193 protein-coding genes, 6 tRNA genes, 1 other RNA gene, 1 pseudogene and 2 other annotated features (2 of these 203 only partly in view) are annotated in these 230,686 nt (G+C 40.6%); of the genes and pseudogenes, 39 read left to right on the plus strand and 162 right to left on the minus strand.

Annotation, left to right across the window (positions count from 1 at the left end; genetic code table 11):
* From ACFW0C_RS01730 to ACFW0C_RS01815, 18 genes are all read right to left on the minus strand, one after another.
* A protein-coding gene (locus ACFW0C_RS01730) for a hypothetical protein (RefSeq protein ID WP_111857533.1) crosses the window boundary here: on the minus strand, positions 1–9 show its 5' end (the start). 228 nt of this gene lie to the left of the window's left edge; only the first 9 of its 237 coding nucleotides appear in the window; the start codon lies at positions 7–9; its stop codon lies off the left edge, out of view.
* Between the two features lie 117 nt (positions 10–126).
* Positions 127–1,692, minus strand: coding sequence for a CoA-transferase (locus tag ACFW0C_RS01735; protein ID WP_378104825.1), 1,566 nt, complete (start codon positions 1,690–1,692; stop codon positions 127–129).
* Between the two features lie 87 nt (positions 1,693–1,779).
* The gene (locus ACFW0C_RS01740; protein ID WP_378104826.1) at positions 1,780–2,982 is read right to left on the minus strand and encodes an acyl-CoA dehydrogenase family protein; all 1,203 of its coding nucleotides are present in this window, start codon (positions 2,980–2,982) and stop codon (positions 1,780–1,782) included.
* A gap of 12 nt (positions 2,983–2,994) precedes the next feature.
* Positions 2,995–3,972, minus strand: coding sequence for an NAD(P)H-dependent flavin oxidoreductase (locus tag ACFW0C_RS01745; RefSeq protein WP_378104827.1), 978 nt, complete (start codon positions 3,970–3,972; stop codon positions 2,995–2,997).
* A 103-nt stretch (positions 3,973–4,075) separates the two neighbouring features.
* Positions 4,076–5,020: a LysR family transcriptional regulator gene (locus tag ACFW0C_RS01750; RefSeq protein ID WP_378104828.1), complete on the minus strand. Its 945-nt coding sequence runs from the start codon at positions 5,018–5,020 to the stop codon at positions 4,076–4,078.
* Positions 5,021–5,070: 50 nt separating this feature from the next.
* The gene (locus ACFW0C_RS01755; RefSeq protein WP_378104830.1) at positions 5,071–5,856 is read right to left on the minus strand and encodes an enoyl-CoA hydratase/isomerase family protein; all 786 of its coding nucleotides are present in this window, start codon (positions 5,854–5,856) and stop codon (positions 5,071–5,073) included.
* An 85-nt stretch (positions 5,857–5,941) separates the two neighbouring features.
* On the minus strand, positions 5,942–7,129 hold the full coding sequence (locus ACFW0C_RS01760; RefSeq protein ID WP_378105224.1) for a thiolase family protein: 1,188 nt from the start codon (positions 7,127–7,129) through the stop codon (positions 5,942–5,944).
* A 30-nt stretch (positions 7,130–7,159) separates the two neighbouring features.
* Positions 7,160–9,418 carry a 3-hydroxyacyl-CoA dehydrogenase/enoyl-CoA hydratase family protein gene (locus ACFW0C_RS01765; protein ID WP_378104833.1) on the minus strand — a complete coding sequence of 753 codons (2,259 nt, stop codon included), beginning with the start codon at positions 9,416–9,418 and terminating at the stop codon, positions 7,160–7,162.
* A gap of 143 nt (positions 9,419–9,561) precedes the next feature.
* On the minus strand, positions 9,562–10,767 hold the full coding sequence (locus ACFW0C_RS01770; RefSeq protein ID WP_378104835.1) for an acyl-CoA dehydrogenase family protein: 1,206 nt from the start codon (positions 10,765–10,767) through the stop codon (positions 9,562–9,564).
* A gap of 368 nt (positions 10,768–11,135) precedes the next feature.
* A complete protein-coding gene (locus ACFW0C_RS01775; RefSeq protein ID WP_378104837.1) occupies positions 11,136–12,671 on the minus strand; it encodes a class I adenylate-forming enzyme family protein in 1,536 nt (511 codons plus the stop codon).
* Between the two features lie 242 nt (positions 12,672–12,913).
* Positions 12,914–15,757, minus strand: coding sequence for an FtsX-like permease family protein (locus ACFW0C_RS01780; RefSeq protein WP_378104840.1), 2,844 nt, complete (start codon positions 15,755–15,757; stop codon positions 12,914–12,916).
* Positions 15,758–15,767: 10 nt separating this feature from the next.
* Entirely contained in the window at positions 15,768–16,469 is a 702-nt protein-coding gene (locus tag ACFW0C_RS01785) for an ABC transporter ATP-binding protein (RefSeq protein ID WP_290490631.1), read from the minus strand.
* A 350-nt stretch (positions 16,470–16,819) separates the two neighbouring features.
* Positions 16,820–17,653 carry an S-formylglutathione hydrolase gene (gene fghA / locus ACFW0C_RS01790; protein ID WP_290490630.1) on the minus strand — a complete coding sequence of 278 codons (834 nt, stop codon included), beginning with the start codon at positions 17,651–17,653 and terminating at the stop codon, positions 16,820–16,822.
* A gap of 6 nt (positions 17,654–17,659) precedes the next feature.
* Positions 17,660–18,775, minus strand: coding sequence for an S-(hydroxymethyl)glutathione dehydrogenase/class III alcohol dehydrogenase (locus tag ACFW0C_RS01795; protein WP_338191027.1), 1,116 nt, complete (start codon positions 18,773–18,775; stop codon positions 17,660–17,662).
* 563 nt (positions 18,776–19,338) lie between these two features.
* Positions 19,339–20,559 carry a class I SAM-dependent rRNA methyltransferase gene (locus tag ACFW0C_RS01800; protein ID WP_378104843.1) on the minus strand — a complete coding sequence of 407 codons (1,221 nt, stop codon included), beginning with the start codon at positions 20,557–20,559 and terminating at the stop codon, positions 19,339–19,341.
* On the minus strand, positions 20,552–21,202 hold the full coding sequence (locus tag ACFW0C_RS01805; RefSeq protein WP_378104846.1) for a VanZ family protein: 651 nt from the start codon (positions 21,200–21,202) through the stop codon (positions 20,552–20,554). The genes ACFW0C_RS01800 and ACFW0C_RS01805 overlap by 8 nt, the downstream gene beginning before the upstream one ends.
* A 41-nt stretch (positions 21,203–21,243) precedes the next feature.
* The gene (locus tag ACFW0C_RS01810; RefSeq protein WP_378104850.1) at positions 21,244–22,686 is read right to left on the minus strand and encodes an ATP-binding protein; all 1,443 of its coding nucleotides are present in this window, start codon (positions 22,684–22,686) and stop codon (positions 21,244–21,246) included.
* Between the two features lie 2 nt (positions 22,687–22,688).
* Positions 22,689–23,414, minus strand: a complete 726-nt coding sequence (locus ACFW0C_RS01815) for a response regulator transcription factor (RefSeq protein ID WP_290490625.1) — start codon at positions 23,412–23,414, stop codon at positions 22,689–22,691.
* A gap of 261 nt (positions 23,415–23,675) precedes the next feature.
* On the opposite strand from ACFW0C_RS01815, the gene ACFW0C_RS01820 reads away from it, so the two are divergent.
* Positions 23,676–24,056, plus strand: a complete 381-nt coding sequence (locus ACFW0C_RS01820; RefSeq protein WP_378104853.1) for a single-stranded DNA-binding protein — start codon at positions 23,676–23,678, stop codon at positions 24,054–24,056.
* A 170-nt stretch (positions 24,057–24,226) separates the two neighbouring features.
* Positions 24,227–24,652, plus strand: a complete 426-nt coding sequence (locus ACFW0C_RS01825) for a DUF1772 domain-containing protein (RefSeq protein WP_378104855.1) — start codon at positions 24,227–24,229, stop codon at positions 24,650–24,652.
* 335 nt (positions 24,653–24,987) lie between these two features.
* Here ACFW0C_RS01825 and whiA read toward each other — a convergent pair whose 3' ends face one another.
* The 28 genes from whiA to ACFW0C_RS01965 all read right to left on the minus strand — a co-directional run bounded on the left by whiA (position 24,988) and on the right by ACFW0C_RS01965 (position 59,379).
* The gene (whiA, locus tag ACFW0C_RS01830) at positions 24,988–25,932 is read right to left on the minus strand and encodes a DNA-binding protein WhiA (protein WP_290490622.1); all 945 of its coding nucleotides are present in this window, start codon (positions 25,930–25,932) and stop codon (positions 24,988–24,990) included.
* A 24-nt stretch (positions 25,933–25,956) separates the two neighbouring features.
* Entirely contained in the window at positions 25,957–26,988 is a 1,032-nt protein-coding gene (yvcK, locus tag ACFW0C_RS01835) for a uridine diphosphate-N-acetylglucosamine-binding protein YvcK (RefSeq protein ID WP_378104857.1), read from the minus strand.
* Positions 26,985–27,872, minus strand: a complete 888-nt coding sequence (gene rapZ / locus ACFW0C_RS01840; RefSeq protein WP_378104860.1) for an RNase adapter RapZ — start codon at positions 27,870–27,872, stop codon at positions 26,985–26,987. The genes yvcK and rapZ overlap by 4 nt, the downstream gene beginning before the upstream one ends.
* A gap of 72 nt (positions 27,873–27,944) precedes the next feature.
* Positions 27,945–29,669, minus strand: coding sequence for a phospho-sugar mutase (locus ACFW0C_RS01845; protein WP_378105227.1), 1,725 nt, complete (start codon positions 29,667–29,669; stop codon positions 27,945–27,947).
* A 224-nt stretch (positions 29,670–29,893) separates the two neighbouring features.
* Positions 29,894–30,832 (minus strand): thioredoxin-disulfide reductase, encoded by a 939-nt coding sequence (trxB, locus tag ACFW0C_RS01850; RefSeq protein WP_378104862.1) that lies wholly within the window; start codon positions 30,830–30,832, stop codon positions 29,894–29,896.
* A gap of 145 nt (positions 30,833–30,977) precedes the next feature.
* Complete coding sequence (gene galU, locus ACFW0C_RS01855) at positions 30,978–31,850, minus strand: UTP--glucose-1-phosphate uridylyltransferase GalU (RefSeq protein ID WP_016897951.1); 873 nt, start codon at positions 31,848–31,850, stop codon at positions 30,978–30,980.
* 58 nt (positions 31,851–31,908) lie between these two features.
* Positions 31,909–32,958, minus strand: coding sequence for an NAD(P)H-dependent glycerol-3-phosphate dehydrogenase (locus ACFW0C_RS01860; RefSeq protein WP_378104865.1), 1,050 nt, complete (start codon positions 32,956–32,958; stop codon positions 31,909–31,911).
* Between the two features lie 35 nt (positions 32,959–32,993).
* The gene (lgt, locus tag ACFW0C_RS01865) at positions 32,994–33,836 is read right to left on the minus strand and encodes a prolipoprotein diacylglyceryl transferase (RefSeq protein ID WP_378104869.1); all 843 of its coding nucleotides are present in this window, start codon (positions 33,834–33,836) and stop codon (positions 32,994–32,996) included.
* A 73-nt stretch (positions 33,837–33,909) separates the two neighbouring features.
* On the minus strand, positions 33,910–34,836 hold the full coding sequence (gene hprK / locus ACFW0C_RS01870) for an HPr(Ser) kinase/phosphatase (RefSeq protein WP_378104871.1): 927 nt from the start codon (positions 34,834–34,836) through the stop codon (positions 33,910–33,912).
* A gap of 199 nt (positions 34,837–35,035) precedes the next feature.
* Positions 35,036–35,389, minus strand: coding sequence for a phage holin family protein (locus ACFW0C_RS01875; protein WP_003143365.1), 354 nt, complete (start codon positions 35,387–35,389; stop codon positions 35,036–35,038).
* 2 nt (positions 35,390–35,391) lie between these two features.
* Positions 35,392–35,724, minus strand: a complete 333-nt coding sequence (locus tag ACFW0C_RS01880; protein WP_378104875.1) for a PspC domain-containing protein — start codon at positions 35,722–35,724, stop codon at positions 35,392–35,394.
* Between the two features lie 19 nt (positions 35,725–35,743).
* Positions 35,744–35,932: a PspC domain-containing protein gene (locus ACFW0C_RS01885; protein ID WP_378104877.1), complete on the minus strand. Its 189-nt coding sequence runs from the start codon at positions 35,930–35,932 to the stop codon at positions 35,744–35,746.
* A 2-nt stretch (positions 35,933–35,934) separates the two neighbouring features.
* Entirely contained in the window at positions 35,935–37,398 is a 1,464-nt protein-coding gene (locus ACFW0C_RS01890; RefSeq protein WP_378104879.1) for a DUF4097 family beta strand repeat-containing protein, read from the minus strand.
* 111 nt (positions 37,399–37,509) lie between these two features.
* Entirely contained in the window at positions 37,510–40,695 is a 3,186-nt protein-coding gene (locus ACFW0C_RS01895; protein ID WP_378104881.1) for an AAA family ATPase, read from the minus strand.
* Positions 40,695–41,849 (minus strand): exonuclease SbcCD subunit D, encoded by a 1,155-nt coding sequence (locus ACFW0C_RS01900; protein WP_378104882.1) that lies wholly within the window; start codon positions 41,847–41,849, stop codon positions 40,695–40,697. The genes ACFW0C_RS01895 and ACFW0C_RS01900 overlap by 1 nt, the downstream gene beginning before the upstream one ends.
* 103 nt (positions 41,850–41,952) lie before the next feature.
* Positions 41,953–44,772, minus strand: a complete 2,820-nt coding sequence (gene uvrA, locus ACFW0C_RS01905) for an excinuclease ABC subunit UvrA (protein ID WP_378104884.1) — start codon at positions 44,770–44,772, stop codon at positions 41,953–41,955.
* A 336-nt stretch (positions 44,773–45,108) separates the two neighbouring features.
* Positions 45,109–45,876 (minus strand): phosphate ABC transporter ATP-binding protein PstB, encoded by a 768-nt coding sequence (gene pstB, locus ACFW0C_RS01910; protein ID WP_290490642.1) that lies wholly within the window; start codon positions 45,874–45,876, stop codon positions 45,109–45,111.
* A gap of 32 nt (positions 45,877–45,908) precedes the next feature.
* A complete protein-coding gene (gene pstA, locus ACFW0C_RS01915; RefSeq protein WP_290490609.1) occupies positions 45,909–46,724 on the minus strand; it encodes a phosphate ABC transporter permease PstA in 816 nt (271 codons plus the stop codon).
* Entirely contained in the window at positions 46,724–47,599 is an 876-nt protein-coding gene (gene pstC / locus ACFW0C_RS01920; RefSeq protein WP_378104887.1) for a phosphate ABC transporter permease subunit PstC, read from the minus strand. The genes pstA and pstC overlap by 1 nt, the downstream gene beginning before the upstream one ends.
* Positions 47,600–47,811: 212 nt before the next feature.
* On the minus strand, positions 47,812–48,714 hold the full coding sequence (locus tag ACFW0C_RS01925; protein ID WP_378104888.1) for a substrate-binding domain-containing protein: 903 nt from the start codon (positions 48,712–48,714) through the stop codon (positions 47,812–47,814).
* A 205-nt stretch (positions 48,715–48,919) separates the two neighbouring features.
* A complete protein-coding gene (locus ACFW0C_RS01930; protein WP_378104890.1) occupies positions 48,920–50,773 on the minus strand; it encodes an ATP-binding protein in 1,854 nt (617 codons plus the stop codon).
* On the minus strand, positions 50,773–51,540 hold the full coding sequence (locus ACFW0C_RS01935; RefSeq protein WP_378104891.1) for a response regulator: 768 nt from the start codon (positions 51,538–51,540) through the stop codon (positions 50,773–50,775). The genes ACFW0C_RS01930 and ACFW0C_RS01935 overlap by 1 nt, the downstream gene beginning before the upstream one ends.
* A gap of 148 nt (positions 51,541–51,688) precedes the next feature.
* Positions 51,689–52,799, minus strand: a protein-coding gene (gene prfB / locus ACFW0C_RS01940) for a peptide chain release factor 2 (protein WP_378104892.1) whose coding sequence is annotated in 2 segments (ribosomal slippage) — positions 51,689–52,726 and positions 52,728–52,799 — 1,110 coding nt in all. Because the reading frame shifts where the segments join, the coding sequence is not laid out codon by codon here.
* A 92-nt stretch (positions 52,800–52,891) separates the two neighbouring features.
* Positions 52,892–55,273, minus strand: coding sequence for a preprotein translocase subunit SecA (gene secA / locus ACFW0C_RS01945; RefSeq protein WP_378104894.1), 2,382 nt, complete (start codon positions 55,271–55,273; stop codon positions 52,892–52,894).
* A 275-nt stretch (positions 55,274–55,548) separates the two neighbouring features.
* Positions 55,549–56,133: a ribosome hibernation-promoting factor, HPF/YfiA family gene (gene hpf, locus ACFW0C_RS01950; protein ID WP_378104895.1), complete on the minus strand. Its 585-nt coding sequence runs from the start codon at positions 56,131–56,133 to the stop codon at positions 55,549–55,551.
* 121 nt (positions 56,134–56,254) lie between these two features.
* Positions 56,255–57,022: a ComF family protein gene (locus tag ACFW0C_RS01955; RefSeq protein WP_378104898.1), complete on the minus strand. Its 768-nt coding sequence runs from the start codon at positions 57,020–57,022 to the stop codon at positions 56,255–56,257.
* Complete coding sequence (locus tag ACFW0C_RS01960; protein WP_378104900.1) at positions 57,015–58,388, minus strand: DEAD/DEAH box helicase; 1,374 nt, start codon at positions 58,386–58,388, stop codon at positions 57,015–57,017. Before ACFW0C_RS01960 ends, ACFW0C_RS01955 begins: the two co-directional genes overlap by 8 nt.
* A 127-nt stretch (positions 58,389–58,515) precedes the next feature.
* Positions 58,516–59,379, minus strand: coding sequence for a DegV family protein (locus tag ACFW0C_RS01965; RefSeq protein ID WP_378104903.1), 864 nt, complete (start codon positions 59,377–59,379; stop codon positions 58,516–58,518).
* Between the two features lie 227 nt (positions 59,380–59,606).
* Between ACFW0C_RS01965 and ACFW0C_RS01970 the strand changes: the two genes are divergently transcribed.
* Both ACFW0C_RS01970 and ACFW0C_RS01975 read left to right on the plus strand, forming a co-directional pair.
* On the plus strand, positions 59,607–60,245 hold the full coding sequence (locus tag ACFW0C_RS01970; RefSeq protein WP_378104906.1) for a YigZ family protein: 639 nt from the start codon (positions 59,607–59,609) through the stop codon (positions 60,243–60,245).
* Positions 60,246–60,347: 102 nt separating this feature from the next.
* Positions 60,348–61,676, plus strand: a complete 1,329-nt coding sequence (locus ACFW0C_RS01975) for an FAD-binding oxidoreductase (RefSeq protein WP_378104908.1) — start codon at positions 60,348–60,350, stop codon at positions 61,674–61,676.
* A gap of 393 nt (positions 61,677–62,069) precedes the next feature.
* Here the strand turns inward: ACFW0C_RS01975 and ACFW0C_RS01980 are convergent, their stop codons facing one another.
* A complete protein-coding gene (locus tag ACFW0C_RS01980; RefSeq protein ID WP_378104911.1) occupies positions 62,070–62,801 on the minus strand; it encodes an NAD-dependent protein deacylase in 732 nt (243 codons plus the stop codon).
* Between the two features lie 151 nt (positions 62,802–62,952).
* Here ACFW0C_RS01980 and ACFW0C_RS01985 point away from each other — a divergent pair, with 151 nt between their 5' ends.
* On the plus strand, positions 62,953–63,663 hold the full coding sequence (locus tag ACFW0C_RS01985; protein WP_378104913.1) for a DsbA family protein: 711 nt from the start codon (positions 62,953–62,955) through the stop codon (positions 63,661–63,663).
* Positions 63,664–64,041: 378 nt separating this feature from the next.
* Here the strand turns inward: ACFW0C_RS01985 and nadE are convergent, their stop codons facing one another.
* The 12 genes from nadE to ACFW0C_RS02045 all read right to left on the minus strand — a co-directional run bounded on the left by nadE (position 64,042) and on the right by ACFW0C_RS02045 (position 82,564).
* Complete coding sequence (gene nadE, locus ACFW0C_RS01990; protein WP_378104915.1) at positions 64,042–64,872, minus strand: ammonia-dependent NAD(+) synthetase; 831 nt, start codon at positions 64,870–64,872, stop codon at positions 64,042–64,044.
* A gap of 64 nt (positions 64,873–64,936) precedes the next feature.
* Positions 64,937–66,439: a nicotinate phosphoribosyltransferase gene (locus tag ACFW0C_RS01995; protein ID WP_378104917.1), complete on the minus strand. Its 1,503-nt coding sequence runs from the start codon at positions 66,437–66,439 to the stop codon at positions 64,937–64,939.
* 416 nt (positions 66,440–66,855) lie between these two features.
* On the minus strand, positions 66,856–68,250 hold the full coding sequence (locus ACFW0C_RS02000; protein ID WP_378104918.1) for a sugar transferase: 1,395 nt from the start codon (positions 68,248–68,250) through the stop codon (positions 66,856–66,858).
* Positions 68,251–68,421: 171 nt separating this feature from the next.
* Positions 68,422–69,960, minus strand: a complete 1,539-nt coding sequence (locus tag ACFW0C_RS02005) for a cell division site-positioning protein MapZ family protein (RefSeq protein WP_378104920.1) — start codon at positions 69,958–69,960, stop codon at positions 68,422–68,424.
* Positions 69,961–70,318: 358 nt separating this feature from the next.
* The gene (locus ACFW0C_RS02010; protein WP_378104923.1) at positions 70,319–71,839 is read right to left on the minus strand and encodes an ABC transporter substrate-binding protein/permease; all 1,521 of its coding nucleotides are present in this window, start codon (positions 71,837–71,839) and stop codon (positions 70,319–70,321) included.
* Between the two features lie 132 nt (positions 71,840–71,971).
* Positions 71,972–72,185, minus strand: a binding site (T-box leader).
* Positions 72,186–72,524: 339 nt separating this feature from the next.
* Complete coding sequence (locus ACFW0C_RS02015; RefSeq protein ID WP_290491408.1) at positions 72,525–73,073, minus strand: NADPH-dependent FMN reductase; 549 nt, start codon at positions 73,071–73,073, stop codon at positions 72,525–72,527.
* Between the two features lie 505 nt (positions 73,074–73,578).
* Positions 73,579–74,868 (minus strand): argininosuccinate synthase, encoded by a 1,290-nt coding sequence (locus tag ACFW0C_RS02020; protein WP_378104925.1) that lies wholly within the window; start codon positions 74,866–74,868, stop codon positions 73,579–73,581.
* Positions 74,869–74,928: 60 nt separating this feature from the next.
* A complete protein-coding gene (locus ACFW0C_RS02025) occupies positions 74,929–76,473 on the minus strand; it encodes an ABC transporter substrate-binding protein/permease (protein WP_378104927.1) in 1,545 nt (514 codons plus the stop codon).
* Between the two features lie 204 nt (positions 76,474–76,677).
* Positions 76,678–76,904, minus strand: a binding site (T-box leader).
* 131 nt (positions 76,905–77,035) lie between these two features.
* The gene (argH, locus tag ACFW0C_RS02030; RefSeq protein WP_378104928.1) at positions 77,036–78,412 is read right to left on the minus strand and encodes an argininosuccinate lyase; all 1,377 of its coding nucleotides are present in this window, start codon (positions 78,410–78,412) and stop codon (positions 77,036–77,038) included.
* 333 nt (positions 78,413–78,745) lie between these two features.
* The gene (locus tag ACFW0C_RS02035; protein WP_378104930.1) at positions 78,746–80,266 is read right to left on the minus strand and encodes an amidase; all 1,521 of its coding nucleotides are present in this window, start codon (positions 80,264–80,266) and stop codon (positions 78,746–78,748) included.
* A 345-nt stretch (positions 80,267–80,611) separates the two neighbouring features.
* Positions 80,612–82,234 carry a chaperonin GroEL gene (groL, locus tag ACFW0C_RS02040; protein ID WP_378104932.1) on the minus strand — a complete coding sequence of 541 codons (1,623 nt, stop codon included), beginning with the start codon at positions 82,232–82,234 and terminating at the stop codon, positions 80,612–80,614.
* A 60-nt stretch (positions 82,235–82,294) separates the two neighbouring features.
* Positions 82,295–82,564, minus strand: a complete 270-nt coding sequence (locus ACFW0C_RS02045; protein WP_003143273.1) for a co-chaperone GroES — start codon at positions 82,562–82,564, stop codon at positions 82,295–82,297.
* 279 nt (positions 82,565–82,843) lie between these two features.
* Between ACFW0C_RS02045 and ACFW0C_RS02050 the strand changes: the two genes are divergently transcribed.
* Complete coding sequence (locus ACFW0C_RS02050) at positions 82,844–83,044, plus strand: hypothetical protein (RefSeq protein WP_378104933.1); 201 nt, start codon at positions 82,844–82,846, stop codon at positions 83,042–83,044.
* Between the two features lie 446 nt (positions 83,045–83,490).
* Here ACFW0C_RS02050 and ACFW0C_RS02055 read toward each other — a convergent pair whose 3' ends face one another.
* Positions 83,491–84,114, minus strand: a complete 624-nt coding sequence (locus ACFW0C_RS02055) for a redox-sensing transcriptional repressor Rex (RefSeq protein ID WP_003143269.1) — start codon at positions 84,112–84,114, stop codon at positions 83,491–83,493.
* Between the two features lie 195 nt (positions 84,115–84,309).
* Between ACFW0C_RS02055 and ACFW0C_RS02060 the strand changes: the two genes are divergently transcribed.
* Complete coding sequence (locus ACFW0C_RS02060) at positions 84,310–86,268, plus strand: ABC-F family ATP-binding cassette domain-containing protein (protein ID WP_378104934.1); 1,959 nt, start codon at positions 84,310–84,312, stop codon at positions 86,266–86,268.
* A 90-nt stretch (positions 86,269–86,358) separates the two neighbouring features.
* Here the strand turns inward: ACFW0C_RS02060 and ACFW0C_RS02065 are convergent, their stop codons facing one another.
* Together ACFW0C_RS02065 and ACFW0C_RS02070 are read right to left on the minus strand one after the other, a co-directional pair.
* Positions 86,359–87,171 (minus strand): HpcH/HpaI aldolase/citrate lyase family protein, encoded by an 813-nt coding sequence (locus ACFW0C_RS02065; protein ID WP_378104936.1) that lies wholly within the window; start codon positions 87,169–87,171, stop codon positions 86,359–86,361.
* A gap of 62 nt (positions 87,172–87,233) precedes the next feature.
* Positions 87,234–87,644, minus strand: coding sequence for a cupin domain-containing protein (locus ACFW0C_RS02070; protein ID WP_290491390.1), 411 nt, complete (start codon positions 87,642–87,644; stop codon positions 87,234–87,236).
* 880 nt (positions 87,645–88,524) lie between these two features.
* Here ACFW0C_RS02070 and ACFW0C_RS02075 point away from each other — a divergent pair.
* Complete coding sequence (locus tag ACFW0C_RS02075) at positions 88,525–89,712, plus strand: acetyl-CoA C-acetyltransferase (RefSeq protein ID WP_378104938.1); 1,188 nt, start codon at positions 88,525–88,527, stop codon at positions 89,710–89,712.
* A gap of 97 nt (positions 89,713–89,809) precedes the next feature.
* Complete coding sequence (locus ACFW0C_RS02080; RefSeq protein ID WP_378104940.1) at positions 89,810–90,727, plus strand: MBL fold metallo-hydrolase; 918 nt, start codon at positions 89,810–89,812, stop codon at positions 90,725–90,727.
* A gap of 322 nt (positions 90,728–91,049) precedes the next feature.
* Here the strand turns inward: ACFW0C_RS02080 and ACFW0C_RS02085 are convergent, their stop codons facing one another.
* Both ACFW0C_RS02085 and ACFW0C_RS02090 read right to left on the minus strand, forming a co-directional pair.
* A complete protein-coding gene (locus ACFW0C_RS02085; RefSeq protein WP_378104942.1) occupies positions 91,050–91,838 on the minus strand; it encodes a 2-keto-4-pentenoate hydratase in 789 nt (262 codons plus the stop codon).
* Between the two features lie 172 nt (positions 91,839–92,010).
* Positions 92,011–93,009, minus strand: a complete 999-nt coding sequence (locus tag ACFW0C_RS02090; protein WP_378104943.1) for an NAD(P)H-quinone oxidoreductase — start codon at positions 93,007–93,009, stop codon at positions 92,011–92,013.
* A gap of 277 nt (positions 93,010–93,286) precedes the next feature.
* On the opposite strand from ACFW0C_RS02090, the gene ACFW0C_RS02095 reads away from it, so the two are divergent.
* From ACFW0C_RS02095 to ACFW0C_RS02105, 3 genes are all read left to right on the plus strand, one after another.
* Positions 93,287–93,682, plus strand: a complete 396-nt coding sequence (locus ACFW0C_RS02095) for a (deoxy)nucleoside triphosphate pyrophosphohydrolase (protein ID WP_378104944.1) — start codon at positions 93,287–93,289, stop codon at positions 93,680–93,682.
* Positions 93,683–93,724: 42 nt separating this feature from the next.
* Positions 93,725–96,577, plus strand: coding sequence for a DUF3427 domain-containing protein (locus ACFW0C_RS02100; RefSeq protein ID WP_378104946.1), 2,853 nt, complete (start codon positions 93,725–93,727; stop codon positions 96,575–96,577).
* A 149-nt stretch (positions 96,578–96,726) separates the two neighbouring features.
* Complete coding sequence (locus ACFW0C_RS02105) at positions 96,727–97,425, plus strand: GAP family protein (protein WP_378104949.1); 699 nt, start codon at positions 96,727–96,729, stop codon at positions 97,423–97,425.
* A gap of 62 nt (positions 97,426–97,487) precedes the next feature.
* Here ACFW0C_RS02105 and ffs read toward each other — a convergent pair.
* The 11 genes from ffs to tadA form a co-directional block, all read right to left on the minus strand.
* Positions 97,488–97,587: signal recognition particle sRNA small type (gene ffs / locus ACFW0C_RS02110), an RNA gene on the minus strand.
* Positions 97,588–97,763: 176 nt separating this feature from the next.
* Positions 97,764–98,399 carry a V-type ATP synthase subunit D gene (locus tag ACFW0C_RS02115; RefSeq protein ID WP_378104950.1) on the minus strand — a complete coding sequence of 212 codons (636 nt, stop codon included), beginning with the start codon at positions 98,397–98,399 and terminating at the stop codon, positions 97,764–97,766.
* Between the two features lie 6 nt (positions 98,400–98,405).
* Positions 98,406–99,788, minus strand: coding sequence for a V-type ATP synthase subunit B (locus ACFW0C_RS02120; RefSeq protein ID WP_338191158.1), 1,383 nt, complete (start codon positions 99,786–99,788; stop codon positions 98,406–98,408).
* Entirely contained in the window at positions 99,788–101,563 is a 1,776-nt protein-coding gene (locus ACFW0C_RS02125) for a V-type ATP synthase subunit A (RefSeq protein ID WP_378104953.1), read from the minus strand. The genes ACFW0C_RS02120 and ACFW0C_RS02125 overlap by 1 nt, the downstream gene beginning before the upstream one ends.
* Before the next feature lie 55 nt (positions 101,564–101,618).
* Positions 101,619–101,930 (minus strand): V-type ATP synthase subunit F, encoded by a 312-nt coding sequence (locus tag ACFW0C_RS02130; protein WP_326132729.1) that lies wholly within the window; start codon positions 101,928–101,930, stop codon positions 101,619–101,621.
* Positions 101,920–102,921 (minus strand): V-type ATPase subunit, encoded by a 1,002-nt coding sequence (locus ACFW0C_RS02135; RefSeq protein ID WP_290491368.1) that lies wholly within the window; start codon positions 102,919–102,921, stop codon positions 101,920–101,922. Before ACFW0C_RS02135 ends, ACFW0C_RS02130 begins: the two co-directional genes overlap by 11 nt.
* Positions 102,922–102,939: 18 nt before the next feature.
* Positions 102,940–103,509, minus strand: coding sequence for a hypothetical protein (locus ACFW0C_RS02140; RefSeq protein WP_290491367.1), 570 nt, complete (start codon positions 103,507–103,509; stop codon positions 102,940–102,942).
* Positions 103,510–103,553: 44 nt separating this feature from the next.
* Entirely contained in the window at positions 103,554–104,033 is a 480-nt protein-coding gene (locus ACFW0C_RS02145; protein ID WP_269104883.1) for a V-type ATP synthase subunit K, read from the minus strand.
* A 32-nt stretch (positions 104,034–104,065) separates the two neighbouring features.
* Positions 104,066–106,021 (minus strand): V-type ATP synthase subunit I, encoded by a 1,956-nt coding sequence (locus ACFW0C_RS02150; RefSeq protein WP_378104958.1) that lies wholly within the window; start codon positions 106,019–106,021, stop codon positions 104,066–104,068.
* Positions 106,008–106,334 (minus strand): hypothetical protein, encoded by a 327-nt coding sequence (locus tag ACFW0C_RS02155; protein ID WP_378104960.1) that lies wholly within the window; start codon positions 106,332–106,334, stop codon positions 106,008–106,010. Before ACFW0C_RS02155 ends, ACFW0C_RS02150 begins: the two co-directional genes overlap by 14 nt.
* Before the next feature lie 93 nt (positions 106,335–106,427).
* On the minus strand, positions 106,428–106,979 hold the full coding sequence (gene tadA / locus ACFW0C_RS02160) for a tRNA adenosine(34) deaminase TadA (RefSeq protein WP_378104962.1): 552 nt from the start codon (positions 106,977–106,979) through the stop codon (positions 106,428–106,430).
* 264 nt (positions 106,980–107,243) lie between these two features.
* Here tadA and treP point away from each other — a divergent pair, with 264 nt between their 5' ends.
* Positions 107,244–108,746 (plus strand): PTS system trehalose-specific EIIBC component, encoded by a 1,503-nt coding sequence (gene treP / locus ACFW0C_RS02165; protein WP_378104964.1) that lies wholly within the window; start codon positions 107,244–107,246, stop codon positions 108,744–108,746.
* A gap of 81 nt (positions 108,747–108,827) precedes the next feature.
* The gene (gene treC / locus ACFW0C_RS02170) at positions 108,828–110,498 is read left to right on the plus strand and encodes an alpha,alpha-phosphotrehalase (protein WP_378104966.1); all 1,671 of its coding nucleotides are present in this window, start codon (positions 108,828–108,830) and stop codon (positions 110,496–110,498) included.
* A 292-nt stretch (positions 110,499–110,790) separates the two neighbouring features.
* Here treC and treR read toward each other — a convergent pair whose 3' ends face one another.
* The 15 genes from treR to ACFW0C_RS02245 form a co-directional block, all read right to left on the minus strand.
* Positions 110,791–111,507 (minus strand): trehalose operon repressor, encoded by a 717-nt coding sequence (gene treR, locus ACFW0C_RS02175; protein ID WP_378104968.1) that lies wholly within the window; start codon positions 111,505–111,507, stop codon positions 110,791–110,793.
* Between the two features lie 51 nt (positions 111,508–111,558).
* Positions 111,559–112,554, minus strand: a complete 996-nt coding sequence (locus tag ACFW0C_RS02180) for a nucleoside hydrolase (protein WP_378104970.1) — start codon at positions 112,552–112,554, stop codon at positions 111,559–111,561.
* A 105-nt stretch (positions 112,555–112,659) separates the two neighbouring features.
* Positions 112,660–113,511, minus strand: a complete 852-nt coding sequence (locus tag ACFW0C_RS02185; protein ID WP_378104972.1) for a prephenate dehydratase — start codon at positions 113,509–113,511, stop codon at positions 112,660–112,662.
* A 132-nt stretch (positions 113,512–113,643) separates the two neighbouring features.
* On the minus strand, positions 113,644–113,922 hold the full coding sequence (locus ACFW0C_RS02190; protein ID WP_378104973.1) for an arginyl-tRNA synthetase: 279 nt from the start codon (positions 113,920–113,922) through the stop codon (positions 113,644–113,646).
* Between the two features lie 215 nt (positions 113,923–114,137).
* Positions 114,138–116,675, minus strand: coding sequence for an ATP-dependent Clp protease ATP-binding subunit (locus ACFW0C_RS02195; RefSeq protein WP_378104975.1), 2,538 nt, complete (start codon positions 116,673–116,675; stop codon positions 114,138–114,140).
* Between the two features lie 17 nt (positions 116,676–116,692).
* Complete coding sequence (locus ACFW0C_RS02200; protein ID WP_338191147.1) at positions 116,693–117,151, minus strand: CtsR family transcriptional regulator; 459 nt, start codon at positions 117,149–117,151, stop codon at positions 116,693–116,695.
* 403 nt (positions 117,152–117,554) lie between these two features.
* A complete protein-coding gene (locus ACFW0C_RS02205) occupies positions 117,555–118,562 on the minus strand; it encodes an isocitrate/isopropylmalate dehydrogenase family protein (RefSeq protein WP_378104977.1) in 1,008 nt (335 codons plus the stop codon).
* A gap of 51 nt (positions 118,563–118,613) precedes the next feature.
* Entirely contained in the window at positions 118,614–119,930 is a 1,317-nt protein-coding gene (locus tag ACFW0C_RS02210) for a CitMHS family transporter (protein ID WP_378104979.1), read from the minus strand.
* A 315-nt stretch (positions 119,931–120,245) separates the two neighbouring features.
* Entirely contained in the window at positions 120,246–120,938 is a 693-nt protein-coding gene (locus tag ACFW0C_RS02215) for an HAD family hydrolase (RefSeq protein ID WP_338191144.1), read from the minus strand.
* Between the two features lie 135 nt (positions 120,939–121,073).
* Entirely contained in the window at positions 121,074–122,135 is a 1,062-nt protein-coding gene (locus ACFW0C_RS02220; RefSeq protein WP_378104981.1) for a glycosyltransferase, read from the minus strand.
* Between the two features lie 6 nt (positions 122,136–122,141).
* A complete protein-coding gene (locus ACFW0C_RS02225; RefSeq protein WP_378104983.1) occupies positions 122,142–122,744 on the minus strand; it encodes a TVP38/TMEM64 family protein in 603 nt (200 codons plus the stop codon).
* Positions 122,745–123,019: 275 nt separating this feature from the next.
* Positions 123,020–123,093, minus strand: a tRNA-Pro gene (locus tag ACFW0C_RS02230).
* An 18-nt stretch (positions 123,094–123,111) separates the two neighbouring features.
* Positions 123,112–123,185 (minus strand) — tRNA-Arg (locus tag ACFW0C_RS02235).
* A gap of 12 nt (positions 123,186–123,197) precedes the next feature.
* A tRNA-Leu gene (locus tag ACFW0C_RS02240) sits at positions 123,198–123,282 on the minus strand.
* Positions 123,283–123,322: 40 nt separating this feature from the next.
* Positions 123,323–123,394 (minus strand) — tRNA-Gly (locus ACFW0C_RS02245).
* Positions 123,395–124,185: 791 nt separating this feature from the next.
* On the opposite strand from ACFW0C_RS02245, the gene ACFW0C_RS02250 reads away from it, so the two are divergent.
* Genes ACFW0C_RS02250 through ACFW0C_RS02260 form a run of 3 tightly spaced genes read left to right on the plus strand, consistent with a single transcriptional unit; the run spans position 124,186 to position 126,381 of the window.
* Positions 124,186–124,941 (plus strand): ABC transporter ATP-binding protein, encoded by a 756-nt coding sequence (locus tag ACFW0C_RS02250; RefSeq protein WP_378104985.1) that lies wholly within the window; start codon positions 124,186–124,188, stop codon positions 124,939–124,941.
* Positions 124,941–125,681: a multidrug ABC transporter permease gene (locus tag ACFW0C_RS02255; protein ID WP_378104988.1), complete on the plus strand. Its 741-nt coding sequence runs from the start codon at positions 124,941–124,943 to the stop codon at positions 125,679–125,681. The genes ACFW0C_RS02250 and ACFW0C_RS02255 overlap by 1 nt, the downstream gene beginning before the upstream one ends.
* Before the next feature lies 1 nt (position 125,682).
* Positions 125,683–126,381, plus strand: coding sequence for a hypothetical protein (locus ACFW0C_RS02260; protein WP_378104990.1), 699 nt, complete (start codon positions 125,683–125,685; stop codon positions 126,379–126,381).
* Between the two features lie 70 nt (positions 126,382–126,451).
* Here ACFW0C_RS02260 and ACFW0C_RS02265 read toward each other — a convergent pair whose 3' ends face one another.
* The 4 genes from ACFW0C_RS02265 to malQ all read right to left on the minus strand — a co-directional run bounded on the left by ACFW0C_RS02265 (position 126,452) and on the right by malQ (position 131,865).
* Complete coding sequence (locus tag ACFW0C_RS02265; protein ID WP_378104993.1) at positions 126,452–127,372, minus strand: ROK family protein; 921 nt, start codon at positions 127,370–127,372, stop codon at positions 126,452–126,454.
* A 105-nt stretch (positions 127,373–127,477) separates the two neighbouring features.
* Complete coding sequence (locus ACFW0C_RS02270; protein WP_378104995.1) at positions 127,478–127,792, minus strand: PTS cellobiose transporter subunit IIB; 315 nt, start codon at positions 127,790–127,792, stop codon at positions 127,478–127,480.
* A 167-nt stretch (positions 127,793–127,959) separates the two neighbouring features.
* Positions 127,960–130,227: a glycogen/starch/alpha-glucan phosphorylase gene (locus ACFW0C_RS02275; RefSeq protein WP_378104996.1), complete on the minus strand. Its 2,268-nt coding sequence runs from the start codon at positions 130,225–130,227 to the stop codon at positions 127,960–127,962.
* 63 nt (positions 130,228–130,290) lie between these two features.
* Positions 130,291–131,865, minus strand: a complete 1,575-nt coding sequence (gene malQ / locus ACFW0C_RS02280) for a 4-alpha-glucanotransferase (protein ID WP_378104998.1) — start codon at positions 131,863–131,865, stop codon at positions 130,291–130,293.
* A gap of 160 nt (positions 131,866–132,025) precedes the next feature.
* Between malQ and ACFW0C_RS02285 the strand changes: the two genes are divergently transcribed.
* Positions 132,026–133,021, plus strand: a complete 996-nt coding sequence (locus ACFW0C_RS02285; protein WP_378105001.1) for a LacI family DNA-binding transcriptional regulator — start codon at positions 132,026–132,028, stop codon at positions 133,019–133,021.
* Between the two features lie 650 nt (positions 133,022–133,671).
* Here ACFW0C_RS02285 and ACFW0C_RS02290 read toward each other — a convergent pair.
* The 17 genes from ACFW0C_RS02290 to ACFW0C_RS02370 all read right to left on the minus strand — a co-directional run bounded on the left by ACFW0C_RS02290 (position 133,672) and on the right by ACFW0C_RS02370 (position 154,901).
* Positions 133,672–134,712, minus strand: a complete 1,041-nt coding sequence (locus ACFW0C_RS02290) for a Gfo/Idh/MocA family protein (protein ID WP_378105003.1) — start codon at positions 134,710–134,712, stop codon at positions 133,672–133,674.
* Positions 134,713–135,681 (minus strand): sugar phosphate isomerase/epimerase family protein, encoded by a 969-nt coding sequence (locus ACFW0C_RS02295; RefSeq protein ID WP_378105005.1) that lies wholly within the window; start codon positions 135,679–135,681, stop codon positions 134,713–134,715.
* A 40-nt stretch (positions 135,682–135,721) separates the two neighbouring features.
* Entirely contained in the window at positions 135,722–136,435 is a 714-nt protein-coding gene (locus ACFW0C_RS02300; RefSeq protein WP_378105008.1) for a ThuA domain-containing protein, read from the minus strand.
* 10 nt (positions 136,436–136,445) lie between these two features.
* Positions 136,446–137,540, minus strand: coding sequence for a Gfo/Idh/MocA family protein (locus tag ACFW0C_RS02305; protein WP_378105009.1), 1,095 nt, complete (start codon positions 137,538–137,540; stop codon positions 136,446–136,448).
* A gap of 111 nt (positions 137,541–137,651) precedes the next feature.
* Entirely contained in the window at positions 137,652–138,755 is a 1,104-nt protein-coding gene (locus ACFW0C_RS02310) for an ABC transporter ATP-binding protein (RefSeq protein WP_197558428.1), read from the minus strand.
* Between the two features lie 129 nt (positions 138,756–138,884).
* Entirely contained in the window at positions 138,885–139,733 is an 849-nt protein-coding gene (locus ACFW0C_RS02315) for a DUF1189 family protein (RefSeq protein ID WP_378105011.1), read from the minus strand.
* Positions 139,734–139,796: 63 nt separating this feature from the next.
* A complete protein-coding gene (locus ACFW0C_RS02320; protein WP_378105014.1) occupies positions 139,797–140,654 on the minus strand; it encodes a sugar ABC transporter permease in 858 nt (285 codons plus the stop codon).
* A 3-nt stretch (positions 140,655–140,657) separates the two neighbouring features.
* Positions 140,658–141,995: a carbohydrate ABC transporter permease gene (locus tag ACFW0C_RS02325; RefSeq protein WP_378105016.1), complete on the minus strand. Its 1,338-nt coding sequence runs from the start codon at positions 141,993–141,995 to the stop codon at positions 140,658–140,660.
* A 171-nt stretch (positions 141,996–142,166) separates the two neighbouring features.
* Positions 142,167–143,441 carry an extracellular solute-binding protein gene (locus ACFW0C_RS02330; RefSeq protein WP_378105018.1) on the minus strand — a complete coding sequence of 425 codons (1,275 nt, stop codon included), beginning with the start codon at positions 143,439–143,441 and terminating at the stop codon, positions 142,167–142,169.
* 153 nt (positions 143,442–143,594) lie between these two features.
* Positions 143,595–145,433 (minus strand): glycoside hydrolase family 13 protein, encoded by a 1,839-nt coding sequence (locus ACFW0C_RS02335; protein WP_378105021.1) that lies wholly within the window; start codon positions 145,431–145,433, stop codon positions 143,595–143,597.
* 181 nt (positions 145,434–145,614) lie between these two features.
* The gene (locus ACFW0C_RS02340; protein WP_378105024.1) at positions 145,615–147,843 is read right to left on the minus strand and encodes a PTS transporter subunit IIBC; all 2,229 of its coding nucleotides are present in this window, start codon (positions 147,841–147,843) and stop codon (positions 145,615–145,617) included.
* A gap of 309 nt (positions 147,844–148,152) precedes the next feature.
* Entirely contained in the window at positions 148,153–148,989 is an 837-nt protein-coding gene (locus tag ACFW0C_RS02345) for an endonuclease/exonuclease/phosphatase family protein (protein ID WP_378105026.1), read from the minus strand.
* Positions 148,990–149,120: 131 nt separating this feature from the next.
* Positions 149,121–149,612, minus strand: a complete 492-nt coding sequence (locus tag ACFW0C_RS02350; protein ID WP_378105028.1) for a hypothetical protein — start codon at positions 149,610–149,612, stop codon at positions 149,121–149,123.
* Positions 149,609–150,400, minus strand: a complete 792-nt coding sequence (locus ACFW0C_RS02355) for a MurR/RpiR family transcriptional regulator (RefSeq protein WP_378105031.1) — start codon at positions 150,398–150,400, stop codon at positions 149,609–149,611. Before ACFW0C_RS02355 ends, ACFW0C_RS02350 begins: the two co-directional genes overlap by 4 nt.
* A 72-nt stretch (positions 150,401–150,472) precedes the next feature.
* On the minus strand, positions 150,473–151,816 hold the full coding sequence (locus ACFW0C_RS02360; protein WP_182023188.1) for a 6-phospho-alpha-glucosidase: 1,344 nt from the start codon (positions 151,814–151,816) through the stop codon (positions 150,473–150,475).
* 145 nt (positions 151,817–151,961) lie between these two features.
* Complete coding sequence (locus ACFW0C_RS02365; protein ID WP_378105034.1) at positions 151,962–153,653, minus strand: alpha-glucoside-specific PTS transporter subunit IIBC; 1,692 nt, start codon at positions 153,651–153,653, stop codon at positions 151,962–151,964.
* Between the two features lie 327 nt (positions 153,654–153,980).
* Complete coding sequence (locus tag ACFW0C_RS02370; RefSeq protein WP_378105230.1) at positions 153,981–154,901, minus strand: tRNA dihydrouridine synthase; 921 nt, start codon at positions 154,899–154,901, stop codon at positions 153,981–153,983.
* A 357-nt stretch (positions 154,902–155,258) separates the two neighbouring features.
* On the opposite strand from ACFW0C_RS02370, the gene ACFW0C_RS02375 reads away from it, so the two are divergent.
* Positions 155,259–156,356: a glycerol dehydrogenase gene (locus tag ACFW0C_RS02375; RefSeq protein ID WP_378105036.1), complete on the plus strand. Its 1,098-nt coding sequence runs from the start codon at positions 155,259–155,261 to the stop codon at positions 156,354–156,356.
* 54 nt (positions 156,357–156,410) lie between these two features.
* On the opposite strand, the gene ACFW0C_RS02380 is transcribed toward ACFW0C_RS02375, so the two are convergent.
* A complete protein-coding gene (locus ACFW0C_RS02380) occupies positions 156,411–156,548 on the minus strand; it encodes a hypothetical protein (RefSeq protein ID WP_378105038.1) in 138 nt (45 codons plus the stop codon).
* Between the two features lie 56 nt (positions 156,549–156,604).
* Between ACFW0C_RS02380 and ACFW0C_RS02385 the strand changes: the two genes are divergently transcribed.
* The 5 genes from ACFW0C_RS02385 to ACFW0C_RS02405 all read left to right on the plus strand — a co-directional run bounded on the left by ACFW0C_RS02385 (position 156,605) and on the right by ACFW0C_RS02405 (position 160,645).
* The gene (locus tag ACFW0C_RS02385) at positions 156,605–157,054 is read left to right on the plus strand and encodes a cadmium resistance transporter (protein ID WP_378105039.1); all 450 of its coding nucleotides are present in this window, start codon (positions 156,605–156,607) and stop codon (positions 157,052–157,054) included.
* A gap of 296 nt (positions 157,055–157,350) precedes the next feature.
* Positions 157,351–158,586: an ammonium transporter gene (locus tag ACFW0C_RS02390; protein ID WP_378105041.1), complete on the plus strand. Its 1,236-nt coding sequence runs from the start codon at positions 157,351–157,353 to the stop codon at positions 158,584–158,586.
* A gap of 55 nt (positions 158,587–158,641) precedes the next feature.
* Positions 158,642–158,983, plus strand: a complete 342-nt coding sequence (locus ACFW0C_RS02395; protein WP_378105042.1) for a P-II family nitrogen regulator — start codon at positions 158,642–158,644, stop codon at positions 158,981–158,983.
* A gap of 155 nt (positions 158,984–159,138) precedes the next feature.
* On the plus strand, positions 159,139–160,173 hold the full coding sequence (locus tag ACFW0C_RS02400) for a transposase (RefSeq protein WP_378105045.1): 1,035 nt from the start codon (positions 159,139–159,141) through the stop codon (positions 160,171–160,173).
* The gene (locus ACFW0C_RS02405) at positions 160,127–160,645 is read left to right on the plus strand and encodes a transposase (RefSeq protein WP_378105047.1); all 519 of its coding nucleotides are present in this window, start codon (positions 160,127–160,129) and stop codon (positions 160,643–160,645) included. Before ACFW0C_RS02400 ends, ACFW0C_RS02405 begins: the two co-directional genes overlap by 47 nt.
* A gap of 107 nt (positions 160,646–160,752) precedes the next feature.
* On the opposite strand, the gene ACFW0C_RS02410 is transcribed toward ACFW0C_RS02405, so the two are convergent.
* Together ACFW0C_RS02410 and ACFW0C_RS02415 are read right to left on the minus strand one after the other, a co-directional pair.
* Positions 160,753–161,493: an alpha/beta hydrolase gene (locus ACFW0C_RS02410; RefSeq protein WP_378105050.1), complete on the minus strand. Its 741-nt coding sequence runs from the start codon at positions 161,491–161,493 to the stop codon at positions 160,753–160,755.
* A gap of 325 nt (positions 161,494–161,818) precedes the next feature.
* Complete coding sequence (locus ACFW0C_RS02415; protein WP_378105233.1) at positions 161,819–162,040, minus strand: TetR/AcrR family transcriptional regulator; 222 nt, start codon at positions 162,038–162,040, stop codon at positions 161,819–161,821.
* Between the two features lie 386 nt (positions 162,041–162,426).
* Here ACFW0C_RS02415 and uvsE point away from each other — a divergent pair, with 386 nt between their 5' ends.
* Both uvsE and ACFW0C_RS02425 read left to right on the plus strand, forming a co-directional pair.
* A complete protein-coding gene (gene uvsE / locus ACFW0C_RS02420) occupies positions 162,427–163,698 on the plus strand; it encodes a UV DNA damage repair endonuclease UvsE (RefSeq protein ID WP_378105052.1) in 1,272 nt (423 codons plus the stop codon).
* A gap of 277 nt (positions 163,699–163,975) precedes the next feature.
* Positions 163,976–164,716 carry a tryptophan-rich sensory protein gene (locus ACFW0C_RS02425; RefSeq protein ID WP_378105055.1) on the plus strand — a complete coding sequence of 247 codons (741 nt, stop codon included), beginning with the start codon at positions 163,976–163,978 and terminating at the stop codon, positions 164,714–164,716.
* Between the two features lie 299 nt (positions 164,717–165,015).
* Here ACFW0C_RS02425 and ACFW0C_RS02430 read toward each other — a convergent pair whose 3' ends face one another.
* From ACFW0C_RS02430 to ACFW0C_RS02455, 6 genes are all read right to left on the minus strand, one after another.
* Positions 165,016–165,234, minus strand: a complete 219-nt coding sequence (locus tag ACFW0C_RS02430; protein ID WP_378105056.1) for a hypothetical protein — start codon at positions 165,232–165,234, stop codon at positions 165,016–165,018.
* A gap of 65 nt (positions 165,235–165,299) precedes the next feature.
* Positions 165,300–166,310: a tRNA (adenosine(37)-N6)-threonylcarbamoyltransferase complex transferase subunit TsaD gene (tsaD, locus tag ACFW0C_RS02435; protein ID WP_378105059.1), complete on the minus strand. Its 1,011-nt coding sequence runs from the start codon at positions 166,308–166,310 to the stop codon at positions 165,300–165,302.
* 34 nt (positions 166,311–166,344) lie between these two features.
* The gene (gene rimI / locus ACFW0C_RS02440; protein WP_378105061.1) at positions 166,345–166,839 is read right to left on the minus strand and encodes a ribosomal protein S18-alanine N-acetyltransferase; all 495 of its coding nucleotides are present in this window, start codon (positions 166,837–166,839) and stop codon (positions 166,345–166,347) included.
* A gap of 3 nt (positions 166,840–166,842) precedes the next feature.
* Positions 166,843–167,394, minus strand: a complete 552-nt coding sequence (rimI, locus tag ACFW0C_RS02445; protein WP_378105063.1) for a ribosomal protein S18-alanine N-acetyltransferase — start codon at positions 167,392–167,394, stop codon at positions 166,843–166,845.
* Between the two features lie 40 nt (positions 167,395–167,434).
* Positions 167,435–168,193, minus strand: a complete 759-nt coding sequence (tsaB, locus tag ACFW0C_RS02450) for a tRNA (adenosine(37)-N6)-threonylcarbamoyltransferase complex dimerization subunit type 1 TsaB (protein ID WP_378105065.1) — start codon at positions 168,191–168,193, stop codon at positions 167,435–167,437.
* 321 nt (positions 168,194–168,514) lie between these two features.
* Positions 168,515–169,948 carry an MFS transporter gene (locus tag ACFW0C_RS02455; RefSeq protein WP_378105067.1) on the minus strand — a complete coding sequence of 478 codons (1,434 nt, stop codon included), beginning with the start codon at positions 169,946–169,948 and terminating at the stop codon, positions 168,515–168,517.
* Between the two features lie 396 nt (positions 169,949–170,344).
* Here ACFW0C_RS02455 and ACFW0C_RS02460 point away from each other — a divergent pair, with 396 nt between their 5' ends.
* The 3 genes from ACFW0C_RS02460 to ACFW0C_RS02470 are packed head-to-tail and all read left to right on the plus strand — an operon-like array spanning position 170,345 to position 172,198.
* Positions 170,345–171,271, plus strand: coding sequence for a VOC family protein (locus ACFW0C_RS02460; protein ID WP_378105070.1), 927 nt, complete (start codon positions 170,345–170,347; stop codon positions 171,269–171,271).
* A 14-nt stretch (positions 171,272–171,285) separates the two neighbouring features.
* Complete coding sequence (locus tag ACFW0C_RS02465) at positions 171,286–171,903, plus strand: alpha/beta hydrolase (RefSeq protein WP_378105071.1); 618 nt, start codon at positions 171,286–171,288, stop codon at positions 171,901–171,903.
* Positions 171,904–171,925: 22 nt separating this feature from the next.
* A complete protein-coding gene (locus tag ACFW0C_RS02470) occupies positions 171,926–172,198 on the plus strand; it encodes a DUF896 domain-containing protein (protein ID WP_378105073.1) in 273 nt (90 codons plus the stop codon).
* A gap of 152 nt (positions 172,199–172,350) precedes the next feature.
* Here the strand turns inward: ACFW0C_RS02470 and ACFW0C_RS02475 are convergent, their stop codons facing one another.
* The 8 genes from ACFW0C_RS02475 to ilvB all read right to left on the minus strand — a co-directional run bounded on the left by ACFW0C_RS02475 (position 172,351) and on the right by ilvB (position 183,607).
* Complete coding sequence (locus ACFW0C_RS02475) at positions 172,351–174,099, minus strand: carboxylesterase family protein (RefSeq protein WP_378105075.1); 1,749 nt, start codon at positions 174,097–174,099, stop codon at positions 172,351–172,353.
* A 111-nt stretch (positions 174,100–174,210) separates the two neighbouring features.
* Positions 174,211–175,677 carry a glycoside hydrolase family 1 protein gene (locus ACFW0C_RS02480; RefSeq protein ID WP_378105078.1) on the minus strand — a complete coding sequence of 489 codons (1,467 nt, stop codon included), beginning with the start codon at positions 175,675–175,677 and terminating at the stop codon, positions 174,211–174,213.
* A gap of 37 nt (positions 175,678–175,714) precedes the next feature.
* Positions 175,715–177,616 carry a beta-glucoside-specific PTS transporter subunit IIABC gene (locus ACFW0C_RS02485; protein WP_378105081.1) on the minus strand — a complete coding sequence of 634 codons (1,902 nt, stop codon included), beginning with the start codon at positions 177,614–177,616 and terminating at the stop codon, positions 175,715–175,717.
* Positions 177,617–177,820: 204 nt separating this feature from the next.
* On the minus strand, positions 177,821–178,753 hold the full coding sequence (locus tag ACFW0C_RS02490) for a PRD domain-containing protein (RefSeq protein WP_378105084.1): 933 nt from the start codon (positions 178,751–178,753) through the stop codon (positions 177,821–177,823).
* A gap of 516 nt (positions 178,754–179,269) precedes the next feature.
* Positions 179,270–180,529 carry a threonine ammonia-lyase IlvA gene (ilvA, locus tag ACFW0C_RS02495; protein WP_378105085.1) on the minus strand — a complete coding sequence of 420 codons (1,260 nt, stop codon included), beginning with the start codon at positions 180,527–180,529 and terminating at the stop codon, positions 179,270–179,272.
* Between the two features lie 51 nt (positions 180,530–180,580).
* On the minus strand, positions 180,581–181,591 hold the full coding sequence (ilvC, locus tag ACFW0C_RS02500) for a ketol-acid reductoisomerase (protein WP_378105086.1): 1,011 nt from the start codon (positions 181,589–181,591) through the stop codon (positions 180,581–180,583).
* A 64-nt stretch (positions 181,592–181,655) separates the two neighbouring features.
* The gene (locus ACFW0C_RS02505) at positions 181,656–181,910 is read right to left on the minus strand and encodes an ACT domain-containing protein (protein WP_378105089.1); all 255 of its coding nucleotides are present in this window, start codon (positions 181,908–181,910) and stop codon (positions 181,656–181,658) included.
* Positions 181,907–183,607: a biosynthetic-type acetolactate synthase large subunit gene (gene ilvB / locus ACFW0C_RS02510; protein WP_378105091.1), complete on the minus strand. Its 1,701-nt coding sequence runs from the start codon at positions 183,605–183,607 to the stop codon at positions 181,907–181,909. The genes ACFW0C_RS02505 and ilvB overlap by 4 nt, the downstream gene beginning before the upstream one ends.
* Before the next feature lie 383 nt (positions 183,608–183,990).
* Here ilvB and ACFW0C_RS02515 point away from each other — a divergent pair, with 383 nt between their 5' ends.
* The gene (locus ACFW0C_RS02515) at positions 183,991–184,788 is read left to right on the plus strand and encodes an ABC transporter ATP-binding protein (RefSeq protein ID WP_378105093.1); all 798 of its coding nucleotides are present in this window, start codon (positions 183,991–183,993) and stop codon (positions 184,786–184,788) included.
* A 113-nt stretch (positions 184,789–184,901) separates the two neighbouring features.
* Here the strand turns inward: ACFW0C_RS02515 and ACFW0C_RS02520 are convergent, their stop codons facing one another.
* The 9 genes from ACFW0C_RS02520 to ACFW0C_RS02560 form a co-directional block, all read right to left on the minus strand.
* A complete protein-coding gene (locus ACFW0C_RS02520; RefSeq protein ID WP_378105096.1) occupies positions 184,902–185,924 on the minus strand; it encodes a serine hydrolase in 1,023 nt (340 codons plus the stop codon).
* Positions 185,925–186,261: 337 nt separating this feature from the next.
* Positions 186,262–187,722, minus strand: coding sequence for a proline--tRNA ligase (gene proS, locus ACFW0C_RS02525; RefSeq protein WP_378105099.1), 1,461 nt, complete (start codon positions 187,720–187,722; stop codon positions 186,262–186,264).
* A 351-nt stretch (positions 187,723–188,073) separates the two neighbouring features.
* Positions 188,074–188,583: an acyl-CoA thioesterase gene (locus tag ACFW0C_RS02530; protein ID WP_378105102.1), complete on the minus strand. Its 510-nt coding sequence runs from the start codon at positions 188,581–188,583 to the stop codon at positions 188,074–188,076.
* A gap of 15 nt (positions 188,584–188,598) precedes the next feature.
* Positions 188,599–189,195 carry an ECF transporter S component gene (locus ACFW0C_RS02535; RefSeq protein ID WP_378105105.1) on the minus strand — a complete coding sequence of 199 codons (597 nt, stop codon included), beginning with the start codon at positions 189,193–189,195 and terminating at the stop codon, positions 188,599–188,601.
* Between the two features lie 83 nt (positions 189,196–189,278).
* Positions 189,279–189,920: an NUDIX hydrolase gene (locus tag ACFW0C_RS02540; protein ID WP_378105106.1), complete on the minus strand. Its 642-nt coding sequence runs from the start codon at positions 189,918–189,920 to the stop codon at positions 189,279–189,281.
* Between the two features lie 45 nt (positions 189,921–189,965).
* Positions 189,966–190,619, minus strand: a complete 654-nt coding sequence (fsa, locus tag ACFW0C_RS02545) for a fructose-6-phosphate aldolase (protein WP_048729820.1) — start codon at positions 190,617–190,619, stop codon at positions 189,966–189,968.
* A 65-nt stretch (positions 190,620–190,684) separates the two neighbouring features.
* Positions 190,685–192,679, minus strand: a complete 1,995-nt coding sequence (gene tkt / locus ACFW0C_RS02550) for a transketolase (RefSeq protein WP_378105107.1) — start codon at positions 192,677–192,679, stop codon at positions 190,685–190,687.
* 127 nt (positions 192,680–192,806) lie between these two features.
* Complete coding sequence (locus ACFW0C_RS02555; RefSeq protein WP_378105109.1) at positions 192,807–193,613, minus strand: Cof-type HAD-IIB family hydrolase; 807 nt, start codon at positions 193,611–193,613, stop codon at positions 192,807–192,809.
* On the minus strand, positions 193,614–194,954 hold the full coding sequence (locus tag ACFW0C_RS02560; protein WP_378105111.1) for an alpha-amylase family glycosyl hydrolase: 1,341 nt from the start codon (positions 194,952–194,954) through the stop codon (positions 193,614–193,616).
* 297 nt (positions 194,955–195,251) lie between these two features.
* Between ACFW0C_RS02560 and ACFW0C_RS02565 the strand changes: the two genes are divergently transcribed.
* From ACFW0C_RS02565 to ACFW0C_RS02580, 4 genes are all read left to right on the plus strand, one after another.
* Positions 195,252–196,724, plus strand: coding sequence for an NCS2 family permease (locus tag ACFW0C_RS02565; RefSeq protein WP_338191996.1), 1,473 nt, complete (start codon positions 195,252–195,254; stop codon positions 196,722–196,724).
* Positions 196,725–197,009: 285 nt separating this feature from the next.
* Positions 197,010–198,134, plus strand: coding sequence for an L-lactate oxidase (gene lctO, locus ACFW0C_RS02570; protein ID WP_378105113.1), 1,125 nt, complete (start codon positions 197,010–197,012; stop codon positions 198,132–198,134).
* Between the two features lie 205 nt (positions 198,135–198,339).
* Positions 198,340–198,486: a hypothetical protein gene (locus ACFW0C_RS02575; RefSeq protein WP_338191993.1), complete on the plus strand. Its 147-nt coding sequence runs from the start codon at positions 198,340–198,342 to the stop codon at positions 198,484–198,486.
* 27 nt (positions 198,487–198,513) lie between these two features.
* Positions 198,514–199,161, plus strand: coding sequence for a DsbA family protein (locus tag ACFW0C_RS02580; protein WP_378105115.1), 648 nt, complete (start codon positions 198,514–198,516; stop codon positions 199,159–199,161).
* An 84-nt stretch (positions 199,162–199,245) separates the two neighbouring features.
* Here the strand turns inward: ACFW0C_RS02580 and ACFW0C_RS02585 are convergent, their stop codons facing one another.
* A complete protein-coding gene (locus tag ACFW0C_RS02585) occupies positions 199,246–199,899 on the minus strand; it encodes a hypothetical protein (RefSeq protein WP_378105116.1) in 654 nt (217 codons plus the stop codon).
* Positions 199,900–200,232: 333 nt separating this feature from the next.
* Here ACFW0C_RS02585 and ACFW0C_RS02590 point away from each other — a divergent pair, with 333 nt between their 5' ends.
* Positions 200,233–201,126 (plus strand): putative RNA methyltransferase, encoded by an 894-nt coding sequence (locus ACFW0C_RS02590; protein WP_338191990.1) that lies wholly within the window; start codon positions 200,233–200,235, stop codon positions 201,124–201,126.
* Between the two features lie 46 nt (positions 201,127–201,172).
* Here ACFW0C_RS02590 and ACFW0C_RS02595 read toward each other — a convergent pair whose 3' ends face one another.
* The 9 genes from ACFW0C_RS02595 to ACFW0C_RS02635 form a co-directional block, all read right to left on the minus strand.
* Entirely contained in the window at positions 201,173–201,532 is a 360-nt protein-coding gene (locus tag ACFW0C_RS02595) for a hypothetical protein (RefSeq protein ID WP_338191989.1), read from the minus strand.
* Between the two features lie 48 nt (positions 201,533–201,580).
* Positions 201,581–202,363 carry an SDR family NAD(P)-dependent oxidoreductase gene (locus ACFW0C_RS02600; protein ID WP_378105118.1) on the minus strand — a complete coding sequence of 261 codons (783 nt, stop codon included), beginning with the start codon at positions 202,361–202,363 and terminating at the stop codon, positions 201,581–201,583.
* Between the two features lie 130 nt (positions 202,364–202,493).
* The gene (locus tag ACFW0C_RS02605) at positions 202,494–203,378 is read right to left on the minus strand and encodes a VOC family protein (protein ID WP_378105120.1); all 885 of its coding nucleotides are present in this window, start codon (positions 203,376–203,378) and stop codon (positions 202,494–202,496) included.
* A 94-nt stretch (positions 203,379–203,472) separates the two neighbouring features.
* Positions 203,473–204,327, minus strand: a complete 855-nt coding sequence (locus tag ACFW0C_RS02610; protein WP_378105122.1) for a MetQ/NlpA family ABC transporter substrate-binding protein — start codon at positions 204,325–204,327, stop codon at positions 203,473–203,475.
* A 29-nt stretch (positions 204,328–204,356) separates the two neighbouring features.
* The gene (locus ACFW0C_RS02615; RefSeq protein ID WP_378105123.1) at positions 204,357–205,535 is read right to left on the minus strand and encodes an aminotransferase class I/II-fold pyridoxal phosphate-dependent enzyme; all 1,179 of its coding nucleotides are present in this window, start codon (positions 205,533–205,535) and stop codon (positions 204,357–204,359) included.
* A gap of 215 nt (positions 205,536–205,750) precedes the next feature.
* Positions 205,751–206,887 carry a mannitol-1-phosphate 5-dehydrogenase gene (locus tag ACFW0C_RS02620; protein ID WP_378105126.1) on the minus strand — a complete coding sequence of 379 codons (1,137 nt, stop codon included), beginning with the start codon at positions 206,885–206,887 and terminating at the stop codon, positions 205,751–205,753.
* Complete coding sequence (locus tag ACFW0C_RS02625; RefSeq protein WP_378105128.1) at positions 206,888–207,331, minus strand: PTS sugar transporter subunit IIA; 444 nt, start codon at positions 207,329–207,331, stop codon at positions 206,888–206,890.
* 251 nt (positions 207,332–207,582) lie between these two features.
* Positions 207,583–209,655 (minus strand): BglG family transcription antiterminator, encoded by a 2,073-nt coding sequence (locus ACFW0C_RS02630; RefSeq protein WP_378105130.1) that lies wholly within the window; start codon positions 209,653–209,655, stop codon positions 207,583–207,585.
* Between the two features lie 35 nt (positions 209,656–209,690).
* Positions 209,691–211,502 (minus strand): PTS mannitol transporter subunit IICB, encoded by a 1,812-nt coding sequence (locus ACFW0C_RS02635; protein WP_378105132.1) that lies wholly within the window; start codon positions 211,500–211,502, stop codon positions 209,691–209,693.
* 193 nt (positions 211,503–211,695) lie between these two features.
* On the opposite strand from ACFW0C_RS02635, the gene ACFW0C_RS02640 reads away from it, so the two are divergent.
* Together ACFW0C_RS02640 and ACFW0C_RS02645 are read left to right on the plus strand one after the other, a co-directional pair.
* Complete coding sequence (locus tag ACFW0C_RS02640) at positions 211,696–212,403, plus strand: glucosamine-6-phosphate deaminase (RefSeq protein ID WP_378105134.1); 708 nt, start codon at positions 211,696–211,698, stop codon at positions 212,401–212,403.
* Between the two features lie 343 nt (positions 212,404–212,746).
* Positions 212,747–213,637 carry an SDR family oxidoreductase gene (locus ACFW0C_RS02645; RefSeq protein WP_378105137.1) on the plus strand — a complete coding sequence of 297 codons (891 nt, stop codon included), beginning with the start codon at positions 212,747–212,749 and terminating at the stop codon, positions 213,635–213,637.
* Positions 213,638–214,318: 681 nt separating this feature from the next.
* Here the strand turns inward: ACFW0C_RS02645 and purB are convergent.
* The 15 genes and pseudogenes from purB to ACFW0C_RS02720 form a co-directional block, all read right to left on the minus strand.
* Entirely contained in the window at positions 214,319–215,614 is a 1,296-nt protein-coding gene (purB, locus tag ACFW0C_RS02650; RefSeq protein WP_378105140.1) for an adenylosuccinate lyase, read from the minus strand.
* 12 nt (positions 215,615–215,626) lie between these two features.
* A pseudogene (locus ACFW0C_RS02655) lies at positions 215,627–215,731 on the minus strand (hypothetical protein); the annotation flags it as partial.
* Positions 215,730–217,181, minus strand: coding sequence for an amidophosphoribosyltransferase (purF, locus tag ACFW0C_RS02660; RefSeq protein WP_003142092.1), 1,452 nt, complete (start codon positions 217,179–217,181; stop codon positions 215,730–215,732). The gene purF and the pseudogene ACFW0C_RS02655, both read right to left, overlap by 2 nt.
* The gene (gene purL, locus ACFW0C_RS02665; RefSeq protein ID WP_378105143.1) at positions 217,157–219,388 is read right to left on the minus strand and encodes a phosphoribosylformylglycinamidine synthase subunit PurL; all 2,232 of its coding nucleotides are present in this window, start codon (positions 219,386–219,388) and stop codon (positions 217,157–217,159) included. Before purL ends, purF begins: the two co-directional genes overlap by 25 nt.
* Positions 219,385–220,068, minus strand: a complete 684-nt coding sequence (purQ, locus tag ACFW0C_RS02670; protein WP_003142095.1) for a phosphoribosylformylglycinamidine synthase subunit PurQ — start codon at positions 220,066–220,068, stop codon at positions 219,385–219,387. The genes purL and purQ overlap by 4 nt, the downstream gene beginning before the upstream one ends.
* Positions 220,069–220,070: 2 nt before the next feature.
* On the minus strand, positions 220,071–220,331 hold the full coding sequence (gene purS / locus ACFW0C_RS02675; protein ID WP_091264757.1) for a phosphoribosylformylglycinamidine synthase subunit PurS: 261 nt from the start codon (positions 220,329–220,331) through the stop codon (positions 220,071–220,073).
* Positions 220,332–220,334: 3 nt separating this feature from the next.
* A complete protein-coding gene (gene purC / locus ACFW0C_RS02680; RefSeq protein WP_003142099.1) occupies positions 220,335–221,057 on the minus strand; it encodes a phosphoribosylaminoimidazolesuccinocarboxamide synthase in 723 nt (240 codons plus the stop codon).
* 361 nt (positions 221,058–221,418) lie between these two features.
* Complete coding sequence (locus tag ACFW0C_RS02685) at positions 221,419–222,216, minus strand: transposase (protein WP_378105146.1); 798 nt, start codon at positions 222,214–222,216, stop codon at positions 221,419–221,421.
* A gap of 157 nt (positions 222,217–222,373) precedes the next feature.
* Positions 222,374–223,102, minus strand: a complete 729-nt coding sequence (locus ACFW0C_RS02690; RefSeq protein WP_378105149.1) for a transposase — start codon at positions 223,100–223,102, stop codon at positions 222,374–222,376.
* A complete protein-coding gene (locus tag ACFW0C_RS02695) occupies positions 223,050–223,622 on the minus strand; it encodes a transposase family protein (RefSeq protein ID WP_378105150.1) in 573 nt (190 codons plus the stop codon). The genes ACFW0C_RS02690 and ACFW0C_RS02695 overlap by 53 nt, the downstream gene beginning before the upstream one ends.
* Before the next feature lie 224 nt (positions 223,623–223,846).
* A complete protein-coding gene (gene glmS / locus ACFW0C_RS02700) occupies positions 223,847–225,658 on the minus strand; it encodes a glutamine--fructose-6-phosphate transaminase (isomerizing) (protein ID WP_378105153.1) in 1,812 nt (603 codons plus the stop codon).
* A 469-nt stretch (positions 225,659–226,127) separates the two neighbouring features.
* Positions 226,128–226,838, minus strand: a complete 711-nt coding sequence (locus ACFW0C_RS02705; RefSeq protein WP_378105156.1) for a LysM peptidoglycan-binding domain-containing protein — start codon at positions 226,836–226,838, stop codon at positions 226,128–226,130.
* A 576-nt stretch (positions 226,839–227,414) separates the two neighbouring features.
* Positions 227,415–227,486, minus strand: a tRNA-Gln gene (locus ACFW0C_RS02710).
* Positions 227,487–227,492: 6 nt separating this feature from the next.
* Positions 227,493–227,573 (minus strand) — tRNA-Tyr (locus ACFW0C_RS02715).
* A gap of 139 nt (positions 227,574–227,712) precedes the next feature.
* Positions 227,713–228,456, minus strand: a complete 744-nt coding sequence (locus ACFW0C_RS02720) for a pseudouridine synthase (protein WP_378105158.1) — start codon at positions 228,454–228,456, stop codon at positions 227,713–227,715.
* A gap of 134 nt (positions 228,457–228,590) precedes the next feature.
* Between ACFW0C_RS02720 and cdaA the strand changes: the two genes are divergently transcribed.
* Both cdaA and ACFW0C_RS02730 read left to right on the plus strand, forming a co-directional pair.
* Positions 228,591–229,445: a diadenylate cyclase CdaA gene (cdaA, locus tag ACFW0C_RS02725; RefSeq protein ID WP_378105159.1), complete on the plus strand. Its 855-nt coding sequence runs from the start codon at positions 228,591–228,593 to the stop codon at positions 229,443–229,445.
* Positions 229,435–230,686: the 5' portion of a YbbR-like domain-containing protein gene (locus ACFW0C_RS02730; protein ID WP_378105162.1), read on the plus strand. The gene runs 68 nt beyond the window's last position; 1,252 of the gene's 1,320 nt are visible here — the first part of the coding sequence; its start codon is at positions 229,435–229,437; the stop codon falls past the right edge of the window. Before cdaA ends, ACFW0C_RS02730 begins: the two co-directional genes overlap by 11 nt.

The raw sequence follows: 230,686 nt of genomic DNA on the forward strand, positions 1-230,686 counted from the left end.
CATCAACATTACTATCTCCTAAATATATAAATACAGCCATTTGTCACACTTATTTTATATTCTTTAGTAAGTCATGTCAAATATTGCCAAGTTGCACTTTCTCATCGTTTTTTCAAAATAAACATATTATTGTACTTGATGATAACTTAAAACCCATTCTTCATTATATAATTGGCTGTCTATTTCTTTTAAATTTTCGGCAATTTCTGGGTTAAACGATATATGGTCGAGAATGTCCTTTTGCAAGTCTAGACCTGGTGCCAATTCAGTTAAAACCAATTTCGCTTCCTTATCCAATTCAAACACCGCTCTATCGGTTACAATGGTTATTTTCTTACCCGCCTTAACTGCTTTTAACCCATTGAAAGTAATATAAGATAGGGCGTCCGTAAATTTACTTTTACTTCCTTGGTCATCAATTACTAGTTGGTTATTTTCAATATGACTTTTATCTTTCACCATAAAAGGACCTACAAAAATAATTTGCTTTGCCCCTTCCGCAATGTCCATCATACCACCAGGCCCCATAATACGATTACCCAATAAAGTCGTATTCACATTGCCATTTTGGTTTATTTCACCAAATCCAAGTACTGTTGTCTCTAGACCGCCACCATGGTATAGGTCGAACATGTCACCAGAGTTAATGACTGCCTCTGCATTATAATTTGGTCCATAGTCAAAACCGGGAGCAGGCACCCCACCAACAGCCCCTAAATCTGTGGTGAAATGATATTGATCCAGTAAATTGGCTTCATAAAATAAATTAGATACCATACAAGGAAGTCCAACGCCTATATTAATAATCGAATGCCGTTTCAATTCCAAAGCTGCCCTACGCGCAATCACCAATTTAGGGGACAACGGTGCTGGTTTTATTGGTAAATGATGGCTACGAATTTCATTTGAAAGTAACGGATTATAGCTGGTAGCAAAAGTTTGTTGATGATACTCAGCTGTCCCTTTATACACATAATCCACTAAAATTCCTGGTACAAGAACGGATTTAGCCTGTAAACTATCTTTTTTAACTACTTGTTCAACTTGAGCAATAACAATTCCACCAGAATTCTTGGCAGCAATAGCCATTGTTAAAGCCTGTAGATTCATGGGCTCATGGTTAAAGGCCAAGTTCCCGTTCTCATCAGCATAAGTTGCTTTGATAACGGCCACATCAATCCCAATGTTTTTATAAAATAACCATTCTTCTCCTTGTAATGTTTCAACTGTCATTAAGTCTTCTTGCTGACGAGCTTTATCAGACATTTTTCCGCCAGATTGACGGGGGTCCACATAGGTATCAAGTCCTACTTTCGTCCACACACCTGGTCCTTTCTCTGCGGCATTTCGATAAAGTAAGCCAATCGTGCCTTGTGGTATAATAAATAGTTCAATTTGATTGTCCAAAGCAGCTTGCCCAGTTAATGGGGCGCCGTGGATATGTGACCCGATATAGCGTTTGAGTAATCCAGGCGCCAGCAATAAGTCAATGCCCGTTCCCTCACCGCGACTGAGTCCTGCAACTGATATCACCGTAATGTCTTTTGGATGACTGGTTTGCTCATATTGATAACGTAAGGCACCAAAAAATTCCTCCGCCAAACCGCCAATACCACTAGTTGTAAAAGCAATGCGTGCCTCATCTTTCACTAAGGTGACAATTTCTGTTACTGAACGTACCTTACTTTTCATAGTCCACCTCTAAATTCTTTTTAATGCTTCAATAAAAATAGCGGACTAAGTTTTCGCACCCGGTCCGCCAAAAGACTTTTAAACAAACTATACAAAGGCGCTAAACCCTGTTAAATGTCGCCCTATAATCAAACTATTCACTTCATGTGTCCCTTCATAGGAATAAATAGCTTCTGCATCGCCAAAATATCTTGCGACTTCCGTATCAACAGTAATACCATTTCCTCCGCAAATTTCTCTACCCAATGCGACAGTTTCCCTTAATAAGCGCGCATTTTGCATTTTAGCAATTGAAGCTGGTACTTCAGCATATTTCCCCTCAGTTTGAAGTTCAGCTAAGCGATAAGATAAGGATAAGCCAGTTGCAGCATTCGCTTGCATCCTCGCTAATTTTTCCTGGGTAATTTGGAATTGACTAACTTTTTTACCGAACTGTTCTCGCTGTCCCGTGTATCTCAAAGCCGCTCTTAAGGCACCCGCATGCCCACCTGCCGTAATATGGGAAACGTCTGCACGCGTTGCGTAAAGGATACGCGAAACGTCTTTGAAGGATTGAATTTTAGGTAGTCTAAAGGCCTCAGCTACCTGAACATTTTTTAAATAAATATGGCCATTTTGTACCAGTCTTAGGGCTATTTTCCCATCAATCTTCTCTACAGTAAGCCCTTCGGTTGCAGTTGATACCATGAAGCAAAGGATATCATTATTTTCTGGGTTACGGGCAAACACTGGTATGAAATCAGCTGAACCTGCGCCGCCAATCCACCGTTTCTCACCATTTAATAGCCAGTTATCGCCATCTCTTACTGCTGTTGTCGCCATACCACCAGCAATATCAGATCCATGGTCGGGCTCTGTTAGGGCAAAACAAGTCTGCCATTCAAAACTAGTAAATTTTGGTGCAAAATAATCAATTTGTTTCTGACTTCCGCCTAGTAGTAAGGTAGTAAAGCCTAGCCCCGCATGGACAGTCATAAAGGTGGCTAAGGACATATCCGTCCTGGCCAATTCATAATAACGGAAAAGATTAAAATATTCGCTCACTTTATATGGGCGCTGACCTTCTTTGAATAAATCAGGATGGTTCATTAAACCTAGGTCGCCGACCGCTTTAAAGCCCTCAAAAGGAAAAGTCTCTTGTTTCCAGTGCTGTTTTAAAGTAGGCGCTATTTGGCTTTCTAATACTTGACGCAATTTACTTAACAATTCAACTTCTATTTCAGTTAATTTTTGGCTGAATCCGTATACGTCCTCAGGATATAAATCTGAAAGTATCTGCTGTTTATCCATATACCTACCCTCCTACTTAAATACAGCTGAAAGGTTAGTCATATAGGCATGTCGTTCTTGGAAACCATTAATCAGCTCCTCAAATATTTCATCAACTGTCATAATCTCGTTAATCCGCCCCACACCTTGGCCCATGCTGAGTTGCGCATGTTGGACATCACCATTTTGCATCGCTTCATAAGACCTACGCCCTGAAATCAAAGGCATCAGTGTTTCTAGCGTCGCGCCGTCTTTTTCTGCTTGAAGAATTTCTTGAGCCATTTCATTATTCGCCACACGCATAGCATTTCTTAAAGAAGTCATTGTTAAAACAGTTCCATTTTCTGGTATCTGTAATAAGGCTTGCCGATATGTATCAGAAGCATTCACTTCTGGTGTTGCCAGAAATCTAGTGGACATTAAGACGCCATCTACACCTAAAGCCATAGCGGCATATAGGCTTTTACTATCCACAATCCCACCAGCAGCCAATACAGGTACAGACATTTTCTCTACCGCTTTAGCCCAAAGTACTGGACCAGAAACAAGATCTACTCCCGGATGGCCACCACCTTCAGCACCAACAAAGGCAATGATATCCGCACCATCTTCCTGTGCCGCTAACCCATGGCGGATAGAAGTAACTTTATGAATCACTTTAATACCAGCATCTTTCAATGGTTGGATAAAGTTTCTTGGCCGTTGACCAGAAGTTTCAACGACTGGTACCCCCTCTTCAACCAAGACTTGAATATAATCCATAATCACTTCTGGCATAGCTACTTCAGGCACTAATGAAATATTGAAGCCAAAGGGTTTATCCGTTAAAGTTTTCATTTTTTTGACTTCAGCTCTTAAGCTATCTACATCCGGGAAAGCCATGGACGGTACTATACCAAGTCCACCAGCATTTGACACAGCTGAAGCAAGTTCAGCCAGCGACATATACTGCATTCCCCCTTGAATAATTGGATATTGAATGTTGAGCATTTCAGTGACACGCGTTTGCATATTGGATCGCTCCTTCTCATATTAACGATTAGAGGTTATCAAATAGGCCTGCGCTTATGATGAAAGTTCATTATCCGCACCATCAATATTTGATAACCATTCATTATTCCTCATCTAGAAAATCATATTTAAGGCTTTGATTTTCTAAATAAAAATTCTCTAAAATAGATTGGTATACAAAATTTTCAACTTTTGAATACCCTGCTTTTTTCTCACGTACTAAGGTTGGCGTATAGGGAATAGGGTCTTCAAATCTTTTCTCAACAATCCCCATCTGATTTAATTTGGCAATAAATAAACTAAAATATACTGTTGGTAATAACGCCACCAACTGATTATAGAGGACCGTTTCAATCATGTAGTCCCAAGAGCCTGAAGTAAATAATTGAATCGCCTTAGAATCATGGGTATGCAATTTCTCCGTCACCAAATCATGTACGACATCTTCCTTGTTATAAGTAACATAATGATAGTCATCTAAGTGTGACCATCTAAGCAAGCGTTTCGTCACTAAGGGATGATCTGGTCCCATAAAAGCCACAATTTCTGTTCGTACCAATTGATGGGATTCATATTTATCTTCATCGAGTATTTCAGGTGGCACTAAAACGGCCATATGAATCATATTATCTTGTAGCATCCGATATAAATCATTGGTACCCGCCTCTACAATTTCAATATGGGCATCTGGATTTTCAATAAGGAATTGAGGAATAAATTTGTTGAAGAAGAATCTTAAGTAAGTTGGATGAATCCCAATCTTGATACGCCCTTTATGGACGAGCGATTCTTTTTCAATCACTTGTTCTAAATTGTTATATTGGTTCAATACCTTTAAGGCTGAACCATACACCCGCATCCCAGATTCGGAAACGCTTACAATTCTGCCGTTCTTTCGGTTGAAAAGCGACACACCCTGTTGTTTTTCAAAATTTTTAATAAATTGACTTAAAGCTGACTGTGAGACAAAAAGATTTTCTGCGGCAACTGTTAAATTCCCATTTGATTTTACAATCTCCACGAAATACTGCATTTGGTTGATGTCCATATTTATTGGCTCCTTTACGTTTCTTCTTGCCAATAGTTTAACATACCAGGCTATTTTCCTTGGAATTGAGGCTTTCTCTTTTCTAAGAAAGCAGTTACTGCCTCGCGATGATCTTCAGTTAAAGAAGCCCTGCGCATATATTTCGCTTCTAATTGGTTATTCTCTAAAGCCTTTGGATATTGTAAATCATACATAATCGTCTTTTGGTAAGCGATAGCTACAGACGGGCTAGTAACAAAACGACTAGCTAAGTCTAACGCGGCTACTAGTAATGCTTCATCCGCTACTACTTGGTAAGTAAGTCCATAGTCTTCGGCTAAGTCAGCGGTAATGGGTTCATTTAGCATGACATGACGGTTGGTCCGGTAAACGCCAATTGATTGACTCAAATTAAAGAGCAAGCTAGTATCACCTGGAAAAGCCATCTGAATGAAGGCCGTCACTAATTGTGCCCCTTCCCCCATTAATATAAAATCACAAGCCAAAGCTAAACCTAATCCAGCACCAGCTGCCACACCATTTACGGCTGCAATGACGGGTTTAGATGACCCACGAACAGCTGCAACCATTTCCCCTGTTTTAATCACCCCTGATTCAGGAATCCCTCCACCTGATGCCACTAAGTCTTTGAATTGACGAATGTCTCCACCAGCACAGAAGTATTTTCCAGCCCCAGTAATTACAATCGCTTTTACATCTGGATTCTCTTCAACCGATGCTACAGCATCAATCACTTCCTGATAAGTTGTTTCAGAAAAGGCATTACCGGAGGCTTCACGATTAAAGGTAATCCTTGCAATGTGGTTTTCAATGGTAAATAAAATTGTTTCAAACATTGATTTACTCCTTTGCAAAATGGGCAAGTGACTAGCTAAGCCTATAGATTTCGGATAATTTAGCTAATCACTGCCAACATCTTGTTTAGCGAATATACTCAAATATACCCGCAGCCCCCATACCAGCACCTATACACATAGACACCATGCCGTACTTACTACCTTCACGCTTGCCCATTTCAGCTAGCAACCTTGATGTTAAAATCGCACCTGTTGCCCCTAAAGGATGTCCTAGGGCAATCGCTCCACCATTCACATTGGTGATGGATTGATCAATACCTAATTCACGAATTGACGCTAAAGCTTGAGAGGCAAAGGCCTCATTTAACTCGATTAAATCCAAATCATCTAAGGTTAAGCCAGTAAGTTCTAAGACCTCTGGAATGGCATAGGCTGGGCCAATCCCCATATATTTCGGATCAACGCCAACAGCCTTAAAGCCAACAAAACGAGCAATTGGTTTAACCCCTAATTCTTTGACCTTATCGCCGGACATTAAGACAACAAAACTTGCACCATCAGAAATTTGTGAAGCTGTTCCTGCTGTCACAGTGCCATCTGCCTTAAAGATTGTCCGTAATTTTCCTAAAGTTTCCATTGAAGACTCTGGTCGAATCCCTTCATCTTGATCAAAGATTTTTTCTTCTACCTGTGGGCCATGTTCGGTATAGCGCACTTTATGGGTAGTAACCGGTATAATCTCATCCTCAAAACGACCAGAAGTTTGTGCTTTGTGGGCCCGGCGATGACTTTCTACACCAAAGGCATCCTGGTCTTCGCGACTAACCTTGTATTTACTTGCTACATTTTCAGCAGTTAACCCCATTGGGTAAGATACTCCCGAATCATCTTTTTGTAAGGTTGGGTTATTTGTTGGTTCATTCCCACCCATCGGAACTGCACTCATAAACTCAACACCACCAGCTACTAAAACATCTGATTGACCAGCCATAATAGCATTAGCTGCTATAGCAATTGTTTGCAATCCCGATGAACAATAGCGGTTCACTGTTTGACCAGCAACTGTATAAGGTAACCCCGCCCGTAAGGCAATTGTACGGGCAAAGTTCATCCCTTGCACACCTTCTGGAAAGGCTGATCCGACAATGACATCCTCAATTAAAGCTGGATCAAAGTCACCTTCAATACGGTCAATGACCCCTTTTAATACTTCAGCAGCAACATCATCTGGACGATCATTGGCTAGGGCACCATTCGGCCGCCCTTTACCAATCGCTGATCGTCCATAAGAAACGATATAAGCATCTTGCATCATTCGTTCATTCCTTCCTAATTTCATCCACTAGTTTCGTAATGGTTTACGTGTTTCTAACATATAGGCAATCCGTTCATATGTTTTTTGGTTGTTCGCCAATCTAAGGAAATGCAATTTTTCTAGATGTTGTAACCAATCTTGGTTAACAAGTGTTCCCTCAGGCAAGTCTCCACCTGTCATAATTTCTGCAACGGTTAACCCTAATTCCATATCATAGTCACTGATAAAATGACCTAGTCGCATCGCATCTAATTGACCTTCCACAACCGCTTTGAAGCTAGTACCTAGAATCGGGAAGTTCATCTTAGTCCGCGGAATAAAGTTCGTCTTAGATAAGTAAGTTAACTTGTCTAAGGCAATCTCCACTACACTATCACTAGCTGCCACAATATCGTCAGACTCTCTTAGATAGTATTTATCTCTGGCTTCATAAGCTGACATCGATACGTCACCAGAAGCTACACGCGTAATGACATCTCCTAGAATACGCATTTTTGCATCTTTTTGGATTGGCATATTCATTACACGTTCCGTTAATTCCGCCAAACCACCGCCACCTGGGACTAGACCAACACCCACTTCAACTAACCCGATATAAGATTCCGCTGAAGCGACAATATAAGGTGATGCTAAAACTAATTCAGCCCCACCACCAAGTGCACGACCCCGAACGGCTGTAACAATTGGTTTTGCTGTGTAGCGAACCCGGTTAACCGCTTCATGTAGTTCACTGATTGTTTGACCAATTAACGCATCAACCCCGTCAGACTCAATGGCTTCTTTCATCATATTCAAATTCGCACCAGGACTGAAATTCGGCCCATTTGAATAAATCACCATCCCCACATAGTCATCAGACTCTAACTCATCCACAGCTTTAATCAATTCAGCTGATAACTCGCCTGTGATTGTGTTATTTGGCGTATGGAAATTAAATAATAACTGATTATCATTGATCACACTTAAGGTTGATGCCTCTGTTTCCCAAATATTTGCATCTACTTTTTCACTGATTGGTGTTAGATTCTCAAGAATCTCCCCTTCTTTGTAAAATGGTTCACTTCGATTTGCTACCCATTCTGGTAAAGGTCCTATCTCTTTTTCAATACGATCTTTTACCCGTTCAAAGCCCATTAAATCCCAAAGTTGGAAGGGACCGACTTTCCAATTGAAGCCCCAAACCATGGCACGATCAATATCTTTATAATCTACTGCCGCTTTAGGAATATTATTCGCCGCGTAATAGAAAGTACTCGCTAAAGTTTCCCAAAGGAACTTACCAGCTGTATCTGTGGCATTAAAGATGACATCCATATTCTTTCTCAAATTGCTTGAAAATTCAGCTAGAATAGGTAAATTCGGCTTCTCAGCAGGTACATATTCTAGGGTTTCTGGATCTACCACTAAACGCTGGCGTCCTTCTTTTTTATAAAAACCATGACCAACCTTATTACCTAAAGCCCCTGCTTCAACCAATTTGCCAATTAAAGTAGATTGATTGAAATATGGCTGTTCGCTTGGATCTTGCATCAGGCCTCCAACTACAAAAGTAGCCACATCATTCCCTACTAAGTCGGATAAACCATAAGTCCCAGTGCGTGGTCGCCCAAGTACTTTTCCTGTTAAGGCATCTACTTCCGTGATTGATAAGCCGTCACGTTCTGCTCGATACATAATATCACTCATAGAGTGGGTGCCCGTTCTATTGGCAATAAAGGCTGATACATCGTTAGCGACAACAACCCCTTTACCTAACTTTTTCTCAGTAAAGACTTTTAATTGGGCAATTGTTTCTTCAGAAGTATCTGCTGTTGGGATCAATTCCACCAACTTCATATAGCGAGGCGGGTTAAAGAAATGCATCCCAAGAAAACGTTGCCGCTCGTCGCCTTTAAAGACTTTGGCGATAGCATGAATAGGAATTCCTGAAGTATTGGTGGCAAGAATTGCCTCTGGCTTAGCCACTGCGGCAATTTTCTCCCAGATACTATGTTTAATCTTGATATCTTCTTTTACCGCTTCAATAAAAATATCGGCGTCTGAAGGCGTGGTTAAATCGTCATCAAAGTTTCCGTAGGTTAGGTTTCCTTGGAATTGGCTTTGATATAACATGGGTTTCTTCCGGTCAGTAATTCGGTCATAACCAGATTTTGACAGTTTATTCGGTTCGTTTTCGTCAATCACGACATCTAGCAATTGCACTTTCAACCCTGCATTTACTAGCAAGGCGGCAATCTGACTACCCATGACACCAGCTCCGAGAACGGTCGCTTTTGTAATTGTCATCTTATTTCCCTCCATCTTTGGTCATTGAAACTATCTAAAAGCGGTTGGGCAGAACACCTGCAACGTCCGTCCGCTTCGCTTATAAGGTTCTATTTTCATTTTATTTTGGTTTTCTTTTATGGTTATAAATCCCCATTTAATTGTTAGTTAAAAGCTGCTTGTCCAGTTAAAGCACGACCAATAACTAGCGCATTTACTTCATGCGTTCCTTCATAGGTATAAACTGCTTCTGCATCTGCAAAGAAGCGAGCAATGTCATTGTCTACTACAATCCCGTTACCACCACAGATGCCGCGACCCATAGCCACTGTTTCACGAAGTCTTAAGGCATTCATCATTTTACCAACTGAAGTTACTACTTCGTTGTAGTCACCTTCTTCTTGTTGGCGTGCAATTTGTGAACATAAGGCCATTGCAGCGGTTAGATTTCCTTGCATCATGGCTAATTTCTCTTGAACTAATTGATAATTCGAAATTTCTTTACCAAATTGTTTCCTTTGAGAAACGTATTTTAAGCTAGCTTGTAAAGCACCTGCCATTGCACCGGTGGCCATGTTGGCAACTCCTGCACGTGTTGAATATAAAACTTTCGCAATATCTTTAAATGAATTGATATTTTGTAGTCGATCGCTTTCAGCTACTTCGACATCCTTCAAGTGGATATTGGCATTTGGCACAATTTTTAAAGCAATTTTATTTTGAATGACGTCAATATCTAAACCAGCTTGTCCCGCCTTAACAATAAAGCATTTGGGTTTTCCAGTTTCTTCATCACGGGCAAATACTGGAATCACATCAGCAACGGATGCCCCCCCAATCCAACGTTTCTCACCATTAATGATCCACTTATCTCCTTCACGTCTAGCACTCGTTTCTAGACCCCAGGCTACGTCAGAACCGTGGTTTGGTTCGGTTAAAGCGAAGCAAGTACGTAATTGGTGGCTAGCTAATTGTGGAATGTATTTTTGGACTTGCTCTGGGCTCCCACCAAATAGGAAGGTATTAAAACCTAAACCAGTATGTACACCCAATAAGGTATTCAAGGAAACATCAAAGCGTGATAGGGTAAAAGCGAAGAAGAATTGGAATAATTGACTAGTTGTCTTTTTACCTTCACGACCTTCAAATAACAGCGGGTTATCAAAATATCTTAATTTCCCCATATCTTCAAAGAATCCTTTTGGTTCCGTTTCACTTACCCATGCCTCATTTAATCCACTACGGTATTTACTTTCTAATAATTCAACCAACTGTCTTAAAATTTCAATTTCTCCATCAGTTAAACCACTTGAAATCTTTAAGATATCTTCTGGGAATAACGCTTTTAATACTGCTTCTCTATTTTCCATGAGGTAAACACTCCTTATTATTTATATATAGATCAATTGTCACGCTGGTTTTGCTTAATTGAATATTTTCTAGTAAAACTAACAAAGATGATATCGCTTACAAGGTCATATTAATACCAATAAGCTATAAAGAAAAATAAGCCTCATTAATACGGACTATGAGCAATACTAATAGTTATTGTAAACGCTTTCTTAAAAGGCGTTATTAACAATAACTATAAGTTGAACTAATACCTATTATTAAAAAATGGAATACAAAATCCTCTATATAGTTGGTTTTTACAAGCAATTATTATTAGGTAAATTTAAAAACAAATAAAAAAAGCACTAGGAAAATAAGCCTCCTAGTGCCTAAATGAATCTTAATTTTAACTACCTGCGCTTGCTGTCAAATTTTCTTTAGCGTGCGCTGCCATCATACGGCTAAGTTCTAGACGGTCTGGTTTACCAACTGAGTTAACTGGGATTTCATCAATTTCCATGTAAAGTTTTGGCGTCTTATAACCGGCAAGTTTTTCTAAGCAGAATTGATCTAGTACTTCTTGGAATTTGTCTGCGCCTTCAACATCTTTATTGACCATAATCGCTGCTGAAACAGATTCACCAAATTTTGGATGTTCAAATCCAAGTACAATAGCTGATTTAACCAATGGATGTTGGGTTAATACAGCCTCAACTTCAGATGGTAGGACATTTTCCCCACCAGTAATAATCAATTCTTTCAAACGATTGACTAAAGTCATTTCACCATATTCGTTTAAGTAAGCTAAATCCCCAGTTCTAAAATAGCCATCGTGGAAAGCTTTGGCATTTTCTTCAGGCAGCTTCCAATAACCAGGTGTTACGTTCTTCCCTTTCACCAACAATTCACCAATTTCACCTTGCGGTAATGGGTGCATCTCATCATCTACAACGATCATTTCATCAAATAAAAGAGGAGAACCAATTGTAGCTGGGCGCTCATTAGCGCGTTGACTAGTATTAAACGTTAATAAAGGCGCTTCGGTTAAGCCGTAGGCGTTAATAATCATTTTACCCATTTGTTGGAAAACTTTTTGCACAGCGGGTAATGGTGGTGACCCCCCTGCGACTAATAAGTCTACGCTCATTAAGTTTTCTGGTTTAAAGTCAGGTGAAGCGATAATACCGTAGTACATGGTTGGAATCATGACCAGTACATTTGGTTTGTATGTACGGATCCAATCGTTAATGGTTTCATAGTTGAAGTAGCGTTCTAAGACTAATTGACCGCCTACAACTAACATTGGTATCGCAATATCAATAAAACCTAAAATATGGAACATTGGGGTTGAGCCAATTGTTACCCAGTCCTCACTCATTCTCCAAGATATGATTTGATTGAAAACGTTATTTAGATAACTTTCATGGGTATGAATGACCCCTTTTGGTCGACCGGTTGAACCTGAGGTATAAATTAATAAAATCGGATCTTGCCAATCAACAGACACACTCTCAAAAGGTTGATGGTTACTTAAATCCATCATTTGATTGTATTCAGCCTCATCCACATTGTACTTGATGTAAGCGTCAGGTACTTCTGATAGACGGCCTAAATGGTTAGTTGCATATAAAATATATTCAATACCTGCATCTTCTACCACTCGGGCAATTTCTACTGGTTTTAACCGCCAGTTGAGTGGAACGAAGACTGCACCAATCTTAATTGCAGCTAACAACATATCAATAATAGCAATATCGTTAGGAGCAAAAGTGGCAATCCGGTCTCCCTTTTTGATGCCTGCATCCTCTACCAAGTGCCGAGCTAAAATTTCCGCTCGTTGATTTAAATCTTGATAGGTAAATTCCGTGTGTTTCAATGGATCAATCACCGCCACCTTTTCAGGGGAAGTAATTGCGCGCGTTTTAATCCAGTCCAAATTCATTGTTTATCTCTCCTTAAACACTAGAATTTGTAAGCGCTATCATCTTTTGTTACTCTCATTTTACTAAAAACTCAAGCCATGTCTAGAAAATCCTTTATTTTTTAAGGAATTAAATGAGAAGATGAGACACAAAAGCCCACTAATAGGGATTCACTTAAAACAATATTGTATAATTTTTGGTGAATTTGATGATTTTGCCCATGAAAAAAGTAGGACCAGAGTTAAACCCGGTCCTACTTTTATTAATCTTCTTCTTTTAGTGCTGATACCATTTCCACTTTCTTCAATTTGTAGTGCATGAAGATCATGACCACAAGGGAAAATGCTAAGGTAATCAGACTTGCGTATAGGTAAGATTGCCATTGTATCACAATCGGGAAGAATACTTGATCGATTGCCACTGTATTTAAGATATAGCCTAGTAAGCCGTAACCTAAGAAATTCCCAATGATAATCCCAACCATGGTTAAGAATAAGGTTTCTCGATAAACATACATGCTGACTTCAAGTGACCGGAATCCTAGCACCTTAACTGTCGCTAATTCGTGCATCCGTTCTGACACATTAATATTGGTTAATGAGTAAAGGACGATAAAGGCCAGGCCTCCCGCAGAAATAATCAAGACGACGGTAACCAAATCAAGGGCTGATAGGGTTTCTTCAAAGTCCGTGATTTGACTAGCATTTAAACTTGTCCCAATGACGCCAACTTCTTCTTTGACTTGGTCAAAGATTGCGGATTGGTCGCTAGTAGATAAGCCACTATCAAATTGAACAAGGGCTGTGTTGTCTTCATTTACTTCATCGAATACCTCTTGATAGTAAGCGTCTGTCATGTAGATTTCATGACCTAGATAGTTGGTAATAACGCCTTTTATAGAAAATTCATAAGGATCGCTATTGGTATCCACTAAGGTCACTGTATCTCCTGGTTGCACGCCTAACAATGAGGCTAGCTTAGCGGTGATAAGGATACCTTCTTCAGGTAAGGACATTTGATTTTCGGTGTCTAATTCTTGCAATTGGAAGTAGTCATGGTAGTTGCTGTCTGATTCAAAGGCCATAACACTTACAATTTGTTGGGTGATTGAATCGTCATCGGTCATCAGTACATCACGGGTCAGTGGTAAAACGTTCTCTACGTCGTCATTAGCTGTTAAATCGGTCACTACTTGGTCGCGATCTTCTTGACTGGCATCCATATTAAGTGAAAGGCTCCCGTCATACATTTTCACTTGGCTAAATTGTTCGTCCGGTAGACCTGAAATAGAGTCAGATAGACCGAATCCAGTGACAATCAACATGGCACATCCGGCAACCCCGATAATGGTCATCAAGTTACGCCCTTTATAGAGGAAGATATTCCGCCAAGTGATCTTACCTTGGAAACTCAAGCGCGACCAGAACCCTTTAAATCTTTCTAGGAAAATGTGTTGGCCATTCTTACCAGTAATAGGTTGCAATAAGCGGGCGGTCTTCTCGTTCAGAGTCGTTCTAGTGGTTAACCAAGCTGGTACAACAGTCGTCAACAAGGAAATCCCTACTGCGATTGAGATGTCCATAATTTGCCAAGTGTACATCATGCCAGGTAAGGCGACGGTATTGGAGAAGGCAGTCACAATGATATTCGGGAATAGATAGTTACCGATTGAAATACCGATGACCATCCCTAAAATAGCAGCCACTCCCGCATACATAATATACTTGGTTTGAATGGTTTGTGGGCTATAACCTAAGGCTTTATATGTCCCAATTTGAACCCGTTGCTCCGTTACCATCCGTTGCATATTGGTAAAGGAAACTAAGGCTGCAATCAGGAAGAAAATAATTGGGAAGGCTTGGCCAATTGTCGCCATGTTATCTGCATTATTTTCCCAAGCGGTGTAGCCTGAGACGGCAGAACGGTCGTTAATCGTATATGTCGGTTTATCTAAATCAGCCACTGTTGATTTAGCGTCCGCAATATCTGCTTCAGCGCTAGACAAGGATTCTTCAGCTTCCTGACGTTCACTTTCATATTCATTTCTTGCTTGGTTTAACTCACTTTGAGCTGAATCAAGACTTGCTTGACCAGCTTCTAATTGAGCGGCCACACTAGACATACCTGCTTGTTCTAAGGATACGCCTTCTGCTAGTTGCGACTCAACTTGACTTTTCTGTTGGTCTAGTTGACTTTGGTTGTCATCAATTTCTGATTGTGCTCGGTTTAATTCACTTTCGCCAGACGCTAATTCTGATCTAGCTGAGTCAATTTCCGCTTGTCCAGAAGAGATTTCTGATTCTGCTTCAGATACAGTCTGGTTATAGATTTCACTTGGTCGGTCGGCGAATACGTCTTCAATTTCTGATTGCTTGTCTGCGATGACTTGATTGTACTCGTCTGAATAGGCCTCTAAATCATCTACAGAGGTCACGTCAATAGCGATACTGGTATAAATATCCCCATTAATCGCTTCAGGTGCAACCACCGCAAAACCGTTTAATTGCCCGTCTCCAAGCGCTGTCGCACCGCGGCTAACATTTGAAATTTGCAGTGGTGAGTTCACATATCCAACAATGGTAAAAGTCTCACCTGAAAGAGCTGGCGCACCACTTTCATCATCTTCTGAATCAACGCCTAAAGCAGTTAAACTGATCTCTTGACCAATTTGGTAGTCTTCCTCATTGGCTAATTGGTTATCAATGGCGATTTCATCGGTCGCTTCAGGTAACCGTCCTTCTTGGACATCAAATTGGTTGATATCTGATGTTTCATTGAAGTTTGGATAGAAACGGATTAAATCATGACTCGTAGCAATCTGACGGTCAACATAGGCATACGGTTGATATTCAATATCTTCCACATCTTCCAATAAGGCTAAATCATCCTCGTCTAGCCCCATGGTTGACTGAATAGACATATCTTCTAAGTTGGTTTTGTTAAAATACTTATCCGCTATTGCAATCATATCTGGTGCAGCAGCACGGATACCCACGAAGAAGCCTGTTCCCAAGGCGATAATCAGCAAGAGCGCTAAAAAACGCCCCAGAGTATTCTTAATCTCGCGAAAGCCGTCTAACCATATTTTTCGATTCTTCATTTTCATCAAGCACCACCTACCATTCAATATCTTGAATTGGCATTGGTTGTGCATTTAATTCCTGTGACGAGACAGTGCCATCATTGATTTTGATGACACGGTCAGCCATCGGTGCAATCGCCTGGTTATGGGTGATGACAACAACAGTTGTCCCCTGTTCATTGGTTAAATCTTGTAAGAATCCTAACACCTTTTTCCCAGTTTCATAATCTAAAGCACCCGTTGGTTCATCACATAGTAATAACTTTGGATTTTTCGCAATCGCACGGGCGATCGATACACGTTGCTGTTCCCCACCTGATAATTGTGAGGGGAAATTGTCCTTGCGGTGGTATAAGCCAACTCCTTGCAATGCATCCTTGGCCGCTAATGAATTATCCGAAATTTCTTCAGACACCTCTACATTTTCAATAGCCGTTAAGTTAGGGATTAAGTTATAGTTTTGGAAAATGAAGCCCACTTCGTCACGCCGGTATTCGGTTAACCCTTTCTCGTCATATGAAGCGATGTTTTTATCCGCTACTAAAACTTCACCCGAAGTGACTGCATCCATCCCACCTAGAATATTTAAAAGCGTTGATTTCCCAGCACCAGAAGGGCCTAGAATGACAACAAATTCCCCTTCTTCAATTTCTAAATTTACGTGGTCATTGGCTAAAATTGCGGTATTCCCTGTTCCGTATTGTTTTACAACATCCTTTAAGTGAATGTAAGCCACTATACAACACCATACTTTCCTTTTTAAATTACCCTAATTCTTCGTCTTTTCGCCCAATTCCTTTTAATCATATACTATTTGGTCAGGCAAAATCAAAGAATCGAAACATTTAATTTAAGTTATCAAAAAATACGATCTCATGAATTTTATGATTTTTAAATTAAATATTTCGTTCAATCCCCGGGGTGGTTTGCCGGTTGGGATGCGTTTTGAGGTTGTCTTATCATATTGATTCTTTCTGTTTAACGATGATTCATCCGTCCGATTTGAGCTAGCCCCTCTTTTTCCCAATCAAAAAACGCCCCTAAAGTAGCTTGTTCAAGTCTACTTCAAGGGACGTCATTGTTATGTTATTTTAAATGTTGTTTGTGGAAGGCGAAGTGTTCTTCTAAGAATGTTGCGATGAAGTAATAGCTATGGTCATAGCCTGCTACTTTTTGGTAATTGACTACTTGACCATTTTCCTCGGCGTTTTTGAGGAAATGGCTTTCGTCTAATTGTTCTGGATAGAATTCATCTTGGCTACCTTGGGTGATTAGAATTGATGGCGCGTCAACGTCTTTAATCAGTTCTGTAGCGTCCCATTCTTTCCAAGCGTCTTGATTTTCACCAAGATAAGTCGTGAAGGCTTTGATTCCCCACGGCACTTGGCTTGGGCTTAGAATTGGTGCAAAGGCAGAGATCGCTTTAAAGCGGTCGGCGTTTTTCAAGCCAATAACTAAGGCACCGTGTCCACCCATTGAATGGCCCATGATACTTTCTTGACCCGAATAATGAGGGATTAAATCGGCTGCGATTAGCCCCAATTCATCCACAAGATAATCATACATCTTGTAATGGTTGGCCCATGGTTCTTGTGTGGCGTTCAAATAGAATCCTGCCCCTTGACCAAGGTCATAAGCGTCGTCATCGGCAACATCGTCTCCGCGTGGTGATGTATCTGGAATCAAAACAGCTACTTGCTCTTTTTCAGCTAATCTTTGGAAACCACTTTTTTGACTAAAGTTATCGTCCGTACAAGTTAAACCAGATAAAAACCAAACGAGTGGGATTTCTTGCCCCTTTTCATTAGAGGGCAAGAATAGACTAAAAGTCATGTCGCATTGTAAGGTATTTGAGAAATGGCGGTATTTACGGTGTTCACCGCCAAAGGCACGATTGCTAGCAATCATTTCTAAAGTCAATTTTCATCACTCCCCGTAAGTCAACATGGTACGGATAGATTCACCTTTATGCAGCAGGTCAAACGCCTCATTGATGTCTGTGAAATCAAGGTTATGGGTGATAAACGAATCGATATCAATCTCACCGTTCATGTAATCTTGAACCATACCTGGTAGTTGCGTTCTACCTTTCACGCCACCAAAGGCAGACCCGCGCCATACACGACCTGTTACTAATTGGAAAGGACGTGTGCGGATTTCTTTACCTGCACCGGCAACTCCGATAATGACGCTTTCACCCCAACCTTTATGACAAGCTTCTAGGGCTGAACGCATCACGTCAACGTTTCCGATACACTCGAAACTGTAATCTACCCCACCGTCTGTCATTTCAATGATGACATCTTGGATTGGTTGGTCGAATTTAGATGGATTTAGGAAGTCAGTAGCACCCATTTTTTCAGCTAATTCAAACTTATCTTCGTTTAAGTCGATTACAATAATACGACTTGCTTTCGCTTGCACCAAACCTTGAATAGCCGCTAATCCAATAGCACCTAAACCAAATACAGCCGTCACAGCGCCTTCTTCTACTTTAGCGGTGTTATGGACTGCACCGATCCCAGTTGTGACACCACAACCAAATAGACCGACTTTATCAAGTGGCGCTTCCTTATCAATTTTCGCTAATGAAATCTCAGGAACGACTGTATACTCACTAAAAGTACTTGTCCCCATGTAATGGTAAATAGGCTTGCCATTATAAGAGAACCGCGTAGTGCCATCAGGCATTAATCCTTTACCTTGCGTTTCACGGACAGCACTACATAAGTTTGTTTTACCAGAACGACAGAATTTACACTCTCCACATTCAGCCGTGTATAGCGGAATCACGTGGTCCCCCACCTCAACAGACGTCACTTCATCACCTACAGCAACAACCACACCAGCACCCTCATGGCCTAGTACAGCAGGGAATACACCCTCTGGGTCATCACCCGATAAGGTAAAAGCATCCGTATGGCAAACAGAAGTATATAAAATCTTCACCAATACCTCTTTCGCCTTTGGTTCTTCAACATCAATTTCAACAATCTCCAGCGGTTCACCTGGATTAAATGCAACAGCAGCTCTACTTTTCACTCAAATTCCTACTTTCTGTTGTGTTTTTTCAGTTATTTATATTGTTATAATTACATACTACCATTTCTAGCACAATACTGACATTTATATCACTATCTCATTTTTTGGCAAAAAGACTTCCGAATTGGAAGCTGATAATTCATTTTTACGAGAATTGAAACTGGTCAAGAATTGAGTCATTTTACCGACAACAATCTCAGGCCATGAATTTTACTCGGTACTTTCTAATGATGCACAAAAGTTCGCAAGCCAAAACACGCTTCAAAATTTTTGAGCAGGTAATTTTCTACAAATTATATTTTAATTGAAACTTTTATGAGTAATTTTACCTTCAAGCTTAATCAAATGATAGTGTCTTTCTAGCCAAAGGATGAAGCTTTCCTAGCATGCCTTAACAGTGAAGACTCCAAGGTGCGAGAGCCGACGTCCAGAATGAGTCGTCAGAAAAGCCCTCAGAAATTTTTTCTGAGGGCGGTCCCACTACTAGTTGAGCTCTCTTCAAACGCATAGACATCCATATTCCCTACGTTCTGATTACAAATCTAGCAATGACTGAATGCTTATTATAATTTTTGGAAGATTTCTACTTTTAGGTAGTCACTTTCCGGGTTACCTTTTGGTGCCGGGAAGTCTACTGGTAAGCCAAAGTCAGCTACTGGCATGATGTCCACGCGTGCGTCATCTGAACCTTCACCAATTTGTTTAATGAAATCTTCTTTGGTCATGTTTGCGGCATTTGTTGAACTGACAAGGTAACCACCAGTATTTAAGATAGTTAAAGCTGAAGCAACTAAGTCCCGGTAGTCTTTGCTGGCTTGGAAAGTGTGTTTTTTCGTACGTGAGAATGAAGGTGGGTCAAGAACCACGATGTCAAAACGTAGATCATGTGTTTTTGCATAATCTAAGTAGTTGAATACATCCATCACGCGGACTTTATGTTGGTCACCGATTTCTAAACCGTTGGCTTGGAACTGCTCTTGAGTTAATTGTAGGCTTCGTTTTGCCACATCAACACTCATCGTTTCAGCTGCCCCACCTAGTGCTGCAGCGACAGAGAAGGCCCCTGTGTATGAGAACAAGTTCAGCAATGATTTGCCTGGTGCAATTTCAGTTTGAATGTAGTTACGAACGTTACGTTGGTCTAAGAAAATCCCTGTCATCCAACCATCATCAAGGCGAACGATGTAATTTACGCCGTTTTCTTGGATGGTTAAGGTTTCAGGAATGTCGCCTGCTAAAACTTCTGATTGCTTGGCGCTGCCTGTACCGTCTAAGTTGAATCTGTTTTTCCCAACAATGCCTTTAAGTTCTGGGAATACGTTGTTTAGGGCTTCAAGGATAATGTCTTTATAGCGGTAAATCCCTTCTGAATACCATTGAATCAGGGCGTAACCAGCGTACCAGTCGATTGTGAAACCGCCGATACCGTCACCTTCGCCGTTGAAAATACGGAAGGCAGTAGTCATGTCGTCGATTAATAGGGCCTGGCGTTGGTTCTTGGCTTCTTGTAATTTCGCTTGTACGAAATCAAGGTCACCAAGTAAGCCTGTGTCAGCGTTTTGGTCAGTTGTTAGGATCCAACCCACACCTTTATGTTGTTTGGCCATGTAGCCATAGCCTAGGAATTCATGGTCGATACCGATGATTTCAACTAATTCACCTTCAGTAAATGATGGTGGATTAACGAAGTCTTTTTCAGTTAAAAGGATTTGTCCTTTTTTCACTTGGACTGTTGCCCATTTACGTAGTTCCTTTTTTGGTAATTGTGTGTTTTTTTTAGCCATTTGTATTTCTTCTCCCTTTTATGTACCTGTTGCTGATTTTCACAATGTCATAGATCAGATAACCGATAATTACCCCTGCGCCATTAAAGATGACGTCATCTATATGACTTACGCCTGTTTCTAAATAAAATTGCATGGTTTCAATTGATACAGAAAATAACAATCCCCAAAGTAAAGTGATGAAGAAGGCACGCTTCATCTTAAAAATATAGGGGAACATCATTCCAAATGGAAAGAACCAAACAACATTTCCAAAGAAGTTATACCAGAAGGAAAATGCGGACCCATTTCTTAACTTAATAGTATCAACCAGTGGTACCCAATTTAATTCACTCGACGACCGTTGAAAGTTAAAGGACGCCTGCCACCATTGCCAATCATAACGTAGTACGGTTAAATGTACCAACAATATTAAATATGTGGCGAAGATAAATTTGATTACTTCTCTAAACCAGTCAATCGAATAATCTGTATTCTTAGACCGTTTATAGAAAATGATTCCTGCTTGAATAATCAGTAACGCAATCATATATAGAATGGTTTTATCCAAACTAAACAATGACAACTCTACTAAATGGAAATTTAAAATTCTTCCTGCAGAAATGTCTTCTAGCCATGTAAGTAACGGCCCTAAAAAATACATCTTGTTTCAATCCTTTTGTTACCAGTCGGATAGGTTAAATCCTAGTCGACCTTATTTTTTTCTGCTAGTGTTTCACGGTCGTAAAATACTAGGGTAAATATTGTCCCAACCCCAGCTTCACTTTCCACATGGATAGTGGCTTGATGTAGTTCAACGAGTTGTTTGACAATCGATAAACCTAAGCCAGATTCACCGAATTCGTTATTTTTCCGGGATATATCCGCTTTATAGAATCGCTCCCAGATATTTTCGACTTGTTCTTTCGTCATGCCCATACCTGAATCTTTTATTTTAATATAAGTTTCCCCATCTTGAAAGGCGCTGGACATAAAAATTTCGCCATAATCGGTAAATTGTACCGCATTTTGGGTGATATTGAAGATAATTTGGTGGAATCGGTCATAATCAGCGTAAATCGGCACCTCGTCTGGCATATCCAATTCAAATTTGGTGTGCTTAGCTTTAGCTGTTTCAGATAGTTGCAGGGCAATATCTTTTAAAACTTCGGCCACATTGAATTTTGATTTCTTCAATACGATTTCATTAGACCGGATTTTTTCAATGTCCAAGTTTTCGTTGACTAGACGATTTAAGCGATTAGCTTCCTTGTACATCAAGTCCACAGACCGGTCGATTTTATTTTCTGGCAAAACTTTTTGTCTTAACCCTTCCAATAAACCAATCATAGTCGTTAGTGGGGTCCGGATTTCGTGGGCCACATCCATCATCAATTGACGGCGGATGTTTTCTTGCCGGTCGATTTCCACTTCAGCCTCCCCTAAGGCAACCGCCATTTGGTTAAAGTCTTTGGCTAAATCGTCAAATTCATCAATATTATTAACCTCTAAACGAACGGAATAATCACCTTGGGCAATTTTTTGAGTGGCCTCTTGGATCCGGCGAATCCGTTTATTTTGATAGCCCGCAATAATGACTGAAAAAATGACCGCTATAATCAAGGCAATCATAATGCCTTTGACCACATTTTGCACCAGATTATCAATGATCGCATCGGATTTGCTAGAAGGCACCCCAATGACTAAGTAACCCGCAAAGGTCTGGTCTTCCGCATTGGTCAGTGGCATGAAGATCGCTAAAGCATCTCCATCTTTTTCCGTAAAGCCCATTTCAAAGGTCCGTAAATTCAAATCGTGACCATTTTCAAGGGTCTTCAATTCTTCATCAGTCAACTGATTGTTTGGAATAGTCTTCGCTTCATCGAGTGGATAAATCAATTCATTGTCCGCATTGAAGTAGAATAATTTCATATTGGACGACTGGAGTAAGGGTTCCATTGAAGTTAAGAATTCCGTTGAAATGGTCTGCCCTGAAATAAATTGGGCAATGTCATTCAATTGTTGTTCTTGCCGTAGGAGCACTTGGTCCCTAGAAAAAGAAAACAAAGTCACCCCCATGGCTACTATGGTCATTCCAATAACCACTAGAAAGCTGAGGATTTGTTGGTAAAAGAAGTTCAATTTCATTGTTAAACACCAGTTTCGTCGAATTTATAGCCTACTCCCCAGACTGTTTGAATAAGTTGTGGCCCATACTCTTCCATCTTTTGACGTAGCTTTTTAATGTGGGCATCTACCGTACGCTCATCCCCGTAGAATGGATCTTCCCATAGCGTCGTCAGTAAGTGTTCCCGGGTAAATACTTGTTTTGGACGACCAGCCAATAATTGTAAGATTTCAAATTCTTTTGGCGTTAAGTGTTGAATTAATTGGTCGTTATAGAAGGCTTCACGGTTTTGGCTGTTGATCCGGATAAACTCTGTTTGGATATCAAATTGGTCCGCCTTGCCCTTTTCCTCTGTGGCTTCAACTGAAGATTCAGTTAATTGGCTACGGCGGTATAATGCACGCATCCGGGCCATAAAGGTGATTGGGTCAAAGGGTTTGGTCACGTAATCGTCTGCACCAAGGCCTAAACCAAGGACTTGCTCACTTTCTGCATCACGGGCAGTCAACATGATAATCGGCACTTGTTTATTTTGTTGACGGATGTCACGACAGATTTGGATCCCATCTTTACTTGGTAAGTTTAAATCCAAAATCACCATTTCAATGGTTTCCTCGTTGGCTAAATAGTGTTGCCATCCTTCTTCACCATCTTGGATAAAGGTCGCTTCCCAGTCTTTTTGTTGTTCAAAAAACATACTCATCATCTCTGCAACACTTTCGTTATCTTCAATCATCAAGATGTTCATGCTTTCGTCCTCCTTATAAGTCAAATTATTCCTTTAATATTTAGTCCGGCGCTACTATTGGGTGGTTTAGGGCAGCATTTCTATTCTCTTATATTGTACCCTAAAATCCATTATGACCGGCTATCTTTACCTATCTTTTGCCCTAATTTTATAAAATATCAAAAATTTGTGAACTTTTTGGGGGGAATTGGCGAATAAATACGTATGTAATAGATTGGAGGGGTAACCTCTATTGAGCCAGAAATATTAGGAGGATGAAAAATGAATCAAGTGCAATTAATCGGACGTCTAGCCAGAGATGTCACCCTAACTGAAATTTCAAACAACCGAAAAGTGGTCAATAATGCAGTAGCCATTAACCGCAAAGGGAAAGATGGGGCTGACTATGTCGACTTTATTCCTATTACCGCATGGAACGGGACAGCTAAACTCATTGATGCCTACATGCAAAAAGGCGATGAATTAGCGGTTGTTGGTCAATTACGTATGCGTCAGTTTGAAAACAAACAAGGTCAAAACGTTTCAACAATTGAGGTTCAAGTATCTGAAGTGACTTTCCTCCGTAAAAAAATTAGCGTTGATCAACCGCAAAACCCTGACGAACAATTAATGACCAATATCGAAACTCTGATTTTAGATTAATCAAGTAGCATATTAGACCAACTCAACTTAAATTTGGTCCCCATCTTGATTTAGCGAGCGCCCACTTTCCAGTAGAAACTTGTTCTAGTACAATAGACTTAACGACAGGCTATTCAAAATAGCTATTAGGAAACTATTGTAACTAGTTTTTGGTTAGGGGGAAAGCGAGTATGTCTATTTTTCAAATTGTTTATGTCTTTTGCCTGGCCATCCAACTAGGCTTCTATTTTTCTTTCTCCAACACCATCATGCCCGTGCTTGGCAAACAAGCCGGTAACGTTGGCCGAAGAATCATGCAAGACATCAACAAACAGGTTGAAAACGACCGATTTCTAGGCAGTTTTTTTGCACCGATATTTTTATTCATTGCGATGATTTTGCTAGGCAACCCCATTGGCTGGCAAATGTATCTGAGCTTTGTGATTTATTTTGTCGGTGTCATCGGTGTAACTATCGCCTACAATATGCCACTGAACCGCCAACTAGCTAACAGGAAAATCCGAATCGATTGGACTGACTTTGTCCAACAATGGTCTAGGTGGAACCATGTGAGAACTGGGTCTGCCCTAGTCGCCTTAGCCCTAGCCATCATCTAATAATTAGAGATACCACCAACTAATTATTCACTAAACCATTTCTAGTACCAGCTGGTCACCTGCACATGCATCAGCTATAGAAAAAGCCTTGTGGCTGAAGATACTCTTCACCCACAAGGCTTTTATCGTGAATTTTTTTAAACGTTTCTCCTGAGCAATCCTCTGGCTGAATGATTAGCCGATATTATGTAATACAAAAAAAATGATCCATACTGAATTTTGACCCCTACTTTACCAACTGATTGTATACACGTAAATTGCAAACAAAAAAAGCGATTTTCAAGCAGTCACCCACTGTCAAATCGCTTCATTCTATCTATTCTTCTAAATTTATTCTATTGTGTCATTGCTGTATTTCTTAATTGCTCAGCGTATTGGTTAATCTTACGTAGTCGGTGGTTGACACCTGATTTAGAAATCGGTTCACCGTCAACCAGTTCCCCTAATTCTTTAATAGAGGCCTCTGGGTTTTCCAACCGCAGTAAGGCAATCTCTTGTAATTTTTCAGGCAATTCACCGATCCCAACGGTTGATTGAATTAATTCGATATTTTCAACTTGTTTGGAGGCTGCCGTCACCGTCTTATTCAAGTTAGCATTCTCACAATTGACAATCCGATTTACAGAATTGCGCATGTCGCGAACAATCCGAATATCTTCAAACTTCAGCATAGAAGAAGTGGCCCCAATTAGGGCTAAGAAGTCAGCAATCTGTTCTGACCCTTTTAAATAGGCGATATAGCCAGACCGACGTTCGACTGACCGCGCATTTAAATTAAACTGGTTCATCATCGTCACCAAGTCTTCGCAATGCTCTTCATATACTGAGTAAATTTCTAAATGATAAGCTGATTTTTCAGGATTATTCACTGACCCACCAGCCAAGAATGCCCCACGCAAGTATGACCTACTCCGTTGTTCATTCTCCATCATCTCGGCTGAAATATTTGGATTGATGACCAAATTATCTAGAATTTCTAAATCCTTCAAAATCTCCTCAACCCGGTCTTTCACCCGCACAATATAGATATTATTCTTTTTTAATTTCATTTTCTTCCGAACAACCAACTCACCGTGGGTATGAAAAAATTCCTTCAACAGTGAGTAGATTCGTCGTGCAATTGCGGCATTTTCTGTCTGTACATTTAAGATTAAATTTCCATCCATAATAGAAATTGATCCATTCATACGCAAAATGGCTGCTAGCTCTGAACGCGCGTGCTCATAGTCCACTGTTAGCTGAGTGAGTTCTTTCTTTACATCTCCTGCAAATGAAGCCACCAGCTCACCTCTTTCTTATTCACTTTATTTTATGCGATCATTCATGACATCCATAATAGCGCCCACTAATTTATCTTGGTTATGGTAGACCCCACTCTTTTCAAGATTTAAAAAGTCACAGCCAACCACCTGACATTTTTGGTCTGCCAAGCCTTGACGGTCTTGCGTGATTTGAACGAGATAGTCTTTCTCACTGGCACCCTCCAAATATTCAAAGGGTACCGGTGTTTTATTCAATAAAACCGTATCAATAGCTTTAGCCCCTAAGTGTTCGTTAATTACACGTACATGGTCTGCATCTGAGAAATGCTCAGTCTCGCCAAGTTGTGTCATGATATTACAAATATAGACAACTTTGGCGGGCGTGTCAACAATTGCGTTACGAATTTCCTCAATTGCCACGTTCGGCAAAATAGACGTGTATAAAGAACCTGGTCCCAGAATGACCATATCGGCCTGCATAATTTCTGACACCACTTCGCGCCCAGCACGCGGACTGGTGATTGGATTACCCAACTCATCCACTTGCGGTCGGTCATTGGCCAAGCGAACAGTCACTTCTTGAATTTGGTCAGGGTGGGCTACAACAGCTGTTTCCCCTTCAATCATAGTCCCATCTGCAAAGTGCCCTTGTAAAACAAGCGCCTCCTCACAAGCTGGCAAGACCTTGCCGTCTACCTCCATCATATAAGAAAGTAGACGCATAGCGGCAAAGGTATCACCCCGCATTTCAGCAATGGCTGCAATGATTAAGTTGCCAATCGCGTGACCAGAAAATTCTTTATCTTTTTCACTAAAACGGTATTGGAATACATCCTTATATATTTTCTTCATGTCCGATAGTGCAACTAGGCAATTACGGATATCTCCTGGAGGAATTGTACTGACTGCATTACGTAAAGAGCCACTCGACCCACCATCATCAGCCACTGTGACGATGGCTGTGACATTACAATCAGCGTTCTTAAGCCCTTCCAACAAGATAGGAAGACCCGTTCCGCCTCCGATGACCGCAACCTTTGGTCGTCTACCCGGACGTGGATTCTTATTTATCACGATAGGTTCATCGACTCTTTTCTTTTTGTGCGATCACGGTGGATGATGTTGACCTTGTAACCTAGGTCTTGGATATGGTGGGCAACACGTTCAGTCAAGGCAATTGACCGATGCTGACCGCCTGTACAACCGATAGTGATCGTCAGACTAGACTTCCCTTCTTTTTCATATAAAGGTAATTCAAAATCTAATAAATCAGTAAACTTACGGTAGAAAGTCTCTGTTTCTGGTTGAGACATGACGTAGTCATAAACTGGTGTATCTAGCCCTGTCATTGGGCGTAGTTCATCGATATAATGCGGATTTGGTAAGAAACGGACGTCCATCACGATATCTGAATCAATGGGCAAACCATATTTGAATCCAAATGACATAACGTTAACAGTGAAAGTTCCCTCATCTTCAGATTGGAATTCGGTCAACAATAACTCGCGGAATTTACGAGGTGTTAAGTTAGTCGTATCAATCACTGTAGATTCCTTACGAATATCATTTAATAAGATTTTTTCTTTTTGAATCGCTTCTAAGACAGACACCCCATCTTTTTGAAGTGGGTGGGCACGACGTGTTTCTTTATAACGAGCCACTAAAGTCTGATCATCCGCTTCTAGGAATAATACGGACATTTCAATGGTATTCGTGTTATCCATGCCATTAATCTCTGTTAATAACTCATCAAAGAATGAACGTGACCGTAAATCAATCACTAAACAGATTTTACTGATTTTACCTGTTTCTTTGATTAATTCCCAGAATTTAGGTAATAGTGACGGTGGCATATTATCCACGCAGTAGTAACCCATATCTTCAAAACTTTGTAGGGCGACCGTTTTACCGGCACCGCTCATACCTGTGATAATGACTAATTTTAGTTGATCATTCAATTTGTTTTTTCCTCCTTAAAGGGGAGATGCAAGGTTGCCCTTTTGTCGATAAAGCTGCCATACAGCTAACGCTTAAGCCGTTAAGTCGTTTAAGGCTGCCTCATATGCCTTAACTTTTGCTTGAGTTGCTTCCAGTGAATCAGCGACCACCCCAATATAGAACTTAATTTTTGGTTCAGTACCTGATGGTCTAACGGCAATCCATGTTTCATCTGCTAGATAGTATTTCAATACATTCGATTTGTCCATGCCTAAGGCTTCAGTTGTGCCATCAGCAAATTGGCGCGTGTTCTTTAGGTAGTCTTCAGTTTCAACAACTGCTTGGCCAGCAATTTCGCTTAAGCCTTCCCCACGCAAATTATTTAGGATGGCTTCAATTTTCGCTGCACCTTCTTGACCTGGTAAGCTTACAGAAATTGTTTTTTCTTGGTAGGTACCATATTCAGCAAACAAGTCTTGTAAGCCGTCGTAAGCTGTTTTACCGTGTTTCTTATAGAAGGCGGCTACTTCAGCTAATAGTAAAGTCGCTTGAACAGCATCTTTATCACGAACGAAGGCTTTCACTAAGTATCCGTAACTTTCTTCGAAACCAAATAGGAAAGTCTTGCTGCCGTCAGCTTCATAGTTTTTGATTTTTTCCGCAATAAATTTGAATCCAGTTAATACTTCAACTGTTTCAACACCAAATGATTTGGCAATCGTTGTTGGCATTTTACTTGATACAATTGAATTTAAAATCACACCGTTATCAGGTAATGTACCAGTATTTTTCTTAGCGGTTAAAATATAATGCGTCATTAAAGCAGCAATTTGATTACCAGTAATCACTTGGTAGTCACCGTTTGGCAATTTCACAGCTGCACCCATGCGGTCAGCATCCGGGTCAGTCGCGATTAAGATATCTGCATCGTTGTCCTTACCGTACTTTTCAGCCACTTCAAAGGCACCGGCTTCTTCAGGGTTTGGTGATTTAACCGTTGAAAAATCAGCATCCGGTTCTTTTTGCTCAGCCACATAGGTAACATTGGTAAAACCAGCATCTGCTAAAGTCCGCTCCACCAACATTTGGCCAGTACCATGTAGCGGTGTATAAACGATAGATACTTGGTCAGCCATCTCGTCGATTACAGCTTGGTCTACTACAACAGACTTCATATTGTCTAAGTATTTTTGGTCGATTTCTTCACCAATAATGGTAATTGTCCCGTCAGCTTTAAGCGCTGCTTCATCGCCCACTTCAACAGTTAATGGGTTTTCAACCGCACGTACGTTAGCTGTTACAGCATCCGCGTCCACTGGTGGCATTTGTCCACCATCTTCCCCGTAAACCTTGTAACCGTTGTAGTCAGCCGGGTTGTGAGAAGCTGTAATCATAATCCCCGCAAAGGCATTTAATTCACGGACTGCAAATGACAATTCAGGCGTTGGGCGTAATGATTCAAATACGTAAGATTTAATTCCATGTGCCCCCAAAGTTTTCGCCGATTCCATAGCAAATTCAGGTGACATATGACGAGAATCGTAAGCAATCGCAACCCCACGGTCCTTCGCATCTTGACCATAATCTTCTAGTAAGTTAGCCAATCCTTCAGTCGCTTGACGAATGGTATAAATATTCATCCGGTTAATGCCGGCACCTAAAATCCCGCGCATACCAGCTGTACCAAAACTCAATGGTTGATAGAAAGCATCCTCAAGCAATTTTTCGTCAGCTTCAATAGACGCCAAATCCTCTTTCAAAGCACCATCTAAGTTCTCAAAATTACGCCATTGTAAGTAAGTTTCTTTCCAGTTCATCATATAGCCTCCCTAGTTTTAAAAGCGATAACATCTTAATCTTATTGTATCAAATTTTATGAAAAAAGATATATCAAAGACAAGCTGACTGGCAATTTCATATAGGGCGCTAGCTTAAGCAAAGATGGGGCCTTTTTCAATTAAAAAGGAGGTAGACCAAAGCCTACCCCCTTCAAACTAACGCACATTCAACTTGCTTTAGCTATTTCATATAATGTTTAGAACTAGTCGTTTAGTGTTTCAATGTAATTGAAGGCTTCTTGACCACCAATGGCACCATCACCGACTGCTGTTGAAATTTGGCGCAATTTCTTTTGACGAACATCACCAATGGCAAAGATACCAGGAATATCGGTTTGCATATCTTCATCTGTGATAACCCAACCTTCTTCATCTGTGATGTTTAAATCAGCAAATGCTTCGGTATTTGGAATCAAACCAACATAAATGAAGACACCATCTGCAGCCACGTCAGTGACTTCACCAGTTTTCACGTTTTCAACGGCCAAGCCAGTGACTTTCATGTCGTCTCCTTTGATTTCTTTGACAACTGTGTCCCATGTGAAATCAACCTTATCGTTAGACATAGCACGGTCTTGTAAAATTTTTTGAGCACGTAACTCGTCACGACGGTGAACAATATTCACGTTTTTACCAAATTGTGTTAAGTAAGTCCCTTCTTCAACGGCTGAGTCGCCCCCACCGATTACACGAAGGTCTTTGTCACGGAAGAAAGCCCCATCACAAACCGCACAGTAAGATACACCGCGGCCTGAGTATTTATCCTCACCTGGTACACCCAATTTGCGGTGAACAGAACCAGTTGCGATAATGATCGCTTTAGCTTGGTAAGTTTTACCCATATCTGTTTCCAGTAAATGAGCACCTTCATTTGGGGTAACTTTTGTCACTGTCCCAAATTCGTGGACCACACCAAATTGCATTGCCCCTTCGTACATTTCATTGGCCAAGTCTGGTCCTTGAATGTTTTTAAAGCCCGGATAGTTTTCGACATCCGCTGTATTGACCAATTCGCCCCCAGGGATTCCACGTTCTAATAATGCTACAGACAAGTTAGCCCGTGATGCGTATAAGGCAGCAGTCATACCCGCTGGTCCTGCACCAACTACAACTACATCAAATTTTTGAATTTCTTCTGCCAAATTGTACACATCCTTTCTTGTAATTTTTCATTTTTATAATCAATTGCTTTTCTTAACATCGCTTACCATTCTAACACGATTTAAGGGAAAAAGGTTGTAACTAGCTCAAGCTAATTACAACCTTTCACAAAAATTCTCTAATGAATTAAAGTTCATCTTCAATGGATAGTAAGTACTCTTTCAAACCTTCTTTGATATCGTCTTGTTCAAGACCGTATTCAATGCTTGTTTGCATGTAGCCCAATTTATTCCCAACATCATAACGACGACCAGTAAACTCATACGCAAACACGCGTTGCGTTTTGTTTAAACGGTCAATGGCATCTGTTAATTGGATTTCGTTACCAGCACCCTCACCTTGTGTTTCCAACAAGTCAAAAATTTCTGGTGTTAACAAGTAACGACCGATAATAGCCAAGTTTGATGGCGCATCTTCTGGTTTTGGTTTTTCAACGAATTGTTTTACATTGTAGATTTTTTCAGAGAATTGTGCTTCAGGATCGATTACCCCGTATTTATCTGTATCTTCATGTGGTACAGGCATTACCGCAATGTTAGACGCTTTTGTGACATCATAAGCGTCAATCAATTGTTTCGTTAATGGCACTTCGTCAACCATCAAGTCATCCCCAAGCATTACGACAAAAGGCTCGTCACCAACAAAAGCTTTTGCTTGTAATACCGCGTCTCCTAACCCTTTTGGATAAGATTGACGTTTGAAGAATAGGTTTAACCCGACAGTTTCCCCGATGATTTCAAGCAAGTCATCGCGGCCCTTATCTGCCAAGTTAGACTCTAACTCTACATTTGAGTCAAAGTGGTCTTCGATTGGTCGTTTACTTTTTCCAGTAACAATTAGAATATCTTCAATTCCAGAAGCCAAGGCCTCTTCTACGATAAATTGAATCGTTGGTTTATTAACAATCGGCAACATCTCTTTCGCCATTGCCTTTGTTGCAGGTAAGAACCGTGTACCTAGCCCTGCTGCAGGAATAATCGCTTTTCTTACTTTCGCCATGAATGAATCCTCCATTTATCTACTAAATTTTCTAACTTCATTATAACTCAGATTGCCCTTAAAAAATATCCTTCAAGTCATCTTCAAATTGCAATTCACCTTTGCGTTCTCTAGCCATTAAAGTGGCAATCACATCTTGAATAGTAGACTCACCTTGAATCACCTTGTAAATTGCTTGGGTAATCGGCATATCAACGCCCTCATCTTGTGCCAATTCATAGGCTGAAACAGCTGTCGCAAACCCTTCAACAACCATACCCATATGGTCTTCAACATCTTTAACCGCTTGACCTTGACCAACTTGTTGGCCCGCACGCCAGTTTCTCGAGTGGACACTGGTGGCAGTAACGATCAAGTCACCGACTGCTGAAAGGCCCATAAAGGTTAGTGGATCAGCCCCCATGGCCACTCCTAACCGGGTAATTTCAGCAAGCCCTCGGCTGATTAAAGCCGCCTTGGCATTGTCCCCATAACCTGCACCTACTAAGGCACCGGCACCTAAGGCGATAATATTTTTCAATGATCCTGCCAATTCAACCCCGATGATATCCGGATTAGTATAAACCCTAAAGTAGTCATTCATGAATACTTCTTGGACTAAGTGGCAGGCTTCGTCATCAATTGAAGCCGCTGTTATGGCCGTAATATCATGTTTGACCACCTCTTCTGCGTGACTTGGTCCGGATAAAACCACCACACGCGCTTGGCCGATTGGCTGGAAGACTTCCGTTAAAATCTCAGAAATCCGCAAGTGGGTGCCCTGCTCTAATCCCTTAGCCGCGTGCATAATGACCGGTAATTCGTGCACATTTTTTTCCTGCAAAGTAGCAACCACCTGGCTTGCTACCTGCCGTATGGCCTTGGTGGGCACGACGAAGTTGATTAAGTCTGCCTGGTCCAAGGCTTTGGCCATATCATTTGTTGCAATGATATTCTTCGGCAACACTAGATCAGGTAGATAATGGTCATTTTTCCCAGTGGTTTGAATCTTCCGAGCCTGTTCTGAATTATGGGTCCATAAGGTCACCTGATGGCCATTTTCTGCAAGGACCATGGCAAGTGCTGTGCCCCATGAACCAGCGCCTAGTACGGCAATATTTTTGGACATCACATCATCACTTCTCCATTCTATGGGCATATTTTCTATTTACTTGATTTGTAAGCCGGACCATTGTGTTCAGAGTAGTATTCATAATATTTGTCGTTGATGCGGCGTGCGGCAAAGATCAATAATGCGCCGATGAATAAGACAGCGGCTAATACTTGGCTGACACGGAATGGACCCCACCACAAGCTGTCTGTCCGCAACCCTTCGATAAAGAAGCGGCCAAATGAATACCAGATCAGATAAAGTAAGGTGGTGTCCCCAATACGCAAGGTTTTATTACGTGAACGGACGAATAATAGGACAGCAACCCCAAGGATATTCCAGACTGATTCGTACAGGAAAGTTGGATGGTAGTAAGCCCCATCGATGTGCATACCGTCTACAATAAATTGTGGTAAATGCAAGGTATCTTGTAGGAATTCTAAGGTCACTTCCCCACCATGGGCTTCTTGGTTAACGAAATTACCCCAACGACCAATGGCTTGCGCTAGTAATAGGTAAGGTGCTACGGTATCCGTTACAAATAAAGCGTCCATTTTCTTCGATTTAGCGTAGAAGTATAAGGTTAAACCTCCGGCGATGACACCACCATAAATGGCAATCCCACCGTTCCAAATTTGTAGGATTTCGCCTGGATTTTGTAGGTAGTAGTCCAATTCAAATAGGACGTAGTAGACGCGCGCGCCGATAAAACCGATTAGAATGGTCCATACAGCTGAGTCTAAAATAAATTCTTCATCCCAACCCTTACGACGAAAATCTCTTGAAGCAAATGTAAGGGCTAGTAAAATAGCAGCCCCGATAAAAATCCCGTACCAACGGATTGGCCAGCCGAATATGTCAAAAGCGACTGGATCTATTGCAGCTATATTCATCATTTTGTTGTTTCTCTCCTATTGTTAATGGCAGTTGTTCATCCCGTTTACCGTTTATTGTCACAGTATAGGGCTTTTATAATTTGTTTTTATCGATAAGTGTCGTTAAACGGTCATTAAACATTTGTGCAGCGTCAAAGCCCATTGATTTGGCTCTAAAGTTGATAGCTGCTACCTCGATAATACTTGAAATGTTCCGCCCAGTTTGGACAGGAATGGTAATTTTAGGAATTGCCACTTCTAAAATTTGTTCACGCTCTTCCGCAGTACCCAGGCGGTCAAACTTCGCGCCCTTCTTCAATTCTTTCAAGTCGATAATCAGGTTTAGCTGTTGTTCTTTACGGACTGCACCTGCCCCGTAAAGAGTCATCACGTCAATAATCCCAAGGCCACGAATTTCCATGACATTCCGTAGAATTTCAGGGGCTTCGCCCATGATGGTGGTATCGTCGCGCTGATAGAAGTCAACCCGGTCGTCAGCAACCAGGCGGTGACCACCTTTTACAAGTTCTAAAGCGGTTTCTGATTTACCTACACCAGAATGGCCAGTAATCATAATACCTAGCCCATATACATCCACGAATACCCCGTGTTTAGAGACCCGTTCAGCTAAGTGAGCATGCAACATCTCAGTCAAATTGCTGGATAGACGAGTTGTTGTCGTTGTGGAACTCAATACGGGAATATGGTTTTCTTTAGCTGCTTGAATCACTTCATATTCAGGTTGCAATCCTCGTGAGAAGATGAAGAACGGGGTGTCCTCCCTTGACAGACGGCGCATAATTAATAGACGCTCATCCGAAGTCATTCTAGACAAATATGTATGCTCTGCACGTCCAAACAACTGCACACGCTCAGATGGATAGTAGTTAAAATAGCCGGTAATTTCCAAACCAGGTCTCGAAATATCACTGGTAATGATCTCGCGGTCTAGATAATCTGCACCACAAAGAACCTCAAAATCAAATTTTTCGACTAAGTCTTTCACGGTTACCTTTGTCATATACGGTTTCCTTTCTTAACAAGTCACTTTGCCCCTATTTTACCATACTAGACCCATATGGACAGTTGGTTAAGCTGTAATTTGTGAAAAAGAAAAATCCGCCCGTCAATCTGGCATTCAGATCAACAAGCGGATTAGGATTTAAAATATAGATTTGACTGCGTCGGCTCTAGCACCCTTGTCGGGTTCGCGCTCTTCATTATTTCCCGGCTTCGGTAAATTTCTCAAAAAACCAATGGTACATTGAGAACAAGAAGGCTGCGGCCATTGCGTAAAAGAAGTTTGCGAATACGAAGGATGTTGGGAAGAACAATCCTACGATAATAAACATAAAGCCATTTACGACTAATCTAAACAAGCCGAATGTTAGGATATTTAAAGGTAACGCCAACAAGTTTACGATAGGACGGATAATTGAGTTCACAATACTCAATACGATAGCTACTAAGATTGCTGACCAAAAGTCTGCCACATATACATTAGGGGCAAGAATCCATGAAATAGCCATCAAGCCCAAAGCATCAATCAGTGTTGCTAAAATAAAACGTCTCATAATTAAAAATCACGCCAACTTTCTTCCTCATCAGGATTATCTTTTGAATCTTTATAATAACCAGATTCATTATAGTCGTCCTGATCTTCACCATCAAATGATTTAGTTTGACGGTATTCGCCACGGTCATCACTATCTACACGTGTACGCCCTTCATCCCTAGGCAAAATCAATGCCAACAATAGATAGATCAGTATCCCAGCTCCGCCAGAAAGTGTGACGAAGACAAAGATTACACGGACAATCGTCGGATCAATTTCAAAGTATTCGGCGATTCCAGCACAAACACCATCTAATTTTACGTCATTACGTGATTTTGTTAATTTCTTAGCCATTCTATTCACTCCTACCTTCTTAGTGGCTTCTATTTGGCAATACAAATATTAAAATAATGTAGATTAGCCAAACTGGAAACTGTGTCAAACTTAATAATACTGCGATGATACGGACTAAATTCCCAGAAATACCGAAGTATTCACCAATACCACCACATACCCCAAATAAGTATCTATCTTTTCTTGACTTCATTAATCTCCCTGACATAATTAAACCTCTCCTCTACGTATATCAGCATCATCTTTCACGCGAATATTACCACGCATTGTCTTCAATTTCACTCGATAAGCCTTTTCTTCAGCTACATCATAGTAAAATGCTTTTTGTTTGTTAAATTGATCGTTGACTTGTGATTGACTCTTAATTAAATCTGATCGGAACATAATTTCACCTTGGTTGGTGTGGGCTAACCCATCAACTGCTGTACCTGCTGGCATATTCAATTTAATATCGCCATTTTTTGTTTCTACTTGAGCACGAACTAACGGTTTTGCGTTCATCGTAATCACGATGTCCCCATTTAAGGTTTCCATCAATACATTTTCTACGTGACCTTTTAATCGTTGGCTACCATTCAATGATTTCACCACTAAATCTAAAGCTTCCACATCGTTTAAGGTTAATTGACCATTTTTCGTATCCACTTCAATCATTGAAGCTGTAAAGTCTTCGACATTAATCGCGCCGTCAACTGTTTGAATATAGATATCATTCGTATCCATATGTTCAACCGTTACAGGGCCAGAAATTGTTCTCGCTTTAATAAAGTCTAGGCGGTTTTTTGGCACTTGTATCACAATATCTGTCTTGATGAAACGTGAAATCATATTCAAGTTTAAGGCCCCGTCAACAAATTCTAGGTTTGCTCTTTTTTCAAAAGCAGTTTGCGCATCTTCTTCCTCGAAATCGCCGTATAACTTACCAACGACTGTTAATTTCGTAGTTGGTTGGTCCCAAGAGGTTAACTCGATCTGACCAGCCGCGATTTGAATATCCACCATTGATAATGGTTCAGTGTATTCATAGGTTGCTTCAAAATCATGGGTAATCAATTTAGGCATTGGAATTGATCCGCTACCTTTTTCAAATTTCACTGTTTTTGATACCTTATCTTGCACTTGGTCTAAAACTGACCGTGTTTTAGTGAAGAAGTCGCCAACGATATTTTTGTAGTCGTATGCATTTGCTTCAGCTTCTTCCTCAGTCGATTCGCTTTCGTCAACTTTTGAATCTGCTTGTGCCGTCGCTCTGGATGGCCTTGGATTTGCCGCATCGATTTGAATAATATCTTCTTTCAATTGATGGATTTGCTCCGTCAATTGGTTGATTTCTTCAGTCAAACGGTCAATTTCAATATGGGTCACTTCAGATTTTTCTTCTTGGTTAACCAAATTTTGACGCTCAGTCAACTTGCTTGCAAGTGACGCTTCCAAGTCTTTTTGAATAGCCACTTTTTGTGTACGGCCAGTAATATCATCTTGATTTACCGCTTGATCATTTTCCCAATCAGCATAAAAGTCATCTAAGATATCTTTCTCTTCCTCAACTTGCGTTTGTGTTGTAGGGTTTGATTCAGCTTGTTTCGCTCTATTTTCTAATAAGATAATCGCTTCTTCGTTTGTTAAAATGCCTTCTTTAACTAAGTTTAAAATACGTTCTTTATGATTCGCCATTGTGACAACCTCCTAGTTGTTTAGCTTTCCTTTGTTATCTATATTCTGCCAACTTTGGAGGTAAATGTCATAGGTCTATGGACCTAATTTCACAATTGTTTGATTTTAGCCCTATTGAACCCCTGTAAAAAAAGCTTTGGACCCGTCGTTGCTGGCGGACACTTGTAAGTGGACTGAAATTTGTTGTTTCAATTCAGCTACGTGAGAAATAATCCCAACAATACGGCCGCTCGCTTGTTGCAAATCAGTCAAGGTTTCAATCGCTTGTTGTAAGGATTCTTGGTCTAAGGTACCAAAACCTTCGTCAATAAAGAGCGTGCCAATTTCAATACCACCAGCATCGTTTTGAATCACATCAGACAGACCAAGGGCCAAGGCTAAGGAAGCTTTAAAACCTTCTCCACCAGATAGGGATTGGACCGACCGCTCCCCACCAGCTTGGTAGTCAAAGACAGCCAGGTCAAGTCCTTTAGCCCCTGCACCAGACTGACCTTCGACAATCCGTCTAAATTCATACCGCATTTGAGTCATGGCCATCAAACGTTCGTTTGCATATTGAAGGATTTCATCAAAATACAAACCTAAAATATAACGCTCAAAAGAAATATAGCCATACGCCTTCTCTTTCCCGTTGGCTACCTTATTTAATAGAGATAGTTCCCCAAAGTGACGACCTTTCTCTTGGTAAGCTGCAAAACTATCCTTAAATAAGTAAATTGCATGGTCTAATTGGGCTTTGACCGAAATAATTTGATCTTTTGCGTCTTTCAATTTATTTAATTTAAGGCGTTCTTGCTCAATATCCATCTGATAAGTATCCACTTTTTTATCCAAACCAGCTGCTGCAATTTGATTTTGGTTTGCTGTCTTATTTTCTTTAAAGGCATAAACCTCATTGTCAAATCGCTGAATTTCACTTTCAATACCCTGCCAATCTTCTTGGTTTTCATGGATTTGACGGATATCTTCCTGACTTTCTTGACGGTCGGCCATCGCCTCATCCAAAGCAGTTTGATCAGCTTTTAATTCTACTTGCCCTTGCTTAATTTGATCTTTATATCCTGCAATCTGTGTGGTTAGCTGGGCAACTTCTTGATGGTACTTATCTAATTGAGACTGCAACTCTTGGTCTTTAGCTGTAATTTCTGCTAAGGTCTTGTTTTTCGCTTGGTATTCAGCTGTGACAACAGCTTTAGAATCCCCCACCAATCGCCCTTTTAATTGGTCAATCTCAGTGCGTAACTCTTCTACCGCACTTTGATTAGATTCTGATTGTCCTTTAAGGGTAGACGCCTCGATTTGCTTATTATTTAAAGCTTTCTTGGCATCATCCACTTGCTTACTAGTCTCATTAATTTGCTTGTCCAAGTCTTGTTTGGTTTGGCTTAACTTGTCTAAATGTGCTTTGACTTGTTGAATATCTGCTGCTTCTTTATCGAGTTGGGTCTGCCATGTAGCAAGTTTTTCTTCATTACTTGTCGTCTCTGCCGCTAATCCTTTAATATTTTGGTCTGAAACCATTTGGTCAAAAGTCTCTTGAATAGCAGATAGACGCTCTGCTTTACTTGAATATTGCTGGAAAGCTGCTTGAGTAGCGTCCACCCCTGCCTCGACCATTTCTTTGGTCACTGCCCCCTCTTGCTGCACTGCGGGTGCTGGATGATGAATAGAACCACAAACTAAACAAGGTTGTCCTTCAACCAATTGGCTAGCTAATTCGCCCGCTAAGTTTTGGCTATAAGCCAATTCCAAACGGTTTCGGTCGTCTACTTTTGCTTGATAGTTTTTTTGGTTTGCTTGAACTTGAGTAGAGAGGTCTGCAATCTCTTGGTTGGTTTTAACCATGTCTTGATAACTTTTCACTAACAAGTTATATTGATAGCTTTTATTATCCATTGAGGCTTGTTGCTGGCTAACATCCCCTACTTGGTCTAATTCTGCTTGTAGTTTTTTCAGTGATATTTCCCCAGCTTCTATCACTTTTTCCTGGTCTTGAATCTGGCTGGTTAATTTTTTTGCCTGTTCAGTCAAACTTTGGCCATGAGCCACTTGCTTTATGAGTCTACCTTCTTGCATTAAATAGTTATCCCATTTATTTTCTTGGATAGCCAGCTCTTGCAATTCTGCCCGCAGACTATCTACTTGGTCAATCCGGTCTTGCCAGTCAACTTGTTCAGCTTTGATAGTTTGTAAACGACCATCTGCTTCTTGTAATAAGTTCGTTTTCTCATTCATCAAGACCTGTAATTGCTCTTGTCTATCCGTCAACTTTTCAATCTGTTGGATTAACCGATAAGCGTCTTGAGTGGTTCGATATTGGTTTAACTCCTGACGTTTACCAACAATTGCTGCCTCTCGTTCTTTAATAGAAGCTTCTTGTTGAGCCAATTCATCTTGTCTAGTGAGCAATTGTATGTACCCTTCTAGCTTTTGAATCCTAGCTTCTGCTGCTGTGATTTCTTGGCTTAATTGTGCAGTCTCTTGATTCATTTCACTAGATTTATGCCCTGCCCATTCAGACAGCGCCTGATAGTCTTCTTGGTCCACCCAATTTTGAACGCGGTCTTTTTCTGTTAGGGCATTTTCAGAAACCCCGGTTTGATTTTCACTTTGATTACCATCTTGTTCTTTCGCTTGCTCAGTCTTATTATGCACAAAGGTAACGAATGATTGGCTGTGTTGGTCTACTTGTTTCTTCAAGGTGCCCACTTCTTGGTTGGCCTGTTTAAACCGTTCGGCTATGGCTTGTTGGAACCGGTCTAAATAATCAGTGTGGAATATGGTCCGTAAAATGGCTTCCTTTTCGCCCGAACTAGCTTCCAAGAGTTTTTTAAACTCACCTTGTGGCAACATGACAATTTGTCTAAATTGATCTGCTGACAAACCAAGAACTTCAACTAACTTATTATCCACTTCTTGGGTTTTACTTAGGGAGAAATCTTCCCCTTCTAAGGTTACTTCCGCATTTTGCTCTCGAATTAAGCCCCTTTTAGTCGGCCGTTTTTGCTTGGGAATCCGTTTCACCGTATAGGTTTTCCCGTGTATCATAAAGGTTAGCTGTACATAAGCAATACTTTCTTCTTCAGCTAACTGCGACTTTAATTCATTAATATCACGCGATGAACCAGAAGTCTTTCCGTATAAGGCGTAAACAATGGCATCAAAAATGGTCGTTTTACCAGCACCAGTAGACCCTGAAATCAAGAATAAGTTCTGGTCGCCTAAGTCTGTAAAGTCTAGGCTCGTTTTTTCTTTATAGGGTCCAAAAGCCTGCAATTCAAGTTTAATAGGTCTCACTATACCTTATCCTCCTTTAGGGTTGATTGGAAAATATCACGGACAATTTCCGCTTGGAAGGCTGATAATTCTTGGTCCGTATTATTTTGATAAAACTGGGCAAATTGGTCCCATACAGGTGTTGCTTGCACTTCGTGACGTTTGGTTTTCAAGTCTTGTCGCTGTTTATTTTCTAAAGCTACATACTCTAAGCTCATGGCATTTGGGTACCGTTTCTTCAAGCGATTCATAGCTTCATGCTGAGCGTATGCATCCGTTAGTTCAAAGAAAATATAGTCATCTGATTGCCCTTGTAACAATTCTTCAAATTGGCCACGGATAACCCGCATATCCTTATCAGGTTTTAATTCATGCTTCACAACATCTATGGTGTCTGCTTTTTTATCTAAGTCAATCTCTAAAAAGCCCTTATGATGATGGACTTCTGACTTAGAAAACTTCAATGGTGAACCTGAATAGCGAATTCGCGGACTACCTACTTGTTGCGGTCCGTGTAAATGACCAAGCGCCACATAATCAAAACCATCAAAGACAGTATGAGGGACATATTCACTGGTTCCAATGGATAAGGGACGTTCTGAATCGGATTTTTCTAAGTCTTCCCCTGGCCCTTCAATGGACCCGGCTGTTACATAACCATGGTAAAGGAGGATGTTGACTCGACTAGGATCCCACTTGTCCTTAATTCGACCTACCTGTACCTTAGTTGCATCCTCAATACTATGGATAGTTTCTTCAGGATATAGGTGTTTAACCGTTAGATGATCGCTAAATGGTAATAGATACACATCTGCGTCCCCAACTTCAACCTTCTGAATCTCGGTGCTAGAGACACCAACCATGTGTAAGCCTTGTCCTGATAGTAAACCTGCAACATAACCTACACGTTCACCTGAATCATGGTTTCCAGCAATAATACAAATGGGACAAGCAAGTTCTTGTGACATTTTCGTTAACGTTTCATTGACTAACTGAACCGTTTCACCACTAGGTAAAGTCCGGTCATATAAATCGCCTGCCATAATCACCAAATCAGGCTTTAAAGCGACGGTTTGCGCTAGCCAGTCATCTAATATGGCCTGTTGGTCTTCTATTAGAGAGTGGTTATTGACCACTTTTCCAATATGCCAATCCGCTGTATGTACAATTTTCACTACTATCCCACTTCCTTCTCATAATCTTTCATTTTAAAGAAAAACACTATGCTTCAAGATGAATGTAATATTTATCGTCAACATAGTGTTTTTCTACTTTATTCTATTTTTTCAATAATGGTTTTAAGTATTTACCTGTGTATGAGCCTTTCACTTTAGCAACCTCTTCAGGTGTACCAGTAGCAACGATCGTACCACCTTGAGCACCACCTTCAGGGCCAATATCCACAATATAGTCTGCTGTTTTAATCACATCTAAATTATGCTCAATCACGACAATGGTGTTACCAGCATCTACTAGACGTTGTAAAACGCCAATTAATCGCTTGATATCTTCAGTATGTAGACCCGTAGTTGGCTCATCTAAAACATATAAGGTGTTACCAGTTGCTACACGTTGTAACTCAGAGGCCAATTTCATTCGTTGCGCTTCCCCACCTGATAGGGTTGGCGCTGGTTGACCTAATGTCACATAGCCAAGACCTACATCGACGATGGCTTGTAATTTACGTCGAATTTTTGGTACTGCCGCAAAGAATTCTAAAGCTTCTTCAATACGCATATCTAAAACTTCCGCGATATTTTTACCTTTATATTTTACTTGTAAAGTTTCTGAATTATAACGGGTACCATGACAAACTTCACATGGTACATATACATCAGGTAAGAAATGCATTTCTACCTTCAAAATCCCGTCACCCTTACATGCTTCACAACGGCCCCCTTTAACATTAAATGAAAAACGTCCTTTACCGTATCCACGTAGTTTGGCTTCATTAGTTTGCGCAAAAAGATCACGAATATCATCAAATACAGAAGTATATGTTGCTGGGTTAGATCGTGGCGTACGACCAATCGGGCTTTGATCAATATCAATAACCTTATCTAACGATTCAAAACCTGAAATTTCATCTACTTTTCCATAAGGCATCTTTGCTCTATTTAGTTCACGTATCAGATACTTTTTCATGACCTCATTAACTAATGAAGACTTACCCGATCCTGAAACTCCTGATATAACGTTCAAACGACCAATTGGGATATCCACATCTACATTTTTAAGGTTGTTTTCACTAGCGCCCTTAATATGAATGGCCCCTCTATCCTCTTTACGTCTTTTTTCTGGTAAGTCAATTTTACGGGCACCTTTTAGGTATTGCCCTGTGATAGAGTCTTCATTTTTTGCCACTTCATCCGGTGTACCTGCAGCCACGACTTCGCCACCATATTGACCAGCACCAGGTCCCATATCAATTAGATAATCTGCTTCACGCATAGTTTCTTCATCATGTTCAACGACAATCAAGGTGTTCCCTAAATCACGCATGCGTTTCAATGATTTTATCAGACGGTCATTGTCTCTTTGATGTAATCCAATTGAAGGTTCATCCAAGACATACATGATGCCAGAAAGGTTTGATCCAATTTGAGTAGCTAGACGAATACGCTGCGCTTCCCCACCTGACAACGTACCTGCAGAACGGTCTAAAGTTAGGTAGTTTAAGCCCACTTCTTCTAGGAAGTTTAACCGTGATGCAATTTCACGCATAATCGGTTGAGCAATTGTCGTATTTTGTTCAGATAAATCTAACCTCTCGAAGAATTCAATGGTATCCACAATCGCTTTATGGGTTACTTCAGCAATATCTTGTCCACCAATTTTAACTGATAAGGCTTGACGATTTAACCGTTTACCGTGACATACAGGACACTCTAATTCAGTCATATATTGACCCATAGCTTCCCGCATAGCCTTAGATTGACTAGATTGATGACGGCGACGTACATTAGGAATTACACCCTCAAATACCCGCATTTTATCTTGGACAGATCCGAACTCATTTTGATAATAGAAATGGAATTCTTCTTCGCCAGACCCATATAAAATTAGGTCTTGTTGTTCTTGTGTAAGTTCTTTAAAAGGTACATCCATTGGTATCTTGAAGGCAGTAGCTGCTTGTGCCAACATGGTTGGGTAGAAAGCAGAACCTTTTGAATCCCAAGGAACAATTGCCCCTTCTTTTAATGTTTTATTTTTATCTGGCACAATTAAATTAGGATCAGCTTCAATTTTTGAGCCTAAACCAGTGCACTCCTCACAAGCCCCATAAGGCGCATTAAATGAGAATAGACGGGGTTCTAACTCCCCTACTGTAAATCCACAGTGGGGACATGAATAATGCTCTGAAAAGAGAATTTCGTCCCCATCTATTAAATCACACACTGCATACCCATCGGCCAATCTCAAGGCTGCTTCTAAAGAGTCTGCTAGACGCCCTCTAATATCTTCTTTAATCACCAAACGGTCGATCACAATGTCGATTTGGTGTTTTTTATTTTTTTCTAATTCAGGTACATCATCAATGTCATAGATTTCACCATCAATACGCACACGAACATACCCCTGTTTACGGATACCGTCAATGATCTTTTTATGTTGACCTTTTTTACCATATACAACTGGAGATAGAATTTGCACTTTAGTTCGTTCAGGTAAACTTAAAATCCGGTCTAACATTTGGTCTAATGATTCACTTGTAATTTCTGTCCCATCATTTGGACAGATGGGTTGACCAACACGGGCATATAATAAACGAAGATAGTCATTCACTTCAGTAATAGTCCCTACTGTTGAACGTGGGTTTCTTGAAGTAGTCTTTTGGTCAATTGAGATGGCTGGACTTAAACCTTCAATAGAATCTACATCTGGCTTTTCTGTATTACCTAAGAATTGACGCGCAAAGGCCGATAGACTTTCCACATATCGTCTTTGACCTTCTGCATATAAGGTATCAAAGGCTAAAGTACTTTTCCCGGATCCTGATAAACCAGTTACAACGACCATTTGATCGCGGGGAATATCAATATCAATATTTTTTAGATTATGGGAACGAGCGCCCCTTACTTTAATTAAATCTCTCAATCATGCCACTCCTTATTGTTATACCTCATTACTAAACCTCAATTGATGTTCAGCAAATAATAATTATACCTTATCACTTATATCTTCTCATCTATTATGACATAGTTCGCATTTGTTGCGAATAATTTGACTTAAATACGCTTCTATTTTAACACAAACGTATGTTCGTTGTACAATATTCACCCTAAGATATCGACAAAAATATCCTGTTTGTAGAGGACCAAGCCGCTAAGAAACGTCCCTACCCTCCACTAGCTATTTGATTTGTGCATAAAGAAAAGCCACCGACAAATAAATGCCGATGGCTTGAAAAGGTTATTTTGTTTGGGGTTTGGATTAACCAAAACGTCCAGCAACGTAGTCTGCTGTTTGTGTGTTTGTTGGGTTGTTGAAGATTTGGTCAGTTTCACCAAATTCAATGATATGTGATCTACCTGGGCCAGTTTCTGGGTCAGCGTAGAAGAAGCCTGTGTAATCAGATACACGCGCAGCTTGTTGCATGTTGTGCGTTACGATCGCGATTGTATAGTCATCACGTAATTGTTGTACTAACTCTTCAACTTTTAAAGTAGAGATTGGGTCCAAGGCTGAAGTTGGCTCATCCATTAACAATACGTCAGGTTTAACTGCTAAGGCACGTGCGATACATACACGTTGTTGTTGCCCACCAGAAATAGACATACCATTTTTGTTTAAGTCATCTTTCACTTCGTCCCAAATCGCTGCACCACGTAATGATGTTTCAACGATTTCGTCTAATTCATTTTTGTCACGGACACCGTGTGTACGCGGACCATAAGCGACGTTGTCATAGATTGACATTGGGAATGGATTCGGTTGTTGGAAAACCATACCAACATTTTTACGTAACATGTTTAAGTTCATGTCACGATCGAAGATGCTTTTACCGTCTAAAGTAATTTTACCTTCGATACGACAACCTTCAACTAGATCATTCATACGATTTAATGTTTTCAAGAAAGTAGATTTACCTGATCCAGAAGGACCAATTAATGCTGTTACTTGTTTTTCGTAAATTGGCATGTTGATACCTTCTAAGGCTTTAAAGTTACCGTAGTAAAGGTCCATGTTTTCTGCTTGCATTTTAATTTTAAGATTGTTGTTTTCAACCATGATTAATTTTGTCCTCCTTTTGTAAATCGTTGTGATAACCATGTAGATAAGCCGTTGACCACTAATACAACTAACAATAGTATTACACCAGTAGCATTCGCTTGATCACGGTGTAAACCTTCACTTGATAATACATACATATGTAATGCTAATGTACGACCAGATGAGAAGATTGAATTAGGGAGTGATGTGGATGTACCTAATGTATACATCAAGGCTGCTGTCTCACCAACGATACGTCCGATAGCAAGGATGATACCTGACAAGATACCAGGCATAGCGATTGGTAATACGATTCTAAAGATAGTACGTAATTTACCAGCACCTAAACCGAAACTTGCTTGTCGTAGATTGTCTTTAACCGACATTAAGGCTTCTTCAGTATTACGGATAATCAATGGTAATACCATAATTGCCGTTGTAAGAATACCTGAAATTAATGAATATTGGAATCCTGCTGCGGATACAAAGGCTAGCATACCAAACAAACCGAATACGATTGATGGAACCCCTGTTAAGGTATCAGTTGCAATACGGATACCTTCAACCCATTTGTTATTTTTGCCAGCATACTCTACTAGGTAGAAACCAGCAAATACACCTAATGGAATAGCAAGAAGTAATGAACCGCCAATTACATAGATTGTTGTGATAATTGAAGGCATCATTGAAACGTTATCTGTTGAGTACTTCCATGAGAATAAGTCAGCTGTTAAGTGAGGGACACCTGAAACTAATACGTAACCGATAATCCATACTAAGGCCGCAAATGTAACTGCAGCAAAGAAATATGTGAATCCACGTAATACTTTAGACATTAGTTGTTTACCCCCGTTCTCTTAACATACGCGAAGATACCATTGATAATCAAAATAATTACAAATAACACCGCACCTGTTGCAACTAAGGCACTTTGGTGAGATCCAGTTGCATAAGCCATCTCTAAGATGATATTAGCGGTCATTGTACGCGCACCTTGGAATAAGCCGCGTGGGAAAATTGCTTGGTTCCCAGCAACCATGATAACTGCCATTGTTTCACCAACAGCTCGCCCAATACCTAATATGATAGAAGAGAAAATCCCTGATCTAGCAGCCGGCATCATGATAACATAAGACGTTCTATCATGATCAGCGCCTAATCCAACTGACGCATTATAGTAAGTTTTTGGCACTGCACGTAACGAAGATTCAGACATGGTAATAATAGTAGGTAAAATCATAATTGCTAAAACAATACCCGCTGTCATGATACTCATACCATTTGATGCAATTCCTAAAGATCTTGAAAAAGTTCGAACTCCCGGAACCAATACTTGTAAACCAAAATAACCAAATACAATAGAAGGAATACCAGACATTAAGTTCATCGCTGGTTTCAAAATTTTATGTAATTTGGGAGGGCAATAAAATGCCATAAACATCGCAGTAAATACACCTGTTGGTACGCCCAACACGAATGCGATTAAGGTTACGTATAGTGAACCTACTAACATTGGTGCTAACCCAAAAATTTCTTGAGATGGTTGCCATTTGCTACCAAATAAGAATTGACCAAAGCCATAATCGGCCATAAAAGGTAATCCTCTTGCAAATATAAAGTAACAAATTGCTAACAAGGCAAGAATTGAAGTGAAAGCAGCTAACATGAAAACGTACTTCATTACCGTTTCCAACATATTATTTTGTTTCATATGTTCTCCTTATTAAATTCAAATTCACTATAAAAATGTGTCCAAGGGAAATTATAACTTATCTATCCGGTTTTAAAAACCCATAAATTCACAATTGGTTAGTCGACCTTTGAATAATTCAAAATACCCTCAAAATATAAAAGGAGTTGCTACTATATAGGAGTAGCAACTCTAATAAGATAAACCCTTAGTTGTTACTTAACTAGTCAGAATTATTGAGCAGTGTCTTCCCAGTTAGTAGTTTCGCCAGTAAAGATACTTGCGACTGTATCTAAGCTTAAGTCAGAAACGCCATTCTCAGGGTTAACGATTACCGCAACACCATCAATAGCAATTGCTTCAGCAGTTACATCAGTTTCATCGTCCGCTAAAGCACGAGAAGCCATACCTAAGTCTGCAGTTCCATCAGTAGCAGCCTTAACACCTGCAGATGAACCATTAGAAGTAATATTAATTTGAACACCTGAGTTTAATTCTTCATAAGCTTCCGCTAATTTTTCCATTACTGGAGAAACTGAAGTAGAACCGACAATGTTGATAGTTCCTGATTGAGAGCCGTCACCTGCATAAGCTTCCGCATCAGCTTTAGCTTGTACGTAACCTTCTTCTAAAACGATTGCTTGACCTTCTTCAGAGAAGATGAAGTCGTGGAAGTCAGCTACTACACCTTCTAATTCGCCTTGATATACGATGTTAAATGGACGAGAAATGGCGTAATCACTTGATGCGACGTTTTCTTCCGTAGGTTCAACCCCATCAATAGAAACAGCAGTGACTGTATCGTTTAATGAACCTAAAGAAATATATCCGATTGCATTTGGATCATCAGCAACAGTAGTCATTACTTGGTCTGTACCATTCATGATGGTAGCTGCAGCAGTAGTGTTATCAATATCATCAGCCATAACGCCTGTAGCCTCAACGAAGGCATCACGCGTACCAGAACCTTCTTCACGAGAGATAACTGAAATAGGCCCAGTAATTGCTGTCGCTTCTGTTGTCGAATCAGAACTTGTATCCGTTGAGTCATTACTAGAGTCACTGTTTCCACATGCAGCTAAAGCAGCTGAAGCACCTAACGCTAAAACTAATTTTGAAAGCTTGCTAAAAGTCATTTATACTTTCCACCTTTTCTTTTTCTTAATCCATATAACCATATACCAAACGATTACAGCATTATTATATAAAATGATTGTAAATATCTAAGTCGATAAAATGTAAATTACCGCTAGTTGTGTAAATATATTGTAAAGATTGTGTAAATTCCATTGGTTAATTCTCATTTAATGTCCCTTAGCGGCTAAATTTAGTATGACTTTATTATTCTTCAATTTCGTCCTCTTCATCTAATTCCAACGGTTCTAGCTTAGGTATATAGACGGTAAAACTTGTTCCTCTACCAAATACACTATCTACTTCAATCGTACCGCCCATGTGTTCTAATATATTTCGAACAATAGATAAACCTAAACCTGTACCACCAGATGCAGTAGACCGGTCTTTGCTTACTCGATAGAAACGTTCAAAAATTCTTGGGAGGTCTTCTTGTGGTATGCCGATACCATTATCTGAGATCTTAAATTGAATGAAACTTTCTGATTCAGCAATTGATACCTTAACAAAACCATAGGAATTGTTATAAATAATAGCATTATGAATAAGATTCGTAAGCACCTGTAACACCCTACCCCGATCTCCTCTAAAAGATATACCCGGCTGAGATGTATCATCTTTCACTAAATCAATATGTTTCTCTTGTGACCGTCCACTTAAATGTTGGAATACATCTTCCACTAGCTCGTCAGCCTCTAACAATTCACTAGTTTGTTGTACTTGATCCTGTTCAATTTTTGCCAAATCTAAAATATCCTTAATTAAAGCGCCTAGTCTATTGCTTTCTTTTTGCATAATTTTAACAAATTCTACCGCTGTATCATGATCTTCAATGGCTCCATCTAATAATGTCTCAGTAAAGCCTTGTAAAGCGGTGACTGGTGTTTTTAGCTCATGAGAAGCATTAGAGATAAAATCACTGCGGACTTTTTCCAAATGACGTATGCCTGTAATATCATAAATCAAAAGAATGATTTGTTCCGAATCATTTGGTTTTGTGAGTTCTTCATTGGATTCAGCATCAAAGTATGCATCCATTTCTTCATAGCTTAAATGAATAATATTCACATCCAAAATAACTTCTCTTGGATAATATAAATAAATTTCTTCATTAATCTTCTTTTTTGTTTTAGAAGCTTGGTTTAACATTTGAATCAAACGATAACTTTGTAATACTTCTTCAAATCGACGACCTTCTATCTGTTCCTCTAGCCCTAAAATTTCATAAATAGCTGGGTTAGCTAAACGTACAATATGGTCTTTATCTACCATCACAACGCCTAACATCATGGCATCCACCAATTTGTTCATTCGTTGTGTTTGATTTGTAATTTGCAATTCTTGAAGTGCCAGTTCATTGGATAGGTCATTAATATTTTCACCTATTTCATCAAATTCTTCAATGTCCACTGGTGTATACTTCGTCGCGTAGTCATTATTTGCTATATGATTTAATTGGCGATTGATGGCCAAAATAGGCAAGTGTATTCTGCGGTTAAAGTGTACAAAAAAGCCCACCAATAAAATAACCGCTCCCAGAGCCATTACCACGGCAATAAAGATAATGTTTTCTTCAATTGGACTATTCAGAGGGAAATTTCTCAATACTTGAATATACCCGAGTACATCTCCTTTTGAGTTAGAAATTCTTTCAGAGTAAGAGTAAATAATCGTATTCTTTTCTGTTTCTTCCTGTCTAAACCTATTATCCATATTTTCTTCATAGTCTCTAAAGGCAGCATCATTTAACAACTGGTCATTCCCTACAGAATAAACTTTGTTGCCGTCAGCGTCATAAATTAATATCCGGTCATTTAAATTGACCATAGGTTGAATGGTTCGTTTAACGTTCCGGAATTCAGCTGTATTATCGGTGATATCAACTGGATCTAAGGACCTGAAACTTGGTCGAATAGTAGATACCACATTAATCAAAGTATTTTGTACTTCATCGTTTACGGTGTCCGACACAAAACGATTGACTGTAAAGGCAAATATCACACTATATAAAATAAACAACAGTGCAAACACTGTTGTTATACTTTGAATCAATTTTTGCATCAGTTCGGCACCTCGAATTTATACCCAAAGCCACGAACGGTAATGATATATTCAGGATTTTTGGTGTCTAATTCGATTTTTTCACGTAAATGACTCACATGCACATCCACAATACGGGTTTCACCTGCATAATCAAAGCGCCATAATTTTTGTAATAGTTGCTCACGAGACAATGTCCGGTTCACACGACGAGCCATATAAGTTAATAACTCGAATTCTTTAGGCGTCATTTCAATCGACTCTCCACGCACGTATACTACATAATCATTCACATGAATTTCGATATCGCCAGCTTTAATGATTTCAACATCTTCATCTTTAAAATTCCCTACTGAATCTTTCGTTAGGGTGATTTTATGCTTTTCTTCCACGCCATTTTCCACATCCACTGAAGACACAGAATATGTCGCACGACGTAAGATGGCCTTCATACGGGCCAATACTTCACGCGGACTAAATGGTTTGGTCATGTAATCATCAGCACCCAGTTCCAAACCAATAATTTTTTCTAATTCATCATCTTTTGCTGTTAGCATCAAAATCGGTGTATTCACCTTGTTTTGGCGTAAGTTTTTACAAACGTCCATCCCGTCTATTTTTGGCAACATCAAATCAAGAATGATGAAGTCTAGTTGATTATTCAAGGCCAATTCTAAACCTGTCTGTCCATCTTCTGCTTGAATAACTTCGTAGCCTTCTTTTTCTAGACTATATTTTAATAATGTTAATATTGATTGTTCATCATCCACTATTAATACTTTTTTCATATATTTCCTCCACATAAAATTTTGGGAAATCTCATTTACGCCCAAAATTAACCAACTACCCTAATATCAGATACAAGCTGAACTTCACTCACAATTATATAACTTTTTAAGTGTATTTTAAAATACACTCAGTTAGAAAAAGTAACTTCTAATTTTCGTCACTCAATTGATTTTTTAAATACGCGTCAATAAAACCATCCAAGTCTCCGTCCATGACGCCTTGTACATTGGCTGTTTCATAGTCAGTTCGGTGGTCTTTTACCATATTATATGGGTGGAAGACGTAGGAACGAATTTGTGAACCCCAGGCAATTTCTGATTTCTCACCGCGGATTTCGTCCAACTCTTTAGCATTCTTCTCAGCCAATAGATGCGCCAACTTGGCTTGCAACATCTTCATAGCTGTGTCCCTATTTTGGAACTGTGATCGCTGACCTTGTGAGGCCACGACTATACCTGTTGGCACGTGGGTCAACCGAACGGCTGAAGACGTTTTATTAATATGCTGTCCACCGGCACCTGAAGCGCGGAACACATCCATTTCAATATCTGATTCGTCAATTTCAATCTCGGTATTTTGGTCCAATACGGGCATAATTTCAACTGAAGCAAAAGAGGTATGACGACGTTTGTTGGAATCAAATGGTGAAATACGCACCAAGCGGTGGATACCATCTTCCGATTTCAAAAAGCCGTAAGCATTCAACCCTTTGATTTCTAGTGTAACAGACTTAATCCCCGCTTCATCACCGTTTTGAAAATCGAGTGTTGTCACTTGATAATCATGTTGGTCTGCCCACCGTTGGTACATACGAAGGAGCATAGAAGCCCAATCTTGGGACTCAGTACCACCAGCACCTGGATGGATTTCTAACAAGGCGTCATTGTGGTCATATTCCCCACTTAGTAAAATATTTCGTTCATAAGCAGAGATTTTACTTTGAAAGATTTGAATTCGGTTAACCAATTCGCTAACTAATTCGGGGTCTGGTTCTTCTTTAACCATGTCATTTAAAAGTGTCAATTCTTCATATTCATCCGCTAGATTATTGAATTCATCATAGACCTTTTTCAAAGCATTGTTTGCATCAATTACTGATTGTGCTTTTTCTGAATCATCCCAGAAATCTGGTTGAACCATATCAGCTTCATACTCAGCTAAATCAGCTTCCATCTTCTCTAAGTCAAAGAGACCCCCTGAAGCTGTCAATTTGGTTTTTATTTTGCTCTAGTAAGTTATTAATTTCATATTGTTCCATCTTATATCGCTCCTAATAAAAACACGGGACAAACGTGCATGATGATCTTAGTCGGTCAGTGCCTTGTTCGTCCCTATGTTCATGATATTTACTTATTTCGCTTGTTTACGCTCTAAGTTTTGACGAATTTCTGATTGCATGAACATGCGTGTTGCATCATATTCAATACCGGCAATCATTTCATTGAAACGGTCGAATCCTTCAGATTGGTATTCTACCAATGGGTTATTTTGCGCGTAAGCACGTAGTCCAACCCCTTGACGTAATTGGTCCATAGCGTCAATATGGTCAGTCCAGCGAGAGTCAACTGCGCGCAGGATAACCACTTTTTCAAATTCTAGGGCCATGTCTTTGTTATTGATTGAATCAATTTTTTGGTTGAAACGGTCAGCCGCTTTATCTGTAATGTATGCAATGATTTCTTTTTGGTTTTTACCCTCTAAGTTGTCAATGTCTACTTGCGTATTGCGGTATAAGGTTGTTTCGGCAAAATCAGCCAGCGCTTCTAAGTTCCACTCAGAACGGTCACCAGCAGTGTATAATTCCACTTGACGTTTAATAGTCCGCTCAATCATTGGCCACATCACGTCATCCAATGACTCTTCAGCTGAAATCACTTCGAAACGTTGTGCGTAGATGACATCACGTTGCTGACGCATCACTTCATCATATTCCAGGACATTTTTACGGGTATCGTAGTTATTCCCTTCAACACGAATTTGCGCGCCTTCAACTTGTTTAGTAATCATACGAGACTCAATCACCATATCTGGATCATCTTGGTCTACGTTTAATCTTTCCCATAATTGTTGGATACGTTCTGAACCGAAACGACGCATCACGTCATCTTCAAGTGATAAGTAGAAACGTGAGTAACCTGGGTCTCCTTGACGTCCAGCACGCCCACGTAACTGGTTGTCGATACGACGAGACTCGTGGCGTTCAGTACCTATAACGGCTAAACCACCCAGTTCTTTTACTTCTGGGCTCAATTTAATATCCGTACCACGTCCGGCCATGTTAGTCGCGATAGTAACCGCACCTCTTTGACCAGCGTCAGCAACGATTTGCGCTTCACGTTCATGGTTTTTGGCATTCAATACGTTATGACGGATCCCTAATTGTGTTAAGGCATCTGATAACATTTCAGAGGTTTCAACAGCAACCGTACCTACTAATACTGGTTGACCAGCTTGGTGGCGCGTTACAATGTCCTTTACAACCGCGTTGAATTTAGACTTCAAGTTGGGGTATAAAACATCTGGTTTATCTTCCCGGATAACTGGTTTGTTGGTTGGAATTTGAATAACGTTCATATTATAAATTTCACGAAATTCTTCTTCCTCAGTTTTAGCGGTACCTGTCATACCAGATAATTTTTCATACATTCTGAAGTAGTTTTGGAAGGTAATTGTCGCCATAGTTTTCGATTCATTTTGAATGTCAACATTTTCTTTCGCTTCAATCCCTTGGTGTAAACCATCAGAGAAACGACGACCTTCCATGATACGACCAGTAAATCCATCAACGATCTTCACTTGGCCGTCAACCACTACATAATCAATATTTAAAATCATGATGTAGTTGGCACGTAAAGCTGTATCGATATGGTGGATTAAACGACCATTTTCGATATCGTATAAGTTCTTCACATGGAATACATCTTCTGCTTTTTCAATCCCCGCTTCAGTAAGGGCAATTGTTTTAGACGACACATCAATCACATAATCCTCGTCTTCATTTAAGCTCTTGGCAAAATAATCCGCCCGTTGGTACAAGGCAGTTGATTGCTCAGCCTGGTTTGAAATGATAAGTGGCGTACGCGCCTCATCAATTAAGATTGAATCTACTTCATCGACAACCGCAAAGTATAAAGGACGTTGCACCATCTGGCGTTTGTATACGACCATGTTGTCACGCAAGTAGTCAAATCCAAGCTCATTATTTGTTGAATAAGTAATATCTGCCGCATATGCCACACGTTTTTCGTCGTTGTTCATACCTGCTTTATTCAAGCCTACTGTTAGGCCTAAGAAAGTATACAACTCACCCATTTGCGCAGAGTCACGGCTAGCCAAGTAGTCATTGACTGTTACTACATGTACCCCTTTACCAGTTAAGGCGTTTAGGTATACTGGCATTGTTGCTGTTAAAGTTTTACCTTCACCAGTTTTCATCTCTGCAATGTTTCCGTAGTGTAGGGCCAATCCACCCATAATCTGTACGTGGTATGGGAATAATCCAAGGACACGGCGTGCACCTTCTCTTACTGTCGCAAAAGCTTCCACTAAAATATCTTCCAAGTCCTCGCCTAATTGAAGACGTTCTTGGAAAGATTTGGTCATATCTTTTAATTGATCATCTGTATAGTTTGCAAAACGGTCCTCTAATGCTTCAACTTGTTTTGCAGTTTTATCAAATTTTTTCAAATCTTTTCTTTGGTTATCAAAAACCTTTTTTAAAACATTTGCCATTATTTTCTCCTTTGGTTCAGAAAATTATATAAATCTTGGGCTAGGGCACATCATTCTACTAGATAATATGCTGTAAGCCTTGGTGCCCACTATCCCCAATATATTTATCGTCCTATACATGATAGCATTAAAATTTTGTCATTAAAACAAGAAACGGCTAGCCTAAGCAGAAATTATGAGATTTTTACAATCTTTCTCCTGGAAAAATGACTAAACCCATTAAAAAAGCTCCGGCAATCACCGGAGCTTGTCATTTTATCAGAATGTTTTCTTGGTTATGCCTCTTCTAATTCATCTTCGATGGCAATTAAACCATATGAACCTTTACGACGAGCGTATACCAAGGCACCTTTACCAGTTTCAGCATCTTCAAAGATGAAGAAGTTGTGACCTAGCATTTCCATTTGCAATACTGCTTCTTCTGCAGTCATCGGCTTCACAGATAAGGTTTTACGACGCACAATCTTAATTGGGTCATGTCCTTCTTCAGCCTCTTGCTCAACGCGGTCAGCTTGCACTTGTGTTTCCACAGCACCTGGTAAACCAGCACTAACACGAGGTTTACGATTCATTTTTGTTTTGTATTTACGTACTTGACGCTCTAACTTATCAACCACAAGGTCAATAGAACCGTACAAGTCTTGAGATGTTTCTTCAGCACGTAAAGTCAAACCACCTGTTAAAGGAATTGTAACCTCTGCCTTAGCATCCTTATTCGGATAAACTTTCGCATTTACATATGCAGTAGCATCTGGTGAATCAGTGAAATACCGTTCAATCTTAGAGATTTTCTTTTCAGCGTACTCTCTGATTGCTGGTGTGATTTCAATATTCTCACCGCGGACGTTGTATGTAAACATAATCTTTCATCCTTTCTACCAATAATAAATTACTGGTGAAGCTCCTATAGCTTCTTTCTTAGTACCTTAATTATAATAGAAACCGCTTACCGATACAAATAATCTACACTGAAAAAATACATTATCTTGCAAGGGTCAGTCCGCTAACTTGACTAAAGCCCGCTAATTCAAGTGCCTTATAGGCTGAAAACATAGTGGTACCAGTAGTATAGACGTCATCGAATAGGATAATCGGACGGTTTTTATCTATATTTTCTAGATCCTTTTTCATCTTAACTTTACTTGTATCTTGCAAACGGTCTTGACGATTTTTATAGGCCTGCTTCCCCCGACTCCCCTCACTCATCAATAGGTCTTGAAAGGGAATGTCCGCTGCCTCAAGTATCAAACGTGTCTGGTTAAAGCCACGATTCGCTACCTTCTCACTGGAAGATGGCATAGGTACCCAGATAGCCTCCGTATGCTTTCGGTAGACTTCTTTTAGTTCCTTGGCAAAAAGATGACGCCCACGAATATCGCCCTGCCCTTTTAAGACTACCAGCCAATCTTTAAAGACACCATTGTATTGATAGAAAGCCTGGTTGGTAAAATGCCAACCATGGTAAATATGCCAACTTTGACAATCCCCACAAAAACCTTCTTTATCCACTTGACCTGCCGCTTCAATAGTCATATCTCGTCCGCATTGTTTACAGGTTGTTTTTGGATCAATGGCGATTAGGCCATTCAAACATTCCTGGCAAAAAAGTGGTGGTTTTATTGGACTCAATGACAAGATATCCGCCAAAGTTAGTTGGGTATCCAAAGTATTCTGACAGATCACACAAGTAGATGGCCCAGTCGCCTCAGCGAGTCCACCATTCCTCATGCCCCTATATATACTAATCATCAATTAAACCTCGTTTTCTTGCTTGGTCATTCATGGATCGAATTTGCCGAATAGCTGCAATAGATGCTTTAGTTTTACCGTAATGTAGAAAATAAACTGACCCTGATGGCCATTTGGGTTTTCGGCCCACTCGGCCTGAAATCTGGACCAGAGCAGCTGTCGTAAAGGTCTGGTCCTCACTACCTAATACGATGACATCAATATTGGCAAAGGTAACGCCACGCTCCAAGATAGTCGTTGAAAATAAAAAATCATAACGACCATCTCGCATATTTTGTACCTTGGTTATCCGGTCTGGGTCTTTTGACGACACGGATTCAAACAGGTAATCAGCAAATGCTTGTCGGCAAGATTTTACAAAAGTTAGCATTAAACCAATATTTGGCATGAAAACCAAAACACGTCGCCCTTTGGCCAGCAGCCGCCCTAATAGTCGTTTAAAAACATATGGTACTTTACCTGCCTGAATAAGACTTTGCCAGTCGCCTACCCATTGGTGGACGGGGACTGGTAGATGGTGGCGGTGGTAGCGGGCTGGCAGAATGGACACGGGTAGCTTGCCTTCTTTGATCAATTTCTCATGACTCGGATTTGGCGTTGCCGTCAGCAAAATCTGGGCCCCTGTCTTTTTAACAGCGCGGTCTGAAGCGAAATAGAGCATAGGGTCTCCGTCATAAGGGAAGGCATCAATTTCATCAATAATTAACAGGTCAAAAGCTTCTTTAAAGCGGATGAGTTGGTGGGTGGACCCGATGATAAAAGGTGATTCAGCGTAGGGTTCTTCTGATTGACCGTGGAGTAACTGGATAGTCACTTCAGGAAAGGCTTCTTTAAAGCGTGGGGCTAGTTCATTGGCCACGTCAATTCGGGGTGTGGCTAGGGCTACTTTCCGGCCAGCCATCAGGGCTTGGTTAACAGCTTCAAAAACCATTTCTGTCTTACCTGCACCTGTAACAGCCCATACTAAACGTTGACCGCCTGCTTGGTAGGTCTGACAAATTTCTTTGGAGGCTTGGGCCTGTTGGTCTGATAAAGTGCCAGTCCAAGCCAAATAAGATTGGTTTCTTTGCCAGCTATAGGGTTCAGTTGCATCAGCTATGTGATATAACTTGTCGCAGGTTCTTAGTTTACCGAAGTTGAGACATTTTAGACAATAGACGCAGTCTGCCAGGCCACATTGACAGCTATTTTCTTGAAAGGTGGTTTGATTTCCGCAACGACGACAGGTTAAGCGCGAGCCTTCTTTTTCTAGGGCGGGGAAGATTTGTAATCCGGGTATATCCAGTAAGTTGATGGCTGATTCGGTCTGGCCTATTTCCTTGGCGGTGACGAGTCGACCTCTTAGTAAGTTGCTGACTGCTTCCATTCTTATCCCCCCTCTTATGAAGTTTATACGGGAAAATTGTCAAAATGCGCCAAAAAAAGACCAGGAAATTTCCTGATCTCAAAAATACATAAATAATAGCGATTTCAATTAAATTTTATGTCGGAACCTACTTGATATCCGTGTTTTGCCACCAAACTAAGGCATAGGCAGCTGGGCCAAGATGTGTCCCAATCACGGGGCCAATTGGCGTCCGTTGTAATTCCAAATCGGGGTGGTTTTCATTCATATAAGCCACTAAATTCTGGACTTGCGGGGTATCATCTTCCCCTACAATAGCGATCCTTAATCGTGGATTTGATTGATAAGCTTGTTCAAATAAATCAAGCATGCGTTTCACTGTCTTTTTATGGGTACGAACTTTTTCAAAAACCTCAATTTTACCATGTTCAAAATGCAAGATTGGTTTTACTTGCAGCAAGTTACCAATACCCGCAGCGCTGGCTGAGATACGGCCTCCTTTAGCTAGGTGTCCTAAATCTTCCACTGAGAAATATGCGTCAGCAGTTAGCTTCAAGGCGTCTAGTTTAGGTAGAATGTCCATCAATCCTAGCCCTTGGTCACGCAATTTAACGGCTTCTTGAACGAATAAACCTTGACCAATCAAGGAAATGCCTGAATTATATACAGAAATTTGAACGTTTTTTTCTTCTGCAACTTCATTTGCAATCATATTAAAAGTCTGGAAGGTACCAGAAATACCTTTTGATAGGGTCACAACCAAAACTTCATCATGTACCTCAGCAAGTCGTTCAAAGGCTTCTGTTACAAGTCCTGGCGCTGGTTGCGAACTTGTTGGGATCTCATCTAAGGTCGCCATCTTGGCATAAAATTCATCAATCGTGATGTCGATATTGTCACGGTAAGATCCGTCTGAAAATGTGATTGTTAATGGTAGAACTGTAATATCGTGACGACTAACAAATTCGTCTGAAAGATAGGCAGTACTATCCGTTACAATGGCAAGTGACATATAATTTTCTCCTCTAATCCCTGTACTTTACGGATTGTCACTTGAAAAATGATCAACTGACAATAACTTTAGTGCCATTTTATCAAACATCTGGATAAAATTCGACAAGTTTATCTAATAAAGCGCTTCAACTTTGTGAAATATACACAAAAGACAGGCAAATAGCTAAAAATAATAAAATATGCTACTCTCAAAGGAAAGAAATGATTAACAAGGAGGCAAGTCAAATGATTGAATACCGGACTGTAGTTGAAGGTGGTGGTAGCCACGAAATTGAAGTAAAAGGGTCCAGGTTTATTTGCCATGCACAACGAATTTTCAATGAAGATGAAGCCAACGCATTTATCCAAAAAATTCGTAAAGAACACTATAAAGCCACTCACAATTGTGTAGCCTTTCAAATTGGCGAAAAAAATGAGATTCAACGAGCGCTAGATGATGGCGAACCATCTGGAACAGCGGGCGTACCTATGTTAGAAGTTCTAAAACAGCGGAATTTACAAAATGTTATCGTAATTGTTACCCGCTATTTTGGGGGTACTAAACTAGGAGCTGGTGGCCTTGTCCGTGCTTATTCTTCTGCTGTTTCTGAGGGATTAGATGCCATTGGTCAAGTAGAACGGAAACTACAAACCCAATTAGACATCAAAGTTGCTTACCCATTAACTGGTCAATTAGAACATTGGATCGCTGAATCGCCCTACAGCTTATTAGATACAACTTATCTAGCTGACGTAACGTATCATTTAGGTGTCCCGTCTGATTTAGTAGATCAAGTTCAAGCCGACATCGTTAATCTAACAAGTGACCAAGCTGAGTTTGCTATCGGGCAACAAATCTATGTAGATGTACCAATTAGCTACTAGTAATCTGGTCGTGCACAAAAAATAATAGAATAAATCACCTTGCATTTTTAAAATGATTGGAGGACAATATATTTGTAAACCCTTACAAATGGAGGCTATATTATGGAAATTGAAAAACAAGTTGCAGACAAGTATTTGAAGACATACATGGTTGAAAAAGATCCAGGATCAGCATCTTTAATTGCTTTCCCAACTTCCACTGAAGAAGTGGTCGCATTTATTAAAGATGCCAATGCGAGAAAGCAACCCACGATTACTATCGGTAGTCAAACTGGATTAACGAGCGCAACTTATCCTATCAATAATGCTTGGTTACTAAGCTTGGAGAAAATGAATAACATTATTTCATTAGATGAGCAAACGCTGACTTTAACTGTTCAAGCAGGTGTAACCTTATTTCAAATCCGCGATTATTTAGCGAATACGCCTTATTTCTATGCCCCTGACCCTGGTAATAAAAATGCATCAGTCGGTGGGAATGCATCTACAAATGCTGGTGGGATGCGAGCGATTAAATACGGGGTGACCCGTGACAATATTCGTGGTTATGATGTGGTATTAGCTAATGGAGAATTGATTCACGTTGGCTCTTTAAATAAAAAAGATGCAACAGCTTATGATTTGAAAGACCTATTTATCGGAGCTGAAGGTACACTCGGGGTAATCACAGAGTTACAATTGAGATTAACACCACGTCCAGCTTTTGAGAAATCTGTTATTCTCGGTTTTAATTCTTTAGATGGTGTGTCAGATGCTATTTTTGAAGTTGTGAAGTCACCTGTTCAACCAATTGCTTTAGAACTTTTAGAAGAATCAGGTATCCACTATTCTGAACAATTTATCAACAAGAAAATGCCTGAAGTTCACGGCGAAGCTTTCTTATTGGCAACCGTAGCGGACAATGCGGCAGACGGGTTAGCCTTCCAACTTGAAGCCATTCAAACCCTTGGGAAAAAGGCTGGTGCAATTGAAGCCCGCGAACTTTCTAATGATGAAGCAAGCGAAATGTGGGCCATCCGCGATAATATCTTGAACGGTATCGTCTCTAAAGGTGACTGGAAAATGTATGACCCGGTTGTTCCTAACCACTTGTTTACCGACTTAGTGAAAGAAGGTAAACGTTTAGGAGATAAGTATAATGTCCAAACTGGATTTTTCGGTCACGCAGGAGACGGTAATATTCATATTTGTGTCTTACGCAGTGATCAAGACGATGAAACTTGGGAACAAATTAAACACGACTACGAAAATGATTTATTCCCATATGTTGCTGAACAAGGTGGTTTATTATCTGCAGAACACGGTGTTGGTTTAGAGAAAAAAGCCTATCTACCCTATTTCAAAGATGAAGCATATATGGCAGTATTGAAGTCCATCAAACATGCTATGGATCCGAATAACATCTTGAACCCAGGAAAAATGTTTGATTAGAAGTTAGAGATAAGTAATGAAGCCTTTCGGCTTCTACTTACCTATCATTGCCTTAAAAGCAGTGGGACCGCCCTTAGAAAAATTTTCTAAGGGCTTTTCTGACGACTCATTCTGTAAGGGGTGCCCCCTAACAGAATGATGTGGGTCAGAAATCCTTGTTCCACTGCTAAGGCATGCTAGGTAGTTCCAGCCTCTGGCTTTAGTTTTAATACACAATCACTATCCGAATTGTGCATTTATTCTTGTTTAATTTTATTGGTATTTCGAATAGGAAACGCCGTACAATTTAATATTGTTATAGAAAGAGCTTTTTCACTAAGTAGTGTTATAAGATTTTTAAAGAAAAAATGCCCTACAATTTTGTGTAAGGCGTTTTTTCTTTAACATACTGATTTAACTTAGTTGGCTAAAGACGTTTTCAATTGTGTCTTCAAAAACTAATACGTCATTGAATGGAATGGTTAGTGATGATTTGTTTACTACGGTTAGATATTGTCCTCGGAAATAGTTTAAGAATCCAGCCGCTGGATAAACGACTAAACTGGTGCCTAAGATGACGAGTAAATCGGCTTGACGAATCTTATCAATCGCCCCATTTACAGTATCTTGGTCTAATTGTTCGCCGTAAAGCACGATGTCAGGACGCACAATATTACCATCATTAACACAACGAGGTATCCCGTCTTCATCTATACGTAGGTCTTCAGGTGCGTAACGTTGCCCACATTCTACGCAATAATTTTCCAATACAGTACCATGTAATTCATATACGGCTTTGGATCCTGCTTTTTGATGCAAACCATCAATGTTTTGGGTAACAACAGACACATCTTTGCCCGATTTTTCCAACTCGGCAATAAATTCGTGGCCCGCATTTGGTTTGGCATCTGGGTGGACCAATTTATCAAAGTGATAAGCAAAGTATTCTTTAGGATAATTAGCGAAAAAGTGATTTGACACGACTTCTTCTGGGCTATAAGTCCCTCCTAATTTTTCCATGAAAAGGCCATTCGCTGACCGGAAATCAGGGATACCAGAGGCTGTAGACATGCCCGCTCCTGTAAAAAAGACAATTCGTTGGCTATCCTGTATTTGTTGTTTAAATTGTTGGATTTTATCGTCCATGCTAGTCCTCCTTTATATAATTCTTTACCTATTCTAACATGACCAAATTTTTCATGCGAAATATCAAACCATTAAAGCCTTGAGCAATCTAATTGCTTATAAATTTGATTTTATCTAATATAAGGACTGACATTATACAAAGGAGAACACTATGCAAATTGAATTTTTCCACGATGTGACTTGCTCATTTTGTTTCCCCATGTCTAATCGCATGCGGGAAATCACTAGTAAATATACTAACATCGACGTGGTCCACCGTTCTTTCGCTTTTGGTTTTGAACCAGATCACTATACCCAATTGGTTGGCTCACATGAAGCCGTTAAACTTGAAGTGTTAACACATTGGAAACAAGCTAATCAAAATGATGATGACCACCGCTTTAATATAGAGGGAATGCGTGAAACCGACTTCAACTTCCCAACTTCAAAAAATGGTTTAAAATCAGCAAAAGCCGCTGGTATTTTAGGCGGGCAAGATGCTTACTGGGATGCTTTTGATGCCATCCAAAATGCTTTATTCGTTGAAAATAAGAATATCGAAGACTTTGACATCCTAAAAGCTGCGGTAGCGACTACTGATATTGATATTGACCAATGGATAGCACAATATAAAAAAGCTGAGACAGAAGAAGCTGTTTTACAAGATTTAGCAGTCAGTCAAGCATATGGCATCCAAGGAGCACCAGCTTTAGTGATCAATCAAAAATATTTGATTTCAGGTGCACAAGCAACTGAAGACATTGAAAACCAGCTAAAACAAATTGCTCAAGAAGAAGGGCAACCATTAACAGCAAAACTGCAAACCTTAGGTGGCTTGGGAATAGCTTGTAATTTCGTAGATGGTCAATGGATTTGTGACTAATCTTTCTTTCAATGAGGTGTATGATGAGATTAGCGGAATATACTTGGGACATGTTTTAGTAAAAAACGCTAAGTCCTAGATAAGTAGTTTTTAAATAGTTCCCCATAACAGTGATAATTCTTGGAAAAGTACAAAATGAATCTAACAAATTCACCCGTTAAAAAAATAATAGAAAATAGCCTTTGTGAACAGTAACATCACAGAGGCTATTTTCTATATAAGTTAAAGCTTTTTAATCTTTTGACTCGGCTCTTACATCATATGAAGTTGAGCTCGTGCCTCCAGAAAGAACTGCATTTCAGCATAGTTTGTACCTGACTTCGTCACCCACTGCTCTAATCTTCCAGCGGTTTCTTTCCTATCGTCGGCTCTTACACCTTATTTCTTCCACCATTCATCATAAACGGTTATTGGTAATTCACGTTTGTGTTGTGTTTTTAGGTACCAGTTTTCGATTTTTTCAGCAGCTTCTTGGGACACTTCTTTGCCCTCTAAGTAAGCATCGATGTCTTGGTAGGTGACACCTAGGGCTACTTCGTCGGCTAAGCCTGGGCGGTCTTCTTCTAGATCAGCTGTTGGCACTTTGGCGTATAGGTGTTCTGGTGCATCTAAATATTCAAGGATAGCGCGTCCTTGACCTTTATTTAACCGCCAAATAGGTAGGATGTCGGCTGCACCGTCACCGAATTTTGTATAGAATCCTGTGACTGATTCTGCAGCATGGTCTGTTCCTATCACAACACCTGCATTTTCACCTGCGATCGCATATTGGACTAACATCCGTTGGCGGGCTTTGATGTTTCCTTTGTTGAAGTCAGAAATTGTAAGGCCGCCCTTTTCCAATTGTTCAACTGTGGCATCAACGGCTGGTTTGATGTTAACGCGTACGGTTTGGTCGGCTGCCATGAATTCGATGGCGTCCATGGCGTCTGCTTCATCTGCTTGGTTGCCGTATGGCAGACGGACTGCGATGAATTGATACTTGTCGTCGCCAGTTTCTTCGCGCATTTCAGTGATGGCCAATTGGCATAGTTTACCAGTTAGCGTCGAATCTTGCCCACCAGAAATCCCCAGTACTAAGGTTTTCAGGAATGAATACTTGTTTAGGTAAGCCTTGATGAAATCGATGGTACGTCTGATTTCTGTTTCCGGGTCAATGCTCGGTGCGACTTTAAGGGCATTGATGATTTCTTCTTGTAATGGACGCATGATGTTCTCCCCTTTGATTGCTTATTCCGTTGTTGATTTATTGCTTTCTAGCTTAAATGGTGAATTAGTTTTCTTGATCTTCGTTGTCACCATTCAAGTCGAATTCTTTATATTCATCATTGATGCGTTCGCGAATTTCAGCGATTGAATTCATTTTTAAATCATACAGTTCTTGCGATAAGTCCACTGGATATGGCTCTGGATTCAACATACGGCGGTATTCTGACCATAAGGCATCCAAGTGCTCGCGTGAAAAATCACGAACGGTTTCAAGCGTTGGCACATCGTAAACCAATTCACCCTTATCGATAATAGTTTTCAATAACGGGCGGGCGTTGAAACGACGAACTGTTTTATTGATGTAAGTATAAGTTGGATGGAACATGAAGATAGACTCAGCGTCATTAGGATCTTCATTCATGGTTGTAATATAGTCCCCTTCAGATTTACCATCTTTCTTGCGGGTGATACGCCAGATTTGTTTCTCACCTGGTGTGGTAATTTTATCTGGAGACGACGAAATTTTCATGGTTGGGACCATATCGCCATGCTCATCTTCGATAGCACATAATTTGTAAACAGCGCCTAGAGCTGGCTGGTCAAAAGCAGTAATCAGCTGTGTACCGACACCCCAAGCGTCAATTTTAGCGCCTTGCATTTTCAAGTTTAAGATTGTTTTTTCATCTAAATCGTTTGAGGCAGAAATGATCGCATCAGGATAGCCCGCTTCATCCAACATCTTTCGGATACTTGATGATAAGTAGGAAATGTCGCCAGAGTCGATACGAACCCCGACAAAACGAGACTTATCTTCCATCTCATTGGCTACTTTGATCGCATTTGGCACACCTGAACGAAGGGTATCGTAAGTGTCCACCAAGAAGGTACATTTTTCGTGGGCATTGGCGTAAGCTTTAAAGGCCTCATAGTCACTTTGGTAAGCTTGTACCATGGCATGTGCGTGGGTACCTGAAATTGGAATGTTGAATAATTTACCTGCGCGTACGTTTGAGGTTGAATCAAATCCACCGATGTAAGCAGCGCGCGAACCCCAAATTGCTGCATCCATTTCTTGGGCACGACGGGCACCGAATTCAGCTAGTGCGTCGTCGCCAGCTACGTTACGAACGCGTGAAGCTTTGGTTGCAATTAGGGTTTGATAGTTGATGATATTTAAAACAGCCGTTTCGATCAAAGTACAGTCAGCTAGTGACCCCTTAATTTGCATCAATGGTTCGTTCGAAAAGGCAATTTCCCCTTCTTCCATTGAACGAATTGTTGCATCGAAGTGGTAGTTTTTCAAATAGTCCAAGAAATCTTCTGGATAGTCTTGTGTTTCCCGTAAGTAGGCGATATCATCGTCGGTAAATTTTAAATTTTGTACATATTGAATGACACGTTCTAGGCCTGCGAAAATGGCATATCCACTTTCAAACGGATTTTTACGGAAGTACACTTCAAAAACCGCTTGTTGGTCAGCTTTTCCAGCGTCCCAATAAGTCTTCATCATATTGATTTCATATAAATCTGTGTGAAGCGCCAGGCTATCGTTGGTCGTTGTCTTCATATTCTTATTCCCTCCAAGAATTGCGATTTGACTTTCCTTATTATACCACTATTCCTCAGCTAGTTGTCACCTCTAGACGCTTATATCCTTGTTTTAGTAAGCAAAAAAGCGTTAGCTACCAGTACACATGACTGTCGCTAACGCTTAAATGACTTTTCGTTTATAAAAATTTGAACAAACAACTCACTGTTTAGACATCAGCGGTCTCACTCTTTAGTTAAACTCGCCAGGGCAGACAGGCGTCCTGTCTCACATCCTATTTAGTCGGGTTCGAGTCTCCAGAAAGAACTATATTAACTCACTCTTTAAAGTCGAGTTCGCTTTGGCAGTCCGATCTCCACTTCAGACTAGTTTGCATCACACTTTGTGTGATGCAAACTAGCCTTCCAGTGCTACCTGCCTGAGCGCCAAAGCTCTCATCCTATGACGTCGATGTTCATTTCTTCTGCTTCTTCTCTTGTGACTGTTGGTTTTTCGTCTTCGTCAATTCCTGATGAGGATACTTTGTCGAAGAGGATTTTAATGGTTTGCAATAAGATCTTGAAGTCCAAGAACATTGAGTATTGCTTGATGTAGATCAAGTCAAAGTTCAATTTAGAGTTAAAGTCAGTGGCATATTTACCGTAGACTTGTGCGTAACCCGTTATTCCTGCTTGTACGTTGTGACGTAAGTAATAGTGCGGGTTTTCTTCTTGGAATTGGTTCACGAAGAATGGTCGCTCTGGACGTGGTCCAATCATGGACATATCTCCGCGTAGCACATTCAACAACTGTGGTAATTCATCGATACGCAAGGCACGGATATATTTACCAACTGTTGTGACACGTGCGTCATTTTTCGTTGCAATCATTGGGCCAGATTTCACTTCAGCGTCCGTTGTCATCGAACGGAATTTCAAGATATCAAACTCTTCGCCACCTTTAGTAATACGTACTTGGCGGTAGAAGACTGGTCCTTTGGAGGTTAATTTAATAATAATCGCTGTAATCAACATGATTGGTGACGTTAAGATTAAACCAACTAAGGCTATCATGATATCTAAACCACGTTTGATTAAGGCTTGGTCCGCTGGAATCGCAAAGTCTGAGGTTTCAATAATAGATTCATCTTCAAAATTCATAATATTTGGATTTACCATGACCAGGTTTTCAAATTTAGAATTTAAGAACAGTTTTTTATTGGCCCGCATCAACAAGTCATAAATTTTCAATTTTTCGCTTTCATCAATTTGCGATGCAAGATATACAATATCATACTCATCTAAACGACTCTTCACATTGCGGTAGTAATCTTCTAATACCACATGTGTTACGATATGACGAGTACTTTTCGAATTCTTGAAATTATATATTGCCGGAAAAACAGCTTCTTCAGATCCAACGATCATTACCCGTTTCGTTGACGCATAGCGTCGGTAAATATCGAAGACTAAGGCTCTAAAAATGTAGAGCATCACAACACTTACCACAAAGTCGATCAAGACGACTGAACGCGGAAAGGCTAACCATCTACCAGCAAAACTTAAGACCATAGCAACAACTGCTAAGATTCCTTGACTGATGATGGTGATGAAGAAGAGGTCGCCTTTGGTTTTATCATATAGGATATAAACCCCAAATAAAATATTGATAAATACAAAGATAATTAATATCCAACCAATTGCCCCTTGGAAAGCTTCATAGTTTTTCAAAGGTACATATCGACCATACCGCAAAAAGAATGAAACAAGATAAGAAAGGAACAAGATTAACGCTTCTGTTGCCGCGATAACCACGCGGTACCAGTTCGTCCATTCTCCGTTTTTTTGCATTTTTTCACCCATTTCATTATATATATACTATAAGTAAGCACCTATAATCCCTAATATTCTACCATAACCCGACTGGATTATAAGCCTATTCTAGTTAAAAAACCTTTAAATTCCCCTAGAAAAACTGAAAAAGCAGCTAGTTTTTACTCTAACTGCTTCAAACCTGTTTAATTATTCTGGTGATCCGTATGGAATTTGACTTGATTCAATTACTGAATCACTTGCAACAGATGACTGAGGTCGTTCTGTTGTTGTTGATTCAACTGTTGATTGTTGTTGGGTGCTTGATGATGCACTTTCTTCAATAACTGAACTACTTGATGATGATTCAGCTGATTCTGTCATTTGACTGGATTCATTATCTGACCCGTCTTCAATTTCTGAATCCTCACGTGATGATTCAGATTCACTCGATGATGTCGAATCGCTTGAAGTAGATGTTGATGCACTATCACTTGAACTACTAGTTGAACTACTATTTGAATCACTTGAGCTTGCAACGCTAGAACTTGATACACTTGATGCATCACTCGATGATGAACTTGCTGAATTAGGGATTTCTTCACTTGAACTTGCGTCGCTTGAGGTGCCACTTGAAGAGTTGTCATCACTAGATACTGCACTCGATGACGAACTGCTTGATTCAGATGACGACGATCCGTCCGCTATTGAACTAGATGATACTGGTCTTTGTGACGATGAAGATGAACTTCTTCGACTTGATGACCGAGATGTACTTTGTCCAGATTGTTTAGCGGCTAAAACGCCTGAAGTAACATTGGTATTTACACCAAATGATGGTTTATCAGAGGTTTGACGTAACGTTAAGGTTGCTGAAGCATCGTTAGATGCCATGATTTCTTCACGTATGGCTGTTAAATCCGCAACGCGGCTTTTTGATGCTTTAATTGCCGCTTGACCTTCTTCACGAATTTTCGCTAACGCCTCATCAGATTGATTAGCTGCCTCTGCCTCTTCTACCAAACGGTTGAAGATAGCTTGCGTTGCTTTCTCGTCACTTTTTGCGATCATTTCTAGTAACCGATCTTGAATACATGGGTTTTCGATTTCATTCACACGTTCAGTAACTGTCGTTAATTGATCTTCCAAAGTATCATAAGTCAGTGTTGTATCATTTTCGATTGCTGTTAAATCACTAGCGTATTCACGAATTAAATTGATTTGGCTTTCTGCCTCATCAATTAAAGTAGTGGCCGTGTTGTAGAAACCATCGTCTTTATTGTCCAATTGATCGGCATAATTCTCACGAAGTAAATCCAATTCATCGATAGTGACATCGTCGTCTACTAAGACATACTCTTGGATGGTTGCCCCGTTAATCACGGCTTGTCCGGAACCATCATCGTCTTCATCGAATAGTCCATTTAACTGACTTTGTAGGTCAAACCGTTGTTGGACTGATGTGATTCGTTCTTCAATAACTGGTTTTGCTTCACTGTCTCGTAAGTTGTCTACTTCTTCAGTTAATTCGGAAATTTCATCTTGTTGAATATCCGTTTTTAGGAAAGTGTAGGAGTTATCATAATAAAGCGCATTTACTGATGACGCTACAGCTTCAGTTTTCTCTTCTGCAGACATCCGGTTCGTATTGGCAAACGCACGAACGATGAATAAGGCTGCCAAACAAACCACAATACCCATTAATACATAGGCAATTTGTCGATTGTCTTTAAAAAAACGTTTGTGCACCTTTTCTCCCTCCCTTTTCTAGTTTGTCGATTGCTTGGTCTTAAGATTATCATGCAATCGCCCAAAAATAACCACCTGTTGTACTTTATCATATAATTTTTATATTAGTCATATTGATGTAATCATTCTGTAACAGCGTCAATAATAGGAGGCTCGAATCGGACTTGAAAGGGTTCAAGCTAGCTTGAACGAGACCCTTAAATCTCTACAATAAAAACTTTTTAACCATATACCCCTTTCCCAAAGGGCACTTTATATACTTACCCTAATAATAACTGACATTTTCTCAAAGCCGAAATAATACCAATTTGAATTAAAAAAGAGTCGCAACTAATCGTTACGACTCGGAAATTCATTGTTATTGGGCGTATTTCTCGTTCATCCGGCGTTCGTACACATTCAACAATTTGGTTAATGTGAAGGTTAGGATGAAGTAGATTGCCATTGAGATGATTAATGGGATGATCCCATTGAAGGTAATCGTTGATACGTTACGGGTTTGGAAGGTTAATTCCGCTACCCCGATGGTTGAAACGATTGACGATTCTTTGATTAAGGATACGAATTCATTTCCTAGTGACGGCCAGATAGATCTTAATGATTGTGGGAAAATGACTTTCCGCATAGTCACCCAGTAGCCTAGACCGAGTGAACGTGCAGCTTCAGCTTGCCCCTTATCAACCGAGTTGATTCCTCCACGGATGATTTCTGCAATATAGGCGCCCGAGTTTAGGGATACGGCCACTAAACCAGAAGTCAAAGTTGACCAACCGAACATGCCGGCGAAACCTAGGTAAATGAACAAAACTTGAATCATCAATGGTGTCCCACGAACGATTTCAATATAGCCTTGCGCAATTAGATCGATTAATTTATTTTCCGATAAACGCATTAAGGCTAAGGCTGCCCCTAAAATTAAACCGAAGAAGATAGCTGTTGCGGAAATCACTAAGGTTGTTTTCACACCATTCACAAAGTAAGGTGCGTAAGCTAGCCAAGTGGATTGACGGTTGTCTTCAATAATTTGGTAAGATTCGTCCAACCATTGGTCAATTAACCCTTGTTCTTGAGCGTCCGCAATGGATTCGTTGACTGCTGCTAGTAAGGTCGGTTGTTTTTGTGGCATGGCTGCAGCTTTACCAGGATCTTGAATTGGTAAATTGGCTTCAATCACTGTTAAATCAGGATTTTCTGCCGCATAAGCACCCGCCACATCTTCATCTAGTAGGACCCCATCCGCTAAACCTGAATTTAAGGCTGAAATTGAGTCGGTTGTGGTACGCATGACCTGAACTTCTGAGTTTGGATAGTGGTCGCCTACAAGTAATTGTTGAGTTGTCCCTTCACCAATAGAAATTTTACCACCATCAACAAAGTATGCATCATCTGTGATTTGGTCTGCTTTACTTTCTTGAATCACGAAAGATTGACCTGACACTTGGTAGACATCAGAGAAGTCCACTGACTTCGCTCGTTCTTCCGTTGCTGTCATCCCTGCTAATACTATGTCAATTTGACCCGTATCAAGCGATGTTAATAAATTCGAAAACTCCATATCAACAACTTCAAGGTTTACGCCTAAGTCATCTGCGATTTTTTGTGCTAAGAAGATATCTAGTCCAACAACCTGATTTTTCCCATCTTTTAAGATAGAAAATTCAAACGGTGCATAAGTTGAATTGGTCCCAACCCGTAACACGCCACGTTCTTGAATATCCTGGTATAAAGTATCTTCCCCTGGTGCTGTTGCATCACTGGCATCAATGGTAGATGTCGCTGATTGACCCTCTTCAGTTGCCAAAACGGGACTTTGACTCAAGCCAACCATGGCTAGAACAAGCGTCACACAAACCAAGATGATTTGTTTCATATATTTCATGATTCTGCCTCCTATTAAAACATTTTTCTGCTATCGCAGCATTTGCTTCTTATCAACTATTTAATTAACTAAACGCCACTAGCTAACTTCAACTTTTACTATTTTAGACAATAAAAAAATCCCCACCTCTATAACAGAGGCGGAGATCCACGGTACCACTCTAATTTTAGGGGTGGCCTTCACCTCCCCTTACTTGAAATGGTAACGTCATTAGCGAAATGACCTACTAACAAAGGTTCAGTCATTTTTCTCAACAATGCGGTTCAATTATCTATTCTGTAAGGCCTCACACCAACGCCCCTCGCTATACCAGTCGATAATTTACTCTTTGTTTCATTGAATATTTATTAAAATAGTATGTGGTTTAACCACGTCCACTACATTATATTGACATGACCATATATTTGTCAATCACTGTCGGTTGAAATGTTAAAAAAGTGTCAGTCGTTTTCAAACGGTAGAAAGCTTATCTGGTCTAGGTTTCCTTGCTTATAGCAATTTTTGCAGGTGTTTTTTACATGAGATTTTCACGCAAAAAAGCTGACAAACATAACAATCCAATCAGCAATTATGCGTTTCGCCATCTACCACCGCGATGGCCTCCAAAGAAGAGGAGGATATTCCTTTCCAATATAAAAAAAGACTAGCACGGGGCTAGCCTTCTTGATTTGATTATATATACGAATTAGCCTACGAATTTAGCTGCGTATTCTGCGAATTGCGCACCAGCGCTTGCTAAGAATTGTTTAGAGTCTTCGTTAGTTACTTCACCAGTCTCCATATCAGAAATTTCAGCAGAGTTGATGTAAAGTTCTGGTTGAGCCATAGTTTGTAAGTCTAAGAATACTAATGATTGACGTAATGAGTGATGCGCTAAAGTACCAGCAATACCAGAGATAGATTGAGATGCTACTAAAGCAGGTTTACCAGCCCATACGTTTTGACCCCAAGGACGAGAAGCTACGTCTAAAGCATTTTTCAATGCAGCTGGAATGTTGCGGTTGTGTTCAGGTGTTACAAAGATGATGGCATCTTGAGCTGCAACTTGTGCACGGAACTCTTCGTATTCTGCTGGAGAGTTAGCGTCTAAGTCTTGGTTATATAAAGGTAAGTTTGCGATTTCTAAAAAGTTAACTTCTGAACCTTCTGGTAAACCAGCAACGATAGCTTTCGCTACACCTTCAGATAAAGAGTTTTGACGGATAGAACCTACTACTACACCAAATTTTGTCATGTTAAAAATCTCCTTTTCAAATTTTCTTAATTTTTTATCTTACATGATATATCATAACACCTCGAATTCGAAATATCAAAAATTAGTGCTTCGTATAGCAAGTTTTTTTATTGTAGAATGAAGGATTGCTATCCTTGCGCTATGAAGAGGCCCACTATACCAAAGTTTATACTTACAAAATGTAAGTTCGGCAAAACGGATGATTTACTCAACGAGTACAATCTTTGTGTTTTATAACCTTTATCTTATTTAACAACTCACTCATTTTGCGCAAAAGTACACGAGCTCCCTCCACATAAAAAGCCAGAATGTGAACATGAATTCCGCAGCAAAATCCTGTTCGGTCTACCCTTTCTTTGGATGCTATTCTTATCTATATACAGGAAAAAGGACTGCACCAAAAGTACAGCCCCTCAACTCGGCAGAATATATACATTTTAAGCTACGGACCGTTTCGCACTTAGCGGATATCCGTTTCGCCAAATTAGACTTGTCACGTACTTAGTTATCTTAACCATTCATTATTTCTTGCAACATCCGAAAAGGCACCTGGTTCTGTTGTTTCACCTTTGGCCCAAATTTGCTCAGCCATTGTACGTGCTGATTGTGGTAAACCAAATAGTTTGATGAAGCCTTCTGCATCATTTTGGTTGTAGATATCATCTTCACCAAAGGTTGCTAATTCATCTGAATATAATGAGTAAGGACTTGTCATACCTGCGTCGATGATATTCCCCTTATATAGAACCATTGTCACTGACCCAGTCACATTTTTTTGTGTCTCGTCTACAAAGACTTGTAATGCTTTACGCAATGGGCTGAACCATAAACCGTTGTAAACTAGGTCTGCGTATTTCAAGGCTATGCTTTGTTTGTAGTGTTGTGTGTCACGGTCTAAAGCGATTTGCTCTAATTTCTCGTGAGCGTGGTAAAGAATAGTGCCACCTGGTGTTTCATATACCCCACGTGATTTCATCCCTACTAAACGGTTTTCAACGACATCTAAGATACCAATCCCATTGGCGCCACCAATTTCATTTAATTTTTCTAGTAAAGCGATTGGTGCTAATTTTTCCCCGTTTACAGCAATCGGTATACCTGATTCAAAGGTCACCGTAACTTCAACTTCTTGGTCAGGTGCAGATTGTGGTGATACCCCTAATTCTAAGATTTCTTCGTAGTTTGGTTTGTTGGTTGGGTCTTCTAAGTCTAACCCTTCATGTGACAAGTGGAATATGTTTTCGTCTTTAGAGTAGTTGGTTTCACGTGTAATTGGTAGTGGCACGTTATGCGCTTCTGCGTAGTCAAAGGCTTGCTCACGAGACAGGATATCCCATTCACGCCAAGGGGCGATGATCGTCATTGTTGGATCAAATTCACGGATGCCTAACTCGAAACGCACTTGGTCGTTTCCTTTCCCAGTACAACCATGAACAATAGCGTCACAGCCTTCTAAATGCGCAATTTCAACCATACGTTTAGCAATTAATGGACGCGCGTAGGCAGTCCCTAATAAATAAGTCGACTCGTATTTAGCCCCTGCTTGGATCGCTGGGAAAATATAATCCGTAATGAATTCCTCACGCAAGTCTTCTACATATAATTTCGTCGCCCCGCAGGCTACCGCTTTTTCTTTCAAGAATTCAAAATCTTCTTCTTGACCAACGTTACCAGTCATTCCGATAACTTCACAGTCGTTATAGTTTTCCTTTAACCAAGGAATAATCACTGAAGTATCTAATCCACCAGAGTATGCTAGTAAAACCTTTTTAATTTCTTTATTTGTTTTTGCCATGAATAATGCCTCCTAAATTTCTATCTAAAATTTCTGTCTAAAATTGTCCAATTAAAATCATTAAGCGTATTTTTGGTTCATCTTTCTTTCATATACATTCAAGACTTGCGACAAGGCATAAGTCATGATGAAGTAGATGATCATTGAAATAAATAATGGGACCACTGCTTGGTAAGTAATACTTGTTACCGCACGTGTTTGGAAGGTTAATTCCGCCACCCCAATGGTCGATACAATAGAAGATTCCTTGATCAAGGTGATAAATTCATTCCCCAATGACGGCCAAATCGATCTTAATGATTGTGGGAAAATGACTTTCCGCATGGTTTGCCAGTAGCCAAGCCCTAGTGAACGCGCAGCCTCAGCTTGTCCCTTATCAACGGATTGAATACCCCCACGGATAATCTCCGCGATATAAGCACCCGAGTTCATGGATACAGATACCAAACCGGCAGTCATTGTAGACCAGCCAAAGATCGACCCTACACCAAGGAACATAAACAAGACTTGGATCATTAATGGTGTCCCACGTACAAACTCGATATAGGCTGCCGCCAAGAATTTTAAGATTGGGTTATTAGTCAAACGCATAAGGGCTAAGAAAATCCCCAAGACCATACCGAAGAAGATGGATACCCCTGCAATAATCAAGGTTGTTTTAATCCCGTCCCAAAAATATGGCCAGTAGGTGGTCCAACCTGTTCCCGCGTTTTCACCAGCGATAATATCAAATGAGGCTTCTGTCCAAGTTTCGATTAAGCCTTGGTCATTCACATCTTCTAAAATATCGTTGATAGCTGTTTGTAAGGATGGTTGGTTTTCCGGGATACCAATTGATTTCCCCTGGTCTTCAACCATGCCGTCTAAGTTAGAGTCAATAACGGTTAACCCCTCATTTTCAGCTGCATTGGCACCGGCAACCGCGTCATCTAGTAACACCCCATCTGCTTGGCCAGAAGTTAAGGCCGCAATGGCATCCCCTGATTTACGCATAATCAACAAGTCTGGATTTTCAAAGAAGTCTCTCACATAACCCTCTTGCAATGTTGCTTCAGGTACCGCAATAGTATGCTCGCCATTTTCAAATGAGGTATAATCTAAAATTTCATTTTCTTCGCCTTCACGAATAACGATTGATTGACCAGATAATTCATAGGCATTTGAGAAGTCAATGGATTGGTCACGCTCTTCAGTCGCCCCCATACCAGCGATGATTAAGTCGATCCCCCCTGTTTCAAGCGAAGCGATCAACGACCCAAACTCCATATCAACAACTTCCAGTTCAACCCCTAATTGGTCTGCGATATATTCTCCTAGGAAAACATCAATCCCAACGACTTCGTTTTGACCGTCTCTTAAAACGGTAAACTCATAAGGTGAGTAACCAGAAGCAGTCCCCATTCTAAGCACACCACGTTCTTGAATCTCCGCTAGTAATGTATCTTCACCCTCAACCTCAGCCGCTGCTTCAGGACCCGTCCAAGACGATGCTGAAACACTTTTGGCTGGTACAACAAGACTGATCAAGATGGCCAAAATAACCATCAAATTAAAACCCTTCAACTGCCATCCCACTTGATTTTTCTTCTTCACCTGATTAAACATTTTCTTCAACCTCCTAGATTTTTTCCTATAAAAAAAAGCCCACCTCTCCTAAAAAGAAGAGGCGGACGAATATCCACGGTACCACTCTACTGTCGCGATTTTTGTCTATGAGCTTCCCCTTGTAAAAAACTAGACTTTCATCCAATCTTTATAAACAAGTTTTCATTTGTCGGCCCGGAAAATAAAAAAATCCGCCCCTTCAAATGAAGAGGCGGTTAATATCCACGGTACCACTCTACTGCTGACAAAAATACATCAACGCTTGATGACTTAACGCGCCTAACGAATTGAGCTACTTTTATGATCTAATTAGCTTACTTCACTCAATTATCTCAGCAATGCGGTTCACAATTCTCCTGACATAGACCTTCCACCAATCGTCTATTCGCTTTAGACAGTACCCTTGTTACTCTTTGCTTCTATGATTTAATATTCAATTCTCATAAAAAAATGACATCTATCATTTGTTTTTAAGTTTTTATCATTTTCTTTTAATTATTCTAATCGGTAATTTATAGAAAGTCAACCGGTAAAGTAAAATTCTTTTTACAAACTTTTTAACCTAGGAAATATTCGCTCGAACCCTTACGATTGCTGCAGTTACCGCTTCTGGCGCTGGCCCCCCAGCAACATTCCGGCGGTAAACACAATTCTTCAAATCGATGGCGTCATAAATATCGACATCAAATAATTCTGAGAATTCTTGGTATTCAGCTAAGGTTAATTCTTCCAAGCTCTTTCGGTTTTCCGTGCAGTAACCCACTAAATCTCCGGATACTTGGTAGGCATCTCTAAAGGCCATCCCCTTGTTGGTCAAGTAGTCCGCACAATCCGTAGCATTTAAAAAGCCAGTACCACATGCTGCATACATCACATCCTTATTGACGATTGTTGCTTCTAACATGCCCGGTAATAGAGATAACATCGCTTTTACATGGTCAATCCCGTCAAAAAGCTGTTCCTTAATTTCTTGCAAGTCTTTATTGTAAGCAAGCGGCAGGCCTTTCATAATGGTCAAGACGCTCATCAGGTTGCCGTAAACACGACCCGTTTTCCCACGCATTAATTCATGGATATCCGCATTCTTCTTCTGAGGCATGATCGATGAACCAGTTGAGAAGGAATCTTTCAGGCTGATGAAACGGAATTCTTGGCTGGACCACATGATCGTTTCTTCCGCGTAACGGGACATGTGCATGGACATCATGGCTAAATCTGACAGGAATTCGATGGCATAATCGTTGTTGGATACCGCATCGATTGAGTTAACATATGGTGCTGTGAAACCTGCTACCTGGTCAGTTGTATAGAAAGGGTCAATTGGGTAAGTGGACGTTGCTAAGGCCCCCGCACCCAGCGGCATATCATCCGCTACTCGGTCTGAAAGGTCCGCAAACCGCGATAAGTCACGGCTGAACATCTGCGCATAAGCCAATAAATAGTGGGCATAAGTGATTGGTTGCGCCCGTTGTAAGTGGGTGTAGCCTGGCATAATCGTGTCCAAGTGTTCCTCTGCTTTTGTCAAAATAGCCTCAATCGCTACTTGGGTTTTCTCGATAAAATCTTGCAATTCATCCAACACATAAATCCGCATAGCCGTCGCTACTTGGTCATTACGAGACCGACCAGTATGGACCTTCTTCCCAATTGTGCCAAGACGTTTAGTCAACTCAGCCTCGATGAAAGAGTGAACATCTTCCGTTGTAAAATCAACGGCTAAAGTCCCATCCGCATAATCTTGACGCATTTGCTCAAGCTCTGTTACCAAGCTGTCCGACTCCTCTAAACTAAGAATCCCTTGGTGACCTAACATGGCCGCATGGGCTTTTGACCCACGAAGGTCAGCGTCCAACAAGCGGTAATCTACTTGGATAGATTGGTTGAATTGATAAGCATCTTGTGACATTTCCTCGTGAAATTTATTAGACCAAATGGCCATAGCGATACACTCCTTTGATTTTTGGGCAGTCTCCTGCCCGTTTCTTGTCTTCGTTAATGAGAATGTTAACAAATAATGAGAAAATAACAAGTGTTTTTTTATTTTTGGAAAACAAATGCTGGACCTTTTCTGGGTATGATTGACTAGAAAAAGTTTCGCTTCAGACCCTTCACACCACCGTGCGTAAGGTTGGATGCATTGCAGTTCAGTATTTTTGTTAGTGGGAAATTAGCATTATTTTTGGCTAGCTTGCTAATCACAAGTTTTATGGATTGCTTTATTAGAGAGAAAGAAGAGATATTGTAGAGGCCAGGCACTTGTTGATGGTGATTATTATTTTCTAAATTGTGGTAGATTTCCCTCTAAATTGACAATAGCTGTATCCAACAAGTCAGCTGCTTCAATTTGCTTAGCCAATTGCAATAGCAGGTATTCGTTTCCTTTGTTGGCAATAAATTGCGTCCCAATTGGCAGTCCTTCTTCATTTTTAAACATCGGTAGGGAAATCGCTGGTTGGCCGATTAAGTTGACAATCGACACATATGGCGAATAAGGGATTGATTGGCCAAAATGATCCCAAATAAGCTGTTGCTGGTCGTCTTGGCTTAATTGATCGATGTCTTTTTCCGCTGCAAGAATTGTTTCATCGGCTTCAAAAATCCCATGTTTAGGCGCTGGTCCATTCGTTGTTGGTGTCAACAAGAGGTCATAATGGTTGAACTCAGCTTCATAAATGGCTGCCCATCGGTCCCAGTCGCCAATCATTTGGCTTAATTCTACCGCTGAAATTTTGTAACCAGACCGGTAAATCGCCCAAGTCAAGGGTTCCATATCCGCATCCGTTAATTCACGGCCAAGTGCCTGGGCAATGCCCTCCATCATCACCGTTGTTTCAACACTGTTCATTTTAAAGTAAGACTTCATGACTTGAATCCGGTCCACTGGGTCCGAAACTTGGAAGACATCATGACCCAGCGCTTTCAACTGTTTGATCACTTGGTCTATGACAGCCTGCCCCGCTTCACTGATGGTTAATTGGTCATTCAAATCAGTCAGATAACCAATACGTAAGGACCGGTCTAAATCCAACAATTGATCTTCTTCGATTGTTGGCATTGGGAAAGGCGCCTCATATTGAGTGACCTGCAAGGCCTTCAACAAGGTCCAAGTATCACGGACTGATTTTGTTAAGGCAAAAGGTACCGCAGCACCCTGCCAGCTCCGGTATTTACCGGGTCCAACTGGCATACGCCCACGACTGGGTTTCAAACCAATTAACCCTGAATAAGACGCAGGCATTCGAATCGATCCGCCCCCATCAGAAGCATAGGTTAAAGGCACCATTCCAGATTTTAAGGCCGCAGCCGCGCCACCACTCGAACCACCTGGATTGCGGTTGGTATCAATCGGTGAATTAACCGAGCCAAAAGCTTTAGAATCACTAATCCCCTTAAAACCAAATTCAGGCACGTTAGACCGACCGACAGCGATAAAACCTGCCTTTTCAACAGCTTGAACAAAATTGTCCGTCACCGTCGCCAGGTTATCTTTGAGTAATGTCGACCCACTCGCAGCCAACTGACCCGCTTGTGACTGACCAAGATCTTTAATTAAAGTTGGTACCCCGAAAAATGGTGGTAAATCCGCTTTTTCTTGCGGGCTCATCTTAGCTAAAAGTGCGTCATATTCATCTGCTTTTGCCAAGGCATCCGAATCTTGACGCCAAACAACCGCATTTAAAGTCGGGTTCAAAGCTGTCATATTCTCTAAAGCAGCAGTCACAACCTCCTTAACTGACAACTTGCCCTCTTTAATTTGTTCAGCATAGTAGCTCGCATCTTCTGTAAATAACATTATCAAACGCCCCTTCAACCATTCCGTATTTTTTCAGTTCAATAAATCCATAGCCTTATTATAATCAAATCCCCTTACTGAAAGATAGGTTGAACCCTCAATCACGAAAGAGCGTAAAAAAAATAGGACCGCAACATCACTGTCACAGTCCCATAGTTCGCTATTTATAGGGTATTCGATTTAATCAGCCAATAATCGGCAGATAAATATCTCTCACCCTAGTCGGGTTCGAGCCTCCGGAGAGGTCTGCGTTTCAGATTAGGTTGTTGCTGACTTTGTCAGCCACTGCCCTAATCTTCCATCGTTCCTCTCTTAGCGTCGGCTCTCTCACCCTGTTTTTTATTTTTAATACATACCTGCACTTGGATCCATTGCTGGCATTTGTGGTTCAGGTTGTGGTTGGCTTGCAACAGCTGCTTCAGTAGATAGGATTAATCCAGCTACTGAACCTGCATTTTGCAATGCTGAGCGAGAAACTTTTGTTGGGTCAACAATACCTTCTTCAATCATGTTTACCCATTCAGAAGTTGCTGCGTTAAAGCCAACACCTTCTGCTTGCTCTTTCAATTTCTCAACAATTACAGAACCTTCTAAACCTGCATTTTCAGCGATTTGACGTACTGGTGCTTCTAAAGCACGTAAGACGATTTGTGCACCAGTTTGTTCATCACCAGCTAATGTTTCAGCTAATGCAGCAACTGCTTCTTTAGCATTGATAAAGGCAGTACCACCACCAGCTACGATACCTTGATCAACAGCCGCACGTGTGGCATTTAAAGCGTCTTCGATACGTAATTTACGTTCTTTTAATTCTGACTCAGTAGCCGCACCAACTTTAACAACTGCAACACCACCGGCTAATTTAGCTAAGCGTTCTAATAATTTCTCACGGTCATATTCAGAAGTTGTTTCTTCAATTTGACTACGGATTTGGGCAACACGTTGTGCTAATTGCTCTTTGTCGCCCGCACCCTCAACAATAGTTGTTTCATCTTTTGTGATTACAACGCGGTTAGCAGAACCTAATTGATCAATTGTCGTATCTTTTAATTCAAGTCCTAGATCTTCAGTAATGACTTGACCACCTGTTAGGATAGATAAATCTTCTAACATTGCTTTACGACGGTCACCAAATGCTGGCGCTTTTACCCCAACAACGTTGAAAGTACCACGAATTTTATTCAAAACTAGTGTTGGTAATGCTTCACCGTCAATATCGTCAGCTACCAATAGTAATGCCCGGCCTTCTTGAACAACTTGTTCTAAAACTGGCAAAATGTCTTGGATATTAGAAATCTTTTTATCTGTTAATAAAATATAAGGATTTTCTAAAACAGCTTCCATCTTGTCGTTGTCAGTTACCATGTATTGAGATAAGTAACCACGGTCAAATTGCATCCCTTCAACGACATCTAGAGAGGTATCAATTGATTGAGATTCTTCAATTGTGATGACGCCATCTTGACCAACTTTTTCCATTGCTTCTGCAATTAAGTCACCAACTTCGCTGTCGCCTGATGAAATTGATGCAACGTTAGCGATTGCGCCTTTAGAATCTACAGGAACTGAGATTTCAGATAAACGATCTGCGGCTACGCGAATTGCTTTGTCAATTCCTCGACGAACACCTACTGGGTTAGCACCAGCAGTAACGTTTTTCATACCTTCAGTTACAATTGCTTGTGTTAGAACAGTGGCAGTTGTTGTACCGTCACCGGCAATATCATTTGTTTTTGAAGCTACTTCAGCAACTAGTTTTGCACCCATATCTTCAAATTTATCTTCTAATTCAATTTCTTTGGCGATAGTTACACCATCGTTAGTGATTAGCGGTGAACCATAACTTTGGTCTAAAACTACATTACGACCTTTTGGTCCTAAGGTTACTTTCACCGTATTAGCTAGTATATCAATCCCACGAACCATAGATTGACGTGCATCTTCTGAAAATTTAATATCTTTTGCCATTTATTCATTCACCTCATAAAAATTCATACTGTTATTAATCTGTAAATATTGATAAATTGACTAATCTACAATTGCGATAATGTCGCTTTCTTTAATAATTAATAATTCTTGACCATCATATTCAAATGTTGAACCTGCATATTTTTCAAATAGAACGCGGTCGCCTTCTTTCAATTGTGATGTGAAATCTTCTGTATTCTCAGCAACTGCTTCAACAACACCTACTTGCTGTTTTTCTTTGGCAGCTGACGGTAACACAATACCTGAAACTGTTTGCTCTTTAGCCTCTTCAACTCTCACAACTGCGCGTCCGTTTAATGGTTTAATCATTTACATGTCCCTCCATTTATATAAAATATCTGTCAAATCCAAGCTAAATTACTTGGTTTTTTAGAGATTAGCACTCTCTTCAGTCGACTGCTAACCTCTACATTTCCTATATTAAAACATTCAAATATGAATTGCAAGAGAAAGATTGACTTTTTTTGACCTATTTTCCTTTATAAGTCGAAAACCTTGATTTTAAGCGGAAATTAAGGTAATTTTAGTAAGTGAAATCTAAGGTTAACTTTGACCAAAGTCAGACTAATCTTGAAGAGAGGAATGTAGTTGTTGAAATTAAAAGGACCAGTAATATTCCTATTACTATTCAAAGTCTTATTTATCTTTCTAGCGCTCAGCTTTGCCATTCGTAGCGTAGAAGATACCGGTTGGGATTGGGCAGTATACCTAGCCATCGGTATTGCAGCCTATGAAATGATGGATTTACTCAAAACAATCGGTATAGTACGGCAGTTAAAATCTAAATAACAACCTGAAAAATAACAATTTTTAATAAAAATTGCAAAGTATTTAACGTCATTTTAGATCACATATGTGAAACTTAACAAACTTTCAGGCGATTTAAAACATACAGAATAGGCCGAGAGAAAAACATCTCGGCCTATTCGCTTGTTTATTTATATAGTTTTTGAATCTTGCGACTATTTTATCCAACTGATTCATTAATTAGCAAGAACTAAATTGCCAAACAAGAATGCCACTCAGGTTACGTTGCTATAAATCTTTCCAACTCAAAGTGTGGCATAAATAAAGTTTTTAACAATCGATACCTGCAACCTATGCCCAAGACTTGCGCTTAGCTAGCATGACTTAGATGGCGTAATAGGCAAAGTGAAAGCCTACCAGAGACCTATGTTGAAAATGATTTTAGTAAGTCAAAGGCTTACATGATTGCATAATATACTAACAAGTAATTACGAATTTGTTGAGATGAAGTAGATCAATGTTTGTAATTCATTGGTGAAGTCTACATCCTGCACTCTGATGCTATCCGGTACATCTAACCTCACTGGCGTAAAGTTCAAGATACCTTTAATTTCTGCTTCTTCTAATGCAGGAATCATATTTTGGGCAACTGCTTCAGGTACCGAGAGAATGACCACTTCAATATCCATTAATTTCAATTGCTTTGTTAAATCCTTCATGTCATAAACAGGTACCCCATTGTGGACTGTTCCAATGATATCTTGGTTGATATCGAAAGCTGCACCAATACGGATATTGTTTGATTTCTTGAAGTTGTAGTTTAATAAGGCATTACCAAGGTTACCAACCCCTACAAGGGCTACTGTTGTTAAACGGTCTTGGCTTAAAGTCTTACCAAAGAATTCTAATAAGGCATCGATATCGTAGCCGTAACCACGTTTACCTAAAGCCCCAAAGTATGAAAAGTCACGTCTAATCGTTGCACTTTCAACTTTTACTGCTTCACTTAATTCTGTTGAAGAAACGCGTGTTTTCCCCATGTTTTTGAATACGCGCAGGTAGCGATGGTATAGTGGTAATCTTTTGGCTGTTGCTTTGGGTATTTTACGCATGTTCAGTCCTCTTTCTTATTCTGAAATGATTTCTTAGACAGTATACCAAGTTTGTGAAATTAACACAAGAGTGCGTACTCACTAAATTTTAAACTATGTTAAAAAATGCAATATTTTATAAAAAGTTTCCAGCGAATGCTCAAATCTTTTTGTGGTAAAATGATTAAGACTATAAATGAAAGGATCATGCCTATTATGATCATATTACAAGGTTCAAATCTATCTCGACGCTATGGCGTTGAAGTAATTTTTGAAAACGTACAAATGACTATCCAACACAACAGCCGAATTGCGCTAGTTGGCCGCAACGGTGCCGGTAAGTCGACATTATTAAAAATGTTAGCCAACATTGAAGCACCTGATGATGGCCAAGTGTCCTTGACTAAAGGGACAACTATTGCTTATATGGACCAACACACTGCGGTTTCTGGTGACCGGACTATTTATGAAGAAATGGTTTCTGTTTTTGAACCCGTTATTAAATTATTGGAAGAATCAGAAACAGCGGCCCTAGCCTTGGCGGACGAAGAGCTCATGCAAGATGCTGAAGCCTATGAAGCTGCCTTAAACCGATATGACAAACTTCAAGAGGACTTGATTCGTTTTAACGCTTATGGTTACGAATCAGAAATTCGGATGGTCTTACATGGTTTCAAATTCTTTGATGAGGACTACGACCGTAAGATTTCGACGCTTTCTGGTGGCCAACGAACTCGTCTGGCTTTAGCGAAAATCCTACTAGAAAAGAAAGACTTATTGATTCTCGACGAGCCGACTAACCACTTGGATATTGAGACATTAACTTGGTTAGAGAACTATCTACCAAAATACCCTGGCGCCTTATTAATCGTGTCCCATGACCGGTATTTCTTGGATGCTGTGACCAATGAAACTTATGAAATGGCCCACCAAGGTATTCATTATTACAAGGGGAACTACTCTTTCTACTTGAAGGAACGGGTACAGCGTGTCACCCTGCAAATGAAGGCCTACGAGAAACAGCAAGAAGAGATTGCCAAATTAGAGGACTATGTAGCCCGTAATATCGTTCGCGCGTCTACCACGAAGATGGCCCAATCCCGTCGTAGGCAGTTAGAGAAAATGACCAAGATTGAAAAGCCATTGAACGATGAGAAATCAGCTCGTATCCAGTTTTCAGTAGCTGAACCTTCAGGGAACGATGTCTTACAAGCCAATAAGTTAGCGGTTGGTTATAGTCCAGACAATGTTTTAGCTGAACCCATTTCTTTCCAATTGCGGAAACAAGAAGCCATTGCCATCGTTGGGCCAAATGGTGTGGGAAAATCAACTTTATTAAAAACAATCATTAAACAAATCCCTGCCCTACGCGGTACCATCGACTATGGCGCTCATCTACAAATGGGTTACTATGACCAGGAATTAGGGAATCTAAATTCGAAAAAGGATGTCCTGCACGAATTGTGGGATGAACATCCGACGATGATGGAGCGGGATATTCGGACCATTCTTGGATCTTTCCTATTTACTGGAAACGACGTGACCAAGTCCGTTGCCACCCTTTCTGGTGGGGAAAAAGCCCGTCTTGAATTGGCTAAACTAGCACTTAAACATGACAATTTCTTGATTCTTGATGAGCCGACCAACCATTTGGACATCGATTCTAAAGAAGTCTTGGAAAATGCCTTGATCGAGTACGACGGCACATTGTTATTTGTCAGCCATGACCGGTACTTTATCAATCGAATTGCTACTTCCGTTTTAGAAATCAACCCTGAAGGTTCGACCCTTTATCTAGGCGACTACGATTATTACGTAGCCAAAAAAGCCTCTGAAGAGGAACGTTTAGCCCTATTAGAAGCTGAAAGTAACCAAGAAAAAGTTGAAAAAGCAGTAATTGAACCTGCTTCTGATACCAAACAAGCCTTCCAAATGTCTAAAGACAAGCAACGAGAAGAGCGTAAATTGCAACGGGAAATTGCCCAGCATGAGGAGACCATGGCCGAATTAGAGGCAACCATTGAAGGTATTCAACTGGATATGACCAAGCCCGAATTCTTAGATGACTTCGAGCAATTGAATCAGCTAAACCAAACGCTTCAAGAAAAAGAAGAAGCGCTAAATCAAGTCATGACTGATTGGGAAGAAGCCGTTACTAAACTAGAAAACCTATAGTAACCACAAATAAGGCAAGCCATATTCATTATGATGGCTTGCCTTATTTTTTTATTTGGCATTTTATGAGGAAATACCGCAAAATACTTTCTATTTCAAGAATACGGCGTCGTCCACTTGGTATTTGTCCCCTTCTACCCCTTTACGGACATCGTCAATCCGGGTCTTGGTGGCTTGACGGAAGAAGGCCAAGTCGTTCAGTACCGTGACAAATTGGAATCCTTGTTCAATTCGGTTAACTGCATCTTGTGCGTTGGCTGTAAATATTCCAGGAATTACCCCAGCGTCTTTACAAGCTTTAAGGACTTTTTGAATATTAGCTTCAAGTTCTGGACTTGTTGATGGGTCTTCAACACCCATGGCATGCGCTAAGTCAAGACGACCGATGTACACACAGTCAATGCCTTCTACACTCACGATTTCTTCAACGTTTTCAACTGCTTCTGGGGTCTCACATTGGACGATAACCATCGATTTTTCGTCCACTTCACCCTTGTTGTAATTTTCATAGGCACCCCAAAGTGGTCCACGTCCAATCCCTTTACCGCGGATCCCGATTGGTGGCATTTTAGTGTTTTGGATAACAAACTCAGCTTGCGCCTTGTTGTTGACCATTGGAATCATCAATCCATGTAAACCGATATCCAACATTCGCCCCATCATTGGACCATCTTCGGGGTTGTAAACACGGGCATATGGAGCAGTACCGTATAGTTCGGCTGCACGCACCATGTCTAAGGCTGTTTCTAAGCTTGTTTGAGCATGTTCGAAGTCAATCATAGCAAAGTCGAAGCCATTGACCCCTAGAATTTCCGTATTCAACGAAGAGCTTGATGCCACAAAAGCACCGATAGCATAGCCTTTTTCAGCAATTTTTTCTTTTACAAGGTTGCGCATTTCCATTTATATCATCCTTTTCCCGTCTTTAATCCTATTCAAGTCCGTCCTAATGTCTCTATTTCTAATTAGTCAATAATGTTAAAGCCTTGATAGCCTTGTTGTTTCAAGAATTGGCTGTAAGCTTCGTTATAGTCTTCACGCGCTGGGGCGAAAATATCCACATTCACCACTGTTTCTGGCGAATCGTACACATGAATGTAATGTTCAACACCCTTCGGTACAACTACCCATGAGCCTGCTGTCATGCGGAATGGCTCACCGTCAACGTAATAGTCACATTCACCTTGTAATATCCAGGCGATTTGTTGGTGATCATCATGCGTATGTGGGCGTAAGTCATTGCCATTCTCTACTCGATTAACCGTTACATTGACGCCGTCACCTGACATGGCGAACACGGCTTGGTCAATCCCTGGGCGTAATGGACGATAGGGAATCTCATTGATGTTTCCAAAATCTACATTTTCTAGTGCCATGATGCATTCCTCCAATATGGATATCTTTTTATTAAAACTTTATGAGTTTTTTGATTGGTGTCACCTTACCATCTCATTTTATTAAAAGCAACAAGAGAAAGTATTTGCCATCAAATCCTTTTGATATTGTCCTAGGCATCTCTAGAAAAATGGTTGACCAACTTTTTCTGGCCTTCTTATGAAGGAAATAACATTTTTTGGTTAACTTGAGGGGCCTATTTTCTCAAAATAAATGCTCTTCAAAGTATACAATTTTTGTTTTTAACTTATTTCTACCTGTTAAAGTAGTCCAGCTCACCCTCATAACGCCCACCATCTTCTCATTTACAAAAATATTACAATCGACCAAATCCCTTGATACATATAAGGATACCCTATGTTGATATTTCAAATATAGGATTAGATTAAAAATAAATGTGGGAAAAGCTTGTTAAAATGAAAATATGATGATAAGATAACACTAACTTAAATCAAAGGAGTGAGACCAACATGACAATGCATACAGAATTTACAATTATGACCAGTACATCTTGGTCAATGACCTCTACTGATCACCAGACACATACATCTTTATTATTATTATTAGCTAACTAGGATTGTTCCAACATATGGAAGAGTCCTATTTCTCGTGAATGCGGGCTCTTAGCTAGTAAGACTGCGAGCCGCATAAATGGTTCGCAGTCTTTTTTGTTTCTGATGATTAGCTTTTAAGTGAATTTGATTAACATAACGCACAATATCTGGTTCCAAAAGTCAGATTTATCCGGCGCTTTCCAAAATACGCCATTTACCTATAGTAATTGTTCGGAGTTTGGTCCAGCGCATATATTCTAATCGACTTTTGCCACACCTCAACTTAACCCTCGAAAGGAGTTTTCAAATGCAAGATGTCGTAATCGTAGCTGCACAAAGAACCCCCATCGGATCATTCGGTGGCGTATTTAAAAATGTTTCCGCTGTTGACTTAGGTAAGGTAGCCGTTCAAGGTGCCATGGCTAAGGCCAACATTGATCCAGCCATAGTAGATGAGGTCATCTTCGGTAACGTCTTAAGCGCAGGATTAGGTCAAAACGTTGCCCGCCAAGTTGCAGTCGCTGCCGGAATCCCAGTTGAAAAACCAGCATTCGCTGTCAACAAGGTTTGCGGTTCAGGTTTGAAAGCTGTCGCCCTAGCCGCCCAAAGTATTATGGTGGGCGAATCGAAAGTCGTGGTTGCTGGTGGGACCGAAAATATGAGCCAAGCGCCTTACATTGTTGAAGATGCACGTTGGGGCATGCGAATGGGTGACCAGAAAGTGGTCGACACTATGATTAAAGACGGTTTAACCGACGCCTTCAACAATTACCACATGGGGATTACCGCAGAAAATATTGTAGAAAAATATGGTTTTACTCGAGAAGATCAAGATGCCCTAGCCGCTTCCAGCCAACAAAAAGCGGAAGCAGCCATCAATGACAACAAATTCCAAGATGAAATTACACCCGTTTCCGTTCCGCAAAGACGCGGTGACGATATCCAAATCGAAGCAGATGAATATCCAAGAGCTGGCGTTACCCAAGAATCATTAGCCAAATTAAGACCAGCCTTCAAGCGTGACGGCGGATCTGTCACAGCAGCCAACTCTTCTGGTATTAACGACGGGGCTGCAGCCATCGTCTTAATGTCCAAGGAAAAAGCCGAAGCGATTGGCGCTAAACCACTGGCTACTATAAAAGCCTTCGCAAGTGCCGGCGTTGACCCTTCAATCATGGGAACTGGTCCAATTCCAGCTACCAGAAAAGCACTGGATAAAGCCCAATTGACTATAAAAGACATCGATTTAATTGAAGCTAACGAAGCTTTCGCTGCCCAAGCCTTGTGTGTATTGCAAGATCTTGATGCAGATATGGACAAGGTCAACGTGAACGGTGGCGCTATCGCCTTGGGGCATCCGATTGGCGCATCCGGCGCCCGCATCTTAGTTACCCTAGTTCACGAAATGATCAAACGCCAGTCGACTTATGGCCTAGCTACCTTGTGTATCGGGGGTGGCCAAGGAATATCCATGATTATCGAAGGGAACTATTAATCGGCTATGACACCAGCTAAGGGCTGAACCCCTTTTGACAATTGAAAAATGACTCGTATTTAGAAACCAAAGCATACATATAAAGGAGATTTTTATTATGATTGACACATATACTTTCCACGACATGACCCTATCTTGGTTGAATGGCGCGATGATTGGCACTGACGGCGGGACAATTTTCGGTCCTGTACCACGAGCACTTTGGGGTCGCTACTATCCATATAATGATCAAAACCAAGTGGCTGAGGTTTGTGACCCGATTGTCATCCAATACCAAGGGAAAAACTACATCATTGATGCATCCTTTAACTTGGATAAATTCAATGAAAAAGGGAAACGAAATGTTGGACTTCAACAAGAAGGTAACATCCAAGAAGACTTTGAAACGCTTGGGATTACGCCTGAAGATATTGACGTTGTGATGATGACCCACATGCATAACGACCATGCCAGCGGTTTGACTTACTTTGAAGACGATCAATGGCAATCAACCTTCCCTAATGCTACGATTTATATCTCTGATATCGAGTGGGATGCGGTAAGACATCCGAATGCACGGACTAAGAATACTTATCCGAAAGAAAATTGGGAAGCCATCCAAGGACAAGTAGCAACCTTTACGGATAGCATTACCATTGCTGAAGGGATTACCATGGAAGTGACAGGTGGTCATAGTCCAGGTCATACCATTATTCGTCTTGAACAAGCTGGCGAAACTATGCTACATATGGCAGATATCCTACTTACATTCGTTCACACAAACCCACTTTGGGTCGGTGGTCTAGACGATTACCCAATGGATTCTATTTCAGCTAAACAAGAATTGATGCCAGAAGCCCTAGCCAACAACTACCGCTTTATATTCTACCATGATCCATACTACCGTGTGGTTGAATACACTGAAGACGGGAAAAACATCCAATACGCTATGACGTCATCGCGCGATGTCTTTATCCCATTCACTGACCAACAAGACCGGGTCCCAAAACAAGTTGAAGCAGCAGTCATTAAATAAAATATTATTGCAGCTATCAATGAGCCAGATAAGTTAAAATATCAATCATCCCTGAGCAAGTTTCTTCTATATATAAGAGGTGCCATTTAATTGCCCTATTGTATAGAAGAAACTTGCTTTTTTAGTTGTGAGAAAAGCCACTTAGAATTGACGCATCTAACGCATTTAGGCGCGTACACGCTAAAGCCTAAACGCTCCAACAAGTTGGACTAAAATTGGCTTTAAATTACTAAAATCAACCACAAAAAAACCAGCTAGCTCAGGCGCTTTTCGCACGATACTAGCTGGTTTCTACTTTGCCATTAGCTGGCCTTTAGTCTACTTATTCGACTACTTCAAAAGAAATGTCGTCCATGGTATCGAATTTCACTTCGACCTTGTCCCCAATTTCAATCTTGTTAGCCTTGGTCATGCCACCGGTCATAATTGGCACGCCGGCCTCTAAAGTCACGCCACGTTTATACAAGGCGTTGGCTAGGAAGACCACCGCATTGGCTGGATGGTTGGCTACATCCTTCCCAATCCCTTCATCAATCTTCTCACCATTGATATAAACAACAGCTTTTTCGTTCAAGATATCCACTTGGTCTAAGCTGAAGTGGGTATTTGAATAAACTGCCCCCTGACAAGAAGTGTTGTCAGCAACCACATCTTCCAAGGAGAAGCGGAAACCGTGATAGCGAGAGTCTACTATTTCAACAGAAGAATAGACATAGTCAATCTTGTCCATGACCTCTTCAAAAGTTACATTCTCTTGGTAGATATCCTCCTTCAAGACAATAGTCACTTCCGGCTCAATACGGGGGTGGATAAACCGTTCCATCGACAAAGGTTCCCCGTCATAAGAAATCATATACTCAAAGATGTGAGCATAAACCGGCTGATCAATATTCAACTGTTTAATCTTAGCCGGTGACGTCAAACCAATCTTGTAAGCTGCCGTCTTCCCGTCTGTTTCTTTCTTCAAAGCTACGACCAAATCTTGGATATCATAAGCCTCTTGCTCATCGAAGGAAACATTAAACACCTCCGTCACATTATCAATCGCCGTCTTATTCTTCTCCGCATCATACAAATACTGTGCAATCTCCTGCATCTTCGACTCTTCCATACCTGTCAGCTCCTTTTAATTCATTAAAAAATCATGATAAATATTAATCCCATTGTATCAAAACTGACAAATAAAGCAATCTGTTGTCTCATTTATTTTTAATGAAAAAGGGCATTTGCCCCAATTGCTGGCAAACACCCTAAATCACTTCACTCAATAAAATCACGAAGCTTTAGTCTTCTAACTTGATAATGATTTTACCTAAGTTTTTGTTGGCTTCCATATATTCATGGGCCTCCGGCAAGCGGTCAAAAGCCATGACCGTGTCAATCACTGGTTGAACAGTACCGTCTGCAATTAAAGGCACGACCTCTTTATTGACGTCAGCTACTAGGCGAGCCTTGTAGTCGTCTGACCTCGGTGACAACAGGGTGCCTTGGAGTTTCACCCGCTTAAAGAACAATTGCCCCATATCAAAGTCTGGGACCTGTATGCCCCCAAGAACACCGATTAAAACCCAGCGGCCGTCTTGACCAATAGCGGACGCATTTTTATTAGCATAGGACGCCCCAATGAAATCTAGAATGACATCGACACCCTTCTTGTCAGTTGCTTCAGAAATCACGTCGGCGAAATTTTCTTCCTTATAATTGATGATGGTTTGCGCACCTAATTTTTGGGCTAAGTCCAGTTTATCTTGACGGCCGGCGGTGGCAAAAATTTCTGCCTTGGATAGGTGGTTGGCCAATTGGATAGCTGCTGTTCCGACACCAGAACCCGCTGCATGGACAAGAATCCGTTCACCCTGCTTCAAGTCGCCAATCCAATACATGGTTTGGTAGGCAGTCATGAAGGCTTCTGGAATGGCGGCAGCGGTTGTAAAAGGTGTGTCTTTAGGGAAAACCATGGCACGACTTAGGGGAATACGGGCGTACTCAGCATATGCGCCGTGGGTAATAATCCCCGCTACATGGTCGCCAATAGCAACATGACTAGGTTCCACGCCGTCTGGATGAATATCTACCACTTCACCAGCAATCTCAATCCCAATCACCCGGTCTTCAAGGCTAGCATCCGGCTTCAAACTGTGCCTAGACATGACATCATGGCGGTTAAGCCCAATTGCCTTGACCTTGACTAGGGCCTCACCCGCTTGTGCTGTCGGCCTGTCGATTTCTTGCAGTTCAAAATTCTCTGGGCCACCTGCTTGATTGAGTATCCATGCTTTCATCCAATCCACTCCTTTTTGTATGTGTATTCGTCCCTATCATGATAAACCATTTGCGGGCAATTGATAAGTAAAGGAGTTTATGATCTTTCTTATTCGATGAGGGTCCGGTAAAATGATCTATATATTCTAGGTACGAGACAACCCGTTAATTGATGAACGTTGGAAGTTTAGGGTAGTGGCTGACAATGCCAGCTCAACCTAAACTGAAACGCAGTCATCTATGGTTTGTCGAACCCGATTTTAATGATTATAAAAAAACAATTGAAAGGTGATATGAATGAAGGATATCTATGTTGTTGGGGCCATTTTGATTAAAGACCAGCGAATTTTATGTGCCCAACGCGGGGGCGAGAAGTCTTTAGCCTACTTATGGGAGTTTCCTGGAGGGAAGATTGAAGCTGGCGAAACTGCGCAAGTAGCCCTTAAACGTGAATTAGAAGAGGAGTTGAAGATTCAGGTTCAAGTATCCCCAGAGATCTTTGATTCATCAGCCTACGAATACGATTTCGGACGCGTTCACCTCACAACAATTATCTGCCAGCTTGAGCAAGGTGAGCCCTTTTTGACGGAACATAAGGCCATCAAGTGGTTGAAGCCTAGCGAATTGAAGTCTTTAGACTGGGCGCCAGCGGACCTGCCTGCTGTAGATAAGTTATCACAAATTACGCTATAGGTTGAATTGTAGACAGAATTTTAGGATGTTTTGGAGGTATATATGGATTTATTAGCGCAATCTTTGCGGCATGCTTTTATTGATCAACGGCAGTTGGGGCATGCCCAGTATGACCCTGAGTTGATTATTAATCAGCCTGATGAGAATATCTTCCTATTAAATACCTTGCAGGAGGAATTGGCTACCAGCGAAACTTTTACATTTTCTGTGGCATTTGTGACAGAGAGTGGTCTCAATACGCTGAAAACCCACCTCTTTGATTTACACCAACGAGGGATAAAAGGTCGGTTAATTACCTCGAACTATTTGGACTTTAACTCACCAGATATTTTCAAGGCCTTGCTGAAAGTGCCTAATTTGGAAGTCCGCATTTCTGACAAAGAAGCTTTTCACGCTAAAGGGTACTTATTTGAACACAAGGACCACGCTTCCTTTATTATTGGGTCGTCAAACTTAACCAACCATGCCTTGAAAACTAATTACGAGTGGAACGTTAAACTGACTACCTACCACCACGGGGCCATTATCCATCAAATGCAGGCCCATTTAGACAAGGAATGGGCGAGTGCGCAGCCTTTAACTGAAGACTGGATTCAAGCTTATGCCACTTCCTTCCAACCGCCTAAATACCGTGATACTAGTATCTTACTGGATCCAGCCAAGCACTTTATCGTGCCTAATAAGATGCAACAGCCAGCCTTAGATAGTCTTATTGAATTACGTCAAAATGGCGCCGACCGTGGCTTAGTAATCGCGGCTACCGGGACTGGTAAAACCTACCTAGCGGCTTTTGATGTTTTGGAAACCAAACCCGAAAAAGTCCTTTTTATCGTCCACAGGGAACAAATCTTACATTCCGCAATGGTCTCTTTTAAAAAAGTGATGCATGCAGAATCAGATGATTTATTTGGTTTTTATACAGGTAACAAAAAGGATAGGCAAGCTAAGTATATTTTCGCCACCCAACAGACCATTACCCGCGACCAACATTTACACCAATTTGACCCAGAAGAATTCGATTATATCTTAGTAGATGAAGTTCACCGGGCCGGATCTGCGTCTTACCAACGGATTTTTGACTACTTTAAACCTAAATTCCTACTTGGTTTAACGGCTACACCTGAGCGTACAGATGGCTATAATTTATATGAACTCTTTGACTACAATATTGCCTATGAAATCCGTCTGCAAGATGCTCTTGAAGCTGACTTACTAGCCCCCTTCCATTACTTTGGGGTGACCGACTTCGAAAAAGACGGCGAATTGATTTCTGAAACCACCCAATTGAAGAACCTAATCCTAGATGAACGGGTTGATTATATCATGAACAAGTTGACCTACTATGGTTTAGATAAAGACAAGGTTAAAGGCCTGGTCTTCTGTAGCCGTAACGAGGAAGCCAAGTCCCTATCCGACAAATTCAATGCCCGTGGTTATAAAACTGTCGCCCTATCTGGTAGCGATAGCCAAGAAATGCGAACCAAGCAGGTGAATCGGTTAACTTCAGGTCTCTTAGACTATATTTTTACAGTGGATATCTTTAATGAAGGGATTGATATTCCAGAAATCAACCAAGTGGTCATGTTGCGTAACACCCAATCCAGCATCATTTTCATCCAACAAATGGGGCGTGGGCTTCGTAAGCATGATGATAAGGAATTCGTGAATATCATCGACTTTATCGGCAACTACAAGAACAACTACTTGATTCCCGTAGCCCTGTCTGGTAATTCAAACCGCAGTAAGGATGCCATGCGGAAGACGACCGTCAACACCAACTTTATTTCCGGTTTATCCAATATCAATTTCGAGAGCATCGCTAAAGAGCGGATTTTTGATTCTATAAATACTGTGAAACTAGACTCCATGAAAGAATTGAAAGAAGCCTACCTTGGCTTGAAAAATGAACTAGGTCGCGTGCCAATGTTGATTGATTTTGAAACAACCAATAGTTTCGACCCTTATCTACTAGCCAACAAAAAGGACAATTACCCCGCTTTCTTGGCCAGCATCAAGGAAAGTGACAATACTCTTTCTAAAACTGCTAATGATATCTTGAAGTTTTTATCGCGGGAAGTTTTACCTGGCAAACGAGCGCATGAACTTGTCTTATTGAGTGAGCTCGCTAAAGAAGGTGTAGATACATTAAGCTTGGCCAAGATTCAAACCATTTTGGCCAAACATGACTTAAAACATGACCCAATTACTGTGCAGTCAGTGGTGCGAACCTTGTCCACCGATTATTATGCCGGTAGTTCAAAGAAAACTTACCAACCTGGGCAAGTCGTGACCATTGTAGACGAGGGGATCAGCTTAAGTCCTGGCTTCCAGTCAGCAAAGAATGATTCGACCTTTTTGCATCATTTAAATGACCTAATCACTACGGCTACCTTATTAAATGACGGTTATGACAATTCGGCAGACTTAACCTTGTACCGAAAATACGGCCGTCGTGACGCCCTACGTCTGCTCAAATGGGAAACTCAATTGGTGGACCAGAATATCGGGGGCTATACTCAGGATAAGAAACGGAAAATTTTTACAATTTTTGTGACACTGGATAAAGGCGACGACTTTACTGGTGCCCAAGTCGCTTATGAAGATGCCTTGTTAGACCCACGGACGATGACTTGGTTCACGAAAGCGCCAAGGACACTAGCTTCTCCTGAGGTGAAAATATTACAGGATGCGGACGACTGGCAAATTCATATGTTCATTAAAAAGGATGATGATGAAGGCATCGAATTTTATTATTTGGGGGAAGTGACACCTGATGTTTCGACGATTACCCAACTTAAAAAACCGAGTGGTGATGGTGAAACCCGGAACGTTGTGGAGATGAACTTGCATTTTAAAGAAACTATTCCAAGAAATCTCTTTAACTACCTACAGTAAACTACCCTTGCCCGCCTATGCCTATTTTGATAGGATAGAAACATATTTATAAAACGACTATCGCCGGATAGATATTCTAGTGCACATAGGCCCTTCAAATTGAAGGTGTGCTACTTGGATGTCTGTCTGGTTTTTTTAGGAGGAAATTTATGTTTGCAGTGTTCACAACGACTTTGATTGCTGGCCTAATCGATGGCATTAATCCATTTGCACTCACCCAGCAATTCATTTTACAATCTAAAATTAAATCACCTTATCATATTTTGTACTTTATCTTCCCCATTGGACTAGGAAACTTTTTAATCGGGATAATCTTCTATTTTGGTTTTTCTGACTGGATTTTCCAATCCTTCAATTGGATCAACCACCATCATCCATACACCTGGCGTTACCTAGCGTTGGCAGCCAGTCTTTTGATTATCGCTTATTTAAGTTATACCCACTTGATAAAAGACCAACCTGCAACAAGCCAAGAAGAGGTCCAAAAGGAAGCCTTTACCCAAGCAGAAGAAACGTACTTATCAGCTGGTGCAATATTCATGCTTGGTATCGCCTCTTGTCTAGCTGAAATCTCCTCAATAGCGCCATATTTAGCCTTATTAAGCTACTATGCAACTGTATCGATTACTGATCTACAAGCAACGCTTCTACTGGTCTTTTATTCCTTTGTCTTGTTTGTATTACCTATGTACGGCTTATTGTTAATATCCCTATTCTTTAAAAGCCACCTAACGACTATTTATAGACGAATTGCGAGCTGGATGGATTTCTTTATCATTCGTATCTTGCCGATTATCTTAATTTTGATTGCTATTGCGTCATTCTGGTATGGCATAAAAATTTTCTAAAATTGTCCATAAAAAAAGCCAAGTGTGAATGGACACACTTGGCTTTTGGCTTTTAGCCGTTTAAATTTATACTAACTTACAGCACAGGATAGACAATGCTTAGGGCTGCTTGGTTCCCCATCTGACCCGGTTCACATCTCTACCCTTGCCGCAAGGCCTTTCGGCAATCTTTATTATAGCATTTTTATTACTACTTTGTAAAGAACTTCTTCCAAAGTACGGCCACATATGAAAAGAAACCAAACCAACAATATTGGCTTGGTCTCTAATTCTGAAAACAACATGTTAGTGATAGGTAAAACTGAGGCGAGGTCTGCGCAACTCTCGCACCCTAGTGTTTACCCCATGTCCTTAACTTTAATCATCCGCGTGATGGATGCACGTTCGTTTTCGTCAAGTTTCATTTGGATATACTTGATGGTTTCCTTGATGTTTGGAATCATCCGGTATTCTAAGGCATTTACTCGACGTCTTGTGGATTCAATTTCCGTTGCCATTAATTGACATGTTTTTTCAATTTCGCTCAATTTTAACAGCTTAGGCATGACATCGTTCAAGACCTCAATAGCATCGTCTAATTCACTAGATGTGTTTAGGTAACCATACTTCACTTCGTTGTTGCTCTTTTGATCGTCATCGTCGTATGAGAATGACATCTTAGGTACGTCAACGCTCATGATATTCTTCTTGGCAATTTCTAAGTTGACTTGTTGAGTTGGTAAGGCCACGATTTCTTCCATAAAGGCGTCATTCATTGATGATGAGGCCAATACGAAGTTACCTAAGGCACCAGACAATTCGTCTTCTACCTCATTGCGCAGGCGGTTATTTTCTTTGATTAGTTCTATAAACTGACGCATTAATTCGTCTTGTTTATCTTTAAGTAAGTCATAACCATTTTGAGCAACTTTTAAACGGTCTTTTAATGTGCTCAGTTCCATCCGTGTTGGTTTGACATTTAGCGCATTTGCCATTTAAAATCACTCTCCTTCAGTTGAAGGCATATATGTATCGATTAAATCATCTTTAATACGTGTTAATTCTGTACGAGGCAAGATTGCTAGTAATTCCCAAGCTAGGTTTAAGGTTTCTTCAATCGTACGGTTGTACTCAAAACCTTGGTCAACGTATTTGTCTTCAAATGCTGTGGTAAATTCTACGTATTTCTTATCTGTTTCAGATAGGGCAGATTCACCCAGTACTTGAGATAATTCTTTAGCTTGTTTACCTTTCGCATAAGCAGCAAATAGTTGGTTCATTGTTGCAGCGTGGTCTTTACGTGTTTTACCTTCACCGGTACCTTTATCTTTTAGACGAGAAAGTGATGGCAATACGTTGATTGGTGGCTCAATACCACGTGCATCAAGGTCACGGTCTAAGATAATTTGCCCTTCTGTAATATAACCTGTTAAGTCAGGAATTGGATGGGTAATGTCATCCTCTGGCATAGACAGGATTGGAATCTGCGTTACAGAACCTTTAGACCCTTTGATACGGCCAGCACGTTCATATAGTGTAGACAGGTTGGTATATAAGTAACCTGGGTAACCACGACGTCCTGGTACTTCACGGCGGGCTGCAGATACTTCACGTAAGGCTTCACAGTAGTTAGTCATGTCAGTCATGATAACCAATACTTGCATGTCTTTTTCGTAAGCTAGGTATTCTGCTGCTGTTAAGGCAATTTTTGGTGTTGCTAAACGTTCAATTGAAGGGTCATCCGCTAAGTTGATGAACAATACTGAACGGTCAATAGCACCTGTTTCACGGAATGATTCCATGAAGTATTCAGCCTCTTCAAAGGTAACCCCCATTGCTGCAAAGACAACGGCGAATTGGTCGTCGTCACCTAGTACAGTGGCTTGACGTGCGATTTGGGCAGCAAGCTCTTTATGCGGTAAACCTGAACCAGAGAATACAGGTAATTTTTGGCCACGAACTAAGGTGTTCAAATGGTCAATTGTTGAGATACCAGTTTGAATAAACTCATCCGGGTAGTCACGAGCCATTGGGTTAATGGCTTGACCATTGATGTCACGGCTTTCGTCAGCGATGATTTCTGGACCGTTGTCGTTGATGTTACCAAGTCCATCGAATACACGCCCAATCATATCTTCAGACACGCCGAATTCAAGTGGTCGTCCTTGAAACCGTACTTTGGTGTCTTGTAAGTTAATACCAGAACCACCACCATAGATTTGTACGACTGCGCGACTTTCTTCTACTTGAAGCACTTGTCCTAGACGTTTTTCACCGGTTTGTAACTGTACTTCTACTAACTCATCAAAACTAATGCCTTCAACGTCTTCTACAATCATTAGGGGACCATAAACGTCGGAGATAGATTTATACTCTTTTAACATTATGCGTAGCTACCTCCTTTCAAGATTTCTGTCATAGCTTCTTTAATTTCATTGTTGATAGCGTCAATGCGGTCTAATTGATCTTCTGGGATAAATTTAGAACGCACGATTTTTTCGCGTAAGTCGACTGTGTTGTCAGCAATTTCTTGGTAGTAAGCACCTTTTTCCATTGCTTGGCGCGCTTCTTGGTCGAAGGTTAAAATGTTGAATAACATTTTCTCTTGTTTCTTCGCTGAAGTCGTTGTATCTACGTCATCAAAGGCATTTTGTTGTAAGTAACCTTCACGAATCATGGCTGCGATGAGTAGGGTCATTTTATCTTTTTCAGATAAGGCATCAATACCAACTAATTGCACAACTTCTTGTAAGCTGTCTTCTTCAGTCAGGATATTCATGGCTTTCTGTACCCATTGGCCCCATTCAACGCCTAATTCTGCCGCTACACCCTTGTAGATTTCTGAATCATACAATGAGTATGAGCTTAACCAGTTAATGGCTGGGAAGTGGCGTTGACGAGATAGGTTGGCATCTAATGACCAGAATACTTTTACAACACGTAAGGTATTTTGTGTAACCGGCTCAGATGTATCCCCACCTGGAGGCGACACAGCACCAACTGCTGTAACTGACCCTGTACGGCCTTCGCTACCTAAAGTACGGACGATACCAGCACGCTCATAGTATTCTGCAATACGAGAACCTAAGTAAGCTGGGTAACCTTCGTCACCAGGCATCTCTTCTAGACGACCAGACATTTCACGAAGTGCTTCCGCCCAACGAGATGTTGAATCGGCCATAATCGCTACTGAGTAACCCATGTCACGGAAGTATTCAGCAATTGTGATCCCTGTATAAACAGAAGCTTCACGGGCTGCTACCGGCATGTTTGAAGTGTTGGCAATTAACACAGTACGCTCCATGATTGATTCACCAGTTTTTGGGTCAACCAATTCAGGGAACTCGTTAATTACGTCAGTCATCTCATTACCACGTTCACCACAACCAACGTAAACAACGATATCAACATCTGCATATTTTGCAATTTGGTGTTGTACAACTGTCTTACCGGCACCGAATGGCCCCGGAACTGCTGCTGCCCCACCTTTTGAAATTGGGAAGAATGTATCGATAACACGTTGACCTGTTGTCATGATTTTATTTGGCGAGTATTTTTCGGCAAAAGGACGACCTTGACGAACTGGCCATGTTTGCATCATTGTGAATGATTTCTCGCCTTGCTCAGTGTCTAAGACATACACGTTATCTTCTAAAGTGTAGTCGCCTTCTTGAATTGATTTCACTGTACCTGAAACGCCAACTGGCACCATGATACGGTGTTCAATTACGGGACCTTCTTGAACAGTACCCACAATGTCACCACCTGTAACTTGTGTGCCTGCTTCAACAGTTGGGGTAAAATGCCACACTGCTGAACGGTCTAGGGGCGCTACTTGCACACCACGTTCTAAGTAGTTTGATTCGGTTGAATCCATGAACTCTTGTAATGGTCGTTGGATACCGTCAAACATTTTCGTTAACATACCAGGTCCAAGTTCAACTGATAATGGTTGACCAGTTGTTTTTACTACTTGGCCAGGTTTAAGACCAGAAGTTTCCTCGTATACCTGAATTGAAGCAACATCGCCGTGCATTTCAAGGATCTCCCCTGTTAATTGTAGGTCACCTACTAAACAAATATCACGAACAGCTGCTTCTTCCATGCCACTTGCTTTAATCAGTGGACCGGAAACTTCAATGATTTTTCCGTCTTTCAAGACTGTTCCTCCCTCTTATCGTTTTCTATGATTTTTCATTTGTGTATTTTGATTCTTATAGGATATTTTGACCAACCGCTTTTTCAACGTTGTCATTTACACGAGACTGCCCGATACCCAAGCTTCCTTTGTGTGAAGGAATCAGAATGATTGCTGGGGTAACTTGTGTGTCGTAAAAGGCAATGGTGTCTGGAATTTGCTGTGCGATTGTTTCGGTCAAATAGATCACACCATAGTGGTCGTCTGCCATTTTCCGGATTGTTTCACGGGCTTGTTGGCTTGAAATCACTGGATAGGCGTCGAAACCAATCAATTGGAAAGGAACAACGACGTCTTTTTCACCGACTACACCGATTTTATAAGCCATAAATAGGTCGCATCCTTTCTTCAACACTTTTTTGGTCTAGATCATATTCTTTGGCGTTTAAAATAAGTCTTAGATTGGCTACTTCATTTTCTTTGAAGTAAATGTAAGCCAATACAGGCATTGGGCCAAATGGTACCCAAGCTGCCTGACGAATTTCTTCAGCCTCGATTTTCTTGATTTTCTTATCTAATTTCACCACATCAATTGGATCATTGGCGCTGATACGGTCATTGATTTTACCAGCGAATGGTAAGCTGGCAAATTTATCCAATACGCGGTTATAGTCTTTACTCGTTGCTAAGTCGACTAATTCTACCTCTTCAAAAGTCCCATCATCAGATAAAACTGCTTCTAAGAACCCACGAGAACGACCCTGTTTCATACCACGAACAACCATAGACAAGTTTTCTAAATCAATCATCATCAATAGGGTATTCGCCATATCTTGATCATCCGATTTGTCGGCGATGTCTCTTAAATGACCTAGGTAAGACTGGTCCAATAGGATCGAAATACCGTCTAGGTCATGGTATTCTTCGTAGTAATCACGTGCATGTTGAACCCCAACTTTCATCACTTCCGGGAACTGGTTACCTTCACCGGTTTGCATTAGGGTCCTTAAGGCTTCGATTGAAAAACGGCCGATGTTGATATACATGTGCGAGAAATCGCGTTCTGTATACCATTCTTTGAACAACACTTTTAAATTGTGGTAGCTGTAACGCAAGGCAAATACGTCTACCACTTCATCTACAGGCGTTTCTTCATATAAACCAGCATACATTTCACGTAAATCACGGGTTAGGAACCCTTCGAAATCATGTGTTTCTCCGATATTTTCAGGGATATGGTAGTTCATTTTACGTAGGGCAGCAAATACATCTTCAAGGGAGTTGGCACGTAAAAGTGCGTCATAGTCTTCTTTTGCTAGCAAACTACTTTCTTTTACACGAATGGTTGTATCCAGTTGTGCATATGTAGCGTTTGGCATTGCTATCACTCCCCTTTCTTAGAATGCTTGTTTCACTAATTTTGGCGCTAGTGCTTTTTTCTTTTGGTCAATGATTGATTCAAAAGTAAAGTTATAGTCCACTTCTTCGTTACTTAAAATAAAACCTGAACGCTTAGGAAGGAAAGTGTCATCTAACTGAATAGATGGGTTTAAGGCTTTCACTTGATCAGCGTCGAATTGGTGTTGGCTGAATTCACCTACTGTTAACGTAAGGTTCTCAGTACCAGCTACTTGGTTTAAAGCGCCTTTGATAAAACCTGTAAACTCTTCGCTTGATAATTGTTGTAATTCAACAATAGCTTGGTTATAGACTTTTTCTAGTAAGGCTTGTTTGGCTTGTAATTTATCATTACGTAAGACGTTTAAGAAGCTTTGTTTTTGTGTTTGTAATTTTTTTGCTTCAGCGTTTTCGATGTGTTGCTTTTCAGCCACAATTTGGGCATCGTTTTGCGCTTTGGCTTTGTTGATTTCTTCATTCATTTCAGCTTCAAATGCTTTTAATGCTTCTTTTTCTTCCTTTTCAGCATTGGCTAGCACTTGGTCGACTAAAGTTTGAATATCTGCCATTCGACTTATTCCTCCTTCTTTTGGTTTTTCTACTTGATTAGTGATTAACCAACAGAAAGTACTAATAATAGAGAAATAACGAATGCTAAGATTGCGTAAGTTTCAACCATGATAGAGTAGATGATTGCGTTAGATACGTTTTCAGGACGTTTGGCTAGAATTTGGATACCTGCTGTTGCAGTATGCCCTTGCCAACGTGCTGAAACTAAACCTACTAAACCAATAGGGATACCTGCTACAAAGTATTGTAGTCCTTGAGTTAAGTCTAATCCTGCACCTAATTGTAAGTAAATCATGATCCCAATAACGAAACCATACAAACCTTGTGTACCGGGTAATAGTTGCATGATTAATGTTTGGGCAAATTTTTCAGGTTGATCTTTAACCAAAGCAGCTGCAGCCGCACCGGTTTCACCAACACCACGAGCAGAACCCATACCAGAGAATATTACGGCAATCGCAATTCCGACCATAGCAAAGATTTGGCCACCATTTTCTACAAAAAATTCAATCCATGTATTCATTATTTAAAAACCTCCATTTTGTTGTCTTTTTATTAATTTTCTTTTACATCTTTAAGAGAAACAAATTCTTGTAAGGTACGGATCGGTTTAAATGCACGACCGCCACCTTCATAAAACTTACCAAAGAACTCAACGAATACTAGACGCATACTATGAACATAGGCAGATAGTAACGATAAGAACATATTAAATAGTTGTAAAGCGATAATCATCAAGATACCAGCTGAAAATCGAACCGGCACTGGCAAGATGTTGAACAAGATATTAAAGGACATGGCGATTGCGCCACCTGAAATACCTAAAGCCATTAGTCGTGTATAAGAAACGAAATCCCCAACATATGAAGAGACGCCGTATAAGTTATACAAACCAATCACACCACCAACGGCTTTGTTGTCGTTGGTAAACATGGGTACTAAGATAATACCCGCTGCTGAAGCGATGGCTAACCAAGTGGCTACTGTAATCAACATATCCACACCGGTCATAAATCCAGTAATACCAATAGCTAGCGCTATTAATAGAGCTAACCAACCCATACCGTCATTATAGGCTGAGGCATAGTCCTTACGACTAAGCTGTAATCTGATATTTAAGCATAAACCTACAAAGATGTGAATGTACCCAATCGCTAATGAAATAATCATCAAGGTTAAGGCATCCTCAGTTGGATTGATGACACCGAATGGTAAAGCTTCACCGAATAGGGATCCGTAAGCTAGACCAATTAACATCGTCGGGTAGGATAGAATATGTCCAAATTTTACAAAGCGTTTGGTACCCTTCCGTAAATCCATAACCTTCAAGGCAAAGAATGTCCCAATCCAAAGCAATAGACCGTAACCAAAATCACCCATCATCATCGCGAAGAATAACATGTAGAAGCCGGCTACCCAGTTTGTTGGGTCTTTCTCCCGGTAATTTGGTAATGAATACATTTCTGTAATCATTTCAAATGGTTCTACAATCGAAGCGTTGTGCAATTTAATTGGCACTTCATCTTCTTTTACTTCTTGCTCAGTGGTTTCTTCTAGAATCACTGCCACTGAATGTGGATCAAAGGTTTCCTCTAAAACCGATTGTAAGTTTTCAACCTGTGCTTCTTCAACCCAGCCACTGAATAAAGATAGCTGTTGGTTATCATATGAAAGTTGTGCTGCGTTTGCACGTTGACTACGGTTAAAAAATTCTTCTACCGCTAATTGAATAGTGACTTTAGATCCTTGCATGCTTTTAATATCTTTCACAACGGCTTCTTCATCTTTGATGAGTTGTTTCCGTTCACTTTCCAATGTTTGGAAGGTCTCTTCTGGGGTTTGTCCGTAATTGAACGCCACTTCAGAGAAATAATTTTCTGCAAGACTTGCTTGCAAATTGTCGTGGTGACCTGGTAAAGCAACGACTGCGATACCAATTTCATTCTCGTTAGCAAACACTTCTTCAACGGCTACATCATCTATGGCTTTTAATTGTTGCCAGTGGTGCCGGTTTTCGTCATTTGGAATCGTTCCTAGACGAACATCGAATAGTTTTAACTCTTGTAGAGATTTCGGATCGACATCTAAGGCCCGCCATTTAGCGATGGTTGTTTGTTCATCTTCAATCCGTTGGCGTTGGTCTTGAATGTCGTTACGCTTTTGTCTTAAGGCTTCGACTTGTTCAATCAATTGTAAAGCTGCTGCTTCATCCACAGTTTCATGAAGTTCATCCATCGTCATTTGTGGGCGTTTAGCAGTAATTTTATCTTTTAAAGATACCTTTTGTTGGTATTGACTTAGATAATGTAATACTTCGCGTCCGCGTTCATAAATGACTTGGTAATCTTGATCACTTTGGTAGTTATTGTTGAAGGTAAAGTCTTGGCCGGTTACCTTTATGGAAAGGTCACTAACTTGTATATTTTGCATCGTTTGTAAGGTGTATAACAATTGGTCTTTGTTAGTTGGTGCCGTTACAATCGATACTTTTTGCATCTTAGCGATTGCCATAGCTATTTTTCACCTCCTCAATTACAAGTGAGACTAAAGATGGCAAAGCGCTTTGGAATTGATTTTCAATTTCCGCAATCTCTTGATCGTTCTTCGCTTTTTCTTCAGATTTGTACGCTTGTAAAACTTTCTCATTTTCGGCACGCTGCGCTTCTTGATAATCTTTTAAGATTGTCTCTTTTTCAGACGCCATTTGGCTTAATTTGCGATTCTTGTCTTCTAATAAACTTTCTCGCTTGCTTGCATATTTATCACTTAGTGCTTGTGTTGCTTTCTCAGTATCGACAATTTTTGCTAAAGTTTTGCTGGACACCCAATTCACCCCCTAAAACCGTTATAACAAGTTAATTATAACAAAAAAACGCTTTTTTTTAAATGTAAACGCTAAATAGCTCACAATGCCTTACTATTTAGTATCTTGACATCTCACTTGGTTTTCTACTTTTGGTTTACGACTCGAATTTTTGCGTTTCTTGCGTAATTCAATGAAAAAGTCTTGTAATAGTGCCTGACATTCCTCATGCATGACACCACCAATAACTTCAACTTGATGGTTAAACCGACTATCAGCCAGTAAATTCATCAAGGTTCCTGCCGTGCCACCCTTTTGATCGTAAGCGCCAAAATAGACACGTTTGATACGACTTTGTATCATGGCACCTGAACACATGGGACAAGGTTCTAACGTCACATACAAGTCTGCTTCTGCTAGCCGCCACGATGCCCGATTACGGTTGGCTTCTTGTATAGCGAGGATTTCCGCATGGGTTGTTGCAACCTGGCTTGTCTCACGTAAGTTATGGCCACGCCCGATGATTTCCCCCTGGTAAACGACAACTGCCCCAATTGGTACTTCACCAATAGCCGCTGCCTTCTTCGCTTCTTCAATCGCTGCCTCCATAAAAACATCTTGGTTCCCGTCAAGTATATTGAATTTTGTATCCTTTTCTTCTGACATTCCACACCTCTTTTCGGTCTAAAACATGCCATAATCATACCACTACAAAGGCTTGTAACCAACTGATAGCTAGGGCTTTCCGGCCTTTTTAACTACTTTCTTCCTATTAAGTATAGCCCTATAAAAAAATTTTTGATTGAGTGATTTGACTTGATTTGAAACCGTTATCATTATATAATGTTTTTGTAGATAACTTGTATAGACAAGTTTACAATTATTATTTGGATATCATATGGCATTTTTTGTTATAAAGGAGGAAGAAAAATGAGTGATTTTAAACAGGATGCTAAAGCCTTACTGGATAATATTGGGGGTAAGGAAAATATTAACGCCGTTACCCACTGTGCGACGCGTATGCGGTTTGTATTAAATGATCCTAAACAAGCAGATGTTAACGCTATTGAAGACATCCCTTCTGTTAAAGGGACATTTACCCAATCTGGTCAATTCCAAGTTATTATCGGAAACAAGGTGGCAGATTTTTACAATGATTTTGAAGCGGTTTCAGGTGTTTCTGGTACGTCAAAAGAAGCGGTGAAAGCTGCAGCAGCTGATCAACAACAAAACTGGATTCAAAAAGCCATGACCTTCTTGGCTGAAGTATTTGCACCAATTATTCCAGCAATTATCGTCGGAGGTCTTATTTTAGGTTTCCGTAACGTGCTTGAAGGGGTGCCAATGGAGTTCCTTGGGCAAAAAATTGTTGATGGTGTTGCGCAAACGATGGGTGATGGTTCACCTCAATACAACACAATTGTTGATGTTTCAACATTCTGGGCCGGCGTGAACAGTTTCCTTTGGTTACCGGGTGAAGCCATTTTCCACTTCTTACCAGTTGGGATTACATGGTCAGTAACACGTAAAATGGGGACCACACAAATTCTTGGTATCGTATTAGGTATCACATTAGTTTCACCACAATTACTAAATGCTTATGCTGCGCCAGACGCTATCTTAGCTGGTGAAGTACCACAATGGGACTTCGGTTTCTTCCAATTAGATATGATTGGTTACCAAGCCCAAGTATTACCGGCCATGTTCGCAGGTCTATCACTTGCTTGGCTTGAAAAATTCTGGCGTAAATACATCCCAGAGATGATTTCAATGATTTTCGTACCATTCCTATCATTAGTACCTGCCATTATCTTGGCGCATACAGTTTTAGGCCCAATCGGTTGGACTGTAGGTACTTGGATTTCTAGTGTTGTGTACGCTGGTTTAACTGGACCTGTTTCTTGGTTATTCGGTTTAATCTTCGGTGCCTTATACTCTCCACTTGTAATTACTGGTTTACACCATATGACAAACGCGATCGATACGCAGTTAGTGGCTGACTTTGGTGGTACTGGTTTATGGCCAATGATTGCCCTATCAAATATTGCCCAAGCATCTGCCGTTATGGCGATTTGGTGGACCACTCGTCACGACGAGAAAGAAAGTCAAATTACCATTCCATCAGCTGTATCAGCTTACTTAGGGGTAACTGAACCAGCAATGTTCGGTGTAACCATTAAATATGTATACCCATTTATTGCAGCGATGATCGGTTCAGGGTTAGCTGGTTTGCTTTCAACAACAGTTGGCATTACAGCGAACGCTATCGGTGTTGGTGGTTTGCCTGGTATCTTAGCGATTCAATTCCAATACTGGGGTTGGTTCTTACTAGCTATGGCCATCGCCATCGTTGTACCATTCGCACTGACAATTGTATTTAAGAAAACTGGATTCCTAGCTAACAACAAAATCGATTTCAACATCAAGTTCTAGCATTAGCCAGATAGATTCAAGTTTCACGCTCGCCTTGGATGCCCCTGGGCGAGCTTTTTTCTAAAAAAGGAGGAAGACACAATGACAAATGATTTAGGGAAAAAGGTAATATATCAAATTTATCCAAAGTCTTTTAACGACACGGATGGGGACGGTTTTGGTGATCTTAGAGGCATCATTGAAAAATTAGACTACCTAGAAACACTAGGTATCGACATGATTTGGATGAACCCTTTCTATCCATCGCCACAAAATGATAATGGTTACGACATTTCAGACTACACAGCCATCGACCCACGCTTTGGGACTATGGATGATTTTGAAGAATTAGCCCGTGAAGGAAAAAAACGTGGCATCGACCTGATGCTGGATATGCCTTTAAACCACTCTTCTACTGAACACGAGTGGTTCCAAAAAGCCCTAGCTGGCGACGAATACTATCAAGACTTCTATTACATTCGGCCCGCTCAAGAAGACGGGTCTTTGCCAACAAACTGGGAATCTAAATTCGGCGGCCCTGCTTGGGAACCATTTGGCGACACTGGCAATTACTACCTGCACCTCTTCGACGTGACCCAGGCTGACCTAAATTGGCATCATCCAAAAGTGCGCGAAGCCCTATTCGATGTTATCCGCTTCTGGATCGACAAGGGGGTTTCCGGCATCCGCTTTGACGTTATGAACGTGATTGGTAAGAGCGAGGTCCTAGAAGACTCAACTGGTGGCCCAAGTTCTACCCAAGAAAAACGTTTATATACGGATACAGAAAATTCACACGCTTGGATTCGAGAAATGGCTCAATCTACCTTTGGGGATATCGAAGGCTTTGTCACAGTAGGTGAAATGTCGTCTACAACAGTTGAAGATGGTGTCCGTTACACCAATCCTGCAGAAGAGAAATTAACTATGATCTTCTCCTTCCACCATTTAAAAGTCGACTACAAAGATGGCGAGAAATGGTCTAAAGTTGATTTCGACTTCCAATCTTTGAAAGACATTTTAAACGAATGGCAAGAAGGCATGTCAGATGGTAACGGTTGGAATGCCCTATTCTGGAACAACCATGACCAACCACGCGCTAACTCTCGTTTCGGTGACACCGAAAACTATCCATACGAAACAACCACCATGCTTGCCCAAACTATTCACATGATGCGCGGTACGCCTTTCATCTTTGAAGGGGAAGAAATCGGTATGACCAACCCAGATTTCGACGACATCAACGACTACAACGACATCGAAACCTTCAACAACTACCAAATCTTATTAGATAAAGGTGTTTCTGAAGAAGAAGCGATGGAAATTATTAAATTTAAGTCCCGCGATAATAGCCGGACCCCAATGCAATGGGATGATTCAGAAAACGCGGGGTTTACCACTGGTACACCATGGTTGAAAGTAGCTGACAACTACAAAGATATCAACGTGAAGAAGGAACTTGAATCAGGCAAAATCTTCCCGTACTATCAAAAATTAATTCAATTGCGCCATGAACTGCCGATTATCCAAGACGGTGCTTACCACGAATTACTGACCGACCATCCAGAAGTATTAGCTTACTACCGGACTTATGGCGACCAAATCTTGTATGTCTTCTCACACTTCTATCCAGGCACTAGTCAAGTTGACCTACCAGAAAGTGTTGATTTAACCCGTAACTATGACAAGTTATTAGGGAACGGTGATTTAGGCAAAATGACAGCCTCATTCGAGCTAGGACCATATGAAACAGTTGCATTCCTTTCGAAATAGGGTACATAACATCCCTTTAAAATGGGTAAATGAAAAGGAGTTGGATTTTTCCAGCTCCTTTTTTGCGACGACCATTACATGTATACTTTTATCTACTTTTGAGCGTTCTCTGTGGCAAAATGGCAAATAGACCTGAGCATACTGTACATCATCATTCAAGTAGAGACGATGGCAATCAATAGCCTAAACTGGCATCATCTAAACATTCGCTATTGAATAAAAACACCCTCAACTTTGCCAAACAAGGCTGGTTGAGGGTGTTTTTCCTATCTATCGCACATTAACGCACGGGTTATTGGGCTGTCCGGCGCGCAAATTCTGCAAATCTAAATTTGTCGATCCGGTGATGGGATGAGGTATATTGAAAAAAGGTGGCATCCTCTAAGTATACATGGCTGTTGACCTGGATGATAAAATCATCCGGGCCAATGGCCATTTGCTTTTGATCTATATCATCCGCCTTTTTGGCCACAATTTCCTTATTGGCAAAGGATATTTGTAAGTCCAATTCTTGTTCAAAGTATTGATAAATGGACACTTCCGCAATTTCATCTGGCACCTCGTCTTGGATAACGGATACGCGGAGGTAGTCGTGGTCAACAATGACCGTTTCACCTGCCATTTCACGAGCCCGAATCAAATGGATGAAGGGTTCGCCCGCTTCAACCCCGTCTTCACCCACGAGAAAGTCAGGTGCCGGCACACGTTTATTACTCAAAACTCGGGTTGCAGTTTGGAAGTGTTGGGATTCCTGCAATTCCTTGTAGGAAGTTAAACCGGATATGGGAAAAGAAAATCGGGCAAAGTCTAGGACGATAGCCCCTTTACCTTGTTTCTTCTGGATAAAACCGGTATCTTCTAATCTTTTCTGTGCTTTTCGAATAGTTTCGCGCGATACGTCGTAAGTCTTGGCCAAGTCATTTTCACTCGGAAGTAACCGGCCTACAGGGTAGATGCCCTGGTGGATTTTATCTTGAATGTCTGCGGAAATAAATTCGAATTTGTACATTTCCGTCACCTACTTATCTAGCTTCATTCTGTGTGTTCTTTTCGCTAGAAGTTAATCCAGCATGTCTAGGTATTGATGGTATTTGTCTTCGCCAAATAGGGTTGAAATCACGTGGGCTTTATAGGCTTCCAGGTCGAGATCCATTGCGATGTAGACGTTTTTTGGTCGGTCAGTAAGCTCGTCAAAGTCAATGACGGTCTGGCCGTAGGTATACTCACCTTTGGTTTCAATGACCAAGTTAGTATGGTAGACTTCGGTCAAAATTTCTGGGTGCAGGTAGCCAACAACTGCTACTAAGTCATGGATGACGATCCCGATTTTGCCTTCGTTTTCAAATGAGTTCAGGACATAATCATCAAACATTTCACGTATCATCCCGCCTAGTTCACCGCCTGCTTGACGTATAAATTCTAAGTCGTTCATATCTAGTAAGGATGGTCCGGTAACATCTAAACCAACCATTGTAATCGGGACAGATTCACCCAAAGCTTGATAGACGATATCGACTGAAACTGGGTCAAACCAATAGTTAAATTCCGCTACCGGGTTGGTGTTCCCGTCAAAAGCAGCTCCACCCATAGACATGATTGACCGGACCTGTTTCATGGTCGCTAAGTCTTTTTCAACTGCCAAAGCAATATTCGTTAGTGGTCCTAAGGTAATCAAATCGATTTCACCAGGATATGCTTTAACTTGTTCAAGAATGAAATCCACTGCGTGCTGATCTTGAATCAAACTTTCATCATAGGGGAAATCAACCCCTCCCATTCCGTTTGACCCGTGGATATTTCCAGTCGCATTCTCTCTTGGCGGTTTGTTATCTTTTAAAGAGGTGTAATCGTTGTCAGCGCCCGGATAAATCTTCACGCGACCATCGAAATAAGTAGATATCCGAACCGCATTCGTGGTGGTCATATCCAATCCCTTATTCCCAGCAACCGTAGTGAAACCTAAAATTTCCAAACTATCGTCCGATAAGGCCGTCATCAAGGCCGCTGCATCGTCAATTCCTGGGTCCGTATCAATAATTACCTTACGTTTATCCATTAAAATTCCTCCTATATCCTATCTGTCTATACAAATCCATTGTAACATGTAAGCGGTTTATTATATAATAATATAATTTTGCCAAGAGGAACTCGTGTCGTTAATCTAACGATTTTGTTTAAATTGCGCTACCACTTGAATATGGGTTGATAATGCTTTTAAAATCTTCTCTAATGACTCTAAGTCCCCAATCATATTGCTTGGGTCTGCTTCAATAAAGAAGCCGTAACGGAAGGGTTTCATTGGGATTGGACGGGCATTTAATCCGTCCAAGTTGATTCGGTAAACATCTAATACCTGTAGTAACTTGGCCAAAGCACCTGGTTCATGCGGTGTTTCAATATATAACATGATCTTGTCATGGGTATTGGTCATATCGATATTGTCGTATCGTTCAAAGACTAAAAACCGCGTCATATTCCCTGATTCGTCGTATGCTGCTGGTTCTAGCGCTTGTAAACCGTGCAATTCACCCGCACGAGGGCTGGCAATCGCTGCTTTCGTTGGGTCATCTTCTTGCACAATAAATTCAGCAGAAACAGCTGTATCGATATAGGCCACTGGTGCCATGTTTGGATAGCGGTCAAATAATAATTTACATTGGGTCAAAGCTTCTGGATGAGAGTAAACTTCCGTCACTTGATGAATGTCAGCACCTGGTAACCCCCATAAAACATGGTTTACTGGTTGGTAGTGTTCATATTTAGCCAGGACTGGTCGGTAACGGATAATATCCATTGTTCGTGCAATCAAGCCTGTTGTCGAATTTTCAATTGGCATGACAATGCGGTCCACTTTTTCAGCCACTAAGTCATCTACCATGGGTTTAAAGTCATCGTAAGAGATGATTTCTAAACGTTCATCATCAATCTCAACATGCAACTGTTCGCGTACAAAAGCAATCGTTGCCGCCTCACTATACGCACCTGGAATGCCTTGGTAACCAATTCTCATCATTATTTCACCCTTCTTTTTGAAATCTCATATTCATAAGTGTACCAGTTTCAAGGGCTAATGTCATTCTGGATAAAATAAAAAAATACCACCAACCACTATTAAGCATAGCAATTGGAGGCATTTATTTTCGATTTATTTTGTAAATGATTTTGCTTGGCCTACAGCATAGTCATAAGCATCTGCTGCTGAATCTTTTACACGATCACCGAATGAGCGGTTTGGTAAAAATGATACATCATCAGCATGACGAGCTAGGTCACGACGTGTGTGGCGTAATTGACGGCTAGCATCATCGATGAAATCACTGACTGCTGAGTTTTTATCTTCTTGGTATAACGCGACAGCGGCAATACCTGCAATTGCAGCAATTGCACCTAAAGCAATTAAACCTTTTTTAGTTGATTGTTCCATGATATCACTCCCCATAATTATTATATACATTATAGCATATCTATGATACCAGCGAAAATAATATGGTTACTAGTCAAGGCAGTCATTAAGGCTAAATATCATACCTTTGTGGTGGCCGCCTCTCATTCACCACCATTAAAAGACATGCCAAAAGTAAATAAAAAAGCGGACTGTATTAACATAACAGTCCGCTTCAAACGACTTATTGTGAAAGCTTATTGACCTGCACTAATCAAGTCTTTGACGTCGTTGCTTTCTTCTTGGCCATCTGGGTGTTTTACACGGATGTATAATTCTCCTTGGCGGGCACCGACTGTGACAACGTCGCCTTCGCTGATTTTATCAGCGATCAACATTTCAGCGATTGGATCTTCAACTTTTTGTTGGATTACACGGCGTAATGGACGTGCACCGTACTCTTTATCAAAGCCTTTACTTGCAATTTCTTTATTAGCGCCTTGTGTCACACGGAGTTTCACACCTTGCTCTGCTAATAATTTGGTTAAGGCTGTAGTAAATTTCTGTACGATTTCAACGATTTGCGCTTCCGCTAATGTATGGAAGACAATGATTTCATCCACACGGTTTAAAAATTCTGGTCTGAAGGCAGACTTCAATTCTTTACGGATACGACTATCCATTTCTTCATGACTATCTGTGGCTTGTTTGGCACCGAATCCGACGTTTTTATCGTCACGGATGGCAGTTGCCCCCAAGTTAGACGTCATGATCATGACTGTGTTACGGAAGTCTACTTTACGGCCTTTAGAGTCTGTAATATAACCATCATCTAAGACTTGTAGTAGCATATTGAAGACATCCGGGTGGGCTTTTTCAATCTCATCGAATAAGACCACTGAATATGGGTGTTGACGAACTTGTTCAGTCAACTGACCACCTTCATCATAGCCGACGTAACCTGGTGCTGAACCAATCATTCGACTTGTTGAGTATTTTTCCATGTATTCAGACATGTCTAAACGGATGATATTGGTATCTGAACCAAACATTTCACCTGCTAGGGCTTTGGCTAATTCAGTTTTACCAACACCTGTTGGGCCAAGGAACATGAATGAACCGATTGGACGGTTTGGATCCTTAATCCCTGAACGGGCACGACGTATGGCACGAGCCACGCTCTTAACAGCTTCATCTTGCCCTTTGACACGTTTATGTAAGTGGTCTTCTAGTTTGATTAACTGTTGGTTTTCACTTTGGGTTAATTGTTGCATTGGCACACCTGTCCACATTGCAACGATATCCGCTACATTTTGGCTGTCGATTTCAAGATCGAACGGCCCATCTGAAACAACTTGTGGGTTGTTTTGTAAGTTAAACAATTCTTGACTTAAGCGTTGCTGTTGTTGGTGGACGCCAGCAGCTTTTTCGAATTCTTGGGTATTCACATAGTGTTTCTTCAAGTCTTCTAAGTCCGTTAATTGCTTGCGGATACCAACAATTGTTTGTTGGGCTTCGTCTTTATCGCCGTTGTCTAAACGAGCTGTGGCTGCAGCTTCATCCATAATATCAATGGCTTTATCTGGTAAGAAACGGTCTGCGATATAACGATTTCCTAATCGTACTGCGGCTTCAATCGCCTCATCTTTAATCGTTACCCGGTGGAATTTTTCGTAATCTTTCCGGATTCCTTTTAGAATTTCGATAGCATCTGCTTCGCTTGGTTCGTCAACTAGGACTTTGGCGAAACGACGTTCTAAAGCGGCATCTTTTTCAATGTATTTTTGGTATTCATTTAAGGTCGTTGCCCCAATTACTTGTAAGTGGCCACGTGCTAAGGCTGGTTTCATTAAGTTAGAAGCATCAATAGCGCCTTCTGCTGCACCGGCACCGATTAAGCTATGTAATTCGTCAATAAATAAGATGACATTCCCGGCTTTTTCAGTTTCCTCTAGTAGGTTTTTCACCCGGTCTTCGAATTCCCCACGGTATTTAGTACCTGCAACAAGGGACCCGACATCAAGAGATACGACACGTTTGTTGGCTAAGGTTGATACAACATCGTTGTTTGCAACTGCGATGGCAACTGCTTCAGCGATGGCTGTTTTACCAACACCTGGCTCACCTACTAAAACTGGATTATTTTTAGTTCGGCGGCTAAGGACTTGCATGATTCGCCGCAATTCTTTCTTACGACCGACCACTGGATCTAACTGCCCGTTACGTGCTTGTTCCGTTAGGTCTCTGGTTAAAGAGTCTAAGGTTGGCGTCGTACTTTGTGGGCGTTTGCTACCGTGGTTTGATGGTTTGTTGTTGTTCTCGTTGCTTCGGTTGCGTACTGGTGGACGTTGGCCAATTGAACGGTAGATGTCTTTACGTAATTTCTCGATATCCACGTCCAGGTTTTTCAGAATACGAACAGCTAGTACTTGGTCAGCGATTAAAGATAGCAAAATGTGCTCTGTGCCGACTAAAGTAACTTGTTGGCGTTGCGCTTCTTCACCTGCAATATATAAGACTTTTCTTGAACGTGGTGAATACACCACGCGATTCAAGTCTAAGGTGCCGTCTTGGACTTCATCCTTACCATATCCGATGACAAATTCAACTTCTTCTTTCACAGCCTCGTAACTTGGCAAGTGGTCAACTAACACGCTATGCGCAACACCCTCGGGCTCACGGTAAAGTCCTAGTAGCAAATGTTCTGTTCCAATGGCTTTATGACGAAATTGCTTGGCTTCTTCAGCAGCGTACAATAAGGCCTGTTTTGCTTTCTCTGTATAAATTTCGTTCATAAGGTCCTCCTATCTGGTTACCTATATTTCAGCTTCACAAGCATCGATCTTAAAATTAAGGACCGGACTTCATCAGCGTTAACAATTTTTCCTAGGGCATCCTTGTCGACCGCTGAGTGCATGATTTGCGCTTCATTTTCGGTAACAATCTCGTTGACTAATAAATTTTGAATGATGGCAGTTGCATCACGTAAGCTCATTTTTTGATGGACAAGGTCGACCATAGCATCGATTAATTCAGCCTCTTCGACAATTTCCAGTTTCATAATGCGGATATATCCGCCCCCACCACGTTTACTTTCTACAATATAACCCTTTTGCGGGGTAAACCGCGTGTTAATCACGTAATTAATTTGTGATGGGACACATTGAAATTGGTCTGCTATTTCGCTACGACTAATCTCAACATGCTCTTCTTGTTGTAAGATTTGCTTTAAATAAGATTCAATAATATCAGACATATTTCTATTTTTCACATTCATCACCTCAAGCCTGATTCTTATTTTGACTAATTTTGACTATTCAACCATATCATACGATAACCGACCTTAACTAGTCAATTCAAAAGCTCGGTAATTGGAGGAGTGACAAAAGCCGTTAAGACTCGATGCACTGGACCAAAAGCCGAACAAACACTGCAAGTGTTTAGCATATTTAGGGAAGTGTCGGAAGAGTTTGACTTTTAGAACCCAATTTGAAGACTTATCTTAACGAGCCTTATCTGTTGTAATAGAAAAATTTGAAATACCGCACCTTTATATAGCAAAAAGGCAACGCAAAGGAATGTTGGTCAAATCCTTTACGCTACCCTCAAATTGAAGTGCGTTTGCCTCATTTTTTTCAATTCAAAATCATTAGACGATTTTAAGATACGCCATCTTATGCTAAAGCTGAGACCAGCTTGTCAGTGAAGGCTGCTGTTGTTAAATCGCCACCTAAGTCTCGGGTAAAGTTACTTGCGTCGGACAAGACCAAATTCAAAGCTTTGCGCAAACGAGTGGCATCTGCTTGTAAACTGATGTGGTCTAGTAGGTCCGCAAAGGCCAATAAGATGGCTGTCGGGTTGGCAATACCTTGACCAGCAATATCTGGTGCTGATCCATGAACGGCCTCAAATATCGCCACGTCGTCGCCCAGATTGGCACCTGGAACTAACCCCAAACCACCAATCAAACCGGCCATCAAATCAGATAAAATATCGCCGTATAAGTTTTCGGTGACGACCACATCGTACTGTTGGGGACGCATCACCAATTGCATGGCCATGTTGTCGACTAAAACCTCCGTTGCTTCAATTTGCGGATATTTAGCGGCAATTTCGCGAGCAACTTTTAGGAATAATCCGTCTGATAGTTTCATAATATTGGCTTTAGTGACGATAGCGACCTTTTTCCGGTCATTAGCCACAGCATACTCAAAGGCTGCTGTGACAATCCGTTCTGTCGCCTGTCTGGTAATGATTTTGATGGAATGGGCTTCGTCAGGTGAAATTTGCTCTTCTACGCCCGCGTATAAATCTTCTGTATTCTCCCGGAATAAAACGATATCCACGTCCCGGTGAAGTGCAGGAATTTGGCCTAGCACACGGATTGGGCGGATGTTTGTATGTAATTGATAATGTTTTCTAAGTGATACGTTGACCGATCTAAAACCCTCACCAATTGGTGTTGCAACAGGCCCTTTTAAGGCAACCTTGTGGGTATCAATGGCGTCGTAAACAGCTTTGGGGATCAATTCACCCGTTTCATCAATGGCGTCTTGTCCAGCGACCACTTCGTCCCAGATAATTGGACTGCCTAGGGCTTTCGCCACTTGTTTGACAACTTGTGTAATTTCTTTTCCAATTCCGTCCCCAGGAATTAAGGCGATTGTATGTGTATTCGTCATGAAACCACTCCTTTTAAAGTCGATAATATAATAGCTTTATTTGATTCATCATTATTGGAAAATGGGCACCAAACCAAAGATGGCAGCAGTAATCACGTAGACAATGAAAATGCCAAGTGACACGACCAAGCCTTTTTTCTGCCAGTCGCCCCATTCCACGCCAGTTAAACCAAGCAGTACGTACGAGAAAGGTACTAGCGGGCTGAACAGATGGAAAGATTGACCGATTAACGATGCAAAAGTCAGTTGCAATGGGGTAAATCCGTAAGCATAGCCGGCTTCTGACAAGATAGGCATCATGCCGTAGTAGAAGGCGTCGTTATGTAGGAAATAAGTACCTGGCGCTGAAATAATGGCTACGATTAGACCGTAGAAACCACTTAATGACTCAGGAATGATCGTGATTAGTGATGTGGCAATGGCATCTGACATACCGGTCGCGTTTAAAATCCCCATGAAAATACCGGCACCAAATACGGTCATCACCACCTGGTTGGCTTCAGATGCGTTACTGTCAATTCGCGCTTTTTGATCTTTAGGATTTGGATAGTTGACTAGTAAGGTGATCACAGTCCCTAACATAAAGATAATCGCTGAAGGCACAGACCCTTCAACCAATAAGCCAATAGCTACAAGGACGATAATTAAGTTAATCCAGACATTTTTAGGTCGACGTAATTCAAGGGTTTCTGGGTCGTCGATAACCATCATCGCCTGCATTTCTTGTTCAGACAGGTTTACTACACCAAGGGTCTTCCGTTCTTGTAAACCAAAAATCCAAGCGATGATAAACATATAAATCAAACCAGCTACCATCATCGGCACTAGTCCGCGCATAACATCATTGGTTTCAACCCCCATAACTGCGATAGCACGGGCAGTTGGCCCACCCCAAGGCAGTAAGTTAACGATTGAGTGTGACGTCATGGTTAAAACAGCTAGGTTCAACAAGGACATATTCAGTTTCTTGTAAATCGGCACCATAGCGGTACAGACAATGATCATAGTCGCTGTCCCATCACCGTTTAAGGAAACAGCAGCCGTTAAGGCGACAGTAGCCAAGGCCACTTTTAAGGGGTCTCCTTTGGCAAAACGAATCATCGCGTTAGACAAGGGATCGAATAGCCCTGCATCAATCATGATGGTGAACATGTAAATAGCGAAGAATAGCATAATTCCGGTAGATGACGTGGTCCCCAAGCCATCCATTGCCGCTTGGCCGATATCAATCTGCCACAAACCGAACATTTGCCCAATCAGCGCCCATAGCAATGGCAAGAACACTAAACCAATGAAGGGTGACATCTTCTTACGCATAATCACAAACATGAAAATAACAATCAGGGCATACCCCATAAATGAAATCATTAAAAAACACCTCTTATTTTCTCATTATTTTATATGTGTTTTATCATGTTCTAAATACAATCAATTGTCAATGAAATTTCCGCAAAAAGGCTGAACGTGTTAAATTATATAACATTTTATGGAACCTATGTTTTATTTAATGCCAAATAAAAAAAGCCAACAAAATATAGGCTTTTGCTGACTTTCTCAAAAATTGAATGGATTACATCAATTTTTATTTTTATGGTAAATTAAAAACACTTTGTTTCATTCGGTAAATTTTCTTCCGAAATCAGTCATTCATATCAAGATAGCTGACACGACAGATCGGGTTTTTTATAAATTCCCTAACAAAGTCCGCATTTCAAGGAAGTCGTCTGTTGTGCAGGTGGCTACTGTGTTTGGAACTTCTGTTGTACTGTAGTGGATAGCTTGCCATCCAGCTTGAATGGCCCCTTCTATGTCGTTTTGGTAGTCGTCACCGACGAACAAGATTTCTTTTGGTGTCAGGTTTAAGTCAGCAGTAATCGCATCAAATATCTTACGGTGTGGTTTTGATCCACCCATACTTTCAGAAATGTACCACTTATCCTTATCAATAAATTGATCGACACCTAGATTGGTCAATTTATCTATTTGCGCTTCCGTTGACCCATTAGTTAAAACGAATAGCGTCATCCCTTTAGATAAGGCCGCTTCCATCAAGGCTACTAAGTCTTCGCTTAATCTTAATTGTTCTTGATATTGATTTTTCAGTTGGTTGAATTTTTTCGCAGTTGCTTGGTCAATTTCATGACCAAAATGTGCATATGTCTCAATGACCCGGTCATTTTTGAAGGCAGCTTCTGTCTTTTTGCCAGCCATAAAGGCTTGATATTCTTGCTCGGAGAATTCAGCGTAGACTTGATTGAAGGTCTCAAAATCAACGTCTAGATGGTGGTCTGTCGCCTGCATATCTCGGTAGGTTTCCTCATAGATGGTTAATCGGTTGTACAAGGTATCGTCTAAATCAAATCCAATTGCTTTCATATCTATCCCCTTTTCAATCATTTTCATATGATAACAAATAGCGGCCTTAAACGCACATATTACGAAAAAAGACGACCCTATTCTGCAGTTAGACAGGACCGTCAATTTGTCTACATTTTTTAGTAGATTTTGTTCTCATGTTTTAAAAGTTGAAAAAAGGATTTTGCTGAGTTTATTATCGCTTTGCTTTTCTAGTTGACAGGCACGGGCATATTGGTACTCATAAATGTACTGTTGGCCAATACTTTGAATACTTTTCAAGCTGGCTTGTTGGTAACCATTCTCACTCAAACTGACTAAATCGCCGTCTAAAAGACCTTGTAATTGCACCTTAAAATCTTCAAGTGAGTTCGCTTTATAAACATCACGGTCGGCTTTTAAATAATCAAAGACCGGTAAGTCAGATACAATCGTGTTCACCTTGCTAGCTAATGCTTCAAGTAAGACGATCCCTTCTGTTTCCTCGTGGGTCATGAATAGATAGACATCCGCCATTTGATAGGCCACGCGGACTTGGTCACGTGGGATATAGCCGGCAAAAATCAAATTCGGCAACTTGGTGGCGATGGCTTTTTTGACATCTTTAGGCAAGGCGTGAGGATTGGAATAACCAAACCAAATAAAGGTAACATCTGGCATTTGCTTGGCCAATTCGACAAATTCAATAATCCCCTTACGTTCGATTTGGAGACCGACTGAAATAGCTACCTTTTGGTCTGGGCGCAAGTTAAACCGGTCCCGCATGTTGGCTACTTCTTCTGGGCTGGCTTGCCAATACGCTAGGTCAATCCCGTTTGAAATGACATGGATAGGTTTATCGATGTCGTATTTTTCAAGCAAGTTTTTAGCATACTGACTTGGCGTTAGGATCAGGTCTGCAGAGTTGTAGCAGGTGTTGAGCCAGTATTTAAAACCGAGTGACGCTTGGTTAGAAAAGGTGTAGGAATTCTTGAAATCCTCCATAGTTGAGTGAGCATGATAGATGACAGGTTTACCAGCGGCTTTTGCCTTTTTGGCAACAACAAGGGAATGCGGAAAGACGGTATTGATGTGAACCATGTCGAAGTCATCCTTGTAGTTGGTTGTATAGGCAATGCCCGCGGATTCAAGGGCCATTTCCTGGTGCAACTGGGCGCGTCCTACCCCACTTTGTTGAATTGATTTCTTCATATCACTATGCAATAAAATTTTCATCATAGACTCCTATATCCACTTACTCACTAGTTCAACTAAAAAAATGGTTGAATAGGAGTAAATCAAAATGGTAACGGGTTTCCCTACTGCTAAGACTTGAACGAAACGTGACAGAGACAAATTGGTTAAACCAGCCACATAGCAAATCACATCAGCCGGCATAAAGGGCAAGATCAAACCTAAAATCAAGACCCGTTTAAAGCCCGACCGGTCATCTAGCCAACTTAAGGCCTTATTATAGTATTTGTCCCCCACTAGCATATGGACCAAGCTCCGGCCATATTTTCGAGCCAAATAGAAGTTGAATATAGACCCTAGGAAAATGGGCATCAAATTCCAAACAAAGCCCCAAACATTACCAAACATGTATACGCCAAGCGGGATGGTAATTGATCCTGGTATGACGGGCACAACCGTTTGTATAAATTGAATCACTACGAACATCAGCGGTGCGGCAATCCCAAAGTGGCCCATAAATCTTAAAAAGGCCACCTTATCTGTCAACAAACCATTCCGCCATGCCCAAACAATAAAGATTACAGTCGCAACCGTACCCACAATATTCAGTAAATGAATCAATCGCTGTACGAATTGTTTACGATGCATATCCATAGTCAACCTCCCCTCAATAGTCTACGCTATTGTCTGAAATTCTAATCACCTTTAGTATAACGTATTTCTTCAATTTTTATTGTAAACTTTTTATAAGGTAGACTCATAGGTCAAAAGTACCATTACAGACACAGAAAATGAAAAAGGCGCAAGCACCCAGGCCAAGATAGGAAGGTGAACCCCTCTTTTCTACAAACGCCAAGTCTCGCACCTTTTTAAAAGTACATGAAATTTAAAGATAAAAAAAAGATAGCCCTCTTGAGCTACCCCATTAGTCGGGAAAACAGGATTCGAACCTGCGACCCCTTGGTCCCAAACCAAGTGCTCTACCAAGCTGAGCTATTTCCCGCTATTAAAAAAATAAACATGCACCCAGCAGGATTCGAACCTGCAACCGCTTGATTCGTAGTCAAGTACTCTATCCAGTTGAGCCATGGGTGCATAAATATAAAATGCCGAGGACCGGGGTCGAACCGGTACGAGGTTAACCCTCGCAGGATTTTAAGTCCTGTGCGTCTGCCTATTCCGCCACCCCGGCATATTATAAAAAGTATTTAAATGTTTTGTCTTTTAGACAAAGCGGAAAACGGGGTTCGAACCCGCGACCCCCACCTTGGCAAGGTGGTGCTCTACCACTGAGCTATTTCCGCGTTTTTTTGTGTCATCAACTGACGACTAGATAAGAATATCATCTGATAGCAAAGATGTCAATAATATTTCTGAAAAAAGTTTAAAAAACATGAAAAATATTTTTTACTATCCGAAAATAATCAAAAAAGGTGAACGACTAGATGATTGCACTTCGCCTTTTTCAAGTTATCGCCTTGGAAATAAATTATGCCACGATCATTTCGTATTTACATGCTATTAAATCTACTCTAGTGTGCAGGTCATCTATCCCCTAACCCCTGTCGCACTTCCTCGCAATTGAGACGGTGTGTACGGGATATGGTCTTCTTCGAAAAAGATTTGATTTAGTGATAGGGAAATCCCCTGAAACCACTACCTTGGATAGTCAATTTTTCTTAAATTTTGTCCTATTGGTGTTATTATTATCTTCTACACCTCATTAAACCCCCTTTAAATCAGCATTTTTGTAAGACTTCATATTTTCTTCAAGATTTTATCTCAAATCTTCACGAGAAATTCAAAGGTCCACGCTATTATATAAGCATACCCAATATATAAACTTTTCTTCATAAATCTTTCTCCTCCCAAACGAAAGATTATAAAGTAAACCACCTACCGACTCCCAACGGTAGGTGGTTTTTTATTCATTTTTTGTGTTAAAATTTAGCCAATATAAGTTGATCTGATCAATAAGCAACCTAATGCGATTCATCCTGGCCATAGACCAGAATGATTTGTGGTCTTTTTTCAAAATTGCGTGACCAATGAATGCCTCATCTCCTTCGACCAGATCATCATTTCAACAAAGAAAGTGAATGGATATATGAATACTTTAACTGTTAAAAATCTATCAAAATCTTACGGTAAAAAAACGCCTTTTCAAGCAGTCAAAGATGTTTCTTTTGATATTGCCCCGGGTGAAATTGTTTCACTTATTGGACCAAATGGTGCTGGAAAAACAACCATCGTTTCAATGATCGGCGGTTATATCGAAAAAACTGCCGGGAAAATTTGGGTAAATGGTAAACAAGACCACTATAAGAATGATATTGGCGTTTCTTTCGGAGGTGATTTAGGTTTCTACGGAAATGTTTCAGCCTATGATAATTTAAACTTCTATGCTGACCTTGCAAATGTACCATTTCGAGAACGTAAACAAGAGGTCCATAGAGTTTTAGATATCGTTTCGCTGACTGATGTAAAAAATAAACAAGTAAAATTTTTCTCTAAAGGCATGAATCAACGATTACATATCGCTAAATCGCTATTAAACAAACCCTCCCTACTCTTACTAGATGAACCTACTAACGGATTAGATGTGGAAATCGCTAAAGAAATAAGAGATACAATCAAAAAATTAACTGTAGAGGAAAATGTGAGCATCTTGCTGACAAGTCACATTATGGGGGAGATTGAAACCCTATCTAATCGCATTATACTTATTGGTGGCGGTAGCCTAAAATTTGAGGGTGCAGTAGCAGATATTATTCACTATTCTGGCTTACCTAAAGGATCCACCTTAGAAGAAGCCTACTTATCTGTTGCACCAAGTTTAAGGAGGTCATAATGTTTCGATTTTTACGTTTATTTTTATTCCATATGAAAGTTTATATTAGAAATCAATACTTTTTATGGCTACCCATCATTTCAACAACGACCATCTTTCTCTTACAATATCTAACAGCACATGGCTATGACCGGTTGGATGATCCTTATTTATGGATACGGAGTGCAATATTTGGCTTATGGGCTTCTGCTACAACAGCAACAGGTTCAATCGGCTTCCAGAGACATCAGGGTACCTTGACTTATTTAATCAATACGGGCGTTAACGATTTTATGTCACTAACCGCACTCATTTTACCGGCCTCGACTTTCGGATTGATCTCCTTCCCACTTTCTTATGGTTTAGCACGCATTTTCCAAGTTCAAGTGACTGACTTAACTTTTGAATTTATCCTTTTAGTGTTAATGCTATGGCTGAGTGTAGCAGTAATGGATATGTTGATTGCTGCTTTCTTTGTGTTAACACCTAATGCAATTGTCTACGAAGAGCTTATACATATACCCCTTCTTTTATGCAGTGGTTTAATTGGACAAGGAACATTTTTTGATCACCTCTCCATGTATACTCAGTGGGGGCTCCCGCTAGTTTATCCCATTCGAAAATTACTTTCCAACAACGACGCCAGTTATAACTCGTGGAGCTATCTGTTGTCCTTAATGATCTGGCTAGCCCTTGCAATTAGCCTAGGGAGCATTCTTTTACGTTGGGCGAAACAAGACGGTCAAGGGAGGTTAGTATAAATTGCGTATTCAATTTTCATCATTAATCTACCTTCGTGATATCAAAACTTTTATCACTTACTTCTTTATCTCACCCATTATTCAGATGATATTGTTTGTACTCATTAACCAGCAATATTCCAGCACCATTGACTATAACATCGCCTTAAGTTCAGTTTTTATTTCTGCCAACGCGAGTGCAATCAATACGATTAATCAGCTACTGGTAACAGATAAAGTATTAGGCATCCATACTGAAATGATTGTTCATAAGCCTTATGCTATAAAATATTGGTTTGACAAAATAGCGACCGTTTACTTTAGCTCGCTGCTTTTATTTCTAATCAATATTTGCATTCTAGCGATATTCGGCGTAACGACCAATCAAATGTATAGCGCAATCGCATTGTTACCTTTGAGCATTCTCTATAGTTTAATGATTGGTATCATAGCTTTCTATCTGGCAATCAATATGAGTAATATTTATTTTTTCAATAATATTTTTATGAATATCTTACCTATCATTTCTGGATTAGCGATGCCAACTGCCACCTATCCAGTCATCTTTAAGAATTTTTCTATGCTATTTCCGTATGGCCAATTGCTAACCGCCATTCACACCAATCAAGTTGTACTTGTTCCGGTGTGGATACATCTTGTAATTGTCGGGCTAATTAGTACGCCACTTTATAGATATCGGGTTGTCGTTCAGAAAAAGTAATCCGATAGTGCAATACCTATCAATGTTCATATTTAACAAAAACCGCCCATTATAAAATAGGCGGTTTTTGTTAAATCTCTTTTTCTATCAATAATTGATATACGGCCCCAATCAAGTTGGCTTCACTACCATATTTACACAAACCAAGCTCAATCGGTTCAAAGGAATCATTAAACCATGGGACATCACGGCGTACTGCATCATATTTGTCTTGAATCCCTTTTAGCACTATTGGCTGGGCTGAAATACCTCCACCAAAAACGACCCTGTCTAGGTCTAGCGATATCTGTAGGGTATGGATGATATAAACGATATCTTGGCAATATTGTTCGAATAAGGCTGTAACTTCAGGATTGTCTCCCTCTTCTAAGGCTTGGAAAACTTCCTCACCGTCACCAGGTGCTAATCCTAATAACGCTCTTGATTTGTTGATAAAGATAACGGCAGATCCGCGTCTTCCCATTGCGTTTTCTGTGGTCATATCGTTAGAAGATGCATACATATAGGACAGTTCGCCCGCTTGGAAATGACTCCCTTGGTGCAATTGGCCATTTAAAACAATCCCGCCACCAACACCAGTCCCCAATAGTAAAACTAAGCCATTCTCCACCTCGGCTAAATGACCTTGCCACAATTCAGCTTGTGCCGCTGCCTTACCATCATTAATAGCCGCCGCTGGTAAGCCAAAATTTTCTTGAATAAAGTGTTTGAAATTTAAGCCATCGATAAAAGGGATTGCACCCCCAACATGGACAACTCCTGTTTCTGTAACCACCCGTCCAGGAGCTGAAAAGCCAACCCCTTTCAACTGGTCGCCCACTAGTGCCTGTGCTTGATTGACAATATCAATGATGGCTAATTTTAAATCTGGCAAGTTCTGGGGCGTTTTCCGCTTATCCTGGTTGGTAATTTGACCCACTTTGTCTACCAAACCAGATTTAATATTCGTACCGCCGATATCAATACCTAAATATAGTGCTTGTGCTGTCATTAACCCGCCTCCAAAAAATGTAAGTGCTTACGATATATTGCAACCATTTTACGCTAACATGCATCAAAAAACCAGAAAATACATTCTAATTCTGCTCATACACCTTTAAATATTTTCTTCTATCAGGTCTGCCAACATCTGCGTTTGCTTGGCTAGTGGGACGTAAGCTTGGGGTGGGATTTTTACAATGGATTTGCCCATCCGGTGGGCAAATTTGGCTAATTTGTCAAAATACATCCGGGTCTGTGGGCTGACTAGGTATAAATCAAATTGATCCTCTTCAATTGCCTTTTGCCCGGCATAAATAGATGTTGCGGCAACCTCGATGTCTGTACCTTGTGTTTGAAATAGTGCAGTTGCCTTCTTAGCGACTAGTGACGATGACATCCCATCTGCGCATACAATTAATGCTTTTTTCACTTATATACCCTCCTGTCCTACTTGTGTCAAAAGGGGTTCGCAAGAAAGTGAAACCCTTTTCATCATTATCCATTTCCTGTCCGAAAGATACAAGAAAAACCGAGCAGGATATTTTCCCCACTCGGTTCTTCTTGATTATGCAAATGTGTTCAATATTTAACGAACGATTACTGGTCTAAATGCCAAATATCTTTATTGTATTCTGCAATCGTACGGTCAGCTGAGAAGTACCCTGCATTCGCGATATTGATCAATGAACGACGGGTCCAGTCACGACGGTCTTCGTAATCGTAGTAAGCTTTTTCTTTCACATCAATGAATTCCTCTAAGTCGATCAAAGCCATAAAGTAGTCCTTGTTGGTCATGTCTTTATATAGACGGTGCAGACGTTCAGGAATACCGTAAGCCATCAATTCATCAGAGATAATGAAGTCTACTAATGGTTGAATACGTTCTTGTTTGTAGTAGTCTTGTGGGTCATAACCATCTGTCGCGTATAGGTTAACGATTTCCTCACTTGATTTACCAAATGGATAAACGTTTTCTTCACCTACTTTTTCAGCGATTTCAACGTTGGCACCATCCCAAGTCATGATAGTTAATGCGCCATTTAACATGAACTTCATGTTACCAGTACCAGAAGCTTCTTTAGAAGCTAGTGAAATTTGCTCAGAGATGTTGGCTGCTGGAATTAAGTATTCCGCTTCAGACACGTTGTAGTTGTCTACGAACACCACTTTCAAGTGTGGTGCCACATCTAAGTCATTTTCAATTAATTCTGATAATGACAAGATTAAATGAATAATATCTTTCGCAATCGTATAGGCTGGCGCTGCTTTACCACCGAAAATAATGGTAATTGGCGTTCCAGGAATGTTCCCTGCTTTAATTTCGTGGTATTTGTAGATGATGTATAAGGCCAGCATTTGTTGTCGTTTATATTCATGAATACGTTTAATTTGAACATCTACGATTGAATGACGGTCAATGTTAATACCACGAGTACGTTGTAAATGGTCTGCCAAGGCATTTTTATTTTCTCTCTTAATGTGATGTAACTCATCTAATACCTTATCATCATCTTCGAAGGCTAATAGGCCAGTTAAGTCAGCATCTTCACGCCATTTTGTCCCAATATGTTCATCAATAAAGTTTGTTAATGACGGATTAGATGCCATCAACCAACGGCGGAAGGTAATTCCGTTGGTTTTATTTGAGAATTTTTCAGGGTAAATTTCGTAAAAATGGTTTAACTCATTATTTTTCAATATTTCTGTATGTAAAGCGGCAACCCCGTTGATTGAGAATCCAAAGTGAATCGCAATCGATGCCATATGCACAATACTCAATTCATCAACGATGTGAACTGCTTTATTATCTGGGAATTGATCTTTAATGATTTCGTCTAGCTGTACAATGATTTCAGCAATATCTGGTACAACTTCATGAATATCAGATAATGGCCATTTTTCCAAGGCTTCTGAAAGAATCGTATGGTTAGTGAAAGCAACCACATTGCGTGTGATTTCTACTGCTTCTTCAAAATCAATGCCATGTTCCGTTGTTAATAATCGAACGAATTCTGGAATAACAAATGTCGGATGCGTATCGTTAATTTGCACAACAACATATTCTGCTAAGTCATGGATGTTAGACCCACGTTCGATCGCTTCTTGAATGGCTAATTGAGCACCATTTGAGACCATGAAATATTGTTGATAGATACGTAATAAGTTACCATTACGGTCAGAGTCATCTGGATATAAGAATAAGGTCAAGTTCTCTTCAATTTGAGTTTTGTCAAAATTAATAGAACCTTCTTCGATAATTTCTGGATTTACTGTATCTAAGTCAAATAAGCGTAATTTATTGACGTTTGGTTGGTTGTAACCAGGTACATCAATTTCATATAGCGTTGATTGTAAAGTGAATTGACCAAACGGCACCTTATAAGAAATATCAGATTTTTTTAGCCACGTTGGGTGGTCTAACCATTCATCGGGTTCGTAAGATTGTTTATTATCCTCAAAGTATTGGCGGAATAGCCCGAAGTGGTAATTTAATCCTACCCCGTCACCATTCAACCCTAAAGTGGCGATTGAGTCTAGGAAGCAAGCTGCTAGACGGCCCAAACCACCATTTCCTAGTGACGGCTCTGCTTCAGCTTCTTCAACTTCAGCAAGAGAAGTCCCATTTTCCGCTAATTCAGCAGCTACTTCATCGTATAAGCCTAAGTTTAATAGGTTGTTTGATAGTAATTTACCAATTAAAAATTCAGCAGAAATATAATAAAGTTTACGTTTACCTTGATTTTGTGGCATTGCAGCTGTTTTTTCTTGAACAAGGTCTAATAAAATTTTGTAGATTTCCGCGTGTGACAACTCGCTTAGTGGCTGATTAAATTGCGCTTGAGCACGTTCGTTTAAATTTAACATGATTGTCTCCTTATCTTTAACTGCGTATCAGTAAGTTCAAAATTTTCCAATTATTACATTCAACTAATCATTATCTTCAGGTAAAAAGGCCGCCTCCGCTGCTATGCTATTTATACCATTATTTTGATCATCTTGACTAATGAAAGCTTGATTTACTCTAAAGTATGTTTCAGTGACTGAAAGCAAGCGTTCTTCAAGGTCGACCGTAAAATCTTCTTGACGGACTCGCCAGTCCCAGTTGCCACCAATTGTAGACGGGATATTAATCCGGCCTTCAGGTCCCAACCGTAACAAGTCGTTCATCATATAGATAGCTAATCTTGACGGCGATGCGGCGATCCCTCGAACAAAGGCGTCTGATGGGTGTTCCCCTACACCACGGTTCAAGTATTGGTCCGCTTGGTCTCGGTCTGCTTGGCTTGCTTGGTTCATATACCAGTCATAGGCTTGCATGGAATCATGAGTTGACGCATAGGCAACTGAATTAACTGGATAATGATGTGGTAAATCTTCTGAGTCTTGCCCGTAGAAGCCGTTCTGCAACACTTTCATACCAGGATACTCTGTATGATCGCGCATATCATGCACAGCTTGCGTCATAAACCCTAAGTCTTCCGCAATCACTTTGATATCGCCTAATTCTTTCTTAAATTGGTCGAAAATCTTATTTCCAGGCCCCTTCTGCCATGAACCTGAGGCAGCTGTTGGCGAACCAAATGGCACTGCCCAATAGCTTTCAAAGCCGCGGAAGTGGTCAATCCTTACCACATCATACAGTTTGAAGCTTTCCTTCATCCGCAAGATCCACCATGCATAATCCGTTTCTTCCATGTAGTCCCAGTCGTAAATCGGGTTGCCCCAATATTGACCGTCAGCTGAATAGAAATCAGGTGGCACACCGGCAACGAGTGAGGGATTGTTCTTCTCGTCAGTAAGGAATAATTCCGGTTGTGTCCACATTTCAACTGAATCGCGGGCCACATAAATTGGAATGTCTCCAATGATTTCTATGTGGTTGTCATTGGCATATTCTTTTAAAGCTTTATATTGTTGGTTAAACCAAAATTGGGTGACCAGATGGTAGTCATACCGCTCAATATGAGCCTCGCAGAATTGGTTGACCACCGCTTCATCATAGTTGCGTAAGTTCGTTGGCCATTCATACCAGGGGTTTTGTCCATTTTCTTCTTTAACAGTCATATATTGGGCAAAAGGTATCAACCAAAAGCTATTTTCTTCATAAAATTGAATAAATTCCGGTTTACTGTAAGCATTTGTTGACACAAAGTTAGCTACAGCCTTTTCAAGTATAGGTCTTCTGTTTTTAAAAAGAATATTATAAGCTACCTTCTTCGGGTTATTACCAAAATTAACCCCTTGATAATCCGTTTTATCTAGGTAACCCTGTTTCGCTAACAGATCAAAATCAATAAAATGGGTGTTACCAGCAAATGCTGAGAATGATTGGTAAGGCGAGTCCCCGTATGACGTTGTAGTCAGTGGTAGAATTTGCCAGTACTGTTGCTTGGTTTTGACTAGAAAGTCGACAAATTCATAGGCTGACGCGCCAAATGAGCCGATACCAAATTGATTGGGTAGGGAAGATATGTGTAAAACGACACCACTTGCTCTTTCCATGCTTGAACCTCCTGTTTTCACTATTTCTTTGTTAAGTCACTTACATTTTACATAAAGCGCTTCCACAATGCAACCGATTTCGTAAACTTTTTTAAATAAATTTGAAAGCGTTGTCAATTTACTTTATAATAAAGGTATCAAGCAGAGAGGATAACGCTTTATGGCAATTACAATTCGAGATGTCGCTAAAAGAGCGGGTGTAGCGCCTTCCACCGTTTCACGGGTGATCGCTGATAACCCTTCGATTAGTGAAAAAACTAAAAATAAAGTGCGGACTGTGATGAAGGAAATGAATTATTTTCCAAACATTTATGCGCAAGGGCTTGCAAGTGCCCATTCTAAAACATTCGGCCTTGTACTACCCCTGGCTACTGACGCCTTTTACCAAAACCCCTTCTTCCCGACCGTTTTACGCGGAATCAATTTTGAGATGGCGAAACGCGATTATTCTATCCTGCTTTCAGTCGGTTTAGATGATGATCAACGGCAAAAGCACATTGAAAAAATTGTGAACGGTAAGCAAGTTGAGGGGTTGATTTTTCTATATGCTTCAAAAAATGACCCCCTATTGCGGTTCGCCCAGAAAGTCAACTGTCCAGCCGTCGTTATCGGGTCGCCAGACAACACTAAAGTTCATTATGTGGATAACGACAATGAATTGATTGGTTACCAGGCTACTAAGGCTCTTATCCAACAAGGTTGTGACCGGATTGCCTATATCGGTGGGGATATGAACCAATTCTTTATCGCTGACCGCCACAAGGGCTACAAACGGGCCGTGGAGAGCGCAGATATTATTTATGACCCTAGCTTGATTTATAACGATTTCAACTTCTTACCAAGTGATGGTTATGAATTAGCACAAAATAAAATTGATTTTAGTCAAATTGACGGACTGGTTATTTCCGATGAACTGGTTGCTGAAGGGATTCGGAATTACTTGGATACCCAGAATATTCAGAACGTCCACACAATCACTTTTTCAGCCTACAGACAAGGCAGCGTCCAGTCGACCAATAAGACTTCTTATATCAACTTGAATTCTCATATTATCGGGTCAAGGGCCGTGGATATTTTGTTTGAAGCCTTAGATCCAGATAAAGCCAGCACACGATTCATCCATGAGTATGTCGATGCTGACTTGCATACAAATTAATCAAGATTTGAAACAGACTACCTCTAGGTAGTTTTTTTATTTGAGTATTTATTATTGATAGTATTTTAGTGATTAATACCAGCTAAAATTTCTTTAAAATGTGGAACTTAACGCTACACGATAAGTTTCCTAATTATGGATGTCTTTAATAAAGCTGCAACGCAAAAAAGTCATGAAAATGAATCATGACTTCATACGAATTCACCTTATTTAAGCCGACAACAATTGCACTTTCCCAAGTAGCGATCCTAAAAATATCTTACTCTATCGTCAAATCAAGGCATTACTCCCACAGATATGCTTTTAGTTTAACCAATATCAATAATCCTATTTTATGATTAGAGTTTTAGTTTCTACTCCTAATGCCCGAGAATAGCGCTTTCCTAGCATGCCCTCGTAGTCAGAAAAGCCCTCAGAATTTTTTCTGAGGGCGGTCCCGCTGCTAGTCGGGTTATTTAGGACAGACAGGTGTCCACTTCAAAATATTTTGCGCCACACTTTGTATGTCACTGTACTATTTATCCCATGTCTCCTTTCTAAACGCCCTGGATCACATCCTAATTTTAAGGCAATGATAGAGAAAGCAAGAAGCCGAAGGTTTATTCACTCTATTCAATTTGACTAATGCACTTTTAAACTAAATAGCATTTTTAAGCTAAAATACTATCAATCAATTGCATGACTTGGCGGACTTCTTCGTTTTTGACGATGGGTTCTGCGCCTGCTGTGACAACGTCATAGAAGTTGCGGTAGAAGGAAACGTCTGCTGGCTTGCTTTCTGGTAATGGTAAGGTCTCAGTGACGCCATCAACTGGTGGTGCCATTGTTTTGGTCAAACCAACGCCTGCTCTAATCGGTGATGGTTTATTTTCCACATCATTACCGGTTGCTTTCACAATGCGCCCGTTCATTTCCCAGTCTTCAATGATAGCTGTTCCTTGGTTACCTTTAATATACCAACGAGGCAGACTAATGAAGTTAGATGTCCCAACTTCAACATGGGCGCGGATGCCGTTTTCAAAGGTGATATAAGCCATAAATCCGTCGTCTACTTCGTCGCCGAGGATATAAGATAAGTCTGAGTAAACGGACTTAATTGGTGAATCTACTAGCCACAATAGTTGATCAAATAAATGGATTCCCCAGTCTAAGACCATACCGCCACCGTGGGCTTTTAGATGGCGCCAGTCGCCTGGAATACCGTTAGCGCCGTGGACGCGTGATTCGATCTGGAAGACGTCTCCAACGGCTTGACGTTTTGTGAATATGTCTTTGACTTGTAAGAAATCTGGGTCCCAGCGACGGTTTTGGTGCACCATGAGTACGCGTCCTGTTTCTTCAGCTACGGCGATCATTTCGTCGAATTCTTCGGTATTCATGGCGACTGGTTTTTCACAAATCACATGTTTCCCTGCCCGCATTGAGCGAATAGCTAGTTCTTTATGGCTGTCGTTAGGTGTAGCGATTAAAACTGCATCGACTTCTGGGTCATCTAAAATGGCATCAAAGGCTGGATAGACGTAAGTACCCGTTTCTTCCGCCACGTCTTTTCGGCTCTGATCGATGTCGTAAGTCCCCACCACTTGTAAGTAGTCGGCTTCAGCTGGAATCAGACCGTGGACATGGTAGGTCCCCATGCCACCGTAGCCAACAGTTGCGATGTTTAATTTGTTATTTACTTGCTTTGTCATCTATGCCCACCACATTTCTTGGGGTTGGTCTCGCATCAAGACAGATTTCAGGTTGGTAATGGCCCGGTCTAGTCCTTCATCTACAGACATAATTGGGTCTTCATGTTCAATTGAAAGCACGTAATCGTAGCCGTAAATCCGCAATTGGGCCAACATTTGTGACCATTCGGACATTGGGTGCCCTTCACCGACACTTCTAAAAGTCCAGGCACGACTCGCAACATCTTGATAAGGTTGCATATCGGTTAAACCATACATATTGATATTGTCTTGGTCTAGATAAGTATCTTTAGCGTGGAAATGGTTGATAGCACCCGCTTTACCCAATATTTTAATGGCTGCGACTGGGTCAATCCCCTGCCACCACATATGCGAAGGATCGAAGTTACAACCGATATTGTCCCCTGCTTCAGACCGCAAACGTAACATGGTTGCTGGGGTATGAGCTAAAAAGCCACCGTGCATTTCAATCCCGATTTTAATGCCCGCTGCTCCTGCTTCTTGATTAATGTCCTTCCAGTAAGGGATTAAGACTTGGTCCCATTGGTAGTGGTAGGCGTCTGCATATTCCGTTGGCCAAGGAATGACCGGCCAGTTAACATGGGTATCTGTCGCGTTTCCGCCCCCAACTCCTGAGAAGCCATTTACCACTGGCACGTTCAATAAGGATGCCAGTTTGATGGTTTTTCTAAGCAATTCATCATGGGCTTGTGCTTGTTTTTTATCTGGTGAAATGGGGTTACCATGCGCCGATAGGGCTGAAATTGAAAGGCCACGGTCCGCTACTTTTTGTAGGTATTCTTTTCTTGCATCACTAGATGCCAAAAGGGTATCAATCTTCAAATGAGCATCCCCTGGGCTAGCACCCGTACCAATTTCTACAGTTTCTAATCCTTTTTCTGCTACTTGATCTAACATCTCTTCAAAGGATAAATCATTAAATAACGGGGTAAATACGCCTAATTTCATAAAATCCTCCTATACTCATCTAATTTCTTTATTTCAATTTTTAAACTTTATTATTTGTTTCAATAGGAAAGTGACCATACGTAGGCCTTTCAGTCAGGGGTGCTGCCCAGTGGACGGCATTTTTAATGACCTGCTGGATAGTTGGATGATAATAAGTTGGGAAGGTTTCATGCCCAGGATGGAAGTAGAAAATCTTTCCGTTACCCCGGCGATAGGTCATGCCTCCACGGAATACTTCCCCGTTTGGATAGCCAGTAATAAAAATTAATTCATCCGGCGCTGGAACATCAAAGTGTTCTCCATACATTTCTTCTTGGTCTAAATCAATCCACTCGCCCACACCCTGGGTAATTGGGTGAGATGGATTCACATTCCACACCTTGGCAGAAAGACCGTCCTCACGCCATTTTAAGTCACAAGTCGTCCCCATTAATTTCTGGAAAATTTTAGAAAAATGACCTGAATGCAAGACAATCAGTCCCATGCCATCTAAAACGCGCTGGTGAACCCGGTCAACAATCTCGTCTGCCACTTCACCGTGCGCCATATGCCCCCACCAAAGGAGGACATCCGTTTGATTTAAGACTCCTTCGGTCAAGCCGTGTTCTGGCTGGTCCAAAGTCGCCATATTGACTTGGAAGTCTGCCGTTAAGAAACTGGCTAAGGCTTCATGAATCCCCTCTGGATATACGGCTTTCACGTCCTCATCCGTCAATTCATGACGAAACTCATTCCATACTGTTACACGAATCATCAGAATCCTCCTATTGATTTAGAAATACGGGTTGTCCAGTTTTCGCTGATTGATAAATGGCTTCTAGAATTTCAGTCACTATCAAAGCTTCTCGCGGTTTTACAACCGGCTCTGTATCATGAATAATGGCTTGGATCCACTGCTTTGCTTCCAACACTTCGGGGTCATCAGCATCCCCCTCAAAGAAGTCAACTGCACCTGGGTCAACAATGACTTGCTTGTCGAATAATAGGCCATGGTCTTCACCATTGATCGTTAACCCATCGTTCATATCCGCACCACCCTTAGTCCCGTGCAAGGTCGTTTTCGCCTCACCTGACTTAACGGTATTCAAGGCCCACGATGATTCTAGATAAATGCTCGCACCATTTTCCATGACGATATAACCAAAGGCTGAATCTTCAACGTTAAATTCTTTGGGATCCCAAGAACCAAAAGCATTCGCAGCATTTTCTGTATCAGCTAATTTTCTATAAGTATTTCCAACGACGTATTTTGGCTGGTAATTGTCCATCATCCATAAAGTTAGATCTAGTGCATGAGTACCGATGTCAATTAAAGGACCTCCTCCTTGCGCTTCCTCATCAAGGAATACACCCCAAGTTGGGACAGCACGACGACGAATAGCATGTGCTTTAGCATTGTAAATTTCTCCTAATTGCCCCTCTTGGCAGATGGCTTTTAGGTATTGGCTGTCCTTTCTAAAACGGTTTTGATAGCCGATGGTTAATTTTTTACCGTTTCGTTCAGCCGCTTCGATCATCGCGCGACCTTCTTCAGCTGTTTTGGCCATGGGTTTTTCGCACATTACGTGGTTGCCTGCATCAAGCGCTGCAATGGATAATTCAGCATGCGTCGCATTTGGGGTACAGACATGGACCACATCTAAGCTTTCTTCAGCCAACATATTCTGGTAATCGGTGTATACATTGGATTCACTGGTCCCAAATTTGGCTTTTCCAGCCAGGGCCCGGTCTTCGACTAAATCACAAAAAGCCACCAATTCTACCTCTTCAACTTGGGCTAAGGCCGGTAAATGCTTCTGCATCCCAATGCCTCCGCATCCGATAATGCCTACCTTTAATTTTGTTACTGATTCTGTCATGTGAATCCTCCTTATAAAATATCATCTCAATTTAATGCAACCGGTTTCTTTATTTTCGATAGTAAAAGGCACATACGGTTCTTGTTAAGATTCGCATGTACCTCGGTCTTGCTATTTAATCACTTTGCCTGTTTCAGCATCGAAGAAGTGGGCCTTATTCATGTTAAAGGCGATTTTGATACTTGAACCAACTTCATGGTAGTCACGGGCATCTACCACAGCAATGAATTCTTGTCCTTTAACATCTAAGTATAGGATAGATGTTGCCCCTGTTAATTCGGATACCGTAATGGTTGGTTCGACAACCGTTTCCGGTGTAGCGTCTAAAGCCAATTGTTCAGACTGCATATCCTCTGGACGAATACCAAAAGTCACTGTTTTGCCGTCATACCCTTTCTCATCTAAAATGCGCCGAGATGGTGGGGTCACTTCAAGCTTTGTGCCACCCTCTAAATGGATTTGGCCAGCTTCATACTTCACGTCCACTAAGTTCATGGCTGGTGATCCCATAAAAGCAGCAACAAAGGCATTTTCTGGGTTGTTATAGACTTCAAGTGGTGTCCCTACTTGTTGGATTTCACCAGCATTCATGATGACAATCCGGTCAGCCAAAGTCATGGCTTCTGTTTGGTCATGGGTTACATAGATGATGGTTGTGTTTAAACGTTTATGTAATTTAGCAATCTCAGACCGCATGTGAACCCGTAATTTGGCATCCAAGTTGGATAAAGGCTCATCCATCAAGAAGGCTTTAGGTTGACGCACTACTGCACGTCCTAAGGCTACACGTTGACGTTGGCCACCAGATAAAGCGGCTGGTTTACGTTCTAATAAGTCCGTGATTTGCAGTAATTCTGCCGCTTCATCCACACGGGTATCAATTTCTTTCTTGTCTACCTTACGCAATTTCAAACCGAATGCCATATTTTCACGCACAGTCATGTGTGGGTATAGGGCATAGTTTTGGAATACCATTGCGATATCACGGGTTTTAGGTGCCACATCGTTAACGACTTGTCCGTCAATGACCAAGTCACCTTTAGTAATATCTTCCAAACCAGCTACCATCCGTAAGGTTGTCGATTTCCCGCATCCGGAAGGGCCTACGAAAACGATAAATTCGTTGTCTTTAATATCTAAATTGAAGTCCGTTACCGAAAACTTCTCCGCATTGTCGTATTTTTTATAAATATGATTTAATTTTATTTCAGCCACAAGGCATTCTCCTATCTTCAAAAATGCACAGTTCAATTGTCATTTTCTTAAACTTGTTAAAGGTAGTACATGATCCATTTAAAGTATCTGGTCGCGGTTCAAACAGGCTTCAAAATCATACTGGATGGATTAAGCTTCCAACAGTTGAAATTCGTCCAAGGTTTGGTCGCGGAAACGTGTCTTCCACATGACTAAGAGGAGCATAGTCACTAGACCGATTGTTTGCAAGCTAGCCATTAAAGATACATCAAAGTTGTATAAACCGTAAGCCATAGCCAAGAAGGTCGGCAGTGATAAGGCATTTAGGATTAAATTGATGGACTCTTTATAAGTTTCAATAGACGTAACCGGGCTCCCCTTGGTCATATAGAACATGAGGGCCGAAATCCCAACTAAGAATAGGTTCATGGCTAGGAATATCAAGCTGATCACACTCGAGAAGATCAAGACCACTAAGACGCGGTTTTGGTCTAACCATTGCTGACTCAAACTTTCCTGAATACCTGCTTGGTCAAGCCCTGTCAAGTCGAAGTCTTTGGTATAAAGGACCGTTGCCATTGGCGCCCCAGCTTCCATTAAGACGAATTGATTCTCTTGGAAAATGATGGCCGTTTTCCCGCTAGCTGCCAGTATCTCTAGCTGATCGTCTCCTAATCCAAAGGCGACGGTTCCTTCAGCGCTTTCTGAAACCACTGGTTGGTCGATCAGCATTTCTCCATTTTCAAAGGTGACTTGTTGGATCTCGGCTACCACTTGGTCGTCTACAAGGTCCATGGCATTGGGATAGTAGTCGGTTACGGGAAACTCGGTCATGTTGGCATAGTTTAGGGTTACTGGAACTGTCATCAAACCGTTTAAGAAGAGGATGACCAGCAACATTTGCCACCATTTGAGGTCATAGCGGTTAAACCAAATTTTGCTTGGTGTCCAAATACTCTTAAAGTAATTGATGGGAAATATTGCTTTTAACACGTTCATCGCCTATCTTTCTATCTGCTAATTGCTTGCTTAATCCGTCAGTTACTTGTGAAAAATCATGTATTACCCTTTCGTACCACCAGCAGTTAAACCAGATACAAAGTTCTTTTGTAGGTAGAAGAACATGATTGAAATTGGTAAGGCGATTAAGATCGCCCCTGCCGCGAATAGGGTTACCCGTTGTTCACGGGGATTGGTAATAAATTGTTGTAACCCGATGGCTACGGTATAGTTTTCTGGTGATCGTAAGATAAAACGGGCTAGCATGTACTCACCGAATGGTGTCATAAATGCCCATAAAGCTTGCACTGACATCATTGGACGCACTAACGGTAAGACGATTTGTCCAAAGGTCCGTAAGTGGCCTGCCCCGTCTAATTTTGCGGATTCATCTAGGTCAATTGGCACGGTATCAAAATACCCTTTCATCAACCATGAGTTCATTGGGATTGACCCGCCGACATAGGCGAAAATCAAGAACCATAATTTGTCTAGTCCTCCAACTAGTAAGGCCATAACGTAAAAGGCGGTCAAGGCTGCTGTTGTTGGGACCATTTGAACGATGATGAAGAATTTTAGGGATTGTTTACGGCCTGCGAACCGGTATCTTGAGTAGGCATATCCGGCTAAGGTAATAATCGTTACCTGTAAGGCCATGGTAATCACCGCAACGATTAAAGTATTAATATACCACTGGCCGTATTGGGTTTCTGTAAACAAGCGTTCAAAGTTACTTAGGGTAAACTGACCTGAGAAGTTCAAGTTAAAGGCAATTAAGTTTCCACCCCTGAAGGCTGATGTAATGGTGATCAGTAAGGGATAGATGATGATGATTGCCATAAAGACTAAGAAGGCATAGGTAAAGAATTGATTCCAAAAGCGGCCGCGTTTTTGCGTGTTAGCTAATTTTTTCTCAGCCATGGCTTAATCCTCCATTTCAAAAGCATTGCTGTATTTAAAGATGATCAATGAAATCACAATGACTATAGTTGAGATGATAATGGTAATCGCGGAAGATACGTTATATTGTGGCGATTGCCCTGTTGTCAACTTGTAGACCCATGAAATCAAGATATCTGTAGTTCCGGCATTGTTCCCAACAGAACCAGGTCCACCTTCATTAAATAGGTAAATCATTGTAAAGTTGTTGAAGTTTCCAGTGTATTGAGTGATTAATACCGGTGCCGCAACTGACAAGATATGCGGGAAGGTAATGAATCGGAATTTTTGGATTGGTGAAGCCCCGTCGATTGAAGCGGCTTCATACCACTCACCTGGAATAGATTGTAAAATTGACGTGGTCAATACGTAAATATATGGGAAACCAAGCCAACCCTGGATAGAAATTAAGGCCACCTTGGTCCAGAATGGGTCCGTTTTCCAGGCTAATGCTGGAATTTCCAAGAATGGAATCAGGTTATTGATAAACGGAATGACCTGGGAGTTGATGGCTCCGGCAGATGGGTTGAACATGTTTGAAAAGGTTAGGATCGAGATAAAGGCTGGTACCGCCCATGGTAATAGTAGGATTACCCCGAAAAAGCGACGGAATTTGATGAATGGTTGGTTCATCAGAATCGCTAGGAAAATCCCTAGACCTACTTGCAAGGTTGTGGCAAATAGTGTCCAAATGACTGTCCATGAGAATACAGCACCGAATGTTTCTCGGTAAGTTGTTAGGGTAAAGATTGAATTAAAGGTTTCAAACCCAGTCCACTCGATTAATTTAGCGGGTGGAATGTGTTGGAAGTCGTAGTTGGTAAATACGATTAGAATCGTTACCACTACCGGGAAAACAATTGCAAATAACATTAAGATATAGGCTGGGATGGTTAATAGATATGGGAAACCTGATTCGTAAAGGTTATTTAAGATATCCTTGGCTGATCGGTTGACCTTATCTGGGTTGATGGCGTTTAGTTTAGCCACATTGCGCGCATCCCACATTTGTACGGCGTAGAAAATAACAAAGATGACAGTTATTAATAATTCAAGTACCCCTTCAATTAATAAGAAGAGGGAATGATCTTCACGAGGTGTTACACCTAGGGTAATCAAGCCGTTGAAGGCATCAAACCCAAAGCTAAATAAGTGGAGAATGTATAAGGCAAAAATCACTAAAAAGATGACACCTTTTAGGACTTGCTTGTTTACGAATTGTCCACCACCAGGGATGATTGAGGCTAAAGTCGCTTGATTGATACGACTCTTTTGCTCAGAAGTGAAGTTCACTTTTTTTCTTTCTTTTGCAGTCTTAACCACTGCAACCAACTCCTTCACTAGAAAACCATGACAGGTATCATAGATTCTTTTTGTTTAATGGTTCATTACTTAAAAATTTATGCCCCTTTTAATAATAATAATAAGGATGGCTCAGCGATGATTACTAAACCATTAGCTAAACCATCCTCAATTTTTTTAAAGGTGTGTCACTTAGTATTTTTGTGCAATGTTATCTACGATCACTTGAACAGCGTCGTCTGCTGATTGCTGTGCAGATTTGTTGCCTGATACTGCATCAAACATCATTGTTTCAGCACCTGTCCAAACTTCAGCCATTTCTGGAATATTTGGCATTGGTACAGCATCGTTATATTGCTCGATAACAGCGATAGCTAATTCATTTTCACCGGCATCCACAATTGCCTGACGAGCTTGTTGGTTAGCTGGTACTTCTGAGTTAAATTCATGTAAGCTATTCATATTTTCTTCAGTCGTTACAAATTCTAACCATTGTTGTGCGGCTTCTTCATTTTCAGTATAGCCTGAAACAACCCAGCCCTTACCACCACCGAATGTTTGGTAAGCTTCCCCATTTGGCAATGTTGGGATTGAAGCAACGCCGTAGTCAACGCCACCTTCTTGGTAAGAAGCTGCAGACCATGGTCCGCCGATTACTACAGCTGCATCACCAGAGATGAAGGTTTCATCTACGAAGCTACCAGCTGAAGTTGTATCTAACATACCTTCTGGCCATTTTTCGTACCATGTTTGTGCGTATTCAATACCTTCAACAGCACCTTCAGTATTTAACCCGATGTCAGATGTGTCAGTACCATCTTGCCCGAAGATATAGCCACCGTAACCAGCAATTAAACCGTAAGCAGAGTAGAAGTCTACCCAGTTTGCTAAGAAGCCGGTGTTTTTGCCTGATTCAGAAGAGTAGTCATAAGTTGAATCTTCTGACAAGGCTTCTAATTCTTCAAATGTTGTTGGGGCAGTATCGATTAATTCTTTGTTGTAGTAAAGGACTAAGGCTTCAACTACATAAGGCATACCGTAAATTTCGTCATTAGCTGTTACTTGACGCTCATCTGTTTCGTCATAACGACCATCATCCGGTAATGTGACTGGTAATAAATGTCCTTGAATACCTAGGTTTCCAATCCGGTCGTAAGGGGCGATTGTCACGTCTGGCGCAATCCCTGCTGGACCATCTAATGAAAGTGAATCTAAGGTTTCGAACATTTCACGCTCAACAACTTCAACGTCAATCCCTGTCTCTTCTTCAAAAGCTGGGGCGATTTCATTTACGTAATCCACGTAGTCAGCACCAACTGATACTTGTAAGGTGCTACCGCTTGCGCTATCTGATCCGCCATCTGAACTAGCAGATTCTTCGCCACCATTCCCGCATGCTGCAAGCACTAAAGCAGCTGACGCTGTTACCAAACCAAAGGCTGTTTTCTTCCACTGCAATTTACTCATTTACTTTTCCTCCTAAAATATAAATACCCATAATGTAATCGCTTGCACAAATTATTGCACACGCTTTCAATCTTTGCAACCGTTTTCGTATAAGTTTTAAAAATATTTTTTTACTTTTAATATATTGCAAAGTATTCTTTACTGGCGACTAGCTTAATTTACACTAACCATGTAGGTTCCCGGCCTCACTTGCATGTAACCGCCTTCATTATCTGCAAGGTTCGTGAGGACAATTTTTGTATTTTTATCTAGTCCAATCTGCAAGTCTTGATTGCCCTGGTTAAAATAGGCGCGCAAGGTTTGTCCTCGGTAAGTCTTTGTAAAGGCTAAAATTCGCTCACTAGGCAAGTCTTCTGACCAGTCTAGGGTCCCCAAGTTGATGAGGTCACTATAGTCCCGGCGCATTTGAATCAGGTCCTTGGTAAATTGCCACATAGATTGGTCTTGCTTGGCCTTTTCCCAAACCATGCATTTGCGGTTGTCTGGGTCGTCGCCACCGTCCAGACCGATTTCCGTACCGTAATAGATGCAAGGCGTGCCGGTTTGAAGGAAGGTGAAAGCAAGAGCTGACTGGACTTTATCCTTGTCGTAATGGGCCCGGGTGAGGATTCGGTCGGTGTCGTGTGAATCTAATAGGTTAAACTGGGCCTGGTTGGTTTGCGTTCGGTAAAGCATTTGTTGACTGGTCATCCGGTCCATAAACTGCCGGTTGGTCAGCTCACGATTTGCTGTCTCGTCGCCTATCTGATCTTTTGATATCGATCCTGACCGTCCAAAAAAGAAGTCCTTGATTTGGTCTGTCATCGGATAATTCATGATGGCATGGAATTCGTCCCCTTCAAGGAAACGCTGGGCTGAATGCCAGATTTCGCCCACAATATAGAAATCTTCTTTCAAATTGACGCAAGTCCGGTGGAAGTCTTTCCAAAATTGATGGTCCACTTCATTGGCTACATCTAACCGCCAGCCGTCGATATCAAATGCTTGAATATAGTGACGGGCAACGTCTAACAAGTAGGCTTTGACTTCAGGGTTTGCCGTATTTAATTTAGGCATATGGGGTTCAAAGGCAAAGGTCTGATAGGTCAATTGCTGGCGGTCAAACCGCTCGCCGCCGCTATAGTCAATCGCCCCAAAGGCTTGAACAGGAAATTCTTGGATATGAAACCAATTTTTGTAGATAGACTGGTCTTGATTTTCCAAGACGTCTTGCCATTGGCTGGATGCATAGCCGATATGGTTGAAGACAGCGTCCAGCATTACCCGAATGCCCCGAGCATGGGCTTGACTGACCATTTTGCCAAATAATTCAGCGTCACCGAAGGCTGGATCGATGGTCATATAGTCGCTGGTATCGTATTTGTGGTTGGTATCCCCCTTGAAAATCGGGGTGAGATAGATGCCAGTGATCCCCAAATCAGCCAAATAATCCAGATGGTCGATAATCCCTTGCAAGTCTCCGCCATAGAAATCATCATGACGGGGATGGGCCCTGGAACCCCAAGGTAAAGTGTTTTCTGGGTCGTTTGTGGGATCTCCGTTCGCAAACCGTTCAGGGAAAATCTGATACCAGACCGTGTCTTTCACCCAAGCTGGCGTCTTAACCCTGTCACTTTCATGAAAATATGGCAGGCGGAAATAAGCATTGACTTGGCCTAAAATATGGGCATCATCTCCTGGGTAAACTCCGCGGTCACAATAAAAGACCACATTTCCGTCATTGTCCTGGACCCGAAAGGCATAAGCTAGACGGTTGGGCGCTAATGACCACTCACACTGCCAATAATCATGGAGGTCACTAGAGGCGACTTTCATCATTTCCTGACTGGTCTGGTACCAAGCCTCTGAATAATGTAGATAGGTATCCCCCGCCAACAAGTCCACCTGGATTACGTCATCTTTCTTGGTCCTCAAACGAATATGGACGGTATCTTCGTCATATAAATAGGCAAATTCACTCTCCGGTCGGTGGTATAAAGCTGCTGCATCCATTGGTTCTCCTCATTTCTAAGTTTTATTTTGACACTTACGATAAGTAATCGCTTACATTCAAAGATAGAAAAATAGCTAATGGCCCATAACCATTAACTATCCTCCTAATCGACTTAGTTGACCCTAAGATTTACCATCTTCAACGGTCAACATCAAGCCGACATTTTTCTCTATAACTATATTAAAAGTGAATTTTACCTACTTCTTGACCGCCATCGATTTGTTGGTCAACGCTAGCTAGTTCAATCCGGTCAATAGATTCACTATTCGTCACAACCACAATCACTGTTTTTTCCTTACCAGCCTCTTCGATCGCTTGTAAGTTCATTTCGCCAAGCATTTGACCAGCAGTCACTTCTTGGTCCACGGCTACCGTTAAACCAAAGATTTCCGGATCAAAATTGTTGGTATCAATCCCCATGTGGATCAATACTTCAAGGCCATCGCTCGTTTGAATCCCGATTGCATGATGACTTGGGAAGATCGACACGATTTTACCAGCTACTGGCGCATAAACTTTAGCAGTTTTAGCGTCTGCATCAGGCTCGACAGCGTAACCATCACCCATCATTTTTTCCGAGAATACAGGGTCATTTACACGAGAGATATCTAATAATTGACCAGCAACCGGTGCTAAAACAGGTGATGCTTGGCCAGATGTAGCCGATTTCTGAGACGTGGCTACTGGTTCGCTGGCTCCCGCTTTGCCTGTTACCTTGTCAGAAGGTGCCGGAATAGCAGTACCAGCGTCCAACAAGTCGTTGATGTCAGATTTTAAGATGTCAGATTTTGGTCCGTAAATGGCTTGTACACCAGTACCGCGAACCATTAAGCCCATAGCACCAGCTGCTTTCCAATACTCATCGCTAGCTACTTTTTCAGTATCCTTAACTGTCACACGTAAACGCGTCATACATGCATCTACATAGTCGATATTTTCTTTACCACCTAATAGGTAGATAACATCGGCAATTTGTTGCTCGCTCGCATTTGAGGCAATGGATGAAGCTTGGCCGTCAGCTGATTTACCAGCTTGTTCAGCCCCCAATCCCTCTTCGTAGTTACCTAAACGGCCAGGTGTTGCGTATTTAAATTTCTTGATCATGAAGTTTGCAATAAAGTATGTTAATACACCAAATACCAGTGTCACTAAGATGAAGTTGATCACGTCACCCATAATACCGGCTTGCGCTGATAATGGGATACGGGTCAAGAATTCAATAGTCCCGAATGAATGCACGCGTAGGTTTAACACATCTGCCATAGCAAATGCCGCTCCTTGAATCACCGCATACACCACATATAAAGGCATAGCAATGAACATAAACATGTATTCCAATGGTTCAGTTACCCCAGTTAGGAAAACGGCAGCCGCAGCTGAAATGAACATTGGTTTATATTTATCTTTCTTATCTTGGTCAACATTGCGGTACATTGCATAGGTTAACCCCATCAAGATACCTGAAGAACCAATCATTTGCCCCACTTTGAATCGTGCAGGTACCCAATTTTCTAATACATATTGATAATTTTGGGTATCGCCAGCATTGTTGAAGTTTGCCAAGTCAGTTGCCCAAGCTAACCATAATGGATCTTGACCAACAACCTGTGCACCCGCTTGCGCACCCGTTAAAATTTCATAAGTACCACCAAGTTCGGTGTAGTTAATTGGAATAGTTAACATGTGATGTAAACCAAATGGTATTAGTAACCGTTCTAATGTACCGAAGATAAACGGTGCTAAAACAGGCGCAGTATCTTGGGATGTTGCGATCCATTGACCAAATGCATTAATACCTGATTGAATTACTGGCCAAATTACAGCTAATCCTAAAGCTGTTGCTAAAGACCATACAATCACAACGAATGGTACAAAACGCTTCCCATTAAAGAAGGACAATACTTCTGGTAATTTACGATAGTTGTAATATTTATTGTAGGCACTCGCTCCAATAAAACCGGAAATAATCCCTACGAATACCCCCATGTTTAAAGCTGGTGCTTCTAAAACACTTGTAAAGTAACCTTCAATAGCAATGGTTTGACCAAATACAGTACTGGTTACTGCTGCTGGATCAGCTAACATGTCAGTTGTTACACCAAATAAAGCACCGGTGATACGGTTAATTAAGACAAAGGCAACAGCTGCCGCAAAGGCCCCACCAGCACGGTCCTTAGCCCACGAACCACCAATTGCAATGGCAAATAATAAATGGAGGTTACCAATAATGGCCCAACCGATTTGCTCTAACACGCCACCCGTAGTGACTAAAAAACTAATATTTTCAGCAAACAAGGGAATGGTTTTACCAATAGATATCATTAAACCTGCAGCTGGCATTACTGCAATAACAACCATTAAGGCCTTCCCAAACTGTTGCCAAAATTCAAATGTAAACAGTCTCTTCATTTTTTTGCTCCTTTATCTAAACTATTTGTTACCGGTTTCATATTTCAAAATAGATTATACACTGTAAAACGTTTTCATGCAACCGTTTGCATTATTTTTTTCATGATAGCAAAAAAAAACCGTGAGAATATCCCACTCTCACGGCCCTTATAAATGTTTTATTTATTTAAAAAGTACTTCACTTCTTCATGCTATATCTACCATTTCTTAGCCTTAAATACCGTAGATAACTCAGAAAAGCGAGCTACTGATCATGCTAATATTGTCCTACTTACATACGTATTTCAATATTATCTTTATATTTAGCTTCTAATCAATAGTTTCTACTAGTACACCTGAGTGGTCTGATACGGCCTGCTGATGTTCTCCATCAAACACAACTTCGGATTTTTTTACTGCGACACCTTTAGGTACGAAGATATAGTCAATACGAATTTGTTCTTTAAGCCCGGTCCAGCCACCAATTTCTTTCAATACTGTCGGTCCACCGATAGTTTCTTCTGCAATCATATATGAGTCTGTAATAGGAATAGCCGTTGACACCATGTAGTCATAACCATCTGTACCGGCAGGGTTATTAAAGTCACCCATAAAATAAATTGGCAACTTAGTTCTAGCCAAGTATTTTTCAGTTTCTTGCCATTCATAATGAAATTCTTCATTATTTTTCCCGTGCCACCATGAGAAATGACCAGAAACCGCCATAAAGCTTTCGCCATTTGGTTTAGTGATCTTAGCCGTAAGAATACGACGTGTTTTATAGTCATACCAATTGTGACTTTTTGATACGTTATAGCTAGTGACGCTATCAATTGGGTATTTTGATAAAATCGCTACACCCTCTTGCATTGTGTCATGCGCAATATGAGTCATAGCCCACGCCCAATAGTAGGTTTTACCTAATTCCGCTAATAAGGCTACTAAACGCATAGCAAAATTATCTTCTTTAACATTCACTTGCCCATCCAAAGGGACAAAGTTCACGAGATTATTAACGTCTACTCGATGTCCACTAATTTTCTGATTAACTTCTTGTAAGCCCACTACATCGATATCCCACTCAGCAATCGATTGCGCAATAAAAGCTAATTTTTGATCTTGATCTTCTTCACCATAAGAATGAGTATTTAATGTTAACAGTTTCAACTAATTTAACGCTCCTTTTTATTCATTTTGATATCAGTAACATATCTATTTAATTCGATTATAACTCAAACCATTTAATTCACAAAAACATAATGTGAAGTGAAGTCAAATCTTCTATTAACGATCAGACATTAGCTACCCGTGCTAATCCGCCAGATAGCAAAACGAATAAAGGCTGCAATCAATAGCATGGCCATTTCACCAGCAAAGTGGCTAATATTATGCTTAGGTGATTTGAAAAGGACTTGGAAGGCATCTCCTAGTCTCACTTTTAAAATCACAACACTAAAGGCAATTAAAATAAAAATCAAGATGGCCGTTCCGGTGTTGCCAATCAATAAGAAACCAATCAAGATAAGTAATAAACTGATATAAAATTGCCCTAGACTATCTTGTGTTTGGTCAATTTGATCCCACTTAGATTTGATTAAAAAGCCCGCAAAAGGCAGGATACATACAGACATTAGTGAAATTACTGTAGAGACATTCGTGGTCAAATTTTCTAGTAAACCCAGTCCTTGCGCGTTGCCTTGGAAAGTTAATAGGGCAACGTATAAGATGGGTGCAATAACCAGTAATATAATCACAAAATGTACCATTCGACTTAAATTTTTTCTGGTCATAGGTCACGCTCCTCATTTTCTTTCTGTAATCGTTCTTGTTTTCGCACATATTCAAAATAGGCGATAGCTAATAAGTTGGTGGCTTGGTGAATAGGTAACATAGATGCAAAGGCTTCATCCTTATGATCAAAGCGTGTTGTTTTAAAATAGATTGTATAATCGGCTAAGCTAGCTAATAAACTAGTATGCATTTCACTCACCGCAATCAGGATGGCCCCTTTACTCTTAAAGATTTTCAATTCTCGCTCAATCAATGACACATTGCCGCTAAAAGACGCCACAATCAGCACATCTCCAGGTTTAATAGATGCACTCGCAATTTTTAGCTCCAAAGGTGCTGAAATATCGATGGAAAATTTGTTGTTCAATAAAATACTTCTTCTAAAATCGTTTAAAGCGTTCTTTTGCGCCCATCCAGTCCCGTATAAGAAGACATTATCCGCATCAAAAACACTTTCAACAATGGGTTCAACCTGCATACTACTGAACATTTTAAAGGTATCTTGGGTATCGGCTGCTAACTGCCCCATTGGATCAATTTCACTATCATGCCGTTGATTATCTGCTTCATTGTTGAGGTAGAATTTAAATTCCGCATAACCTGAAAAGCCAATTTTTTGAGTGAAACGGGAAATCGTCGATTTGGAAACGGCCAAAATCCTTGCTAATTCAGTGATAGACATCTTCCTAACCGTCTGACTATGCTTCATGATATAGTCAAAAATATAGATTTCATTTTCAGTTAATTTACTATACAAGTCGTTATAGATATTTTCTATAGGTTTCATAAATGCCTCCAAAATAATAAGAGTGGACCTCGGCCCACTCCTATTATATCAAAAGCGTTTACATTTAATAGATTAAGATAACTCAGGCCAGTATGATGTGTTTGCCTCAATTAAATCATCCAGAATTTGTTTGGCTACGCGTGCATTTGGCACGGTTCTTGATAAGGTAATGGCTTGCCATAATTTTTGATAAGAACCTTCGCTCCAAGCTTCAACCACTAATTTTTCAACGGCTACTTGTTGCTCCATTAAACCTTTTTGGAAGCGCGGAATTTCGCCCGTTACCAACGGTTCAGGTCCATTTGATGTAATGATACATGGGATTTCTACCATGGCTGTTGGATCAAAGTTCACGATTGATCCATTGTTTGGCACAATCAACAACATTCTTTCACGCGTGTTATAAGCCAAGGCTCTCGCTAAATCGACTATATAAGAAGCGTGGTCATCTGCTTTCAATGTTGTTTTGGCACCTGATCCATAGTTCACTACTTGGTTACATTCTGAGAATACTTGTTTTTCACGGTGGTCCATTACTTCATTGGCACGCGTATAGTCTGGATTAGCTACTGCTACTTCATCTTGCGGGTATAGGTAGTATTTTAGATAGGTATTTGGCAAGGTATCTTCATCTAGCCAAGACACTTCCTTGGCTTTTTCATAGGTATGCATCCAGCTTTCTTCCACTTCCTCTTCAGAAGCATCAGCCAATTCTTCTGGCGTTACATAACCATGTTCATGAACCCATTCTTTTAATTTTGGCATTAAATCGTTGCCTTCATGGTCACGGATATCTGTCCACCAACCAAAGTGGTTTAATCCATAATAACGAACAACGAAGTCTTTACGAGATTTAAGTCCTAAAATATCCGCCATCCGGTATTCAATCCCTACAGGCATATCACAAATGTTGATAATACGGCTATTCGGGCGTAATTTTCTAGTCGCTTCTGCTACGATTGCCGCTGGGTTGGAGTAGTTTAACATCCAAGCATCTGGAGAATATTCTTCCATATAATCAATCAATTCCAGTACACCTCCGATTGAACGCATACCGTAAGATATACCACCTGGTCCACATGTTTCTTGACCAATCACCCCATATTTTAAAGGAATTTTTTCATCTTGTTCACGCATGGCATATTTACCGACACGAATGTGGGCCATCACGAAATCAATGTCTGTAAAAGCTGTAGCTGGATCAGTTGTCGCTACGAATTCAATTTCTGGTGCCCGTTCATTTAGGATAATTTCACAGGCATCGGCAATTTGTTTTTGTCGGTCCCCGTCGTTATCGTAAAATTTGATTTGACGGATTGGGAAAGTATCTAAATTATCCAGTAACATCATGATGATACCTGGTGTAAAAGTTGAACCCCCACCTGCTACAAGAATCGATTGTTTCTTTAATGTCATTATGAATTCCTCCTAATGCAATTGTTTAGCCGCTACTTTTCTATACCTCTATGCTAACAGAAAATTAAGCGTTTTCATTAACTACTCAACCTTCTGTTCGCATTTCAGTATTTATGAACTTGTTCCAACTTACGGAATTTGTTCCTTAATTCTTCGCTTTACCTGTCCGTTTAGCAATTTCAACGTCCACTTCATCCCGAACTTGTGGGACATCTAGTCCAATGATCACTTGAATTGCTTGACCCTTACGTACCACCCCATGCGCTCCGTTTGCTTTAAACTCTTTATCAGTGGCTAATGCATTTGGGTCTTTAACTGTTAACCTCAATCTAGAGGCACAGTTGTTAACGTCAGTAATATTTTCAGGACCACCTAACAAGTCAACATAGTTAGATGCAGTTACTGCGAAACGGCCACGACTAGGATCATTTGCAGCCTCTTCAGCATAACTTGAAATAGCTTTATTACTTGCTTTTGATTCTGAAGGATCCTGGCTAGTATCATTTGGATCAAACCCAGCTGCTTCTTGTTTCTTCTTGTCTTTATAATCTTGTTTAGTGTACATTTTCACTTCTGCTTCATCATCTTCACGTCCCGGTGTTTTCAAATCAAATTTATTAATCATCAAGCTGAAAATCATAAAATAAATACCAGAAAAGATTAAACCAATTACTAGCCAAGTGATAATTGCACCAAAATGATTAGACCACATTGGAATAATAAATTTAGAAACAACTGAAATTAGACCAGAACCTATATCTCCTGCTAGTCCAAATAAGTACATAGTTGTTGCTAGTGAAGCTGCAAGCAAGGCATGGATAAAGAATAGTTGTGGCGCAATGAATAGAAAAGTAAATTCAAATGGTTCTGTAATCCCAGCCATAATCGCCGTAAAAGCTGTTGGTAATAGTAGGGATAATACTTCTTGGCGTTTTTCTTTTTTCGCTGTCGCATAAAAAGCTGCTGAAATACCAATCGGTGCGAAAATTTTTGACATATTATGCAACCCAAAAGCGCCTTCTGGGAACTGTTCACGTAAAGGTGCTGGATTTGAAGCAATCACATTTAATTGATCCAACCAAGCACGTTCAATTCCACCTTCAATCACTGCAGGGCCATAGGTAAATGGTTGGTATACAAAATGATGCAGTCCAGTTGGAATTAAAATACGTTCTAAGAATACATATACGAATACACCGAAGCCACCTGAACTCGCCAACCAACCCTGTAATGTTGCAATACCACCTTGAATTACTGGCCAACCCCAAGCAGTAATGAATGCTAGAGGTAACATGGTAAAGAAACCAAGAATATAAACAAATGTTGATCCTTGGAAGACGCCTAACCAGTCTGGTAATTTTGTATCAAAATATCGGTTGTGTAACCATACAACAACGGCAGCGACAAGAATGGCACCTATAATATTAGTGTCCAATGTTTTCACACTACCAATTAGCTTTAGCCCACTCACACCACCGGGTTCAGCGGTATAATCTACACCAAAGTTGCTTCCCCAAATTTCAAGAATCTTAGCTAAGAAACTTTGGAAAGTCATGTATACAATGAATGACTCTAAACTTGCTCTACCAGCTGCTTTCGTAGCCAATCCAATTGGGAGACCAATCACAAATAATAGTTCAATTTGATTAAATACTGTCCATCCACCCGACTCCAATACTGACCAAATGTTACGCCATAAACTTCCTTCAGCTGCGATGCTACCCATAATCAATTCATTTTGGAAAAGAATCGAGAAAGATAATACAATCCCCGCAAATGAGAATAACAGCACGGGCACAAACATTGCGCCCCCAAACCGTTGCAATTTCGCCATCATAACTACTTCACTCCTTTTATATTGAATATTACTGCCAATATAGTCATCTTAGCAGTGGATACCCACGTTTGCAAACGCTTCCATATCTTCTGGAACAATTTCTTCAACCATCACACTGTTCCAAAGAAAGGAAATTGACCCAAAAAAAAGACCGTATTAGCAATACGATCTTGTGAAGGTTAAATAATTATTAAATTTTCTCTAAAGTAAATAGTGATCTTAACCCTACTTACATTTAAATCAACTGAAACACAGGTTTTTTGGAGGGGCGAACCCGACTTAAGGGTGCGAGACAAGACACTAAGAAAGAAATAGCGAAAGATTAGACTATGCTTCTGCTAAGTATTTCTCTTCAAATTCATCTAGCAATGCGCGTGCTTCTTCCGTTGATTCAGTTTCCATTAGGCCAATACGTAAGTCGTTTGCACCACGGAATGAGCGGATGTAGATTTTAAAGAAACGACGTAATGGTTTATATGGACGACCGTCTTTGGCAGCATTCTCTTCGAACAAATCTAGGTGGTATCTGAATAGGTCCAACAATTCCTTCGGTGTATGGTCCCGTGCTTCTTCTTCAAAGGCGAATGGATTATGGAAAATCCCACGACCAATCATCACGCCGTCAACACCGTATTTATCCACTAATTCTTGACCGACTTGACGGTTTGGAATATCACCGTTAATGGTTAATAATGTTTGTGGTGCGATTTCGTCGCGTAGTTTTTTGATTTCTGGAATCAATTCCCAATGCGCATCCACCTTAGACATTTCCGTCTTTGTACGTAAATGAATCGATAAGTTGGCAATATCTTGTTTTAATAGTAGACTAAGCCATTCTTTATATTCTTCTGTATTTTGATGACCAAGTCTAGTTTTGACAGAGACCGGTAGGCCACCTTCTTTAGCTGCTTGAATTAATTCGACCGCTACATCAGGACGTAGGATTAACCCTGATCCACGGCCGTGTTTAAACACGTTAGGTGCTGGGCATCCCATGTTAATATCTAAACCAGCATAGCCCATTTCGTTCATCCCTTTAGCCATTGCCGCAAAATGATCAGGATTGTCTCCCCAGATATGCGCTACGATAGGCTTTTCATCTTCTGTAAATAGTAATCGTGAATTTAATGAATCGCGACCTTTTGGATGTACATATGATTCTGAATTGGTAAATTCTGTAAAATAAACATCTGGTTTAGCTGCTTTTTGAACTACATGACGAAAAACAGTATCTGTTACATCTTCCATTGGCGCTAAAATAAAAAATGGTCGTGGCAATTCTTGCCAAAAGTTTTTCTTTTCTTCCACAATAAGTTCCTTTCTCTTTTTCTTATATATTGAATACAAAATAAAAAAGCTATTCGCTTTTTTACTTACTCTAGAATTTGTGCTTACAGCGTTACATTATCTCAAATCTGAACCACAATTGGAAGCAAAATATCTTATATCATCATTACATTTTATTCTCTCAAAACTTAACCTAAATTAGTATCATTTCATTTTTGTTTGTGATATAATTCACATGTAAATAGGAATAACAATTTCCCTACTTTTATATATGTAGTTTCAATTGTGAGTTTTGTAACATAAACTAGGAGGTTTATTATGGTTAGGGTATTTGCAAGTCCGGCACATTATGTTCAAGGTAAAAATATTTTAACAAGTCAAGTAGCTGTAGACTACATTCAAAAGTTAGGTGATAAGGCCTTACTACTAGCAGATGATGTTGTTTGGGAAATTGTTGGGGAAAGCCTAACTGATTCATTGACGGCAGCTGGCATGACCATTATCCGTGAGCCCTTCCAAGGTGAAGCTTCTACTGCAGAGATTGATCGCGTAACGAAAATTGGTCAAGACAATGATGTAAATCTTGTTTTAGCACTAGGTGGTGGGAAAGCCATTGATGCAGGGAAAGCTATTGCGGATGACCTACAGTCACCAGTAGCTATTTTACCAACCGTTGCTTCTACAGACGCACCGACTTCTGCGCTATCTGTTATTTACTCTGAGGAAGGCGCATTTGAGAAATACCGATTCTACAAGAAGAATCCTGATCTAGTCCTACTAGATAGTCAAATTATCGCGCAAGCACCAGCTCGTTTCTTCGCTTCAGGAATCGCTGATGCACTGGCAACTGCAGTTGAAATGCGACCAACTATGACTGGTAACCACGATACCATGGCTGGTGGGAAAACAACTTTAGCTGCTCAAGCAATTGGAGACAAGAGTAAGGAAGTCTTGTTCGCTGACGGGATTAAAGCCTTTAAATCCGTTGAAAAACATGTAGTCACACCAGCAGTTGAGAATGTCATTGAAGCCAATACACTTCTTAGTGGACTTGGTTTTGAATCTGGTGGTCTTGCAGCTGCCCACGCTATCCATAATGGTTTCACAGCTTTAGAAGGTGACATTCACCATCTAACCCATGGTGAAAAAGTTGCTTATGGTACGCTAACGCAACTCTTCATGGAAAATCGTCCAACTGAAGAAATTGATGCCTACATCGACCTATATCAAGCTTTAAACTTACCTACTACCCTAAAAGAATTGCACTTGGATCCTGAAGACCGTGACGCCTTGATTCGCGTGGGGAAACAAGCCACAATTGAAGGGGAAACAATTCACAACATGCCATATACCGTCACACCTGAAGACGTTGCAGATGCTTTGATTGCCGTAGATGCATATGTAACTGGCCGCTAATAAGAATAAAAATGACCAATTCCAAAATTGAAGAGGCTGGGACAAAACTAGCCTCTAATTCGCAAGTTTTCTTTGAGTAGGGTTCGCAATCGCTACTTTAACCTTATCATTGAATGAAGTAAGTGTTTCTGGGACTAAGCTATTGGCTTGTAATTGAATATTTGCTACGTCATTCGCCTTGATAACTTTCAAGAATTCATTGGCAAGTATATCTGGGTGAGTACCTTGGCACCGCCGTGCTCGTTTTAGTGAGTCTCTTTTTTGCCTACATGTTAAATTTTGTTCCAGAAGACTGGATGATTGGTACAGTTGGTATCATTCCACTCATCTTAGGGATTCGGGCCATATTCACTGATGACGATGAGGCGGATGAAGCCGTTGAGCAGATTGAAGGGCGCGGTAATCAATCCTTATTTTGGACTGTTAGCTTAGTGACCATCGCCTCTGGAGGTGACAATTTAGGGATATACATCCCTTATTTCGCCAGCCTAGAATGGGGGCAAATTCTTGTTGCTATAGCGGTTTTTTCCGTAGGTGTTGCCGCTTTATGCGCAATTTCATATCACTTTAGCCGTTTGCCATTAATCGCCGAAACCATCGAAAAATATGAAAAAATAATCATCCCTGTCGTATTCATTGGGCTAGGGTTTTACATCATGTGGGAAAATGGCACCATCCAACATTTCTTGGGTGCCTAAATTTTTTATTAAAAAGAGTTGGTTATCTCTCGCCAACTCTTTTTTGTTTTCTTTGAAAATACAAATTTTTTTCACATAAACTTGAATAACGTTCGTTAATATTTAATAAATACTAGTATATTGCGATTGAAAATCCGTATATAAATGAACATTAAAGTATTTTAATGAAAAACTAAGAAAGTTTTCAAAAAGTTATTTACAGATTTTATTTTTTTCGATATATTATCTAACATACAAATGGAAAAACAAAAGTTATGTAAGGTTTCCTGACATGTATATAGAAAAGAGGTCTTTTTATGGATAGTGGAAGTATTGCTTTTATTATTGTTTGTTCGGCTTTGGTATTTTTCATGACACCCGGATTAGCATTTTTCTATGGCGGTTTAGGTCGTCGTAAAAATGTCATCAATACCATGTTGATGAGTGTGGCTCCGATTGCCATTGTATCTGTCATTTGGTTTGTAGTTGGTTATTCTCTTTCTTTTGGTGGAGAAGGCAGTATCATTGGAGATTTCTCCCATCTATTCTTTAACGGATTGAGTGAAACTGACTCTACACGTGGTTTAGTTATTCCTGATACCTTATTCGCTGCTTTCCAAATGATGTTCCCGATTATTACGATTGCAATCATTACAGGAGCAGTAGCTGGACGCATGCGTTTTTCAGCCCTATTAATTTTTATCGTTGCATGGTTGTTCTTAGTATACTTCCCATTCGCACACATGGTTTGGGACGAAGGTCTTTTAGCTCTATGGGGTACACTTGACTTCGCTGGTGGTGATGTTGTTCATATCACATCTGGTGTTTCAGGTTTAGTCTTAGCCTTGATGGTTGGCAAACGTCGTGACCATGGTCGCCTAGTTTATCGCCCTCATAACGTGCCTTTTGTTCTTCTAGGTGCTGGTATCCTTTGGTTTGGCTGGTTCGGCTTTAATGCAGGTTCTGCGCTAGCTGCAAACGGACAAACAATCCATGCTTTACTAACAACACATCTATCTGCTGCATCAGCAATGTTATCTTGGATGTTAATTGAACGCTTTAAAACTGGACATTACTCTCTTGTAGGTGCTTCAACAGGTTTAGTAGCAGGTTTGGTTGCTATTACACCAGGTGCTGGTTTCGTTTCTCTATGGAGTGCCGTTGTTATCGGTTTACTTGTTAGTCCAGTATGTTACTTTGCCATTTCAGTATTGAAACCTAAATTTGGTTATGATGATGCTTTAGATGCCTTTGGTTGTCACGGTATTGGTGGTATTTTCGGGGGTATCGTAACAGCTATTTTCACACTTCCAGAATATGCTTTGGATCCAGCAAACGTTGGTCTTTTATACGGTGATGCACACTTGTTATTGGTAACAATTGCCGCAATTCTATTCACTGTCATCTGGTCAGCTTTAGCTACTTTTATCATTGTAAAAGTAATCAGCTTCTTCATGCCAATTCGTGTATCAGAACGTGCTGAGGCAATTGGTCTTGATAACTCTGAACATGGGGAAACAGCTTATCCAACATTTATGGGCATTGATTCATAATAAGAGTAGTGATGGGAATTGATTCCTAACAAGGGTTAGTGAAAGGAAGATGACGATGAAAAAAATCGAAGCTATTATTCGACCAGATCGATTAGAAGATTTAAAATACGGCTTATCAAAAGCTGGCTTTACAAGTGGGATGACCATCAGTCAAGTAATGGGAAACGGTAATCAACAAGGCTTTGCGGAATATGTTCGTGGGCAAAAAATATTACCAACCTTATTAGCTAAGGTGAAAGTTGAAATTATCACAACGGACGACCGTGTTGATGATATCATTGATCTTATTTGCAAGTTAGTAAGTACTGGTGAAGTTGGCGATGGTAAAATCTTTGTTTCTACTGTTGATGAAGCTATTCGTATTCGTACAGGGGAACGCGACAGCGACGCCTTATAAATTTGTTACGTGAGGCTGGGACAAAACTAGCCAAAAAAGAGGAGATTGACCACGAAAAATAGTCAATCTCCTCTTTAAATTATACAAAATAAAATACCTTCATTTATAATAGTAATAACCACAAAACTAAAAAGAAAGAAGGTATTCTATGTAACATGAATCAAGCTTTTCTACCATTAGAGTTATCCGATTATCTTGCACCAAATCATATTGTATTCCAAGTAAATAATTTTGTTGAACAGCTAGATGAACATATTCTCGATCAATTTTATAAACACGAAGGCCGACCGGCCTATCATCCATTAATCCTCTTAAAGGCATTACTATTCGCATATATAGAAAAGACGTTTTCAGGAAGAACTATTGAAAAAATGATGCAAGAGAACATTCCAATGAAATGGTTAGTTGCCGATACCGAAATTTCTTATCGTACGATTAATAGATTTCATTCTAGTGAATTATGTGCATTAATTCTTGAGAACCTATTCGTTGAATTTAAACTCTTTTTAGTTCAACAAGAACTAATCTCAGATAATGTAGTATTTATAGATGGTACAAAAATTGAAGCAGATGCAAATAAATATTCTTTTGTTTGGAAAAGAGCAACAGATAAATTTTACGTATCATTAAAAGCTAAAGAGATGGAATATTATAGAAACGAAATATTACCTACTGTAGAAAAAGAGATTATCAAAGATGAAATTGATTCAATGTCTTTAAATGATGTTGAAATACTAAAAGACTTCCTTGAGGAAGCTGTAGCTGAGGTAAATGAAGAAATTGAAAGTACGCCAAAAAAAGGTGCAGACCCAAGAAAGCAGAAACGAAGAAAATTGAAAAAACACTTACGAAAAGTGAAAGATGATTTTTTACAGCGTGAGATAAAGTATGAAAATTATTATAGAACATTTGAAGGTAGAAATAGTTTTTCAAAAACAGATACAGATGCAACGTTCATGCGAATGAAAGAAGATCCGATGTTAAATGGTCAACTTAAACCAGGTTATAATCTTCAAATAGCAACTGAAAATCAATTTGTTATAGCCTATAATATTTTTCCAAATCCTACGGATACACGTACACTATTACCATTTATTGAAAGTATGCCTACTTTACCTAAAATCGTCGTAGCTGATGCTGGATATGGAAGCCAAGAAAAACTTAGAAACGTTGGACAATCTAGGGATTGATCATCTCATCAAATACAATATGTTTGATAAGGAACAGACGAAGAAATTTCAAAAATCAAGTAAGAATTTAAAAAATTGGGACTATGATGCGGAAAATCAAATCTTTATTCACCCTGATGGCACACAGTATCATTTTCATCATGTTTATCATCCAAAAACAACAACTGGATATCGCTTAGAAAAAGAAATGTATTATCCAGTCAATAGAGAAACTGCACCACAAAAGTCATTTTCTTTTAATAGAAAATATCAGTATTTAAAAGAAAATGAATCAGCTAAGCTATTATCTGAAGATGGCTCAGCTCTCTTCGCATGTAGAAAAATTGATGTTGAGCCGGTCTTCGGACAGATTAAACAAAACTTAGGATTCCGAAGGACTCATTTAAGAGGAAAAGATAAAGTAAAAACAGATATTGGTCTAGTATTAATGGCTAATAACATCATAAAAGTCCAAAAGAGACTGATAAATTAAAAGAGAGGAAAAAGATTTCGAAGTGAAATCTTTTTCCTCTCTTTATTTAGTTAACTAAGCCCTTTTTGTCCCAGCCTCTTTTTTTACATGTAACTTAAAAAGATGATTTAATGCCATAAGAAGTCCATGTATAGATGGTTTTGTGCTGCCCATGTAGCTTCTGAGTGGTCACCACCTGCTTCTAAGTGCATATAAGTTTCACCACCACGATCTAAGAAGGCTTGCTCAAGATAACCAGCTTGCTCTAAGCGATCTTGATTCACTTCTTGGTCACCAAAGGACAAGTATAATCGGGTATCTTGGTCGATAGATTGGTGTGCCAATTCAGCCACTAATTCATCTAAACAAAAACCAAAAGCTGGTGATAATGCGGCAGCTTTAGAAAAAGTTTGGTTATAAGCAACTGCAGCATAATAAGCCATTAAGCCACCCATAGAAGAACCAGCAATTGCTGTTCCCACGCGCCCCGCAATAGTTGGATAGTTATCATCAATAAATGGTTTTAGTTCATTAACTAGCCAATCCATAAAATGATCTCCATAACCATCAATTTGACCAAAATGCGCTGTATCTACTGAATAAGGACAATATTCACGGAGACGTTCACCGTCTTCATGGCTGCACTCAATCCCTACAACAATCAGCTCTTTATTGTAGGCATCCAGAAAATCCAATAAATCCCAAGACCTTCCATAAGTCGCCATCTCGTCAAAGAATAAGTTATGCCCATCAAACATGTAAAGAACAGGATAGCGTTCTTTACTTTCTGATAGACGATCTGGTAAATACAAGTGGATTTGTTTATCCACATCCTTAAATGGAAAATAAAAAGCAAATTGTTCAAACATAGCCGCACATCTCCTTATTGATACTTGCTTTAATACACCGTGTAGGAATAGATGAATGACTTCACTAAAAGATATTTCTCCGCATCCGGGAAAATATAAGGCGCAATCGTTATAAAATAATCACTAGCAATTGAGTTAGGATCGACTTCTTCGGTTAATTGGCTACTAAATGATTGGAAAAGATTCCTACCAGGACCTCCATATTTATATATCAATAACTTATAAATTGCTTCTTTAGTTTCTTTATCAGCATTAAGTACATATCTTTTAACCTGCTATAAATATCAATTGGATTCGTTTCCTGTAAATACAAGGTCATCTCCATTTAAGTTTCTTCCATAGTCAATTGTTCATTCGCTACAAGGGTAATTAGTTTCTTCTCTACCTCGTTACCACCTGTTTCTAATACTACTACATAAAGTATTTGTTTATTCTTAAAATGATGCCATAGATTTTGTTGAGTTGTTCCAACCTCTTCACCAATCATGCGTGTGGAGGTCTTCTCATACCCAACTGGCATAAATTTTTCGCGTGCAACTGCAATAATTCTTTGTCTCGTTGTCGGATCTTTTTCTCATAATGAAGTCATTCCTTTTAAATAGTCCACTTCATTATAAGGCAAAAAAACTGAAACAGGTATTGTTAATTACTTTTATTAGCTTTATACTAAACGAAACTTATCAATTGATAAGTTTATGATTCTTAAAAGCAAGCAATATGAAGAAATTCAGAGCCATATTGAAGCACTTCACCCGAAAGGTCATCTACCACTTGTGGCATTAACTACTAAATAACCAAGGATTGAAACGGTTATTCAAGAAGATGGCTACAATTGTTTCACTAAGCGGTAGTACACTAGTCAATTTAAAAGAGCACAATTAATTTAACAAGCTCACCAAACTATCAAGACATAATGAGAAAGAAGGTCATATAATGCATTCAACAATAAAGGTTGGTTACGCCTGCTTGAACCTAGACTTAGATCGAGGGTTTAAAACTTGTCGTTTTGCTAATTTAACTAATGAAAAATGGATTGAGTTAATTAGCTGGAATTTAGAAACACTTAGACAAATGTTGCTTTACACTGCGGACCACAACATTAAAATGTTACGATTATCAAGTGATTTAATTCCTTTTGCAACCAAGGATAAAGATGATGTTGATTTAGACTGGCAGGTATATTTTCAAGATGAATTCGATGCACTCAAGAAGCTCATAAAGAATTTAGACATCCGCATATCCTTTCACCCTGGTCAATATACTGTTTTAAATTCACCAAAAGAGGATGTAGTAGACCGCGCAATTGCTGATTTAGCTTATCATGCCGATTTGTTAGCATTATTAGGCGAAGATCAAAGTAATAAAATGGTGATCCATATTGGTGGTGTGTATGGCGATAAAGAAGCTGCAATTCAACGGTTTATTCAAGTAGCTAATAGCCTTCCAAGTAAGATTCGTCGTCATTTAGTCATCGAAAATGATGAACGCTTATTTAATATTGAAGATGTCTTGTATATTAGTCAATTCACTCACTTACCTGTTGTATTTGATAACCTACATTTCAATATATTAAAACCCGAAAATAGCCGTACTATGAAAAATTATATTGAATTAGCCGGTCAAACTTGGACTACTAATGATGGTAGACAGGCAATGCACTATAGTCAACAAGCGCTAGATAAAAAACCGGGCGCGCATACTAGAACGACCGAACTTAACCCTTTTATCCACTTCATCCAAAATGAGTTAAGTGGCCCTATTGATATCATGTTAGAAGTAAAAGATAAAAATCGATCTGCAGAAAAAATTCAATTATATCTTGACCAAGATATTGGGGCTGCCGAAAAGTTATGGGCACGTTATAAATATGCCGTTATGGCAAAATCTTTAACTATTTATCAAGCAATTAGAAACCTTTTAAAAGATAAAGAGAACACTGATTTTGAAGCTTTTATCCATTATCTTGAAACTGCCGAAAACTTACCAGAAGACATTGGTAATGAAATAAATGCTGGACAACACATTTGGGGATACTTTAAAAAACAAGCCACCGATACTGAGCGTGATAAGTTTAAACGCAATCAAGAAAGACTACAAAATCAAGAAATATCGATTACACAATTTCGTCGATATTTGAAACAATTACTGAAAAAGTACCCAAATCCATATTTAATTGACAGCATTTACTTCAAAATGAATTTTTGACCGAATTACGCTGCACACGGGGAGACTTCAAAATTAAATCTAATGCATACCATAGAAGGCCTTTCGGCTTACGACCTACTATGTGGCAAAAAAAATCATTTTAGACCACAAGTAAAGAAAAATAGGCCAATCATTTTTACTTTGCTAGGGCTGGCGTCGATTGTACTTTCTTCAAGAAAATGACGGTCGATGAAGTCATGTCGGATGATGGTATCAAATTCTCCTCATAGCCAATTGTTGAAACAGTTCTACTGCATAAATTGAAAGGAAGATATTTATGAAAAAATATACCCAATGGCCCGTAATTTATCTCATCGCATTTGCTGTAATGATCTTTCTAAATTACTGGTCTGCCACTAATGTTGGGCTTGTCGCAAACCAAGACCCTGCAATTATTCAACCTGCCGGCTACGCTTTCTCCATTTGGGGAATCATCTACATACTCACTTTTATTTGGATCGTTCGTTTATTCTTTAATCGTCAAAAAGCGCAACAAATAGTAGATAGATTAAGTTTTCTACCTGTTATCAATTTCTTACTGAACGGTTTTTGGATTATTGCTTTTACGCAAGAATGGTTGCTTGTTTCTACAATCATTATTGCTTTATTGCTCATCAACTTAGTTAGCATGTATACACGATTATCGGATATAAATAGCCGACACTGGCTTGATCGTTTACCATTCTCTATTTACTTTGCTTGGGTAACTGTTGCAACAATTGTCAATATCTTCACCTGGTTTATCGGTGCCGGTATTGATTCTTTTATTGGACTTTCTGAGTTATCTTGGACCAATATCATGCTAGTGGTAGCTAGTCTATTAATGGGTTACATCGCCTTTAGCTATAAAGACATTGCTTTTCCATTAGTATTCATTTGGAGTTATATAGCGATTTTAATAGAAAATCAGTTTAACCACATTTCTTTAGCGGTTATCCTTATCATCTGTATCATTGGACAGTTGGCTAGCGCCAGTTTATTGATAAAACAGCACTTAAGCAAATCTTCACCTAAATAAAAAAAGCTCCCCAAGTGCACGCTTAGAGAGCTGAGACAAAAAGTATTCGCGGTTAGCAGATGGACCTTGCTAACCTTTTTTGTGCATCCCAACAACAAACGACACACCTAGCAAGAACCGGATGCAAGTAGGCTAGGTATGTGTAAATTGTAAGTGGTGGTGAGGTGTTTTTGCAAGTGAAAATTTTCACATTAGAGTTGATTTTCTATTTTAGACTTCTTTTTGCAGGGTTTTCACGAAAAAAAGCACATTGCTGTGCTTTTTTGTAAAATCATTTTCTGATGAATTCACATTCTTTTTTACAGGCTGAAGGCCCAATATAAAAAGACTAAACCGGTAATCACCGCAATAATCAGTAGGAAGATAATAATGTCCACGAAAGTATCTCCTGGATTATCCCGAATTCGGTCAGGTTGTTCTTTAAACCGCTCTTTTCGCTGTTGCTTAGCGGAAAGTTGTTCTAGGCGATTCCGGTTTTCATGTTTTTCTGTTTGTTTTCTTTTTCTTCTATGAAGCATCGTGCCACCGCCTTCTCATTCTTTTCTATTATAAGGAAAAGTTTCTAAGCTTCAAAATATTTTAGCTAAGACAGGCTCATACCTGGTTTGGCATCTAATGCTAATGGTGCGAAATCTTGGGCTTGATATAAGGATTCGGCTGCTGCCCCAATCATGGCCGCATTGTCTCCACAAAGGCTCAATGGCGGGAACTGTAAGGTTACTTGGCGGTCTAACCCGTCAACAGCTGCAGTTAATTGGGTCCGTAAACCCTTATTGGCAGCTACCCCACCTGCAACCAGTAAATGCTTAATTTCCGGGTATTGTTTCAGTGCTGCGATTGTCCGGCCCACTAATTGGTCTAGGGCGGCTGCTTGGAATGAAGCCGCTACATTGTTCATATCTAGGCGCTCATTTTTTTGTTTGGCATTATGCATGTGGTTGATCACGGCTGATTTTAAGCCGGAGAATGAAAAGTCTAAGGTGTCTTCACCCTTCATAGCGCGTGGGTATTGGTAGACATCTTTCCCTTCATGTGCCATTTGGTCGATGATTTTACCGCCTGGATAAGGCACTCCAATCACACGGCCGATTTTATCGTAGGCTTCCCCAACAGCGTCATCGCGGGTGTCACCAATCGTTTCGAAATCATTTTCCCCGCGCATAATGACCAATTCGGTATGGCCACCGGATACGACTAGGGCCAACAATGGGTAGTCCATTGGGGCGATTAGTTGGTTGGCGTAAATGTGTCCAGCCATATGATTGACGCCAATTAAGGGTTTTTGGTGGGCGAAAGCGAGGGTTTTAGCGGCAGTAATCCCGATTAATAGTGACCCGACTAAGCCCGGGCCCTGCGTTACTGCCACAGCGTCCACGTCAGCCCAAGTGGCGTCCCCTTCAGCCATGGCTAGGTCGATGATCTGGGTAATTTGTTCTACGTGGTGACGGCTGGCGATTTCAGGCACGACACCGCCAAACCGCATATGACTTTTAATTTGACTTGCGACAACGTTGGACCGCATGTCTGTCCCGTTTCGGACGATGGCTGCGGATGTTTCATCACAAGAAGATTCGATTGCTAATATTGTTGCCATAGCGAGATGGCTCCTTTCACTTAGTTGTTATCATTTAATTATTGTTATCTAGAATTCGTTGGTAAATAATGGCATCGTCTAAGTCTACAGTATAATAATCCGGACGACTAGCAATTTGTTTGAAGGCCAATTTTTCATATAGTTGTCGGGCCGCGTGATTGCGGCTACGGACTTCAAGGGTCACGATTTTACCCTCATTTTTGGCAAAATAAGTCAGCGCTTCTTCAATCAAATGTTGGCTGAGCCCTTGGCGACGATAGGCCGGCAAGATGGCGATATTGAAGAGTTCAACGTCGTCAAAAATCAATTGAAAATGCGCTACTCCAACAACCGCTAAGTTTGCTGGATCGCGCATAATAAAGAAGTGATGGTATGGATTAGCCAGGCTAGTCGCAATGGCTTCTGCGGTCCAAGACAAGTCACCTTGGAAGGCTTGGTGCAAGCCAGCGTGGATTTCGGTGGCCATTTTGCCTAAGGCTTTAGGGTCTTGGTCTTTGGCCCAATGGTGGTCTAGGTGGTCAATTTGCACGGGCTACACTCCTTCGACGACTTCGATTTGCTCGACGTTAGTTAGGGGCGCTAACCGCATTTCGTAGGCGTCTTCGTCATTATCAGAGTAATAATTCTCTTTGGTGTCACTTTCATAGAAGCCGAAACGTTGGTAGAACCTTTGCGCACCGTGGTTTGAGGCTCTGACTTCAAGAGACATGGCGTTGCGGTCGAGCTGTTTGGCACAGTCGATGGCTCGGTCCAGCAAGGCGGTTCCAATCCCGATTGACTGGTAGTCCGGGTTGACGACGAAATTTGAGATATGGACGTCGGTTCGGTCGCGTCTACAGCCGATAAATCCGACTAATTCTTCGCCTAAAAAGGCTTGGATATAGTAGGTGTTTGGGTTTTGGGTCATATCATACAGGAAGTCCCGGGCTGTCCAAGACATGACTTGGTGATAGGCGCGGTATTCGACGTCAACCATCTGATGGATCACGGTAGTATCTTGCATAACAAAGAAAATGGATTGACCATCTGGTAAGGCAATTGACTGTTTGTCTAATATTAAATCGGATACTAATGAATGCTTCATTGTAAACAACACCTGTCGATTAAAATTTTTGAAAAATGTTTTAATTTGTTCTCTCCACGTACGTGCCTTCATCTGCCTTAGCCTCCTCAGGATTTTGAGCGACCCAGTTTTCTTCAGCTTCTGATAATTTTGCATAATCCGGAATAAAGGTATCGACGTCCACTTGTTTCAGTGGTAGCGCGCCTAAATGTCCTGCATGTATTAAACCAAATTCATTTGGGAAAATGATTGCTCGGTCACCAAACTGGGTTTCAATATCTTGGCGAAAGGCTTCGATATCTGGGCTGACAAAATTCAGCGGTAAGCTTTGTAAGTCCGAATTGTCTTTTAAGTAGGCCTCAACCTGATTTAAAAACTGGGTAAATTGACCGTGCGATGTTGTGAAAAGTTGCGTAAAACGGTTGCCTTCTCTAAGATAAACAGTCGCAAAAGCCGTCTTTCTTCTGGCATCGATGAATGGGACGATTAAAGCTGGGCCACTTGTTGCTTGCACGTTGCCCGCTAACGCCATCAAGGTTGGTAAGGTAAACAAGGGAATGTTTAGTGTGTTGGCCATGGTTTTAGCTGCTGTTACACCAATCCGCAATCCTGTATAAGAGCCCGGTCCCTCTGTAACAACAATGCCTTCAAGGTCACTTGGTTGCCAACCGATTAATTTGAACATACTGTCAATTAAAGGGAGCAACTGGGTTGAATGTTTAATTTTAGTATTGGTGGTCGTTTCTGTCACAACCTGGTCCCCATCACGTAGGGCGACACTAAGAGCTTGAGTTGATGTATCAATTGCTAAATTTTTCATAAAACCACCTCTTTCAAATTTGGTGGTGCGAGAAAAGTCGTTAAGACTTGCACCCTTTTTTCACACTTTGCCGAGTTTGATTCTCGCACCCTGTAGTCGGGTTCGCTCGACCAGCTCAAGTCCATTTCGCAAATAGTCTGCGTGATGTGCCATCACTCAGCCTATTTACTCCAATGTTATTGAGCTAAGCGGTCTCTCTCGCACCCTGTTTTTCCTATAGTATATCAAATTCTACCTTTTAAATGTAAAAACAATTGACGTTCTTATAGTTTTTACCCTATTTGACCGTCAATTGTTTTCATTTTTATTTGAATTTAAAGATTAACCATTGTCAATTGTATGACCTAGGTCTTTTTGCATTTCGTGGTAGTCTTCTTTTGAGATATTAAACACTAATAAGTATGCAATAAACACCAAACCAAATCCAAATAATGGGAATAGGATTGACATGTTGTAGATTGCACTCACATTTGATGCGGTCCAAGTTGCTGCATTATTCAACTCTAATGAAGGGGCTGCGAATACAATTAATAACGGTACGGCTGCAGATGAGAATGCTGTACCGATTTTACGACAAAAGATATATGAAGAATATAGCGATCCGTCTGAACGGAAGCCTTGTTTCCATTCGTTGTAGTCAATTGCATCTGAAATCATTGCCCATGATAGTAATTGGAAACCGAATGTAAACATATTCGCGACTGCCATCAAACCAATCCAAACGTAAACATTTTCCACTGGGAATAATAACATTGTTCCATAGATTATCAAGCTACCAATTAAAGGTACAATGATGACTTGGCGTTTGCCAAATTTACGTACCAGTGGTGTAACCAATAACACCCCAATCGCTAAAGGTGCAATTTCAATAAGGGTGAACCACGAGAATAATGATCCATCGTTGTATTTAACTTGTAATGTCATTTGGTGTAATTGTGACGCTGAGTAGATGAAAATTGTTTGTGCTGTACCGGCAATAATTTGGGCGATTAAGGCACGGTTTGAGAATAATGTTTTGAAAGTTTTGAAGATTGACGGTTGGTTTTTGACTTGTTCCATATCTGGCTGTACACGTTCTTCTACATTTGAATATAACAAGAAAAATGAGATTAAAGCGACAACCCCTAACCCTAACATTACTGGGAACATTAATTGTCCTTGGAATTGTGATACAACTTGCCCATCAACTACTTTATCTTGATATACGATTAACGGAATAATCGCTACTGGTAATTTGGCAACCCCAGCACCAATTGAACGCGCTGTAGAAAGTTTTGTACGACCTTCAGATGCGTCAGTTACTACTGAGTTTAAAGTACCGTAAGGGATGTTTACTAAAGTATAAGCAAAGTCCCAAGCCACATAAGAAATGGCACATACAGCTAACTGCACCCCATAGCCCATTGATGAGGTATCAAAGTACATAAAGGCTGAAATGATTGCTAGTAATGGACCCCCAACTAAAATGAACGGTTTATACCGGTTACCTTTAAAAGGTTTAATCCGGTCAGAGAAATAGCCAACTAATGGATCATTCACAGCATCAAATACACGTGTCAGAATCATTAAAGCAGCAAAGTGTGTTGCATCAATTCCAATGTAAGATACATAGAAAATTGTAAGGTAGTAAGTTACAACAGAATAACTTAGATTACAGCCAAAGTCTCCAAAGAAGTAACCAATAATGTCACGAAAGCCAAATGGGCGCTTGTCAGTTGCATCCATCGTCGCCGAGTTTTCGTACGAGTTGCTCATGCTATTCCTCCTGTGTTTACGAAATTTACCTTCTGCACAATGTTACACGGCTATTTTACCAAATAAATTTGATAATTTTATTACATATTGCAACTTTACATAATCTTCACAAGAAACTAATATATACAATAAAGTATATCACTTAAGAAGTTTTCTTCTGTTTGAATAAACGCTTATAAAACTCAAAGAAAAAGACTTATTGATGGGCAATACAAACTTATTATTTGCCTGTATTCTTGAAGTTATCATATAAAAGACATTTCCATCACTTGATTCGAATTCGAAATGATGATATACTCGATTTATAAGTTAATTCGAATTAGAAATAAATATTTAAAAATGATGATTAATTTTTAAGTTCCTAACCAAAAACCCTATTTTTAAGGAGGTTTTCCCGTGACTGAAATCATTGAAAAATTGCACCATATCACTGCTATTGTTGGGGCCCCTAACCAAGTGTTGACATTTTACCGTGACATCCTGGGTCTTCGTTTAGTCAAGAAAACCCTAAATTACGACGACCCTTTCACTTACCACCTATATTTCGGTAACAATGAAGCTGACGCCGGGACCATCATTACCTTCTTCCCTTGGGAAAATAACCGCCTTGGTCAATTGGGTGACGGTCAAGTGGCGACCACTTCTTTTGCGATTCCAGCTGGCAGTTTAGATTTCTGGGCCAACCGCTTGGAAGCCAAAGGCATTCAATTTGCCCGCGGTAGCCGTTTTGACAATGAGACAATTCTCGTCAAAGATTTCCATCATTTGAATATTGAGCTGGTTGAAAAAAACTGGGGCAAGGCCAATACTTACGCAGTCGACGACATTACGCCTGAGACAGCTATTCAAGGCTTTGCTGGTGCGGTTTTATATAGCCATCGGCCTGATCACACGGTTGAATTGTTCGCCCAAGTTTTCGGTTGGCACAAGCTGGGCGAGGACGACCAATATATCCGTCTTCAAGCACCTGGAGAACGTAAGGAATGGCTAGATATCCGAAAAACTGCTGATTCTTTTGGTAAAATGGCTATCGGTACAGTTCACCACATCGCCTTTGAAGTGGCGGACGAAGAGGCCTTAACCTATTGGCTAGAAGTAGCCCAACAACGTGGTTACCACACTAGCAATATCAAGAACCGTGACTATTTCAAATCCTTATACTTCCGCGAGCGCGGTGGAATTTTAATTGAATTAGCGACTGCTGGCCCTGGTTTTACTTGGAACGAAACGGTTGAAGAACTGGGTAGCCAATTATTCTACCCAGCCAAACATGAAGCGATTATCGACCAAATTAAAGCCAAATTGACACCCCTAGATTTCTAAAAAGGAGTTCATACATGAGGTACGAACATATTTATCAACCAGGAGAAAACCCAGCTGAAGCCAACACCCTACTACTTCTACACGGTACAGGCGGAACTGAGCGCGACCTACTAGACATTGCCCAATTTATCGATCCCAAGGCCAACATCCTATCATTACGCGGTAACGAGCCTGAAGGTGCCATGAATCGTTTCTTCAAACGCCACGGTGAAGGCAACTTAGACATCGAAAACTTGAAATACCATGCCAAAGACCTGTATAATTTCATAGGAGCCTTGGCCGCAGAAAAAGGGTTCGATCCAGCTAAAGTGGTGCCAATTGGTTACTCAAATGGCGCGAATATTGCTGGCGGTGTTTTATACCTGTATGACAATCCTTTTAAGGGCGCGATTTTACTCCACCCTATGGTACCATTTAGAGATGAAACGATGCCAAACTTGACCCACACACCTGTCTTTATTGGTGCTGGCACCAACGACCCAATCTGTGCACCAAGCGAAAGTGAAGAACTTAAAACCAGCCTAGAATCAGCTGGTAGCCCTGTTACCCTTCATTGGGAAAACTATGGCCATTCCTTATCTATGCCTGAGTTACAAGCAGCGAAAGGATGGTACGCTACCGCTGTTGGCTAATACAAAAAAGGAATGATAATCAATGGATTCTGATCAATTACTAAAACGCATTAACGAGCTAGCTGCTAAGAAAAAAGCTAGCACGATTACTGAAGAAGAACTAGTGGAACAAAAAGAGTTGCGCCAAGTTTACTTGAAACAATTCCGTTCTGCCTTCAATGACATCATCTTAAACACTAAGGTGATTGACCCTGAAGGAACTGACGTGACCCCACAAGCCGTTCGTGACGCCAAGAAAAGACAAGAAGCTGAACAAGAAACAAAGAGTGAAAATTCAACTGACGCTGATAAATAGAATAATACATCACAAATACAGGACGAGACGCTTAGTAAATAGGTGTCTGTCCTGTATTTTTTTGTAATACCATAGTAAATAGGAGTGATAGTCAAAACGAGTGCTGAAGGACATTTCTAAAAAGTCCTCCAACACTAGACTAGTTAGGACTACTATTGATCATATTCTGATAGATGATGATATTTTTTATCTAATTCATAACTGAACCAACGTCCATTCATCACTTCAGATAATAAATCAGTCTTTTGTTCTTCTGTAATCGAACTATCATTTTCAATTGCGGTTAAAACTGATGCGTAATCAAATTCTTTCTTACCCATTTTTGCTGTTGCAACTGAATCATCAGCATCTAGGAACAATATATTTTCTTCTGCATCTTTCTGCCACGCTGTCCACTCAGGAAGGCTTTCGCCATTAGGATCACCACTACTGATAAATTCATATACATAATTCTGGAACATGACACTAAGTTCCTTAGCACCCTGTGATTCGTATGAATCCGTTACAAGTTCAGCATACGATTCACTATCAGTATCTAACAACGGTAAAAATACGCCATGAAAAGAACCAATTTTTGCCATTTCTTCACTGATATAATCAGGATTCTCACCAAAAAGTATTTCCATGCCATAAATAGGCGCATCGTAATTATTCGCCATTTTTATAGCAGAATCCTCTAGGTTGAACAAACTATATAATTGCCCACCATATTGATTAACAAAGTCATATTGACCAGATATATCCTTATCCGTATCAATAGAGCCATCACTAACAGCCTCAGCAAAATAAGGATCAAAACGACTAAATAGAGAAAACTCTTTCTCTCCAGTTAACATGATTAACGGCACTGAGTTATATGTTTCACTATCAAATCCCTCTAACGGAATGACAGTGCCATCATTATATAAATGGGGGAAGACCTCCATACGAATACCTGCATTGCGCATTAACCCAACTAACCGACTGCCATCAAGATTATATAGGTAATCTTTAACTTCTTTATCTGAAGTCAGTAACCATTTTTTCGCTTCATCTTCATCATTTTTTACACCATCTTCTACTACTAATGGTGCAATACTTTCAGCAAATACCTCCTGGCTCTCTTCCTCATCTGCGACTGTCATACCACCACTAAACGAAATCGCCTTATCAAACTTCCCTGCAAAAAGAGGTGAAATTAGCATGGCCATCACATCTCTTCCACCTGCAGAAAATCCAGATACAGTGATGTTATGACTATCGCCACCAAAATGACCAATATTAGTCCGAATCCAATCTAATGATTTTGCTAAGTCTAGCATTGCATAATTACCAGAATTCTCTTCATCACTCTCAGTTTTTAACGCCGGTAGAGGATTAAAGCCAAGCGGACCTAGACGATAATTTACTGAAACAACAATGGCATCATGTGAACTTACGAAAGATTTCCCTGAAATTTCCTGAGCCTGTCCTGTCTGATTATTTCCGCCATGAATATAGACGAGAACTGGTAGATCCTCCGTTTCATTATTTGACCGGTAAATATCCAAATTCAGTGCATCCTCTGACCCAATAACGCCATCTGCTCCTGCTTGTAAAGCCACATCACCCCCTTGAGTGGCATCAAGCGTTCCAGACCAAGATTGAGGATCAGTTGGTGCTTTCCATCGATTTTCTCCTGAAGTGTCTCCACCATAAGGAATTCCTTGCCAAATAAGCGCCTCACCCTCTTCATAGCCTTTAACACTACCAAACTGTGTTTCACGAATAAGTAAATCGGATCCGATTGCTTCAGAACTAGAGATATTTTCATTTGCTACATCTGTCGCATTTGATACTGTACTACTTTGTTGATTACATCCAGCTAATGTTAGAAGTGTTGTACCCAAAACTATCCATTTCATTTTATTTAAATTTTTCATTATTATCCCCCCGCCAAAGATATTTTTACCCATTCCTTATCTAAACAATTTAGAAAACCCTCAAAATCAGATTCTTTAATCCAATTTTGAGGGTCAGTAATTCAACGCTGATTAATCTAAAATATTAGCACCATTTGATTGAATGACGTCACGGTACCAGAAGAATGAATCTTTACGTGAGCGGTCAAAGGTACCGTTTCCTTGGTCGTCTGCATCTACATAGACGAAACCGTAACGTTTAGACATTTCTGATGTTGATGCGGATACTAGGTCTGTACAACCCCAAGGTGTGTAACCCATTAAGTCTACGCCATCTTCAATGGCTTCATGCATTTGTTGGATGTGTGACTTCAGGTAGTTGATCCGGTAGTCGTCATGGATTGAACCATCAGACTCGACTTTATCGAAGGCACCTAAACCATTTTCCACGATAAATAGTGGCACTTGGTAGCGGTCGTATAATTTGTTTAAGGTAATGCGTAGCCCAACTGGGTCAATTTGCCAACCCCAGTCAGATGCTTCTAGATAAGGGTTTTCTTCTGAAATAGAGAAGTTACCGGCAGTTGAACCTGCGCCTTGATCCGGATTGTGACGAGCGATTGATGACATGTAGTAAGAGAATGACATGAAATCAACTGGATGAGCTGCTAAGATAGCTTCGTCTCCATCTGCTATTTCCACGTGAATGTTGTTTTCTTTGAAGAATCGTTTGGTATAGGCTGGATATTTACCGCGTACTTGAACATCTGAGAAGAACAAGTTTTCGTGGTCCTTATGAATCGATTCCATCACGTCTAATGGGTTTGGCGTTGCTGGATAAGCTTCCATACGCGCTAACATCATCCCCACTTTTAAATCTGCCTTCAATTCATGGGCGTATTTAGTCACTAATGATGACGCCACAAATTGATGGTGAGCTGCTTGGTACATGTCTGATAAGTTTTGTTTACCATCTTCAAATAATAAGGCACCACCTACATAACCTGAAATCCCCATAATGTTAATTTCGTTGAAAGTTAACCAGTATTTTACTTTATTTTGGTAACGTTCTAAGACTGTTTGGCCGTATTTGACGAACAAGTCAATCACTTCACGGTTCTTCCATCCACCATAATTTAAGGCAATGCCGATTGGTGTTTCATAGTGAGATAAAGTCACTAATGGCTCAATGCCATATTTTAAACATTCATCAAAGACTGCATCGTAGAATGCTAAACCTTCTTCATTTGGTTCTTTGTCATCACCATTCGGGAAGATACGAGACCATGCAATAGATAAACGGAAAGTTTTAAAGCCCATTTCAGCATACAAGGCAATATCTTCCTTATAGCGGTGGTAGAAGTCAGTTCCCCAACGTTTAGGGTATAAACCTTCTTGGTCTTGTAAGGCGAATTCTACACGCTCACGGTTCATGGGTGCAGCGAAATCCGACATATTTTTCCGGTCCTCAGGCGCTACCGCTACCGCCGTGTCAGAGGTCGCTGGCCCACGTCCGCCTTCGTTCCACGCACCCTCAAATTGATTGGCTGCAGTTGCCCCGCCCCATAAAAATCCTTGTGGAAATGCCTTGTTTGTCATGTAATCCCTCTTTCTTTAAACCTTTAGTTATCTATGTTTATGCAAATACTTCAATTAATTCGTCAGTAAAACCTACAGCGCCTGCTTGAGTTGTCGCCACGTTGGTGTAAGCCGGTGTGTTAGTGATAATAACCGGTGTAGTCACTTGGTAGCCAGCAGCCTTAATTGCTTCAATATCAAAGGATACTAACGGATCACCCGCCTTCACATGGTCACCTTGGGTAACATGTGCTTCATAGAATTTTCCTTCTAATTCAACTGTATCCATACCAATGTGAATTAAAATTTCCACCCCATCATCTGTGATAAATCCAATTGCATGTTTCGTTGGGAAAAGGATTTGTACTAATCCGTCTGCCGGCGCTGTAACTAAGCCTTCACTTGGTTCAATGGCAATCCCTTGACCCATTGCTCCAGTAGCAAATACTTGGTCATCTAACGAACTTAAAGGCACGATGTTCCCTTGTAATGGGCTGTTTAAGATTTGGTCTTTTGCGTCAGATACACTTGCAGATACTAAAACCGGTTGGTCATCAGTCGCTGTTACTTCAGTTGCGTTAGTAGTGTCGTCATCTCCGTATAAAGTAGGTACTCTAACAAACATTTGTACTGCAAAGGCAATGACAATTGCTAAAACTGTACCAATTGCTAAGTGGATTACTGAGTGGAATGAACCTGTTGCTGGGTCAATGTACGCTGGATATAAGAAAATACCCATACCGCCCATTGCGTAACCAGTAACGTTGAAGATTGATAAGTAAACGCCGACAATACCTGAAACAATACATGAAATGATAAATGGTGTACGCATTGGCAATGTGTAACCATAGATTGCTGGTTCAGTAACCCCAAAGATTGCTGAGATTAATGTAGGTAATACACCTTTTTTAACTTTGTCTTCTTTCGTTTTTAAGTAGATAGCTGCTAAGACACCAACTTGAGTGAAACATGGTAATACTGCAGCTGTTAAGATAACAGATGAGCCGTTTTGCGCCATATCCAAAATGGCAATTGGTACAAGCCCCCAGTGTAAACCGAACATGACCATTACTTGCCACGCTGCCCCTAAAACGAAACCGTAGATAATTGGGCTAAAGTCATAAACTGCTTGGAAAGCAATACCGATCCATGCTGAAGCTGTGTTGGCAATAGGTCCTACTAATAGGAAAGTTAATGGAATAGTTACTAATAAGGTAACCATTGGTACTGCGAATAATTTCAGTACATCGGGTGTGACTTTCTTCATGAATTTCTCAATCTTAGAAGCCACGTAGATCGCTAATAAGATAGGTAATACAGTATTGTAGTAGCCACCTGCTGGTAAGGTGAAGTTTAACCCAAAGATATTGGTTGCTTCAGTTAAGGATTCAGCTAAACCTGGATAAACTAATGCACCGGCAATGGCTACTGCTGTATAGGTATTCATCTTGAATTTCTTAGAAGCAGAAACCGCTAATACCATTGGTAGATATTGGAACAAGCCGTCCCCAATGGTATTCATCAAAAGATAGATGCCGGATGTTTGATCCACACCAGTAGCTGCTAATAAGGCTGTTACCCCTTTTAAGATACCAGCAGCTGCTAAAGCGCCTAGGAATGGTTGGAATAAACCAGAAACGATATCGATAAATTGATCGAATAAGTTACCTTTTTCACCATCTTCATCAGCGTCTACTTCACCACCATCAGCAAAGTTTCCCACCTTCAAGACTTCTTCATATACTTCTGGTACGTGGTTACCAATGACTACCTGATACTGACCACCAGCTTTCATCACTGTTACCACACCATCGCGTTTCTTCAAATATTCTGTGTCTGCCTTACTTTCATCTTTTAAATAGAAACGTAAACGCGTCACACAATGTCTAACTTCCTTAACATTTTCCTTGCCTCCGACTTTGTCGACAATATCTTCTGCTAATTGCGTGTATTTCGCCATTTTCTCTACTCCTCTTCTTTTATAAATCTGACTGACTAACGATATAAAAAAGACCCACAAATCTATTCCTGAAATACCTTAGGATGGGCGTATGTGTAGGGAGGTACACACACGCCTATCCTAAGCTACTAATAAAATAGAAAATGCAGGTCTTGCCGGCCGAACCGTAACGAATCCAGTATTTTTCCGTAACTAGATATTATTTTATTTTTCTTTATTAGCTGAATGGCTCACAAGATTGCCAATATGTAGGATTAAATATAATAATTCCATGTCATTGACTTGCCAGCCCTTAGTTTCTAATAGGTATTCCTTAATTTTATCGGCTGCTTCTTTCTCCTTGGGATAGGAAATGAAGGCCAATTCAACCATTCGGTCATTTTTCACCGAGTGGTCGTCATTATCTTGCTCTTGCCCCTGGCGTATTAAGTAGTAACGAATGTGGGTAACAAATCGCTGAAAATATACAGAATTTTCATCGATGTCGATATTCGTTGCGAACTGAACGATGCGAATAATATCGTTGGTCAATGCCATCTGTTCGTAAGCAGATTGGTTGGCCGTTCGGTCCAGTTGAGCATTTACGAAATGCAGGGTGATTGAGGCAACCTCTGTTTGCGGAAAAGTCGGTGACAATTTTTTTCGGACCAAGTCCACCGCTTCTTCAGCGATTGCATACTCTTTAGGGTAAATTCTTTTGATTTCCCATTGCATGGGGTTCATCAAATTGGGATCTTGTTTTTGCTGATGAATCGCAAACAAGATATGATCGGTAAGTGTGAGGAAGAGATTGGGATTAAAGGCTACATCCATTTTTTCTTTAAATAAGGATACGATTTTATAAATCCAATAAATTTCTTCTTCGCTAGCATTTGTCATCACCATCAAAATGTGTTCGAGATCAACGTCTCCTTCTGGATAATAACGTTTTTCAATGTTGTTGCCGTCGATTGGATCGCCAACCTTGGCTTGGAAGCCTAACCCTTTTCCAATTAAAATCATTTCACGTCCGTCATCATCACTTGAAAACACGACATTATTATTAATTCTCTTTACGATTTTAAAACAAGTTTCCCCACACCCTCTCTCGATGTATTGACGGGAACAAGTCCTTATATACAAAAAAGACCAGCGCATAAAAGTATAGCTATTAGTCCCAAGACTAATATGCGATAACTTTGATGCCTGGTCTTGCCGGCCGAGCCGTAACTAATCCAGTATACAGAGTACTTGTTCTTTATCTAATTGCAATATTACCTCGAATTGAAAGCGTTGTCAACCTTTTTCGAAAACGTTTTCTAAATATTTTTAAAAAGCGATAAATTAAGTTGACACGAGCAGTATTGAAGATTACTTACATTTTTATGTTTAGATAACGTGCAAGTTCATTGGATGTATATATTTTTCATTGTCTGCGTTAGATGCTCTGAGTCTGATCTTCTTCTGTCACATCTTAATAATAAAAAAACACCCTCATCGCTTTGAGGGTGAAAAAGGAAAAAACAAAAATGAAAGGATGATGCAATCTATTAGAGGTCTAGATTGCCTCAAAAACATTATAGCATGGTTCAAATAAAAATGAAAGCCTTTTTATGAAACGTTTTCAATGTTGCTATTATAGGATTTCCCTATCATTTGTGACCCGGTGAGTCATTAGACTAAGAATTCATATAATGTCGGATTTTCAGATACCGAAATGTAATTAGCATCAAAATTCTTCAACCGTTCTAATAAACCGGGGAGGGTTTCGTAATCACCCACTAGGATCCCAACAAGTGCTGGTCCATTTGACCGGGAAATTTTCTTGGTATATTCAAACTTGGCGATGTCATCATTTGGTCCTAAAACATCCGTTAAGAATTCTCTTAAGGCGCCTGGTCGTTGCGGGAAGTTCACTACAAAGTATTGTTTTGCTCCAGAATAAATCAAAGCTTTCTCCTCAATTTCCGCCATGCGGTTGATGTCGTTATTACCACCAGATATGATGCAGACAACTGTTTTGCCAACTAGGTCTTCGGCCATATTATCTAGGGCAGATACGGTCAAGGCGCCTGAAGGTTCGGCTACAATGGCTTGTTTAGTGTACAAGTCAATAATTGTCCCCGCAATCTTACCTTCTTCGATTGTTTCAATGCGGTCAATATTGTCTTTCGCGTATTGGAAGGTGATGTCCCCTACCTTACCAACTGCTGTCCCATCCGCGAATTTGTTGACTTTCTCAAGTGCTGTCGGCTGACCTTGGTCAAGGGCCAGTTTCATGGACGCTGCACCTGCTGGTTCAACGCCAACAATTTCAGTTTCGGGCATGGCTTCACGGACATAGGCAGAAACACCAGAGATCAACCCACCCCCACCGATAGGCACTAAGACATAGTCTGCAGTTTCCCCGTCGGCAGTTAGGCTGTGGTGGATTTCAACAGCTAATGACCCTTGGCCAGCGATGACATTTTCATCATCATAAGGTTCAATAAAGGTCATCTGGTTTTCAGCACCATATTCGTGCGCAGCTTGGCTACACTCATCGAAGGTATCTCCTTCAATCACAATATTCACATAATCTCCACCAAAATATCTGACTTGATTGATTTTTTGGGCGGGTGTCGTATTCGGCATATAAATCGTCGCCATTACTTGCTTTTCGTTACAAGCAAAGGCTACCCCTTGGGCGTGGTTGCCGGCTGAGGCACAGATAACACCTTTAGCTAGATCTTCTTCACTGAGTTCACTAATTGAATAGTAGGCACCTCTTAATTTAAATGAACGCACAACTTGCAAGTCCTCACGTTTCAAATAAATGTTGGCCTTATACTTCTCAGATAGATATTGATCATATTGTAAAGGTGTCTGCTTGACGACCGACTGTAATTTTTTGTAGGCACTCAGTACCTTCTCCTTATTGACGCTTTTGACCATGTAGTACCCCTCTCTCATCTTGACCTTTTTGTGATTGATTTACCTCCACTTTTAGTTGTTTGTGTCTACCGCATTTTCTTTAACGAACGGCATCATTTCGCGTAAGCGACCACCAACTTCTTCAATTTGGTGCCCTTGCTCTTTTTCACGCATTGCGTAGAAGTCTTTAAAGCCGTTATCGTAATCATCTGTGAAACGTTTAGCGAATGAACCGTCTTGGATATCCGCTAATACATCCTTCATACGTTCTTTCACGTCTGGTGTAATTAAACGTGGTCCTGATACATAGTCCCCATATTCAGCAGTATTTGAACATGATTTACGCATGTGGTCCATACCACCTTCATATAATAGGTCTACAATCAATTTCAATTCATGCATTACTTCAAAGTAAGCAATTTCTGGTTGGTAGCCAGCTTCAACTAAGGTTTCGAAACCTGCTTGAATTAAATGGGTGGTCCCACCCATTAATACAGTTTGTTCACCGAATAGGTCAGATTCAGTTTCTTCACGGAAGTCTGTTTCGATGATCCCAACACGAGTTGCCCCGATACCATCAGCCCAAGACATGGCTAAGTCGCGCGCATTACCTGTTGCATCTTGATATACCGCAAATAATGATGGCACCGCTGAACCTTTGGTAAATTCACGACGTACCAAGTGTCCAGGACCCTTAGGTGCAACCATGAACACATCAATTGAAGGATCTGGTTGGATGTTTTTGAAGTGGATGTTGAAACCATGGGCGAAAGCTAAAGCATTTCCAGCCTCTAAGTTCGGCGCAATTTCATTGGCATAAGTATCTTTTTGAATTTCATCTGGTAATAAAATCATAATGATATCCGCTTTTTTCGTCGCTTCTGCAACTGAATAAACATCAAATCCATCGTTACGCGCACGATTTGCAGAGCTACCTTCACGGATACCGATAATGACATTTTGGCCGTTATCCCGTAAGTTTTGCGCATGCGCATGTCCTTGTGAACCGTAGCCGACTACAGCGATTTGTTTACCTGATAATGCATTACTGGTCATATCTTTTTCGTAGTATACTTTTGCCATATTTTTTGCCTCCATATATGTTCTGTCGAGTGTTCTTGTGTCAATTCTTTGAAAAATAGCTTTCCTAGCCAAGCTCAGATGGGTCTAACTGTGTTGCACTCACCACATCCACTTGCTTCAATAATTGTCTGGTCAAAAGCGTCGCCGCTTCCAAATCTTGGAAATTAATCCCAATCGTAATATAGGATATCGTCGGATCGTCCGTCCCTGCTAGGGTTAAAGTGTCAATGTTATAACGCGGTTTAAGGACAACTTGTGTCACCCGGTTTAAAACACCAGGTCTATTCACTACTTTTAATCGGATAAATTGAAAGATCATGACAAGCCCTCCATTTCATTATTTGCCTTACCAGATGGCACCATCGGGGTAACCCGTTCGTACTTATCAATCAAGACTTCTAATACATAAGCCCCGTCATAAGCCAACATCTCATCTACCGCCACCTGCATATCCGCTGGGTCCGTTACCTTAGCCGCCTTCACGCCTAAAGCTTCCGACAGCTTCACGAAGTCTGGCAAGCTCGACCCAAATTCAGAATGTGAATAACGGTCTGAATAGAAAGCATGTTGCCACTGATGAACCATCCCAAGCACCGTATTATTTAAAATAATAAATTTCGGTTGAATGCCATAATGTTGGATGATATTCAATTCTTGGTTGGTCATTTGGAAACCACCGTCACCGATGATCCCTACAACAGGATGTTTCTCATCCGCCGCAAATGCTGCGCCAATCGTTGCCGGCACCCCGTATCCCATAGTCCCTAGTCCACCTGACGTTAAGTTTTGGCCAGGGAATTGGTAAGGATAATACTGGGCAGCCCACATTTGGTGTTGGCCAACGTCGGTCACGATATAGGCCTGACCGTCCGTCGCCTTCCCTAAGTAATCCAGTACTGCTTGTGGTCGAATCGCGTCTGTCATCTCAGGCACACGAGTAGGATGTAAGGCTTGGTTATCCGCTTGGTGAGCCAACCAGTCCGTCTTATCAGACCAGCCCTCAATACCCTCTTGTAAAAGGGCCTCCAAAGCCGATTTAGCATCTGCCAGTAAGGCAATATCTGGTTCCATAATCTTGCCAATCTCCGCTAGATCAATATCCACATGGATAATCTTGGCATCCGGCGCAAAATTGTCAGGATTAGAAGCCACCCGGTCGTCGAAACGGCTACCAATATTCAAGAGACAGTCTGTCTCCATCAAGGCCATATTGGCTGCATACGTTCCGTGCATCCCCGCTAGCCCTAAGTTTAGGGGGTCATCACTAGCAAGTAAGCCAATCCCTAGTAGAGTATGGGTTACCGGGATATTGTACCGGTGAGCAAAGTCGCGTAGTTCTTGGTGGGCTTCAGATTTCACCACTCCGTTCCCTACTAACAACAAAGGTTTTTCAGCTGCAAGTAAAGCTTCCTTAATCGCAGCTACCGCCTCCAAGGCTACTTCATGATCCGTGTTGTAGCCTGGTAAGTCGAAGCGATCATCAATATCTTCTAAAGCGACTTCCTGCACACCGATATCTTTCGGAATATCCACTAAGACAGGTCCTTTACGGCCGGAATTCGCTAAGTAGAAAGCTTCTTTGATGATGCGCGGAATATCTTTAGCATCTTCAACTTGATAGGCATATTTCGTGATTGGCGTCATTAAAGAGACAACGTCGGTTTCCTGAAAGGCGTCTTTCCCGATACCAGATGTCGTAACCTGGCCCGAAATGACGACTAGAGGCACCGAATCCATCTGCGCTGTCGCCACCGCAGTGACAATATTTGTCGCTCCCGGTCCACTAGTTGTCACCGCTACACCCACTTGCCCAGCCACGCGGGCGTAACCATCGGCCATGTGACCAGCACCTTGTTCATGACGGGCTAAGACGTGATTGACATTCTGGCGGAAAAATTCATCATATATATGTAAAGCTGCACCACCAGGATAGCCAAAAATAATCTCTGCCCCTTGATCTCGCAGGGCATTGACGAGCAATTCCGTTCCTATACTGGTCTTCTTCGTTCTCTCCACATGAGCACCCCATTTCTTTAAAATTTCATTTCCTTAATATTGAAAGCAATAAAAAAGGCATCCCACATACAATATGTGGGATGCCAAGTCCCACTCAACATCGAATAGGACTCAAATTAACAGTTGTTAATTCCAGTCCTACGTCACGATAATGACTACAATATTAAAATTCGCTGCTTTGAACGATTTCATAATGAGTGAAACTCCTTTCGTCTTTTTAATGATTCAATAACGAAAGTATACTGAGAACTCTTTAACTTGTCAACGGTAATTTTAATGATTTTCTAATTTATATCTCTGTGATTCGCCATATTGACTTTCTTACTTGGTATGATAAGTTTAATTTAATAAAATATCTGACTACATTCAGAAAGGACACGCCCATGATATCAACCACAGGAAAAACCATCATCGAACTCGACAATGTCTGCTTCAACCGCCAAGATAAGGCCATATTAAAAAACATCCAATGGACCATCAACCAAGGACAACACTGGGCCCTACTGGGTTTGAATGGGTCTGGTAAGTCGTCCATCATCAACATTCTAACCGGCTATAATTTTCCTTCTAGCGGTCAGGTAAAGGTCCTTGACCAGTTATTTGGCGTATCCTCAATCCCTGATCTACAAAAACGAATCGGCATTGTTTCTGCTTGGATCAACCAAGAAATCCCAAGCCACTTATCTGTATTAGATACCATTATTTCAGGTAAATTTGCCAGTCTAGGCCTTTATCAAAAAGTGACGGATTCTTTAATCCAAGAAGCTGAAAACCTCTTAGACACCTTTAATTTCACCGCATTCAAAAATCGAAGAATGGCGACCCTATCTCAAGGTGAACGACAAACCGTTTTGATCTTAAGGGCCATAATGACCCAACCTGAGTTATTAATCTTAGATGAACCTACTAGTGGACTAGATTTATTTGCCCGCGAAAGTCTCTTAGCCATGTTGGACAAATTGGCCAAAGAAAAACCGGAAGTCACCCAATTAATGGTGACCCACCATACCGAGGAAATCATTCCACTTTATCAAAAAATTTGTTTATTAAAAGATGGGGAAATATTTGCCAAAGGTGATCGGCCCTTGATGTTAGATCCTGATAGATTGCATGATTTCTACGGTCAACCAGTACTTTTACGCCCCTTTAAAAAAGGCCGCATCCTAGTCATGCCTAAATAATTGGCTAATAAAAAAGATAGTTTCAATTCAGTGTAGCTGAATTGAAACTATCTTTTATTTATTGTTAAGCTACCTAAGTCAACTATTCTTGGTCTACAAGATACCCCGATAATCTATGCGTAATTTGCGCGGTAGTATTGGTTAACACGCAGGTTTAAATTTTCCAAGAAGCCCGTACCATCTGTTAGGCCGTCTGTTAAAGCAACTAGGCTATATTGGGCTTCGTCGTTTTCATAGTAGATACCACCGTCATTTAAGGCAGTACCGTAGTTACCATATTTATTCGCCATCAAACTGCTGTTCACGTATGTTGTAAATAAGCGGTCTGGTGAAGTATTCAATAGGTAATCAACAATCGGTTGGTAGGTATCGTCAGTAGCCAATAAGTTATAGTAAGCAGACAATAATTCAGCGGATATGACGTTATTGTCATAGAATTCGTCATCAATTGTAACGTCTACACTATTCGCGACATTTGTATTGAATGCATTTGAGCCATAAACTTCGTTGTAATAGCTAATCAACATATTGGTTGCCGTATTATCTGAATGCATTAATGAATCGGCCATCAATTCTTCAATTGTATATGCGGCTTGACCTGTGCCACTACCTACTGCAGCAGTAATGGTACCGTCACCCTCTTCATAGTCTTCGTATGTATAGGTAACCTCTGTATCCCAATCAACATAGCCTTCTTCAATCGCATCTACATACATTACCGCTAGTGGTAACTTAATCGTAGAGGCGGCAGTTTGGAAGGTACTTTCGTTAATTGTATAGCTTTCATCAGTTTTAAAGTTGGTATATTGTAGCGAAACTTGGCTTTCATCTACCCCAAACTCTGCCATTGTTGCTTCAATCAATTCATCTATTGAGGCATATTGGCTAGTGTCGATTAGTTCTATACCTGACGCTTGCATCAAATCTAAGTTGTATACTTCTTCATCACTTAAGGTTAGAGGGGCATTACCTGAAGATCCACTTGCAGTAGATTCGTCTACTGTCGCTGTTAAAGAATCCCCTTCACTCTCATCATTAAATTTGAATATAGCAATCAATACCGCTACTAAGGCCACTCCTAAAATAAAGAAGGGCACTAGCGGTTTAATACTAGATTTTTTTCTTCTTTTCGACATGCATTACTCCTTATTCATTTTTAATATTCTATGGTTCTCGTTCCATGCATTTGCATTTTAACAATAAAATATGATTATATTATGACAAATTGTCACTTAATATGAATGAATGATGTTTTATATTTTAAGAGTATGTTAATTCTATATCTCATCACAAAAAAACAGAGTTGTGACTTCATATCACAACCCTATTTTCTTTAACATTGCTCGCATTATCGGGTTTAAAAAGTCAGAATTTCCCGACGTTTCCCAAAGTACTCCAATTACTTGCAGTAATTGTTCGGCTTTTGGTCCAACGCGGTTATTCTTAGCGGCTTTTTTTCACACCTACCTATTATTAATAAGCGCGTGCATACCACACAGTATATTTAGCAGGTTTACCTGAATATAGGTCAACTGTCTTTTCTACTGGTGGGTTGAATGGAATATTACGCGAAGTAAATCCTGTGGCTTCTTTGATGGCTGCTTCTGATTCGTCAGTACCATCCCAACCAGCTAAGATCCAACCTGGACGCTCGCCGTTTTCTTCACAAGCTTCAAGGTGAGCGGTTAATTGGTCCATTGTATCAATGTCAAAATGTTCATTCTCAGCACGGAAAGCTACCGCTTTATCGTAAAGACGTTGGTGCATGTCATCAAAGCGTGTGTTGATTTCAGCAAGTAAGTCTCCGTCTAATGAGAAGGCTTCTTTACCATCAACATCACGCATTTTTATCATGACTTGGTTGTTTTCCATATCACGTGGACCAAATTCAATTCGTAATGGTACACCGTGTACTTCAGACTCATTGAATTTATAACCTGGTGAGTTGTTTGAATCATCAAGGTTTACGCGTAAGCCAGCTGCTGATAAAGTGGCTTTGATTTCTTGTAATTTCTCAAGTACTTGTGGATTTTTCTTGATATTACCAACAGGGATTAGCGATACTTGTGTACCGGCAACACGTGGCGGTAAGACTAACCCTTGTTCGTCACCGTGGATCATGATCATGGCACCGATTAAACGGGTTGATGAACCCCAAGATGTTGTATGAACGTAAGTATGTTGGTTGTCTTCGTTTAAGAATTTAATATCGAAGGCTTCTGCAAAGTTTTGGCCCAAGTAGTGAGAAGTTCCTGCTTGAATGGCTTTTGTATCTTTCGTCATGGCTTCAATTGAGAAGGTATCAACCGCACCCGCAAACCGTTCTGAAGGTGTTTTTTGCCCTTCGTAAACTGGCATAGCGAATACTTCTTTCACTAAATCAGTATAGTAATGCAACATTTTCATGGTACGTTCGCGCGCTTCTTCTTCCGTCGCATGCGCTGTGTGGCCTTCTTGCCATAAGAATTCTGACGTACGGATGAATGGTAATGTCCGTTTTTCCCAGCGGAAGACGTTAGCCCATTGGTTTAATTCCATTGGTAGGTCACGATATGAATTGATCCAGTCAGACATCGCATTACCGAATAAAGTTTCAGAAGTTGGACGTAATGCCAATGGCTCTTCTAATTTTTCCTCACCTGCTTCAGTTACCCATGGCAATTCAGGCGCGAACCCTTCTACGTGGTCAGCCTCTTTTTCAAAGAAGTGTTTTGGAATTAACATAGGGAAGTAGGCGTTGCGAATACCTTCCTTCTTCAACATTTCATTGAAGGCATCTTTATATGATTCCCATAATAAAAAGCCATCTGGTTTAAAAATCATTGTCCCACGGGCAGGACCGTAATCCATCAGATCACCCTGTTGAATTGCTTGTAAATACCATTTTGAAAAATCTGTTTGTTGTAAATTTTCTGTTGCTTCTTGCTTCGCCATTTTCATGCTCCTTTTTAAAATTATTCCTGTAACCAAAAAGAGCATCCCATCCATAAAGGACGAAATGCTCGCGGTGCCACCTTTTTTAGTCAGAGATACAAAAGGTCTCCAACTCTCTCAAAGACGATAATGGCGCCACCATGCCTTTTTCAAGGCGACTTTTATCTGTAGTAGGTTCATGTAGTCAGTGGGGATATGCTTACACCTGATCATATCTCGCTTACTCCTTAACAACACTACTAGTCTACAAAACGTTTATTTATTCTTATAGCTTACAGCCTATATTTTGCTTGATTAACTAGTAAAAGTCAATATCTTAGGTCCTTTTCCCATGAGAAAAGACTAGTTTCATTAATCAAGTAAGTCAACTGTTAAATGACTAACCAATTCTTTCGTTAAAATTCGTTTTTGGGCATGACCTGATTTTCGGGCTTCATAACCATTACATATATAGATTTCCTCATCTGTATGTGGCACAACTTCTGGTAAGTGATAGTCGTCATCTACATAATCTTTCAAGACCACGTAGGTTAGAAAGGCCGTTGCAGCTAGATAACGCTCACCGTTATGTTTCTCACCAATGACCTTGGCAAAAATTTCCATCGAACGTTTACCTGCTCCCGTTACATAGGTTTCAACATGGGCAATATCGCCTTCTGGCAAAGGCGCTATGAAATGAATATCGTCCATATTAGCAGTCATTGTACCATATGGCGTCAACCGACCTGCGGATACAGAAGCCACGTTATCCATGATATATAATATTTGGCCACCATATAAATTCTTATAAAAATTGGTTTGGTTAGGCATAATTCGATGTGATTGTACTGCCTTTGTTCGTTTACAAGTTACTTGTGTCATAAATCTGACCTCCATTTAATCATTCATTCCGGACCTTTTAAGTGATTTACTTAAAGGTAAGGATAGAATAGGCGTTAAAATCCCTGAAGCGCCAGCTTCTAATAACCCATTACTACCAATAGTAACTATGAATGTAGCAATTAAAGCAGATGTTGGAATATTTAGCGCATTCGCATAAGCTTCTGCTGAAAATAGGTAAATCGCACCTAAAACAGTAACTGTATTCACTATAGAGCCGATCATACCTGTAATGATAAATTTTGTTCTATCTTTTACCTTACCATCAAGGTATACAGCAAGCCATCCTGAAATAAAGCCAACTAACATCCGCGGAATAACGGATACCAAAGGGTTCAAGAATACCACTGACATGATATCTGGCACAATCGCCGCCTTGATCATCCGTAAAATACCCCAAGAAGCACCGAGGATAAGTCCTGTTTGTGGGCCAAATAAACTAGCACCGATAATAACTGTTAAATGAATAATTGTTGCCTGGACTGGGCCAATCGGGATATAGCCTATGCCAGGAACAAATGTTTGAATAATTAAAATCGCCAACATCAAACTAATCACAGTTAATCTGGCGGTCCGTTCTTTTTGATGATCCATAATAAACCTCGATATCTAAATTTATAATATATGTGGCGTTATCATACCATGAATTCACGCCACAATAAAAGGCTAACATTGAGCTAGCCTTCCTTGTCATCCTGATTAAATGAAAGATGTTTACCCTTCAATATATCCACGAAACGGGCAGTTAATTTAGCAGTCATTCCCCATAAATATTCTCCTTGAATATTGTAAAAAGGAATGCCCCGTTGTTCAGATCGGCCAAAATTATATTGTTTCCCACCTGGTATTAGGTCAAAGGGGAAATCATCCGCCACTTGCTGGTGGTGGGCCACATAATGGACGTCAGGTACCATGGTCTTCAACTCACGCAAAGGGATGGTAAAAACATGGTCCACTTCATACTTGTTGAGGGCCAAATCATCCAAACTTTCAATGGCCAATTCACCCACATAACAACCAATAATCCGTTTGCCTATGACAATATAATCCATTTCACCAACCACGTCAATCTTATCAGGGCTTAGCCCCAACTCCTCCGTCGTTTCACGGACAGCGGCTTGCTCAAACCCTTCGCCCGCTTCTACCCGACCACCAGGAAAAGCGGCATCCCCCGCTTGGGAAATGCCGTTTGCCCTGTGTTCGAATAAAATATGCCATTCCCCGTCCAATTTGACTAGGGGAATTAAGACGGCATATGCTTTTTCAACGTCGAGAGGGCGTGGTTTGTAGGTTTGAAAGATACGTCTAACCTCATCCATCACAATCGCCCTTCTTTCAATTGATGTTTATCTTTTGATGATAAATTATTTGTCGCGGTTTTGGTAAGCTTCCCAGTCAGCTGTAAAGCCTTCGATACCTTTGTCAGTTAAGACGTGGCCCCATAATTTAGGGAATAAGCTACCTGGGATAGTACCAATGTGAGCACCCGCTAAAGCAGAACCTTCAAAGTGGGCAATATGACGGATAGATGCCGCAATAATTTCAGCTTCGTAACCGTAGATATCCAATACTTCACGTAATTCAGCAATTAATTTCAAGCCATCTTGACCTAAGTCATCGATACGACCGATAAATGGTGAAATGTAAGTTGCACCAGCTTTAGCCGCCATTAAACCTTGAGAAACTGAGAAAATCAAGGTAACGTTTGTTTTGATACCTTCTTTAGAAAGTGTGTTAACAGCTTTCAAACCAGCTTCAGTCATAGGGATTTTAACAACAACGTTGTCAGCCCATTTAGCGATTGCATGTGCTTCTTCAACCATTTCTTCGTAAGTTAAACCGGTAACCTCAGCAGAAACTGGACCATCAATTGTACCAGCGATGTCTTTGATTACTTCTTCAAAATCGCGTCCTTCTTTAGCCACTAGAGATGGGTTAGTTGTTACACCGTCAACTAAACCTAAGTCATTAATTCGTTTAATTTCATCAATGTTTGCAGTATCTAAGAAAAATTTCATTTTTTCATAAGCCTCCTGTTAGCTAATGCATGACTGACGTAGTGAAAAAGGTGGTGGCTAACGAATTAGTCAGCTAAACCTTTATAAGTATTGGCAACATTTTCAGGTGTAAAGCCGTATTCTTCTTGGATCAAAGCACCTTTACCTGAAGCACCAAAGCGGTCGATACCAACGATTGCACCGTTTAAGCCTGTATATTTCGCCCAACCGAATGAAGACCCCATTTCAACAGCTACACGTTTAGTGATTGCTTTTGGCAATACAGACTCTTTGTAAGCTTCGTCTTGTGCATCGAAGATTTCTTGAGACGGCATAGAAACAACAGATACATCGATGCCTTCTTCAGCTAATTGCGCTTGTGCTTCAATCGCTAAGCTCACTTCAGAACCAGTCGCGATTAAGATACCTTCTTGTTCGCCAGCAGCTGGTGAAATCACGTAAGCACCCTTACGAACACCTTCTTCAGCGTTTTCTTTAGTCCCTTCAATAACTGGTAAGTCTTGACGAGTTAAGACTAGCATTGTTGGTGTTTCTTCTGATTCTAAAGCTAATTTCCAAGCCACACCTACTTCGTTTCCGTCTGCAGGACGAACAACATTTACGTTGTGCATTGCGCGGAATGAAGCTAACTGTTCAACTGGTTCATGAGTAGGACCATCTTCACCAACACCAATTGAGTCATGTGTAAATACATAAGTCACTGGTAATTTAGAGATTGCCGCTAAACGAACTGCTGGACGTAAGTAGTCAGAGAATACGAAGAATGTACCTGCGTATGTTTTAGAACCGCCGTGTAAAGCAATACCGTTCATAGCTGCAGCCATTGCAAACTCACGCACACCATACCAAATGTTACGGCCTTGGTATGAACCTGCTTGGAATTCTTCGTCTGCATCGTTCATTGTGTTGTTAGATGAAGATAAGTCAGCTGACCCACCCCAGAATTCTGGTAATGCTTTACCAATTTCTTGGATAGCTGCTTGAGAAGTTTTACGGCTAGCTGCTGCTTGACCTACTTCGTATACAGGAATATTTGCATCCCAACCTTCAGGTAATTTACCAGCATAAGCACGCTCGTATTGGGCTGCTAATTCTGGATAAGCTGCTTTATAGTCAGCGAATAATTTGTTCCAAGCTTCTTCTTCGGATTGTCCACGAGACGCAACAACTTCATTGAAACGGTCGTAAACTTCTTGAGGAATATCGAATGCATCATAGCCCCAACCAAAGTTTTTCTTAGCGAAAGTAGAACCTTCAGCACCTAATGGCGCACCGTGAACACCAGAGGTACCTTGTTTTTCAGCCCCGAAACCAATAATTGTTTTAATTTCAATCAATGTTGGTTGATCAGTATTGGCTTTAGCTTGTTCAATTGCTGTGTTAATAGCAACTAAGTCGTTACCATCTTTTACTAAAATGTGTTCCCAGCCGTAAGCTTTGAAACGGTCACCAACATTTTCAGTGAAGGCCTTAGAAGTAGGCCCATCTAATGAAATGTCGTTTGAATCGTATAAAGCAATTAATTTATTCAATTTTAAATGACCAGCTAGAGATGCCGCTTCTTGCGTAACACCTTCCATTAAGTCACCGTCACCAACTAGGGTGTAGGTAAAATGATCCACAACATTAAAATCTTCTTTGTTGTAAATAGCCGCGTCATGCGCTTCAGCCATAGCCATACCAACAGCATTAGCAAAACCTTGACCTAATGGACCTGTTGTTGCTTCTACACCGTCAGTTTCGTGTACCTCTGGATGTCCAGGGGTTTTCGAACCGAATTGACGGAAGTTTTTCGTATCTTCTAAAGATACATCAAATCCTGATAAATGAAGTAAGCTATAAAGCATTGCAGAACCATGTCCAGCCGATAATACAAATCGGTCGCGGTTAGTCCACTTACTGTGTTGTGGGTTTTGACGTAGGTGCTTAGACCATAGGGCATATGCCATTGGTGCAGCACCTAAAGGTAAACCTGGGTGTCCAGAATTCGCCTTATCCACCATATCTGTGCTTAAAGCACGAATAGCGTTTGTTGCTAAAATATCCGTGTTGTCAAACATTCATTTCACTCCTTAAAATCTGTTCAATTTCTCATTTAAAGCTGACAGCTTGTCATACTGACAGTATAACAAAAAATCTTTAAAATCACTATTCCTAGGGATTAGAACTTATTGTTTATCCAAAAATTTATTGAGCATCAAAAACTAATTTTTCTAATGCTTTTGCAATCCCTTCATCATCATTGCTTTCTGTAACGTATTGGGCGTTGTCTTTCAAGTCATCAATTGCGTTACCCATAGCAACCCCACAACCAGCCCATTTAATCATGGATAAATCATTCGCTTGGTCACCAAAGGCCATTGTTTCACTTTGATCAATGTCTAAGCTTTCTGCTAACTTAGCTAAAGCTTCTCCTTTGTCAACACCTTTTGGCATAATTTCTAAGAAGAATGGCTCAGATTTCATAATCGAGTATTTTTCGAACAATTCAGGGTCCAACGTTGCGATAAAGGCATCTAATTTCCCAGGTTCAGCCGTGATCATGACTTTTGGTGCCGTAATTTCACCATCATAGAAATCGACCGCTCTGATTGGCATTTCATTTAAAGTAGATTCAACCTCTACGTATCGGTCTTTTGGTGTATCTTGAACAAGCACATATTCATCATCGTGGGCATGCACATCTAAATCATGTTCCCTAGCCAAGTCGACCCATCTTTGTAATTCCGCGTTAGTTAACTCATGGGCATAGACAGCAGCATCAGTCGCCACTTCTTTCACCAAGGCGCCATTAAAGCAAGATACGTATGGCACGATTTCTCGGCCCACTAAGTCAGCATTCAATAATACCCCTTTGTATGGACGGCCTGAAGAAATCACCACGTGAATCCCTGCTTCATGCAATTTATGTAAGGCTTCCTTGGTTGCTTGTGTGACCTCTTTCTTTGAGTTGACTAAAGTCCCATCAATATCAAACGCGATTAATTTATACATCTATACATTTCCTCCGTCTTCTTTAAAGTACTCCGGCAGTCGCATGTCACCTTCATAAGAAATAATGACTGGCTTCTCACCCAAGGTTACACGGCCATTGACGACCCGGTAACTTTCTTTAGTAATTTCATTCTTATATTCGCCGTTGGGTATACCTAATTCAATTGCAGCGGATTGGCCATCTTCTTTTAACTTGAATACCCCAAACAAATGTTGGTTATAATAATGGTAAGAAAGGACTACTGTCGCTTCCCCTGCTGGCATAATCGTATAGTAACCACTCTTACAAACTTCTCGTTTCTTAATTTGTGACATACGATTGATCAATGGAGTTAAATCTTGATTAATAGCCCAGTTAATCATTTCACCGCTTTGGAAGTTAAATCGTTCTTTTGATCCATACTCCTGTCCCATAAATACGCTGGCTATCCCTTTTTGGAAAAAGGAAAAAGCTGTCCAATTTTCTAGTTCACTACCTGGTTTAACACATTTTGCAAAGCGTGGGAATTCCTCAAATTCTAAAGAACGCATACTTACGTATGTATTTGGCATCATCAACTCTTGGTAATTTAAGGTACCAACAAAGTTTTCCAAGGACATATCTCCATGATAAAAACGATTTTTGTAGAAGGAACCTGGAATTTGATCAACCACGTCAAAGTTAGGATATAATTCCCCTTCTGTCCAATAAATCATATTCATTTGTTGTAACTTCGTTAGGATAGGTAAAGGCATGGTCGCAGCCACCCAATAGAAATATGGATGAACATCCTCCACTTCAGCCCGTGCTGATGCCCAAAATTCAGGACGAACCAGTTGGGCATGGTTGGCCGCAAACCCATCCACAAATTTCGCCCAATATTTCAAGTTTTCAATCAAGTAATCCCACAATTTAGGATTGGTATAGTCCAAGTCATAAGATGTATCGTAGATGTTTAATCGCGAAATCATATCGCCTTCTTCATTACGCAGGAAGTATTCAGGATGTTCTTTGACCAACTCTGAATCTTTCGCCAAATGGAACAATTGAAGGTTTAACATGACCTGCATACCCATCTCATGGATGGTATCGACTAATTCTTGGAAATCATCTAGGCTACCATATTGCGGTGACACTTCAGAAATGTTCTTCACTATTAGGGGATTCCCTTGAAGATTATCTGATGCCTTCAAATCAGTTGTCGGGAAGATAGACTCTAGTAGAATAATGTCTACACCTAAATCTTTTAACCGTTGTAGTTCCGGAATAATCGATTTAAATGTCCCTTCTTCTGTAAAATTGCGAACAAATAACTTATACAGCGTTTTGTGACGCAACGTTAAATTCGTTACCTTAGCCATGGATGCCCTCCTATGTTAAATACGACGCTTTTTTTCTTACCTTCATTCTAGCACACGTAACTCAGATTCCTCACCATAATAATTCTTTCTATCATTAAACATGGTTTTTACTAGTTTAGAAAATTCAAATTGCCCACTTTCATCTATGGATATAGCTATCAACTATAAGATAATGTTCTTTTTGCGAACGATATAAAAATTAATTAAATAAATATTCGTGTTTAGTATTGATTTTTTCAGATGAGTCTTTATAATGATAGAAGTAGTTAATTAAATTCATTAAAAGGAGCAAGAAAAGTGAAAAAATTAGAGGAATTTTTCCAATTGAAGGAAAATGGGTCAAACTTTTCAACTGAATTGATTGCCGGTTTATCAACCTTCTTCGCAATGAGTTACATCATTTTTGTTAACCCTGCGATCCTATCTCAAACAGGTATGCCTTACCAAGGTGTCTTCTTAGCAACCATTATTTCATCAGCTTTAGCGACATTGTTTATCGGATTATTTGCTAACGTACCTTACGCATTGGCACCAGGTATGGGATTAAATGCTTTCTTTACTTATACAGTAGTTTTCTCGCTAGGATTTACTTGGCAAGAAGCATTGGCAATGGTATTTATCTGTGGTTTATTCAACATCTTCATCACAGTCACTAAATTCCGTCAATTAATTATTAAAGCAATTCCTGAATCATTACAACACGCAATCGGTGCGGGTGTTGGTTTGTTCGTTGCTTACATTGGTGTTAAAAATGCTGGTTTCATCAACTTTACAACTGAGGCAGCAAACATCACAGCTGTCAACGGTCAACCATTTGATGCCACTCAATCTGTTTTTGAAGGTGGCTTAGCTACAATCAACTCAACTGGTTCAACACTTCCAGCAATTTCAACTTTTACAGATCAAACCTCATTATTAGCTTTATTCGGTTTAATCTTGACCATTATTTTATTATTGAAAAATGTAAAAGGTGCAATATTAATCGGAATCGTTGCTGTTTCAGCAGTCTACGTTATCTTAAATCCAGCTGCTTTAGCCACTGTTAACTTCGACCAATCTGGTTTAGGCGCAGCCTTCCAAGACCTAGGTGTCACTTTCGGAGCTGCTTTTGGTCAAGAAGGCTTACTTTCACTTTTCTCTGATCCATCTCGTTATCCATTAGTGATCATGACAATCTTTGCCTTCTCATTATCTGACGTATTCGATACAATCGGTACTTTCATTGGAACTGGGCGAGCATCAGGTATCTTCACTAAAGAAGACATCGACAACATGGACCAATCAAGTGTGATGAATACTAAATTAGACAAAGCCCTATTCGGTGACGTTGTTGGTACCTCATTAGGTGCGGTCTTCGGTACTTCAAATACAACTGTATATGCTGAATCAACTGTTGGTATCTCATTAGGTGGTCGTACTGGTTTAACTTCAGTATTCGTTGCTATCGCCTTCTTCCTATGTGCTTTCATTTCACCATTCGTTGGTTTAGTACCAAGTGCTGCAACTGCACCGGCCTTAATCATCGTTGGTATCATGATGATGTCTGCTATTCGTGAGATTGATTGGACTAGCTTAGAGGTTGCAATTCCTGCCTTCTTCGCTTCTGTATTTATGGCTTATGCTTACTCAATCTCATATGGGATTGCAGCAGGTTTCATCACTTACTGCATCGTGAAAGTAGCACTAGGGAAAACAAAAGAAATTCACCCAATCTTATGGGCGGCATCATTCTTGTTCTTAGCTAATTTCATCATCTTGGCCATGATCTAAACCATTAGACTAAAATTATTAGCGATACCTAAAGACCAGGTTCTCTGGTCTTTTTTCTTACTTTTTATAAACATTTTTGTATTCTTTTTTCTTTCAACTTGATATAAAATTTCTTTGGATACTTATAAAAACGCGACAATTCAAGGGTTTTTTAAGAATACTTTGCAAAAGTTAATTTTAAAACGATTTACAAACCATTCCCTTTTAACATAATAAGCGCTAAAATAGGAATGTTGATAGATTTGTCTTGCTATATTTATTCTACATTTAGGAGGAGAGAATATAATGAATAACACTGACATTGAATATAATGCACCTAGTGAGGTGAAGTACATTGATGTTGTCAATACTTACGACTTAGAAGAAGACGCAAGTAAAGTGGTACCACATGGTGGTTTTAACTATATTGCCGGTGCATCTGGTGATGAGTGGACTAAACGCGCTAATGACCGTGCTTGGAAACATAAATTACTATACCCACGTCTAGCGCAAGATGTTGAAGCGCCCGATACAAGTACTGAAATTTTAGGTCATAAAATTAAAGCCCCATTCATCATGGCACCAATTGCTGCGCATGGTTTAGCTCACGCTACTAAAGAAGCTGGTACTGCACGTGCAGTTTCAGAATTTGGTACAATCATGTCCATCTCGGCTTATTCTGGTGCAACATTTGAAGAAATTTCTGAAGGCTTAAATGGCGGACCTCGTTGGTTCCAAATTTACATGGCTAAAGATGACCAACAAAACCGTGACATCTTAGATGAAGCTAAAGGTGATGGTGCAACTGCTATTATCCTTACAGCTGACTCAACTGTTTCTGGTAACCGTGACCGTGATGTGAAGAACAAATTCGTTTATCCATTTGGTATGCCAATCGTTCAACGTTACTTACGTGGTACAGCAGAAGGTATGTCATTAAACAATATCTACGGTGCTTCAAAACAAAAAATCTCACCAAGAGATATTGAGGAAATTGCCGCTCATTCTGGATTACCAGTATTTGTTAAAGGTATTCAACATCCTGAAGATGCAGATATGGCAATCAAATCTGGTGCATCAGGTATCTGGGTATCTAACCACGGTGCTCGTCAATTATACGAAGCTCCAGGTTCATTTGACACCCTTCCAGCTATTGCAGAACGTGTCAACAAACGTGTACCAATCGTCTTTGATTCAGGTGTACGTCGTGGTGAACACGTTGCCAAAGCGCTAGCTTCAGGTGCAGACGTTGTTGCTTTAGGACGCCCAGTCTTATTTGGTTTAGCTTTAGGTGGCTGGAAAGGTGCTTACTCAGTACTTGACTACTTCCAAAAAGACTTAACACGTGTAATGCAATTAACAGGTTCACAAAATGTGGAAGACTTGAAGGGTCTAGATTTATTCGATAACCCACACGGTTATGAATACTAGATTTTAGTAGTACTTTTATATATAAGATGAGGTCAAAGGAAATGTAGACATTTTCTTTGACCTTTTTGTTATTGCTAATAAAGGCAATATTTAAGCACCTGTCCTAGTATTAGCAATCCCCTCACCTTAGATCCTAGTCTTTGCATTCCTGAATCGGCACGCTTATAATACTTACTATAAGTAAATTGTAGAGAGGAGCGTTACCATGGGTATCGAAAGCCGTAAATCTACTGAGTTAGAAGACTTATTTGCCTCTATCGTTAATATTGACGGTGATGGAGATAAGGATAAAAATCAAGATGATCAAAAAAACGAATCTGAAAACGACAAATCAAGGGACGATAATAAATAAACCACTACAAGGGAGCGATTTATCTACATGGAAATTACAATTTGGTCTGACTTTGTATGTCCATTCTGCTACATTGGACAAGCACATTTAGAACGCGCAATGGAAAACTTTGCCCACGCTGATGAGATTACAATTGAGCACAAATCATTTGAATTAATGCCTGGTGCAAAACATGATCCAAATAAGAACTTCTACGAATCATTTGCTGACTTAAAGGGCACTACACCTGAAGAAGCGAAACAAATGAACGATCAAGTCAAACAAATGGCAGCTGCTACTGGCTTAAACTTCAATTTTGATATTATGAAAATGGCAGATACCATGCCAGCCCACCGTGTATTCCAATATGCGAAAACACAAGGCAAAGATGACGAATACTTCAAAGCATTCTGCACTGCATATTTTGAACAAGGTGCTTTAATCAGCGATGAAGAGACTATTGTTCGCTTGTCTGAATCTGTTGGTTTAGACGGCGACAAAGTCCGTGAAATTTTAGCCAGCGAAGACGAATTCAAAGCTGAAGCAACAGCTGACATCTTCCATGCCGGTGAAGTTGGCGTCCAAGGTGTACCATTCTTTGTATTTAATAATAAATACGCTGTACAAGGTGCCCAACCCGTTGAAGTATTCCAACAAGTTTTAGACCAAGTATACGCAGAAGAACAAGAAGCATAATATAACCTTATTGCCCGCAGCTTATTAGCGGGTTTTTTTGTAAAAGAAAAAGGCTAGGGCAATAGGACCCTAGCCAATAATTACTTATAATTGTGAATTTGTGTCTAATGGATATACAGGTGTTCGTTCATTGATTTGCCAATGGAGAACGATAAAGGTCGCAATCCAAACAGCTGCAATATCAAGGCCTAGGCGAGCGAGTAAGTCAAAAATGCCGACATCATAACGTAGATACATCATGGCATAATTGGCTACTGCAATCCAAGCAAAAAATTGTAGAGCAAACTGGTTGGTCTTCCCAATCTGATTTTGACGTACAATAAACCGCTGTACTGCTCCAAAAGATAAGCCAATCGCAAGCCCCATAATACCGGCCCAAAGAATAGCTACTGGTAACTGCCCATCATCCGCTCCATAAATATCTAGGCCTAGATAAGCCACTAGCCTCATAATCGCAAAAACCAGTATATAGACATGTAAACCTCTCGTATAGAAAAAGGGTTTTGGCTTATACATCAACCGTTGGCGAGCCATTAACCGGTAAATCAGCTGACCTTGTATCATAAAAATCAAAATTGCTTTAATCGGATTGATTACCCAGTCCATCTCCACTAAATGTGGCAAGGGTTCAGCCCCGTAAACTAAGAAAATCAACAATTCGGAGATGACATAAAGCATTACTTTCGCCCCTTTCGTTCCCGGCAAACGAAAGTCAACTAAATAATACGCATATGTCATGAACGTATAAATCACTAAATAAATTATAAATAAAGCTGGATAATAGAATCCCTGTTGAACCGCCAAACCATCCCCAAGGATCGCTTGAAAACTAGGATTTGGGAACCACATTTCCAGCATCACATGCAACAGACTCATAACACTAGCTATAAATCCACTATATAGCCATCTTTTATCTCTATTTCGCATATTCCCTCATTTCTCAAACCATTATCAAAAGCTAGCATGAACACAAAGACAGCTAGCATTAAACATATGGATCATCATTAATAAGTCTATTCTAACATGCTATAATAAAAGTGAGAACTATGACAAATTCAAAAAAGGTGACCTATGGAATCAAAACGAACACAAGCAATTCAAAAATTTAATTACTGGACTACGCGCATGACCTGCCCTATCTGCAAAAGCAATCTATCTTTTAGCCATAATCAAGTCCGTTGCATTCACAATCACAGCTTTGATATCGCTAAACAAGGTTATATTAACCTTGCACCTAATCACCACGAAACACACTACAACAGCGACCTATTCACTGCTCGTCAACGAATCATGCAAGAAGCAAATCTATACGCCGGTGTTTACCAACAAATCTTAGATCTATTAACTGAAAAAGGGGTAGACCTGTCGCAAGTTAGCAACCTAATTGACTTAGGCACTGGAGAAGGTACTCACCTCCACCAGCTAGCGCAAACTTGGCAGGCACATGTGGCCAACAATCAAGACCAAATGCCACAATTCTTAGGCTTAGACTTAGCTAAAGATGGTATCATTTCCGCTGCTAAACACTACACCAATGCTCTTTGGGTGGTTGCTGATTTAAGTAAATTACCCTTTAAAGATGGACAAGTAGAGGGTGCGCTTACCATCCTTTCACCCTCTAACTACGCTGAACTAAACCGAGCACTTTCAGACCAAGGTTGGGTCTTAAAAATTGTACCCGGCCCTAACTATTTAAAAGAATTACGAGAAATCATTCTACCAGTGGATGAACAAAAACAAGACGCCTCTGCATCCATCTCTAAATTCAAAGCAGCCTTCAATGACTTTGGTCAAAGCCACTACCAACAATATCGACCATTAAATAAAGAGCAGATACGTGATTTAATTCAAATGACACCGTTAATGTGGCATGCGAATGAGCATCAATTGACAGAAGCTATGGCATTAACTGGTATTAGCATTGACTTACAGATTCTATTTGGACGCAAAAAGGAAAAGGTTTAACCTTTTCCTTTTTTTAGTCTATTTTACTAACAATCAACCTAGACGTTTATTCTCTTGCATCCTCAAACACATAATCTGGGAAATACTTTTCTAAAATAACCGCTAAATCATAGTCATCCGGGAAAAATCTACTATAAACCTCTTGGCCTTCATCAAATTGGCCTTCAAGTCCTAAAACTTCAAAAACATCAACAACTTTAGCAACTGCCCATTGGATTGAAGTGCCTTCAACCACTTCATAAGGTTCTTCCAAATTATCCTCTTTGATAAAACGAATCAATTCTTCTTTTGGCATGTCTTCATCCAAATGATAAAGTAAGATTTGGTTTTCATAGGAATGACGCGGACTTCCATCATCCACATTATACGCTTGTTTGATAATATTGATACTATATACATTCTTCATGTATTTCAACATCCTCTTCTACAAAGCCCTTTTACCCGTAAAACATATTTACATGACTGAAGCCGCACCACCATCAATATTAAGTGCCACACCTGAAATATAAGAAGCTGCATCAGATACTAAGAAAGTAATGGCATTAGCAGCTTCCACCGTTTCACCAATACGACCTAAAGGTGTATTGGCTGATTGACTTTTAGAAAATTCTTCCCAAGTTTGATCAGGAGCATTATCTTGCCAACGTTTTTCGATTTGTTCACTACGCACTAAACCAATAGAAACAGCATTCACACGAATATTATATTGACCTAATTCTTTACTTAATTCCTTTGTTAAGCCAAGACCAGCAGCACGGCTAGTTGACGTTGGTAATGAATTGGCTGGAGGTGTTTTTCCAGCTATAGCGGTTAAATTCACGATAGCACCTGAATTTTGTTTCTTAAAATATGGCAATACTTCACGGGTAAAATTCACTACCCCAAATACTTTAATATTCAAGTCTCTTTGCCATTCAGCATTATCCACTGCATCGAAACTTTGGGCTGATGAGCCACCTGCATTGTTAATTAAAATATCAATACGACCAAATTGATCGATTGTCTCAGTAACTACTCTTTTAGCATCTTCTTCGACAGTTACGTCCCCAACGACATAGTGGACTTTACGGCCAGTAATTTCTTGAATAGCTCTTTGAGCTTCTAAGAGACGATCCTCACGACGGGCAACAATTGTCACGTCAGCCCCCTCGCTAGCTAACGACTTAGCCGTCTCAAATCCGATTCCACGGCTGGCCCCTGTAATAATCGCTACCTTTCCTGATAAACCTAATTCCATCGAAAGACCCCTTTCTAAATTGTATTTCTAAATATATTATAATCGAAATATCCTTAAACCAAAATAAAACCCCTTGTAATCAAAAAGACCATGTCACAATAGACATATATTTTCACTGCCAAATGACTTGTTAGCCGATACCAAATTTGGCATTTTCTAAACGGGCTACATCCATTTTTTTCATTTTAAATAATATATCTAGTACACGTTTCTTTTGTTCTTCAGTGGCTGTTTCCATAATTTGCAAATAAGCTTGTGGTACTACTTGCCAAGAAATACCGTGACTGTCTTTCAACCAACCCATCGCCTCAGATTCTTCGTGGGCAGATAATTTTTCCCAGTAGTAGTCTACTTCAGATTGGGCACCGGCAACAATCAAGAAGGAAATGGCTTCAGTGAATTCTTCATCACTGCCAAAACCGTGGTCCATAAAGACTAATTGTTGGTCGCCAATGTTTAATTCTGCGTAATTCACTTTAGCGCGGTCGTCTTGGGCCTCGCCCTCTTGGTAATAGTTAATCTGTCCTAGTTCACCCTTCTGGAAAATCGCTGCGTAATCTTTTAAAGCTTGTTCCGCTTGGCCACAATACTGCCCTGCGAACAACAACGACACGCGGACCTTATGGTTAGTTGGCACGTCAGGTGCTAGCATAATTTGCCATGATAAACCAAATTGATCTTCTACCCAAGCATAGCGGTCGCTAAACGGGTAAGTATCCAATGGCATCAAGTCTTTACCACCTTCCGCGAGCTTCTTGTATAAAGCATCCACTTCGTCAGGCGTATCTACAGATACCATCAAGGAAAAGGATGGGTTCATCTTAAAATCTGACCCACCATTAAAGGCTACAAAAGCTTGATTTTCAATCGTAAAATCGTAAGCAACAGTTTCACCCTTAGGCATTGGATAGTGGATTTCACGAGTAATCTCACTTTGGTCAAAGACACTCGTATAGAATTTGACCGCTTCTTCAGCCTGGTCATTGAAATATAATTGGATTGCAATTTGTCGCATGTTTATCGCTCCTTCAACATTGGATTCTTCCAATACTTATAAGTAAAGAATAAGCCAAAAATCACTGAATGTCGAATAAAAAAGGCTGTACCTTTTACCAAGAAGCGACGACTGCACCTTTGAAGGTTTCTTCGATAAAGGTCTTCACTTCGTCTGTCTTGTAGTATTCTTCCAGTTGCGTGATGACGGGATCTTCTGCGTCTTCAGTTCGCGATACAACCCAGTTTACCCATGTGGTATCTTCTGGATCTTCCATGGCAATGGCTAATTCTTCAGCTGATAAGCCTGCATCTAGGATGTAGTTTGAGTTGATGCCCGCTGCTGCAACATCCGGTAATTGGGCGATAAATTGAGCTGGGTCACCAGTAATAAAGTTTAAATTCAATGGATTTTCTTCAATATCATCTACAGTAGCGGCAATGCCTAATCCTTCAGGTAAGGTAATCACGCCAGCTCGCTCAAGCACTAAAAGCGCTCGACCTTCTTGAGACGGCGTGTTTGGCACAGCAATGGTGTCGCCTTCTTGCAATTCATCGACAGTGTCGTATTGTTCCGAGTAAATCCCCATTGGAATGGTGATATTTTCAAAGCCTTTGGTTAATTCATAGCCAGTATCTTCGATAACGGTTTCTAAATAAGGGCCTGTTTGAATAGAGTTCAAATCTAATTCACCCTCAGCTAAGGCCGTATTTGGTGTGACGTAATCATTGAAGACGACAATTTCAATTTCTAAGCCATCTTCAGCTGCCTTTTCCTTCACCAATTCAAAAATTTCCTCGTGGGGACCAGCTGTCACCCCAACCGTTAAAACGCCATCTTCTAATAACCCCGACTCTCCAGTTACTTCTGCGTCTGTACTTGCTGATTCGCTCGCTTGGTTGCCACAAGCTCCTAGTAATAAGGTTGTCGTCCCAACTACCGTCAATAACCCTTTAGTCCATGTCTTCATAGTCATTCTCCTCTGTTTGATAAGTAGTATTAAAATTGTTTATACACGCGGGCAATCCGTCTAGCCGCTTCTTGCAAAATAGCTGTATCAGCAATTAAGCCAATTCGGATATAACCCTGTCCTGCAGTACCAAAACCATTACCCGGGGCCACCCCCACATGGCCGTCTTCAGCGATTGCGCGGGCAAAAGTTTCTGCATCCACCCCTTTTGGCGTCTGCATCCATTGGTAAATGGTTCCTTTGGATGGCGTCACTTGAATGCCTTCTTGGTCAAATTCCCGAATGACCGCGTCCCGTCTAGCTTGGTAAGTGGCTTTCATTTTGCCGGTAAAGTCTTGGGCTTCGTCCACTAATAAAGTTGCGACGGCTTCTTGGATAGCCCCGTACATGCCAACTGTCGTATGGTCCTGCAAGCTGTTCAGATAGCCGACTACTTGCGGATTACCGACTGCGAACCCGACTCGCCAACCTGGAATATTATAAAGTTTGGAAAGGGAAAATAGTTCAAGACCAATTGCCTTACCACCTGGGGTTTCAAGAAATGATAGGGGGGTCGCCTGGTCAAAAACATATGGAGCGTAGGCAAAGTCATGAACCACGAAAATCTTGTTGTCATTGGCTACAGCCACTGTGTCCTCGAAAAATGCCGGCGTAGCTAATGCGCCCGTTGGATTGTTGGGGTAATTCAGGTACATAACCTTAGCGCGGTCGCGGTCACCTTGGGTAATCTGATCAAAATCAACCAGATAATTGTTTGCCGCCAGTAGGTCCATAAAAATCGTATCCGCTTGGGTTAAACCAACGGCCGACAGGTAGTCTGGATAGGTAGGATTGGGCAGTAAAATGCCGTCCCCCTTATTGACTAGGACCTGACTCACCTTCATAATGGCCTCTTTAGACCCATGAAATAGGGCTACTTCTGTTTTTGGATCAATGTCTACCCCAAATTGATGGTGGTAAAACTTGGCCACGGCTTCCTTCAGCAGGTCCTCCCCGCGATACGGGCCATACCGGTCATATTGCGGGTTATCAATAGCCGACCGTAACGCCTCCTTCAGTGCTTGTGGTGCCGGTAAATCTGGCGTCCCAACCGCTAAATCAATCACGTCATCATAGCGACTCTTAAGGTCTGAAATCGCTGCTGTTAAACTTGAGAAATACTGACTCGGCAAGGATTGAAAAGTGCTTGAAGGTTGAAATTCAACCATATGCCACCGTCCTTTCTGATAAAAACTATGTGGTCTCTGCAAATGCGTTATAGCCACTTTACCTTTTAATCTCCTCCATATCAATGATTTAAAGATATCGATTTTCGTCATCTTATGAACGTTTATAACTATCACTAATCGTTGAAAAAAGGATTGCAATTTAACATTGCAATCCCCATTTTATTACAGTTATTTCAAACTAACCCACAAGATCATTATTTAATTTTATTAGCGATTTCAGCTACTAAGTCTGCATCTTCAAGACCAGTGACCGTTTGAATAACTTGGTCAAGTGGTTGGTTGGCTAACATTTTTTGTAGTTCTTGGCTTTGTTCATCGTCCGCGTCATTGTATTCAAAGATGTATGCGACAGTTTCAAGTAAAGCGTCGTAAGCTAGACCACGTTCTTTTGCCTCACGAATTGGACGGATAAAGCGTTCGTCGTAACCTAATTTACGAATTGGTGTACGGGCAACACGTGTAATAGCGTCTGAAATGTGGCTGTTTTGGAAACGGCCTACGATTTTGTTGGCATAAGCTGCGTGTGCTTCTTGGTCAAATCCCCATTTCTCAACTAATAAGGCCCCAGTTTCTGCTAGCACTGCTTGTAATTGTTGTAAGACAATGTCGTCTTCTAAGGCCTGGTCAATTGTTTCATATCCAAAGTGTTTACCGGTATAGGCTGTTGTGGCATGCCCAGTATTCACAGAGAATAATTTGCGTTCAATATAAGGAAGTAAATCTTCAACGTATAATACGCCCTCTAGCTTGATTTGAGTCCCTTTCACATTTGTGTGGTCAATTACCCATTCACTGAAAGGTTCAACGGATACAAACAGAGGATCTTCATGACTTTGCATTGGGACAATACGGTCAACTGCTGCATTGGGGAAACCAATATGTTGGTCAACGTAGATACGATCAGCCTCATCGAAATAAGCTGACACTTTCTCATTTAAGAAATCCGTCCCACCAATCATGTTTTCGCAAGCGATAATATCCATTTGACGTGTATCGCCATTCTCCCGACGTAATTTAATGCCATTAGCAATTAATTCAGCAATGTAAGGTAGGATATTGGGTCCGATGGCAGTGGTCACAATATCTGCTTCAGCTACGGCTTGAACTACCGATTCTGGATCCTTACCGTTGTTAATACCGTCAAAACCAGATACGGTCAGACGTTGATGCGCATCATCTGCGTATTCAATTTCATAACTATCACGGTCGTTTAAGGCATCGATTAACGTTTCGTTGATATCGACAAAGGTAATGTCGAACCCGTTCTTATGTAAGATTTCACCTATAAATCCACGACCAATATTACCAGCACCAAAATGTACAGCTTTCATCTACGCTTCAACCTCCTTCAACATATCAATAACTTCTTCAGCCGTTTTAGCATCTCCTAAACGGACAACGTTCGCCACATCTGAACAGTAGACAGCAATTTTAGACAATAAATCCAAGTGATCATCACCAACGCCAGCAATTCCAAAAATAGCCATAGCTAATTTCTCTTCTTTACCGTCGTCAGAAAAGTTAACACCCTTTGGCACTTGCACAAAAGAAATTGCCGTATGGTTGACGTGTTTTTTACTTTCGTCTGTACCATGTGGGATAGCGACAAAATTGCCCATGTATGTAGACACAATGCCTTCACGTTCGATCATCCCCTCTACATACTCAGCATCTACCGCACCATCTTGTACCAATAATTGGCCGGCAGCGCGAATGGCTTCCTTTTTTGTAGTATATGTATTATTCAACTGAATTAACTCTTTTTTCAATTCCATTCAATCACATCCTTCTTTTGCTTGAGCTGAACTGTAAAGTCCAGACTCGGTTTTCTTGTGCTCACCCAGTAGTAAGTTCGCAGCCTTTTTAATTTCACTTGTAACTTAAAATCACGGGCGCTCGCACCCTAGTCGGGTTCGCTCGACCAGCTCAAGTCCACTTCAGACTAAGTTGCACCTCACTGCGTACGGCACTGCCTTAGTCTTCCAGTATTGTTGAGCTAAGCGGTCTCGCTCGCACCCTTTTGTTATTATTCAAATGTTGTGGTTTCTTCTACAAACAATGCACTCAATAGTTGGAATACAATGGCCTTTGTCCCAGTTTTATAGATTTCCGTGTTCAAATCATTGTCAATGATAGAAGACGATATCTTACCTAGCAATAGTTCACTTTCCCTAGATAATGGTTCTGGGGCTAATAATAGCAAGATTCGTTTCAATTCAATAGTCGTCCGGTCCATACCCAATATTTCAAACGATCGGTCTAATTCATATATGGAGAAGAAGGCTTCCTTGACTTGTGGGTTGGTCGAGTGGAATAAGGCAATATTTGAATGCGGAATCCCAATAGGCGCTTCTAGATAGCGCTCAATCACTCGTTTCGTCACTTGGTCAGGATCCTCCACCACCTGGTTAGATAAGCCCTGGATGATTGCTAACAAACTGGCTTCTACTGTTTCCTTAGATTGGACTTGGTGAATATCAAATTTATCGAGAATCTTATTGGCCGTGTTGACCAATTGATAAAGTCGTTCAAACTGCATGTCCGCTGACCCATTTGCCTGTTGACTCGGATGGGTACGCTCTTTTGACTGGGATAAATGTTTAATTTCTTGCCGAATCCCCATAATCTCATCATCCAAAAGTAAGGGCGAAATCACTTGATATGGATAATGAAAGCCTGACAGGAAACTAGTCGATAAAATCAAATCATACTGGTCATATTCTACCTTGGACATCTGCGAAACCTTCACAATATCCACCTGCTTCACTTCTGGAATCTTATTGGAAAAACGGCTCTCCAAGATTTTGCTGGTACCGAACCCGCCAGCACTTAGGATAACAATCTTCAAGTTTCGGGAGATCGGTTGGCGCTCAATAGACGAGGCGTAATGGATAATAATATAAGCCATCTCTTCCTTAGTAAAGGTGACATCCGGAAAGACCTCTTTCAATGATAGGTCCACCGCTTCATGTAAATTAGGGTAACCTGCAATCATTTTATCTAAGATGATATCATCACTGGTAATCGCTTGGTCTAAACGTTTTAAGGCCGCATTTAAATGGGTCAATAAGTCCTCAAACAAGCGATTATCCTGTCTAAAATCATAACCTGTTTTGGTCGAAATTTTTCTAGTCAACTCCGCCACTCGATAGGACAATTCCGTATCAAAGTTGTTGGAGAAGATATTTTGTGGCCGGTTGAAATTCATCCCTTCCAACTGACGCGCAAACATATGGCGTTCATTGAAATCAATGGCCAACTTCATTTCTTTTGCGATAATCTCATACATTTGATGAGACAAGCGGACGAAATGACTCGACTGGTCTTTAGCTAGGATTTCACTATGAATACTATGCCCTTGTTGGATACGGAAAATATTCACTACAAAACTCAGGATAATCGTCTTCAATTGGTTATCTGGTAAGTTGGACAACTTATGGTGAATCAATTCCGACTTAAATATCTGGTGGGCAATTTCATATATCTCACTCGGGATCAACTGGATAAAAAAGGCATCCTCTGAATGAGGCAGTTGCCCTTGTTCAGTCATTTGGTTGAAATAGAGAAAGAAATCAATTTCCTTGATATTGTAATCCAACAAATTGACCATTAATTGTCGGATAACCGTCTCTTCACCCTTCACCTTCAAGTTAGCATGACTAGAACTTTCAATTTGAATATCATATTCACTCAAACTGGCTTTCACATTAGCCATATCCGTATTAAGCGTTCGTACACTGACGGAAAAGTCATAGGCCATGGCTTCAACTGTACCAATCCCTTGACCCGACAAGACCATTAAGGCAATGGCATTTTGTCGTTGGGCCTTGGATAAATCACCATAAGGATGGGCATTGAGTTGGTCTCTCAACGCCGCCTTATCCTCATCACTACCAATTAAGTAATACCCTTCATTTCTTGGCTTGTCTAACCGCAAATTCAACTGTCTGAGCGACTCTTCAATATGGGTAATTTCACGATACACTGTGCGTTTGCTTATATCGAGTTCATCTTGAATGTCTTTTTGGGTCACACCTTTCGGATAAGCCAGCAATAAATTCAAGATACTCTTTTCTCGCTCTGTAAAATACACTTCCATCGCTCCTTAGTCAAACTCTACATGTTTCGATATGACTAATTTACCTTATTTAACAGTTTGTTGTACTGGTTTTGCTCATATAATTTCGAAACTTCTTCAAATTGTGCTTCCGGAGCCACTTCTTTAGCAGGCTGAACCGTTTCTGCATCAACGATAATCAAGGTTTGTGGGTTATTTTGTAACTGTGCAAAAGGTACTGCTTCAGCAACAAGGTCTGAGCCCGCTTTCTTCAATTCATTTCGTAAGTTAGATGCTGCCATGACTGAAGCTGACGGTTTATCTTCATGGAAAGGTACCTGAATTAACTGTACATCTGTATGAACAGCATCTCTTGTAGTGGTTGCTGGACTTTCCGGTGCTGCTGGGCTCGCCTCTTCTTCAGATACTGCCTGCATTTCACCTAAAATTTCATCATAACGGTCACCGTCTAAGAAGTTCCCTACTGATACGTGAGCAGCTAAAGGCGCTTGCCGTTTAGCACGGTCCGTTAACTCTTCTTGTGTGATAACTAAGACGCCCGCTTTATTTTCCAATTTAGAAATGGCGGTATTGGTAATCGACATGTCGTAACCTAATTTTTTCGCTTTTTTACGTAATAGAGAAGCACCCATGGCACTTGATCCCATACCTGCGTCACATGCGAAAATAATGCTGTTGATATCTTCTGGCGCTGGAATTTCAGTTTCTACTGATGCTGAACCAGCGTTTGTATCTTCAGTTGATTGACCCTTTGAATCTGCTTTTGCTGCTTTAGCTGCCGCTTGGCTTTCTTCAAAGTTGTCTTGGTCTTGTTCACGGTCCATTTTAATAATTGGTGCCGCTACTAAGAAGGAAACAAGTGTTGCAACTAATACCCCACCGATAACACCAATGTATGCCCCTGGTGCTGTCATACCGAGGATGGCAATGATTGAACCTGGTGATGATGGACCAGTTAAGGCTGCGTTTAATAGTTGGAAAGTTAATGTACCTGATACCCCACCAGCAATAACTGCTAAGAATAATAAAGGTTTCATCATCACATATGGGAAGTAGATTTCATGAATACCACCTAAGAAGTGAATAATAATCGCACCCGGCGCTGATGATCTTGCTGACCCTTTTCCAAATACGGTAAAGGCTAATAGAATACCTAAACCAGGTCCTGGGTTGGCTTCTAATAGGTAAAGAATTGAACGACCAGTTTCTGTGACCTGTTGTGACCCTAATGGCGTTAAAATACCATGGTTCAATGCGTTATTAAGGAATAGAATTTTGGCTGGCTCGATAAATACATTAGCTAATGGTAGTAATCGTCTTTGAATAATCCAGTCTACACCTGTTGCAAAGATTGTTGTCATCCCTGAAACGAATGGCCCAACTGCATAGAAACCAACTAATACTAATAAGAAACCGATAATCCCGATTGAAAAGTTGTTGACCAACATTTCAAAACCTGACGGGATTTTATCTTGGAATTTTTCATCAAATTTCTTGATGGTCCAACCACCTAAAGGACCTAAAACCATTGCCCCAATAAACATTGGCACTGTTGCTTGACCAGTTACAATTTCTGATGCTCCTACGACCGCACCCATTGTGGCGATGGCACCTGTCACAGCCCCGCGTTGTCCATATACCATGGAACCACCGGTGTAACCGATTAAAATTGGTAGTAGGTAGTCACGCATTGGACCTACTAAGTTTGCTAATGCTTCATTTGGGATCCACCCATCTGGAATGAACAGTGCTGTAATAATCCCCCAAGCAATAAATGCCCCAATATTGGGCATAACCATACTAGATAAATAGGAACCTAATTTTTGAACTGATGCCTTTAAACCTGAATCTTTTGTTTTCTCCGACATAAGTGTTCTCCTCCTTTGTTTAATTCATCTATAATCTTATCCGCAATCGGAAGCGGTTACAATGATTTCAGTATGTAAGTTTGGCACACTTAAGTATGACACTTTTTCTTTGTTCCTCTTTCTACCTTTCTATGATAGACTGACAGTAAAGATCAGATTTTGATCAAAAATTCACATTTTAGGAGGATCATTTATGGATATTAAGGTTTTTGATACCGCAAAAGAAGCATCTAAAGAGGTTTTCCACGAATTTGAGCAGGCATTAGCCAGCGGTGCAACAACTTTTGGTTTAGCAACGGGTTCAACACCAGAAGACTTATATGAATATCTAACGTCTTCTGACTTAGACTTTAGTAACGCAACTGCTTTAAACCTAGATGAGTATTTTGGCTTACCTGCTGATCATCCACAAAGTTACGCGAATTTTATGGACAAGCACCTTTTCAGTAAGAAACCCTTCAAAGAAACTTTCATCCCTAACGGTTTAGCGACAGATGTTGAGGCAGAAATTGCTCGCTACAATGCACTACTAGATGAACATCCAATTGACTTACAAATCCTAGGTATTGGACAAAATGCGCATATTGGTTTCAACGAGCCAGGTGCTTCTCGCCATACAAAAACGCAATTAGTAGACTTAGCAGAAAGTACCATTCAAGCAAATGCTCGTTTCTTCGACTCTGTAGAAGATGTACCAACCAAAGCTTTCTCCATGGGCTTAGCGTCTATCTTGCAAGCTAAACGTATCCTACTACTCGCTTTTGGTGAATCTAAAGCACAAGCAGTTAAGGATATGGTTGAAGGTCCTGTGACTGAAGAGGTGCCTGCAAGTCTGTTACAAGAACATCCTAATGTGACTGTTTACCTAGATAAGGCTGCTGCAAGCCTCTTAAATAAATAGTCACCGAGTTTTACTTATAAATAAACAAATAGCCTATGACAGACTTAGAGTCGGTGTCATGGGCTATTTAATTGTACATTCCTTATTACTACAATCCTTCCTTTAGTCAGTGTATACAACTTTCAATCATTTTGCCTTTCAATGATTCATACTTATACTATACCCTGTGTCTTTTATTTATTGCATCTTCCTTTTACAAAACTTTTGTATGCACATTGAAGATTAATAGAGGAAATCGCATAACGCCTTGTAAGATAATGGTAAATATTTGCAAATCTAATAAGGCGTTGTTATAGTGAATGATATAACTAATAATGAATAGGTCACATAGGAGGAATTTCATATGTCTAACTTAAAAAATCCAAAGGAATTATATCATAAAGACGGATTCCCTAAACAAGACCAAGAGGGACCGGCTCTGCAAAATAAAATGAAACCTGTACCTGACTGTGGTGAAAACACTTATAAAGGTTCAGGGAAACTAAACGGTCGTAATGCGCTAATTACAGGAGGAGATTCAGGTATTGGTCGAGCGGTAGCTATCGCTTTCGCAAGGGAAGGTGCCAATGTGGCTATCCATTTCTTACCAGGCGAAGAATCCGACGCTGAGGAAGTAAAAGAGTTGATTGAAAAAGAAGGTCGTAAAGCACTCTTATTACCCTACGATTTTAAGGAAGAGGGAAATGGCGCTAAAATTGTGTCAGAAACTGTTAAGGCCTTTGGTGCACTAGATATTTTAGTTTTAAATGCGGCGCAACAAATTGCTCATGAGAAGCTTGAAGATCTACCAATGCAACAAGTAAGAGATACCTTCCAAGTAAATATTATCAGTATGTATGAATCAGTGAAAGAAGCTGAAAAATACCTAGAGCCTGGCAGTACAATTGTTACAACTTCTTCCGTGAATTCATTTAATCCTTCTGTTTCTTTCTTTGATTACGCCGTTACTAACGGTGCAATATCAACTTTCACTGCCCTATTATCTGGATACTTTGCACCAAAAGGCATTCGGGTCAATGGTGTAGCACCTGGTCCAGTATGGACACCTTTACAATTAGATGGTGGACAACTAGAAGGTGGACTCGAAAGTTTTGGGCAAGATACTCAACTAGCACGTTCTGGTCAGCCAGCTGAACTTGCACCGACTTATGTCTTACTTGCATCAAATGATTCTTCTTATATCAGTGGAGAAATTATTAAAGTTACAGGTGGTAGCACCATCTCTACTGAATAATCAATGTGCATCATTAAGTGATTATGACAAATAAAAGCTTGAATCTCTTATTATTTATATAATCGACTAAATCGTTGCTAGCCTTAATTAGGTTACTAAACTGAAAGTAACCCACCAATCACATAATAAAATACTGAGCAATATAGTCATTATTCCCTTTCTAAAAAAACGAGCTTCTCCTGGTCTTTGTTCATTTACATGCTAAACGACTGACAAAAAAGCCAAGCAATAGAACAATTGCTTGGCTTTTTCGTATTGGTGGCATTGATTCATAACCAATGTTTCCCCACCCTATTTCTCACATAATGAGACAATCAAACGAGTTAAGTGTTGGTTTGAAATAAAGTTTGATTAAAAGGAAGCTACAAACTTTGTTTTTATCATAAAAGAAACTCACGCGTTTTGAACAAAGATTGATCAAAACATACGGGTTTCATAGTTAAGCAGATTTACTTTTTATAAAAAAGTTTGATTATTTCCATATATCTGTTCAGAATTGAGTCAAAATCCGAAACTAGACAATTTAAAATTAAAACATTTTAGCCTACATTTTATAAGCTATCAAACTTAATTCAAAAATTCCATTACGGTCTTACCAAACCACTCGTTATGGCTTTCTTTAAACTGGTATGTCAACACCTGCCGAAACAATCCCTTTTACTGTCCCGACAGGTGCTTAAATTAATTCAGTCCAACACGTTCAAATATTTCATCTACATTTTTCAGATGGTAGTTATAGTCAAAAGCATCTTCGATATCTTCAGCATTCAGAATGGACATAATCTTCTCGTCCTCTTCAAGCAGTGGTCGGAATGCTGTCTGTTCATCCCAAGCAATGGCAGTTTTGGGCTGAACCAGGTCGTAAGCTTCTTCCCGGCTGAGGCCTTTATCGATCAGCTTCAGCAATACACGCTGGCTGTAGATCAGACCAAGTGTTGCATCCATATTGCGTTTCATGTTCTCAGGGAACACGGTCAGATTGCAGACGATATTGGCAAATCGGTTCAGCATGTAGTTTAGCAGGGTCGTGCTGTCAGGCAAAATAATGCGTTCCGCAGATGAGTGCGAAATATCACGCTCATGCCATAAGCTGACGTTCTCGTAAGCTGTCACCATGTGCCCTCTGATCACACGCGCCAGTCCGGCCATATTCTCAGATCCGATCGGGTTACGTTTGTGAGGCATTGCTGAGGAGCCTTTCTGACCTTTAGCAAAACCTTCTTCCACTTCTCTAGTTTCCGACTTCTGCAGGCCTCTGATTTCGGTCGCAAACTTTTCAACGCTGGTTGCAATAAGGGCAATGGTGCTAATATATTCCGCATGCAGATCGCGTGGCAGAACCTGGGTCGAAATTTCCTGAGGACGCGTTCCCAGTTTATCGCAGACATACTTTTCAACAAATGGCGGGATATTGGCAAACGTTCCAACTGCTCCACTGATTTTTCCGGCTTCTACGCCTTTAGCTGCGTGTTCGAACCGTTCGATGTGGCGTTTCATTTCTGAATACCAGAGCGCCAGCTTCAGACCAAAGGTAGTCGGTTCAGCGTGAACACCGTGCGTGCGTCCCATGGTCACCGTATGCTTATGCTCTTTCGCTTTTTCACCGATAACTTCAAGCAGCTGCTGAAGGTCTTTTCTGAGTACATCATTGACCTGTTTCAGCTGGTAACCGTAAGCTGTATCAACGACATCTGTACTGGTTAATCCGTAGTGGACCCATTTCTTTTCGTCTCCCAACGTTTCAGAAACGGCTCGTGTGAAAGCGACCACGTCATGTTTCGTTTCTTTTTCGATTTCCAGAATACGGGCAATATCAAAAGAGGCATGCGCTCGGATCCTCTGAACGTCTTCTTTAGGAATCTCTCCCAGTTCGGCCCAGGCTTCATCAGCTAGGATCTCAACTTCCAGCCATGACTTGTAGCGGTTCTCCTCTGACCATAATTCTTTCATTTCAGGTCGCGTGTAGCGTTCGATCATTATACCAGTCTCCTAATTCCAGATTTTCGTTTCTTCAATGTCTTTCAGTGTCTTCTCGGTATCAGCCGTCAGTATGGTCACGTGCCCCATCTTTCGCCCGGTCTTGTCTTGTTTTTTATACCCTTAACGGCTTGCTTTCTCTGAGTTTAGCCAGAGTGTTCATATAGTCTGTTTCATAGTCATATAAAGGTGTCGGGTAGTCTCCAGTAAAGTAAGACATACACAGACCATTATGTGGCGCATCGAACTTCAGTCCGATCGAGTCCACTGTCCCTTCGACACTTAAAAATGACAGACTGTCTGCACCGATTTTCTCTCGGATTTCTTCCACTGAATAATCTGCAGCAATCAGTTCTTTCTGGTTCTGAATATCGATTCCGTAGAAACATGGGTATTTCAAAGGTGGAGATGAAATGCGGACATGTACCTCCGCTGCTCCAGCTTCTTTCAATAACTGAACGATGCGTCGGCTAGTCGTGCCGCGAACGATGGAATCATCCACCATGATCACTTTCTTACCGGCCACCACACCTCGAACAGCAGAGAGTTTCATTCTTACACCTTGTTCTCTCAGTTCCTGAGTCGGCTGGATGAATGTGCGTGCAACATACTGGTTCTTGACTAGTCCCATTTCATAAGGGATCCCACTCGCTTCTGCATACCCGCTAGCTGCGGACAAAGATGAGTTAGGGACACCGATAACCATATCTGCATCGACCGGTGCTTCTTCAGCCAGACGTTTGCCCATATTCTTACGTGCAGTATGGACATTGACTCCAGCAATATTTGAATCCGGGCGAGCAAAGTAGATAAATTCCATGGAGCAGATCTGAAGCAGTGTCTGGTCAGTATAGGTTTCGATTCGGTAACCCGAATCATCGATAATAACCAGTTCACCCGGCTGAACGGCACGGACAAATTCTGCTCCGACAACATCAAGGGCACAGGTTTCACTTGCAAGTACGTAGGCACCATTTTCCATCTGTCCAATGGATAAAGGACGGAAACCGTTCGGATCCAGTGCACCGATCAATGCATCAGGCGTCAGCATGACATAAGCAAACGCACCTTTTACGGTATTCAGACTTTCTTTGATTCGGTCGATCAGTGTATCCTGCTTGCTTTTACGGATCAGGTGCATCAGGATTTCAGTATCCGAGTTTGAATGAAAAATCGCCCCAGCCTGCTCGAGTTCCTGGCGCAGACTCACTGCATTGATCAAATTCCCATTATGGGCCAGCGCCAGCTCCTCATCGTGAAACTTGAACAGGAACGGTTGAATGTTTAAGATACTGTTGCTACCGGCAGTGCTGTAACGGACATGTCCAATCCCAGCTTCTCCCGACAGGCGGATCAGTTCACGTTCATCTTTAAACACTTCAGATAAAAGTCCCAAGTCACGGTGTCCTTTCAGACGCCCATTGCGATTGGTCACAATCCCTGCGCCTTCCTGACCGCGGTGCTGCAGGCTATGCAGACCGAAAAAATTCAGCTGAGCTGCATCCGGGTGTCCCCACACACCGAATACGCCACATTCTTCATTTAAGCTTTTGATTTCAGCAACCAAGGAATGGCTCCTTCCCATAAGTCTTTCAATTCTTTAACATCAATAGTCAGCTCTTCCGTCTGCGTACGGATTTCAGCGATTCGTGTATCTTTTACTTCACCGATTTCAACGGCATCTTGTCCAAATACTTCTTTGACTGCTTCGGCGTTTTCAGGTCTGACAGATAGAACAAAACGGGACGGCGATTCTGAAAACAGCCACTCTGACGGCATATCTAGTGTCGCAGACAGCCCCAGCTCATTCCCAAAGGCTGATTCAATCAGCGCCACGGCCAGTCCACCTTCAGAACAGTCATGTGCACTTTGAATAAGTCCTTCACGAATCGCCTGCAGAACTTTATCCTGAATCATTTTTTCTTTATCTATATCAAAATCGAAAAGCTCTCCTTCGATTCTCCCCAGTTGCATTTTCTGCAGTTCAGATCCGTTAAAGTCAGCTTCTGTTTCCCCAATGACGAAAATTTTATCCCCAGCCTGTTTAAATTCTGATGTTGTCACATGATCTAGATCCTTGACCAGTCCGACCATGCCAATCATAGGTGTCGGATAGATCGCTTCCCCATTTGTTTCGTTGTATAGCGATACGTTTCCTGAAATGACAGGTGTATTTAATGTCGTACAGGCTTTGGCAATCCCATCCGCGGATGTCCACAGCTCCCAGAACACTTCAGGCTTATCGGGATTCCCGTAGTTCAGACAGTCCGTTATTGCCAGTGGCTCGCCCCCGCTTGCCACGATATTTCTTGCAGCTTCTGCTACAGCCATCTGTCCACCTTTCTCCGGATCGAGATAAAGGTAGCGGGCATTACAGTCAGTCGTCATGGCAAGCGCCTTGCGGGTCCCTCTGATGCGCAGAACTGCCGCATCGCTTCCTGGACCGACCACGGTGTTTGTTCTGACCATTGAATCATATGTTTCAAAAATCGATTTTTTTGAAGCAACTGTAGGCTGCTGCATGAGTTGTTTCAATGTTTCTTCTGTATCAGTGATGTCCGGTTTATATGGATCAAGCTTTTTAAATGCCTGAATACGTTCCGGCTCAGTGTATGGTTTATGATAGACAGGTGCTTCTTCCGCCAATGCGTCTACCGGTAAGTCAGCGACCAGTCTTCCTTCATGGTACAGACGATACTGCCCGTCACCAGTCACTTCTCCAATAGTTACTGCATCCAGTTCATAACGTGAGAACAGCTCTTTAACACGATCTTCAAAGCCTTTCGTCACACAGATCAGCATCCGTTCCTGAGACTCCGAGAGCATCATTTCATAGGGCGTCATGCCTGCTTCACGTTGCGGCACATCGTCCAGATTAAGGATCAGTCCACTTCCCGCTTTTGATGCCATTTCTGAACTGGATGAGACCAGTCCCGCGGCTCCCATATCCTGGATACCGACGAGAATATCGCTGTGGTCCTGGATCAGTTCCAGGCATGCTTCCATCAGAAGTTTTTCCATAAACGGATCGCCAACTTGTACAGCTGAACGCTCAGCCTCTTCTTCATCACTGAATTCTTCCGAAGCAAAGGTTGCGCCGTGAATGCCGTCACGACCTGTTTTGGCTCCGACATACATGATCGTATTACCGATCCCTTTAGCCTGGCCTTTTTGAATATCCTCATGGTCGATCAGACCGACACACATGGCATTAACCAGCGGGTTCCCTCTGTAGACGGGATCAAAGGCAATTTCTCCGCCGACTGTCGGAATCCCGATACAGTTGCCGTAGCCGCCGATTCCTGCCACGACTTCTTCAAGCAGATACTTTGTCCGTTCGTTGTCGAGTTCACCGAACCGTAAAGAATCCAGCATCGCAATCGGACGGGCACCCATACTGAAAATATCACGAATGATGCCTCCGACACCTGTCGCCGCCCCTTCATAAGGTTCAACAGCGGATGGATGGTTATGACTTTCCGCTTTAAACACAACGGCCTGACCGTCTCCAATATCAACGATTCCGGCACCCTCACCAGGACCTTGAAGCACTTGAGGCCCCTCTGTCGGGAATTTTCTCAACACCGGTTTGGAGTTTTTATACGAGCAGTGCTCGCTCCACATAACTGAAAACAGGCCAGTTTCCGTATAGTTAGGCAGTCGTTTGATTATGTCCTCGGAAATCATGCGGTATTCTTCATCCGTCAGTCCCCACTGAGCATAGATTTTCTGATCTCTGATCTGTTCGGCCGTCGGTTCATGTAATGTCTTCATACCTCTGCAGTCTCCTTTATAAAGTTCTTGACCATCGATTCGAAAAAGCGCAGCCCGTCACTTGAGCCTAAAAGATCTTCGACTGCCCGCTCAGGATGCGGCATCATACCCAGAACATTGCCTTGTTTGTTTATAATCCCTGCGATATTTTCAACTGAGCCGTTCGGATTGTCTGACGCATAGGTGAATACGATCTGATTGTTGGCTTTCAGTTCCGCAAGTGTCTCTTCATCACAGTAATAATTCCCTTCGCCATGAGCGACGGGTATGGTGAGGAGTTCCTGCTTGTCATATTCAGAGGTAAATTTCGTCCGGTTATTGACCACTTCCAGTTCCACTGTCTTACAGATAAAATGAAGGTTTTCGTTACGCTGCAAAGCCCCAGGCAGAAGTCCTGCTTCAACTAAAATCTGGAATCCGTTGCAGGTACCAAAGACTGGCTTGCCTTCCTCTGCAAAGCGAGTCACTTCACTCATCACATTTGAAAAGCGGGAGATGGCACCACTTCTTAAGTAATCACCATACGAAAAACCTCCAGGAAGCAGGACACCATCAAAGCCGTCCAGACTTTCTGCAGTGTGAGGCACGTATTCAGCTTCTTCTCCTACACCGTCTCTGATTGCATGAAGCAGATCGACATCGCAATTGGAACCTGGAAACTGGATCACTGCAAATCTCATGCTTAGACCGTCTCCTTTACTCGTTCGATTTCATAGCGATAGCTTTCCATCACGACATTTGCCAGAAGCTTGTCGCAGATCGTTTCAATGACTTCTTCAACTGAACGGTCGGCAGTATCTGACACTTTGATTTCAAAATACTTCCCGATACGAATATCTTCAATTTCATCGAAGCCCATACGGTGAACGGCTCCTCTTACCGCTTCTCCCTGAGGATCCAGAATTGATTCTTTATAGGTTACATATACTTTTACGTTATACATGAATCACTTCTCCTTTTGATCTCTCGTCAGACGGTCGAGTACTTCCTGATATAGTGGGATAATGTCGCCGAGATCCTGTCTGAAGACATCCTTATCCAGACGATCGTTCGTCTTTTCATCCCATAGACGGCATGTGTCCGGTGAAATTTCATCTGCCAGAACGATTTGTTCTTTCGCAGCCTTTCCAAATTCCAGCTTGAAGTCGATCAATCTGATGCCGGCCTCACTGTAAATCTCAATCAGCGACTGGTTAATGTTGTGAGCCTGTCTTTTAATTTCGTCAATTTCTTTCTGGTCAGCCAGATTAAGTGCAAGCACATGATCATCATTAATGAGCGGATCGTTCAGTCCGTCATCCTTGAGGTAAAATTCCAGAACCGGAAAGGCCAGCTCCGTCCCCTCGTCTACACCGAGGCGTCTGGAAAAGCTTCCAGCAGCGACATTTCTGACGACAACCTCAAGATCGAACATATCCACTTTTTCAATCAGCTGATCCGTTTCAGACACTTCCATGATGAAGTGACTTGGAATATCCTTCTCCTTCAGCTTTTTGAAGATCATGCTGGTAATCTGGTTATTCAGCTGCCCTTTACCGGCTATGGCTTCTTTCTTGGCTCCATTCCCAGCTGTGGCCTGATCTTTATACGTGACCCAAAGGATGTTGGGTTCACTGGTCTCATATAATTGTTTTGCCTTGCCTTCATATAACAGGTCTCTCTTTATCAACTGAATACCCCTTTCAGAACTTGGTTAAACACGAACATTAAACACATCTATACTTTCAATCGTTCTAATTTATCGATATAGCCTTATCATAGATTGTCTAAGGAATAGAGTCAACCTTTAAGCGTATATTTATGAGTGAAATTTTGTATAATGTTCATGTTTCATGTTTATAAAGCTGAATTTACAGATTAAAATATTCTTATGTTCTGTAATTAACGAACATTGCTGACTATTTATCCTTGAATAGTGATTTTAAGATCAGAGTTCGTAAAACTATTCACAAGAGGCTGGGACAAAAAAGGCTTAGTTAACTAAATAAAGAGAGGAAAAAGATTTCACTTCGAAATCTTTTTCCTCTCTTTTAATTTATCATTCTCTTTTGGACTTTTATGATGTTATTAGCCATTAATACTAGACCAATATCTGTTTTTACTTTATCTTTTCCTCTTAAATGAGTCCTTCGGAATCCTAAGTTTTGTTTAATCTGTCCGAAGACCGGCTCAACATCAATTTTTCTACATGCGAAAAGAGCTGAGCCATCTTCAGATAATAGCTTAGCTGATTCATTTTCTTTTAAATACTGATATTTTCTATTAAAAGAAAATGACTTTTGTGGTGCGGTTTCTCTATTGACTGGATAATACATTTCTTTTTCTAAGCGATATCCAGTTGTTGTTTTTGGATGATAAACATGATGAAAATGATACTGTGTACCATCAGGGTGAATAAAGATTTGATTTTCCGCATCATAGTCCCAATTATTTAAATTCTTACTTGATTTCTGAAATTTCTTCGTCTGTTCCTTATCAAACATATTGTATTTGATGAGATGATTAATCCCTAGATTGTCCAACGTTTCTAAGTTTTCCTGGCTTCCATATCCAGCATCAGCTACGACGATTTTAGGTAAAGTAGGCATACTTTCAATAAATGGTAATAGTGTACGTGTATCCGTAGGATTTGGAAAAATATTATAGGCTATAACAAATTGATTTTCAGTTGCTATTTGAAGATTATAACCTGGTTTAAGTTGACCATTTAACATCGGATCTTCTTTCATTCGCATGAACGTTGCATCTGTATCTGTTTTTGAAAAACTATTTCTACCTTCAAATGTTCTATAGGTTCTTTTACAAATAGTGTTGGTAAATAATTTCAAATATCGCGAATACGTTATTTAGTATTTATTAATATGTAAATGAGCTTCAAAGAGAAAAGCTATACACGATTATGTGTATGGCTTTTTTTGCCTTAGGCAAGAAGATTATTATGTTGTAGCAACAAGAACTACGAAAATAGTAATAGTTTGGCAGGCCTTAGCTTGCCATTGCTTCATAAGTGGATGGTGCTGGGTTTGAAGGTTTGTATTTTAGTTTGAATTGGACTAGTATTCTAGCGCGTAAATTAAAGAAATTAGCATATCCGAAACCAGTACGCTTAATTAATTTAATCTTATTATTAATACCTTCGGTAGGTCCGTTTAAGACGGTATAAGTTAATGAATTATGGATATATGGTAAAAACTTCTGTAAAGTTCTGATAGTTCTTCTCGCACGTCGAGGCAAGGTTATTTTCCTTGTGCTCTTCAATATTTCATCAAATAGCTCAATGTTATGCGTAGAAATTGCGTACTTAAGCTCATTCATTAGAGTATATGTTACTAATAAATCCGGCGAAATATTCAATAGGAAATCAACAATGCGCTGTTCCGAAATTTCTTCACCAAATTGGCGGACATAATATGTATCAGTGAAATTTAAGTCTTCAGCATTTTTTAGCAACAACTTCCATTGTTTTTTAAGTTTTCTGTAGTCAGATGGTCGGCTATTTTTCACGATATTCATAGCTTTAATACGAACAGAATTAATTGTCTCATTTAGTAACTTCACGATATGGAATCGATCAATTACAATCTTAGCATTCGGAAAACTAGTACGTATTACTTCAAGATAGGGTGTATACAAATCGATAGAAACAGTTTTCACACTTCTTCTAGCAGCCCAAGTAAAGGAAGCAAAGTAATCGATTAGTAGATTTAAATTCATCTATACCAAGGTTACTAGGCAGATAGTTTCCTTTTGGTGATAGTCCTTTACCAGCTTTCAGTAGAATCCTAGCGACTGTTGGAGACGACACGTGATATCGTTTAGCGATTAATCGCATGGATTGTGTTTCAATTAATTCTGAACTTATCTGACTTTTTATTGAGTTTGAGATACAGCAGTATTTCTGTACTATCGGTGTTTCAGCGATAAAGGTTTGCGCGCAATGTTTACAATAAAATCGTTGCTTCTTCAGTTTTAGCAATATCAGATTTGAAACTGAATTAGGTAATCTTATAATTGTAGGCTTAAACCCATGTTTAATCAGATCATGGCTTCCTGTATTCTTTACACCACATTGGATACAAGCCTTAGGCTTGTAGGTTAAGACGCCTTCAACGACTATATAATTCACATCTTGATACTTTTCAGTTGGAAGCAGAGTCATTCCCTCTGGTACACCAATTTGAATATTATTGTCGAGAATTCCGCAAAGTTGTTTTATAATAGTTATATGGGACATGAATTTTCCTTCTTTCAGTATTCGTCGAGGTTTACTTGAAATAAGGATATCATGTCCTTTTTTTGCGTACACAAAAATAGTGCCGATGAGACTCAATTGAATCTCACCAACACTATTTATTATAGAACCGCTTTAATCAAACTTTGTTTTAAATGAACGAACTTTATTATAAATGATCAATCTTTTTTATAAAACTACAAAAATGTAATTTGTGATAAGGTTTACTATTCTACTGTTACTGACTTCGCTAGATTACGTGGCTTATCTACATCTAAACCGCGGTCTAATGACGCATAGTATGCAAGTAATTGCGTTGGAATGACTGACACAAGTGCAGATAACAATGGTTCTACTGATGGGATGACAATATCGTCCCCTTCACGGTCTAAACCTTCCATAGAGATGATTAATGTATTCGCTCCACGAGAACGAACTTCTTCAATATTACCACGAGAGTGAGCAGCGGTATTTTCTTGAGTGATTACACCGACCACTGGTGTACCATCTTCGATAAGTGAGATTGTACCATGTTTCAATTCACCTGAAGCGAAACCTTCAGCTTGAATATATGAAATTTCTTTTATTTTCAAGGCAGCTTCACGACTTACTTCGTAGTCAATTCCACGACCGATGTAGAAGGCAGATGCCTTGTCAGTGAATAACTCAGTTGCTAATTCATGAATTTCATCTTTATCATCGATCATTACTTGAATAGCGTTGGCGATGATTGATAGTTCATGTTCCATATCAAATTGTGCTTCGAATCCTAAGTCACGACGTAAAGCTTCAGCTAATACAGCCATTACTGCGATTTGACCAGTGTATGCTTTAGTAGATGCTACAGCGATTTCTGGACCTGCATGTAATAATAATGTGTAGTCAGCTTCACGTGATAAAGTAGAACCTTTCACGTTTGTGATTGTTAATGACTTGTAGCCTAATTTGTTGGTTTGAACCAATACTTGACGACTATCGGCAGTTTCACCAGATTGTGTTAAGTAGATGAAGAATGGTTTTTCACTCAATACAGGCATGTTGTAAGCAAATTCAGATGCTACATGAACTTCAACTGGAATGTTAACCATTTTTTCGATGATGTTTTTACCAACTAAACCTGCATGCATTGAAGTACCAGCACCGATGATGTAGATACGGTCGCTAGCGTTAATCGCATCGATAATTTCCTGGTCAACTGTTAATTCGTTGTTATCATCAGAGTACTCTTGGATAATACGACGCATTACAGCTGGTTGCTCATCAATTTCTTTAATCATGTAGTAAGGGTATGTCCCTTTATCTAAGTCGTTGGCATCTAATTGTGCTGTATATGGTGCACGTTCGATTGTTTCGCCAGCTAAGTTTTTAATAGTAACGTTTTCTTCAGTTAAGATAACCATTTCACCGTCATGAATTTCAACGTATTGGTCAGTTAAATCGATTGATGCCATTGCATCAGAAACGATTGTGTTGAAGTCAGTTCCTTTACCGATTAATAAAGGTGATTTGTTTTTCGCTGCAAAAACAACACCTGGTTGTTCTGAGTCGATTAATGCAAATGCATATGAACCTTCAATCACGTTTAAGGCTTTTAAAAATGCAGTTTCTGCATCTAAGCCTTCTGTTAATGCGAAGTGCTCAACTAAGTTTACAGCAACTTCTGTATCTGTATCTGAGTGGAAAGTCACGTCAGATAAGAAATCTTCTTTCATTTCACGGTAGTTTTCAATAACACCGTTATGTACTAATGTGAAACGGCCTGTTGATGATTGATGTGGATGGGCGTTACGAACGCTTGGTTCCCCGTGTGTTGCCCAACGTGTATGTCCAATACCTGTGTGGGCATCTAATGACATGTCCACTTCACTTTGTAGTTTAGCGATACGTCCTTCTTCTCTGAATAAATGACCGTTTTGACCATTTCCATCGACAACGTATACACCCGCTGAATCATATCCACGATACTCTAAACGCTCTAAACCGTTTAATAATACCTCTTGAGCTGATCCATTTCCAATATAACCTACAATACCACACATGTTGCAGTTTCCTCCTAATTAGGCGACATAAAATTAGACCCTATTCAGATAGGTGTCTTATCGCATTTTTTTATTTGGCTACTACGTACGTGGCGGTAATTTGATAAGGCAAGATGATGGTCTAGATCATTGATTGCCTTACTTTTTTCCCACCTGTGGATTGTACAACCCCTGAATCATCCGCCGAACATTTCGATCAATTCAGTCCTCGTCACTTGCTAAGCAAGCCTGGCGCTATCTCAAAAATTACGTTTGAGATTTTATTAAAAGTAATAGCTCTTTACATTCTATAAATACAAAAACTTATTGTCAACCTTTTTAGCTGTTCGTGGCCATAATTTAACCTTCTCTTAAGAAGATATATAGGTTATCCGCTAACTAGATTGCGTGCATAAAAAAAGAGTCAGGAAAAACCTGACTCTTTTGTTTGTATTTTAAATAACGGTTTCTATATAGAAGAAACTTTATCTTAGTACCAACCGTTAGCGTTCCAGAATGCTAAAGCAGCTTCCCATGAACCGTAACGTTCAGCAACATATTTGTCAGCTGCAGCTTCTTGTTCCGCTGGAGATGCACCGTAAGCTACTAATGTTGGGTTCAATTGATAACGACCGTAGTAACCACCCGCAGCGTTGTAAGCTGTGTAAGATCCACCTGACTCACGTTGAGCGATGATTTCTTTAGCTGAATTGCTAGAGTATGAAGTAGTTGAAGCAGTTGTTTCAGCTGCTGGTGCTTCGTATGTAGTTTCTTCTGCTACATAAGTTTCTTCAGCTGGCGCTTCGTAAGTTGTTTCAGTTACTTCTTCTTCAGCTACATCGTAAGTAGTTGTTTCTTCTGATGCAGAGTCTTCTACTGTCACTTCGTTAACTTCACCAGTAGTTTCATCTTTAGTGAATGAAAGTTTAGTACCTGGGAAGATTACGTTTGCGTTTTGGATGTCGTTAATTGCAACTAAAGCATCTACACTTACGTCAGATGCTTTAGCGATAGCTGCTAAAGTATCACCGTATTGGATAGTGTATGAAGTAGTTGTGTCGTCTGTAGCTTCTAAATCAGCTGAAACTTCAGCAACTGTACGAGCAGACCAAGTAGCTGCTTCTACGTTATTGTTGTTTGTAGCAGCGAATAAACCTGCTAATGCAAATGACGTACCTAAGATAATTTTGTTCAATTTCATGTATAAATACTCTCCTTATAAGAATACTGCTTGTTAATTTTATTTTTTAAGTTGTCTGCTGCCATCAAGTGGATGACCCGCTATTTACCGCATCTTTATCGTGCGACTATATTCTAGATAAAGAACACCTGTCTCATCTACAAGCAATATCTTAACACGGGCCTTTTTTTAAGTCATGTAAATCAGGCATCTGTTAAAGCCTCTTAACCGCCTTGACATTAAATCCGGGGTTTTTGAAAACCTTATGTAAATTTGTAACAGCTTTGTAACATTATAAAGCTAAAACTATATATATAAAGTGATAATCACAATTATTCTCACAAATGATGTCATATTACCGGAAAATTAGGCGTTTTTATTATGAATTAAATAAACAAAGTCCCTAACAAAGTCTTTATATAAGTGTTTTAAATTCATGTCAAATCGCAATAATTCTGTAACATGACATATTATAATTGCAAAATATTCTTTTTAAATGTCTAATAATACAAATATTCAGATAAGCTATCGGGTATTTACTTATTTAAAAGCAATAAAAAAGACCAGGCTCTCGCCTAGTCCTCTTGGTTTATATTACTGGGATAGCTGGATTCGAACCAACGCATGACAGAGTCAAAGTCTGTTGCCTTACCGCTTGGCTATATCCCAATGTAATGGAGGGAGAAGGATTTGAACCTTCGAACCCGAAGGAACGGATTTACAGTCCGCTGCGTTTGGCCACTTCGCTATCCCTCCATATGGTGATATTCTTGAGATTTTTTTGCCTCAAAAATATCGTACTTGATTAGTATAGCATCAGAAATTATAGATTTCAACAGTTTGTCCAAAAGTTTTTTGAAAAAATTTTTTGGACATATTTTGCCGCCCTTTTCTCTCAACTTTCTTTACGCTTATCATATAGAAGAAAGATACTTTTGAGTGACTGAATTTCCAATTCATTTAGTTGGCGATAATCCCCTTCCGCTAGGCCGTCAATTCTTAAATCGCCAATTGCTTGTCGGTATAAGTCCGTGACTTTTACCCCGCAAGCAAGGAACATTTTCTTCACTTGGTGGCGACGTCCCTCTGAAATCGTGACTAAACCAGTTGAGGATTGCGGGCTTGCCGAAATGATTTCAAGTCTTGCTGCTTTACAGATCGTCCCATCCTGAAAAATGACACCAGCCTGAAATTGTGCGACCATTTTGCCATCAATAAGGCCATTCACAGTGACGCGGTAGGTTTTTGGAATATCAAATTTGGGTTGTTGGAAGATGTAATGGAGCTGGCCATTATTGGTGACGAAGACGAGTCCATGGGCATCGCGATCTAGACGGCCGGTAATTGCTAAATCACCAGGATTATCTGCTGGTTGAATCAGGTCAATGACCGTTGGGTGGGTCTGGTCTTTATTGGCTGACAGGTAACCCTTGGGTTTATGGACCAAGTAATAGGTATGGCCAAAATGGCGATCAATTACTACTTGGTCGACGGCAATCTCTTGCCAGCTGGGATCAACAACGGTGGCGAATTGTGTGACAACTTGGCCATCAACGGTGACATGGCCATCTTTCAATAGGCGTTTGCAGGCCTTTCGGGTCACTTGCCCGGCATCCATAATCAATTGTCCAAGTAACATGGGTAAGCTCCTTTCTTTAAAATAGTTCTTTCTATCAGTATAAACATTTTTGGGAAATGTGTCTTAAGTTTCTATCGACAAAAGGCTGATATGGTATACTTTATAGTGAAAAACTTAGAATGGAGGATAGACGCATGCAAATAGATTGGTCTAGTATTATTTCCTGGACGAATGCTTTCAATCTAATTGATATTTTGATTGTTTGGTTGTTTATCTACCAGCTTTTGAAGATTCTAAAGAATACGAAAGCCTTTAATATTTTGAACGGGGTTTTCATCTTCTTGCTGATTAAAATTATTTCCACCCTCTTCCAGTTGAAGACGGTAGATTGGATCATGAACAATATTATCCAATGGTCTGTCGTTGGGGCGATTGTCATATTCCAACCTGAAATCAGACGAGGATTAGATCATTTAGGACAACAATTCTTTGCTGGTAAACGTGAAGCCGGGGCCCGCAATCCAAACGAAAAAATGGTGCGCGATTTAGTTGAAGCTTGCGAGTACATGGGTAAACGACGGATCGGTGCTTTGATTTCCCTACAACGTTCGCAACCCTTAAATGAATACGTAGCTACTGGAATTAGATTAAATTCAGCCATATCATCTCAATTATTGATTAACATTTTCATCCCAAATACGCCCCTACATGATGGTGCCGTGATTATTCAAGATTTAGAAATTGCTTCTGCCGCTTCTTACCTGCCACTTTCAGAAAACTCGGAGATTCCTAAAGAATTAGGGACTAGACACCGGGCTGCTGTCGGCTTAAGTGAAGTAACAGATGCCATCACTATCGTCGTCTCAGAAGAAACAGGTGGTATTTCAATTACTGAACGTGGCGAGATTACCCGCGACCTTAGTCAAGATGAGTTGTACACCATTCTAGCGGACAATTTCATCAACACTACTGATGAGGAAGCGAATGATAACTTCTTAACTAACTGGTTTAACCAATTAACAGGAGGTGGCAAGTCAGATGATCAATAAGTTTTATAACAATCGAATTGCCCTGTTAATTTTATCGCTCTTCTTATCTATCTTAATGTTTGTATATGTGAAGGCTGAGCAGTATTCGGAAAACCCAGTGAGTTTCTTCCAAAATGTCAGCGAAGCGACAACGGAAACGATTTATAACGTGCCTGTTTATATAGATGGAAACGTGGATGCGTATTACATCACTGGTCTACCAGATGCCGTTTCTGTCAGCTTATCGGGACCAAAAAACTTAATTGAACAAACACTTGAAGCCGATGACTTCCGCGTCATCACAGAAGACTTAACCGATCTAGGTGAAGGTTCTCATTACATCCAATTACAATTGGATAATGTTTCAGAAGCCGTGTCTTATGAGATTTCACCTTCAAGCGTCAATATTTCAATTGATTCGCTACAAACAACTGAATATCCAGTCCAAGTGGAAATGTCTAATGAATCTGCAGTTGCGGATGGTTACGAAATTACAGATGTGTCTTTAAGCCAAGACTCTGTCACCTTAACTGGTTCGACATCTGACATTGAAAGCGTGAGCAAAGTTTATACAGTCGTCAATATTCCAGATAACTTATCTGAAGACTACACCACAACCGCCACTGTCATTACAGAAAATGCGGAGGGGGATATCTTGAATATCAACACCGACCCAAGTGAGGTTGACGTGACCGTTCAAGTTTCGCCTGAAGGTGTATCGGTCCCTATTGTGGCCAATATCACCAACGAACGCGAAGGCTACACCTATGAAGCAACGATTTTAGACAGCCAAAACGCGACTTTATCTGGTGACTACGATACCATCAATAACACTGAAAGCGTGTCTGCAACCGTTGATGTATCAGGAATTACAACAACAACTACTATAGACGCGCCCATTGTCCTACCTGATGGTGTAACGAGTTCAGACCCTTCAAGCGTTCGGGTCCAAGTGGTGCCAACCGCTACCGAGTCTTCGTCTTCGTCATCATCTAGCGCGTCATCTAGTGCCTCATCAGAAAGCGATGAGGATAGCATCAGCTCAGACACCGCATCAAGCGAGTCTAGCGAAGAAAGTGCTACGAGTAGCGAAAGCGGCACTAGCGGAAATGAATCCACTATTGAAGAAGATACGACAAATGATAGCGACAGCACCAGTTCAAGCACAAGCGAAGTTGGCGTAACGACTGGCGTCAGTAACAACTTACAAAATGGCAACAGCAATGTCCAAGCCGACCAAATCAATTCAACAAGCTCAGAAA

This window comes from Aerococcus sp. NPDC058936 (genome assembly GCF_042741995.1).
Classification (GTDB): Bacteria; Bacillota; Bacilli; order Lactobacillales; family Aerococcaceae; genus Aerococcus.

Excerpts from the sequence above, each read along its gene's own strand:
- hpf (WP_378104895.1), bottom strand. The coding sequence starts at position 56,133 with ATGTTTACATACAACGTCCGCGGTGAGAATATTGAAATCACACCAGCA.
- ACFW0C_RS02690 (WP_378105149.1), bottom strand. The coding sequence starts at position 223,102 with ATGAATTTAAATCTACTAATCGATTACTTTGCTTCCTTTACTTGGGCT.
- cdaA (WP_378105159.1), top strand. The coding sequence starts at position 228,591 with ATGCAAATAGATTGGTCTAGTATTATTTCCTGGACGAATGCTTTCAAT.
- ACFW0C_RS02555 (WP_378105109.1), bottom strand. The coding sequence starts at position 193,613 with ATGTATAAATTAATCGCGTTTGATATTGATGGGACTTTAGTCAACTCA.
- groL (WP_378104932.1), bottom strand. The coding sequence starts at position 82,234 with ATGGCAAAAGATATTAAATTTTCAGAAGATGCACGTCAATCTATGGTT.
- ACFW0C_RS02080 (WP_378104940.1), top strand. The coding sequence starts at position 89,810 with ATGATTGACACATATACTTTCCACGACATGACCCTATCTTGGTTGAAT.
- ACFW0C_RS02395 (WP_378105042.1), top strand. The coding sequence starts at position 158,642 with ATGAAAAAAATCGAAGCTATTATTCGACCAGATCGATTAGAAGATTTA.
- ACFW0C_RS02090 (WP_378104943.1), bottom strand. The coding sequence starts at position 93,009 with ATGAAAGCATGGATACTCAATCAAGCAGGTGGCCCAGAGAATTTTGAA.
- pstC (WP_378104887.1), bottom strand. The coding sequence starts at position 47,599 with ATGAAACAAAATAATATGTTGGAAACGGTAATGAAGTACGTTTTCATG.
- ACFW0C_RS02305 (WP_378105009.1), bottom strand. The coding sequence starts at position 137,540 with ATGACAGAATCAGTAACAAAATTAAAGGTAGGCATTATCGGATGCGGA.
- ACFW0C_RS01980 (WP_378104911.1), bottom strand. The coding sequence starts at position 62,801 with ATGGACGATAAAATCCAACAATTTAAACAACAAATACAGGATAGCCAA.
- nadE (WP_378104915.1), bottom strand. The coding sequence starts at position 64,872 with ATGCGTCCATTACAAGAAGAAATCATCAATGCCCTTAAAGTCGCACCG.
- ACFW0C_RS02115 (WP_378104950.1), bottom strand. The coding sequence starts at position 98,399 with ATGGCAAATGCGCTAAATGTCAAACCAACACGGATGGAACTGAGCACA.
- ACFW0C_RS02330 (WP_378105018.1), bottom strand. The coding sequence starts at position 143,441 with ATGAGTAAATTGCAGTGGAAGAAAACAGCCTTTGGTTTGGTAACAGCG.
- ACFW0C_RS02540 (WP_378105106.1), bottom strand. The coding sequence starts at position 189,920 with ATGGATGAGGTTAGACGTATCTTTCAAACCTACAAACCACGCCCTCTC.
- ACFW0C_RS02595 (WP_338191989.1), bottom strand. The coding sequence starts at position 201,532 with ATGAAGAATGTATATAGTATCAATATTATCAAACAAGCGTATAATGTG.
- ACFW0C_RS01770 (WP_378104835.1), bottom strand. The coding sequence starts at position 10,767 with ATGGAAAATAGAGAAGCAGTATTAAAAGCGTTATTCCCAGAAGATATC.
- ACFW0C_RS02400 (WP_378105045.1), top strand. The coding sequence starts at position 159,139 with ATGAATCAAGCTTTTCTACCATTAGAGTTATCCGATTATCTTGCACCA.
- ACFW0C_RS02190 (WP_378104973.1), bottom strand. The coding sequence starts at position 113,922 with ATGGAACAATCAACTAAAAAAGGTTTAATTGCTTTAGGTGCAATTGCT.
- ACFW0C_RS02075 (WP_378104938.1), top strand. The coding sequence starts at position 88,525 with ATGCAAGATGTCGTAATCGTAGCTGCACAAAGAACCCCCATCGGATCA.
- ACFW0C_RS02470 (WP_378105073.1), top strand. The coding sequence starts at position 171,926 with ATGGATTCTGATCAATTACTAAAACGCATTAACGAGCTAGCTGCTAAG.
- ACFW0C_RS02630 (WP_378105130.1), bottom strand. The coding sequence starts at position 209,655 with ATGGAAGTGTATTTTACAGAGCGAGAAAAGAGTATCTTGAATTTATTG.
- ACFW0C_RS02045 (WP_003143273.1), bottom strand. The coding sequence starts at position 82,564 with ATGATTAAACCATTAAACGGACGCGCAGTTGTGAGAGTTGAAGAGGCT.
- purQ (WP_003142095.1), bottom strand. The coding sequence starts at position 220,068 with ATGAGATTTGCAGTGATCCAGTTTCCAGGTTCCAATTGCGATGTCGAT.
- pstB (WP_290490642.1), bottom strand. The coding sequence starts at position 45,876 with ATGCAAGCAGAAAACATGGACCTTTACTACGGTAACTTTAAAGCCTTA.
- ACFW0C_RS02120 (WP_338191158.1), bottom strand. The coding sequence starts at position 99,788 with ATGTTAAAAGAGTATAAATCTATCTCCGACGTTTATGGTCCCCTAATG.
- secA (WP_378104894.1), bottom strand. The coding sequence starts at position 55,273 with ATGGCAAATGTTTTAAAAAAGGTTTTTGATAACCAAAGAAAAGATTTG.
- ACFW0C_RS02035 (WP_378104930.1), bottom strand. The coding sequence starts at position 80,266 with ATGTTATTTACAGAAGATGCGAGCTACTATGCTGAACAAATTAAAGAG.
- ACFW0C_RS02210 (WP_378104979.1), bottom strand. The coding sequence starts at position 119,930 with ATGATTTCATTTATGGGGTATGCCCTGATTGTTATTTTCATGTTTGTG.
- ACFW0C_RS02315 (WP_378105011.1), bottom strand. The coding sequence starts at position 139,733 with ATGAACGTGTTAAAAGCAATATTTCCCATCAATTACTTTAAGAGTATT.
- ACFW0C_RS02375 (WP_378105036.1), top strand. The coding sequence starts at position 155,259 with ATGGTTAGGGTATTTGCAAGTCCGGCACATTATGTTCAAGGTAAAAAT.
- ACFW0C_RS01755 (WP_378104830.1), bottom strand. The coding sequence starts at position 5,856 with ATGTTTGAAACAATTTTATTTACCATTGAAAACCACATTGCAAGGATT.
- ACFW0C_RS01985 (WP_378104913.1), top strand. The coding sequence starts at position 62,953 with ATGCAAATTGAATTTTTCCACGATGTGACTTGCTCATTTTGTTTCCCC.
- ACFW0C_RS02020 (WP_378104925.1), bottom strand. The coding sequence starts at position 74,868 with ATGGCAAAAACAAATAAAGAAATTAAAAAGGTTTTACTAGCATACTCT.
- glmS (WP_378105153.1), bottom strand. The coding sequence starts at position 225,658 with ATGTGTGGTATTGTAGGTTATATTGGAAATGGATCAGCTCAAGAGGTA.
- argH (WP_378104928.1), bottom strand. The coding sequence starts at position 78,412 with ATGGCCATTTGGTCTAATAAATTTCACGAGGAAATGTCACAAGATGCT.
- ACFW0C_RS02335 (WP_378105021.1), bottom strand. The coding sequence starts at position 145,433 with ATGGATGCAGCAGCTTTATACCACCGACCGGAGAGTGAATTTGCCTAT.
- ACFW0C_RS01745 (WP_378104827.1), bottom strand. The coding sequence starts at position 3,972 with ATGCAAACGCGTGTCACTGAAATGCTCAACATTCAATATCCAATTATT.
- ACFW0C_RS01875 (WP_003143365.1), bottom strand. The coding sequence starts at position 35,389 with ATGAGACGTTTTATTTTAGCAACACTGATTGATGCTTTGGGCTTGATG.
- ilvC (WP_378105086.1), bottom strand. The coding sequence starts at position 181,591 with ATGGCAAAAGTATACTACGAAAAAGATATGACCAGTAATGCATTATCA.
- pstA (WP_290490609.1), bottom strand. The coding sequence starts at position 46,724 with ATGTCTAAAGTATTACGTGGATTCACATATTTCTTTGCTGCAGTTACA.
- ACFW0C_RS01935 (WP_378104891.1), bottom strand. The coding sequence starts at position 51,540 with ATGAAAAAAGTATTAATAGTGGATGATGAACAATCAATATTAACATTA.
- treR (WP_378104968.1), bottom strand. The coding sequence starts at position 111,507 with ATGTACAAATTCGAATTTATTTCCGCAGACATTCAAGATAAAATCCAC.
- ACFW0C_RS01740 (WP_378104826.1), bottom strand. The coding sequence starts at position 2,982 with ATGGATAAACAGCAGATACTTTCAGATTTATATCCTGAGGACGTATAC.
- ACFW0C_RS01765 (WP_378104833.1), bottom strand. The coding sequence starts at position 9,418 with ATGACAATTACAAAAGCGACCGTTCTCGGAGCTGGTGTCATGGGTAGT.
- ACFW0C_RS01780 (WP_378104840.1), bottom strand. The coding sequence starts at position 15,757 with ATGAAAATGAAGAATCGAAAAATATGGTTAGACGGCTTTCGCGAGATT.
- ACFW0C_RS02560 (WP_378105111.1), bottom strand. The coding sequence starts at position 194,954 with ATGGCTAAGGTAACGAATTTAACGTTGCGTCACAAAACGCTGTATAAG.
- rimI (WP_378105063.1), bottom strand. The coding sequence starts at position 167,394 with ATGAAGCATTCATTAGTATCCGATTTAATATTAGACAAACAGTCAATT.
- ACFW0C_RS02150 (WP_378104958.1), bottom strand. The coding sequence starts at position 106,021 with ATGGCAATCGCTAAGATGCAAAAAGTATCGATTGTAACGGCACCAACT.
- purL (WP_378105143.1), bottom strand. The coding sequence starts at position 219,388 with ATGAAGACATTACATGAACCGACGGCCGAACAGATCAGAGATCAGAAA.
- ACFW0C_RS02480 (WP_378105078.1), bottom strand. The coding sequence starts at position 175,677 with ATGACAAACAAGGCATTTCCACAAGGATTTTTATGGGGCGGGGCAACT.
- ACFW0C_RS02625 (WP_378105128.1), bottom strand. The coding sequence starts at position 207,331 with ATGGAATTGAAAAAAGAGTTAATTCAGTTGAATAATACATATACTACA.
- ACFW0C_RS02135 (WP_290491368.1), bottom strand. The coding sequence starts at position 102,921 with ATGCCAAACGCTACATATGCACAACTGGATACAACCATTCGTGTAAAA.
- ACFW0C_RS02605 (WP_378105120.1), bottom strand. The coding sequence starts at position 203,378 with ATGCGACAAATTGCAATCCAATTATATTTCAATGACCAGGCTGAAGAA.
- malQ (WP_378104998.1), bottom strand. The coding sequence starts at position 131,865 with ATGGAAAGAGCAAGTGGTGTCGTTTTACACATATCTTCCCTACCCAAT.
- ACFW0C_RS02720 (WP_378105158.1), bottom strand. The coding sequence starts at position 228,456 with ATGTTACTTGGACAATTGATTATGGATGCCGGGCAAGTGACCCGAAAG.
- ACFW0C_RS01970 (WP_378104906.1), top strand. The coding sequence starts at position 59,607 with ATGATTGAATACCGGACTGTAGTTGAAGGTGGTGGTAGCCACGAAATT.
- ACFW0C_RS02640 (WP_378105134.1), top strand. The coding sequence starts at position 211,696 with ATGGATATTAAGGTTTTTGATACCGCAAAAGAAGCATCTAAAGAGGTT.
- ACFW0C_RS01810 (WP_378104850.1), bottom strand. The coding sequence starts at position 22,686 with ATGAAATTGAACTTCTTTTACCAACAAATCCTCAGCTTTCTAGTGGTT.
- ACFW0C_RS02530 (WP_378105102.1), bottom strand. The coding sequence starts at position 188,583 with ATGACACAAGTAACTTGTAAACGAACAAAGGCAGTACAATCACATCGA.
- ACFW0C_RS02370 (WP_378105230.1), bottom strand. The coding sequence starts at position 154,901 with ATGGAAGATGTAACAGATACTGTTTTTCGTCATGTAGTTCAAAAAGCA.
- ACFW0C_RS01885 (WP_378104877.1), bottom strand. The coding sequence starts at position 35,932 with ATGTCAGGGAGATTAATGAAGTCAAGAAAAGATAGATACTTATTTGGG.
- ACFW0C_RS02365 (WP_378105034.1), bottom strand. The coding sequence starts at position 153,653 with ATGATGGCGAAATTGCAACGGTTTGGGGGCGCAATGTTTGTGCCCGTG.
- ACFW0C_RS01925 (WP_378104888.1), bottom strand. The coding sequence starts at position 48,714 with ATGACTTTTAGCAAGCTTTCAAAATTAGTTTTAGCGTTAGGTGCTTCA.
- ACFW0C_RS02590 (WP_338191990.1), top strand. The coding sequence starts at position 200,233 with ATGGAATCAAAACGAACACAAGCAATTCAAAAATTTAATTACTGGACT.
- ACFW0C_RS02070 (WP_290491390.1), bottom strand. The coding sequence starts at position 87,644 with ATGGCACTAGAAAATGTAGATTTTGGAAACATCAATGAGATTCCCTAT.
- ACFW0C_RS02285 (WP_378105001.1), top strand. The coding sequence starts at position 132,026 with ATGGCAATTACAATTCGAGATGTCGCTAAAAGAGCGGGTGTAGCGCCT.
- ACFW0C_RS01975 (WP_378104908.1), top strand. The coding sequence starts at position 60,348 with ATGGAAATTGAAAAACAAGTTGCAGACAAGTATTTGAAGACATACATG.
- ACFW0C_RS02695 (WP_378105150.1), bottom strand. The coding sequence starts at position 223,622 with ATGTCCCATATAACTATTATAAAACAACTTTGCGGAATTCTCGACAAT.
- ACFW0C_RS02085 (WP_378104942.1), bottom strand. The coding sequence starts at position 91,838 with ATGGAAGAGTCGAAGATGCAGGAGATTGCACAGTATTTGTATGATGCG.
- ACFW0C_RS02015 (WP_290491408.1), bottom strand. The coding sequence starts at position 73,073 with ATGACAAAATTTGGTGTAGTAGTAGGTTCTATCCGTCAAAACTCTTTA.
- ACFW0C_RS01880 (WP_378104875.1), bottom strand. The coding sequence starts at position 35,724 with ATGGCTAAGAAATTAACAAAATCACGTAATGACGTAAAATTAGATGGT.
- ACFW0C_RS02535 (WP_378105105.1), bottom strand. The coding sequence starts at position 189,195 with ATGGATCATCAAAAAGAACGGACCGCCAGATTAACTGTGATTAGTTTG.
- ACFW0C_RS02220 (WP_378104981.1), bottom strand. The coding sequence starts at position 122,135 with ATGATGAAAATTTTATTGCATAGTGATATGAAGAAATCAATTCAACAA.
- ACFW0C_RS02215 (WP_338191144.1), bottom strand. The coding sequence starts at position 120,938 with ATGAAAGCAATTGGATTTGATTTAGACGATACCTTGTACAACCGATTA.
- ACFW0C_RS02615 (WP_378105123.1), bottom strand. The coding sequence starts at position 205,535 with ATGGTTGAATTTCAACCTTCAAGCACTTTTCAATCCTTGCCGAGTCAG.
- ACFW0C_RS02410 (WP_378105050.1), bottom strand. The coding sequence starts at position 161,493 with ATGTTTGAACAATTTGCTTTTTATTTTCCATTTAAGGATGTGGATAAA.
- ACFW0C_RS02350 (WP_378105028.1), bottom strand. The coding sequence starts at position 149,612 with ATGACCAGAAAAAATTTAAGTCGAATGGTACATTTTGTGATTATATTA.
- ACFW0C_RS02265 (WP_378104993.1), bottom strand. The coding sequence starts at position 127,372 with ATGACAGCACAAGCACTATATTTAGGTATTGATATCGGCGGTACGAAT.
- ACFW0C_RS01815 (WP_290490625.1), bottom strand. The coding sequence starts at position 23,414 with ATGAACATCTTGATGATTGAAGATAACGAAAGTGTTGCAGAGATGATG.
- ACFW0C_RS02610 (WP_378105122.1), bottom strand. The coding sequence starts at position 204,327 with ATGAAGACATGGACTAAAGGGTTATTGACGGTAGTTGGGACGACAACC.
- ACFW0C_RS01750 (WP_378104828.1), bottom strand. The coding sequence starts at position 5,020 with ATGGACATCAACCAAATGCAGTATTTCGTGGAGATTGTAAAATCAAAT.
- ACFW0C_RS02405 (WP_378105047.1), top strand. The coding sequence starts at position 160,127 with ATGGAAGCCAAGAAAAACTTAGAAACGTTGGACAATCTAGGGATTGAT.
- ACFW0C_RS02100 (WP_378104946.1), top strand. The coding sequence starts at position 93,725 with ATGGATTTATTAGCGCAATCTTTGCGGCATGCTTTTATTGATCAACGG.
- ACFW0C_RS02000 (WP_378104918.1), bottom strand. The coding sequence starts at position 68,250 with ATGCAAAAAAACGGAGAATGGACGAACTGGTACCGCGTGGTTATCGCG.
- ACFW0C_RS02485 (WP_378105081.1), bottom strand. The coding sequence starts at position 177,616 with ATGGCGAAATACACGCAATTAGCAGAAGATATTGTCGACAAAGTCGGA.
- lgt (WP_378104869.1), bottom strand. The coding sequence starts at position 33,836 with ATGATGAATATAGCTGCAATAGATCCAGTCGCTTTTGACATATTCGGC.
- ACFW0C_RS02010 (WP_378104923.1), bottom strand. The coding sequence starts at position 71,839 with ATGAAATATATGAAACAAATCATCTTGGTTTGTGTGACGCTTGTTCTA.
- ACFW0C_RS02585 (WP_378105116.1), bottom strand. The coding sequence starts at position 199,899 with ATGACATATGCGTATTATTTAGTTGACTTTCGTTTGCCGGGAACGAAA.
- ACFW0C_RS02225 (WP_378104983.1), bottom strand. The coding sequence starts at position 122,744 with ATGGATATGCATCGTAAACAATTCGTACAGCGATTGATTCATTTACTG.
- ACFW0C_RS02645 (WP_378105137.1), top strand. The coding sequence starts at position 212,747 with ATGTCTAACTTAAAAAATCCAAAGGAATTATATCATAAAGACGGATTC.
- ACFW0C_RS02105 (WP_378104949.1), top strand. The coding sequence starts at position 96,727 with ATGTTTGCAGTGTTCACAACGACTTTGATTGCTGGCCTAATCGATGGC.
- ACFW0C_RS02455 (WP_378105067.1), bottom strand. The coding sequence starts at position 169,948 with ATGAGCAACTCGTACGAAAACTCGGCGACGATGGATGCAACTGACAAG.
- ACFW0C_RS02055 (WP_003143269.1), bottom strand. The coding sequence starts at position 84,114 with ATGCGTAAAATACCCAAAGCAACAGCCAAAAGATTACCACTATACCAT.
- ACFW0C_RS02425 (WP_378105055.1), top strand. The coding sequence starts at position 163,976 with ATGAAAAAATATACCCAATGGCCCGTAATTTATCTCATCGCATTTGCT.
- ACFW0C_RS02255 (WP_378104988.1), top strand. The coding sequence starts at position 124,941 with ATGTTTCGATTTTTACGTTTATTTTTATTCCATATGAAAGTTTATATT.
- ACFW0C_RS01735 (WP_378104825.1), bottom strand. The coding sequence starts at position 1,692 with ATGAAAAGTAAGGTACGTTCAGTAACAGAAATTGTCACCTTAGTGAAA.
- ACFW0C_RS02505 (WP_378105089.1), bottom strand. The coding sequence starts at position 181,910 with ATGATCTTTCAATTTATCCGATTAAAAGTAGTGAATAGACCTGGTGTT.
- ACFW0C_RS02465 (WP_378105071.1), top strand. The coding sequence starts at position 171,286 with ATGAGGTACGAACATATTTATCAACCAGGAGAAAACCCAGCTGAAGCC.
- ACFW0C_RS01800 (WP_378104843.1), bottom strand. The coding sequence starts at position 20,559 with ATGGCTAAAAAAAACACACAATTACCAAAAAAGGAACTACGTAAATGG.
- purB (WP_378105140.1), bottom strand. The coding sequence starts at position 215,614 with ATGATCGAACGCTACACGCGACCTGAAATGAAAGAATTATGGTCAGAG.
- ACFW0C_RS02515 (WP_378105093.1), top strand. The coding sequence starts at position 183,991 with ATGATATCAACCACAGGAAAAACCATCATCGAACTCGACAATGTCTGC.
- ACFW0C_RS01960 (WP_378104900.1), bottom strand. The coding sequence starts at position 58,388 with ATGGAAGCAGTCAGCAACTTACTAAGAGGTCGACTCGTCACCGCCAAG.
- ACFW0C_RS01930 (WP_378104890.1), bottom strand. The coding sequence starts at position 50,773 with ATGCAAAAATTGATTCAAAGTATAACAACAGTGTTTGCACTGTTGTTT.
- tsaD (WP_378105059.1), bottom strand. The coding sequence starts at position 166,310 with ATGGCAACAATATTAGCAATCGAATCTTCTTGTGATGAAACATCCGCA.
- ACFW0C_RS02340 (WP_378105024.1), bottom strand. The coding sequence starts at position 147,843 with ATGAAGAGACTGTTTACATTTGAATTTTGGCAACAGTTTGGGAAGGCC.
- ACFW0C_RS02475 (WP_378105075.1), bottom strand. The coding sequence starts at position 174,099 with ATGAAAAATTTAAATAAAATGAAATGGATAGTTTTGGGTACAACACTT.
- treC (WP_378104966.1), top strand. The coding sequence starts at position 108,828 with ATGACAAATGATTTAGGGAAAAAGGTAATATATCAAATTTATCCAAAG.
- tadA (WP_378104962.1), bottom strand. The coding sequence starts at position 106,979 with ATGTCAGAAGAAAAGGATACAAAATTCAATATACTTGACGGGAACCAA.
- ACFW0C_RS02430 (WP_378105056.1), bottom strand. The coding sequence starts at position 165,234 with ATGCTTCATAGAAGAAAAAGAAAACAAACAGAAAAACATGAAAACCGG.
- lctO (WP_378105113.1), top strand. The coding sequence starts at position 197,010 with ATGAATAACACTGACATTGAATATAATGCACCTAGTGAGGTGAAGTAC.
- fsa (WP_048729820.1), bottom strand. The coding sequence starts at position 190,619 with ATGAAATTTTTCTTAGATACTGCAAACATTGATGAAATTAAACGAATT.
- treP (WP_378104964.1), top strand. The coding sequence starts at position 107,244 with ATGAGTGATTTTAAACAGGATGCTAAAGCCTTACTGGATAATATTGGG.
- ACFW0C_RS01860 (WP_378104865.1), bottom strand. The coding sequence starts at position 32,958 with ATGTCCAAAAATATTGCCGTACTAGGCGCTGGTTCATGGGGCACAGCA.
- ACFW0C_RS02320 (WP_378105014.1), bottom strand. The coding sequence starts at position 140,654 with ATGGCTGAGAAAAAATTAGCTAACACGCAAAAACGCGGCCGCTTTTGG.
- ACFW0C_RS01845 (WP_378105227.1), bottom strand. The coding sequence starts at position 29,669 with ATGAACTGGAAAGAAACTTACTTACAATGGCGTAATTTTGAGAACTTA.
- ACFW0C_RS01805 (WP_378104846.1), bottom strand. The coding sequence starts at position 21,202 with ATGTATTTTTTAGGGCCGTTACTTACATGGCTAGAAGACATTTCTGCA.
- ACFW0C_RS02145 (WP_269104883.1), bottom strand. The coding sequence starts at position 104,033 with ATGAATACATGGATTGAATTTTTTGTAGAAAATGGTGGCCAAATCTTT.
- ACFW0C_RS02095 (WP_378104944.1), top strand. The coding sequence starts at position 93,287 with ATGAAGGATATCTATGTTGTTGGGGCCATTTTGATTAAAGACCAGCGA.
- ACFW0C_RS02295 (WP_378105005.1), bottom strand. The coding sequence starts at position 135,681 with ATGAAATTAGGCGTATTTACCCCGTTATTTAATGATTTATCCTTTGAA.
- ACFW0C_RS02300 (WP_378105008.1), bottom strand. The coding sequence starts at position 136,435 with ATGATTCGTGTAACAGTATGGAATGAGTTTCGTCATGAATTGACGGAT.
- ACFW0C_RS02275 (WP_378104996.1), bottom strand. The coding sequence starts at position 130,227 with ATGTTAAATTTAAACGAACGTGCTCAAGCGCAATTTAATCAGCCACTA.
- purS (WP_091264757.1), bottom strand. The coding sequence starts at position 220,331 with ATGTATAACGTAAAAGTATATGTAACCTATAAAGAATCAATTCTGGAT.
- ACFW0C_RS01965 (WP_378104903.1), bottom strand. The coding sequence starts at position 59,379 with ATGTCACTTGCCATTGTAACGGATAGTACTGCCTATCTTTCAGACGAA.
- hprK (WP_378104871.1), bottom strand. The coding sequence starts at position 34,836 with ATGACAAAGGTAACCGTGAAAGACTTAGTCGAAAAATTTGATTTTGAG.
- ACFW0C_RS01890 (WP_378104879.1), bottom strand. The coding sequence starts at position 37,398 with ATGGCGAATCATAAAGAACGTATTTTAAACTTAGTTAAAGAAGGCATT.
- ACFW0C_RS02025 (WP_378104927.1), bottom strand. The coding sequence starts at position 76,473 with ATGTTTAATCAGGTGAAGAAGAAAAATCAAGTGGGATGGCAGTTGAAG.
- ACFW0C_RS01760 (WP_378105224.1), bottom strand. The coding sequence starts at position 7,129 with ATGCAAGATGCTTATATCGTTTCTTATGGACGATCAGCGATTGGTAAA.
- galU (WP_016897951.1), bottom strand. The coding sequence starts at position 31,850 with ATGGCGAAAGTAAGAAAAGCGATTATTCCTGCAGCAGGGCTAGGTACA.
- ACFW0C_RS02620 (WP_378105126.1), bottom strand. The coding sequence starts at position 206,887 with ATGAAAGCTGTACATTTTGGTGCTGGTAATATTGGTCGTGGATTTATA.
- uvsE (WP_378105052.1), top strand. The coding sequence starts at position 162,427 with ATGCATTCAACAATAAAGGTTGGTTACGCCTGCTTGAACCTAGACTTA.
- ACFW0C_RS02520 (WP_378105096.1), bottom strand. The coding sequence starts at position 185,924 with ATGTCGAAAAGAAGAAAAAAATCTAGTATTAAACCGCTAGTGCCCTTC.
- ACFW0C_RS02290 (WP_378105003.1), bottom strand. The coding sequence starts at position 134,712 with ATGACAAAGCAAGTAAATAACAAATTAAACATCGCAACTGTTGGCTAC.
- ACFW0C_RS02060 (WP_378104934.1), top strand. The coding sequence starts at position 84,310 with ATGATCATATTACAAGGTTCAAATCTATCTCGACGCTATGGCGTTGAA.
- ACFW0C_RS02490 (WP_378105084.1), bottom strand. The coding sequence starts at position 178,753 with ATGCGCTGGTCTTTTTTGTATATAAGGACTTGTTCCCGTCAATACATC.
- ilvA (WP_378105085.1), bottom strand. The coding sequence starts at position 180,529 with ATGGTCAAAAGCGTCAATAAGGAGAAGGTACTGAGTGCCTACAAAAAA.
- ACFW0C_RS02635 (WP_378105132.1), bottom strand. The coding sequence starts at position 211,502 with ATGTCGGAGAAAACAAAAGATTCAGGTTTAAAGGCATCAGTTCAAAAA.
- ACFW0C_RS02140 (WP_290491367.1), bottom strand. The coding sequence starts at position 103,509 with ATGGCAGATATTCAAACTTTAGTCGACCAAGTGCTAGCCAATGCTGAA.
- ACFW0C_RS02180 (WP_378104970.1), bottom strand. The coding sequence starts at position 112,554 with ATGGATAAACGTAAGGTAATTATTGATACGGACCCAGGAATTGACGAT.
- ACFW0C_RS02600 (WP_378105118.1), bottom strand. The coding sequence starts at position 202,363 with ATGGAATTAGGTTTATCAGGAAAGGTAGCGATTATTACAGGGGCCAGC.
- ACFW0C_RS02195 (WP_378104975.1), bottom strand. The coding sequence starts at position 116,675 with ATGAACGAAATTTATACAGAGAAAGCAAAACAGGCCTTATTGTACGCT.
- tsaB (WP_378105065.1), bottom strand. The coding sequence starts at position 168,193 with ATGAAAAATTTAGCAATTGATACATCAACTCAAGCTCTTAGTGTCGCC.
- ACFW0C_RS01825 (WP_378104855.1), top strand. The coding sequence starts at position 24,227 with ATGTCTATTTTTCAAATTGTTTATGTCTTTTGCCTGGCCATCCAACTA.
- ACFW0C_RS02355 (WP_378105031.1), bottom strand. The coding sequence starts at position 150,400 with ATGAAACCTATAGAAAATATCTATAACGACTTGTATAGTAAATTAACT.
- ACFW0C_RS02575 (WP_338191993.1), top strand. The coding sequence starts at position 198,340 with ATGGGTATCGAAAGCCGTAAATCTACTGAGTTAGAAGACTTATTTGCC.
- ACFW0C_RS02185 (WP_378104972.1), bottom strand. The coding sequence starts at position 113,511 with ATGATGAGAATTGGTTACCAAGGCATTCCAGGTGCGTATAGTGAGGCG.
- ACFW0C_RS02205 (WP_378104977.1), bottom strand. The coding sequence starts at position 118,562 with ATGACGAATACACATACAATCGCCTTAATTCCTGGGGACGGAATTGGA.
- ACFW0C_RS01995 (WP_378104917.1), bottom strand. The coding sequence starts at position 66,439 with ATGAAGACAACGACCAACGATAGCCTGGCGCTTCACACAGATTTATAT.
- ACFW0C_RS01775 (WP_378104837.1), bottom strand. The coding sequence starts at position 12,671 with ATGAATTTGGACTGGATTAAAACGCGCGCAATTACTTCCCCTGAAAAG.
- ACFW0C_RS02705 (WP_378105156.1), bottom strand. The coding sequence starts at position 226,838 with ATGAAATTGAACAAAATTATCTTAGGTACGTCATTTGCATTAGCAGGT.
- tkt (WP_378105107.1), bottom strand. The coding sequence starts at position 192,679 with ATGTTTGACAACACGGATATTTTAGCAACAAACGCTATTCGTGCTTTA.
- ACFW0C_RS02130 (WP_326132729.1), bottom strand. The coding sequence starts at position 101,930 with ATGGCTTATAAAATCGGTGTAGTCGGTGAAAAAGACGTCGTTGTTCCT.
- ACFW0C_RS02360 (WP_182023188.1), bottom strand. The coding sequence starts at position 151,816 with ATGACATTAAAGAAACAATCGATTCTTGTAGCAGGTGGGGGTTCAACT.
- proS (WP_378105099.1), bottom strand. The coding sequence starts at position 187,722 with ATGGCGAAGCAAGAAGCAACAGAAAATTTACAACAAACAGATTTTTCA.
- ACFW0C_RS02580 (WP_378105115.1), top strand. The coding sequence starts at position 198,514 with ATGGAAATTACAATTTGGTCTGACTTTGTATGTCCATTCTGCTACATT.
- ACFW0C_RS01955 (WP_378104898.1), bottom strand. The coding sequence starts at position 57,022 with ATGATTAGTATATATAGGGGCATGAGGAATGGTGGACTCGCTGAGGCG.
- ACFW0C_RS01820 (WP_378104853.1), top strand. The coding sequence starts at position 23,676 with ATGAATCAAGTGCAATTAATCGGACGTCTAGCCAGAGATGTCACCCTA.
- ACFW0C_RS02065 (WP_378104936.1), bottom strand. The coding sequence starts at position 87,171 with ATGGAAATGCGCAACCTTGTAAAAGAAAAAATTGCTGAAAAAGGCTAT.
- ACFW0C_RS02390 (WP_378105041.1), top strand. The coding sequence starts at position 157,351 with ATGGATAGTGGAAGTATTGCTTTTATTATTGTTTGTTCGGCTTTGGTA.